General features: G+C 44.9%; 207 protein-coding genes, 1 tRNA gene, 2 riboswitches and 1 other annotated feature (2 of these 211 running past the window's edge). Of the genes, 123 read left to right on the top strand and 85 right to left on the bottom strand.

Annotated elements, in window-relative coordinates:
• From cmk to pyrF, 6 genes are all read left to right on the top strand, one after another.
• Positions 1 to 633: the 3' portion of a (d)CMP kinase gene (cmk, locus tag INR79_RS12335; protein ID WP_022595253.1), read on the top strand. Its footprint begins 48 nt before the window's first position; the window shows 633 of its 681 coding nt (coding positions 49-681); its start codon lies off the left edge, out of view; the stop codon is at positions 631 to 633.
• Between the two features lie 107 nt (positions 634 to 740).
• Entirely contained in the window at positions 741 to 2,411 is a 1,671-nt protein-coding gene (rpsA, locus tag INR79_RS12330) for a 30S ribosomal protein S1 (RefSeq protein WP_004406055.1), read from the top strand.
• 66 nt (positions 2,412 to 2,477) lie between these two features.
• Positions 2,478 to 2,774 (top strand): integration host factor subunit beta, encoded by a 297-nt coding sequence (gene ihfB, locus INR79_RS12325; RefSeq protein WP_158091126.1) that lies wholly within the window; start codon positions 2,478 to 2,480, stop codon positions 2,772 to 2,774.
• A gap of 148 nt (positions 2,775 to 2,922) precedes the next feature.
• Positions 2,923 to 3,195 (top strand): LapA family protein, encoded by a 273-nt coding sequence (locus INR79_RS12320; protein ID WP_004406053.1) that lies wholly within the window; start codon positions 2,923 to 2,925, stop codon positions 3,193 to 3,195.
• A gap of 10 nt (positions 3,196 to 3,205) precedes the next feature.
• Positions 3,206 to 4,375 carry a lipopolysaccharide assembly protein LapB gene (lapB, locus tag INR79_RS12315; protein ID WP_223094476.1) on the top strand — a complete coding sequence of 390 codons (1,170 nt, stop codon included), beginning with the start codon at positions 3,206 to 3,208 and terminating at the stop codon, positions 4,373 to 4,375.
• Between the two features lie 69 nt (positions 4,376 to 4,444).
• Positions 4,445 to 5,140: an orotidine-5'-phosphate decarboxylase gene (gene pyrF, locus INR79_RS12310; RefSeq protein WP_223094474.1), complete on the top strand. Its 696-nt coding sequence runs from the start codon at positions 4,445 to 4,447 to the stop codon at positions 5,138 to 5,140.
• Between the two features lie 49 nt (positions 5,141 to 5,189).
• On the opposite strand, the gene miaE is transcribed toward pyrF, so the two are convergent.
• Together miaE and INR79_RS12300 are read right to left on the bottom strand one after the other, a co-directional pair.
• The gene (miaE, locus tag INR79_RS12305) at positions 5,190 to 5,960 is read right to left on the bottom strand and encodes a tRNA isopentenyl-2-thiomethyl-A-37 hydroxylase MiaE (protein WP_223094472.1); all 771 of its coding nucleotides are present in this window, start codon (positions 5,958 to 5,960) and stop codon (positions 5,190 to 5,192) included.
• A gap of 66 nt (positions 5,961 to 6,026) precedes the next feature.
• Positions 6,027 to 6,791: a hypothetical protein gene (locus INR79_RS12300; protein WP_022551169.1), complete on the bottom strand. Its 765-nt coding sequence runs from the start codon at positions 6,789 to 6,791 to the stop codon at positions 6,027 to 6,029.
• A 343-nt stretch (positions 6,792 to 7,134) separates the two neighbouring features.
• On the opposite strand from INR79_RS12300, the gene cysB reads away from it, so the two are divergent.
• Both cysB and INR79_RS12290 read left to right on the top strand, forming a co-directional pair.
• A complete protein-coding gene (gene cysB, locus INR79_RS12295) occupies positions 7,135 to 8,109 on the top strand; it encodes an HTH-type transcriptional regulator CysB (RefSeq protein WP_004406048.1) in 975 nt (324 codons plus the stop codon).
• 53 nt (positions 8,110 to 8,162) lie between these two features.
• On the top strand, positions 8,163 to 9,359 hold the full coding sequence (locus INR79_RS12290) for a methyltransferase (RefSeq protein ID WP_223094470.1): 1,197 nt from the start codon (positions 8,163 to 8,165) through the stop codon (positions 9,357 to 9,359).
• 28 nt (positions 9,360 to 9,387) lie between these two features.
• Here the strand turns inward: INR79_RS12290 and ald are convergent, their stop codons facing one another.
• A complete protein-coding gene (gene ald / locus INR79_RS12285; RefSeq protein ID WP_022551167.1) occupies positions 9,388 to 10,512 on the bottom strand; it encodes an alanine dehydrogenase in 1,125 nt (374 codons plus the stop codon).
• A gap of 155 nt (positions 10,513 to 10,667) precedes the next feature.
• On the opposite strand from ald, the gene lrp reads away from it, so the two are divergent.
• The 5 genes from lrp (at position 10,668) to serS (ending at position 17,713) form a co-directional block, all read left to right on the top strand.
• Positions 10,668 to 11,162 (top strand): leucine-responsive transcriptional regulator Lrp, encoded by a 495-nt coding sequence (gene lrp / locus INR79_RS12280; protein WP_004406045.1) that lies wholly within the window; start codon positions 10,668 to 10,670, stop codon positions 11,160 to 11,162.
• Between the two features lie 239 nt (positions 11,163 to 11,401).
• Positions 11,402 to 14,263 (top strand): DNA translocase FtsK, encoded by a 2,862-nt coding sequence (locus INR79_RS12275; protein ID WP_223094468.1) that lies wholly within the window; start codon positions 11,402 to 11,404, stop codon positions 14,261 to 14,263.
• A 78-nt stretch (positions 14,264 to 14,341) separates the two neighbouring features.
• Positions 14,342 to 14,959, top strand: coding sequence for an outer membrane lipoprotein chaperone LolA (lolA, locus tag INR79_RS12270; RefSeq protein ID WP_223094466.1), 618 nt, complete (start codon positions 14,342 to 14,344; stop codon positions 14,957 to 14,959).
• An 8-nt stretch (positions 14,960 to 14,967) separates the two neighbouring features.
• A complete protein-coding gene (locus tag INR79_RS12265) occupies positions 14,968 to 16,314 on the top strand; it encodes a replication-associated recombination protein A (RefSeq protein ID WP_223094464.1) in 1,347 nt (448 codons plus the stop codon).
• A gap of 91 nt (positions 16,315 to 16,405) precedes the next feature.
• The gene (serS, locus tag INR79_RS12260) at positions 16,406 to 17,713 is read left to right on the top strand and encodes a serine--tRNA ligase (RefSeq protein ID WP_223094462.1); all 1,308 of its coding nucleotides are present in this window, start codon (positions 16,406 to 16,408) and stop codon (positions 17,711 to 17,713) included.
• 65 nt (positions 17,714 to 17,778) lie between these two features.
• On the opposite strand, the gene bioA is transcribed toward serS, so the two are convergent.
• Positions 17,779 to 19,056 carry an adenosylmethionine--8-amino-7-oxononanoate transaminase gene (gene bioA / locus INR79_RS12255; RefSeq protein ID WP_223094460.1) on the bottom strand — a complete coding sequence of 426 codons (1,278 nt, stop codon included), beginning with the start codon at positions 19,054 to 19,056 and terminating at the stop codon, positions 17,779 to 17,781.
• 137 nt (positions 19,057 to 19,193) lie between these two features.
• On the opposite strand from bioA, the gene bioB reads away from it, so the two are divergent.
• From bioB to bioD, 4 genes are read left to right on the top strand one after another with little or no spacing between them, the layout of a single operon-like run.
• Positions 19,194 to 20,246, top strand: coding sequence for a biotin synthase BioB (gene bioB, locus INR79_RS12250; RefSeq protein ID WP_004406037.1), 1,053 nt, complete (start codon positions 19,194 to 19,196; stop codon positions 20,244 to 20,246).
• Positions 20,233 to 21,390, top strand: coding sequence for an 8-amino-7-oxononanoate synthase (locus tag INR79_RS12245; RefSeq protein ID WP_223094458.1), 1,158 nt, complete (start codon positions 20,233 to 20,235; stop codon positions 21,388 to 21,390). The genes bioB and INR79_RS12245 overlap by 14 nt, the downstream gene beginning before the upstream one ends.
• Positions 21,384 to 22,190, top strand: coding sequence for a malonyl-ACP O-methyltransferase BioC (gene bioC, locus INR79_RS12240; RefSeq protein ID WP_223094456.1), 807 nt, complete (start codon positions 21,384 to 21,386; stop codon positions 22,188 to 22,190). Before INR79_RS12245 ends, bioC begins: the two co-directional genes overlap by 7 nt.
• Positions 22,184 to 22,879 (top strand): dethiobiotin synthase, encoded by a 696-nt coding sequence (gene bioD / locus INR79_RS12235; protein WP_223094454.1) that lies wholly within the window; start codon positions 22,184 to 22,186, stop codon positions 22,877 to 22,879. Before bioC ends, bioD begins: the two co-directional genes overlap by 7 nt.
• Positions 22,880 to 22,945: 66 nt before the next feature.
• Here bioD and INR79_RS12230 read toward each other — a convergent pair whose 3' ends face one another.
• Positions 22,946 to 23,113, bottom strand: a complete 168-nt coding sequence (locus tag INR79_RS12230; protein ID WP_004406033.1) for a hypothetical protein — start codon at positions 23,111 to 23,113, stop codon at positions 22,946 to 22,948.
• 373 nt (positions 23,114 to 23,486) lie between these two features.
• Between INR79_RS12230 and htpX the strand changes: the two genes are divergently transcribed.
• The 9 genes from htpX to INR79_RS12185 all read left to right on the top strand — a co-directional run bounded on the left by htpX (position 23,487) and on the right by INR79_RS12185 (position 30,553).
• Positions 23,487 to 24,347, top strand: a complete 861-nt coding sequence (gene htpX / locus INR79_RS12225) for a protease HtpX (protein WP_004406032.1) — start codon at positions 23,487 to 23,489, stop codon at positions 24,345 to 24,347.
• A gap of 200 nt (positions 24,348 to 24,547) precedes the next feature.
• The gene (locus INR79_RS12220) at positions 24,548 to 24,967 is read left to right on the top strand and encodes a nuclear transport factor 2 family protein (RefSeq protein ID WP_223094452.1); all 420 of its coding nucleotides are present in this window, start codon (positions 24,548 to 24,550) and stop codon (positions 24,965 to 24,967) included.
• Entirely contained in the window at positions 24,964 to 25,698 is a 735-nt protein-coding gene (locus INR79_RS12215; RefSeq protein WP_223094450.1) for an SDR family NAD(P)-dependent oxidoreductase, read from the top strand. Before INR79_RS12220 ends, INR79_RS12215 begins: the two co-directional genes overlap by 4 nt.
• Positions 25,699 to 25,711: 13 nt before the next feature.
• Positions 25,712 to 26,989, top strand: a complete 1,278-nt coding sequence (locus INR79_RS12210; protein ID WP_223094448.1) for an NAD(P)/FAD-dependent oxidoreductase — start codon at positions 25,712 to 25,714, stop codon at positions 26,987 to 26,989.
• Positions 26,986 to 27,747 carry a DUF1365 domain-containing protein gene (locus tag INR79_RS12205; protein ID WP_223094446.1) on the top strand — a complete coding sequence of 254 codons (762 nt, stop codon included), beginning with the start codon at positions 26,986 to 26,988 and terminating at the stop codon, positions 27,745 to 27,747. Before INR79_RS12210 ends, INR79_RS12205 begins: the two co-directional genes overlap by 4 nt.
• Positions 27,737 to 28,966 (top strand): SAM-dependent methyltransferase, encoded by a 1,230-nt coding sequence (locus INR79_RS12200; protein WP_223094444.1) that lies wholly within the window; start codon positions 27,737 to 27,739, stop codon positions 28,964 to 28,966. The genes INR79_RS12205 and INR79_RS12200 overlap by 11 nt, the downstream gene beginning before the upstream one ends.
• A gap of 2 nt (positions 28,967 to 28,968) precedes the next feature.
• Entirely contained in the window at positions 28,969 to 29,478 is a 510-nt protein-coding gene (locus INR79_RS12195) for a DUF2878 domain-containing protein (RefSeq protein WP_223094442.1), read from the top strand.
• Positions 29,475 to 30,041 (top strand): hypothetical protein, encoded by a 567-nt coding sequence (locus INR79_RS12190; RefSeq protein WP_223094440.1) that lies wholly within the window; start codon positions 29,475 to 29,477, stop codon positions 30,039 to 30,041. The genes INR79_RS12195 and INR79_RS12190 overlap by 4 nt, the downstream gene beginning before the upstream one ends.
• Positions 30,038 to 30,553 (top strand): DUF3833 domain-containing protein, encoded by a 516-nt coding sequence (locus INR79_RS12185; protein ID WP_223094438.1) that lies wholly within the window; start codon positions 30,038 to 30,040, stop codon positions 30,551 to 30,553. The genes INR79_RS12190 and INR79_RS12185 overlap by 4 nt, the downstream gene beginning before the upstream one ends.
• A 31-nt stretch (positions 30,554 to 30,584) precedes the next feature.
• Here the strand turns inward: INR79_RS12185 and rsmS are convergent, their stop codons facing one another.
• The 4 genes from rsmS to dinG are packed head-to-tail and all read right to left on the bottom strand — an operon-like array spanning position 30,585 to position 34,187.
• The gene (rsmS, locus tag INR79_RS12180; RefSeq protein WP_223094437.1) at positions 30,585 to 30,749 is read right to left on the bottom strand and encodes a pleiotropic regulatory protein RsmS; all 165 of its coding nucleotides are present in this window, start codon (positions 30,747 to 30,749) and stop codon (positions 30,585 to 30,587) included.
• Positions 30,746 to 31,297: a primosomal replication protein gene (locus INR79_RS12175; RefSeq protein ID WP_004406019.1), complete on the bottom strand. Its 552-nt coding sequence runs from the start codon at positions 31,295 to 31,297 to the stop codon at positions 30,746 to 30,748. Before INR79_RS12175 ends, rsmS begins: the two co-directional genes overlap by 4 nt.
• Positions 31,294 to 32,073 carry a sulfite exporter TauE/SafE family protein gene (locus INR79_RS12170; RefSeq protein ID WP_004406013.1) on the bottom strand — a complete coding sequence of 260 codons (780 nt, stop codon included), beginning with the start codon at positions 32,071 to 32,073 and terminating at the stop codon, positions 31,294 to 31,296. Before INR79_RS12170 ends, INR79_RS12175 begins: the two co-directional genes overlap by 4 nt.
• A gap of 38 nt (positions 32,074 to 32,111) precedes the next feature.
• Complete coding sequence (dinG, locus tag INR79_RS12165; protein WP_223094435.1) at positions 32,112 to 34,187, bottom strand: ATP-dependent DNA helicase DinG; 2,076 nt, start codon at positions 34,185 to 34,187, stop codon at positions 32,112 to 32,114.
• A gap of 515 nt (positions 34,188 to 34,702) precedes the next feature.
• On the opposite strand from dinG, the gene INR79_RS12160 reads away from it, so the two are divergent.
• Together INR79_RS12160 and INR79_RS12155 are read left to right on the top strand one after the other, a co-directional pair.
• A complete protein-coding gene (locus INR79_RS12160; RefSeq protein WP_022551148.1) occupies positions 34,703 to 35,629 on the top strand; it encodes a porin in 927 nt (308 codons plus the stop codon).
• 60 nt (positions 35,630 to 35,689) lie between these two features.
• A complete protein-coding gene (locus INR79_RS12155) occupies positions 35,690 to 36,334 on the top strand; it encodes a DUF2057 domain-containing protein (RefSeq protein ID WP_045961328.1) in 645 nt (214 codons plus the stop codon).
• A gap of 47 nt (positions 36,335 to 36,381) precedes the next feature.
• On the opposite strand, the gene INR79_RS12150 is transcribed toward INR79_RS12155, so the two are convergent.
• From INR79_RS12150 to INR79_RS12135, 4 genes are all read right to left on the bottom strand, one after another.
• Positions 36,382 to 39,453: an error-prone DNA polymerase gene (locus INR79_RS12150; protein WP_223094433.1), complete on the bottom strand. Its 3,072-nt coding sequence runs from the start codon at positions 39,451 to 39,453 to the stop codon at positions 36,382 to 36,384.
• Between the two features lie 8 nt (positions 39,454 to 39,461).
• Entirely contained in the window at positions 39,462 to 40,862 is a 1,401-nt protein-coding gene (locus INR79_RS12145) for a Y-family DNA polymerase (RefSeq protein ID WP_223094431.1), read from the bottom strand.
• A gap of 1 nt (position 40,863) precedes the next feature.
• Positions 40,864 to 41,538, bottom strand: a complete 675-nt coding sequence (imuA, locus tag INR79_RS12140) for a translesion DNA synthesis-associated protein ImuA (protein ID WP_223094429.1) — start codon at positions 41,536 to 41,538, stop codon at positions 40,864 to 40,866.
• 374 nt (positions 41,539 to 41,912) lie between these two features.
• Positions 41,913 to 42,317: an H-NS family nucleoid-associated regulatory protein gene (locus tag INR79_RS12135; RefSeq protein WP_004406271.1), complete on the bottom strand. Its 405-nt coding sequence runs from the start codon at positions 42,315 to 42,317 to the stop codon at positions 41,913 to 41,915.
• 322 nt (positions 42,318 to 42,639) lie between these two features.
• A riboswitch (Lysine riboswitch) is annotated at positions 42,640 to 42,823 on the top strand.
• 98 nt (positions 42,824 to 42,921) lie between these two features.
• Here INR79_RS12135 and INR79_RS12130 point away from each other — a divergent pair.
• The 9 genes from INR79_RS12130 to hisIE all read left to right on the top strand — a co-directional run bounded on the left by INR79_RS12130 (position 42,922) and on the right by hisIE (position 52,031).
• A complete protein-coding gene (locus INR79_RS12130; RefSeq protein ID WP_022551143.1) occupies positions 42,922 to 44,553 on the top strand; it encodes a Na+/H+ antiporter NhaC family protein in 1,632 nt (543 codons plus the stop codon).
• A gap of 183 nt (positions 44,554 to 44,736) precedes the next feature.
• Positions 44,737 to 44,870: a sequence feature (His leader region), on the top strand.
• A 56-nt stretch (positions 44,871 to 44,926) separates the two neighbouring features.
• On the top strand, positions 44,927 to 45,823 hold the full coding sequence (gene hisG, locus INR79_RS12125; protein ID WP_223094427.1) for an ATP phosphoribosyltransferase: 897 nt from the start codon (positions 44,927 to 44,929) through the stop codon (positions 45,821 to 45,823).
• A 4-nt stretch (positions 45,824 to 45,827) separates the two neighbouring features.
• Positions 45,828 to 47,126, top strand: coding sequence for a histidinol dehydrogenase (hisD, locus tag INR79_RS12120; protein WP_223094425.1), 1,299 nt, complete (start codon positions 45,828 to 45,830; stop codon positions 47,124 to 47,126).
• Positions 47,126 to 48,178, top strand: a complete 1,053-nt coding sequence (hisC, locus tag INR79_RS12115) for a histidinol-phosphate transaminase (protein WP_223094423.1) — start codon at positions 47,126 to 47,128, stop codon at positions 48,176 to 48,178. The genes hisD and hisC overlap by 1 nt, the downstream gene beginning before the upstream one ends.
• A 14-nt stretch (positions 48,179 to 48,192) precedes the next feature.
• Complete coding sequence (hisB, locus tag INR79_RS12110; RefSeq protein ID WP_022612850.1) at positions 48,193 to 49,266, top strand: bifunctional histidinol-phosphatase/imidazoleglycerol-phosphate dehydratase HisB; 1,074 nt, start codon at positions 48,193 to 48,195, stop codon at positions 49,264 to 49,266.
• Positions 49,267 to 49,280: 14 nt separating this feature from the next.
• Positions 49,281 to 49,895, top strand: a complete 615-nt coding sequence (hisH, locus tag INR79_RS12105; RefSeq protein WP_022551139.1) for an imidazole glycerol phosphate synthase subunit HisH — start codon at positions 49,281 to 49,283, stop codon at positions 49,893 to 49,895.
• Positions 49,896 to 49,906: 11 nt separating this feature from the next.
• Positions 49,907 to 50,644: a 1-(5-phosphoribosyl)-5-[(5-phosphoribosylamino)methylideneamino]imidazole-4-carboxamide isomerase gene (gene hisA / locus INR79_RS12100; RefSeq protein ID WP_022551138.1), complete on the top strand. Its 738-nt coding sequence runs from the start codon at positions 49,907 to 49,909 to the stop codon at positions 50,642 to 50,644.
• Positions 50,626 to 51,399 (top strand): imidazole glycerol phosphate synthase subunit HisF, encoded by a 774-nt coding sequence (hisF, locus tag INR79_RS12095; RefSeq protein ID WP_004406287.1) that lies wholly within the window; start codon positions 50,626 to 50,628, stop codon positions 51,397 to 51,399. The genes hisA and hisF overlap by 19 nt, the downstream gene beginning before the upstream one ends.
• Positions 51,396 to 52,031 carry a bifunctional phosphoribosyl-AMP cyclohydrolase/phosphoribosyl-ATP diphosphatase HisIE gene (gene hisIE / locus INR79_RS12090; RefSeq protein WP_223094421.1) on the top strand — a complete coding sequence of 212 codons (636 nt, stop codon included), beginning with the start codon at positions 51,396 to 51,398 and terminating at the stop codon, positions 52,029 to 52,031. The genes hisF and hisIE overlap by 4 nt, the downstream gene beginning before the upstream one ends.
• Positions 52,032 to 52,109: 78 nt before the next feature.
• On the opposite strand, the gene INR79_RS12085 is transcribed toward hisIE, so the two are convergent.
• The 4 genes from INR79_RS12085 to INR79_RS12070 form a co-directional block, all read right to left on the bottom strand.
• Entirely contained in the window at positions 52,110 to 52,616 is a 507-nt protein-coding gene (locus tag INR79_RS12085; protein WP_223094419.1) for a YchJ family protein, read from the bottom strand.
• A 100-nt stretch (positions 52,617 to 52,716) separates the two neighbouring features.
• Positions 52,717 to 53,928: an EAL and HDOD domain-containing protein gene (locus tag INR79_RS12080; RefSeq protein ID WP_022604385.1), complete on the bottom strand. Its 1,212-nt coding sequence runs from the start codon at positions 53,926 to 53,928 to the stop codon at positions 52,717 to 52,719.
• Positions 53,929 to 54,040: 112 nt separating this feature from the next.
• The gene (lpxH, locus tag INR79_RS12075) at positions 54,041 to 54,772 is read right to left on the bottom strand and encodes a UDP-2,3-diacylglucosamine diphosphatase (protein ID WP_223094417.1); all 732 of its coding nucleotides are present in this window, start codon (positions 54,770 to 54,772) and stop codon (positions 54,041 to 54,043) included.
• Positions 54,773 to 54,812: 40 nt separating this feature from the next.
• Positions 54,813 to 55,307: a peptidylprolyl isomerase gene (locus INR79_RS12070; protein ID WP_022551134.1), complete on the bottom strand. Its 495-nt coding sequence runs from the start codon at positions 55,305 to 55,307 to the stop codon at positions 54,813 to 54,815.
• Positions 55,308 to 55,544: 237 nt separating this feature from the next.
• On the opposite strand from INR79_RS12070, the gene cysS reads away from it, so the two are divergent.
• Positions 55,545 to 56,930 carry a cysteine--tRNA ligase gene (gene cysS / locus INR79_RS12065; protein WP_022595313.1) on the top strand — a complete coding sequence of 462 codons (1,386 nt, stop codon included), beginning with the start codon at positions 55,545 to 55,547 and terminating at the stop codon, positions 56,928 to 56,930.
• Positions 56,931 to 57,001: 71 nt separating this feature from the next.
• Complete coding sequence (locus INR79_RS12060; RefSeq protein WP_004406306.1) at positions 57,002 to 57,580, top strand: thymidine kinase; 579 nt, start codon at positions 57,002 to 57,004, stop codon at positions 57,578 to 57,580.
• Between the two features lie 88 nt (positions 57,581 to 57,668).
• Here the strand turns inward: INR79_RS12060 and INR79_RS12055 are convergent, their stop codons facing one another.
• The 7 genes from INR79_RS12055 to INR79_RS12025 form a co-directional block, all read right to left on the bottom strand.
• Complete coding sequence (locus INR79_RS12055; protein WP_223094415.1) at positions 57,669 to 58,631, bottom strand: alpha-L-glutamate ligase-like protein; 963 nt, start codon at positions 58,629 to 58,631, stop codon at positions 57,669 to 57,671.
• A 2-nt stretch (positions 58,632 to 58,633) separates the two neighbouring features.
• A complete protein-coding gene (locus tag INR79_RS12050) occupies positions 58,634 to 60,142 on the bottom strand; it encodes an inactive transglutaminase family protein (protein ID WP_223094413.1) in 1,509 nt (502 codons plus the stop codon).
• Between the two features lie 20 nt (positions 60,143 to 60,162).
• Positions 60,163 to 60,909 carry an ATP-dependent zinc protease gene (locus tag INR79_RS12045; protein WP_022590120.1) on the bottom strand — a complete coding sequence of 249 codons (747 nt, stop codon included), beginning with the start codon at positions 60,907 to 60,909 and terminating at the stop codon, positions 60,163 to 60,165.
• Positions 60,910 to 61,034: 125 nt separating this feature from the next.
• The gene (gene cmoB, locus INR79_RS12040) at positions 61,035 to 62,006 is read right to left on the bottom strand and encodes a tRNA 5-methoxyuridine(34)/uridine 5-oxyacetic acid(34) synthase CmoB (RefSeq protein ID WP_223094411.1); all 972 of its coding nucleotides are present in this window, start codon (positions 62,004 to 62,006) and stop codon (positions 61,035 to 61,037) included.
• Positions 62,007 to 62,056: 50 nt separating this feature from the next.
• Positions 62,057 to 62,785 carry a carboxy-S-adenosyl-L-methionine synthase CmoA gene (cmoA, locus tag INR79_RS12035; protein ID WP_223094409.1) on the bottom strand — a complete coding sequence of 243 codons (729 nt, stop codon included), beginning with the start codon at positions 62,783 to 62,785 and terminating at the stop codon, positions 62,057 to 62,059.
• A gap of 180 nt (positions 62,786 to 62,965) precedes the next feature.
• Positions 62,966 to 63,832, bottom strand: coding sequence for a DUF72 domain-containing protein (locus tag INR79_RS12030; RefSeq protein ID WP_223094407.1), 867 nt, complete (start codon positions 63,830 to 63,832; stop codon positions 62,966 to 62,968).
• A gap of 180 nt (positions 63,833 to 64,012) precedes the next feature.
• Entirely contained in the window at positions 64,013 to 64,432 is a 420-nt protein-coding gene (locus INR79_RS12025; RefSeq protein WP_223094405.1) for a DUF5991 domain-containing protein, read from the bottom strand.
• 482 nt (positions 64,433 to 64,914) lie between these two features.
• On the opposite strand from INR79_RS12025, the gene aspS reads away from it, so the two are divergent.
• The 17 genes from aspS (at position 64,915) to nadA (ending at position 80,421) form a co-directional block, all read left to right on the top strand.
• Positions 64,915 to 66,693: an aspartate--tRNA ligase gene (aspS, locus tag INR79_RS12020; RefSeq protein WP_223094403.1), complete on the top strand. Its 1,779-nt coding sequence runs from the start codon at positions 64,915 to 64,917 to the stop codon at positions 66,691 to 66,693.
• A gap of 136 nt (positions 66,694 to 66,829) precedes the next feature.
• Positions 66,830 to 67,573, top strand: coding sequence for a YebC/PmpR family DNA-binding transcriptional regulator (locus tag INR79_RS12015; RefSeq protein WP_223094401.1), 744 nt, complete (start codon positions 66,830 to 66,832; stop codon positions 67,571 to 67,573).
• Positions 67,574 to 67,639: 66 nt separating this feature from the next.
• Positions 67,640 to 68,161: a crossover junction endodeoxyribonuclease RuvC gene (ruvC, locus tag INR79_RS12010; protein WP_004398535.1), complete on the top strand. Its 522-nt coding sequence runs from the start codon at positions 67,640 to 67,642 to the stop codon at positions 68,159 to 68,161.
• A 137-nt stretch (positions 68,162 to 68,298) separates the two neighbouring features.
• Complete coding sequence (gene ruvA, locus INR79_RS12005; RefSeq protein ID WP_004398536.1) at positions 68,299 to 68,916, top strand: Holliday junction branch migration protein RuvA; 618 nt, start codon at positions 68,299 to 68,301, stop codon at positions 68,914 to 68,916.
• 35 nt (positions 68,917 to 68,951) lie between these two features.
• Complete coding sequence (gene ruvB, locus INR79_RS12000) at positions 68,952 to 69,965, top strand: Holliday junction branch migration DNA helicase RuvB (RefSeq protein ID WP_022551125.1); 1,014 nt, start codon at positions 68,952 to 68,954, stop codon at positions 69,963 to 69,965.
• Between the two features lie 501 nt (positions 69,966 to 70,466).
• The gene (gene cydA, locus INR79_RS11995; protein ID WP_022551124.1) at positions 70,467 to 72,053 is read left to right on the top strand and encodes a cytochrome ubiquinol oxidase subunit I; all 1,587 of its coding nucleotides are present in this window, start codon (positions 70,467 to 70,469) and stop codon (positions 72,051 to 72,053) included.
• A gap of 15 nt (positions 72,054 to 72,068) precedes the next feature.
• Positions 72,069 to 73,205, top strand: coding sequence for a cytochrome d ubiquinol oxidase subunit II (gene cydB / locus INR79_RS11990; RefSeq protein WP_022551123.1), 1,137 nt, complete (start codon positions 72,069 to 72,071; stop codon positions 73,203 to 73,205).
• 11 nt (positions 73,206 to 73,216) lie between these two features.
• Entirely contained in the window at positions 73,217 to 73,327 is a 111-nt protein-coding gene (gene cydX, locus INR79_RS11985) for a cytochrome bd-I oxidase subunit CydX (RefSeq protein WP_004398540.1), read from the top strand.
• Positions 73,317 to 73,625 carry a cyd operon protein YbgE gene (ybgE, locus tag INR79_RS11980; protein ID WP_022551122.1) on the top strand — a complete coding sequence of 103 codons (309 nt, stop codon included), beginning with the start codon at positions 73,317 to 73,319 and terminating at the stop codon, positions 73,623 to 73,625. The genes cydX and ybgE overlap by 11 nt, the downstream gene beginning before the upstream one ends.
• A gap of 135 nt (positions 73,626 to 73,760) precedes the next feature.
• Positions 73,761 to 74,198, top strand: coding sequence for a tol-pal system-associated acyl-CoA thioesterase (gene ybgC / locus INR79_RS11975; RefSeq protein WP_004398543.1), 438 nt, complete (start codon positions 73,761 to 73,763; stop codon positions 74,196 to 74,198).
• Positions 74,188 to 74,874 (top strand): protein TolQ, encoded by a 687-nt coding sequence (gene tolQ, locus INR79_RS11970; RefSeq protein WP_004398546.1) that lies wholly within the window; start codon positions 74,188 to 74,190, stop codon positions 74,872 to 74,874. Before ybgC ends, tolQ begins: the two co-directional genes overlap by 11 nt.
• On the top strand, positions 74,874 to 75,314 hold the full coding sequence (locus INR79_RS11965) for an ExbD/TolR family protein (RefSeq protein WP_004398551.1): 441 nt from the start codon (positions 74,874 to 74,876) through the stop codon (positions 75,312 to 75,314). Before tolQ ends, INR79_RS11965 begins: the two co-directional genes overlap by 1 nt.
• 18 nt (positions 75,315 to 75,332) lie before the next feature.
• On the top strand, positions 75,333 to 76,388 hold the full coding sequence (tolA, locus tag INR79_RS11960) for a cell envelope integrity protein TolA (RefSeq protein ID WP_022604406.1): 1,056 nt from the start codon (positions 75,333 to 75,335) through the stop codon (positions 76,386 to 76,388).
• A gap of 12 nt (positions 76,389 to 76,400) precedes the next feature.
• Entirely contained in the window at positions 76,401 to 77,753 is a 1,353-nt protein-coding gene (tolB, locus tag INR79_RS11955) for a Tol-Pal system beta propeller repeat protein TolB (RefSeq protein ID WP_004398556.1), read from the top strand.
• 69 nt (positions 77,754 to 77,822) lie between these two features.
• Positions 77,823 to 78,362 carry a peptidoglycan-associated lipoprotein Pal gene (gene pal, locus INR79_RS11950; RefSeq protein ID WP_022551119.1) on the top strand — a complete coding sequence of 180 codons (540 nt, stop codon included), beginning with the start codon at positions 77,823 to 77,825 and terminating at the stop codon, positions 78,360 to 78,362.
• A 13-nt stretch (positions 78,363 to 78,375) separates the two neighbouring features.
• On the top strand, positions 78,376 to 79,164 hold the full coding sequence (gene ybgF, locus INR79_RS11945) for a tol-pal system protein YbgF (RefSeq protein ID WP_004398559.1): 789 nt from the start codon (positions 78,376 to 78,378) through the stop codon (positions 79,162 to 79,164).
• A 195-nt stretch (positions 79,165 to 79,359) separates the two neighbouring features.
• The gene (gene nadA, locus INR79_RS11940) at positions 79,360 to 80,421 is read left to right on the top strand and encodes a quinolinate synthase NadA (RefSeq protein ID WP_022551117.1); all 1,062 of its coding nucleotides are present in this window, start codon (positions 79,360 to 79,362) and stop codon (positions 80,419 to 80,421) included.
• A 65-nt stretch (positions 80,422 to 80,486) separates the two neighbouring features.
• On the opposite strand, the gene INR79_RS11935 is transcribed toward nadA, so the two are convergent.
• Positions 80,487 to 81,056, bottom strand: coding sequence for a UPF0149 family protein (locus tag INR79_RS11935; protein WP_022590130.1), 570 nt, complete (start codon positions 81,054 to 81,056; stop codon positions 80,487 to 80,489).
• 119 nt (positions 81,057 to 81,175) lie between these two features.
• Between INR79_RS11935 and INR79_RS11930 the strand changes: the two genes are divergently transcribed.
• From INR79_RS11930 to INR79_RS11920, 3 genes are all read left to right on the top strand, one after another.
• The gene (locus INR79_RS11930) at positions 81,176 to 83,602 is read left to right on the top strand and encodes a hybrid sensor histidine kinase/response regulator (protein ID WP_223094399.1); all 2,427 of its coding nucleotides are present in this window, start codon (positions 81,176 to 81,178) and stop codon (positions 83,600 to 83,602) included.
• A 292-nt stretch (positions 83,603 to 83,894) separates the two neighbouring features.
• Entirely contained in the window at positions 83,895 to 84,344 is a 450-nt protein-coding gene (locus INR79_RS11925) for an L-alanine exporter AlaE (protein WP_022599113.1), read from the top strand.
• A gap of 152 nt (positions 84,345 to 84,496) precedes the next feature.
• Positions 84,497 to 84,584: transfer RNA gene (locus INR79_RS11920), tRNA-Ser, on the top strand.
• 126 nt (positions 84,585 to 84,710) lie between these two features.
• Here the strand turns inward: INR79_RS11920 and INR79_RS11915 are convergent.
• A complete protein-coding gene (locus INR79_RS11915) occupies positions 84,711 to 85,259 on the bottom strand; it encodes a lecithin retinol acyltransferase family protein (RefSeq protein ID WP_223094397.1) in 549 nt (182 codons plus the stop codon).
• Between the two features lie 44 nt (positions 85,260 to 85,303).
• On the opposite strand from INR79_RS11915, the gene INR79_RS11910 reads away from it, so the two are divergent.
• The 5 genes from INR79_RS11910 (at position 85,304) to INR79_RS11890 (ending at position 94,539) form a co-directional block, all read left to right on the top strand.
• On the top strand, positions 85,304 to 85,693 hold the full coding sequence (locus INR79_RS11910) for a helix-turn-helix domain-containing protein (protein WP_223094395.1): 390 nt from the start codon (positions 85,304 to 85,306) through the stop codon (positions 85,691 to 85,693).
• Positions 85,694 to 85,772: 79 nt separating this feature from the next.
• Positions 85,773 to 86,678, top strand: a complete 906-nt coding sequence (locus INR79_RS11905; protein WP_223097009.1) for a restriction endonuclease — start codon at positions 85,773 to 85,775, stop codon at positions 86,676 to 86,678.
• A gap of 51 nt (positions 86,679 to 86,729) precedes the next feature.
• On the top strand, positions 86,730 to 89,489 hold the full coding sequence (locus INR79_RS11900; protein ID WP_223094393.1) for a type I restriction-modification system subunit M: 2,760 nt from the start codon (positions 86,730 to 86,732) through the stop codon (positions 89,487 to 89,489).
• A gap of 1 nt (position 89,490) precedes the next feature.
• Positions 89,491 to 90,747, top strand: a complete 1,257-nt coding sequence (locus tag INR79_RS11895) for a restriction endonuclease subunit S (RefSeq protein ID WP_223094391.1) — start codon at positions 89,491 to 89,493, stop codon at positions 90,745 to 90,747.
• Between the two features lie 12 nt (positions 90,748 to 90,759).
• Positions 90,760 to 94,539, top strand: coding sequence for a type I restriction endonuclease subunit R, EcoR124 family (locus INR79_RS11890; protein ID WP_223094389.1), 3,780 nt, complete (start codon positions 90,760 to 90,762; stop codon positions 94,537 to 94,539).
• A 282-nt stretch (positions 94,540 to 94,821) separates the two neighbouring features.
• Here the strand turns inward: INR79_RS11890 and INR79_RS11885 are convergent, their stop codons facing one another.
• Positions 94,822 to 95,724: a pyridoxal-phosphate dependent enzyme gene (locus INR79_RS11885; RefSeq protein ID WP_223094387.1), complete on the bottom strand. Its 903-nt coding sequence runs from the start codon at positions 95,722 to 95,724 to the stop codon at positions 94,822 to 94,824.
• 348 nt (positions 95,725 to 96,072) lie between these two features.
• Here INR79_RS11885 and INR79_RS11880 point away from each other — a divergent pair, with 348 nt between their 5' ends.
• Positions 96,073 to 97,635 carry an ArnT family glycosyltransferase gene (locus tag INR79_RS11880; protein ID WP_410482881.1) on the top strand — a complete coding sequence of 521 codons (1,563 nt, stop codon included), beginning with the start codon at positions 96,073 to 96,075 and terminating at the stop codon, positions 97,633 to 97,635.
• Positions 97,626 to 98,033 carry a GtrA family protein gene (locus tag INR79_RS11875; RefSeq protein ID WP_022611040.1) on the top strand — a complete coding sequence of 136 codons (408 nt, stop codon included), beginning with the start codon at positions 97,626 to 97,628 and terminating at the stop codon, positions 98,031 to 98,033. The genes INR79_RS11880 and INR79_RS11875 overlap by 10 nt, the downstream gene beginning before the upstream one ends.
• Positions 98,034 to 98,093: 60 nt before the next feature.
• Here INR79_RS11875 and INR79_RS11870 read toward each other — a convergent pair whose 3' ends face one another.
• The 3 genes from INR79_RS11870 to INR79_RS11860 all read right to left on the bottom strand — a co-directional run bounded on the left by INR79_RS11870 (position 98,094) and on the right by INR79_RS11860 (position 105,027).
• On the bottom strand, positions 98,094 to 100,331 hold the full coding sequence (locus INR79_RS11870) for a YgiQ family radical SAM protein (protein ID WP_223094385.1): 2,238 nt from the start codon (positions 100,329 to 100,331) through the stop codon (positions 98,094 to 98,096).
• Positions 100,332 to 100,483: 152 nt separating this feature from the next.
• Entirely contained in the window at positions 100,484 to 104,002 is a 3,519-nt protein-coding gene (locus INR79_RS11865) for an ATP-binding protein (RefSeq protein ID WP_223094383.1), read from the bottom strand.
• Positions 103,999 to 105,027 carry an ABC transporter substrate-binding protein gene (locus INR79_RS11860; RefSeq protein WP_223094381.1) on the bottom strand — a complete coding sequence of 343 codons (1,029 nt, stop codon included), beginning with the start codon at positions 105,025 to 105,027 and terminating at the stop codon, positions 103,999 to 104,001. Before INR79_RS11860 ends, INR79_RS11865 begins: the two co-directional genes overlap by 4 nt.
• A 309-nt stretch (positions 105,028 to 105,336) precedes the next feature.
• Here INR79_RS11860 and INR79_RS11855 point away from each other — a divergent pair, with 309 nt between their 5' ends.
• From INR79_RS11855 to INR79_RS11845, 3 genes are all read left to right on the top strand, one after another.
• A complete protein-coding gene (locus INR79_RS11855) occupies positions 105,337 to 107,814 on the top strand; it encodes an EAL domain-containing protein (RefSeq protein ID WP_223094379.1) in 2,478 nt (825 codons plus the stop codon).
• Between the two features lie 107 nt (positions 107,815 to 107,921).
• Positions 107,922 to 108,596, top strand: coding sequence for a hypothetical protein (locus tag INR79_RS11850; protein WP_004402347.1), 675 nt, complete (start codon positions 107,922 to 107,924; stop codon positions 108,594 to 108,596).
• A 93-nt stretch (positions 108,597 to 108,689) separates the two neighbouring features.
• Positions 108,690 to 108,890 carry a DUF4250 domain-containing protein gene (locus tag INR79_RS11845; RefSeq protein WP_004402346.1) on the top strand — a complete coding sequence of 67 codons (201 nt, stop codon included), beginning with the start codon at positions 108,690 to 108,692 and terminating at the stop codon, positions 108,888 to 108,890.
• Between the two features lie 21 nt (positions 108,891 to 108,911).
• Here the strand turns inward: INR79_RS11845 and INR79_RS11840 are convergent, their stop codons facing one another.
• Positions 108,912 to 109,823 (bottom strand): LysR substrate-binding domain-containing protein, encoded by a 912-nt coding sequence (locus INR79_RS11840; protein ID WP_004402345.1) that lies wholly within the window; start codon positions 109,821 to 109,823, stop codon positions 108,912 to 108,914.
• 213 nt (positions 109,824 to 110,036) lie between these two features.
• Between INR79_RS11840 and metE the strand changes: the two genes are divergently transcribed.
• Positions 110,037 to 112,319, top strand: a complete 2,283-nt coding sequence (gene metE / locus INR79_RS11835) for a 5-methyltetrahydropteroyltriglutamate--homocysteine S-methyltransferase (protein WP_223094377.1) — start codon at positions 110,037 to 110,039, stop codon at positions 112,317 to 112,319.
• Between the two features lie 86 nt (positions 112,320 to 112,405).
• Here the strand turns inward: metE and INR79_RS11830 are convergent, their stop codons facing one another.
• Positions 112,406 to 112,849 (bottom strand): META domain-containing protein, encoded by a 444-nt coding sequence (locus tag INR79_RS11830; protein ID WP_022551096.1) that lies wholly within the window; start codon positions 112,847 to 112,849, stop codon positions 112,406 to 112,408.
• 238 nt (positions 112,850 to 113,087) lie between these two features.
• Here INR79_RS11830 and INR79_RS11825 point away from each other — a divergent pair, with 238 nt between their 5' ends.
• Positions 113,088 to 113,339 carry a DUF1289 domain-containing protein gene (locus tag INR79_RS11825; protein WP_038123771.1) on the top strand — a complete coding sequence of 84 codons (252 nt, stop codon included), beginning with the start codon at positions 113,088 to 113,090 and terminating at the stop codon, positions 113,337 to 113,339.
• A 381-nt stretch (positions 113,340 to 113,720) separates the two neighbouring features.
• The gene (locus INR79_RS11820) at positions 113,721 to 115,202 is read left to right on the top strand and encodes a chitinase (RefSeq protein ID WP_223094375.1); all 1,482 of its coding nucleotides are present in this window, start codon (positions 113,721 to 113,723) and stop codon (positions 115,200 to 115,202) included.
• A 138-nt stretch (positions 115,203 to 115,340) separates the two neighbouring features.
• On the opposite strand, the gene rplY is transcribed toward INR79_RS11820, so the two are convergent.
• Positions 115,341 to 115,619, bottom strand: coding sequence for a 50S ribosomal protein L25 (rplY, locus tag INR79_RS11815; protein ID WP_223094373.1), 279 nt, complete (start codon positions 115,617 to 115,619; stop codon positions 115,341 to 115,343).
• Positions 115,620 to 115,904: 285 nt separating this feature from the next.
• Here rplY and INR79_RS11810 point away from each other — a divergent pair, with 285 nt between their 5' ends.
• Both INR79_RS11810 and INR79_RS11805 read left to right on the top strand, forming a co-directional pair.
• Positions 115,905 to 116,630 carry a glycosyltransferase family 2 protein gene (locus tag INR79_RS11810; protein ID WP_223094371.1) on the top strand — a complete coding sequence of 242 codons (726 nt, stop codon included), beginning with the start codon at positions 115,905 to 115,907 and terminating at the stop codon, positions 116,628 to 116,630.
• On the top strand, positions 116,630 to 117,919 hold the full coding sequence (locus INR79_RS11805) for an LssY C-terminal domain-containing protein (RefSeq protein WP_223094369.1): 1,290 nt from the start codon (positions 116,630 to 116,632) through the stop codon (positions 117,917 to 117,919). The genes INR79_RS11810 and INR79_RS11805 overlap by 1 nt, the downstream gene beginning before the upstream one ends.
• Before the next feature lie 109 nt (positions 117,920 to 118,028).
• Here the strand turns inward: INR79_RS11805 and INR79_RS11800 are convergent, their stop codons facing one another.
• From INR79_RS11800 to INR79_RS11780, 5 genes are all read right to left on the bottom strand, one after another.
• Entirely contained in the window at positions 118,029 to 119,378 is a 1,350-nt protein-coding gene (locus INR79_RS11800) for an ATP-binding protein (RefSeq protein ID WP_022611051.1), read from the bottom strand.
• A complete protein-coding gene (locus INR79_RS11795; RefSeq protein WP_022551092.1) occupies positions 119,368 to 120,027 on the bottom strand; it encodes a response regulator transcription factor in 660 nt (219 codons plus the stop codon). The genes INR79_RS11800 and INR79_RS11795 overlap by 11 nt, the downstream gene beginning before the upstream one ends.
• A 9-nt stretch (positions 120,028 to 120,036) precedes the next feature.
• Complete coding sequence (locus tag INR79_RS11790) at positions 120,037 to 120,435, bottom strand: PepSY domain-containing protein (RefSeq protein ID WP_022551091.1); 399 nt, start codon at positions 120,433 to 120,435, stop codon at positions 120,037 to 120,039.
• A gap of 154 nt (positions 120,436 to 120,589) precedes the next feature.
• Positions 120,590 to 120,790 (bottom strand): hypothetical protein, encoded by a 201-nt coding sequence (locus tag INR79_RS11785; RefSeq protein ID WP_223094367.1) that lies wholly within the window; start codon positions 120,788 to 120,790, stop codon positions 120,590 to 120,592.
• Between the two features lie 283 nt (positions 120,791 to 121,073).
• The gene (locus tag INR79_RS11780) at positions 121,074 to 121,934 is read right to left on the bottom strand and encodes a LysR family transcriptional regulator (protein ID WP_223094365.1); all 861 of its coding nucleotides are present in this window, start codon (positions 121,932 to 121,934) and stop codon (positions 121,074 to 121,076) included.
• 107 nt (positions 121,935 to 122,041) lie between these two features.
• On the opposite strand from INR79_RS11780, the gene INR79_RS11775 reads away from it, so the two are divergent.
• The gene (locus INR79_RS11775) at positions 122,042 to 122,413 is read left to right on the top strand and encodes a YybH family protein (RefSeq protein ID WP_022602114.1); all 372 of its coding nucleotides are present in this window, start codon (positions 122,042 to 122,044) and stop codon (positions 122,411 to 122,413) included.
• A gap of 25 nt (positions 122,414 to 122,438) precedes the next feature.
• On the opposite strand, the gene INR79_RS11770 is transcribed toward INR79_RS11775, so the two are convergent.
• Positions 122,439 to 124,175: a DEAD/DEAH box helicase gene (locus INR79_RS11770; RefSeq protein ID WP_223094363.1), complete on the bottom strand. Its 1,737-nt coding sequence runs from the start codon at positions 124,173 to 124,175 to the stop codon at positions 122,439 to 122,441.
• Positions 124,176 to 124,246: 71 nt separating this feature from the next.
• Here INR79_RS11770 and rsuA point away from each other — a divergent pair, with 71 nt between their 5' ends.
• The 3 genes from rsuA to INR79_RS11755 all read left to right on the top strand — a co-directional run bounded on the left by rsuA (position 124,247) and on the right by INR79_RS11755 (position 127,152).
• Entirely contained in the window at positions 124,247 to 124,939 is a 693-nt protein-coding gene (gene rsuA, locus INR79_RS11765; RefSeq protein ID WP_223094361.1) for a 16S rRNA pseudouridine(516) synthase RsuA, read from the top strand.
• Between the two features lie 363 nt (positions 124,940 to 125,302).
• A complete protein-coding gene (locus tag INR79_RS11760; protein WP_223094359.1) occupies positions 125,303 to 126,493 on the top strand; it encodes a Bcr/CflA family multidrug efflux MFS transporter in 1,191 nt (396 codons plus the stop codon).
• The gene (locus tag INR79_RS11755; protein WP_022599087.1) at positions 126,493 to 127,152 is read left to right on the top strand and encodes a DUF2913 family protein; all 660 of its coding nucleotides are present in this window, start codon (positions 126,493 to 126,495) and stop codon (positions 127,150 to 127,152) included. The genes INR79_RS11760 and INR79_RS11755 overlap by 1 nt, the downstream gene beginning before the upstream one ends.
• Before the next feature lie 39 nt (positions 127,153 to 127,191).
• Here INR79_RS11755 and INR79_RS11750 read toward each other — a convergent pair whose 3' ends face one another.
• Positions 127,192 to 128,643 (bottom strand): DUF2867 domain-containing protein, encoded by a 1,452-nt coding sequence (locus INR79_RS11750; protein ID WP_223094357.1) that lies wholly within the window; start codon positions 128,641 to 128,643, stop codon positions 127,192 to 127,194.
• A gap of 100 nt (positions 128,644 to 128,743) precedes the next feature.
• On the opposite strand from INR79_RS11750, the gene INR79_RS11745 reads away from it, so the two are divergent.
• From INR79_RS11745 to nhaA, 5 genes are all read left to right on the top strand, one after another.
• Entirely contained in the window at positions 128,744 to 130,123 is a 1,380-nt protein-coding gene (locus tag INR79_RS11745) for an MATE family efflux transporter (RefSeq protein ID WP_004402321.1), read from the top strand.
• A 128-nt stretch (positions 130,124 to 130,251) separates the two neighbouring features.
• On the top strand, positions 130,252 to 130,923 hold the full coding sequence (locus tag INR79_RS11740) for an ABC transporter ATP-binding protein (protein ID WP_022602125.1): 672 nt from the start codon (positions 130,252 to 130,254) through the stop codon (positions 130,921 to 130,923).
• Positions 130,904 to 133,357: an ABC transporter permease gene (locus tag INR79_RS11735; protein WP_223094355.1), complete on the top strand. Its 2,454-nt coding sequence runs from the start codon at positions 130,904 to 130,906 to the stop codon at positions 133,355 to 133,357. Before INR79_RS11740 ends, INR79_RS11735 begins: the two co-directional genes overlap by 20 nt.
• A gap of 1 nt (position 133,358) precedes the next feature.
• Positions 133,359 to 134,477: a lipocalin-like domain-containing protein gene (locus INR79_RS11730; RefSeq protein ID WP_223094353.1), complete on the top strand. Its 1,119-nt coding sequence runs from the start codon at positions 133,359 to 133,361 to the stop codon at positions 134,475 to 134,477.
• Between the two features lie 348 nt (positions 134,478 to 134,825).
• Positions 134,826 to 135,995 (top strand): Na+/H+ antiporter NhaA, encoded by a 1,170-nt coding sequence (gene nhaA, locus INR79_RS11725; protein ID WP_004402317.1) that lies wholly within the window; start codon positions 134,826 to 134,828, stop codon positions 135,993 to 135,995.
• 59 nt (positions 135,996 to 136,054) lie between these two features.
• On the opposite strand, the gene xthA is transcribed toward nhaA, so the two are convergent.
• Positions 136,055 to 136,861, bottom strand: a complete 807-nt coding sequence (xthA, locus tag INR79_RS11720; RefSeq protein WP_223094351.1) for an exodeoxyribonuclease III — start codon at positions 136,859 to 136,861, stop codon at positions 136,055 to 136,057.
• A gap of 542 nt (positions 136,862 to 137,403) precedes the next feature.
• Here xthA and INR79_RS11715 point away from each other — a divergent pair.
• The 10 genes from INR79_RS11715 to INR79_RS11670 all read left to right on the top strand — a co-directional run bounded on the left by INR79_RS11715 (position 137,404) and on the right by INR79_RS11670 (position 149,122).
• A complete protein-coding gene (locus tag INR79_RS11715) occupies positions 137,404 to 138,729 on the top strand; it encodes an alpha-L-fucosidase (RefSeq protein ID WP_223094349.1) in 1,326 nt (441 codons plus the stop codon).
• Between the two features lie 188 nt (positions 138,730 to 138,917).
• Positions 138,918 to 140,138 (top strand): ABC transporter substrate-binding protein, encoded by a 1,221-nt coding sequence (locus INR79_RS11710; RefSeq protein WP_223094347.1) that lies wholly within the window; start codon positions 138,918 to 138,920, stop codon positions 140,136 to 140,138.
• A gap of 338 nt (positions 140,139 to 140,476) precedes the next feature.
• On the top strand, positions 140,477 to 141,355 hold the full coding sequence (locus INR79_RS11705; RefSeq protein WP_223094345.1) for a carbohydrate ABC transporter permease: 879 nt from the start codon (positions 140,477 to 140,479) through the stop codon (positions 141,353 to 141,355).
• Positions 141,345 to 142,199: a carbohydrate ABC transporter permease gene (locus tag INR79_RS11700; RefSeq protein ID WP_223094343.1), complete on the top strand. Its 855-nt coding sequence runs from the start codon at positions 141,345 to 141,347 to the stop codon at positions 142,197 to 142,199. Before INR79_RS11705 ends, INR79_RS11700 begins: the two co-directional genes overlap by 11 nt.
• A gap of 32 nt (positions 142,200 to 142,231) precedes the next feature.
• Positions 142,232 to 143,293: an ABC transporter ATP-binding protein gene (locus INR79_RS11695; protein ID WP_223094341.1), complete on the top strand. Its 1,062-nt coding sequence runs from the start codon at positions 142,232 to 142,234 to the stop codon at positions 143,291 to 143,293.
• A 296-nt stretch (positions 143,294 to 143,589) separates the two neighbouring features.
• Entirely contained in the window at positions 143,590 to 144,594 is a 1,005-nt protein-coding gene (locus INR79_RS11690; protein WP_223094339.1) for a LacI family DNA-binding transcriptional regulator, read from the top strand.
• A gap of 219 nt (positions 144,595 to 144,813) precedes the next feature.
• Positions 144,814 to 146,136, top strand: coding sequence for an L-fuconate dehydratase (locus INR79_RS11685; RefSeq protein ID WP_223094337.1), 1,323 nt, complete (start codon positions 144,814 to 144,816; stop codon positions 146,134 to 146,136).
• 188 nt (positions 146,137 to 146,324) lie between these two features.
• Positions 146,325 to 147,140 carry an ABC transporter ATP-binding protein gene (locus INR79_RS11680; RefSeq protein ID WP_223094335.1) on the top strand — a complete coding sequence of 272 codons (816 nt, stop codon included), beginning with the start codon at positions 146,325 to 146,327 and terminating at the stop codon, positions 147,138 to 147,140.
• Positions 147,140 to 148,096 (top strand): ABC transporter substrate-binding protein, encoded by a 957-nt coding sequence (locus tag INR79_RS11675; protein ID WP_223094333.1) that lies wholly within the window; start codon positions 147,140 to 147,142, stop codon positions 148,094 to 148,096. Before INR79_RS11680 ends, INR79_RS11675 begins: the two co-directional genes overlap by 1 nt.
• A 69-nt stretch (positions 148,097 to 148,165) precedes the next feature.
• Positions 148,166 to 149,122, top strand: a complete 957-nt coding sequence (locus INR79_RS11670; RefSeq protein WP_223097005.1) for a FecCD family ABC transporter permease — start codon at positions 148,166 to 148,168, stop codon at positions 149,120 to 149,122.
• 33 nt (positions 149,123 to 149,155) lie between these two features.
• On the opposite strand, the gene INR79_RS11665 is transcribed toward INR79_RS11670, so the two are convergent.
• Together INR79_RS11665 and INR79_RS11660 are read right to left on the bottom strand one after the other, a co-directional pair.
• Positions 149,156 to 150,031 carry a substrate-binding periplasmic protein gene (locus INR79_RS11665; RefSeq protein ID WP_223094331.1) on the bottom strand — a complete coding sequence of 292 codons (876 nt, stop codon included), beginning with the start codon at positions 150,029 to 150,031 and terminating at the stop codon, positions 149,156 to 149,158.
• A 141-nt stretch (positions 150,032 to 150,172) separates the two neighbouring features.
• Positions 150,173 to 150,469, bottom strand: a complete 297-nt coding sequence (locus INR79_RS11660; RefSeq protein ID WP_223094329.1) for an ArsR/SmtB family transcription factor — start codon at positions 150,467 to 150,469, stop codon at positions 150,173 to 150,175.
• A 105-nt stretch (positions 150,470 to 150,574) separates the two neighbouring features.
• Between INR79_RS11660 and INR79_RS11655 the strand changes: the two genes are divergently transcribed.
• The 3 genes from INR79_RS11655 (at position 150,575) to INR79_RS11645 (ending at position 152,407) form a co-directional block, all read left to right on the top strand.
• Positions 150,575 to 151,498 carry a permease gene (locus tag INR79_RS11655; RefSeq protein WP_410482880.1) on the top strand — a complete coding sequence of 308 codons (924 nt, stop codon included), beginning with the start codon at positions 150,575 to 150,577 and terminating at the stop codon, positions 151,496 to 151,498.
• Between the two features lie 139 nt (positions 151,499 to 151,637).
• On the top strand, positions 151,638 to 151,964 hold the full coding sequence (locus tag INR79_RS11650) for a hypothetical protein (protein WP_022551072.1): 327 nt from the start codon (positions 151,638 to 151,640) through the stop codon (positions 151,962 to 151,964).
• Positions 151,961 to 152,407: a GNAT family N-acetyltransferase gene (locus INR79_RS11645; protein ID WP_223094327.1), complete on the top strand. Its 447-nt coding sequence runs from the start codon at positions 151,961 to 151,963 to the stop codon at positions 152,405 to 152,407. Before INR79_RS11650 ends, INR79_RS11645 begins: the two co-directional genes overlap by 4 nt.
• Before the next feature lies 1 nt (position 152,408).
• Here INR79_RS11645 and INR79_RS11640 read toward each other — a convergent pair whose 3' ends face one another.
• Positions 152,409 to 153,164, bottom strand: a complete 756-nt coding sequence (locus tag INR79_RS11640) for a 3-hydroxybutyrate dehydrogenase (protein ID WP_223094325.1) — start codon at positions 153,162 to 153,164, stop codon at positions 152,409 to 152,411.
• Positions 153,165 to 153,397: 233 nt separating this feature from the next.
• Here INR79_RS11640 and INR79_RS11635 point away from each other — a divergent pair, with 233 nt between their 5' ends.
• From INR79_RS11635 to INR79_RS11615, 5 genes are all read left to right on the top strand, one after another.
• The gene (locus tag INR79_RS11635) at positions 153,398 to 153,700 is read left to right on the top strand and encodes a Dabb family protein (RefSeq protein WP_004402305.1); all 303 of its coding nucleotides are present in this window, start codon (positions 153,398 to 153,400) and stop codon (positions 153,698 to 153,700) included.
• A 198-nt stretch (positions 153,701 to 153,898) separates the two neighbouring features.
• The gene (locus INR79_RS11630; RefSeq protein WP_022611074.1) at positions 153,899 to 154,246 is read left to right on the top strand and encodes a hypothetical protein; all 348 of its coding nucleotides are present in this window, start codon (positions 153,899 to 153,901) and stop codon (positions 154,244 to 154,246) included.
• A 36-nt stretch (positions 154,247 to 154,282) separates the two neighbouring features.
• Positions 154,283 to 154,750, top strand: a complete 468-nt coding sequence (locus tag INR79_RS11625) for an OsmC family protein (RefSeq protein ID WP_223094323.1) — start codon at positions 154,283 to 154,285, stop codon at positions 154,748 to 154,750.
• Positions 154,751 to 154,923: 173 nt separating this feature from the next.
• The gene (locus INR79_RS11620; protein WP_223094321.1) at positions 154,924 to 155,448 is read left to right on the top strand and encodes a lipocalin family protein; all 525 of its coding nucleotides are present in this window, start codon (positions 154,924 to 154,926) and stop codon (positions 155,446 to 155,448) included.
• Between the two features lie 150 nt (positions 155,449 to 155,598).
• On the top strand, positions 155,599 to 156,543 hold the full coding sequence (locus INR79_RS11615) for a polysaccharide deacetylase family protein (protein WP_223094319.1): 945 nt from the start codon (positions 155,599 to 155,601) through the stop codon (positions 156,541 to 156,543).
• A gap of 83 nt (positions 156,544 to 156,626) precedes the next feature.
• Here the strand turns inward: INR79_RS11615 and INR79_RS11610 are convergent, their stop codons facing one another.
• The 6 genes from INR79_RS11610 to INR79_RS11585 form a co-directional block, all read right to left on the bottom strand.
• Entirely contained in the window at positions 156,627 to 158,318 is a 1,692-nt protein-coding gene (locus INR79_RS11610; RefSeq protein WP_223094317.1) for an LruC domain-containing protein, read from the bottom strand.
• Positions 158,319 to 158,328: 10 nt separating this feature from the next.
• A complete protein-coding gene (locus INR79_RS11605; protein WP_004402299.1) occupies positions 158,329 to 158,808 on the bottom strand; it encodes a hypothetical protein in 480 nt (159 codons plus the stop codon).
• 275 nt (positions 158,809 to 159,083) lie between these two features.
• A complete protein-coding gene (locus INR79_RS11600) occupies positions 159,084 to 159,536 on the bottom strand; it encodes a DUF302 domain-containing protein (protein WP_223094315.1) in 453 nt (150 codons plus the stop codon).
• Between the two features lie 109 nt (positions 159,537 to 159,645).
• Positions 159,646 to 160,320: a spondin domain-containing protein gene (locus INR79_RS11595; RefSeq protein ID WP_223094313.1), complete on the bottom strand. Its 675-nt coding sequence runs from the start codon at positions 160,318 to 160,320 to the stop codon at positions 159,646 to 159,648.
• Positions 160,321 to 160,489: 169 nt separating this feature from the next.
• Positions 160,490 to 161,371 (bottom strand): DMT family transporter, encoded by an 882-nt coding sequence (locus INR79_RS11590; protein WP_223094311.1) that lies wholly within the window; start codon positions 161,369 to 161,371, stop codon positions 160,490 to 160,492.
• An 86-nt stretch (positions 161,372 to 161,457) separates the two neighbouring features.
• Positions 161,458 to 162,624, bottom strand: a complete 1,167-nt coding sequence (locus INR79_RS11585) for a phytanoyl-CoA dioxygenase family protein (RefSeq protein ID WP_223094309.1) — start codon at positions 162,622 to 162,624, stop codon at positions 161,458 to 161,460.
• 100 nt (positions 162,625 to 162,724) lie between these two features.
• Here INR79_RS11585 and INR79_RS11580 point away from each other — a divergent pair, with 100 nt between their 5' ends.
• The 4 genes from INR79_RS11580 (at position 162,725) to INR79_RS11565 (ending at position 166,164) form a co-directional block, all read left to right on the top strand.
• The gene (locus tag INR79_RS11580) at positions 162,725 to 163,732 is read left to right on the top strand and encodes a LacI family DNA-binding transcriptional regulator (protein WP_022599066.1); all 1,008 of its coding nucleotides are present in this window, start codon (positions 162,725 to 162,727) and stop codon (positions 163,730 to 163,732) included.
• 153 nt (positions 163,733 to 163,885) lie between these two features.
• On the top strand, positions 163,886 to 164,701 hold the full coding sequence (gene iolB, locus INR79_RS11575) for a 5-deoxy-glucuronate isomerase (RefSeq protein WP_223094307.1): 816 nt from the start codon (positions 163,886 to 163,888) through the stop codon (positions 164,699 to 164,701).
• Between the two features lie 22 nt (positions 164,702 to 164,723).
• Positions 164,724 to 165,713 (top strand): inositol 2-dehydrogenase, encoded by a 990-nt coding sequence (iolG, locus tag INR79_RS11570; protein WP_223094305.1) that lies wholly within the window; start codon positions 164,724 to 164,726, stop codon positions 165,711 to 165,713.
• Between the two features lie 169 nt (positions 165,714 to 165,882).
• On the top strand, positions 165,883 to 166,164 hold the full coding sequence (locus INR79_RS11565; protein WP_223094303.1) for a hypothetical protein: 282 nt from the start codon (positions 165,883 to 165,885) through the stop codon (positions 166,162 to 166,164).
• A gap of 53 nt (positions 166,165 to 166,217) precedes the next feature.
• On the opposite strand, the gene INR79_RS11560 is transcribed toward INR79_RS11565, so the two are convergent.
• The 5 genes from INR79_RS11560 to INR79_RS11540 form a co-directional block, all read right to left on the bottom strand.
• On the bottom strand, positions 166,218 to 167,036 hold the full coding sequence (locus INR79_RS11560) for a MurR/RpiR family transcriptional regulator (protein ID WP_223094301.1): 819 nt from the start codon (positions 167,034 to 167,036) through the stop codon (positions 166,218 to 166,220).
• 182 nt (positions 167,037 to 167,218) lie between these two features.
• Entirely contained in the window at positions 167,219 to 167,953 is a 735-nt protein-coding gene (locus INR79_RS11555; RefSeq protein WP_262415335.1) for a BPL-N domain-containing protein, read from the bottom strand.
• A 50-nt stretch (positions 167,954 to 168,003) separates the two neighbouring features.
• On the bottom strand, positions 168,004 to 168,552 hold the full coding sequence (locus INR79_RS11550) for a biotin transporter BioY (protein ID WP_223094299.1): 549 nt from the start codon (positions 168,550 to 168,552) through the stop codon (positions 168,004 to 168,006).
• Positions 168,553 to 169,167 carry an energy-coupling factor transporter transmembrane component T family protein gene (locus tag INR79_RS11545; protein WP_223094297.1) on the bottom strand — a complete coding sequence of 205 codons (615 nt, stop codon included), beginning with the start codon at positions 169,165 to 169,167 and terminating at the stop codon, positions 168,553 to 168,555.
• On the bottom strand, positions 169,142 to 169,903 hold the full coding sequence (locus INR79_RS11540; protein ID WP_223094295.1) for an energy-coupling factor ABC transporter ATP-binding protein: 762 nt from the start codon (positions 169,901 to 169,903) through the stop codon (positions 169,142 to 169,144). The genes INR79_RS11545 and INR79_RS11540 overlap by 26 nt, the downstream gene beginning before the upstream one ends.
• 602 nt (positions 169,904 to 170,505) lie before the next feature.
• Between INR79_RS11540 and INR79_RS11535 the strand changes: the two genes are divergently transcribed.
• Positions 170,506 to 172,995 carry a reprolysin-like metallopeptidase gene (locus tag INR79_RS11535; protein WP_223094293.1) on the top strand — a complete coding sequence of 830 codons (2,490 nt, stop codon included), beginning with the start codon at positions 170,506 to 170,508 and terminating at the stop codon, positions 172,993 to 172,995.
• Positions 172,996 to 173,074: 79 nt separating this feature from the next.
• Here INR79_RS11535 and INR79_RS11530 read toward each other — a convergent pair whose 3' ends face one another.
• From INR79_RS11530 to iolD, 8 genes are all read right to left on the bottom strand, one after another.
• Positions 173,075 to 174,070, bottom strand: coding sequence for an NAD(P)-dependent oxidoreductase (locus INR79_RS11530; protein WP_223094292.1), 996 nt, complete (start codon positions 174,068 to 174,070; stop codon positions 173,075 to 173,077).
• A 69-nt stretch (positions 174,071 to 174,139) separates the two neighbouring features.
• Positions 174,140 to 175,510 (bottom strand): MATE family efflux transporter, encoded by a 1,371-nt coding sequence (locus INR79_RS11525; protein WP_223094291.1) that lies wholly within the window; start codon positions 175,508 to 175,510, stop codon positions 174,140 to 174,142.
• 484 nt (positions 175,511 to 175,994) lie between these two features.
• The gene (locus INR79_RS11520; protein ID WP_223094290.1) at positions 175,995 to 177,167 is read right to left on the bottom strand and encodes a Gfo/Idh/MocA family protein; all 1,173 of its coding nucleotides are present in this window, start codon (positions 177,165 to 177,167) and stop codon (positions 175,995 to 175,997) included.
• Between the two features lie 10 nt (positions 177,168 to 177,177).
• Positions 177,178 to 178,008: a class II fructose-bisphosphate aldolase gene (locus INR79_RS11515; protein ID WP_022592860.1), complete on the bottom strand. Its 831-nt coding sequence runs from the start codon at positions 178,006 to 178,008 to the stop codon at positions 177,178 to 177,180.
• 12 nt (positions 178,009 to 178,020) lie between these two features.
• On the bottom strand, positions 178,021 to 178,878 hold the full coding sequence (locus tag INR79_RS11510; protein WP_223094288.1) for a 5-deoxy-glucuronate isomerase: 858 nt from the start codon (positions 178,876 to 178,878) through the stop codon (positions 178,021 to 178,023).
• Positions 178,871 to 179,944: a 5-dehydro-2-deoxygluconokinase gene (gene iolC / locus INR79_RS11505; protein WP_223094287.1), complete on the bottom strand. Its 1,074-nt coding sequence runs from the start codon at positions 179,942 to 179,944 to the stop codon at positions 178,871 to 178,873. Before iolC ends, INR79_RS11510 begins: the two co-directional genes overlap by 8 nt.
• Positions 179,937 to 181,115, bottom strand: coding sequence for a Gfo/Idh/MocA family protein (locus tag INR79_RS11500; RefSeq protein WP_223094285.1), 1,179 nt, complete (start codon positions 181,113 to 181,115; stop codon positions 179,937 to 179,939). Before INR79_RS11500 ends, iolC begins: the two co-directional genes overlap by 8 nt.
• A 10-nt stretch (positions 181,116 to 181,125) precedes the next feature.
• Positions 181,126 to 182,982 (bottom strand): 3D-(3,5/4)-trihydroxycyclohexane-1,2-dione acylhydrolase (decyclizing), encoded by a 1,857-nt coding sequence (gene iolD, locus INR79_RS11495; protein WP_223094283.1) that lies wholly within the window; start codon positions 182,980 to 182,982, stop codon positions 181,126 to 181,128.
• A gap of 251 nt (positions 182,983 to 183,233) precedes the next feature.
• On the opposite strand from iolD, the gene INR79_RS11490 reads away from it, so the two are divergent.
• The 5 genes from INR79_RS11490 to INR79_RS11470 all read left to right on the top strand — a co-directional run bounded on the left by INR79_RS11490 (position 183,234) and on the right by INR79_RS11470 (position 188,497).
• Entirely contained in the window at positions 183,234 to 184,124 is an 891-nt protein-coding gene (locus INR79_RS11490) for a TIM barrel protein (RefSeq protein ID WP_022602622.1), read from the top strand.
• A gap of 55 nt (positions 184,125 to 184,179) precedes the next feature.
• On the top strand, positions 184,180 to 185,307 hold the full coding sequence (locus INR79_RS11485; RefSeq protein ID WP_004409190.1) for an ABC transporter permease: 1,128 nt from the start codon (positions 184,180 to 184,182) through the stop codon (positions 185,305 to 185,307).
• 20 nt (positions 185,308 to 185,327) lie between these two features.
• On the top strand, positions 185,328 to 186,131 hold the full coding sequence (locus tag INR79_RS11480) for an ATP-binding cassette domain-containing protein (protein ID WP_004409189.1): 804 nt from the start codon (positions 185,328 to 185,330) through the stop codon (positions 186,129 to 186,131).
• A 110-nt stretch (positions 186,132 to 186,241) separates the two neighbouring features.
• Positions 186,242 to 187,207 carry a sugar ABC transporter substrate-binding protein gene (locus INR79_RS11475; RefSeq protein WP_004409187.1) on the top strand — a complete coding sequence of 322 codons (966 nt, stop codon included), beginning with the start codon at positions 186,242 to 186,244 and terminating at the stop codon, positions 187,205 to 187,207.
• A gap of 243 nt (positions 187,208 to 187,450) precedes the next feature.
• Positions 187,451 to 188,497 (top strand): LacI family DNA-binding transcriptional regulator, encoded by a 1,047-nt coding sequence (locus INR79_RS11470; protein ID WP_223094281.1) that lies wholly within the window; start codon positions 187,451 to 187,453, stop codon positions 188,495 to 188,497.
• A 15-nt stretch (positions 188,498 to 188,512) separates the two neighbouring features.
• On the opposite strand, the gene INR79_RS11465 is transcribed toward INR79_RS11470, so the two are convergent.
• The 5 genes from INR79_RS11465 to INR79_RS11445 all read right to left on the bottom strand — a co-directional run bounded on the left by INR79_RS11465 (position 188,513) and on the right by INR79_RS11445 (position 193,821).
• Positions 188,513 to 188,965 carry a DUF2846 domain-containing protein gene (locus tag INR79_RS11465; protein ID WP_223094279.1) on the bottom strand — a complete coding sequence of 151 codons (453 nt, stop codon included), beginning with the start codon at positions 188,963 to 188,965 and terminating at the stop codon, positions 188,513 to 188,515.
• A 113-nt stretch (positions 188,966 to 189,078) separates the two neighbouring features.
• On the bottom strand, positions 189,079 to 189,687 hold the full coding sequence (locus INR79_RS11460; RefSeq protein WP_223094277.1) for a hypothetical protein: 609 nt from the start codon (positions 189,685 to 189,687) through the stop codon (positions 189,079 to 189,081).
• 175 nt (positions 189,688 to 189,862) lie between these two features.
• The gene (locus INR79_RS11455) at positions 189,863 to 190,234 is read right to left on the bottom strand and encodes a VOC family protein (protein WP_004399998.1); all 372 of its coding nucleotides are present in this window, start codon (positions 190,232 to 190,234) and stop codon (positions 189,863 to 189,865) included.
• A 101-nt stretch (positions 190,235 to 190,335) separates the two neighbouring features.
• Positions 190,336 to 191,847 carry a CoA-acylating methylmalonate-semialdehyde dehydrogenase gene (locus INR79_RS11450; RefSeq protein ID WP_223094275.1) on the bottom strand — a complete coding sequence of 504 codons (1,512 nt, stop codon included), beginning with the start codon at positions 191,845 to 191,847 and terminating at the stop codon, positions 190,336 to 190,338.
• A 30-nt stretch (positions 191,848 to 191,877) separates the two neighbouring features.
• Positions 191,878 to 193,821, bottom strand: coding sequence for a bifunctional 5-dehydro-2-deoxygluconokinase/5-dehydro-2-deoxyphosphogluconate aldolase (locus INR79_RS11445; protein ID WP_223094273.1), 1,944 nt, complete (start codon positions 193,819 to 193,821; stop codon positions 191,878 to 191,880).
• A 477-nt stretch (positions 193,822 to 194,298) separates the two neighbouring features.
• On the opposite strand from INR79_RS11445, the gene INR79_RS11440 reads away from it, so the two are divergent.
• The gene (locus tag INR79_RS11440) at positions 194,299 to 196,419 is read left to right on the top strand and encodes a methyl-accepting chemotaxis protein (RefSeq protein WP_022551030.1); all 2,121 of its coding nucleotides are present in this window, start codon (positions 194,299 to 194,301) and stop codon (positions 196,417 to 196,419) included.
• A 65-nt stretch (positions 196,420 to 196,484) separates the two neighbouring features.
• Here INR79_RS11440 and INR79_RS11435 read toward each other — a convergent pair whose 3' ends face one another.
• From INR79_RS11435 to INR79_RS11400, 8 genes are all read right to left on the bottom strand, one after another.
• Positions 196,485 to 197,630 (bottom strand): cupin domain-containing protein, encoded by a 1,146-nt coding sequence (locus INR79_RS11435; protein ID WP_223094271.1) that lies wholly within the window; start codon positions 197,628 to 197,630, stop codon positions 196,485 to 196,487.
• 113 nt (positions 197,631 to 197,743) lie between these two features.
• Positions 197,744 to 198,760 (bottom strand): glycosyltransferase family 2 protein, encoded by a 1,017-nt coding sequence (locus INR79_RS11430; RefSeq protein ID WP_223094269.1) that lies wholly within the window; start codon positions 198,758 to 198,760, stop codon positions 197,744 to 197,746.
• A 380-nt stretch (positions 198,761 to 199,140) separates the two neighbouring features.
• Entirely contained in the window at positions 199,141 to 200,367 is a 1,227-nt protein-coding gene (alr, locus tag INR79_RS11425; protein ID WP_223094267.1) for an alanine racemase, read from the bottom strand.
• Positions 200,368 to 200,466: 99 nt separating this feature from the next.
• A complete protein-coding gene (locus INR79_RS11420; protein ID WP_223094265.1) occupies positions 200,467 to 202,101 on the bottom strand; it encodes a methyl-accepting chemotaxis protein in 1,635 nt (544 codons plus the stop codon).
• Between the two features lie 397 nt (positions 202,102 to 202,498).
• Positions 202,499 to 203,869, bottom strand: a complete 1,371-nt coding sequence (gene purB / locus INR79_RS11415; RefSeq protein ID WP_022595668.1) for an adenylosuccinate lyase — start codon at positions 203,867 to 203,869, stop codon at positions 202,499 to 202,501.
• 34 nt (positions 203,870 to 203,903) lie between these two features.
• Positions 203,904 to 204,521 carry a high frequency lysogenization protein HflD gene (hflD, locus tag INR79_RS11410; RefSeq protein ID WP_004406683.1) on the bottom strand — a complete coding sequence of 206 codons (618 nt, stop codon included), beginning with the start codon at positions 204,519 to 204,521 and terminating at the stop codon, positions 203,904 to 203,906.
• Between the two features lie 18 nt (positions 204,522 to 204,539).
• Positions 204,540 to 205,652, bottom strand: coding sequence for a tRNA 2-thiouridine(34) synthase MnmA (mnmA, locus tag INR79_RS11405; RefSeq protein WP_223094263.1), 1,113 nt, complete (start codon positions 205,650 to 205,652; stop codon positions 204,540 to 204,542).
• A 142-nt stretch (positions 205,653 to 205,794) separates the two neighbouring features.
• Positions 205,795 to 206,469 (bottom strand): pseudouridine synthase, encoded by a 675-nt coding sequence (locus INR79_RS11400; protein ID WP_223094261.1) that lies wholly within the window; start codon positions 206,467 to 206,469, stop codon positions 205,795 to 205,797.
• Between the two features lie 433 nt (positions 206,470 to 206,902).
• On the opposite strand from INR79_RS11400, the gene INR79_RS11395 reads away from it, so the two are divergent.
• The gene (locus tag INR79_RS11395; protein WP_022595658.1) at positions 206,903 to 209,131 is read left to right on the top strand and encodes an NADP-dependent isocitrate dehydrogenase; all 2,229 of its coding nucleotides are present in this window, start codon (positions 206,903 to 206,905) and stop codon (positions 209,129 to 209,131) included.
• A 124-nt stretch (positions 209,132 to 209,255) separates the two neighbouring features.
• Here the strand turns inward: INR79_RS11395 and cspD are convergent, their stop codons facing one another.
• The gene (gene cspD / locus INR79_RS11390) at positions 209,256 to 209,477 is read right to left on the bottom strand and encodes a cold shock domain-containing protein CspD (RefSeq protein ID WP_004406675.1); all 222 of its coding nucleotides are present in this window, start codon (positions 209,475 to 209,477) and stop codon (positions 209,256 to 209,258) included.
• A gap of 425 nt (positions 209,478 to 209,902) precedes the next feature.
• On the opposite strand from cspD, the gene clpS reads away from it, so the two are divergent.
• The 3 genes from clpS (at position 209,903) to INR79_RS11375 (ending at position 213,770) form a co-directional block, all read left to right on the top strand.
• Positions 209,903 to 210,223 carry an ATP-dependent Clp protease adapter ClpS gene (clpS, locus tag INR79_RS11385; RefSeq protein WP_004406672.1) on the top strand — a complete coding sequence of 107 codons (321 nt, stop codon included), beginning with the start codon at positions 209,903 to 209,905 and terminating at the stop codon, positions 210,221 to 210,223.
• A gap of 42 nt (positions 210,224 to 210,265) precedes the next feature.
• Positions 210,266 to 212,539: an ATP-dependent Clp protease ATP-binding subunit ClpA gene (clpA, locus tag INR79_RS11380; RefSeq protein WP_004406671.1), complete on the top strand. Its 2,274-nt coding sequence runs from the start codon at positions 210,266 to 210,268 to the stop codon at positions 212,537 to 212,539.
• Between the two features lie 184 nt (positions 212,540 to 212,723).
• Positions 212,724 to 213,770 (top strand): serine hydrolase domain-containing protein, encoded by a 1,047-nt coding sequence (locus tag INR79_RS11375; protein WP_223094259.1) that lies wholly within the window; start codon positions 212,724 to 212,726, stop codon positions 213,768 to 213,770.
• Positions 213,771 to 213,839: 69 nt separating this feature from the next.
• Here INR79_RS11375 and infA read toward each other — a convergent pair whose 3' ends face one another.
• The 3 genes from infA to aat form a co-directional block, all read right to left on the bottom strand.
• The gene (gene infA, locus INR79_RS11370; protein ID WP_001040192.1) at positions 213,840 to 214,058 is read right to left on the bottom strand and encodes a translation initiation factor IF-1; all 219 of its coding nucleotides are present in this window, start codon (positions 214,056 to 214,058) and stop codon (positions 213,840 to 213,842) included.
• Positions 214,059 to 214,142: 84 nt separating this feature from the next.
• Positions 214,143 to 214,844, bottom strand: coding sequence for an arginyltransferase (locus INR79_RS11365; protein ID WP_022603763.1), 702 nt, complete (start codon positions 214,842 to 214,844; stop codon positions 214,143 to 214,145).
• Positions 214,841 to 215,566, bottom strand: coding sequence for a leucyl/phenylalanyl-tRNA--protein transferase (gene aat / locus INR79_RS11360; RefSeq protein WP_022551019.1), 726 nt, complete (start codon positions 215,564 to 215,566; stop codon positions 214,841 to 214,843). Before aat ends, INR79_RS11365 begins: the two co-directional genes overlap by 4 nt.
• A gap of 34 nt (positions 215,567 to 215,600) precedes the next feature.
• Between aat and INR79_RS11355 the strand changes: the two genes are divergently transcribed.
• Together INR79_RS11355 and aroA are read left to right on the top strand one after the other, a co-directional pair.
• Complete coding sequence (locus tag INR79_RS11355) at positions 215,601 to 216,056, top strand: glycine zipper 2TM domain-containing protein (protein ID WP_223094257.1); 456 nt, start codon at positions 215,601 to 215,603, stop codon at positions 216,054 to 216,056.
• Between the two features lie 139 nt (positions 216,057 to 216,195).
• Positions 216,196 to 217,476 carry a 3-phosphoshikimate 1-carboxyvinyltransferase gene (gene aroA / locus INR79_RS11350; RefSeq protein WP_223094255.1) on the top strand — a complete coding sequence of 427 codons (1,281 nt, stop codon included), beginning with the start codon at positions 216,196 to 216,198 and terminating at the stop codon, positions 217,474 to 217,476.
• A gap of 60 nt (positions 217,477 to 217,536) precedes the next feature.
• Here aroA and INR79_RS11345 read toward each other — a convergent pair whose 3' ends face one another.
• Positions 217,537 to 217,785, bottom strand: coding sequence for a YciN family protein (locus INR79_RS11345; RefSeq protein ID WP_022592885.1), 249 nt, complete (start codon positions 217,783 to 217,785; stop codon positions 217,537 to 217,539).
• Between the two features lie 430 nt (positions 217,786 to 218,215).
• Here INR79_RS11345 and topA point away from each other — a divergent pair, with 430 nt between their 5' ends.
• The 5 genes from topA to INR79_RS11320 all read left to right on the top strand — a co-directional run bounded on the left by topA (position 218,216) and on the right by INR79_RS11320 (position 227,858).
• Complete coding sequence (topA, locus tag INR79_RS11340; protein WP_223094253.1) at positions 218,216 to 220,846, top strand: type I DNA topoisomerase; 2,631 nt, start codon at positions 218,216 to 218,218, stop codon at positions 220,844 to 220,846.
• Positions 220,847 to 221,040: 194 nt separating this feature from the next.
• Positions 221,041 to 223,740 carry an EAL domain-containing protein gene (locus INR79_RS11335; protein ID WP_004406546.1) on the top strand — a complete coding sequence of 900 codons (2,700 nt, stop codon included), beginning with the start codon at positions 221,041 to 221,043 and terminating at the stop codon, positions 223,738 to 223,740.
• Positions 223,741 to 224,179: 439 nt separating this feature from the next.
• Complete coding sequence (gene glgC / locus INR79_RS11330; protein WP_022551014.1) at positions 224,180 to 225,400, top strand: glucose-1-phosphate adenylyltransferase; 1,221 nt, start codon at positions 224,180 to 224,182, stop codon at positions 225,398 to 225,400.
• Between the two features lies 1 nt (position 225,401).
• The gene (gene glgA, locus INR79_RS11325; protein WP_223097000.1) at positions 225,402 to 226,859 is read left to right on the top strand and encodes a glycogen synthase GlgA; all 1,458 of its coding nucleotides are present in this window, start codon (positions 225,402 to 225,404) and stop codon (positions 226,857 to 226,859) included.
• Positions 226,860 to 227,060: 201 nt separating this feature from the next.
• Positions 227,061 to 227,858, top strand: coding sequence for an alpha/beta fold hydrolase (locus INR79_RS11320; protein WP_022592888.1), 798 nt, complete (start codon positions 227,061 to 227,063; stop codon positions 227,856 to 227,858).
• On the opposite strand, the gene INR79_RS11315 is transcribed toward INR79_RS11320, so the two are convergent.
• From INR79_RS11315 to torD, 4 genes are all read right to left on the bottom strand, one after another.
• A complete protein-coding gene (locus tag INR79_RS11315) occupies positions 227,836 to 228,165 on the bottom strand; it encodes a putative signal transducing protein (protein ID WP_223094251.1) in 330 nt (109 codons plus the stop codon). The genes INR79_RS11320 and INR79_RS11315 overlap by 23 nt on opposite strands.
• A 146-nt stretch (positions 228,166 to 228,311) precedes the next feature.
• Positions 228,312 to 228,902 (bottom strand): TfoX/Sxy family DNA transformation protein, encoded by a 591-nt coding sequence (locus tag INR79_RS11310; RefSeq protein WP_022551011.1) that lies wholly within the window; start codon positions 228,900 to 228,902, stop codon positions 228,312 to 228,314.
• 124 nt (positions 228,903 to 229,026) lie between these two features.
• Positions 229,027 to 229,120: riboswitch (cyclic di-GMP riboswitch) on the bottom strand.
• A gap of 161 nt (positions 229,121 to 229,281) precedes the next feature.
• Positions 229,282 to 230,286, bottom strand: coding sequence for an HTH-type transcriptional repressor PurR (gene purR, locus INR79_RS11305; RefSeq protein ID WP_004400957.1), 1,005 nt, complete (start codon positions 230,284 to 230,286; stop codon positions 229,282 to 229,284).
• A gap of 316 nt (positions 230,287 to 230,602) precedes the next feature.
• Positions 230,603 to 230,686, bottom strand: the 3' portion of a protein-coding gene (gene torD / locus INR79_RS11300; RefSeq protein ID WP_223094249.1) for a molecular chaperone TorD. Its footprint extends 558 nt past the window's final position; only the last 84 of its 642 coding nucleotides appear in the window; the start codon falls outside the window, past its right edge — the gene reads right to left on this strand; the stop codon is at positions 230,603 to 230,605.

Raw genomic sequence — 230,686 nt, 5'->3', positions numbered from 1 at the left:
GGGAAAGGTACCCTTTGTATGTTGTTGGCGGAAAAACTTGGCTTTCATTTGCTCGATTCGGGCGCGATTTATCGTGTTCTTGCACTTGCTGCGATCCATCATGGAATAGACACGGAATCTGAAGATGCTTTGGTTCCGATTGCCACGCACCTGGATGTTCAGTTTATCGCTGAAGGTGACCTGGTGAAGGTTATTCTGGAAGGCGAAGATGTATCTAAAGAACTTCGTAAAGAAACCACTGGCGAGGCAGCTTCAAAAATTGCAGCGTTGCCGCGTGTTCGTGAAGCACTTTTACGTCGTCAGCGCTCATTTGCGTCCGAACCTGGCTTAGTAGGTGATGGTCGTGATTTGGGCACGGTAGTTTTTCCATCCGCTGTAGCGAAAATCTTCTTGGACGCCAGCGCGGAAGAAAGAGCGAATAGACGCTACAAGCAGTTGCAAGAAAAGGGGCATGATGTTAAATTTGATGACCTTTTGCGCGAGATCCAGGACAGAGACGACCGTGACCGAAACAGAACGGTAGCGCCTTTACGTCCAGCGGAAGACGCGTTAGTGCTTGATTCTACATCACTTTCTATTGATGAAGTGGTACAGCAAGCGCTTGAATTTATTGAATCTAAACTGTCTCAATAGTGTCTATTGGGGCAGTCGGACTGTTGGTCGCAAGGAAGATGACTGGCAATTTTATCAACCCCACGAGGTAGGACACCCGTGGACGTTTAAATATTGAAGATCAAATAATGACTGAATCTTTTGCTCAACTCTTTGAAGAGTTTCTAAACGAGACTGAATTCCAACAAGGTACTATCGTTAAAGGTACTGTAGTAGCTATCGAGAACGGTTTCGTTCTTGTTGACGCTGGTCTTAAGTCTGAGTCTGCTATCCCAGCTGAACAATTCAAGAACGCTGCTGGCGAACTTGAAGTTGAAGTAGGTACTGAAGTAGACGTAGCGCTAGACGCTGTTGAAGACGGTTTCGGTGAAACTCAACTTTCTCGTGAGAAAGCGAAGCGTCACGAAGCTTGGATCGTACTTGAGAAAGCTTACGAAGAAGCTGAAACTGTTGTTGGCGTTATCAACGGTAAAGTTAAAGGCGGTTTCACTGTTGAACTAAACGGTATCCGTGCTTTCCTTCCAGGTTCTCTAGTAGACGTGCGTCCAATCCGCGACACTGCTCACCTAGAAAACAAAGAGCTAGAGTTCAAAGTAATCAAGCTAGACCAGAAGCGTAACAACGTTGTTGTTTCTCGTCGTGCTGTTATCGAATCTGAAAACAGCGTTGAGCGTGACGAGCTTCTTGAAACTCTACAAGAAGGTACTGAAGTTAAAGGTATCGTTAAGAACCTTACTGACTACGGTGCGTTCGTTGACCTTGGCGGTGTAGACGGTCTTCTACACATCACTGACATGGCTTGGAAGCGTGTTAAGCACCCATCTGAGATCGTTAACGTTGGTGACGAGATCCTAGTTAAAGTTCTTAAGTTCGACCGTGACCGCACTCGCGTATCTCTAGGTCTTAAGCAGCTAGGCGAAGATCCATGGGTAGCAATCGCTAAGCGTTACCCAGAAGGTCACAAGCTTTCTGGTCGTGTTACTAACCTAACTGACTACGGTTGCTTCGTTGAAATCGAAGAAGGCGTTGAAGGTCTGGTACACGTATCTGAAATGGACTGGACTAACAAGAACATCCACCCATCTAAAGTTGTGAACGTAGGCGACGAAGTTGAGGTTATGGTTCTTGAGATCGACGAAGAGCGTCGTCGTATTTCTCTAGGTCTTAAGCAGTGTAAAGCTAACCCATGGCAGTCATTCGCTGAAGCTCAAGCTAAAGGCGATAAAGTAACTGGTAAGATCAAGTCTATCACTGACTTTGGTATCTTCATCGGTCTTGAAGGCGGCATCGACGGTCTTGTACACCTATCTGACATCTCTTGGAACGTTCCAGGTGAAGAAGCGGTACGTGAATACAAGAAAGGCGACGAAATCTCTGCAGTTGTACTTGCAGTAGACGCAGAGCGCGAGCGTATCTCTCTAGGCGTTAAGCAAATGGAGAACGACCCGTTCAACGCATACGTTGCTGACAACAAGAAAGGTGCTCTAGTAAACGGTACTGTAACTGCAGTTGACGCAAAAGGTGCTACAATTGAACTTGTAGAGGGCGTTGAAGGTTACATCCGTGCTTCTGAAGTATCTCGTGACCGTGTTGAAGATGCGTCTCTAATCCTAAGCGTTGGTGACAGCGTTGAAGCGAAGTTCACAGGTGTTGACCGTAAGAACCGCGTAATCAACCTATCTATCAAAGCTAAAGATGAAGCTGAAGAGCAAGAAGCAATGGCTTCACTGAACAAGTCTGAAGAAGGCGCGTTCGGTAACGCTATGGCTGATGCATTCAAGGCTGCTAAAGGCGAATAATAAATCGCTAAAGGGGAGCCACTAGGCTCCCTTTTTTTCGATAAGTGCCTTTTTGATTCCATTGAAATGAGGGGAACTATGACTAAGTCTGAACTAATAGAAAGACTCTGCGCGCAGCAAACACACCTTTCTGCAAAAGAAGTAGAAGATGCCGTCAAGGATATTCTTGAACATATGGCGTCAACCCTGGAAAGCGGTGATCGTATTGAGATCCGTGGTTTCGGTAGTTTCTCATTGCACTATCGTGAGCCAAGAATGGGTCGTAACCCAAAAACTGGTGAAAAAGTTGAGCTAGACGGCAAGTACGTACCTCACTTCAAGCCGGGCAAGGAGTTACGCGAACGCGTTAACATCCACGGCTAATCACCAATTGGTGTTATAGAAAAGCGGCATGCATCTCGTATGCCGCTTTTTTATAACTAAAATACTTAGATTCATCAGATTCTTGATGGTTTGATCGTATAAATTCCTGCATAATCTAATCCCTAAGCTTATTCCGGAGTAGTGATTTATGAAAATTATAAAAATAATCTTGGTAATTGCTCTTGTGCTGATCGCCTTGGCTTTAGGCGCGCAAAATCAACAGGTGGTTTCATTCAACTATCTGTTAGCAAAAGGTGATTTCCACTTGTCATTACTGTTGGGTTTGGTGTTTGTTGTTGGCTTTGGGATAGCGGCTCTTGTATTTGGTAGTGTTCAGTTCAAGCAAAAGCTCACCATCCGTAAGCTCAGAAAACAACTCAATAACCAGCCAGCAATAGAGAAGCAACAGAGTAACGCCTAAGGCAAATTGAATGCTTGAACTTCTCTTCTTGTTGTTACCAATTGCGGCAGCCTATGGATGGTACATGGGTAATCGCAGTGCAAACTTCGACAAGCAGAAACAATCAAATCAGATATCCCGCCAGTACGTTACTGGTCTAAACCTACTTCTTTCCGATCAGTCAGATAAAGCGGTCGACCATTTTATCGAGTTGCTTCAAGTCGATGATGAAACCATCGATACTCATTTAGCCTTAGGTAACTTATTTCGATCTCGCGGTGAAGTAGACCGCGCGATCCGAATTCACCAAAACCTCATTTCCCGTTCAGGGCTTACCATTGAGCAAAAGAACATTGCGCTTCAGCAGCTTGCTAAAGATTTTATGGTATCTGGTCTGTTAGACCGCGCTGAGAAAATATTCCTTCAGCTACTGGATGAACCAGATCACCGGGAAGCCGCGCTGACACAGTTAGTCATCATTTTTCAGCAAACTCGGGAATGGAGTAAAGCCATCGAGTACGCTTCCGCGCTGGTGAAGTTAGGTAAAATCCGAATTAAGAAAGATATCGCACACTACTACTGCGAACTTGCAATGCAGGAGCAAGGTGAAGGGAACATTAAGAAATCAGTAGCGCTACTGAAAAAGGCGCTCACCGAAGACCCAAATTGTGTTCGTGCCAGCATTGCATTGGGGAAGGTTTATCAAGCTCAAGACGATTACAGCAACACCGTCCGCTACCTTGAGCAAGTGCTGGATCAAGACGTAGACTTTTTGGGGCAGGTTTTGCCGACTATTGCTGAGTGCTATCAAAAACTGAGCAAAGAAGGGGAATTACTTGAATTTCTTCATCGTTGTATCGAGAAAAAAGCAGGTGTATCTGCAGAGCTTATGTTAGCTCAGTTGGTTGCAGAGCATGAGGGCGTTGCAGCAGCGCAGACGTTACTCACTAGACAACTAGTCAAAAATCCGACCATGAAAGGCTTCTATCGCCTGATGGATTACCATCTTGAAGAAGCAGAAGAAGGTCGCGCTAAAGAGAGTCTGACAACACTTCAAGGCATGGTAGGTGAACAACTCAAGGTGAAACCCCATCATCGTTGCCGAAAATGCGGATTTTCAACTCGCTCTCTGTATTGGCATTGCCCGTCTTGTAAAGGGTGGGGTACCATTAAACCGATTCGCGGGCTTGATGGTGAATAGAATTTGCAGATCATGGTTTAACCGTGATCTTTTGCTTAGAAATAGGCTCATTTAAAGTAGGAGATAAAAGTGATCGATCAGAAAGTCATCGTGGCACTTGATTACGACAAGCAAGAAGATGCACTAGCGTTTGTCGATAGAATTGACCCAAGTACTTGCCGCCTGAAGGTAGGCAAAGAGATGTTTACTCTGTTTGGTCCTGAATTTGTACGCGAGCTGCATAAGCGAGGCTTCTCAGTATTCCTTGACCTGAAGTTCCACGATATTCCTAATACCTGTTCAAAAGCGGTAAGAGCGGCAGCAGAGCTAGGAGTATGGATGGTAAACGTACATGCTGGTGGCGGTGAACGAATGATGAGTGCTTCTCGCGAAATCCTGGAGCCTTACGGTAAAGACCGCCCACTGCTTATAGGTGTGACAGTATTAACCAGCATGGAGCAGAATGACCTTGCGGGTATCGGTTTGGACGTTGCTCCTCAAGAGCAAGTGATGCGTCTAGCCAATCTGACTAAGCGTTCAGGTCTTGATGGAGTTGTGTGCTCTGCTCAGGAAGCTTCTCTGCTTAAGTCTGAGCTAGGTCGCGAGTTTAAGCTGGTCACGCCAGGAATACGACCAGCAGGTGCTGCTGTGGGCGACCAGAAGCGTATCATGACTCCTGTTGATGCCATTGAAGCGGGTTCTGACTACTTGGTGATTGGTCGTCCAATCACGCAAGCTGCCGATCCTGCTAAAGTTCTCGCTGAGATCAATGCGACACTCGCATAAAAAATTTGGAATAAATACAAAAACGCCCACTTCAAAAGTGGGCGTTTTTTTAGGCGGGCTTACCGCTGTGGAATTTGAAATCTCTATCTGGGGATGAAATTAAATCCGCTTCTAGCTGGCCGAAAAATGCCACTCTTTCAGAAATATCTTTCCCGGCAATTTGTTCAGCTAAGGTCAGGTAGTCTTGATAATGCCTAGCTTCCGAGCGCAGGAGAGAGACATAGAATTTGCAGATGTCTTCGTCCATATGAGGGGCAAGCTTTGCAAATCGTTCGCAAGAGCGAGCTTCGATATAAGCACCGATGATAAGTTTGTCGATCAGTGTTTGTGGCTCGTGAGTTTTCATTTCTGAGAGTAAGCCTTTCGCATATCGGCTGGCTGAAATGTTTTCATATGGAATGCCTCGCGACTCCATTATCTCGAGTACTTGATAGAAATGATGCAGTTCTTCTTTGATCAAAAGAACCATTTTATCGATAAGGTCCTGGCTATAGGGTGAGTCGCCTTTCGCCATGATGGACTTGGAAATATTACTCTTCCCTTTTAATGTCTCGATGGTTCCGATTTTTCTATAGGCAAAATCTTCGTAGGGTTTAAACCAATCGAGTAAGGTATGTGCACTGTCTTTATCGACCGCGTATTTGCGGATGAGGTACATGGCTGACTGACCCGCTTTAAGCTCACACAGCAAGTGATCCAGCAAAACGACTGGCAGGTTTTCGGGTTTTTTGGCTTCTTCAATCCATTCTTCGGGAGTATCGCATTGAAGGAAAGATTTGATTGGCTGGAGCAGTTCTTGAATAGTTTCGTTATCAATCATGGTTAATAGCTAACATAAAAAAGGTCGCTGAAAGCGACCTTTGGTTGATTTGAGTCTGGTGGTAGTTTACCACTTTTTCTTTTCGCCGAAGAGTGCATCCATATCGTCGTTACGTTCTTTTTCGTCACGATCTTTTGCATGCTCCGCTTCTTTATCCTGTCTCTTCTGATTCAGGTCATCAAGCATCGCCTGAAGCTTCTCTTTTGCTTTATTTGAGTAGGAATCATTTTTTGAAGCCAGAGCGTCTAAGCCCTTCTTCAGAAGCTGTTTTGCTGTACCTGCTTGCCCACGTAGCACAGAATCATTGGCACGCTTGATTACGTTTTCTATGTTGATTCGGACCTGAATCTGCTCTAGGCGCGCATTTTCAGCAACGTAGCTTTGTGTATCGAAGCGCCCTTTGTTGTGTTCACTTCGAATAGTTTCTCTAAGTCTCTTTACCAGCTTAAGCATAATGATGGCTTGCTTGTCGCTACTTGGGACTTTAAAAGACGCTGTTTCACCGCCTTGATAATTATCCTTTAGTTGCTGAATCTGCGATTGCATGTTTGCAATGCGAGCTTTGAGTTGTTTATTTTTAGGATCAAGCTCGAACATAGATTCTAATGCATCAAGAATACGTGTATTCAGGCACACCAATAACTCTTTACTGTAGGGCAAGTGGTGTGCGTTACCGATGAGGTCTTCTGTTGCGTCGATAACGGCTAAATGACGAGTGGATTCTTGTTTTTTTGCAGTCTCTACTTTCACGCGGTACTGAAGCATTATGTTGTAACCGATAACGAGAACCAACAAAATGGCAACAAGCGCAATTATTAAACCAATATTCATAAACTTAAGTCTGCATTCCGTACAAAAAAGCTAACCCCCGAGGATACACGATAATGTATTGTTTCTGTACCCAAGATAAGAACAAAGTTCATTATTATCCTTACTTAGAGGAAAAATTAATGAAAAAATTAAATTTGCCCCGATTTATGCGGGGTCTATAGCAAAACCTACCTAATACTATAGTTGATAGTCAAACTCCTCACATAAGTATCTGCGTTTTTACTGTCTTTTTTTAGCTGAAGGCGTTATAACTAATACTTATATACCCAAGTAACTTCAATATGAAAAAGTCGTCGAGGCTACTTCGGTATATAAATTGAGAGTAACGGAATACGGGGTCGCGATGAAATTACAGCAATTGAAGTACATTGTTGAAGTTGTGAATCATAACTTGAACGTGTCGGCAACAGCGGAAAGTCTGTTTACCTCTCAGCCAGGCATCAGTAAACAGGTGCGATTACTGGAAGATGAGCTCGGTATACAAATCTTCGAGCGCAGCGGAAAGCACCTTACTCAGGTCACCAGTGCAGGTGAAGATATTGTTCGTATCTCGAGTGAAATTCTGGCGAGAGTGGAAAGCATTAAAGCCGTTGCAGGGGAGCATACCCATCCTGAAATGGGAACGTTGAATATCTCGACAACGCATACACAGGCTCGCTATGCATTACCAGATGTCATTAAAGGGTTTACTGCACGTTACCCGAAGGTGTCACTTCACATGCATCAGGGCACGCCTTCGCAAATGTCTGAAGCTGTAGCAAAAGGTACGGCAAACTTTGCTATCGCGACAGAGGCTTTGCATCTATACCAGGATGCAATCATGCTGCCTTGTTACCACTGGAACCGCTCTATTGTAGTGACCAAAGACCACCCATTGGCTAAGAAAGATCACGTGACAATCGAAGATTTGTCGACCTATTCACTGGTGACATACGTCTTTGGTTTTACTGGTCGTTCTGAGCTGGATACCGCATTTAACAATGCAGGGCTGACACCACGTATCGTATTTACCGCAACCGATGCCGATGTGATTAAAACATACGTCCGTATGGGAATTGGCGTTGGAGTGATTGCTTCTATGGCGGTCGACAAAGAGCTGGATTCTGATTTGGTGGCGATAGATGCCAGTCATATATTCGGTGCAAGTACGACAAGTATCGGTTTCCGAAGGGGTACCTTCTTGCGTTCTTATATGTACGACTTTATGGAGCGTTTCGCGCCTCACCTGACTCGACCAGTGGTTGAACAGGCGATCTCTTTAAAAAGTAACGCAGAAATTGAAGAGATGTTTAAAGACATCGAATTACCAGTCCGATAAAGCCCTTCCCCTTACCTTTGATTCCCCCTACAATCGCCGCATTCGGGGGAATCATGAACCATACCTTTTTAGACATAACATCCATTCTTAAACGATACGACTCTTTATGGCGTATTCAGCCATTTCATTTGAGTCTTCAGTCTGAGTACCCTTGGGATTCAAGTCATCCCGAACTTAACACCTGGTTATTGGATCTGACTGAGGGCGAAATAATCGAGCTAAAATCAGATCCTGATGAATTAATTCGTAGAATCTCAGAGATTCTTCCTGACGCTTTAAAGCTAAAAGAATTAACCTCTTTGCCAAGCAGAGGCTTAAGTCATATTGCTCTGTCAAAAGGCGCTGAAACAGGTATACCCGGCAAGAAGCTGAGCCAGATTCTTTCCATGGGAGAAGCGTGTATTGAATCTCATCATGGTTCTGAGTGGTTAGAGTGGTGCTCCGGAAAGGGTTTTTTAGGTCAGGTATTGTCATCAGAATCTCAAGAGCACGTAACCAGCTTTGAATGGCAACACAGCTTGTGTGAGAGCGGGCAAACGCTTGCTGATAAAAAGAAACTGCCGATGACCTTTATTCAGGGAGACGCTCTTTCAGATAGCTCCAAAGCCATATTCAAGCCCGAAATGCACGCTGTCGCGTTACATGCATGTGGCGATTTACACATCAGCCTGATTCGACACGGCAGCGACGCAAATTTGTCGGCTTTTTCAATAGCCCCTTGCTGTTATCACCTAATCCAAGCTGAACATTACACTCCGCTTTCCAGTGAAGGTAAGTGCTTGGATCTCTCACTTTCCAGAGCAGAGCTTCGTATTCCACTACAGGCAACGGTAACTGGTGGAGAAAGAGTTCATAGGCACCGAAGGGAAGAGATGATATTTCGCCTCGGTCTCGATAGCTATTTGAGGCAAAAACAGCAAAGTGACTATACGCCAATACCCAGTATTAAAAAGTCCATGCTTTCGGAAGGTTTTGAGCATTTTTGTCATTGGGCAGCAGAGAAAAAAGAGCTGAATCTCGGCGATATGGATTTCGAATACTGGCAAGACATTGGCGAACAGCGTTTTTGGATCATGGAGCGCTTGAGCCTGGTTCAGCAGATCTTTCAAAGACCATTAGAGCTCTGGTTGATATTGGATAGAGCCCTTTATCTTCAAGAAAAAGGTTACGAAGTGACGCTTTGCGAATTTTGCGAACGGAATGATACTCCAAGGAATATTTTAATTCAGGCGAAAAAAAGACCTGCATAGAGCAGGTCTTTCAAAACCAAAACCGAACTTAGTTGAACATCGCGATAGCTTGTTTCGCGTCAACGTATTCAAGGTCGAAGCTTTCTGCAACTTCTTTACAGGTCACTTTACCGTGGATTACGTTTAGACCTTCTAGCAAACCTTCATCAGCAAGAAGTGCTTTCTCGTAACCGTTGTTTGCCAGCTTGATAATGTAAGGCAATGTTGCATTGTTAAGTGCGAACGTTGAAGTACGAGCAACCGCACCCGGCATGTTAGCAACACAGTAGTGAACCACATCATCTACGATGTATGTTGGCTCTGCGTGTGTTGTTGCTTTTGATGTTTCAAAGCAACCGCCCTGGTCGATAGCTACGTCTACAACAGCAGCGCCTGGCTTCATGCGCTTGATGTGTTCTTTTGTAATGAGCTTAGGCGCTGCCGCACCTGGGATTAGTACCGCACCAATCACTAGGTCAGCTTCAAGTACATGTTTTTCAAGCGCGTCTTCAGTGGAGTAAACCACTTTTGCACGACCCTGGAACTCTTCATCAAGTGCTCTTAGTGTGTCGATATTACGGTCTAAGATAGTCACGTCTGCACGTAAACCAACCGCCATACGAGCTGCATTTGAACCAACAACGCCGCCGCCGACAACGACAACTTTTGCAGGTTCAACACCCGGAACGCCACCTAGTAGGAGACCGCGACCACCATGAGATTTCTCCAAAGTTTGTGCGCCAGCTTGGATAGACATGCGACCCGCAACCTCAGACATTGGTGCTAATAGTGGCAGACGACCCATATTATCTGTTACAGTCTCATATGCTATGCAGACAGCTTTACTCTTGATAAGCTCTTCAGTTTGTGGAAAATCTGGTGCTAGGTGTAAATATGTGAACAATATTTGCCCTTCGCGCAGCATAGCGCGCTCGACAGCTTGAGGTTCTTTAACCTTAACAATCATGTCTGCTTTCGCGAAAACGTCAGCAGCAGTAGGAAGAATGGATGCACCTACGGCAATATAGTCTTGATCGGAAAAGCCGATGCCACTACCGGCGTTCGTTTCGACAATGACTTGGTGACCGTGAGAGACAAGTTCTCTCACACTGGATGGAATCATCCCCACTCGGTATTCGTGGTTTTTGATTTCCTTCGGTACGCCAATAATCATCCTGACTCCTCAATATTTCTGGTTGTATTATCTATGTGTAGGGTAATTCTGTCGAATTAATATCTAGTATAGAGTTGTGTTTGAAAAATTTGATACTGAATATTAAAAAGTTGTAGTATATTTTTTTGCAAGGAAGTAATAAGGTGGGATAAAAAATGGTGGATAACTATAAGAAGCCGTCCAAGGAACTTGATCGTATTGATAGAAACATTCTTAACGAGCTTCAGAAAGATGGTCGTATTTCGAATGTAGAGTTATCTAAGAGAGTGGGGTTGTCTCCTACGCCATGTCTAGAACGTGTGCGTCGTTTAGAGAGACAAGGGTACATTACGGGATACACAGCGTTGCTGAATCCTCAGTACCTGGATGCGTCGCTATTGGTGTTTGTTGAGATTACATTGAATCGAGGCGCGCCAGACGTATTCGAACAGTTTAACCATGCCGTGCAGAAACTGGATGACATTCAAGAATGTCACTTGGTATCTGGCGACTTCGACTATCTTCTTAAAACACGTGTATCAGATATGAGTGCATACCGTAAGCTGCTGGGTGACACACTTCTGCGTCTGCCAGGTGTGAACGATACCCGCACATACGTTGTGATGGAAGAAGTCAAACAAACCAACCAGCTGGTTATTAAAACCCGATAAAGCAATCGCAAACGAATACAGATGAGTATGTATTCTGAACTCCTTTGAGATCTGGATTCAGCTTCAGAAGATTCGTTTGTTTCATTGCCCTTATTTTGTTCAGTCGCTAGCCTTTTTCTCAGGTTTGTATACAGAACAACGATTGGGTTTTACTGCTTGATGTGGTTAAATCATCAGACAAACCGAGCGGCTATTGCCGCTCGGTGCGTTTTGGAAAATGATAAATATAAAGTTGGTATATGTTCAGAGAGAACAAAGAAAAGGTTGAAACCATCATCAAATCCCAGGAAGAGGCATCTTCGCCTCGCTTAAATGGGATCCAAAGGCTACGTGATTGCTGCTTCATTCTCGGTTGCTTAACAGCAATTCTTATCTCTATTGCTCTGCTTTCTTTTGACCCAGCAGACCCTTCCTGGTCGCAGACGGCATGGGATGGGGATGTTAAAAATCTTGGCGGTCAATTTGGTGCCTGGGTTGCAGACAGTCTTTTCTTTGTTTTTGGCTCTATTGCCTATCCTCTCCCTATCGCTATTTCCGTTATGACCTGGGTCTTTTTCCGTAAACGCACGGAAGAAGAGCCGATCGATTTCGTGCTGTGGGGAACTCGCCTGCTTGGTCTAGTGATTGTTACGATCACTAGCTGTGGTCTTGCAGACATTAATTTTGATGATATTTGGTATTTCTCGTCAGGAGGAGTGATTGGTGATGTGATCACAAATCTTGCTCTGCCGATGTTTAACCTGCTTGGTACCACATTGGTATTGCTTTTCCTATGGGGAGCAGGATTTACCTTACTGACAGGAATTTCCTGGCTTTCTATTGTTGAGTGGTTAGGTCAGTCCGCTATAGCTGCCGTTGCATGGTTTATTAATCTTTTACGTGGCTCAAAAGAAGAGCACATCAAACCAGAACTTCACGAACCAGTTTCAGATCTAAAAGGTGAAGCGGAAGAGTCAGAACCTCATTTCTCGGCTCTTGATGAATCAAAAGAAGAACCCGAGTCCAGATTCAATATTCATATTCCTCATTCGGCTCAACAACCTGAGCCAGAACCTTTGGTGCATGATACAGATATCCCTGACTCTCAACCGTCAGTTCAACCTGACTGGGATACTGAAGAAAGACAACTTTCACCTGATGCGACAATAGAAGAATTGACGCAGCAAGCTGAACAGGCGAACGACTACGCGGAAAATGCCGGAAAAGTAGCAGCTAGTGAACAGCATTTCGAGCACAGTTCTGCTGACTTGCCATGGGAGAGTTCGCCTTCTGATAATCGCCCAGAAGAAGAGGTAGAAGAGTTACCACCAGAAACCGTTCATGAAGCTATTAACTTTGATGACGTGGATGTGGAAGAGACTCACCCAACTATTTCTGAGTTTGAGCCAGAACCTGTAGAGAGCGAGATTGAACTTGAGCCTATTGAAGTTTCTCAATCAGAAGAAATGGTGTCAGAGTCTGTTGAAGAACAGCAGTCAGAACAGCCTACTGAAGAGAAAGATGAAGACGTGGCTGCATTTCAGTCTTTGGTGGCTGATGCTCAGAAAAATATGACAGCCAGCCAGAATCCTTTCTTGATTCAAAAGGATCAAACGCTGCCTGTTCCTACTTCACCTATGCCAACACTAGAGTTGCTTTATCACCCTGAGAAACGTGAAAACCATATTGATCGAGCTGCGTTAGAAGATATTGCACGTCTGGTAGAAGCGAAGCTGGCAGACTATAAGATAACAGCGAAAGTTGTCGATATTTTCCCTGGTCCCGTCATTACCCGTTTTGAGCTGGACTTGGCTCCAGGTGTTAAAGTTAGCCGAATCTCAGGTTTATCTATGGACCTGGCGCGTTCACTTTCTGCCATGGCAGTTCGAGTGGTTGAAGTGATTCCAGGTAAGCCGTACGTCGGGCTTGAGTTACCGAACATGAGCCGTCAAACCGTTTTCTTATCTGATGTGATAAATAGCCCTCAGTTTGAGAGTGCAACGTCACCAACAACCGTTGTGTTGGGTCAGGATATTGCGGGTGAGGCAGTCGTCGCCGATCTGGCAAAAATGCCTCACGTACTGGTGGCAGGTACCACAGGTTCCGGTAAGTCGGTTGGTGTGAACGTCATGATCCTCAGTATGCTTTACAAAGCGAAACCTGAAGATGTTCGCTTTATCATGATTGACCCGAAAATGCTGGAGCTTTCGGTTTACGAAGGTATCCCACACCTGCTTTCTGAAGTCGTAACCGATATGAAAGACGCATCGAATGCACTTCGCTGGTGTGTGGGTGAGATGGAACGTCGATACAAGCTTATGTCGGCACTTGGTGTACGTAACATCAAAGGTTTCAACGAAAAGCTGAAAATGGCAGCCGATGCGGGGCATCCAATCCACGACCCGTTGTGGCAACCTGGCGACAGCATGGATGAGATGCCACCTTTACTTGAAAAACTGCCTTACATTGTTGTTATCGTTGACGAATTTGCCGATCTGATGATGGTAGTGGGTAAGAAAGTGGAAGAGCTGATCGCCCGCTTGGCCCAAAAAGCTCGTGCAGCAGGTATTCACTTAATTCTCGCCACGCAGCGTCCGTCGGTAGATGTAATTACCGGTCTGATTAAAGCGAATATACCAACCCGTGTCGCCTTTACTGTATCAACCAAAACGGACTCCCGAACTATTCTGGATCAGGGCGGTGCGGAATCCTTGCTGGGTATGGGTGATATGCTTTACCTACCTCCAGGTTCAAGCCACACAGTACGTGTTCATGGGGCATTTGCTTCAGACGATGATGTTCACTCCGTCGTAAACGACTGGAAAGCGCGTGGTAAGCCAACCTACATTGACGAAATTACCAACGGTGAGCAGACCGCAGATACTCTGCTTCCGGGAGAATCAATGGAAGCGGATGAAGACGTAGATCCACTGTTTGATCAAGTGGTAGAGCACGTAGTGGAAAGCCGCCGTGGTTCTGTATCTGGTGTGCAGCGTCGATTTAAGATTGGTTATAACCGCGCCGCTCGTATTGTCGAACAATTAGAAGCTCAGGGAATTGTGAGTGCTCCTGGTCACAATGGTAACCGAGAGGTACTGGCTCCGCCGCCAATCAAAGATTAGTTAAGGCAATGAAACAGAGGAAAGTATTCGTTGTCCAATCGGTATCAAGAGAAAACCGAGTAGTAATAGAGAATTAAAATGAGTAGATGGTTAATAATCTGTGCCTTAGGCATCTCGAGTGCCGTATTTGCGTCCCCCAAGTCAGAATTGAGCGAAAGGCTGAGTAAGAACGAAGGCTTTAGCGCTGACTTCTCTCAAACTGTTACAGCGCCTGATGGTGAGGTTATCCAAGAAGCCAAAGGAACAGCAGAAATCGCTCGTCCGAACATGTTTCGCTGGTCCACTGATTTTCCAGATGAAAGCGAGTTAGTCTCCGATGGCAGTAGCGTATGGTTTTACGAGCCCTTCATGGATCAAGTTAGCATTTACAGCCAGGAGCAAGCGACCGGGCAGACTCCATTCGTACTTTTAACTCGTGACCGAAAAAGCGACTGGGATAATTACGAAGTGGAGCAGAAAGACAACAGCTTTGTGCTTAAGCCAGTAGATAAAAATACTACGCAAGGTCAGTTTGTCATCGAAGTGACGGGTAAGGGAAAGATAGAAAGCTTTTCCGTTATTGAGCAGGACGGTCAGACAAGTGAGTTTACATTTACTTCAATGAACTTATCAGCGCCATCTGAGGATACCTTCACCTTTACTCCACCAGAAGGAGTTGAAGTGTACGATGAACGCGATGGGTTAAGTAATGAGTAACCTTAGCCATGAGTAATTACACGCTGGATTTTGCTGGTGGCGATGATTTTCGACCTCTAGCCGCGCGAATGCGTCCAGAGACCGTTGAACAATACATTGGTCAGCAACATGTCCTCGGTGAAGGTAAACCTCTGAGACGTGCCCTAGAAGCAGGGCATCTGCATTCCATGATTCTATGGGGACCGCCGGGTACGGGCAAGACAACGTTGGCAGAGGTTGCTGCGAACTATGCCAATGCCGAGGTTGAGCGAGTATCGGCAGTAACGTCTGGCGTGAAAGACATTCGAGTAGCCATTGAAAAAGCCAGAGACAATAAGTCGACAGGTCGTAAAACTATTTTGTTTGTTGACGAGGTGCATCGTTTCAACAAAAGCCAGCAAGATGCCTTTCTTCCACATATCGAAGATGGCACGGTCACTTTCATTGGTGCTACCACAGAAAACCCTTCTTTCGAGCTAAATAACGCTCTACTTTCCCGAGCTAGAGTATACAAACTCTCTTCTTTGAATAATGAAGACATTCTTCAGGTACTCAATCAGGCTTTGAATGACAAAGAGCGCGGATTAGGTAACGAAAAAGCTAAATTTGAAGAAGGAGTGTTGGATCGTTTAGCTGAACTTGTTAATGGCGATGCCAGAATGTCACTCAATTACCTTGAGTTGCTGTTCGATATGGCGATCGAAGAAGAGGGCGCGAAATACATTCCTTTAACGCTATTAGCCGAAGTTGCCGGTGAGAAAGTCGCACGCTTCGATAATAAAGGGGATGTTTGGTACGACCTTATTTCCGCGGTACACAAGTCAATTCGAGGTTCAGATCCGGACGCAGCACTGTACTGGTCTGCCAGAATGATTTCTGCCGGATGTGATCCGCTTTATATTGCTCGCCGATTACTTGCCATTGCCTCCGAAGATATTGGTAATGCAGACCCTCGTGCAATGCAAGTTGCCCTGTCAGCTTGGGATTGTTTTGCTCGTGTTGGACCAGCGGAAGGGGAACGTGCCATTGCGCAGGCGATAGTTTACTTAGCATGCGCTCCAAAAAGTAACGCGGTATATAACGCTTGGAAACAAGCACTGAGAGATGCCCAGAATCATCCTGAATACGAAGTGCCACCTCATCTTAGGAACGCTCCGACCAGTTTGATGAAAGATCTGGGCTACGGTGAAGAGTACCGATACGCACATAACGAACCCGGAGCCTACGCTGCTGGGGAAGTTTATTTTCCTCCTGAAATGGCAGAAACCCGCTACTATTTCCCCACAAATCGGGGCTTAGAAACCAAAATCGGCGAAAAGTTAGATTATCTCGCCTCTTTGGACACAAAAAGCCCACAAAAGCGCTATGAAAAGTAGCGCTTTTTGGATATCTTTACCGAGATAAATTTCTTAGTAGCAGGGGAGCCTGCTACGTCTTCAAAACAAACCAAAAGGCATAGGATTAGCAATGCTGGATTCTAAATTACTTCGAACTGAGCTGGATGAAACAGCTGCAAAATTAGCACGTCGCGGCTTTAAGCTAGACGTAGAGACAATTCGTCAACTTGAAGAACAACGTAAGTCCATTCAAGTAGAAGTTGAAAATTTACAATCCTCACGCAACTCCATCTCCAAGCAAATTGGTCAAAAAATGGCTGCTGGCGACAAAGAAGGCGCGGAAGAGATTAAAAAACAAATCGGCAACCTTGGCAGTGAGCTGGATGCGAAGAAAGTGCAGCTGGCTGAAATTCAGTCTCAGCTAGAAGACGTAACCCTGTCTGTACCAAACTTGCCTGATGATTCAGTGCCAGATGGTAAAGACGAAAGCGAAAATGTTGAGATCTCTCGCTGGGGTGAACCGAAATCTTACGACTTTGAAGTAAAAGATCATGTCGACCTTGGTGAGCTTAGCGGTGGCTTGGACTTTGCAAGCGCGACCAAAATCACGGGTGCACGTTTCATCGTAATGAAAGGTCAATTTGCTCGTCTGCATCGTGCAATTGCGCAGTTCATGCTGGATCTTCACACCGATGAGCATGGTTACACTGAAATGTACGTACCGTACCTTGTGAATGCAGATAGTCTCTATGGTACAGGTCAGCTTCCTAAATTTGGTGAAGATCTGTTCCACACTGAGCCACTGACTGAAAAAGTCAGCGATGAAGAACCTCGTAAACTATCGCTGATTCCAACCGCGGAAGTGCCAGTAACGAATCTGGTTCGTGACACTATCTCTGAAGAAGCTGATTTACCGCTTAAGATGACAGCACACACACCTTGTTTCCGTTCTGAAGCGGGGTCTTATGGTCGTGATACACGTGGTCTTATCCGCATGCACCAGTTCGACAAAGTAGAGCTGGTTCAAATCACTAAACCAGAAGATTCAATGGATGCACTTGAAGAGTTGACTGGTCACGCTGAAAAAGTACTTCAGCTTCTGGAGCTTCCTTACCGTAAAGTCGTACTTTGTACAGGTGATATGGGCTTCGGTGCTCGTAAAACTTACGATTTGGAAGTCTGGGTTCCGGCTCAGGAAACATACCGCGAGATTTCATCTTGTTCAAACATGTGGGACTTCCAGGCACGCCGTATGCAAGCTCGTTTCCGCCGTAAAGGTGAAAAGAAACCAGAGCTTGTACATACATTGAATGGCTCTGGTCTGGCAGTAGGTCGTACCATGGTTGCTATCTTGGAAAACAACCAGGAAGCGGATGGTCGTATCGCCATTCCAACCGCACTTCAGAAGTACATGAATGGTGCAACGCACATCGGTTAATTAACTGATCAAAAACAAAAAAAGCTGGCTTTATGCCAGCTTTTTTACGTTTTGATTGGTCTTTCTTACTGAAAGCAACTGTCTTTTTCTAAAGCACTTGATATAGCAGAAATCAGTTTATCGACATGCTGCTCTTCACTAATGTACGGAGGCATCATATAAATTCGATTCATAAACGGGCGAATCCAGACACCCTGCTGAACAAAATGCTCCTGAATCACTTCCATATTGACGTTCTGATGGGTTTCTACAACGCCAATTGCTCCCAGCCAGCGCACGTTATTAACGCGTTTATGAGATGCTAGTTTTGGAAGCTTTTCCGCGAACCAGTTTTCTATATTCTGTGTTTGTTGTTTCCAGTCATTGGTTTCAAGCAGCGCTAAACTCGCGCTGGCAACGGCACAGGCTAAAGGGTTACCCATAAACGTGGGACCATGCATAAAGCAGCCTGCTTCGCCTCCGCAAACGGTATTCGCGACTTCTTTTGATGCCATAGTGGCAGAGAGGGTCATGTATCCCCCGGTAATGGCTTTTCCTACGCATAGAATGTCTGGTTCAATCTCAGCGTGTTCAGATGCAAACATTTTACCCGTACGACCAAACCCAGTGGCAATTTCGTCGAGAATCAGCAGAACCTTATACTCATCGCACAAGCGACGAACCTCTTTCAAAAACTGAGGATGGTATATATGCATGCCTCCAGCACCCTGAACAATGGGTTCTAAAATGACAGCAGCAATATCGCTTTGATGAGTTTTGAGTTTCTGTTCAAAATCAGTGATGTCATCTGGATTCCATTCATCGAAATACCCAGAATTTGGGTTTTCAGCAAAAATGTGTTCTGGCAGAAAGCCTTTATACAGGCTGTGCATGGAGTTATCAGGGTCGGTGACTGACATCGCCGCAAACGTGTCGCCATGGTATCCATTTCTCAAAGTTAAAAACTTCGGACGCTTTTCTCCTTTGGCATGCCAGTATTGCAATGCCATCTTCAAACTGACTTCGACAGCGACTGACCCAGAATCGGCGAGGAATACGTGTTCCATTCTACTTGGTGCGATGTTTAATAGCTTCTTACAGAGCTCAATGGCGGGTTCATGAGTCAGCCCACCAAACATCACGTGCGACATTTTATCGATTTGAGTTTTTGCTGCTTGATTCAGAACTGGGTGGTTATACCCATGAATAGCCGACCACCAAGACGACATCCCATCAATAAGCTCTTTACCATCTTCCAAGTGGATCTTAACTCCATTGGCTGATACGGCTGGATAGCAGGTCAGAGGTGTGAGGGTAGAAGTGTAGGGATGCCAGATGTGCTCTCGGTCGAAGGCTAAATCCATGGTGCTCTCTTTAATTTTAATTGTTTAAAAAATGAACAATTGTAAACCTTGATTGGGTTTGCAATGTTGACAGTCTATCGGTTGTCAGTACACTAGCCAAGTAGCAATTAACAATAATCAAAATTAAGGATACGCACGTGGAAGTACGTCATAACTGGACTCATGCTGAAGTCAGAGCCCTTATGGATAAGCCGTTTATGGATCTGTTGTTTGAAGCACAATTGATTCACAGACAACATCAGCAGCACAACCATGTTCAGGTAAGTACACTGCTTTCAATCAAAACCGGTGCGTGCCCCGAGGACTGTAAGTACTGCCCTCAGAGTGCCCGTTACACAACTGACGTCGAAAAAGAGCGTTTGATGGAAGTGGAACGAGTTCTCGATGCGGCTCAGAAAGCCAAGAATGCTGGTTCAACTCGTTTTTGTATGGGAGCTGCCTGGAAAAACCCAAAAGAAAGAGACATGCCACACCTAACCCAGATGATCAAAGGGGTAAAGGGTATGGGTTTAGAAACCTGTATGACTTTGGGTATGTTAACGCCGGATCAGGCTAGTGAACTGGCAGATGCTGGTCTGGACTACTACAACCACAACCTGGATACTTCACCTGAATTCTACGGCAGCATTATCACCACCCGTACTTATCAAGATCGTCTGGATACGCTTTCGCACGTTCGTGATGCAGGTATGAAGATCTGTTCTGGCGGTATTATCGGCATGGGTGAAAGTGTAAATGACCGTGCTGGTCTTTTGGTTGAATTGGCGAACTTACCGGTTCACCCTGAGAGTGTTCCTATCAACATGTTGGTTAAAGTTAAAGGTACGCCACTTGAGAGTGTGGATGATGTTGAACCGTTTGATTTTATCCGTCTGATCGCCATCGCACGCATCATGATGCCGATGTCGGCAGTTCGCTTGTCTGCAGGACGTGAAAACATGAACGAGCAGATGCAGACGTTATGCTTTATGGCTGGTGCTAACTCTATCTTCTATGGCTGTAAGCTACTGACCACACCAAACCCTTCTGAAGACAAAGATATGCTTCTGTTCAAAAAACTTGGAATCAACAGCCAGGCTGTTAGCCAGAAGCCAGACGAAATTGAAGAGAATGAATTGCTTGATAGGGTAGTGGAACGTGTAGCAGCACGCCCAGCAAAAGACGATTTGTTCTACGATGCAAGCGTTTAAAGACCGAATCCAGTCCCGGCTAAAAGAGCGTGAGGAGAAAGGGCTGTCTCGCCGCCTCACGGCTTTGAGCGGAGCAAATAGTTCGGATTTTCAACGAGATGGTAAGCAATACCTAAATTTTTCCAGCAACGATTATCTTGGTTTGGCAACAGAGCCAAGCTTAGTGTCTGCATGGCAGGAAGGGCTGAGTATATACGGTGCGGGAAGTGCGGCTTCTCCGCTTATTACTGGCTTTTCCGATGCTCACTGCAAGCTAGAAGAGACCTTGTGCGAATGGCTGGGCTTTGACCGAGCCATCTTGTTCAGTTCAGGTTTTAGTGCGAATCAGGCTGTGCTTTTTTCCCTTTTGGAAAAAGATGATCTTCTTATCCAAGATAAGCTAAACCATGCGTCGTTAATGGAATCGGGTTTGCTTTGTCCGGCATCCATGAAGCGCTTCAGACATAATGACATCGACCACCTGAATTCGCTTGTTGACCCTTCGAAATCTACGTTGGTAGTGACTGAAGGCGTTTTTAGCATGGATGGAGACCTGTCTCCATTGTCCTGTCTGGCAGAAAAAGCCGAATTGAATAATGCCGCTTTGATGGTGGACGATGCCCATGGAATTGGCGTACTGGATGAAGAAGGTCGGGGTAGTTGTGAACATGCTGGTGTAAAACCAGACATTCTGGTGGTGACTTTTGGTAAAGCCCCAGGCTTATCTGGTGCAGCAGTGATGTGTAACGCCAATTTGGGTGATTACTTTACGCAATTCGCTCGTCATCATGTTTATTCGACCGCAATGCCGCCTTCTCAGGCGCATGCTCTGACTCATTCTGTTTCCTTGATGCGTACACAGCAATGGAGAAGGGAAAAACTAGCGGAGTTGTCAGGTGCTTATGATGAAGCGCTTGCCGATTTACCTGGATTCATCCACACAGATACTCCGATTAAACCTTTTCTTTTTGGGGAAGCAGAAGTAACGGTAGATGTCGCTTATAACCTGAGAGAGCAGGGGATTTGGGTGACGCCCATTCGTCCTCCCACGGTGCCTAAAGGTCAGGCGAGGCTGCGCATTACATTGACAGCGAATCACTCGATAGCAGACGTAGCAAAGATGGCAAACAAGATTAAACAAGTAGTAGCGAGTCGCGTATGTTAGAACAAGCGGTTTTAATCTCTCATCACACATCCGATAAACGAGCCATTTCCGAATCTTTTGGGCGTGCTGCAGCAACGTATGATCAGCATGCCGCGTTCCAGCGCCAGGTTGGTCATCTTCTTCTTGATAAAATGCCTGAGGATCTGACAGGAAAAATCATACTGGATTTAGGCTGCGGTACTGGTTACTTCTCTGAAATTCTGGCTACCAGAGGTGCTAAGGTGGTGGCGGCAGATTTATCGGAAGCAATGTTGTCCGCGACAGAACACCGATGTGTGGGACTGAACGTGCACTGCGAAAATGTCGATGCAGACTCTCTACCATTTTCTGACGACAGCTTTGATTTTGTTTTCTCCAGCTTGGCGTTGCAGTGGTGTGATGATTTATCCGTGCCGCTAAGGGAGATTCAACGAGTAGTAAAACCGGGTGGGAAAGCATGGTTCTCTACTCTTCTGGATGGCTCATTGATAGAGCTAAAGAACGCATGGAGCAAAGTTGATGCATATCAACATGTGAATGCATTTTTATCCAGTAAACAGGTAAAACTTGCGTTAGCGCAAGCAGGATGTAGTACTCATCACATAGACTCGTTTCCCATCACTTTGAGATACAACTCTGCTCTGGAGTTGATGCGAGACTTAAAGGGCATCGGTGCTAACTATGTCGAAGGTCGCTCAGTTGGTCTGGTTACAAAATCCAAGCTGAAAGACGTAGATAAAGCCTACCGACGCTTGTATGCCCATCAAGGTCTATTACCTGCAACTTACCAAGTTTGTTTAGGAGAGATATCAGCATGCTAAATGCATTTTTTATTGCCGGTACGGACACCGAAGTGGGAAAAACGGTTGCTTCAAAAGCAATTCTCCAAGCCCTTAATGACAAAGGATTTTCAACCATTGGCTACAAACCGATTGCCTCGGGGTGTGAGCTGACAGAACAAGGGAAGAGAAATTCAGACGCTCTTCACCTGCAAGAAGCTTGCAGTCTTGATGTAAGCTACGATGATGTAAATCCATTCCCAATGATGATCCCTGCTTCTCCACACATTGCGGCTAAGCGCGACGGTATGGAAATTGACTATCACGTGCTAAGCGAGAAGCTTTCTCAGCACAAACAGAAAGCGGACGTGGTTCTTGTTGAAGGAGCGGGAGGCTGGAGAGTTCCAGTTTCAGATTCTGACTGTCTGTCGACTTGGGTTAAGAAAGAAAAACTGCCTGTAGTGCTGGTGGTTGGGATTAAGCTTGGTTGCCTGAGCCACGCTATGTTGACGGCTGAAGTTATCAAAAATGATGGTTTGGAGCTTGTAGGCTGGGTGGGTAACCGAATTAATCCGGGCACTGAGCATTATGCTGAAATCATCAAGATGCTTGAAGACAAAATTCCTGCACCTAAGCTGGGAGAGATCCCATACGTACCAAGTGCCAAGAGCAAAAACATTGGTAAGTATATTGATGTGTCGGCTTTGGTTGAAGAAGCCATATTGGCTTAATTGACCGCTGCTTTGGAACAACAAAAAACGGCTGCTCAGAAGCAGCCGTTTTTGTTTTGGAATTTCTTATTTTTCTGCAGTTAAACCCATCAATGCTTGCTGAGTGTCAGTGATCTGCTGCTGGCGTTGAACGTCTGACTTCAACCCTAGCTGCTCACGCGCCTCATCTTCGGTTAAACCCAAGTGGCAGCAAAGCATATCAATAGCCATCTGAAAATTTCCGTTGTCATTCATGTTTCCATTCTCCGTGGATATTCTATTTGGGAATCGCTTTCCGACGTCCCAACTCTAGATCTAGTGTCATTCGACGGCAATAAGACTATGGTCTAATACCCGAGTATAAGACCGCTTGTTTGTGCGATAACTTCCTGAAGTTCTTAAGATTGAATGAATATTCACAATTTGAGCATCTCAGACATCAAATGTTGCAATTTTGCTCTTAACCTTGTTTTTAAAATTTAAGACTATATGTATATGTTACATTCTTAGGTGTTTTGTCGAGCGCTTATAAGGTATAAGAAAGCTCTTCATCCTAGGGTCAACAGATCCTAAAGTATGACTAGCCGAAGAGTTAGATAAAGTAAGCTTCCTATTTGGAGAAAAATTAATGAAGCGTGTGATGTTATTCTTGGCAACCAATTTAGCCGTTATATTGGTGCTAAGTATCGTATTAAACATTGTTTATGCTGTAACTGGAATGTCACCAGGTAGCCTGTCTGGTTTGCTTGTCATGGCAGCGGTATTTGGTTTTGGTGGCGCGTTTATCTCACTGCTGATGTCTAAGAAGATGGCATTGCGCTCTGTGGGCGGTCAGGTCATCGAAAGCCCACGTAATGAGACAGAACACTGGTTGCTTGAAACCGTTCAGCGTCAGTCTCAGCAGGCAGGTATCGGTGTGCCACAAGTTGCTATCTATGATTCACCTGATATCAATGCCTTTGCAACAGGTGCAAAGCGCAATGATTCTCTGGTCGCGGTTTCGACAGGTCTTTTGCACAATATGACCCGAGATGAAGCTGAAGCGGTAGTCGCTCACGAAATTAGCCACATTGCTAACGGCGATATGGTTACCATGACTTTGATGCAAGGTGTTGTGAATACCTTCGTTATCTTCTTGTCTCGCTTTATCGCTAACATTGTCTCCTCTAATGACGATGAAGAGGGCGGCACTAACATGATGACGTATTTCGCGGTATCTATTGTGCTGGAGCTTGTATTTGGTTTCCTAGCTAGCTTCATTACTATGTGGTACAGCCGTCGTCGTGAGTTTTATGCTGATGCCGGAGCTGCGGATCTGGTTGGTAAGCATAAAATGATTGCTGCGCTGGAGCGATTGAAAGTCAGCCACGAGCCGAAATTGGAAGGTTCGATGATGGCATTTGGTATCAATGGTAAGAGTGCACTTTCGGCACTTATGTCTAGTCACCCACCTCTAGATAATCGTATCGCTGCTCTTAGAAACAGCTAAAACATACTGAATAATAAAAGAAAAGGTCCGATTTTTATCGGGCCTTTTTTGTTTGTGATCCGTTTTGATTTTCCCCTCGTAAACAAAACTGACAGCAAAAGTTATACAAAAATATATTTGTACAACTTTTACAGCTATATTAAATATGTGTACAAAAAAAATAATTGTATAACTACTAGGAAGTCAGTAGCGGGGTAAAGATGGATATTGAGCATGTAGCAGATTTTTACCGTTCACTTGGGAAGCATAATTTAGGCACGGTGAAAGAACTTTATCATCCAAACGTGGTGTTTGAAGACCCTGCTCATCGTCTAGAAGGAAATGGCGTTCTTTATGCCTACTTCGAAAGCCTGTACCAGAATGTTCAACAGTGTAATTTTCACATTCACGAGAGCCACCAGTTCGGCGACACAGGGTTTATCGTTTGGACCATGTCACTGAAGCACCCCAAGCTAAACCGAGCTAGAGAAGTAAAAGTGGATGGCGTTAGCCAGATCTCCTTTGAAGACAATAAAGTCAAGCACCATAGAGATTACTTTGATTTGGGATCAATGCTTTACGAGCAAATTCCGTTGCTCGGCTTACTTATTAAGAAGATTAAGTCGGGGTTAGGGCAATGAGCAAGCAGGTGGTATTGATTACCGGAGCGACTTCAGGCATCGGGCTTCAGCTTGCTAAGGATTATGCACAGTCCGGGCATCAGGTATGGGCATGTGGTCGAAACCACAACCGATTGCAGGAACTGGAACAACACTCAAGTAATATTAAAACGTTGCAGTTTGACGTCACCGACAGTGAACAGACCGCGAAAGCCATCAATGAACTATCACCGCGCCCAGAGCTCTGGATATTTAATGCTGGTGACTGCGAATACATCGATAACGGCGAGGTTAGCACTCAAGTCTTTCAGCGTATTGTAAACGTCAACTTCCTTGGTGTTGTTAACTGCTTAGAAGCCAGCCAGACACAGGTTATGAAAGGTGATCATCTGGTCATTATAGGTTCTATTGCCAGTGAAATTGCGCTTCCGAGAGCAGAAGCTTACGGCGCATCCAAAGCCGCGCTCAGTTACCTAGCCAGAAGTCTGGCTTTACCGAAGAAGAAAGAAGGTGTCGATATTTCCATGGTTTATCCAGGGTTTGTTGAGACACCGCTTACCGATAAAAACGATTTCCCAATGCCATTGATGGTCAGTGTGGAAGAAGCATCTGAAAAGATTCGTCTTGGTGTTCATGAGAGACGAGAAAGTATTTATTTTCCCAAAGCGTTCACTTGGATTCTAAGAACGATTGGGCTTTTACCTTACTCGTGGCAACGAAGAATTGTCTCGAAGTGGGTGACAACGGGATAGGGTTGGAGGACAAATGAAGATTGCTATTATTGGGTCGGGCATATCAGGGCTAACGTGTGGATACTATTTGCACCAAGAGCACGATGTTACGATTTTTGAAGCCAACGATTACATTGGCGGGCATACAGCCACAATTGATGTAGAGCGAAAAGGCAGAACTTATGCTGTAGATACTGGCTTTATCGTTTACAACGATCGCACATACCCTAACTTTATATCAATGATGAATGAGATAGGGGTGACAGGTACTCCAACTCAGATGAGCTTTAGCGTGAGCAATCAAAGCAACGGGTTGGAATATAACGGTCACACGCTTTCTACGCTATTTGCTCAAAAACGTAATTTTCTCAATCCCAAGTTCTATCATTTCATTTACGAAATTCTTCGCTTCAACAAACTCGCAAAAAAGGCAGTAGATGAAAATGATTGGGTAGAGCAGACCCTTGGAGACTTTCTTCAGCAGAACCGTTTCAGTCACTACTTCACCGATAACTATATTCTGCCAATGGGAGCGGCGATATGGTCTTCTACACTGGCTGATATGCGAGCGTTTCCTCTGCAGTTTTTCCTCAATTTCTTTTTGAATCATGGTCTGCTTGATATTACTGACCGGCCTCAATGGTACGTGATCAATGGAGGTTCTAAAGCCTATATTGATCCACTTACCAAAGGCTTTAAAGACAATATTCGTCTTAACAGCCCGGTGGAAAGCGTAGAAAGAAGGCATGGTGGAGTACTGATAAAGTCGCGACACGGAATGGAGCATTTTGATGCTGTCGTATTTGCCTGTCATAGCGATCAGGCTCTCAGGCTGCTGAGCGACCCTTCTGAGAAAGAGCAGTCTCTACTGTCAGATATGCAATACCAAGCCAATGAAGTTGTTCTTCACACCGATACCCGACTGCTTCCTGAAAAACGCGTGGCTTGGGCGTCTTGGAATTATCTTCTCTCTGGGGAAGATGGTGAGGAGCAATCCTTACCTTCTTTGACCTACAACATGAACATTCTCCAGCATATAGAAAGCGATGAAACCTTCTGTGTTTCCTTGAATTCGAGTGACAAGATTGATGCGTCAAAGGTTATCCGACAATTCACTTACCACCATCCTGTATTCACTAAAGAATCACACGAAGCACAAAAGCAGAAGACCTCAATTGATGGTTTGAATTCGACCTGGTACTGCGGGGCATACTGGTACAACGGGTTTCATGAAGACGGTGTTCGAAGTGCGATAGAAGTGGTTGAAGGCATCAGAATGCAAGCAGCGGCACTCAAGAAGGGGGTCGCATGACTTTCTCAAGCTGCATGCTAGAAGGCGAAGTGACACACAGGCGGTTTTCCCCTGTGAAGCACAGCCTGAGATATCCGCTGTTTATGCCTTGTTTGGATCTGGATGAAGTAGAACATCTGAAAGAAAAACTGATTGGATTTGGTGACAAACGTTGGCACTGGGCTCGTTTTCGCCGAGAAGATTACGTGGGTTCTGGTGATTTGAAAGAAGCAGTTCAGCAAAAAGTTCGAGACCTGACGGGTGTAAAGCTAAAAGGAAAGGTGAAAGCTGTCTGCCATTTGAGGTATTTCGGCATCTACTTTAGCCCGGTCAATTTTTACTACCTATACGATGAACAAGATGAATGGCGCTATCTTCTGGCAGAAGTCAGCAATACCCCCTGGAATGAGCGACATTACTATGCTGTGAAAGCCGATCCCGGAGAGCAACGCGAAAACTGGAAACACGACAAAGAATTTCACGTATCTCCTTTTAACCCAATCGAACAACAATACGTTTGGTCGTTAAAACCCTTGAATAACAAATTGATGGTACATCTTGAGTGCCATCAGGAAGAAAAAGTGTTTGATGCTTCCATGGTGATGGATGCTAAACCTTTGAACCGATGGACACTGATTCGATACCTGGTAAAAACTCCAATCATGGCTGTGAAAGTGGTTGTAGGCATTTACTGGCATGCACTCAAGCTCTGGGTCAAAGGCGCGAATTATTACTCTCACCCTGATAATAAAAATAAGGAAACACCTCATGCTAAATAGCCGTTCCTTTGCCTCTGAAGGTGTCCTGTCTGTTCGTCAGCAGGCTTACCGATCTCTGGTTTTAAAGTTGTTAGGTAATTTGTCCAAAGGGCAGGTCACGATTACCGAAAGATTTGGTGAGCAAATGGAGTTTGGAGACCCATCTGCTGAACAAAGAGCAATCATAGACATTCTGGATGCCGATTTTTACGAGCGGGTAGTAAAAGGAGGAAGCATTGGTGGAGCAGAAGCTTACATGGACGGTTTATGGGATAGCCCGAATTTAACTCAGGTAACCCGTGTAATGGCGGAGAATCTGGATACTCTGGATGCGGTGGATAAAAACGTTGGTTGGATCCAGAAAGCTGGATTACGGGTTGCACATTGGCTGAATCGAAATTCACTTACTCAGTCAAAACAGAACATAGAAGCGCACTACGACTTAGGCAACGATCTATATACATTGTTTCTTGATGAGAACATGTTGTACTCGTCGGGTATCTATAATTCAGAAAATGATTCGTTAGCTTCGGCGCAAATCAACAAGATGGAACGTCTTTGCCAGCAGCTCCGACTAACTAAAGACGATCACGTTCTCGAAATCGGTACTGGGTGGGGAGGGATGGCGATTTACATGGCATCCCGATACGGATGTCAGGTTACCACCACTACGATCTCAGAAGAGCAGCATGCGTACGCCAGAGATCAGATAATACAGGCTGGGCTAGAAGATAAGATTACACTTCTCAAAGAAGACTATCGTATGCTTGATGGTCAATTCGACAAGGTCGTGTCGATTGAAATGATTGAAGCGGTAGGCAAACAGTATCTGCCTTCTTATGTTGAGAAATGTTACACCCTGCTTAAACCGGGAGGGCTGTTAGCCATTCAGGCGATCACCATTGCGGATCAAAGGTTCGAACAATACAGCAAACAAGTCGACTTTATTCAGAAGTACATCTTCCCAGGCGGTTTTTTGCCGTCCGTTACTCATCTTTTGGAACAAACTACTCGTCATAGTGGTTTTGTTGTCAGGGACTTATATGACATAGGGCAAGATTATGCCCGTACGCTCTCCGACTGGCATCATGCCTTTAATCAAGCTTACCCTCAGGTGATTCAGCTTGGATACGACGAAAGATTCGTGCGTATGTGGCGCTATTATCTGAGCTACTGTGAAGGTGGTTTTCTAGCGAATACTATAAGCACCGTTCATCTGACATTCCACAAGGTGAGCTGATTATGATCAGCAAGAGCAATGTACCTGTTATCGCCAGCAGCTTATGGTTTCAGGGGCTTTGGTTCCTTGCTGTCATCGGTAGAGAAAACACTCAGGTATGGTTAGTTGTAGCTAGTGTATTGACTCTGTTGTTCTGCTTTGTTGATGAAGTGAAAAAGCTGAGGCTAATTTTTGCCGTTAGTGCGCTCGGTATTTTAGTCGACTACATTAACTGGCAAACAGGGCTTTTCACTTTTCCTTCTGTGTCCTTCCCTGTCTGGCTTACGTTGCTCTGGGGGCTGTTTGGTTGGTATGCGGTTCAAATGAGAAGTCTGGTGAACCGATACCCAAGAACTTTCGTATCGCTATTAGTAGGGGGATCCGGAGCATTAAGCTACTTCGCTGGCTATCGCTTAGGAGCGGTAGATTGGGAGCTTGGCGTTTTATTCACCCTCTCCATTTTGTTCTTGGAATGGTTTTTGCTCGGTTATTTTGTGACCAAATTACTAAGCTCTCGCTGGGGGATGTTATGAAAAAGTACGCAGGTATTTTGATGTTCGGGATTTTGATGGCTGCTAATGCTCAAAGCTCGACACCAAGCTCACAAGATAACCAAGACTGGGACGGATGGAAAACTGTTGGTAAATCCAGCTTAAGCTGGTTGTTTTTCGATATCTATAAGTCTGAGCTAAAAACCCCTGATGGCGTATACAAAGAGAGCGGTGATGTGTCGCCTCATCCTATGGCGTTACTTATCAACTACCTTCGAGATATTCCTAAGCAGCAATTGCTGGATGTAACTCAGGAGCAATGGGAGCATTTGGGTTACAGCAAGGAACAAAGAGACGATTGGATCGCGACTTTGTCAGGTATATATCCAGACATCAACAAAGGTGAAAGGTTGGTGTACGTGTCTGATGGCGAGAACGGTCAATTCATTTTCTACGATTCTCAGAACAAAGCGAACCACCTTGGTGATATAACCAGCGAGCAGTTAAACGACGCATTTCTTTCTATTTGGTTTTCACCCGATACCGAATACCCGAAACACAGACAACAATTGATAGGTCAACAGACCTTAGGAAAACGTAGATGAAAAAAATCCTGATTCTCTGTCTTGTTACTCTTTTAGCCGCTTGTTCAGCCGACATCGATGATTATCAAGCGGCGACGCCGAATTTCGATTTATTTGGCTATTTTGAAGGAGAGTCTCAGGCCTGGGGAATGATTCAGGATTACACAGACAAGCAGACACGCCGCTTCACGGTTGATCTGGTTGGTACTGTAGAAGAAAACACGCTCACTTTGGTCGAGGACTTTGTATTCGATGACGGAGAAAAAGACCAAAGGATATGGGTTATCACCCGAGAAGACGATGGCAGTTATATTGGAAGAGCCGATGATATTGTTGGAGAGGCGACGGGTGTCGAATCAGGTAATGCTCTTCATTGGCGTTACGACTTTTTGCTCGAACTTGATGATTCGACAATTGAAGTTCATTTCGATGACTGGCTATACCGTCAGGATGAGAAACACGTGTTCAATCGAACTTCAATTCGAAAGTTCGGAATCGAAGTCGCTGAAGTGACGATATTTTTTCAGAAGTGATCTTTAAGACTCTGCCAGAGCTGGGACAGACTCAGCTCTGATCAGGTCCCAGCTTCCTTTCTAAATCTGCTTTTACGATCTCCAGTGCAGCCAAAGCTGTCTTGGCTTCAATTTCATTCGATTCAAGAAGATAAATAAGGTCGACAGCCAACTTGATTTCGTCAGGTGCTGAATCTAGTGGAGTAGGGTTGCTCATGGCTGATTACGTTCTCTATAAGTAATTTGATTTTCGAGTTTTAGTTTGGATTCCTGACAGCGCTTTAGCCTCTGTTCTGTGGCTACTAATGCTTGTTGCGCCTGACCTTGCATATAGGCTGGCGAGGCATCCAGTTCCCGTTGTTTTTCTAAAACCAGCTCCTTGAGGCGACGTTCCCATTCTTGGTGCTGAGCCATTTCCTGATATAGCTGGTTAATCGGTTTTTGAAAGTGGCTGGAATGCTTGATTTCACTTTTACGTATGGTTTGAGTTGACAGCTCTCTTTGAATGGCTTCCATCTGAGCAACCATCTGAGAGGTTAAATGCTCTGCTCTAAGAGCTGTTAATCGCCCGCTTTCTTGCTCTCGGACGATAGAATCATAAGTCGCTTGGAGTTCTTTTACGCATGGTACAAGAAGACGAGATCGACTGTGAAAAAGCCTTTCATCAAACAACGGCTGATGGTGTTCGCCTCTCTGCCTGTCGAGTTGTGCAGCTTGTTCACTAAGCTGCTCGATTTTCTGTTTTAACGATCTGAAATTGCTCATAGGCTTACAAACCATGCATCAAACGCTAATTTTCCAGCCAGAACTACGACAACGGTAATGAATACTGGTCGTATGAACTTTGCTCCGAACCTGATAGCTGAGTGAGCGCCTACATAGGCACCTGCCATTAAGCATACACCCATGGTGAGCCCAAGTACCCAGTTAATGTGACCTAAGATTGCGAAAGTAATCAGAGAGGTGAAGTTACTGGTAAAGTTCATGGCTTTTGCCAGTCCAGACGCCAGCAGAATGTTCATTTTGTACAAAGCCATACTACTGACGGTCCAAAATGCCCCGGTTCCCGGACCAGCAACCCCATCATAAAAACCTAAAGTGAGGCTTTGTAGCCACTGCTTTCGAGTCAGGCTTGGGCACGGTTCAGGAACGGCATTATTGGATGCATTTACGGGTTTGTGCCAAATGGTGTAAAGCGCTGAGAGCAAAATGACTAATGGAAGAACTTTTTCCAGCCACTCTGTGCTGATCGCATCAACAACAAGTGTTCCCAGTGTCGCGCCTATTAACGTCCCTATAAATGCTTTCTTCCAGCACTCAGGTCTGAATAGACGTTTTTTATAGTAAGTGATGGCTGCAGTCGAAGAAGCAAAAGTTGCAGCAAGTTTATTGGTACCTAGTGCAATATGTGGTGGCAGACCTAGCGAAAGTAGGGCAGGGACAGTAAGCATACCGCCTCCACCAGCTACAGCATCGATAAATCCGGCTAAGAATGCCACTAAAGCGAGCACCACCAACATTGTTGGCTCAATGAATTCCATGTATTAGTTTTTCTTTATTTATAGTCGACACGTCGTTATTAGTATTCGATACATCGTTTGAATGGGGGCAATGAGTCAATCAAAGACTTGCCATATCGCTTGGTGACAAGTCTTCTGTCTAAGATGATGACTCTACCAGAATCTCTTTCTTTACGCAGCAACCGCCCGACAGATTGAATCAGCTTTTTACTGGCTTCAGGCACAGAAATTTGCAGGAAAGGATTACCTCCTTTTCTTTCTATATATTCTGCATGCGCTTCTTCGACAGGGGATGTCGGAACGGCAAACGGAATTTTTGTGATGATGAGGTTTTCAAGTAGTTCTCCCGGCAAATCTAAGCCTTCAGAAAAGCTGCCTGTTCCAAATAGAATGCTGGTCTTTTGTTTTTCGCAATAAAACTTATGCTTCTTCAGAATTTCATTTCTCGAAGATTCCCCCTGAACTTGTAGCATCCATTTTTCAGATTTGGCTTTCTTCGATATTCCTTGAGCAACTTTATTCATTTGCCAGTAGGAAGCAAACAGAACAAGGTTAGCTTTTCCTTCTTCTATATAAGAGGGGAGAACTTCGATTAAATAATCGGTAAATTCGTTAGCTTGAGGTTCGTAAGTCAGTTTAGGAATATATAGCTCCCCTTGATTTTGGTAATCAAAAGGTGATGCCAAGGCAAGAAATTGAGTGCCTTCTTCTGGTTTATCACTGATTCCTGCTTGTCGACAGAAGAACGAAAAAGAGTTTAATGCCCGAATGGTTGCAGAAACCAGCACTGCACCTGCACATCGGCTCCATAACAATTGGTCGAGTTGCCAGCCGACTTCCAGTGGCGACACAGACACAATAAAGTCACCTTCTCTCTCCTCTGAAAGTTCAACCCATCGAGCCAACGGTGCACCTTTTTCCCTAGTAGGTTCTGCCATTAAGCTCCAGACTTTGGCGAGGTTCTCAAAGCGCTGGAGATAGAAGCCTATTTCCGCCAACGCAGGCTCTGCCAGTTTATTGGATAGCTCTCCTTCTTTTACTCGCTCTGATATGAGATCCGCGATTTTTCCCAGAGACTGCGCCCCTTTTTTACTGGATTGTTTTAGACCTTGCGCTTCAGTTTCCAACCAGTCAGGTAATTCTCCATGTTCAAATCGATAGGCTTTTTCGACAAAGGCTGTCGGGGAGAACTGCTTAGCGAGCTGACTTAAACTTGGCACCAACAATTGAATGGCATCCTGGAGTTCATTTCTGAAGCGATTCACTCGCTTCTCATCTGCCATACTGCATAGCTTCGCTGATTGAGTGTTCAATTTTTCCAGCCAGGAAGCCGCGCCCTTCAACGAGGCTGAAGCTGAAGAATGATCGCGAGCGACTGTGGGTAAATGATGCGCTTCATCAAATACGAATATGGTTTGCTCAGGCTCTGGCAAAATAACACCACCACCTAGCTCGGCGTCGGCCATGACCAGGCTATGGTTTGCGATGATGACATCTACTTTATCCAGCTTTGAGCGTGCTTTTTGAAATGGGCAGTCTCTATGGGCTGGTAGCGTAGCGTTGCAACTGTGTTTGTCGCTGACAATCTTTGACCAAATCTCGTTTGAAATCGGTGAAGGCCAGGAATCACGTTCACCATCCCATTTGTTTTCACAAAGCGACTGGTACATCTCTTTAAGGGATTCAATATCTTTGCTGGATGGCTTACTTTCAAACATCGCAATCTGTTGATCAGAGCCGCCACTGGCAATAGCTAGTTTCTCTGCACAGCAGTATCGTTGACGACCCTTAGCTAAAGCAAATGAAAAGGGCGTGTCGCTTATGCGTCTAAATAAAGGAAGGTCCTTATTCATCAACTGTTCCTGCAGTGCAACGGTTGCAGTTGATATGACGACTTTCTTTTTGTTAAAGGTGGCGTATGGGATAACGCTCATTAGATAGGCGAGAGATTTACCAATTCCTGTTCCAGCTTCAGCAACTATCATTCTGTTGGCTTTGTGGTATTGCCCTGACAAGGTACGCGCAATTTCCGAGACAAGGTAGTTTTGCGCCCGTCTCGGTATAAAGTTTTCTAAATGATTTTGCAGGTTGCTATAGCTGCTACGAATGGACTTTTGAATAGTTGTATTAAGCATTTTCTGCCTCTAATTTGAACGCGCGAGATTGTAGCACAATCCTGCTGTTGCATGTGTTTTCGTCAGAATGGCGTGCTTTTTAGGCAAATCTAGATCTCAATCACAAAAAAAAATTGAACGATCATGGGGTTAGGTAAAGTGGGGAAATGATATAGACATTTATATCAAGAAAGACACTCAATTGGTTTATTATTCTGTTTTTTGTGTTTTATTTTTTGATTATTAATTTTTTGTACTAAAAAAATAAAAACTACAGGTTAAGATTTTTGATGGTTAATTGGTGTGATTTTGTTCTAAAAGTTTATGTTGTCAATGTAAGTTGTTGATATTTTTTGTTTTATGAATTTTTATTTTTATTTTTTTAGTCATTTGACATGTAGCGGATTCTTCTGCAATCTTAACATCGAAATTTAGAGGAGTTGTGCCTTGAACTTCGGTTTAAGATTCAACTTTGATAAAAACTAAATAAGGGAACCGAAAAGGAATTCCCAGCTAAGAAAAGGCAGTGGATTATTATGAAAAAGACTCTAGTAGCTCTAGCAGTTATGGCGGTTGCAGGTTCTGCAAACGCAGCTATCGAACTTTACAACAAAGATGGCGTTACAGCTAACCTGAAAGGCGACATCGAAGTTCGTTACAAGAAAGGTACGGCTGACGGCGCTGAGCTGACTCAAGAAGTTGATGACGCGGATTTCGCTTTCGACCTACGTTACGCTCTAAACGATGACCTTAAAGTAGGCGGCTTCTTCGAAGTTCAAGACACTGGTACTAAAACTGGTGATGCTTACATCGGTTTCTACTCTGCTTCCGCTGGTGATCTAGTATTTGGTCGTACAGCAACTATCCTTGACGATCTAGGTATCGGTAACGACTACCTATTCGGTATCAAGTCTAAAGTTGACGAGTTCGATTTCTCTGGCGACGAAGTTGTTAAGTACACTATCGACAAAGGTCAATTCTACGGTGGTATCGCATTCCTTCAAGACAAAGCTAAGAACAACGATAAGCTGAAAGACACTGACAGCAACCACATCGATGCTAAGCTTGGTGCACGTTTTGGTGACCTAGACGTTCAAGGTTTCTACGGTAAAACTAAAGGCACTGCAGCTGGTAACGATCAAACTGTTCTAGCTCTAGAAGTAGCATACACAATCGATGCTCTTAAACTAGAAGCTTTGGCTTCTCAAGGTAAGCTTGACAAGTCTGGTTCTTCATCTAAGACAAACGTATTCGGTCTAGCGGCTACTTACACTATGGATGCTTGGACATTCGGTGCTGGCTTCTCTAACTCTAAGACAGAAGACGCTGATGCTATCAACGATGGCTTCGTAAACGCTGGTTACGCTCTTACTTCTAACGTAACAGCATACGCGGAAGTTGGTCACACTTCTGCAGACAACACTGAAACTGGCTACGGCTTCGGTGTTAAAGCGTCATTCTAATTCGCTTTAAAGTATTGTATAAAAGCCACCTTAGGGTGGCTTTTTTATTATGGAGAATTCATGAAGTTTAGAAATACGTTTATCATTCCGTTGGCAATGTGCTTTTCTACTTTTTTAAGTGCAGCACAGTTAGAGCTAAAATCTGGTGTCGATCTTTTGGTATTGAATGGTATGGAGAGTTCAGAGTTTGAAGAAGGCTTCAAACTATCTGAAGGAACTAATCAGGCTGTAGTTAAAATGTCTAAATCTTTCGGGTCTGGTGGCAGTAAGGATATATTTACCTCCAGCCCTTATATTGTGTCTTTCCAAGCTAGTGGTAAAGACATTACGATTGCTCATCCTAAAGTTTATAGTGTTCAGCATGCTCGAAATTTGTTCAACAAGAACCCTCAGTGGTTAGTCTATGAAGACGGCGATCTGATTGATAGCGAGACTGTATTTTTAGAAGGCAAAGGGGGCTTTGTTCCTTATTGGGATGTTAAGGCTCTGGTTAGAGATTATAACGAGAAAAACGGTATTACCTTTGCTGCAGTGAGTGCAGGTACAGTAGCCGTTGCTGAAGTTAAAAGTGCTACTAAATCTAAAGCTGTAACGCCTGAGAAAGTAGATGCATCTCAAGCACTATCACAGCTTCAAGCATGGTACTTAAAAGCATCCAAAGAAGAGCGTAAAGCATTTCGCAAATGGATGATCGATCAAGAATAAGAATTTAATGGAATAGAGAGGTGTTAGCCACTCTATTCTGTTTCCTCTTAATGGAAATCCCGGGAGTGTGTTCTTAGATCTGCCAAGCTGTCAGTCATGTCAGTTAGCTTTCCTGCAATAACATGGATCACTTCCCCCTCACGTTCCAAAACTCCCTTTACCTTAAGTACCTTGGCGGTAAGATAGACTTGCTTTTGAGCTCGGGCAGTCGCCCCCCAAACAACGACATTGATATTGCCTGTGTCATCTTCCAGAGTAAAAAAGGTAACACCACCTGCTGTTCCTGGTGATTGCCTCCCTGTAACCACTCCTATAACGGTAATAAGAGACTTGTGTTGTTTTTCTGGGAGCTGGCTCATTCTGGAGAAGCGAGGTAATAAGCCAGCCTCATTGAGTAAGGTGATAGGGTGTTTGTTTAAAGACAGCCCTGTTGCTGCATAATCTTCTGTAAGATTGCTGAAGTCATCTGGTTGATAGTGATAGGGTTGCGAGGAAGTATCCAGACTTTGTAACAGGGGAAGATCATTGGCATCATCCATGATATTCCAGCGAGCTGAGAATCGATTACCGATAAATGCCTTCAATGCATCAGCAGAAGCAAGAGTTTCTAAATCTTTCCGTTCAATACCGACGCTTTTTAAATCCGAAACGTGACGATATCCAGATTGAGAACGACTTGCTGCTATCTTTTCAGCGGTTCCTTTCTTTAACCCTTTAATTATGCGCATGCCTAGTCTTATATGGAATCTTTTGTCACGCTTAACGACTAAATGGTCATAATCAGATTGATTCACACAGATAGGCTGAACAGATATTCCGTGACGTTGAGCATCCTGAACGAGCTGAGAAATACTGTAAAAACCCATTGGGTGGCTGTTCATCAAGGCGGTGAAGAAAGCTTCTGGATAGTAATGTTTTAGCCAGGCGGAAACGTACGCAAGTACAGCAAAGGAAGCTGAATGACTTTCAGGAAACCCATATTCGCCAAACCCACATATCTGATCAAATATCCTGATTGCGAATCCCTCCTCGTATCCCCGCTCTAACATGCCATTAATGAGCTTCGATTTGAATTTCATGAGTTGACCGTTTTTCTTCCAGGAAGCCATTGCACGTCGTAATTGATCCGCTTCGCCGCCGCTGAACCCTGCTGCAACCATAGCCAGCTTTATCACCTGTTCTTGAAAGATCGGTACTCCCATGGTTCTTGACAGGACATCTTTAACTTCTTCTGAAGGGTAAGTGATCTCTTCAATACCATTTCGTCTTTTTAGAAATGGATGCACCATGTCCCCCTGAATGGGACCTGGTCTTACAATCGCAATTTGAATAACCAAATCGTAGTAATTCTTGGGCTTTAATCTCGGCAGCATGCTCATTTGAGCCCGGGATTCGATCTGAAAAACACCAATAGTGTCGGCTTTTTGTATCATACCGTACACGTTTGGATCATCCTGTTTACGCGTAATATCGGCAATGCTCAATTCGATATTGTGGAAGGTTTTGATAGTATCAAAACATTTACGAATGGCGGTCAGCATACCCAAAGCCAATACATCGACTTTCATCAAGCCTAGGCTTTCCAGATCGTCTTTATCCCACTGAATGACGGTACGATCGTCCATGGCTGCATTTTCGACAGGTACCAGTTCATGAAGAGGACCAGAAGAAATAACAAAGCCACCTACATGTTGAGACAAATGGCGTGGGAACCCCATAATTTCACTGACGAGTTTGATAAATAGCTGTCCTTGGTGGGATTCAGGCTCCAGACCCAGTTCAACAATCTGCGCTTGCCAGCCTAAACTTCGATCTCGTCGATTGACGTTTTTGATGAAGAAATCCAACTGGGTTTCAGAGATTCCCAAAGCTTTTCCTACTTCACGTACAGCACTTTTAAAGCGGTAAGTAATCACTGTGGCAGAAAGAGCGGCTCTCTGTCTGCCATATTTTTGATAAATGTATTGGATTACTTCCTCACGCCTCTCGTGCTCAAAATCCACATCAATATCAGGTGGTTCATTACGCTCTTTGCTGATGAAGCGCTCGAAAAGTACGGAGATTTGCCTTGGGTCTACTGCTGTTATCTCTAAGCAGTAGCAGACAACAGAATTTGCTGCAGAGCCGCGTCCTTGATAAAGGATATGATTGCGCTTAGCAAACATGACAATGTCGTAGATGGTCAGAAAGTAATAGGGGTACTCCAACTCTTCGATTAGGCTCAGCTCTTTGTCTATCAAATTTTGTACATGCTCTGGGACTCCCGACGGGAATCGGCGAAGACTTCCTGCTCGCACTTGCTCGCGTAGGTATGACATTGGCGTGTAGCCATTAGGCACAAGCTCACTCGGGTATTCATAGCGTAAGCTCCCCATGTCAAAGCAACAGCGAAGCTGGATGCGATGAGATTCTTCTAGCCATTCTGATTTGAATACTCGGAGTAGTTTCTCTTTGGAACGAAGTGAATGCTCACAATTGCTTTGTAAAAGCTTTCCCGCTTTGGCAACTGTTGTCCCGTGTTTTATTGCGGTCAGAGTATGTTGTAGAGGTAAGCGCTCCGCTGTATGCATAAGTACCCCTCCACAAGCCGTGATGGGGAGTTGATAAAGTCGACTTAAGCATTCGCAGTGCTCAATAAAGCGATGGTCGTTATGTTGTAGATGACGCTGAAGCCCGATCCATAACCGGTTTTTGTGATGTTTAATTAACCATTTTGCCCACTCAAAATCGCTCCTTTGGTGTTTTGGAAGCCAAATAACCAAACAATTTCTGGCAGACATGATGTCCCACTCTGACAGGCTGTATTCACCTTTTGCACTTCGCCTGCGAGCATTCGTGATGATTCGGCAAAGTTCGCCGTAGGCTTGGCGATCAGGCGCAAGTAGGATGAGTTCAACTTCTTCATTCATCCGAAATAGTGAGCCCACAATCAGTTTTACATTGAGTTCCTGATCTCTGGCTGCCGTATGTGCTCTAACCACTCCTGCAACTGAACATTCATCGGTGATAGCAATGGCTGAATATTGTAAAAAGTCGGCTTGAGTGACTAACTCTTCGGGGCTGGAGGCACCTTCAAGAAAAGAGAAATTGGTCTGGCAAAATAATTCGGCGTACTTCATGATTCGATCTAACTGAACACGCCGTGAAGAAACCACTGTTGTTTAGGTGTTCGAAAAACCCAAAGCCAGCGACCCTCATGGGTATGGGCAATAAAGTAGTCGCGAACCATAGGCTGATTATCCCACCAGCCTGTTGCTACTCTCTCTGGTCCCAAAGACAGCGTCACTTTCTCTTCAAGAGGTTTTGGGTGTGGTAATAGGATGGCAGGTCTGAGCTTTGGTGGAATACTGGGGGGAGGGGACAGTGCAGTATTTGGAGACGTGTACTGATAAGCGATCTCTGGTCGTGGGTCTTCTGAAAGACCAGGGTTGTGCAGTGCTCTTTCACCAAGTTTGGCATGGAGTAAAGACATCAATTCTAATGCGTTGGTTGTACCTTGTTTCCCCTCAAATAAATCTGTGTAACTTCCTTCTTGCTGAGTGATCCGCGCAACACTCAGTGTGATGGCAACAACAGGGGAGTCAATAGAGAGTGACTCGAAAGTTAATTGAGATAGTGATAACCATTTTGATGCAAGATATTCTCCCTGTGCGGAGCAGACTTTAAATTCGGTATTCTGTTTATTTCTCAGTTGTAAGATGATTTGTATTTCATTAGCCAACTGGTCTCGTAATTTTAGAAAATGTTCCAGTTTTTTCAGAAGGTTACCAAGAGGTCTCTCAAGAAACTGAATATTCTCAATTTCATATAATAAATCGAGAGAATATTTAAAAGTTTGAGGAGGATGGTAAAAGTCGACAGGGTGCTTAAATCGCCCAGTAAGTTTGCCAATATAGTTAATGAGATCTATATCAAAGCGCTTGGCAATATCAGCCATGGGAATAGTAAACAAAGCGTCAAAAGTTTCTATGCCAACTCTCGATAACTTATCTACCACTTTTTCAGACAGATCACTCACACCAAGAGGAAGCGTGTAGAGGTGCTTTTTCATTAAGTCAGAGTCATCCGTAATAAACTGTTTTTTTTGCTGAGCCAGTATTTGGGCTGAATAAGGGGAAAATCCAGTAGAAAATTGATAGCGTACGTTAAATTTCTTAAGGTGTTGTTGAACGGTAATCCAATAATGTTCAAGGTTGGAATAAAGGCACAGCATATTACTGATCTTTAATAGAATTCCATTTGGTTCACAAAGTGTGATATCCGATGTAATTAAATATAACCACTGTGCAATTTCTTTTAATTTCTTATGCTCGATATCAATATCATATGGATGGACTTGCAAATCCTGACAAAGTGATGCGGCAGTCCCTAAACTCATATTGAGCTTGAGCCCTGCGTCAAATCCGCTTTTGGAAAGCTGAATTATCTGGTGATGTTCATCGACGATAGCAATGTTGTTTTCCAAGTCGGAATCGAAAAAACAAGAATCCAGTTGAAGCGATGGAAAGTGAAGATAAAGCCACAGCATACTAACCCCTTTTGAGTAAAGGAAAAGCGACAACTGTGTCTGGCACTTTTGTATGAGTAAGATCTGCCCATTGAGATGACATGTCCAACTGTAACTTAGATATACCCAGCCCACCTTTCCGTTTGTTAATAGTGATATCTAACCCTTTAGAATGAGCTTCTAATGTCATGCTAAGGGAGACGGGTAGTGGAAAAGCTTGTTTTTGTGGCTTAAAGATAATCTGAGAACATTTCCCAGTCTCACTGGCAACCTGTAAGCGTTTAACTTGGTGTATTTCTAATTTCTCTTGCCATAAGACAACATGTGAACATGCACCACTCTTCAGGCATTGCTCTGCAGCCCACAATGACTCTTTTGTGCTCTTGGTAGAGACAATCAGGATTTTATCCAGAGGTAGTGCTTGGGCTAAAAAAAACTCGCTGCATAGTTTTCCTGGTGGCTGAATAAAGACTCTTAGCCTGTCTTCTCTGGCATTGCTTATGAAGTTTTGCAAAAGTCGCAGCTCTCCAATCCCAATACAGGTGTTAATTTCTATGATCCCTTTTCTGGGGAAACCACCACCCAGCTTACTATCTAGCTCAGGATAACCTGAGGATGTAGTGTCGACACTGGTAGAGGTTTCAGTTCCTTTCCAGAGGAGGTTCTTGTGATGTAGTGTTTGTATTATTTCATGCATTGCTCAATAGACCTGTATGGATATACAGTACTTTGAAGTATATGACTTCAGAAAAGATCTGCAAGCATTTTTCTGGACTAGTGAGCTACATGAGTAAGAAATGACAAAAAAATCAAAAACGTAGTAAGTAGATTAGAAAAAAGGATGTAAGAGAGTAATAATGAGCCTGAATGAATATAGACAGGTTAATTTAATCTTAATAGATATCGATTCTATAAATATTTATTATGGGAATTGAGAATAGTCGTAATGCAAATAGTGGCATTAAAAAAGCCGAAACTTATATAAGTTTCGGCTCAATTTATACTGAACGCTGAAGTATAGAATCGAGGGACATGCTCAGCGTTGCATTAATTTTTGTAACAAACTGAAAATTAGATTAGGAAATCATCCAAAGATTTGCCGGAATCCAATTCAGCTTGAATAGCAGAAGGAGTACGACCTTGACCTGTCCAAGTCTTTTCTACACCATCAACAACATATTTATATTTTGCTGGGCGAGGATCGCGTTTTTTCTTCGCTTTAGATTTAGTTTCACCAGATAGTGCAGCAATTAGGTCATCGACATCGATGCCATCTTTAGCAATCATACTTGCGTATTCAGCTAATTTAGCTTCACGTTCGGCTTTTTCTGCTAATTCTGCAGCTTCAGCTTCACGGCGCTCTTCTACAACGGTAGTTATTTTATCTAGCGCTTCTTCCAATTGCTCTAGCGGTAGATCACGAGCAAAAGCTCGCAGACTGCGAATATTTAGCAGAGTTTTTGCAATATCTGACATGTTCAGTCCCATTCTTATTTTAGTAAACGTACACAATAATAACAGTGTAAGACGAGAATACAATATAATTTTATTTCAAATATATCGAATTTCAAATATACATTTCTAGAAATATATTTAATTTCTTATTAGCCGAATAGAATACGTCAATATTTATTACGCTAAGTGTCAAAAAAGTGTAAGTACGGAGCTTGTAGACCATTCATCTAGATGAAAGTTTCATCATTCTGGTTAAAACTTGAAATTATATGTTGCAAAAAGGTTTGGCATCCGTAGAATGGCTCGCACCTGATTTGGGTGGCGACTTTTTAACCAAGTTTTCGCCCAAGGTAGAGGCGCAATAACTATCAGTAAGCTCTAAGAGAGTGATGTCTAAGATGAGAGCTGAAAGGAGTTATTGCCGAAGTATTGGAAGTTATCGCCTTTCAATGCTGGGGTTATATTCGAATAGATATAACACTGCCATAGTCTATGTTGTTGTTAAACTATGGAGCGCTACTGTAGGGTTGGGTGAAGTGTTCACTTCCCTTTCGCTTGTTCAACTTAAGGTATAACTAATACCGTCTGCAGTAGATCTCTAACCAAATATTGGTTTCTGAAGATCATGAATTTATTAGATTTTGCGTCATCTCCGCTTTCGCTGCTTCCCCCACTGGTTGCTCTGGGTCTAGCCATTATTACACGTCGAGTTCTTATTTCCCTAGGGATGGGAATTTTGCTTGGCGGCTTACTTATCACAGATTATTCACTGTCTGAATCGTTTAAATATATCTGGGATAAAGTATATGGCGTCGTTATTGAGACCAATGAAACTGTTATCGATGGCGTTAAAGTAGAAGAAGCCAGCTTAAATAGCTGGAATATGAGTATTATTGCATTTTTATTACTGCTGGGAATGATGACAGCTTTACTGACATTATCTGGTGGTACTCGAGCATTCGCTGAATGGGCTCAAAGCCGAGTAAAAAGTAAGCGTGGTTCGAAATTACTGGCAGCGTTTTTAGGCGTTTTCATTTTTGTTGATGACTACTTTAATAGCCTGGCTGTCGGTGCTATCTCCAGACCAGTTACTGATCGCTTTTATGTTTCACGTTCAAAACTTGCTTATATTCTAGATTCAACAGCTGCACCAATGTGCGTATTGATGCCTGCCTCAAGCTGGGGTGCGTATATTATGACCATTGTAGGCGGCATTCTGGTTACACATGGATTAACGGAATATTCATCAGCCTTAAGTGCTTATGTAAATATGATACCGATGAATTTTTATGCGGTATTCGCACTATTGATGGTATTTGCCGTTGCTTGGTTCCAACTTGATGTTGGCTTAATGCGTAAAAAAGAAATTGAAGCCTCTCAGGGGGTCGGTTTCGATGACACAGAAAAAGATTCTGCGAATAATGAATTAAGTGAAGATCTTGATATCAACGAAAGTGAAACAGGTCGAGTTTCAGACTTAGTTATGCCTATTGTTGCGCTAATATTCGCGACAGTATTCTTCATGTTATATACAGGTGCACAATCATTAGCGGATTCAGGAAAAGATTTTGATCTGTTAGGTGCTTTTGAAAATACCGATGTTGGTACTTCTCTTTGTTACGGTGGACTGATTGGTTTAATTGTCGCTTTAATTACCGTACTACGTCAAAAAATAGAATTTGTGCAAATTATTCGCACTTTATGGATTGGCGCAGGTTCTATGTTTGGCGCAATATTAATTCTATTCTTTGCCTGGACTATCGGTTCTGTAATTGGTGATTTAAAAACAGGTACTTATCTATCTTCACTTGTTCAGGGAAATATTAACCCACACTGGTTACCTGTTATTTTATTCTTGCTTTCTGGTTTGATGGCATTCTCCACAGGTACATCATGGGGAACGTTTGGTATTATGCTGCCAATCGCAGGTGATATGGCTGGCGCAACAGATTTGGCACTGATGCTTCCTATGCTAAGTGCTGTATTGGCAGGTTCTGTATTTGGCGATCACTGTTCACCAATCTCAGACACAACGATTCTGTCTTCTACTGGTGCTCGTTGTAATCATATTGACCACGTCGCTACACAGCTTCCATATGCCGTTTCTGTTGCTGTTGTTTCGTGCGTAGGATTCATTGTTTTAGGTATGACATCGTCGGTGTTGTTCTCATTCGCGTCAGCAAGCGTGGCATTTGTCATCGTTTGTGGTGTTTTGAGTGTGATTTCTAAACGTCGACAGACTCCTGTTTCAGCATAATCCCGTTTAGCTATATAAGGCAGGTCATACGACCTGCCTTTTTCATTTCTGAATTTCTAACTCAAAGCAATTTCTCACTCAGAAAATTTTTTGGACTTAGGTCTTGCAAATCACCAGCGGCTTGGGTTAGTGTGAAGTTAACTCAAGGAGAAAACTAAATATGCGTAAAAGTGTAATGAACATTCATCACCATCATCATCCTGACTAGTCTTTCGGGAGGTTTACGCATACCCGAGAGGCTCAGAACTCTCGGTGGTTGAATCAAAAATATCAGATTTAGACCCTCGGGAGAGCAAAACTCCCGAGGGTTTTTTCATTTTTAACGACTTATAAAACATTAAATATTCACTAAATTTCGCATAGGGACATTGCAATGCAAACACAACGCCTAAGAATTGCCATCCAGAAAAAAGGACGCTTGAGTAAAGAGTGTTTGAATCTACTGAAAAAGTGTGGTGCTAAATTCAACATCATGGGAGAGCGCTTAGTTGTGCACTCTGAAAATATGCCTATTGACCTACTACTTGTTCGTGATGACGACATCCCAGGTTTGATCATGGATGGTGTTGTTGACCTTGGCTTTATCGGTGAAAACGAGCTTGAAGAAGTGCGCCTAGACCGTAAAGCATTAGGTGAACCATGTGAATTTGTCTCTCTTCGTCGACTAGATTTTGGTGGTTGCCGTTTGTCCATCGCTATCGATAAAGATGAAGAATACAACGGACCACAAGACCTGGCGGGTAAACGCATTGCGACTACATATCCTCAGCTACTAAAAAGCTATATGGATGAGCAAGGTGTTGACTTCAGCACTTGTGTATTGACGGGGTCTGTTGAAGTAGCCCCTCGTGCGGGTCTGGCAGACGCAATTGCAGATTTGGTTTCTACAGGCGCAACCCTTGAAGCCAATGGTCTTAAAGAAGCAGAAGTGATTTTCAAGTCAAAAGCGACATTGATTCAACGTGCTGGTGAATTTGACGCAGAAAGACAAGCTCTTATAGAGAAACTTCTGACTCGTATGCAAGGCGTCCTACAGGCAAAAGAATCCAAATACATCATGCTACACGCTCCAACAGATAAGCTTGAGCAAGTGAAAGCACTTCTTCCAGGGGCTGAAGACCCAACAGTATTGCCTCTGTCTGCAGAGCAGAATCGCGTAGCCGTCCATCTTGTGAGTACTGAAAATCTGTTTTGGGAAACCATGGAACAACTAAAAGAGTTGGGTGCGAGTTCAATCCTAGTGCTACCAATTGAAAAAATGATGGAGTAACACCATGAGAACCGTTGTTTGGCAATCATTGAGTGAAGAACAGCAAGATGCCGTACTAGAACGCCCTGCGATTACTGAAGGAGCAAATATAACGGCGGCTGTTGCGGAAGTGATTCAAAAAGTACGTGGTGAAGGCGACAAAGCGCTAACTGAACTTACCGCAAAGTTTGACGGAGTGACACCAGAGTCTATTCGGGTTTCAAAAGAAGAAATTCAAGCAGCCTCAGATCGTTTGACCGATGATATGAAAAAAGCTCTTGAGCAGGCTTACTCCAATATCGCTAAGTTTCACAAAGCTCAAAAACCTCAGCCGATAAAAGTTGAAACCCAGCCGGGTGTGGTGTGTGAACAGGTTACTCGTCCGATTAATACGGTTGGTCTTTATATCCCGGGGGGCAGTGCACCACTTCCTTCTACCGTATTAATGCTGGGTGTTCCTGCACAAATTGCAGGTTGCCGCAAAGTTGTGTTGTGTTCACCACCGCCTATCGCCGATGAAATTCTTTATGTCGCGCAGCTGTGTAATATCGATGAAGTTTACAATGTTGGTGGCGGTCAGGCTGTTGCAGCAATGGCTTACGGAACGCAAAGTGTCAGCAAAGTTGATAAAATTTTTGGTCCGGGCAATGCCTACGTGACGGAAGCAAAACGTCAGGTGAGCAATGATTTCCGTGGCGCTGCGATTGATATGCCAGCAGGACCTTCAGAAGTGTTGGTTATCGCTGATGATACTGCCGACCCAGATTTCATTGCAGCGGATCTACTTAGTCAGGCGGAACACGGTCCGGATTCTCAGGTGGTTTTGGTGACGCCATCTCCAGTGATTGCAGACAAAGTAACAGACGCTGTTCAGGCTCAGTTGAAAGAGCTGTCACGAGCTGAGATTGCTGAAAAGGCGCTGGGTTCAAGCCTCATTATTATTGCCGAGTCACTGACGCAGTGTGTGTCTATCTCAAACTTCTATGGTCCTGAGCACCTGATTGTTCAAACCAAAAATCCTCGTGAGTTGCTTCCTCTACTCGATAATGCGGGTTCTATCTTCCTGGGTGATTGGTCGCCAGAGTCAGCCGGCGACTATGCATCGGGAACCAATCACGTGCTGCCAACTTACGGTTATACACGCACATACTCTAGCCTGGGCTTGGCTGATTTCTCTAAACGAATGACGGTACAAGAGCTGACTGCTGAAGGTTTAAAAGCACTTGCCCCAACGGTAGTAACCATGGCTGATGCAGAAGGGCTGGATGCGCACCGCCGCGCTGTCACCATTCGTGTTGAAAAGCTGCAAGCAGGAGAGAAATAATGGAAAAGTTGGCTCGTAAGAAAGTACAAGAACTGACGCCGTATCTTTCTGCCCGGAGAATTGGTGGCGATGGTGACGTTTGGTTGAATGCTAATGAATCACCATTCAACAACGATTATAAGACGGATTTCGCTCGTCTGAATCGTTACAGCGAATGTCAGCCAAAAGACCTGATTGAAGCATACGCTGCTTATGCCGGCGTTAAACCAGAACAGACACTGACTTCTCGTGGGGCAGATGAAGGCATAGAACTCCTAATCCGTGCATTTTGTGAGCCGGGTGAAGATGCCATTCTGTTCTGCCCTCCAACTTATGGCATGTACGCCATCAGTGCAGAAACCATTGGTGTTGAGCAAAAGAAAGTCCCATTAACGCAAGATTGGCAATTGGATCTCGAAAATATTCAAACCAATCTTGAGAATGTAAAACTGGTGTTTGTGTGCAGCCCAAACAACCCGACAGGCAATTTGGTTAACCGTGAAGATATTGTCTCTTTACTCGAGATGACCAAAGACCGAGCCATTGTGGTGATGGACGAAGCCTATATCGACTTCTGCCCAGAAGCGACGACTGCTGACCTTCTTGGACAGTATCCAAACCTCGCCATTTTAAGAACCATGTCGAAGGCGTTTGCTTTGGCAGGGCTTCGTTGCGGCTTTACTTTGGCAAATGAAGAGATCATCAACGTACTGCTAAAAGTGATCGCACCTTACCCAGTGCCTATTCCGGTATCTGAAATTGCCGTGCAGGCATTGTCTGAAGCAGGTCTGGCAAGAATGAAGTTTCAGACGCTGGATCTCAACGCCAACCGCGCTTACATGCAAGTTGGATTGAGTATGCTGCAAGGGGTCGAAGTGTTCGAAGGGTGGGGTAACTACCTGTTGGTTAAATTCCCAGATGGTGATGCTATTTTTAAATCGGCATGGGAAAGCGGCATCATTCTCAGAAACTCCCCAATTGAAAACTGTGTTCGAATTAGCGTTGGTAACCGTGAAGAGTGTGAAAAAATCGTCGCGTTTATCCGCAATCAATTAGCTAAAAGTGTCGCTTAAGAAAGGAAATCGTAGTGAGCAAGCAACAAAAAATTCTATTTATTGACCGTGATGGCACCTTAATTGTTGAGCCGCCAGAAGACTTTCAGGTAGATCGCTTAGACAAGCTCAAGCTGGAGCCATTTGTCATTCCAAGTTTATTGGCTCTTCAAGATGCAGGTTACCGTTTGGTGATGGTGACTAACCAGGATGGCTTGGGTACAGACAGCTTCCCGCAAGAAGACTTTGACGGTCCGCATAATATGATGATGGACATTTTCTCTTCACAGGGTGTCATTTTTGACGAAGTGCTTATTAGCCCTTACTTCGAAGAAGACAACAGCGATTGCCGCAAACCTAGATTAGGTCTGGTAAGAGAATACCTTCAAGGTGGAAAGATCGATTTTCAACACTCAGCCGTGATTGGCGATCGCATTACGGATGTGCAAATGGCCCAGAATATGGCGATTCGTGGCATTCAGTACAACCCAGAAACCATGGGTTGGAAGCAAATTGTCAAAGATCTGACCGTAAAAGCACGTGTTGCGGAAGTAGTACGCACAACCAAAGAAACCGATATTAAAGTGTCTGTGAACCTTGATGAGCAAGGTGGTAACGACATTAAAACCGGTCTGGGATTCTTTGATCACATGCTGGATCAGATTGCAACGCATGGTGGATTCCAAATTAAATGCAGTGTGGACGGTGATTTACACATTGACGACCACCACACTATTGAAGATACCGCTCTGGCTTTAGGGCAGGCACTGAAAGAAGCTTTGGGTGATAAGCGTGGCATTGGTCGCTTTGGCTTCAGCTTGCCAATGGATGAGTGTCTAGCACAATGCGCACTCGATTTGTCAGGCAGAGCTTACCTAGTTTTTGATGCTAAGTTCAGCCGTGAAATGGTGGGAGATTTCTCAACGGAAATGACGGTGCACTTCTTCCGCTCATTAGCTGACTCTATGGCGTGTACATTGCACCTGTCTTCTACAGGCGACAATGACCACCACATTGTAGAGAGCCTGTTTAAGTCATTTGGTCGCACGCTTCGCCAAGCTATTAAGGTAGAAGGCAACGAATTACCAAGTAGCAAGGGCATGCTTTAAAAAGGAAGAATCACGTGGCAAAACAAAAAGTCGTCATTATTGACACCGGATGCGCCAACGTATCCTCAGTTAAATTTGCTATCGAACGCTTGGGGCAATCAGTCACCATTTCAAAAGACCCAGATGTTGTTCTGGCTGCCGATAAACTCTTCTTACCCGGAGTCGGTACAGCTAGCGAAGCCATGAAAAACCTGCAAGAGCGTGACCTGATTGATCTTGTGAAAAAGGTCGAAAAGCCTCTGCTAGGGATTTGCCTAGGTATGCAACTGCTGGGCAAGTTTTCTGAAGAAAAAGGTCAGAAAGCCGACGAACGAGTGGATTGCTTGGGTTTGTGTGAAGGTGAAGTCAAATTGATGGAAACAGGAGACTTACCTCTTCCACACATGGGCTGGAATACCGTTACTTCTGCCCCTGACCATCCACTTTTTAAAGGGATTGAAGAGGGAGAGTATTTCTACTTCGTTCATAGCTTTGCCATGCCTGTTGGTGAGTACACCATTGCCCAGTGTGATTATGGCAAGCCATTTACGGCTGCAGTACAAAGTGGCAACTACTATGGCGTGCAGTTCCACCCTGAACGCTCATCAAAAGCCGGCTCAAAGCTGATTGAAAACTTTCTGAATTTATAAAGGGAATTAAAGTGATTATTCCAGCTCTCGATTTAATAGAAGGTCAGGTTGTTCGCCTTTATCAAGGAGACTACGGTCAGGTAACTGAATATAAAGTTGACCCTGCTGAGCAATTTAACCTGTACCACCAAGCCGGTGCGAATTGGCTGCACCTTGTAGACTTAACTGGCGCGAAAGACACCTCTGCACGCCAGTTGGACCTTATTGCCAAACTGTTAGCCAGCACGCCAGCCAACATTCAAATTGGTGGTGGCGTACGTAATGAACAAGACGTTGTGGATTTGTTAGAAGCAGGTGCTCAGCGTGTCGTGGTGGGTTCTACCGCGGTTAAACAACCGGAGCTTGTAAAAGGTTGGATGGAGAAATATGGCGCTGAGAAAATTGTGCTGGCTCTGGACATCAATATTGATGAAAGCGGCACGCGTAAAGTGGCGATTTCAGGTTGGCAGGAAGATTCTGGTGTCACGATTGAAGCACTGATCAACGATTACTTAACCGTTGGTCTAAAGCATGTTCTTTGTACCGACATTTCACGTGATGGCACGTTAGAAGGTTCCAACGTCGAGCTGTATATCGATTTGTGTAAGCAGTACCCACAAGTTCAATTCCAGTCTTCAGGGGGAATTGGCTCACTGGCGGATATTGAAGCACTGAAAGGCAGTGGTGTTTCCGGTGTAATTGTCGGTCGTGCACTGCTTGATGGTAAGTTCACCGCAGAGGAGGCATTTGCATGCTGGCAAAGCGAATAATTCCATGTCTCGATGTTCGTGATGGGCAAGTGGTAAAGGGCGTTCAGTTTCGTAACCATGAGATCATTGGTGACATTGTGCCTCTGGCTCAGCGCTATGCAGAAGAAGGGGCTGATGAACTGGTTTTTTACGATATCACAGCGTCAAGCGATGGACGTGTCGTTGATAAAAGCTGGGTTGCACGAGTTGCTGAGGTGATTGATATTCCTTTCTGTGTGGCTGGTGGAATCAAGTCCGCTGAAGACGCGGCACGTATTCTGGAGTTTGGTGCGGATAAAGTATCCATCAACTCGCCTGCACTCGCTAACCCGGAGCTCATCACTAACCTGGCGGATAAATTTGGTGTTCAGTGCATCGTGGTCGGTATCGATTCCTACTACGACAAAGACACGGGTAAATATCAGGTTTACCAGTTCACTGGTGATGAAGCGCGTACCAAAGCCACCCAATGGGAGACGCGCGACTGGGTTCAGGAAGTGCAAAAGCGCGGCGCGGGTGAAATTGTACTGAATATGATGAACCAAGATGGCGTTCGCAATGGCTACGATATTGAGCAGCTCAACATGGTACGTGAAGTGTGTAATGTGCCTTTGATTGCTTCTGGTGGAGCGGGCGCGATGGAGCACTTTGCAGAAGCTTATCAAGCTGCGAATGTGGATGGGGCACTGGCTGCTTCAGTCTTTCATAAGCAAGTCATCAATATCGGTGAATTAAAACAATATCTGAAAAACGAAGGCATTGAGGTACGACTATGAGTTATGGAACTGCCGAAGTAAGCGCGTTGTCCGAGAAAATTAACTGGGACAAGGTGGATGGTCTGGTACCTGCTATTGTGCAAGATTTCCAATCTAGCCAGGTGCTGATGATGGGGTACATGAACCAAGACGCCTTGGCGAAAACAGGAGAAACGGGGCGGGTTACGTTTTTCTCCCGTACCAAAGCACGTCTTTGGACCAAAGGGGAAACCTCTGGCAACGTACTTCAGCTAAAAAACATGGCGCTGGACTGCGATAACGACACTCTACTAGTGAAAGTTGAGCCAATCGGTCCTACTTGTCACCTAGGAAATACCACATGCTGGGATGTCGATCCTCAAGAGGAGTCGCAAATGGTGTGGCTTCATCAACTTGAACAGCTACTGGCTGCCCGCAAGAGTGCCGACCCAGATTCTTCTTACACCGCCAGCCTATATGCCCGTGGCACCAAGCGTATTTCGCAAAAAGTGGGCGAAGAAGGGGTTGAAGTTGCGCTTGCGGCGACGTCGGGCGACAAGGCGGAGTTAGTATGTGAATCTGCGGATTTGATTTACCACTTGCTTGTGCTGCTACAAGATCAGGGGTTATCAATGAGCGATGTCATTAATAAGCTCAAAGAACGCCATAACTAATCGCAGTTCTTTTAGAGTCTAGAAATCGTAATAAAGCCTCTGAAATCAGAGGCTTTTTTATGTCAGATATCTAAATTGCTACCCGCAGCATTTCTTAAACTTTTTACCGCTTCCACAAACACAGGGATCGTTACGTCCTACTTTTAAATTCTTGATAGGTTGCGTTAAGCGTGGGTCTTCTGGTTCTGGCTGCTCTTCTTCAGGAAACGTTCCATCAACGTAATACCAAAGCCCATCTTCTCTCAAAAACCTTGAACGTTCACCCAAGCAATATTGATGTCCATCTTCATTGAAGTAGGCTTTAAACTCAACGTAACCTTCATCATCATGACTGCCATTTCCGGTGTTAATAACGTCCAGTTTGCACCAGTCACTGTTTATAGATTCGGCGATACCTTGACGTTGCTCTTCCGCGTTTTTTGAAGGGTGGTAGGTATCAACAACAAAGTCCACAAGCTTCTTTACGTGAGCACTGTAACGAGCACGCATCAGTTGCTCAGGCTTTTCAGCCGCAGAATGATTGAGATGAACTTTTTGGCAGCAGTCTTGGTAAGACAGTGTATTTCCACAAGGACAATGAGACATGATGATTTTACCGAATAAGCGTGACAGGATCAGAGCTAACGTCACTTAAAGTTGGAGCAAAGGCTACCACGCTTTTATCGGTAAAGGTAGAGGGAGGAAATCAGTCGACTTCCATCAGCTCCTGAGACCAGTTGATCGCCCCGCGATAGCACTCTGCAATGCAATTCTCTTCAAGTTTGAGTTCTGTTCTTTTCGCGATAGTTGTATCCCAGTCAGCCTGCTCAAACGCTTTCACCAATGTAATGATGTTACCCAATACACCCGCTTGGTTAAGAAGCGCTTCTTTCACCGATGGATCGACAGGAATGGAGTGCAATATGTCTTCCATTGGCTGATCAAGTAAGGAATCTAACAAAGAAAGCATGCCAGTTAAAAAGGCAAGGCTTTTGTCTACTTGCCCCTTATACAGATCAGCGACAAGCTCGCAGAATCGTGCACGAGTAATGGATAGGGTATATAGGGAATTTGGCTTTCCTTCATTGGCGTTTGATACGGCAACCAGAGAGACAAACTTACGCAGCTTATCTTCACCAAGGTAAACCAGTGCTTGTTTGAATGATTTAATTTCATTGGCAACACTGGAGGTCGAATTTACATACCTCAGCAGCTTATAAGAAAGCGAAACATCAGACGAAACCAAACGCTCAATCACATCGTAATTCAGTTCGTCATTCGATATCTCTTTACACAATTGAATGACATTAAGCAATGAAGGCTCAATGGCACGATGCTGGATCATTTCAGGTTTGGCAAAAAAGTAGCCTTGAAACAGAGTGAAGCCCACTTCTTTGGCTTGTTGGAACTCTTCGTAAGTTTCTACTTTTTCAGCAAGGAACTGAATTTTTGTACTTTTCAGTTTGGCGATAAAAAAAGACGCCTTGCCGATAGGAACAGTACGAATGTCAAACTTGATGATAGAAATCAGCGGCAGAAAACGCTTCCAATCTGGATTTGGAATGAAATCGTCTAGTGCGATTTTATAGCCCAGACGGTAGAGATCTTTTAGCGCGTCATACAATTCATCTGTAGGTTCACAGTCTTCCAGAACTTCTATGATGATAGAACTGCGCGGAAACAGAGCCGGGATCTGATTGATCAGGCTTTGATACGGGAAATTAACAAAGCCCTTTTTTGTACCCAGATTATTTTGATTTGGGCTCAGGAACTGGTCGGAAAGTAGTCTTTTGGTTGCCAGCTCAGGTTCGACGTCAGGAAATGTGTTTTTAGGACCATCACGAAACAGCAGTTCGTAACCCATGGTTTGGCGGTCAGAGTCAAAAATAGGTTGTCGTGCTACGTAAGAGTATTTCAATGGTATTGTCCACGTCTAAACATCAATAATGGAATGCATAATAAACATACGGAACAATTAATCTATATTTAGCTCAATAGCGCGTTACGCTGTGTTACATTCGAGCTTGTTTTTAGCCACCTGACAGTGGAAAAGTAATGATTTCCTGACCTGATTCGCTGTAAGACAAAATGTAACCATGGGTATACCAGTCTCCTAGCACAACCCTTTTCCCAACGGCGTTGCTTAGCTGAACATCATGCTGAGCGGGGCGATGTGTGTGTCCATGAATCATCAGTGGTGCATCGTAGCTCTCCATCACACGAGTCACCTCGCTTTGTGTTACATCCATGATGTTGAGCGACTTTTTCTGCTTATCACTACGGGTCTTGTTCTGAACGTTTTTTACTATTTTTTTTCTGAGGAAAAGAGGCACACATAGAAACAGTTTCTGCAGCCACGGCTGATGCACTTTTCGCCTAAATTCCTGATACTTCACATCTTCGAGACACAAGGTGTCCCCATGTAAAAGAATAGCAGGGGTGCCATAGAGGTCAATTTTTGTCACTTCAGGAAGAAGCTCAATACCTGTTTCTTTACTGAACCGCTTATTGACCAGAAAGTCACGATTGCCATGGGTGAAATAGCACTTCACGCCAGAATCAGTCAGGTCTTTTAAAGCATCGATAATGGAACGACTGAAAGGAGAGTTATCATCATCACCTATCCAGAAATCGAATAAATCCCCGAGCACATAGACTTTCTCGGCTTGATAGGCGTATTTTTCAAGGAAATGGAAGAAGCCTTCAGTGATTTCAGGGTGGGTAGGGGATAAGTGCAGGTCGGAAATAAAAAGTGTGGTCATAAGCCCTAAACAAAGGGGAGCGTGATGCTCCCCAACGCAATTATTCTTCGATTGTCGTGCCAGTGATAACGACTTCCTCTAGCGGAACGTCTTGGTGCATTCCCATAGAACCAGTAGCAACGCCTTTGATCTTGTTAACGATCTCCATGCCTTCTACCACTTCACCAAATACACAGTAACCCCAACCGTCCAGGCTTTCAGATTTGAAGTCCAGGAATGTGTTGTCGTTTACGTTGATGAAGAACTGAGAGCTAGCAGAGTGCGGCTCCATAGTACGAGCCATAGCAAGAGTACCCACTTTGTTGCTCAAACCGTTGTTTGCTTCGTTTTTGATTGGTGCACGAGAGTCTTTCTCTTGCAGACCAGAAGTCATGCCACCACCCTGAATCATGAAGCCATCAATGACACGGTGGAAAAGAGTGTTGTCATAAAAACCATCACGGCAGTACTGTAAAAAGTTAGCACTGGTTTCTGGTGCTTTTTCATCATTCAATTGGATCTTGATGTCACCAAAGTTCGTGTGAAGGGTGATCATGATTACTTCCTTTAAATATTTAATGGGAATGGAAACAGAATTCTAGCGTAACCTCAAATTTACACAAGTCATACGCCCTCTGCGTGCCTAGGTTAACGACCCCTAAGAACAAAACCTGTTCAATTAGAACGAAATAACATTTTCCGAAGCGATTTCTGAAATTGAGCTATTACTTAACGTCAGTTGAATTGATATACTCGGGCGTTCTTAAAACCACTAACCGAATTTAAAGAGATCATGCTTAAGATATTTAACTCACTCACCCGACAGAAAGAGGAATTCAAACCCATCCATGCTGGCAAAGTTGGCATGTACGTCTGTGGAGTAACTATCTATGATCTCTGTCATATCGGACACGGTCGTACTTTCGTTTCGTTTGATGTGGTTTCTCGTTACCTGCGTTACCTAGGCTACGATCTGACATTTGTTCGTAACATCACAGACATTGACGACAAGATCATCAAGCGTGCGGCGGAAAACGGCGAAAGCTGTGACTCTCTGACGGAACGTTTGATCGGCGAAATGCATGCCGACTTTGATGCGCTAAATATGAAGCGCCCAGACGTTGAACCTCGTGCAACACAATTCATTCAGGAAATCATCGATCTTGTTGAAACACTAATCGACCGCGGTTTTGCCTACGTTGCAGACAATGGCGACGTCATGTTTGAAGTGAAGAAATACGACGAGTACGGAAAACTGTCTCGTCAGGATTTGGATCAGCTTCAGGCAGGTGCCCGTGTTGATGTTGAGCTTGCAAAACGCAGCCCGCTGGATTTCGTTCTTTGGAAAATGTCTAAGCCAGGTGAACCGACGTGGGAATCACCATGGGGTCCAGGTCGTCCTGGCTGGCACATTGAATGTTCAGCGATGAACTCATCGATTCTTGGCGATCACTTCGATATACACGGCGGTGGATCTGATCTTCAATTCCCTCACCATGAAAATGAGATTGCTCAGTCTTGCTGTGCACACGACACGCAATACGTGAATACGTGGATGCACAGTGGCATGGTGATGGTAGACCGCGAGAAGATGTCAAAATCTCTGGGTAACTTCTTTACTATCCGTGACGTTTTAGGTCACTACGATGCGGAAACCGTGCGCTACTTCCTGATGTCTGGTCACTACCGCAGTCAGCTAAACTACAGCGAAGAGAACCTGAATCAGGCACGTGCTTCTCTTGAACGTTTGTACACTTCATTGCGTGGTCTTGACCTTTCTGCTTCTCCTGCTGGTGGCGAAGAGTATGTTACACGCTTTACCGAAGCGATGAATGACGACTTTAATACGCCAGAAGCGTATTCGGTACTGTTCGACATGGCTCGTGAAGTGAACCGAATCAAAGGAGAAAACCTAGAACAAGCCTCTGCACTTGGCGCTCTTCTGCGTGAATTGGCAGACGTTATCGGTATTCTTCATCAGGATCCAGAAGCCTTCCTGAAAGGTGGTGCGGCAGATAACGACGACGAAGTGGCAGAAATTGAAGCGCTGATTAAGCTTCGTAATGATTCTCGTGCAGCAAAAGACTGGGCAAATGCTGATATGGCACGCGATAAGCTGAACGAGATGGGCATTGAACTCGAAGATGGTCCGGAAGGAACCACTTGGCGTCGTAAGTAACGCAATCCATATTTTATAAAGGGCTGAGGTTTCAGCCCTTTTTTCTGATTTTATTTTCTTGGAAACAATCTGTGGCACAAATGTATTTTTATTACTCAGCGATGAACGCGGGTAAATCTACAACACTTTTACAGTCCTCTTTTAACTATCAAGAGCGTGGGATGAATCCGATGATTTATACCGCAGCACTGGACAACCGCTACGGAATAGGAAAGGTAAGCTCTCGAATCGGTTTGCAATCTGAAGCCCAGTTATTTCATCATGAAACGGATTTGTTTGAAGAAATAAAGAAACACAATGAAGAACAAAAACGCCATTGTATTCTTGTGGATGAGTGTCAGTTCCTGTCAAAAGATCAAGTTTATCAGCTAACAGAAGTCGTTGATAAATTAGGTATTCCTGTACTGTGTTATGGCTTGAGAACAGACTTTCTAGGGGAGCTGTTTGAAGGCAGTAAATACCTGCTTTCATGGGCAGACAAACTAGTAGAGCTGAAAACCATCTGCCACTGCGGGCGTAAAGCGAACATGGTGATTCGAACGGATGAGCATGGTAATGCCATTGCAGAAGGCGACCAAGTAGCAATAGGCGGAAACGACCGTTACGTATCTGTCTGCCGCAAGCATTACAAAGAAGCGTTAGGTAAGTAACCTGAGTCCGGGATAAGAGCAGGCTTAAAGCATGAATAGCAAAAGAGCACCTGAGTGGTGCTCTTTTTTCGTTTGGAGGGAAGAGTAATCAGCTTTGTGAACCAAAGGTTTTGGCTGCATAGGCAACACGCTCAGCTGGTTTTGGATATTCTGCGGGTTCTCCCAGGCTTTCGATATGACGAAGCCGAGGCAACAGACCACTGCCATTAGCAATTTGAATCGCCAGCCCCGGGCGAGCATTCAGCTCCAACACCATAGGACCTTCTTCTTTGTCGAGTACCATATCGGTTCCCATATAGCCCAGCCCTGTCATCTCCCATGCGCTTGAAGCCAAAGTCAGCAATCGTTCCCAATGTGGGACTTGCAAAGTCGCCAGTTCTTTCCCCGTGTCTGGGTGGTGTTTAATTGGCTGATCAAACTGAACGGCACGAACGGCTTTGCCTGTCGCGATGTCGATACCAACACCTACTGCACCTTGGTGCAAGTTAGCTTTTCCATCCGAATCTGAAGTAGACAAACGCATCATTGCCATCACAGGGTAGCCCTTAAACACGATGATTCTTACATCAGGCACGCCTTCATAACTGAAGCCTTCAAAGCAATCGTCGAATTTAATCAGGTTTTCAACCACTGCAACATCGTTCTTTCCACCTAAAGAGAACAGACCTGCGAGAGCGTTACTGATATGTCTTTCAACGTCTTCTTTATTGATCACGGAGCCAGAGGGCTTCATGTATTCGCCATCTTTGTGGGAGGTCACCACAAGAATGCCTTTTCCACCGCTGCCCTGAGCAGGTTTTATCACAAATCCCGGCCAATCTTCGACCATCTTATGAATCGATTTCACCTCTGCCTGATGGCTGATAACACCAATCAGTTTCGGCACCGTTGCTCCAGCCTGCTCTGCAATGAGTTTGGTTTTCAGCTTGTCATCGACCAACGGATATTTTGAACGATCATTGTATCGCCCGATATAGCTGTGGTTACGCTGATTCATTCCCATGATCCCTTTGCTTTTCAGCTTGAAAGGGGAGGTGAACTGACTCCACATACTTAATCCTCCGCCAGCGGCTTAAAACGACGCAGTTCTGTCAGACGATAGCCCGTGTAGGTACCCAGAAGCAGAATCAGAGCAAGAACGATCAGTTGCAAGCCAATGAAATTAAAGGTCAGATGCTGAACAAACGGATTGGTCATCGCCAAATACACCAAGACCGCAGTAAGAAGGGACCCGCCACCTTGAATAAAGACTTCTTTTCCGCCTTCTTCTTCCCACAAGATAGACATACGTTCAATGGTCCAAGAGAGAATGATCATTGGGAAGAAAGTGATAGTCAGACCTTCATTCAATCCAATATTGAAAGAGACAATCGTGAAGATTGAGATGATCAGAATAACCGTGATGATGACGGCTGAGATTCGGGCAACTAGCAGCAAATTCAACTTAGACAAATAGCCGCGAATAACCAGCCCCGTTCCTACAATCAGCAAGAAACCAACAATACCAGTCAGTAGCTGGGTTTGAACGAATGCCACTGCAATCAGGACTGGCATAAAGGTGCCAGAAGTTTTCAACCCGACAATCACACGCAGGAAGACCACAATAAGCGCGCCAATAGGGATCAGCATAATGGTTTTAAACATCGACTGTTCGGCAATTGGCAGGCTGTGAATTGAGAAGTTGAGCAGGCTGTCTGCTTCTACTTTTTTGGAGGTTGCCTGTTGTGGAGTGACTTCCTGAGCAATCATTGAGAACAGCACCTGACTGTTCTTACCGCCAATCACGTCAAGTAGGGAGATATTCGAATCGTCCCATACAAGCCAGTTTTTCTGTTTACCTTGTACACCAGAATGGGTGTCGAACAGTTCCCAGTTTTCGCCATCCCACACTTCGACCATTGGAACAATGTTCTGGCGACGACGTCCGTCTTCCAACTGAATCACGCCCACGACTTTGTTTGGAATGGCAGCGTAACTCAGCAATTTAGACGTGGTGTTTACCTTATCCTCTGTGTTTAAAAGCAATGCAGCATTTTGGTTGTCGCCATCATTCAACTGCTTAATCAGCTCTCTTGCCAGAGTTACATTGTCAGCGCTTCTGTCGGTAGCTTGTTGCAATAGCGACTGTGCTGCAGCATCTTGAGGACCATCAAAAATCGGCTTCTCAATGGGATCATCAAATGGTGGAATAACCGCTACGTTCGCTTGCTCATCCACCAAAAACTGCGCTTTGTAATAAATAATCTGAGGACCAGTTGCGCTTCGGATACTCCACTCTGCGCGTCGTCCGCTTTCTGTGCTGACATAGGCAACACCATAACCCGGAGATGAAGTACTCTCGTTAATCAATGTAAAACCAGACTGTGTTGCAGGAGCGGCTAACGACGCTTTCACAGCATCGCCATTGGCAGTGAACTCAACCCGTGCTTCTACATCCCAGACTTGTCTGGTTTCACCTGGCGTCCATGGCACGCCATAATCGGTATGGCGAAGAATACTGAGTGCAATCCCTGCAACGATAAGAAGTGCGACCGCAAGATAAAAGGGCACTTTGGATGTCATGGCTTTGAATTCCTTAACGTTTACTGAGTGTTAGATTGCAGGTAAGTTTTACTGACATCGACAAGAGCGATGTCTTTAATAAATTCACGACCAAGCAGAATCGGGTGGCTCATTTGAGAACGGTCTGCCAGCGTGAACTGTGCTTTTTCGTGGATCATGCCAACTTGAACCCACAGTTCGACAACCGGTCTGCGTTGCGCTTCTTCACTGGTGGACTGGCGAATTTTGGCGTACCTGAGTACAGGCGATTCAATCCAGAGCTGATCTTCTTTCTTGGTCTTTTCGTCACTGATGTGAAACTTCACCCAGGTTTTACCATTTCGCTCGAATTCCTGAATATCAACAGCATTGATTGAAGACGTTGCGGCACCTGTATCAACTCGGGCATCAAATTGCTGCTTAATCGTATCGATTTTCACTTTTTCTATCGCGCCAAGCACAACGGTCTGAGTTGGTTCTGGTGCTGGCTGGGTTTGCTTAGGCTGTATGGGCGCAGCTTTTGGGGTTTTCAGCTTCTTGAACTGTTTTGCCTGTTCTTGTCGAAGCTTGGCAACTTCATTATTTAGATTGGTCAGCTCAATACTTAAGTAGTTAATGTGATCGTTTTGCTTATCAATTTGGTCAGCGTAAGTTTGAAGCTGGTTGGTCAGGTTTGACTCTGATTGTTGAATGGCAGCTTGGGTAGATTGAGTGTATTTCTCTCCGTCGATCAGCGTGCATCCAGACAACACTGTCACGGCAGCTAAGGCGGCAACCTTTTTAAGCATAATGACCTTATTTTTAGCGGGTTAAAGCAGGAAGTGACACAAAGTGTATATTATAAAAAAGGATGCGTGAAGCACCCTTATGTTAATCTGATGTCAGAGCTGCCTGAGCCGGACAAGAATGAGACCTATGGATTCCTTGCCACTAAAACTGCGCGCCTTGGTGCAGGGTAACCTTCAACGGTTTTGCTAGGATCGTTTGGGTCTAAATAGTCTGGTAACGAGTTATGCGTCATCCACTCCGTGGTGCGTTGTTCTCCGACAGATGTGACGTTCTCATCGACAATACGAACATCTTCAAATCCGCATTTTTCCAGCCACACTTTTAACGCCTTCGCAGATGGGAAGAAATACACATTGCGCATCTGAGCATATCTATCAACCGGAACCAGCACAGCATTCTCATCACCCTCGATAACCAGAGTTTCGAGAATCAATTCTCCTCCAGATATCAGTTGATTTTTAAGCTGAATCAAATGATCCAGTGGAGAACGACGGTGATACAAAACGCCCATGCTGAACACGGTATCAAAAGCCTGTAATTCAGGAAGTTGCTCGATACCAAGTGGCAATAAATGCGCACGTTGATCGCCGCCCATTAACTTTCTGACTGCTTCAAACTGAACCAAAAACAGATGAGACGGGTCGATGCCTACGCACAAGCGCGCGCCTTCACCCAGCATTCGCCACATGTGGTAACCATTGCCACAACCTACATCCAGTACACTGCGATTTTTCAGCGGTGAAATATGTGGAAGAACGCGATCCCATTTCCAGTCGCTTCGCCATTCCGTATCAATATGAATGCCATGCAGGTTGTATGGACCTTTACGCCAAGGGTGGAAAGTCTTAAGCAGGTTTTCTAGCTTTTTCAGCTCACCAGTATGCAAAGGTTCGTTGTTCGATAACGAGACCGAATCTTTCAAATCAATATTGTCTGGCGTGCCTTCCTGAATTTTATTCAGCGCACGCAGCCAGCGTTCAAAGTCGCCATGTTCTGCATTTTGCCAATCCGTCAGTTGCTGAGGAAGGATATTCAGCCAAGGCTGAAGGCGAGTATCTTGAGCGATAAGTTGGTAAAAATTAGCAAAGTTGAACATGGTTTAAGTCGTAATTGTCGTTAAATTAAAGTCAGAGCGGGTAAGCGATGTTATTTGATAGCGAACATAGAGCCAAAGTTAAAGCATTGAAACCACACTTCGTTGCTTGAGAAGCCAATGCTTTCAAAGCGATCTTTATGCATTTGAATGGAATCAGGGCGCATCACATTTTCGATGGCACTGCGTTTCTGGCTGATTTCCAGTTCGCTGTAGCCGTTTGCACGCTTGAAGTCATGGTGAAGGTCGATAAGAAGTTCGTTCGCAGTTTCGTTTTCAAATACATACTTCTCAGACAGAATCAAAATGCCGCCTTTTCTCAATCCGCGATAGATTTTCTCAAGTAAGTTTTGGCGGTCTTCTGGTGAGAGAAACTGCAATGTAAAGTTCAGAACCACTACAGAAGCGTTCTCAATATCAATATCCCGGATATCTGCTTCTATGACCTCGACAGGGGTATCAGAGCGGTAAGCGTTGACGTGTAACTTACAACGCTCGACCATTGCTTCAGAATTGTCGACCGCAATGATCTTACAACCTTCTTTGCTGATATGGCGGCGCATGGAAAGCGTTGCAGCACCGAGAGAGCAGCCCAGATCGTAGATATTGGATTGCGGTTCGACAAAGCGTTCTGCCAGCATTCCAATGGCAGAAATGATGTTGCTGTACCCTGGGACTGAACGTTGGATCATATCCGGGAATACTTCGGCAACATTGGCATCGAAAGTAAAATCTCCAATCTTTTCAATAGGTGTAGAAAAGATGGTGTCTTTGTGGCTCATAGCAAACTCGCAATTGCAAACTCAAGAATATTAACCTTAACTCGTGGTAAACGTTTCACAGTTAGGGTAAGCCAGTCTCTTATCCTTAGTTCAGGTTAGATACACAGCTCGAAAAGGGGCGTATTCTAAGAAAATTTTGCCCCTGTGTCATCAGGGTTAAATAGCTGCGCTTTTAAGCCATTAAAACATACTGATTTGTTTATTGTCTGAAAGGGCTGGTGGGTGCGCTAGCTCTGGCAGCTCCACAGCTTTTTGAAGTTCACCATACAGGCGGCGAGCAAACTCAGGTGACTCATTATTATCCGGCGTATGGATCATCAAATACGGCTGTTTCCCTTCCGCAATCCAGTCAGGCAGCTTTTTTATCCATGGCTGAAAAAATGGCAGGTTGGCTTCGAATTCAGGGTGCCCAATAAAGCGAATCATAGGGCGATTACTGGTAGACACTGCGTGCGCGGGAACTTTAGGTTTTTTCTTGTGGGCATCAATAACGGCATCAGAGACTGGTGCTGCGGAGTGAACAGGTCGGCTGTCCATAATGATTCGGTCGATGCCTTCTTCATGCAGCCATCGGTTAAGCTCCTGTTCTTCTTTTCCTTTGTTGAAGAAATCCAGATGGCGCACTTCCACCCCTAAAGGAAATTCTTTGGGAAACAGGCGACAAAAAGAGCGCAGAGCAGGGAGATCTCTGGGACCAAACTGTGCAGGCAGTTGAATTGTCCACATACCAACTCGATCATGAATGGGCTGCATCACAGCCATAAAATCCTTTAGCAAGCCTTCACAACCACGAAGCTTTTGGTCATGGGTGATACTTTTAGGGAGTTTGAAAGTAAATCGAAAGTCATCGTGTGTCGCTGCCCGCCAGTTTTGTACCGTTGAAGCCGAGGGCGTGGCGTAAAACGTGGTGTTCCCCTCTACGGTATGAAATACGCGTGCGTACTTTTCCAGTCGCTCTGAATTTTGCGTTCCACTGCCATAAAATCCAGCTTGCCATGCGCTGTGTGACCACATGGTTAATCCTAATCTTAATGGCAAGGTGTCCATATCCAGTGATGTCCTATGCTTAAGTTAACTGTACTTGGAGCATAGATGTTCCTTAAAACGAATGCCCGCACCCAATCAGTAAGATGAAAAGTTTTCCTCTCAGTTTGTGTGATAACTATATCATTTGAGCAGAATAAACATAGGTACAATAACAGCTACCGATAATTGGTAGCTGCCCTTTTAAGATTTATCGAAGCACTTATGACGACGACTTACAGGCTCCCCTGGCCACAGAGACTTCCATTCAGTAAGGATTTCATTATTTTCTTTGGTCAACTGTACTAGATTTTCATTAACCTTATATACTTGAACACCATAGAGATTTTTGAAACTCCCATCAGCATATGAAGTAAACAGAATATTCAGTGTATTGTCGACTAGTTGGCTCTGACATGTGATGTTTTCATTCGTTTGAAAGCCTAAAATAGTAAGCGAACAACTGTTGTTTTCGATTTTAAGTTCATATTCTGACCAAGTGTTCAGCCCGGAATTACTTTTCCCCATATCAAGCTCACAACCATAAGTCCCATCCCACTCATTAGAAACTGAAGCAGATGAAGCGAAACTCGCTGAGAGTAATATACCTAGAATCCAATTCATTGTTTACTCGCATGATTCATTTTGAATCTGCATATTACTTGTGTGGATGATGGAAGAGAGTTTTGTTCTTCCCACTCTTCGAGCGAAATCCCTTTTGTTATAAACAAAGATGGAAATTGATAGTGATGCGCTGAAGGGGTCCTTCATTGATCAATTTCCATTCTATGTTTTAGTTTTTGTTTAGCTCTATTTCTCAATCTGAAGATTAAAACCATAGAGTGACGCTGACTTTTACTGCATATGATAGGTTGGGTTTAGCGAAATTTTCACGCTATAATCTGCCCCAAATTTTTTACTGTTTTGTCATTTTTAGGCGGGATCTGCCTAAAAAAGTAGCAAGGCAAGATAAAACACAATGAATTGTGCGTGTAATGGTCGATTTATGTGAACATTACGCGTATAAATGGCACTTTGCTCTGTCGATAATCTCAAGCATCGACAGCTTAGAAATTGATAACTAATTAGAGATTGGGAAATTCATTATGCGTACCCATTATTGTGGTCACCTGAACAAGTCCCTTGCAGGACAAACTGTAGAACTGTGCGGCTGGGTTAACCGTCGCCGTGATTTAGGCGGTCTTATCTTCATTGATATGCGAGATCGCGAAGGCGTTGTTCAGGTAGTGGTAGACCCGGATATGGCGGACGCATACGAAGTGGCAAACCAACTTCGTAATGAATTTTGCATCAAATTGACAGGTGAAGTTCGCGCTCGTCCAGACAGCCAGGTAAACAAAGACATGGCGACGGGTGAAGTTGAAATCCTGGCGAAAAGCCTGGAAATCATCAACCGCAGTGACGTTCTTCCTCTGGATTTCAACCAGAATAACTCTGAAGAGCAGCGTTTGAAGTTCCGTTATCTGGATCTTCGTCGCCCTGAAATGAGTGACCGTATTAAGCTTCGTGCAAAAGCATCCAGCTTTGTTCGTCGTTTCTTGGATGACAATGGCTTCCTAGACATTGAAACGCCTGTACTGACGAAAGCAACGCCAGAAGGTGCACGTGACTACCTAGTACCTAGCCGTGTTCACAAAGGCAGCTTCTACGCGCTTCCTCAGTCTCCACAGCTGTTCAAACAGCTTCTTATGATGTCTGGTTTTGACCGCTACTACCAAATCGTTAAGTGTTTCCGAGACGAAGACTTGCGTGCAGACCGTCAGCCAGAATTCACTCAAATCGATATCGAAACGTCGTTCATGACGGCAGACGAAGTTCGCGCAACCACAGAAAAAATGGTTCGCGATATGTGGCAAGTGCTACTAGACGTTGACCTGGGTGATTTCCCGGTAATGCCATTTAGCGAAGCCATTCGCCGTTTCGGTTCGGACAAACCCGATCTGCGTAACCCACTAGAATTAGTCGATGTTGCAGACCTAGTGAAAGATGTCGAATTCAAAGTCTTCTCTGGTCCTGCAAACGATGAAAAAGGTCGTGTTGCCGTGATTCGCGTACCAGGTGGTGCAAAACTGACGCGTAAGCAAATCGATGGTTACGGTGAGTTTGTAGGTATCTACGGGGCTAAAGGCTTGGCGTGGATGAAAGTGAACGATCGCGAAGCTGGCTTAGAAGGCATTCAGTCTCCGGTTGCTAAGTTTTTGAATGAAGAAGTAATCAACGGCATTCTTGAGCGTACTGGTGCTCAAACTGGCGACATCATCCTATTTGGCGCAGACAAAGCAAATACAGTGGCAGAAGCCATGGGTGCACTTCGTCTGAAACTGGGTACCGATCTTGAACTGACTGATACCAGTGCATGGGCGCCACTTTGGGTTGTTGATTTCCCAATGTTTGAAGAAGATGACGAAGGTAACCTGCATGCGATGCACCACCCGTTCACTTCTCCATTAGGTGTTACAGCGGAAGAGCTAAAAGCAAACCCTGCTGCGGCGAACTCCAACGCTTACGATATGGTTCTGAATGGTTACGAAGTGGGCGGTGGTTCTGTTCGTATCCACAATGCAGAAATGCAAGCGGCAGTATTCGATATTCTAGGTATTGAGGCAGAAGAGCAGCAGCTTAAGTTTGGCTTCCTGCTGGATGCGCTAAAGTATGGTACGCCTCCGCACGCTGGTCTTGCATTTGGTCTAGATCGTCTGGTTATGCTGCTTTGCGGTACCGAGAACATTCGTGATGTTATCGCATTCCCTAAAACGACTGCGGCAGCGTGCTTGCTTACGGATGCACCAAGTTTGGCGAACCCTGCAGCGTTGGACGAGCTTGCAATTGCAGTAACGGCAGCAAAAGAAAAAGACGCTGAGTAAGCGCAAATAAATGAATGAAAACTCCCGCACTTGCGGGAGTTTTTGTTTTAATGAAGATATATCGCTCTCAGGTGATTCAAAGGCAGCATTCAATATCGCTCCACCTGAGCGCTTCAATCATAGAAAAAGGTGAATTATGGCTGGTCACAGTAAATGGGCGAACATTCGTCACCGTAAAGCCGCTCAAGATGCGAAACGCGGCAAGATTTTCACAAAGTTAATCCGCGAAATTGTGGTGGCGGCAAAAGAGGGAGGCGCAGAGCCTGAAAACAACCCTCGCTTGCGGGCTGCTATCGACAAAGCACTGTCGAACAACATGACCCGAGACACTGTCAACCGAGCCGTTAGTCGTGGTGCTGGTGGGGAAGGTGATGACAACATGGAAACCGTCATCTACGAAGGTTATGGTCCGGGTGGTACGGCTGTTATGGTTGAATGCTTAACCGACAACCGCAACCGTACCGTTTCTGGTGTTCGTCATGCCTTTTCCAAAGCCGGCGGCAATCTGGGTACCGATGGCAGCGTAAACTACCTGTTCGACAAAAAAGGGGTGATTTCGTATGCGCCGGGTTTGGATGAAGACGAAGTGATGGAAGTCGCGCTAGAAAGTGGCGCTGACGACATCGAAACGGGCGAAGACGGCGCGATAGACGTATATACCGCACCGACGGACTTCGGTTCGGTGAAAGATGCGTTAGATGCCGCTGGTTTTGAAGCCGCAAATGCAGAAGTTTCGTTAATACCTTCGACGAAAGCGGATTTGGATTCGGATACCGCTCCTAAACTACTACGTTTGATTGACACGCTAGAAGATTTGGATGACGTACAAGAGGTCTACCACAACGGTGATATTTCGGATGAAGTGGCAGCTGCCCTTTGATCCTATAAAAGGCACAAAGTGTAGCGATGCATTTTGTGGCGGTCCTTTAAAAATAGGAAACCTTGTATGTCGATAATTCTGGGCATTGATCCCGGTTCACGAATCACTGGCTACGGCGTGATTCGTCAGCAAGGCAGACACTTACATTATTTGGGGAGTGGTTGTATTCGTACCTCCCATGATGACTTACCAAGTCGCCTTAAGCAGATTTATGCTGGCGTCACGGAAATCATCACCCAGTTTCAACCGGATGTGTTTGCCATTGAACAGGTCTTTATGGCGAAAAATGCCGACTCAGCGCTTAAGCTAGGGCAGGCGCGAGGTAGCGCGATTGTTGCTGCTGTGAATGCGGATTTGCCTGTATTTGAGTACGCAGCCAGGTTAATCAAACAAGCCGTCGTAGGCACCGGTGGTGCAGACAAAGCGCAAGTTCAGCACATGGTGACTAGCATGTTGAAGTTACCCGCTAAACCACAAGCCGATGCGGCTGATGCGCTAGGTGTCGCGATTTGTCATGCAAACACCAATAAAACCTTGGTAGCACTTGCTGGGCAGGCAACCAGCGCGAAGAAAGGGCGCTATCGCTAATTCATCATAAATCATTTAAGCGGGAGCCAAGGGGCAACAGACCCTAAGCGTTCCCACTTTTCTTTATTGAACTGGCTATCCATCCAGTAATCTATTATCATCATTTTCATTGAATTTTTATTCCTAAGGACAAGATTGTGATCGGACGCCTTCGCGGTATTTTGATAGAAAAACAGCCACCAGAACTGCTTATTGAAGTCTCAGGTGTGGGGTATGAAGTGCAAATGCCAATGAGCTGTTTTTATGAACTGCCCAATGTGGGCGAAGAAGCCATCATCTACACTCATTTTGTGGTGCGCGAAGATGCTCAGCTTCTTTATGGCTTTAATACCGTTAAAGAACGCGCGTTGTTCCGTGAAGTTATTAAAGCCAATGGTGTTGGTCCTAAGCTTGGTTTAGGTATCCTTTCCGGCATGACGGCAGGGCAGTTTGTGTCCTGTGTTGAACGTGAAGACATTTCGACTCTGGTCAAGCTGCCGGGTGTAGGTAAGAAAACTGCCGAGCGCCTTGTGGTTGAAATGAAAGATCGTCTGAAAGGGTGGGGAGCTGGCGACCTGTTTACACCTGCTACAGATGCGGCTCCAATTGACTCAGCGCCAGAGGCAGACAATCAAAATGCCGATGATGAAGCCGTGAGTGCACTGTTGGCATTGGGTTATAAGCCACAAATCGCATCGAAAGTGGTGTCTCAAATTGCTAAGTCCGGCATGACGAGTGAAGAAATTATCCGCGAAGCATTAAAATCCATGGTTTAAACCGCGGATTAAACGAACCTTAGAATAGTAAATATATGATCGAAGCAGACCGACTTATTGCCCCTGAAAATCCAAGCTTCAAAGATGAAGATGTGATAGACAGGGCGATTCGCCCCAAAAAGCTCGAAGATTATCAAGGTCAGGACCATGTTCGTGATCAAATGGAAATCTTCATTAAAGCTGCACAGCTAAGAAACGAAGCACTCGATCACCTGCTGATATTCGGCCCTCCTGGCTTGGGTAAAACCACATTGGCTAACATCGTAGCCAATGAGATGGAAGTGAACATTCGGACCACTTCTGGTCCAGTGTTGGAGAAGGCTGGAGATTTGGCGGCGCTTCTTACCAATCTTGAAGAAAACGATGTGCTTTTTATCGATGAGATTCATCGGCTTAGCCCCGTGGTCGAAGAGGTTCTCTACCCTGCAATGGAAGATTACCAGCTTGATATCATGATTGGTGAAGGACCGGCTGCTCGCTCCATCAAGATTGATTTACCACCGTTTACCTTAATTGGTGCAACCACTCGTGCAGGCTCTCTAACATCGCCGCTGCGAGACCGTTTTGGCATCGTTCAGCGGCTAGAGTACTACAACGTTAAAGACCTTCAGCACATCGTGCAGCGCAGTGCGAACTGCTTAAATCTTTCTATGGATGCGGAAGGCGCGTTAGAAGTAGCAAGACGAGCACGTGGCACACCACGTATCGCAAACCGCTTGCTCAGGCGTGTACGCGACTACGCAGAAGTGAAAGGTAACGGACATATCTGCAGTGACATAGCAGACAAGGCTCTAAACATGCTGGATGTCGACAATCAGGGCTTTGATTACATGGATCGTAAGCTGTTGCTGGCGATTATGGAAAAGTTCTCTGGCGGTCCTGTCGGCTTAGATAACTTAGCAGCAGCGATTGGTGAAGAGAAAGACACCATAGAAGATGTCATTGAGCCCTATTTGATACAACAAGGCTACCTGCAACGCACCCCACGCGGAAGAATAGCGACCGATCGCGCTTATTTACACTTCGGGTTGGATAATCCAACAAAATAACAACAATTTCCCCATCTGTTTCACATGCTTATCCAGTTGGCGTTATTGCCAACTGGCTTCAAAAAACCTCATTTTTCGACGTGCTACAAATTTTTTGCAAATTTTCTCAGAACATTTTGGAATAAGAATCTAGCACGTAATTTCCCTCCAAATTTTATTAATGTGATCTATATCAATATAAACAGTTCAAGAAATTCTACCTTGATTGATATGGATCAATTTGGTTGATTTTTAGCCGCCGATTACCGTCGATTTTTGACCTAAATCAAAGCAGATCTCTGGTATAAATTTTTTGAAACATACTGATTTTATCGTTAATATTAGACCAAGCTATATTAGCTGATACTTAACATTAAACTAACCATTTGGGCACATAATTGCAACAATACGCAGCTAATTCACAACATTTAGAGTTGTTTGTTAGCCACTGTTTCAATGGTGTAACCCAACATACGCTGCAATGTGAATCGGTGTCATTCAGCCGACACGAAAGGAGTTACCATGATTGACGTAGTTGATCTGTCGCGGTTGCAATTTGCGCTTACTGCGATGTATCACTTCCTATTCGTTCCATTGACTTTAGGCATGGCTTTCCTACTTGCCATTATGGAGTCTCTCTATGTAATGACCGACAAGCAAATCTACAAGGACATGACTAAGTTCTGGGGTAAGCTATTCGGTATTAACTTCGCGCTCGGTGTTGCCACCGGTTTAACCATGGAGTTCCAGTTTGGTACTAACTGGTCATATTATTCCCACTACGTAGGTGACATATTTGGTGCACCTCTCGCCATTGAAGCCCTCGTCGCTTTCTTCTTAGAGTCCACTTTTGTCGGTCTATTCTTCTTTGGCTGGGATAGGTTAAGTAAACGCCAGCACCTTGTAGTGACGTGGCTGGTTGCATTAGGTTCGAACTTCTCAGCGCTTTGGATTCTTATTGCAAACGGATGGATGCAGAACCCTGTTGGTGCAGAGTTCAACTTTGAAACCATGCGTATGGAGATGGTTAGCTTCTCCGAGGTTGTTCTAAACCCGGTTGCACAGGTTAAATTCGTACACACGGTTGCGTCTGGCTATACCTGTGGTGCCATGTTTGTTCTTGGAATCAGTGCATACTACCTATTGAAAGGGCGTGACATTGCGTTTGCTCGTCGCTCGTTTGCAATCGCAGCTTCTTTCGGCATGGCAGCCATTCTTTCTACTATTGTTCTTGGTGACGAATCTGGTTATGAGCTTGGTGAAGTTCAAAAAGTGAAGCTTGCAGCGGTTGAAGCTGAGTGGCACACAGAACCAGCTCCTGCGGCATTTACGGTATTTGGTCTTCCTAATCAGGAAACCATGGAAACTGACTACGCCATTAAGATTCCTTATGTAATGGGCATCATTGCGACTCGTTCTTTCGATGAGCAAGTGACTGGTCTTCGTGATTTGCGTGATGACCACGTTGAACGCATTCGTACTGGTATGTACGCGTACGAGCTTCTTGAAAAGCTTAGAGCGGGCGACAAATCTGAAGCTAACATGGCGGCATTTGACGAAGTCAAAGGTGACCTGGGTTACGGTCTTCTATTGAAGCGCTATACAGAAACGGTTACAGACGCGACGGAAGAACAGATTCAGGCAGCAGCCGACGATTCTATCCCGACAGTATGGCCGCTATTCTGGTCGTTCCGTATCATGGTGGCGTGTGGCTTTATCATGCTATTCGTATTTGGTGCTGCGTTTGTTCAGACGTGTCGTCAGAAGATCGAACAGAAACCTTGGATCCTTAAAGCTGCACTTTGGAGCATCCCACTGCCTTGGATTGCTATCGAAGCAGGCTGGTTTGTGGCTGAGTACGGTCGCCAACCGTGGGCTGTAGGTGAAATCCTGCCAGTACACGTTGCTGCCTCTGCTCTTACCGCAGCAGAAATCTGGACATCCTTATTTGCGATTCTTGCGCTATACACAGTGTTCTTGATTGCTGAAGTTTACCTGATGGTGAAGTTTGCACGTAAAGGACCAAGTAGCCTGAAAACAGGTCGCTACCACTTCGAACAAAATGCTGACTCTGTCGAAGACAAAGTTGGTCGCCAAGTAGAAGCATAAGCAAGGAGAATAAAGATGTTTGATTACGAAATCTTAAAATTCATCTGGTGGGTGCTGATTGGTGTCCTATTTATTGGCTTCGCAATTACAGATGGTTTCGACATGGGCGTGGGTGCTTTAGTACCTGTTATCGGTAAAAACGACACCGAGCGCCGTGTGATGATTAACTCTATCGCCCCACACTGGGACGGTAACCAGGTATGGCTAATCACAGCTGGTGGTGCACTGTTTGCAGCCTGGCCATTGGTTTACGCCACATCATTCTCTGGCTTCTACCTAGCGATGATCGTAACTCTGGCAGCCTTGTGGCTTCGTCCGGTTGGTCTGGATTACCGTTCTAAGATAGAAGATCCAAAGTGGCGTCAGTCATGGGATATTGCTATCTCTATCAGTGGTTTTGTTCCACCACTTATCTTTGGTGTTGCATTTGGTAACTTGCTTCAGGGTGTTCCGTTTGAATTGAGCGACTTCCTGATGCCAACGTATAACGGTTCGTTCTTTGGCCTGCTAAACCCGTTTGCATTGCTGTGTGGTCTGGTGAGCTTGTTCATGATCATCATGCAGGGTGCAACCTGGCTTCAAATGAAAACAACAGATGAGATCCACAACCGAGCTCGTCTGGTTGCTCAAATAACGGGTGCGCTAGTTGTCGTGACTTTTGTTGGTGCTGGTTTCTGGGTTCAACACATTGATGGTTACGTGGTTGTCAGCGGGCTGGATATCGCAGGCGAGTCAAACCCACTGAAAAAAGTGGTAGAGGTGCAAGAAGGTGCCTGGATGCTGAACTTTGAAAAGTATCCTCTAATGTGGGCTGCACCAGTTCTGGGTGTGGTAATGCCGCTGCTTGCTATCATCGCTTCTCGCTTTGAGAAAGGTGGTCTGGCGTTCCTGGCTTCAAGCCTGACTAACGCAGGTGTTATTTTGACGGCAGGTTTTGCAATGTTCCCATTCATCATGCCTTCAAGCGAATCACCGAACCACAGCTTAACAATGTGGGATTCCACATCGAGTGAGCTGACGTTGAACCTAATGACAGGTGTGGCATTTGTGATGGTTCCAATCATCCTGAGCTACACAGCGTGGACTTACTACAAGATGTTTGGTCGTCTTGACTCTAAGTTCATCGAAGAAAACAAAAACTCGCTTTACTAAGGAGCATTACTATGTGGTATTTTGCATGGATTTTGGGTGTATTGCTGGCATGTGCGTTCGGCATCATCAATGCTCTTTGGCTAGAGCACACAGAAATGATGGATAAGGATAGTGAAGAATAATTTAGCGATCTCTATTGCTAAACTCCACGAACCTATGGACAGAGCCCTTTTACGGGCTCTTTCCTTATTGTTGGGGTTTGGTCATGTGGCTCTGTTTATGTGGGAGCCAACACAATACGCAGAAGACATTGGTGGTTTTGATGTATTCCTTGGACCACTTTTCGTATTTTCTGTCTGTTCGAGTATGGTTTACGGCATCGGATTTAAGCCAAGATTCTGGTTGTGGCAGGTAGTCTTCAGCCCATACATTTCAATGCCAGCGCTTATCTTCTTTACTGTAATGCGCTTTGTTGCTTAGTAAGTGTATAAACCTTCACCTCTAAGAGCAGTTCTCAGCCAACTGCTCTCATTTTTTTGTAGTTAGCCACAAAAAACTTCTTTATTTTTCCTGACGCAGCGGCAACATAAGGTATAGTTACGTTTTATTTATTTTGTGATTGGTGTCTTGGTGAAAGGGGAACAAACGAGCATCTTTGAGTGGCCGATTCGAGTTTACTATGAAGATACAGATGCTGGTGGGGTCGTATACCACTCCAATTATCTTAACTACTTTGAACGTGCTAGAACGGAACTTCTGAGATCTCTCGGAGTCTGTCAACAAAAGCTTCTTACTGAAAACCTCGGCTTTGTTGTTCGTCATGTTGATATGGATTTTCTACAGGGCGCAAGATTAGACGACTCCCTGACAGTAAGAACATCAATTTCTGAATTAAAGCGTGCTTCTTTGGTATTTTGTCAGGAGTTAGTTAATCCTGACGGCAAAGCATTGTGCCAAGCAAAAGTTAAGGTAGCATGCATTAACACAGCAACCATGAAACCTCAGGCAATCCCAAGCTCAATGACTGCGGAGTTAATAGACAGTGACAGCTGATATTTCAATTTTAGATCTTTTCCTACAAGCCAGTTTACTCGTAAAGCTCGTAATGCTGACCCTTCTTGGTATGTCAGTTATCTCTTGGGCGATGATTATCAAACGCAGCAAAATATTAAAAGAAGCGATGAAAGATGCTGATCGCTTTGAAGACAAATTCTGGTCTGGTGTTGACCTTTCTCAGCTGTACCAAGAAGTCAAAGCTCGAAAAGACAACATTTATGGCAGCCAGCAAATTTTCTATCTAGGCTTTACCGAGTTCGCGAAGCTTCGCCGTTCTCCAGGTACTTCACCTGAATTCGTTATGGAAGGAACAGGGCGAACTATGCGTGTTGCTGTTGCCCGTGAAGTGGACGATCTGGAACACAGCCTGCCATTTCTGGCGACAGTCGGTTCTATCAGCCCATACATTGGCTTGTTCGGTACCGTTTGGGGCATCATGCATGCCTTTATTGCACTCGGCGAAGTTAAACAAGCGACACTTGCCATGGTTGCTCCCGGTATCGCTGAAGCCTTGATTGCGACAGCAATGGGGCTATTTGCTGCGATACCTGCGGTAATGGCTTACAACCGATTTAGCAATCAGGTATCTAAGCTGGAACATACCTATGCGACGTTTTCTGAAGAGTTTCACAGTATTCTTCATCGTCAAGCCATTGCAGGTAAGGACCAGTAATGGCAGGTTACCAGCGTAAAAAGAGAAAACTGACGGCGGAGATTAACGTTGTACCTTATATCGACGTTATGCTGGTGCTTCTGATCATCTTTATGGTGACCTCTCCCTTTGTTACGCAGGGGGTAGAAGTAGAACTGCCAAAAACGTCAACAGCGAAGCCAGCGTCTGATTTAGCAGGAGACAGTGAAGCCAGCTTTATCATTGTCGAGATAGATAAAGAAGGCAATTTAGGCCTAAGTGTGAACGATGAAGATGTGATTCGCGGTCTCAGTATTGAAGACATCATTGTTCGTGTAAAAGCGGAGATTTCTCTGGCTCCAGATTCTCCAGTTGCGGTGGGTGGCGATGCTGCTACACCATATGCTGAAGTAGTACTGGTGTTGGATGAACTAAACCGAGCAGGCATTCCAAAAGTTGGGCTGCTAACGGATTTGAAATAGGGAACCATCGGTTAATCGATGAAAAACAAGAATAACTACACTAGCGCGATTACGATATCAGCTGTTTTACACGGTGTGCTGATAGTCGGTTTGTTGTTTGGAACGGATTTTTCCATGCCTGAACAAGACCAGACAGGCAACATGGTGCAAGCTGTAGTGATCGACCCTCAAATGGTTCAACAACAGGCGAGAGAGATTCGCCAACAGCGTGAAGCCGCTCAGAGAGCAGAGCAAGAAAGGCTCGACAAACTCAGAAAACAGAGTGATCAGCTCGAAAAAGACCGCAAAGCGGAAGAAGAGCGTATTCGCAAGCTGAAAGAACAGAAAGTTAAAGCTGAAAAAGAGGCTCGTGAAGCCGAAAAAGCGCGCCAGAAAAAAGAACAGGAACGCAAGGCAGCAGAAGAACGAGCGAAGAAAGAACGTGAACGCGTTGCTAAAGCCGAAGCCGAGCGAAAAGCGAAAGAGGAAGCGGTTAAGAAAGCAGAGCAAGAACGCCTGAAGAAAGAGGCGGCAATTGCTAAGGCAGAAGAAGAACGTGTTGCTCGCGAAAAAGCCGCTAAAGAAGCGGAAGAAAAAGCTCGTCGCGAACGCGAAGCCGCTGAAAAAGCTGAAGCTGAACGAATAGCCAAAGAAAAAGCAGCAAAAGAGGCAGCTGAAAAGGCAAGAAAAGAAAAAGAGCGCTTAGAACGTCTTGAAAGGGAACGAAAAGAACAAGAAGCTGCTCTAAATGACATCTTTGCAGGTTTGGAGAGTGAATCTTCTCAAAACTCTGCTGCGAAACAGCAGCATGTAACCAGCGAAGTTCAGAGATATGGAGCTATTTATAAGCAACTGATCCAGAGCCGCCTGCTGAAGGATGACTCATTTTTGGGAAAGTCGTGTAGAGTGAATATGCGCCTGATACATACAGGTAACAGTGCCATTGTAAATGGCGTTAAAGTATTAGGCGGCGATTCGCGCGTCTGCGCTGCAACGAAAAGTGCGATTGCTCAGGTAGCATCTTTTCCAGTTCCAAAAGAAAAAGATGTGGCTGATCAGCTTAAAAATATCAATCTAACCGTTGAATTGGATTAAAAGGACTAAGAAGTGATTAAACGCCTTTTATTAGGAATACTGGTCATATGCGCCAGTTTGGCAAATACTGCAAATGCGGCCTTGGAGCTGGTGATTACCGATGGTATCGACTCCGCTCGCCCCATCGCCATTATTCCATTTAAGTGGGAAGGTGAAGGGAAATTACCGCACGATATTAGTGCTGTTATCGCGTCAGACTTACAACGAAGCGGAAAATTTAGCCCTGTAGCACCGAACAAAATGCCTCAGACCCCTTATTCCGATGAAGATGTTGAATTCTCTTCATGGACGGCATTGGGTGTAGATGCACTTTTGACAGGTACGGTCACCAAAAATGCTGAGGGCAGTTACCTGATTGAATATCAGCTTGTGGACGTAGTTCGCGGTCAGCTAACCAGCGGACAAAGCAAAGCACTAAGCGACACTGGCGAGCTGGTGCTTTCGAAAGATCACGTTTTATTTAACAAGCGTGCTACTGTCCCGGGTCCAAGGCTACGTGAATACGCTCACCGTATTTCAGATCTTGTTTATGAAAAGCTAACGGGTGAAAAAGGTGCATTCCTGACTCGTATTGCGTATGTTGTTATTAACGACAAAGAGAAGTTCCCTTACCAGCTCAGAATCGCTGATTATGATGGCTATAACGAGCGTTTGGTTTTGCGATCTAAGCAACCTCTTATGTCACCTGCATGGTCTCCAGATGCGAGAAAACTTGCTTATGTAAGCTTTCAAAATGGGCGTGCAGAAATTTATCTGATGGACATCTATACCGGGAAGCGTGAAAAGCTCACGTCATTCCCTCGTCATAATGGTGCGCCAAGATTCTCCCCTGATGGGAAGAAATTGGCATTAGTGCTGTCGAAAACCGGCAGTCTTCAGGTCTACATTCTCGATCTACAAACCAGAAAACTGGAACAAATAACGAGAGGTAGAGCAAATAATACAGAACCATTTTGGCATCCTGATGGACAATCGCTAATATTTACCTCGGATCGGGGTGGTAAACCTCAGATATATCGAGTAAATTTGTTAGATGGTGCGACCAACCGTCTAACTTGGCAAGGCAGCCAGAACTTGGGTGGACAAATCACACCAGATGGAAAGTTCATGATTATGGTTAATCGGAACGATTCCGGGTTTAATTTGGCCAAGCAAGATTTGGAAACAGGAGCCGTACAAGTGTTGACTAAAACACAACTGGACGAGTCTCCAAGTATTGCGCCAAACGGTGGTATGGTCATTTACAGCTCCATGTATAGGAAGAAGAATGTACTTTCTATGGTCTCTATAGATGGTCGCTTTAAAGCTAGATTACCGGCAACAAATGGGCGTGTTAGAGCTCCCGCCTGGTCACCATTTTTGTAGAAATAACCGTTTGTGTGTAGTTCGGCAAATCGGTTAAAACAAAGTTTCGGACAAATAAGGAAGAATAAGATGCAACTTAATAAAGTTCTTAAAGGGCTTATGATTGCGCTACCAGTACTAGCTGTTACGGCATGTAGCTCAAGCGACAACGCGGCAGATTCCACTAAAACTTCTCAAACTAACAATACTGAGCAAGTTGTAGCGGCAGATACCACAACTGAAGTGACGCCACTTGATCAAGGCACTCAGCTTAGCGACCAAGATATCAAAGACGCGCAACTTCGTGAAACTCAGACAATTTACTTTGCATTTGATAACGCGACCATTTCGTCTGACTACGAAGACATGCTAGCTGCACACGCTGCTTTCATTAGCAAAGATCCAGCTCTTAAAGTACGCATCGAAGGTCACGCAGATGAGCGTGGTACTCCAGAGTACAACATCGCGCTAGGCGAGCGTCGTGCTGAAGCTGTTGCTAAGTACCTGCAAGCTCTGGGTGTTCAGGCAGACCAAATCGAAGTAATCAGCTTCGGTGAAGAACGTCCTCTACTACTAGGTCAAAGCGAAGAGGTTTACGCTAAAAACCGTCGCGCTGTTCTAGTTTACTAATAGGAATTTTCCTATGTTCAGTAACTCTAAGCGAATCATCTCGCTTACGTTGCTGGCAAGTGCGGCGAATGTAGCGTTCGCCGCACCAGCTCCAGTAACCGATCTCAATAGCACCACTGTATCAACGACTACCGCTTCCACTTCTGCCCGACCTTCATCCGCGAATGAAACCGAAGTTCAGCGTCTCGAGCGATTGCTTCAAAACCGCGCTAAGATTCAGATTCAAATGCAGGGTCAAATCGATGAACTCAGTGCAGAGGTTGGTGAATTACGCGGGATTGTAGAACGTAACTCCTACGAAATGAATCAAATGCTTCAGCGCCAGCGTGAATTATTCGTTGAGCTGGATAGCATGAGACAGCAACTTCAACAGGCTCCTGTTGTCGCTGCGAGCACAGATTCCGGAAACGACTCAACAGGCACGTTTTCAACCAATAAAGATGAGCAAACGGCTTATCAAGATGCGGTCGACCTCATTCTTAAGCAACGCGATTACGCGGGTGCCATAACCGCTTTCAAGCAGTTCCAGGTGGATTTCCCAGACTCGAAATTTGCTCCTAATACGCATTACTGGCTGGGTCAGCTTTACTTTGCGAAGAAGCAAGATGTCGATGCAGCTAAAAGTTTTGCCTCTGTAGTGGCATACAATGAGTCCAATAAGAGAGCAGACGCATTGCTGAAACTTGGCGACATTGCCAAGCGAAACAAAAAGCCAGATGCCGCTGTAAAATATTACCAGCAGGTCATCAGTGAATATCCGCAAAGTGCCTCCGCGGATATGGCGAAAAAACAGATGCAATAAGCATGAAAAATTCAGGGTCATTTCGACCCTGAATTGCTTTTCAAGCCTAGATTTTGTGTATTCTTAAAGCCCTTCCGACAATATCTTTCAATTTGAAATAACAAATTCATCTCTGAGCTATACATCCTCTAGAAGCGCGAAGTCGTTTGGGTATACAATACCCGGATTACTTGGAAGTTGCGTAGAGCAAGAGCAATGAGCCACATTTTAGACACTATCGAGACCGTTTACCCTTTTCCTCCAAAGCCTGTTCCACTTACTGGTGACCAAAAACAACAACACATAAACAATATTAAAAAGTTGTTGAAGGAAAAAGACGCGGTATTGATTGCACATTATTACACCGATCCTGAAATTCAGGCCCTCGCGGAAGATACGGGCGGTTTCGTAGGTGATTCACTGGAGATGGCAAAGTTTGGTAACCGCCACCCAGCAAGTACCCTCATTATTGGTGGTGTTCGCTTTATGGGTGAATCCGCTAAGATTCTGACACCAGAAAAACGCATTCTCATGCCGAATATGGAAGCAGAATGTTCACTCGACTTGGGCTGTCCGTCAGACAAATTCACCGAATTCTGCGACGCTCACCCTGACCATACTGTTGTGGTGTACGCGAATACGTCGGCAGCAGTAAAGGCACGTGCTGACTGGGTAGTGACATCCAGTATCGCTCTTGAAATCGTTGAGCACCTAGACGCAGAAGACAAGCCTATAATTTGGGGACCAGATCGTCACCTGGGTTCTTACATTGCCAATAAGACCGGAGCAGACATGCTGTTATGGCAAGGCGAGTGTATTGTTCATGATGAATTCTCTGCCGATGCGCTCAGAAAAATGAAGAACCTTTATCCTGACGCTGCCATTCTGGTTCACCCGGAGTCGCCAGCAAGCGTAGTAGAGCTTGCGGATGCCGTTGGGTCTACCAGTCAGTTAATTAAGTCTGCCAAAGAGCTACCTCATCAGCAAATGATTGTGGCAACAGACAAAGGCATCTTCTTTAAAATGCAGCAATTGGTTCCTGAAAAAGAACTGATTGAAGCTCCAACCGCAGGTGCGGGGGCTACATGCCGTAGCTGTGCTCACTGTCCTTGGATGGCAATGAACGGATTAGCGGCTATTGAGAAAGCCCTGATTGAAGGTGGGGAAGAGCATGAAATATTTGTGGACGAAGAGGTGCGTGTGAAGTCCTTGATTCCTTTGAACAGAATGCTGGATTTTGCCGAGCAGCTCAATATGCAGGTGAAAGGTAACGCTTAATAACTGAAACCAATTCAAATAGAAATGCCGCGAAAATATCGCGGCATTTTTGTTTTGAGGTTATCTTATTGGCTTTCTGCCAGCGTTACGCCGCGCTGAGTTAAACCACAAAGCATGACTGGAAGGGCGTTGAAGATTTCTTCAAATTGTTCAAGACCTTCAATACCTTGTTGAGCAAGAGTCGTAATCGCGGTTTCCGGATCGTAAAGCATGCTCATAGACAAAATAACGCCACCTAAAAGCGCGTTATCTTCGCTGTCTTCCGGCATCAATGTTTCCCAGTCATCACGTGATACTCCCCAGCCTTGAAGCAGACCTTCTGTGAAGTCGCGTGCTTGTTGGTTTACGATCTCCTCTTCATCCAGAGCGCAGCCTTCTGGCCACTGCCAGCTACCTTCCAGAAGTTGAGGGCGAGCATCATTCCAGATGTTGATGACTTGGTTTGCAAACGCTTCAAGTTGCTCATGCGCTGAAAAAGGCGCTGTTTCTTCACCACCCCATAAAAATGCCAGCCATTCAGCAGGATCGATAACGTTCGGTGCTGCAGCCATGGAAGTAACAAATCCACGGATCTGGTATTCATTTAAAATTTTGCCTTCCATTTCAGGTAAAGCGAGCAATTCTGTTAAAGTCAAAACAAGTTCCTGTAAAGTGTTATCCCGCTATTGTAACAAGCTCAAGTAAGTGGAAAAAGACTTGATGAATACCATACTAAGATCTAGGTTTTTTAATATGTGCATTGTTGGCTAAGATTATGGCGATCAAATCTTCACTAAAAAAGAAAAGTATCATCGCTTTGGGTTTGTACCTCTGTTTTTTCATCGCGACAGTAGGCAGTATTACCTATGTTGTGGTGGAATACCCGATTAAAAGCAAGCTTCAGAAAAACCTCGATTTGAGAACCGAGCTTCTGGCTACAAGTTTAGATGAATCGCTTAACGGTTCTTTGGGGTTACTGCATAGCATTGCAGCTATAGGCGAAGCAACGGGCGAGTATGGTGAGCTCAAAACTCTTCTACCAATCATGATAGCTCAAAGCACCAATATGATCGTCAGCGGTGGAATCTGGCCAGAGCCTTATCTGATAGATCCAAACATACGGTTAAACAGTCTTTTCTATAACAAGAACATAGAAGGCGGCGTTGACCTTATCCATTCATGGAACAACCCTGAATCCGGTGGATACAATATCGAGCCTTGGTATACGTCTGCCATTAATATACAGCCTCAACAAGTGTCTTGGTCTGATGTTTACATTGATCCCTACACCCATGTCCAAATGATCACTGCATCAACCCCTTACTTTAAAAATGGCAAGGTTCAGGGGGTAGCGACCATTGATATTTCACTCTCCGAGCTGATCAAATACGTTCAGAACCACGCCAATCAGTACGACATCGGTGTCTTGATAAGAGATCAGAACGGAACGTCTATCACCGAACACAACTTTCTCCTCTCTAAAAATATTTATATTTCTCAGTTGAAATTTGGTACCTACAACTGGGAAATAGATGTTGTGAATTCGAAACGTTTGGTAGCGGAAGAGACATTCGAGCTGGTGATGAGTTTAGAATTCATCATTGCTCCGTTCTTATTAGCCTGCGTGATGATCGGCTATTACATGATCAATCGGTACCTGATTCGTCCTATCGTGGTGATTGCAGATAAGGTTTCTGATTCAACCACCAGCGGTATCATCGATATGGATTACAGAAGTAACGATGAAATCCGTCACCTGATAGACAGCTTCAACCACAACACCATTTACTTACAGGAAGAAAAAGTCAAAGCGCAGGCTTCTACCAAAGCAAAATCCGCATTCCTGGCAACCTTATCTCATGAAATCCGTACCCCAATGAATGGTGTGTTAGGCACGGCACAAATTCTGGCGAAAACCGATCTGAACGATCATCAGAAAAAGCTTCTGCACAGTTTGTATGACTCAGGCGAACACATGATGACCTTGCTTAACGAGATTCTGGATTTCTCCAAAATAGAGCAGGGCAAACTGGAACTGGATCCTTCACCATTCCCACTCTCCAGTATCATCGGCAGTATCAACAGTGTTTACTACACCTTGGCAACAGAAAAAGGGTTAAGCTTCAAAGTGTACAGTGAAGTACCAACCGAGCGTTGGTATAACGCCGACAAAGCAAGAATGAGGCAAATACTCTTCAATTTACTGAACAATGCCATCAAATTTACCTCCCGGGGCTTTGTGGAGGTATATCTCAACGAGTATGAGCGGGATGGTAAAGTGTACTTGTCCATTCAGGTCAGAGACACCGGAATAGGCATCTCCAAGTCGGCTCAAGAGAAAATCTTCAAACCTTTTGAACAGGCGGAATCCAGCACTACTCGCCGATTTGGTGGTACTGGGTTAGGGCTGGCGATTACACAGAAGATTGTTCAGGGAATGGGCGGCAATATTACGGTAAAAAGTGAAGAGGGCATAGGTTCAAGCTTTTTTGTGAGTCTGCAAGCAGACGTATGCGAGCCTGAAAACACTCAGGATACAGTGCATCAGAAGTTCGATTGTAATGGCTTAACCGCCCTTATCGTTGAAGATAACAGAACCAATACCATGATCATGGATGCGTTCCTGCGCAGTAAAGGCTTTGAGACAACCAGTGTGGTAGATGGAGCCAAAGCCGTCGATATTCTTTCGCAATGCACATTTGATTTGGTTCTGATGGATAACCACATGCCAGTGATGGATGGAATCGAGGCGACAGAACGGATCCGAAACTTAAGTCACCCTTCTTCAAAAGGTCTGATTCTTGGCTGTACGGCAGATGTATTTAAAGAAACCAGAGAAAAGATGCTAAAAGCCGGGGCAGACCACATCCTTGCCAAGCCAATAGATGAAAGAGAATTGGATGACGTATTAATAAAGTTCTCTGATCGATTAATGCGTTCATTGCCACACGCTAGCCACTCATCCACTCGAGAGCCTCAATCCTCGAACAATGAGAAGCTTCTAGTAGACCTTTATGTATCGCTGGATAACCAGGACTTTGAAAAAGCAAAAGGCATACTCAAGGTCATTGTTAGCCAAGACAGGAATAAATTTAACAACGAAGAGCGCGAAGCCATAGATAAGATCTCGGTAGCACTTGAAGGGAACAATGTCCCTTCAGAAGACGACATAAACGTGCTGACACTCAGTTTGGCTGATTAATTCTGTAAATTAACAACAAATCAACATCCTAAGCCAAGCAAAAGCTTGGCTTTTTTACATCTTAACCCTTCATGTTGGTATGGTTTAAGCCTAAAAGCTTTCATGCCAGTGAAAATCTCTAACTTTCGAACATAACCTAGTTGTAAATTTACAACAAAAATAAAAATTTGAAATATAAAACTAAATAATTCGTGATTTAATAGCCTTATTATCTAGTTAAAATGCATTTATCTAGATTTCTCGTTTGTATTTTTAATAATATTCTAGTTATTAGTTCTTTAAAGGTAAGGTAATGAGTTCGAAAGCGCCTTTTTGCATTCGCCACGCTGCGGCGGATACATTTGCAATGGTGGTGTTCAGTTTTGTCGTCGGCATGCTGATTGAGATTTTTATATCTGGAATGACATTTGAACAGTCTTTGCAATCCAGAACGCTTTCGATACCGGTAAACATTGCCATAGCCTGGCCATATGGCGTATTCCGTGATTGGGTATTGAACCAAGGTGGTCGTATCCATACCGGAGAGCTAATGAAGCGTATTTCAGATGTCGTTGCGTACGTTTTATTCCAATCACCAGTTTATGCCGCCATTCTTTGGTTTGTTGGCGCCTCGACCGACCAAATTCTGACAGCAGTTGCAAGTAACGCCGTAGTATCTTGTGGCTTGGGCGTTCTGTATGGCTACTTCTTAGATAATTGCCGTAAATGGTTCCGTGTACCGGGTTATGCTCAACGGGTTTAAAATCATACAAACTGTATGGAAAATGAGTGTTTTAGCTAATTTCTGAGCGAACAGACATAAAAATACATTTTTTTTTCTGATAAGCACTTGACCCTCAACCGCATAATCATTAAATTAGCGCCCCGTTGAGACGCAAAGTTCAACAACAATTCGGTGAGTTGTCCGAGTGGCTGAAGGAGCACGCCTGGAAAGTGTGTATACGGCAACGTATCGAGAGTTCGAATCTCTCACTCACCGCCACATTCGAAGCCCCAGCAAAAATGCTGGGGCTTTTTCGTTTCTTAGTTCTTATTCGGTTTGAGTTTGTACCTGATATAGACAGATTCCATAGCCTAAAGGTTTTTTTGTTCAGTAGCTCCTCACCATCTATATTACATAATCGTATTTGCGAGTGGCGTTGACAGCCACACACCCAATAAAACCAAAGGCAAGTACATACCATGGTGAATTCTTCGATTGGTTTAAGTGAGCAAACAGCAAACCTGCTACAGCACCAAGACCTGCCGCTTGCAACTGCTCGCTTGAGGGCTTGCCATACAGCACGCTAGAAACTAGGTGCTCACAATTATTGTCTAGCACTCCATATTTTTTTGCTTTCTTGAGCAACTGCTCTGCTTGGTTAAACAGTTGATTTTTCTTTTCTTCACTTAGATGACTTAAAACTACTTTTATAGGTTTTCCATCGGCGTAAGCTTCAATGGTACAAACCTGTACGTTTCCATCTGGAGAGTTGTGAAGCACTCGTCCTTTACCTAGATAGATTCCAGCATGCTCCACGAAAAGTTTTGAACGATAAAGTAGATCACCGATGCTGAGTTTATTCTTCATAATTTCCTCTTTCTGACTTAAAGTAAGTGCATTCAATAATGGGATTAAGATACGTAAAACGTATATTAATGCACTTAATTTATACATATGCACTTAAGTGATCAAGTGTTTTTTTGTTATTGGTGGTGAAAATGCAAGATAAAATGGTTTCATACTCATCAATTCTGGGTGTGGTTGTCGCAAATAAGCGTAAAGAGCTAGGGGTTGAGCAGAGCGTGTTGGCTGAAAAAATGGGTCTTTCGCAAGCCAGTTACAGCCGTTTGGAGTCTGGAAAGTCAACATTCTCTGTTGACCAGATGTTTGAATGTGCCAAAGCTCTTGGTATTCCTCCAGACGAACTTTTCAATTCTGTTGTGAACACGGTGAACAACCTTAAACAAAGTGAACAGGTAGAAGTTCAAGCTCAACCGAGAGGCAATGCTACAAAAGCTAAAGCAGAGGGTGGAAATAAAGTAGGCACTTTTATCGCGGGGGCGGCTTTGGGCGCATTGATAATTGGGTTAGCAGGTAAATCTAAATAAATGTTGTAAATATCAAGATAACTGATTGTATTTTAATGTATATTACGGTTGTAAAACGTCAGAATGGTTAGGGTGTATTGTGCTTCCAAGTTATCAAGATTTAATGAAGCCAGTGTTAGTGGCTGCGAAGAATGAAGAAGTTAAGCTTAGCAACGTTGTAGACTTGCTAGCGGAGCAATTCAATCTGTCAGAAGGCGAGAGAGCGGAACTTCTCCCTAGTGGACGACAAGCAGCTTTCACTAACCGAGTTGGATGGGCCAAAACCTATCTAGCGAAAGCAGGGCTCCTGGATTCAACAAGGCGTGGTCATTTCGTGATAACGGACTTGGGGAAAGAAGCTCTAAACAGCGGTGAAGAGATTAATAACCAATACCTAAAACGGTTTGATGACTTCAATGCGTTCACTAAGCAAAAGAACGGTGATTCAGACAAAGTCGAAGAGACAACAGTGTCTGATAATGACGCGACACCTGATGAAGTGCTAAGAGCTGCTTACAAACAGATTAACGACGCGTTAGCCTCAGACATCTTGTCTCGAACACGTAAAGTATCTCCAGCCTTCTTTGAGCAACTATTGATCGACCTGCTACTAGCTATGGGCTATGGCGGAAGTGATGAAGGGATGGCTCATACACTTGGAAGAAGTGGAGATAACGGTATTGATGGAGTCATTAACCAGGATCCTCTAGGTGTAGATCAGGTTTACATACAGGCAAAGCGTTATGCAGAGGGTAACAATGTAGGGTCTAGTGAAATACGGGATTTCTTTGGGGCACTGAACTTAAAGAAAGCGCAAAAGGGTATCTTCATTACCACTTCCGATTTTACATCCTCTGCCTCACAAACGGCTAAAGATTTAGGTATGCACATTGTGCTTATTAACGGTCAAGAGTTGGCTAAGTTGATGTTGCGATACAACATTGGTAGCCGAGATGAGCAAGTGTTACACCTGAAGAAAATAGACGAAGAGTTTTTTGAAGCGTAAACCATTAAACAGAATGTTTACGCTTTACTTAAGAATTAGGAAAATTTGCGAATGAACAAACAACAACTCGCAGCAAAAATCTGGGAATCAGCCAACCAGATGCGTTCAAAAATCGAAGCTAACGAATACAAAGACTACATCTTAGGCTTCATTTTCTATAAATATCTGAGCGATACCCAAGTGAGCTTCCTTGTCGAACAAGGGATGACACAAGATGACATCAAGGCATTGGTCGAAGATGACACAGAAACAGTGGACTATATCCGAAGAGAAAAAGGGTATTTCATTGCCTATGATAACTTATTCTCAACTTGGGTGGATTCAAGCACAGAGTTTGACGAGTCGAATGTTCGTGATGCGTTGTCAGCCTTTAACCGTTTGATCAATAAAAAACATAAAAAACTGTTTGAAGGGATCTTCACCACGTTAGAAACGGGGTTAAGCAAACTGGGTGAAACTTCTGGCAAGCGAACCAAAGCAATCAGCGACTTGCTTCACCTCATTAAAGCCATCCCGATGACGGGTAACCTTGGCTATGATGTGCTGGGTTACATTTATGAATACCTGATCGAAAAGTTTGCCGCCAATGCGGGCAAAAAAGCGGGTGAGTTCTACACGCCGCATGAAGTCTCGCTATTGATGTCTGAAATCACAGCGCACGAGCTCAAACATAAAGATGAGATTGAGATTTACGATCCAACCAGTGGTTCGGGCTCATTGTTGATTAACATCGGTAGCTCAGTGGCCAAATACGCTAAGAGCAAAGATGACATCAAATATTACGCTCAAGAGCTCAAGCAAAGCACTTACAACTTAACCCGTATGAACCTGATCATGCGTGGTATTTTGCCAGATAACATCACCACCCGTAACGGCGATACGCTAGAAGATGACTGGCCATACTTTGATGAAAGCAACCCACAAGAGTCTTATCAACCTCTGTATGTGGATGCAGTGGTCTCTAACCCGCCGTATTCACAAAAGTGGGACCCAGAAAACAAAGAGAATGATCCACGTTACGCACGCTTTGGCCTAGCACCAAAAACTAAAGCTGACTTTGCGTTTCTATTGCATGACTTATACCACCTCAAGCCAGATGGCATTATGACCATTGTACTGCCACACGGTGTACTTTTCCGTGGTGGTGAAGAGGGCGAGATCCGCAAGCAACTGATCGAGAACAACCATATTGATGCCATCATCGGCTTACCAGCCAACATCTTCTTTGGTACGGGCATCCCAACTGTGATTTTGGTGCTCAAGCAGAAGCGTGAAAACAACGACGTATTGATTGTGGATGCCTCAAAACACTTTGTGAAAGAAGGCAAAAACAACAAACTGCAAGACTCAGACATCAAGCGCATCACCGATGCTGTGATTCATCGCCAAGATAATGACAAGTTCTCGAAAGTGGTGAGCAAGAAAACCATTCAAGATAACGAGTACAACCTTAATATTCCGCGCTATGTGGATTCATCACCCGCGGCTGAAACGTGGGATCTTCATGCGACCATGCTAGGCGGTATTCCAAACCGAGAAATAGCCGCCCTGAAGGAGTACTGGGATGTATTGCCAGAGCTTCATGATGCGTTGTTTAGCGCAAAATCATCCGACTACAGCGAGTTGGCGGTTGAGAAGAGCCAAGTGCAAACTACCATTGCACAGCATCCGCAACTGCTTGCGTTTATACAGACATACAACCAAGCGTTCGATGGCTTTGATGAGTACCTAAACACCACCTTAATTGAGGGTTGGGAAAGCGTTAACCGTAACCAACAACAAGCGCAATTGAGTGTCGATCTGTTTGAACGCATGCAGCCAATTGCGTTGATAGATAAATACCAAGCCTACCAGTTGCTTAGTGACCAGTGGCAAATCATTAGTGCCGACCTTGAAATGATGCAAACAGAAGGGTTTGATGCTACCAAGCAGGTTGACCCGAATATGACCATCAAGAAAGTCAAAGGCAAAGAGACCGAAGTACAAGACGGTTGGAAAGGCCACATTATGCCGTTTGAATTAGTGCAAAAAACCTATCTGATTGATGATTTAAACGAGCTAAAACTGCAAGAAGACAACCTCAGTGAGGTTGTTTCGACTATCGATGAACTTATTGAGTATTTCAAGGAAGAAGACGATTCTGTACTGAATGACAATAATGATGCTTTTGCTAAAGCCGAACTAGGTCAAGCGGTAATAGATGCCTATCTAAGCATTCATTCTGAAGAGATAGACGCTCTCAATAAGTATATTGCGTTACTTGATAACAAAGCCAAGGTGGACGAAAAGTTAGCATTTATTGCAGAGTATCCGCAGGTTCAATGGCATGAAATGGAAGCCAGCAAAAACGGCACTTATGCCAAAGGTAAAGTAAATGCCCACCTCAAAATGCTACGTGCAAAGTTTAGCTTTGATCCTGAAACGATTGAAGGCAAAGTGGTTAAGGCAAGTCAGTTACTTGATGAGCAAGCGGAGCTAAAAGCGGATAACAAAGAGAAAGCTCTACAGCTACATATCAATACCAAGCGGACAATAGAAAATCTGTCCAATGACCAGGTGAACAATTTGCTAGCACTCAAGTGGATCACACCTCTGTCTGAGGCGCTAACCGCTATGCCAACCGCAGTCGTTAACCGCTTAACCATTAAGGTACAAGCACTTGCAGACAAATACGCTGTGACCTATTCCCAAGTAGCGAGTGAGATTCAAACTTCAGAAAATGAGCTAGCAGAGATGATGAGCCAATTAACAGGCGATGAGTTTGATATGCAGGGCTTAGCGGAACTGACTAAGTTGCTGAAGGGCGAGTAATATGAGTATGACTAAAAACGTACCTGAAATTCGCTTTGAAAAATACAAGGCGGACTGGGTTAAAAGCGATTTGGGCGAGTTAATTAGTGTAGGCTCCGCAGCCCGTGTGCATAAAGAGCAATGGACGAACCATGGTGTTCCGTTTTATAGAACTAGCGATGTGGTTTCCATCTACAAAGATCAAGCTAATACACAGGCTTTCATTTCTTATGAGCTGTATGAGCAGCTTACTAATAAAATAGGTAAGATTCAGCGTGGAGATCTTCTCATTACAGGTGGGGGCTCTATAGGTATCCCGTTTTTGGTAAAAAATGATGCCCCATTGTATTTTAAAGATGCTGACTTGTTGTGGTTGAAAAACAATCACAAGATGGATGGGCATTTTCTTTACACGTTTTTTGCTAGTCGTCCATTCAGAAACTATCTAAAAAGCATTTCGCATATCGGAACTATTGGGCATTACACTATTTCTCAAGCAAAGACTACGCCTATTAGTTACTGTGATAGAGAAGAACAGGGTGATCTTGGCAACTACTTCCAAAAGCTCGACACTCTGATTAACCAACACCAACAAAAACACGACAAACTCACCAACCTGAAAAAAGCCATGCTAGAAAAAATGTTTCCAAAGGCGGGTGAAAGTGTGCCTGAAATTCGTTTTGATGGGTTTACTGGGAATTGGACCACCACGTCGCTATCAAAAATTGCACATGTTATAGATCCGCATCCAAGCCATCGAGCACCTGATGCTGTAGCGAATGGAGTTCCTTTTATTGGTATTGGTGATGTTGCTGAGAATGGACATGTTGACTTTAAGAACGTGAGAATTGTTCCTTATCATATTTATGGTGAGCATCGACAAAGGTATCAGGTTGAAGTAGGGGATTTTGCTTATGGGCGTGTTGCCTCTATCGGGAAGATTATTGATCTATCAAGTAATGTAGATCGCGAGTATACCTATTCACCAACGATGGCGATTGTTAAGCCGGTTACATTGTATTCTCCTTACCTAAAGGGTTACATGAATACGAGTGTTTTTAAAGGTCGAGTAGATAACAAAACGACAGGTTCAACTCGTAAATCTTTAGGTGTTCAAGATTTTAGAGAGTTGCCGGTGTGCTTTCCTGAACAGCAAGAAGAACAAATCAAAATTGGTGATTATTTCCAAAATCTCGGTTTGTTAATTAATCAACACAAGCACCAAATCACTAAACTCAAAAACATCAAGCAAGCATGCTTAGATAAAATGTTCGTGTAACAAGGATAGCCGATGACCATTTTTAAAAGAGAAGCGGATTTTGAACAAGCCTTTATCGAGGTATTGATTGATAAAGGTTGGGAGCGCGAGGTTCTTAAAAACAAAACCGAAGCCGACTTGTTACAAAACTGGGCAAACATTTTATTTGAGAATAACCGCCAACGTGACCGCCTCAACGATGTGCCGCTGACGAACGGCGAGATGCAGCAGATCATCGAACAAATCAAAGAGCTTAAAACTCCGTTTAAGCTCAATGGGTTTATTAACGGTAAAACCGTGGCGATTAAGCGCGACAACGAAAATGACCCAGAACATTTGGGCAAAGAAGTCAGCTTAAAGATCTACGACAGACAAGAGATAGCAGCAGGGCAAAGCCGTTATCAAATCGTGCAGCAACCTAAGTTTGAGCGTGGCAGCCCACTGCGTAATGATCGCCGTGGTGACATTATGCTGCTGATCAACGGTATGCCTGTGTTCCACATTGAGTTAAAACGCAGTGGCATTCCTGTCAGCCAAGCGGTGAACCAAATAGAGAAGTACTCCAAAGAGGGGATCTTTAGTGGTTTGTTCTCACTGGTGCAAGTGTTTGTTGCCATGCAGCCAGAAGAGTCGAAGTATTTCACCAACCCAGGTGCCGATGGCAAGTTCAACCCTGATTACCAATTTAATTGGGGCAATATGAACAATGATCCAATCAATCACTGGAAAGAGGTAGCGTCGAAACTGCTTTCGATTCCTATGGCGCATCAGTTGATAGGTTTTTACACCGTAGCGGATAATACCGATGGGGTGCTCAAGGTGATGCGTAGCTATCAATACTACGCCGCTAATGCTATCTCTGATAAGGTCGCGAAAACTAAATGGCGACAGATTAACTCGAATGCTGATCGGCTTGGTGGTTATGTTTGGCATACCACGGGTTCAGGTAAAACCATGACCAGCTTCAAGTCTGCTCAGTTAATTGCCCAATCTCGTGATGCCGACAAAGTGGTGTTCTTGATGGATCGCATCGAGCTTGGTACGCAGTCACTCAAAGAGTACCGCAACTTTGCCGATGACAGGGAAGAGGTGCAAGCCACCGAAAACACTGATGTGTTGGTCACTAAGCTAAAAAGCTCAGACCCGAAAGAGACATTGATTGTTAGCTCAATTCAAAAAATGAGCAATATCTTTGAAGCGGTCGACGACCAAGGTACCGCCAGCAACTCTGAGGATATTGATATCATTCGTGAAAAGCGCATGGTGTTTATTATTGATGAGGCGCACCGTTCAACGTTTGGTGACATGCTAACCATCATCAAAAAAACCTTCCCTAAGGCGGTGTTTTTTGGCTTCACTGGTACACCGATTCAGGGTGAAAATGAGATAAAGGGCACTACCACCCCCGATATTTTTGGCGATGAGCTGCACCGCTATAGCCTTGCCGATGGTATCCGCGATAAAAATGTGTTGGGTTTTGACCCATACAAAATACGCACTTTCAAAGAGCGGGAATTAAGGCAAGCGGTTGCTTTGCAGCAAGCCAAAGCGCAAACTGTCTCTGAGGCAATGGCAGACCCAAAAAAGAAGAAAAAATTTAACCACTTTATGAACGATGTACCGCTGGCAGGGATAGCGTTGCCTGATGATCGTTATGAAAAAGGCATTGAAGACTATGTACCGAAAGCTCAATATGAAACGGATACGCATCAAGAACAAGTCGTCGCAGATATCATTGAGCAGTGGGAAGTATTAAGCCAAGCTAGTAAATTTCATGCCATTTTGGCAACCAGCAGTATTGCGGAAGCGATCGATTACTATCGTCGATTCAAAGCAGCCAAACCTGAGCTCAAAGTGTCGGCGCTGTTTGACCCTAACATCAACAATGAAGGGGAAAATAGTGTGGATGGCTGCGCAGAACGCGGCCCAACCTTTAAGGCGGATGGTCTCGAAGAGATCATGGCGGATTACAACGCGAAGTTTGGTCTAGACTTCGACTTCGGCCGTCACGCCAAGTTCAAGCAAGATATGGCGGCGCGGATGTCGCACAAGAAGCCGTATGAAGGCATCCATAAAGAGCCAGAGAAACAGCTTGATTTGATGATAGTGGTTGACCAGATGTTGACGGGTTTTGACTCTAAATGGGTGAACACGCTCTATTTAGACAAGGTGATCAAATACCAGAACATTATCCAAGCTTTCTCACGCACCAACCGTCTGTTTGGACCAGACAAGCCGCATGGCACTATTCGTTATTATCGCTACCCAGACACGATGGAACGCCATATTGATGAGGCAGTGAAGCTCTATTCTGGAGATAAACCTTTGGGTTTGTTCGTGGATAAGTTAGAAAGCAACATTGAGGCGATGAATGAAATCTTTGCTGAAATCCAATCCGTATTTAACAATGCAGGTGTTCAAGATTTTGAGTGTCTGCCAAGGGATGATGAAGCCTGTGCGAAGTTTGCAGCACTATATCGTGATTTCAACAAACACCTTGAAGCAGCGAAAATTCAAGGTCTAGATTGGACAGACGACTCACTAGAGTGTGGTGAGCAAGTGTATCTTGGTTTGGCTCTGCGATACCGAGAACTGGCAAGCCAAAGCGAGCGCGACCCTAGCGGCTCACAATCAGATATTCCATTCGATATCGTGGGCTATTTGACTGAAATTGATACGGGTCGAATCGATTCGGATTACATGAATAGCCGATTCGAGCGTTATTTACGAGTTTTGAGTAGTGGTGTTAGCGCAGAGGAGACAGAGCGGACGCTTAACGAGCTACATCAGTCATTCTCATCCCTCACACAAGAAGAGCAGCGATATGCTAGGTTGTTTTTAAATGACTTGCAGCGTGGTGACGCTCGCCTTAGTGAAGGCAATAGCTTTAGAGATTACATTAATCGCTATCAAAACCAAGCAGAGCGTGCCCGCGTCGATGGTATTGTGAATGCGCTAGGGTTAGACAAAGACCTGTTGCTACAACTCATCAATAGCGTGATCGATGAAGAAAACCTTAACCGTTTTGGGCGTTTTGATACCCTTAAATCCACGGTAAACAGAGATAAAGCGAAAGCGTTCTTTGAGCAGTTGGAAGGAAGAGCGATTCCCCCGTTTAAAATGAATATGCTCATTGATAAGCACCTAAGAGCGTTTATCTTTGAACAGTCGGAAGTGTTCAACCGTGTTGATACTGCAGATTCACTACAAAACAATCAAAACTTAGTGCCGTTGCCATTGAAGTTTGGTGATAAAAAGCTTTATCGAGCCTCACAGATATGCGAACTAGAAAATGCCCAAGAGTTAGGCTCTATTACGTTCAGGACTGATTTACCGTACGAAGATAACCCGGCGTCATTACTTACTACCGGATGTTTTAATGAGTTAAAAGAGCTTGGGATCGTATCTTCGCAGATCTTGGACACCTCACTCATTGCTTTAACTGAGCTTGAGCTTGTTACCAAAGGGCTTGGGCTGCCTTTATACGATGAGGGTAAAAGTGGCATTGTTTGGGCTCTTAAAGAAGCACGGCAAGGCAGTGTACTTGATGAGTTTACAGCCTATGCTGTCCAAATAGCTGGAGACGAAAGTTTTAGAACATATATTGAAAGTGGAATCTATGATTTAGGGAAAATGGCGTTTGGGGCTGCATTCATTTCTCTGCCAAAACTTTTAACTGAAAGACTAGAAGAGAAACGTAAAATTGCCCAAGAAAAAAAAGGCGAAGATGAAATGATTGAAGCCTCTCAGGAGGTGGTTGATTATAGAACGCATCCGAAGCTAAAAGATAAGTGGAAAGATACAGAGCATTAACTGTGTATCGTTTTGACAGAGTCGGACTCTGTTTTAGTTTTTAAATCTCCCTTCATGACTGGGTGATTTTAAACATAAGGAACGACTTTTTTCTTTGGATGTTGGAAGGGAAATATGCTATTCGGCAGGATAACGGAAAGTCTAAGCGCTGAACCTTTGCTAAAAGTAATGCTTTTTTATTGGATAATTGTTAATTAGTATTATTTATCAATATCTTGCAAGAATGCGTTAAAGCTCTCACTTAAGACGCCTTTGGGCGTCTTTTTTACTTTTCGGCATTCACTACCTAAACTTCCTCAAGTACCTAGGCAACATAGTTTCGTTACCGAGTAACCCACCTTGGTGAATGTAGAGTAGTGTCCCGTGCTTTTCCTGTGTGTACTCTTGCATTAAGCATCGCCACATCAGTGGGTCGTAGAGTAGGTCAAATTCCACATCGGTTTGTGTTTTTAGCTTTTTCCAAATTTCAAAATCTGTTTGGTAGAGTTTGCCGAAATGGTGCTTTTTTCCTGGATCGAGAATGGCGGGAAGGCTGGGTTCTTGAAGTGATTGCCATTGCTGTTTTAAATAGTCGTTTCCACCTACGCAGGCGCAGGTCAACACTTGGATGTCGTGTGGCTTTAAGTGCTTTTGAAGGTAGAGCGATGTTGTGCCTGTTCCGGATGGCAGTGCGACGGTGAGCTTTTTAATATTTTGTTCTTGCTTCCATGTGACTATTTCTTCTGCTAGTTTCTTTACACCATACTCTGCCAATTCGCATCTGCCACCTTCGGGTATGAATAAACACTTTTCATCGGGCTTTCTTATCTCGTGAATGTAACTTTCACAGTTAAGCCCGTTCGGGTTGGGTTGCTTGCTCAGGTCAATGATAGAGGCACCAAGCTCAAGAGCTGCGCGATAGTTTCCCTTCGGGTTTTCCGCCACATAACTTGGAATATGGTCAACATAGTATTCCAGCTTCCAGCCTTTTAGATTGGCTAGTGCTGCAAGTGAATACAGTGAGTTTGCCTGTACAGAGCCGTATCCGATGAGCGTGCTAATGCCTTGCTGTTCTTCTTCTAGCAACTTCATGAATTTTCGTGCTTTGTTGCCACTAAATTGGGGGTGCAGAAGCTCGTCTCTTTTTAGGTAAAAGGGAATGTGTTCGAACTGATGGTATGTGACCGGGCTGGCAGAGAGTTTCATTGAGGTAAGCAGCTAAGTAAAAAAGCAATCTTACCAATTTTTAGGGAAGATTCGGCAAATTCAGGTCATCGTTTCCTAGGCGTAACATTTTCTTTCTGAATACTGCATCTTAAAGTGACTTGGGTATATAATGCTGCCTTCGTGCGATATCGACCGCACGGTTTAGACCTACATCTGCAGTAAAACTGAGTTTCTACAAGCCTTACTCTTTTTGTTTGAGTCAGGCGATAGTGTTTTTGTGTGTCATTGAGCAGGTTTAGGGATTCGAATTCAATCATATAAAAGAATGAACTTACCCAAGTTTTGTATATCTCAGGGTAGGGCATTTGAATTAATAGAGGTAGAGAAGTGAAGCTAACTTCCAAACATTTATGGTTTTTGCTGGGAGCAGCCTTGCTAATCAGGCTTGTGTCTCTTGGCATCATGCCATTAATGGATACAACTGAAGCGAGATACGGCGAACAGGCTCGAATTATGGTGGAAACAGGCAACTGGTTGACACCTATGTTCGATTACGACGAGCCATTTTTAGGCAAACCGCCTATGTTTACATGGCTAAGTGCCGTGGGTATTGAAGTTTTCGGTGTGTCAGAGTTTGCAGTGCGATTCCCTCACTGGGTTGTTGGCGTCATGACTATCGCATTAGGTTGCTTCTTCGCTAAACGAGTAGGCATCGACCCACTTAAAACTGCGGTAGTAATGGCTACCATTCCGGTTTTCTCTATCTCTTCTGGCGCTGTTATGACCGATATGGCGCTCACGTTCTCTTTAACGCTTGCCATGATCGGCTTCTTCTTTAGTTGGCGGGGCGAACGAATCTGGGGCTACATTGGCTTCATTGGTTTAGGGCTGGCGCTGCTTTCTAAAGGCCCGATGGCGATTGTTCTGATGGGCCTTTCTATACTGCCATTCCTAGTGATTCAACATGGTTTCGTTGGTGCTTTCGTTCAGCTTTGGAAACGCATCCCAATTGTGGGTGGTCTGGTTCTGATGTGCGTGATTTCGTTCCCTTGGTACATCATGGCGGAACAGGCGAACCCAGGGTTCCTTGAGTATTTCATTGTTGGTGAGCACTTTAACCGGTTCTTAGTCAGTGGTTGGGAAGGTGACCGTTACGGTAACGCACACGACGAACCACGCGGTATGATCTGGCTGTTTCTGATGCTGGCAGCATTACCTTGGTCTGTGGTTTTGCCTTTGCTTGCGGTGTTCCGCTTTACCCGATTGAAAGAGAAGCTGTCTGAACTTCCGGGTGTGTTTGTCTTCCTGCTGTTCTGGGTGCTGTCGCCACTCATTCTGTTTACTTTCTCAGGAAACATTCTGGCGACTTACGTTCTGCCGGGGATGCCAGCGTTCGCTCTATTGGTCGCGTATCTGACGGAAAGCAAAGTCAGCTACAAAGTCACGTTCTTTAAGTTCTTAGCGATCACCGGTCTCGTGATTACCGCGGTTTCTGTTTACGTCGCAACAGAGCTTAAGAACGATGCAATCATCTACTATGTTGCGGGTGCTGCCATTCTGGTTGCTGGGATCGCGTTCCTGTTCAGGGATAAAGCGTTCAACTTCAACTGGTTTACCTTTACGTCTTACATTTCACCTATCATCCTGATCATTGCGATCTGCGTGGTGATGTTTAAAACAGGTAATGAGCGAAGCGACAAGATGTTGTTTGTCGATGTGGATCATTCTAAGCCGACTTTCTATGTGGAAGGTGGTCGTCCATTCTCTGGTCAGTACTACAGCTTTGGTCAAGCCAAGCGTCTTCACAATATGGACCAGCTAAAGGGGCATGAAAACGGCTACTACATTATTGGCCCTAACGAACGTATTGAAGGGTTTGTCGAAAGGCACAATCTAAGCTGTACGTTTGAAGTGGCGTCACCTAAGCGTTCTCGTTACCTATGCCAGTAATTTTTCAGCATCGTCTGTTTAAATTTGCGTTTGTCGGTGGTATCGGCTTTGTTGTCGATACCGCTGTGTTTGCGCTCTTTCTGTATGTCATTGAAACTCCGATTTTTGCAGCTAGGGTGATTGCCTTTATTGTGGCTGCGACGGCAACCTGGCTGGGCAACCGTACGCTCACATTTGGTGATCGCGAGAAAACCGACAAGGCAAAACAGTGGCAAAAACACATGGTCGCGGCCGCTTTTTCTGCCATTCCTAACCTAGGTGTGTTCAAACTGGTGATTGCCATATTTGGCGAACAAGGATATATGCCATTTGTTGCCCTTGTGGCAGGTATTCTGGTGGGAATGTTTAGCAACTACTTCCTGAGTTCCAAGTGGGTGTTTGCCGACAAACAAGCTTAGAACTTAACAGAATTGGACTTGGTCGCATTTTTATTGGAATAAATTTAAGGTCAACAGACCCTAAGCTCGGCTTCTCTGCTTGTGTTTAGGTTTGTTGTTCCCTTTTGGTTTATGTTTCCCTTGCCCTCTGGAGTCTTCTTTCTGCGCTTTTCCTTTACGTGACTGTTCTTTGCGAGCCTGGTCTTTACGAATATCCGGCTGGTTTTTCGTGTGTTTTGTTGCAAAGCGATTCGCTCCGTGGCGACCAGAACGTCTGCGCTGTGCTGGCGTTTTCGAATCCACGTCTTCAGTAGGGATCAGGCAACCCGGTTTGTCACCGATAAGATGTTTCTTACCCATGGATATCAGAGCTTCCCGAATCATTGGCCAGTTTGCCGGATCGTGATAACGCAACAGGGCTTTGTGAAGGCGGCGTTGCTTTTCACCCTTGGCAACGGGAACATCCTCACGCTGTTTGTACTTCACTCGCTTGAGCGGGTTGGTTTCCGAATAGTACATAGACGTGGCGTTACACATCGGAGAAGGGTAGAAGTTCTGAACCTGATCGCACTCGAAGTTGTTGGCTTTTAACCACAACGCCAGGTTGACCATGTCTTCCTCTTCTGTACCCGGGTGGGCAGCAATGAAATAGGGGATCAGGTACTGCTTTTTACCTGCTTCTTTGCTGTATTTTTCGAACATTTCTTTGAAGCGGTCATAGGTGCCCATGCCCGGCTTCATCATTTTGTCCAGAGGTCCTTTTTCGGTATGTTCAGGAGCAATCTTCAGATAACCCCCTACATGGTGAGTGACCAGCTCTTTCACATACTCAGGAGACTCAATAGCCAGATCGTAACGCACACCAGAGGCGATCATCACTTTCTTGATGCCTTTTACCTGTCTTGCTTCGCGATACAGGTCAATGGTGTGCTTGTGGTCGGTATCCAGCTTGTGGCAAATTCCCGGGAACACACATGATGGGCGACGACAGTTAATTTCTGCCTTAGGATCAGAGCAGCCTAGTCGGTACATGTTGGCCGTCGGACCACCAAGGTCAGAGATGGTGCCAGTAAAGCCCGGTACTTTATCGCGAATCTCTTCCAGCTCATTGATGATCGATTCTTTAGAACGGTTCTGAATGATTCGACCTTCGTGCTCAGTGATGGAACAGAAAGAGCAGCCACCAAAACAACCACGCATGATATTGACCGATGTCTTGATCATGTCATAAGCCGGAATTTTTGCTTTGCCATACATCGGGTGCGGGACACGTGCATATGGCAACCCGAACACAAAGTCCATCTCCTCGGTGGTAAGAGGAATTGGCGCCTGGTTAACCCAAAGCTCACGGTCACCATGCTTTTGGATGAGTGCACGACCCGAGTACGGGTTGGTTTCCAGGTGCATGATTCGGCTGGCATGGGCGTACAGAATGCGATCGTTTTTCAGCTTCTCAAACGGCGGTATGCGAACTGCGGTCGTTTTGGCATCGTGTCGTGATGGCTGAACGGCGACAACCTTGGCTTTCTCTTCCTCTTTCGGTTTCGTCTCGCACTGAGTTTCAACCTGATACGGATTGGTAGGTACAAATGCCTTACCGGGTTTTTCGATTCGGGAAGAGTCGATGACTTTGAAATGTTCAGGCGCAGCTGGCAGGTTCACCGCCGTGCCTCGAATGTTGGTTAATGTGGTGATGTCCTCACCATTTGCGATGCGGTGCGCGACTTCTACCAAGGCACGCTCTGCATTACCGAACAGCAGTATATCGGCTTTGGCATCAAACAAAACCGAGCGACGAACTTTGTCAGACCAGTAATCGTAGTGTGCAATGCGTCTAAGGCTGGCTTCAATACCACCCAGAACGATCGGTGCATCTTTATAAGCTTCGCGGCAGCGTTGTGAATACACCAGTGTTGCGCGGTCGGGGCGTTTTCCGCCTTCGTTATTAGGAGTATATGCGTCGTCGTGGCGAAGTTTTTTGTCGGCGGTGTAACGGTTGATCATGGAGTCCATGTTGCCCGCAGTAACACCGAAAAACAGGTTAGGTTTTCCTAACTCCATAAAAGCGGATTTATCCTTCCACTCTGGCTGTGCCAAAATGCCAACACGGAAACCTTGTGATTCAAGCAGGCGACCGATGATTGCCATACCAAAACTTGGGTGATCGACATACGCGTCGCCCGTCACAATGATGATGTCGCAACTGTCCCATCCAAGTGCATCCATTTCTTTCCTGCTGGTGGGAAGAAATGGGGCGACGCCGTAGCACTCTGCCCAGTATTTTGGATATTGGTTGATAGGAGTTGGTGTGTTGTGCATTTTTTAACCTCAGCGTTAGGAGGCGGGAATTATAACGGCACAAAACCCTTCTGACTAGGTTATCATTTTACATGAGAATTATTCGCATTAACTTCGTCGTAAAGCCTTGTACAGAAAGGCTTCATGGAAATTAGCTACAGGTAGGAAATAGGTCAGTTTAGGTACTGGTTTAGCTTGGTAAACAGCAACTCCTGCTGGCTTGAAATACGAGATATGATTGCCGCATCAGGGGCACTGTTTTCAGTTTTTACGTGTTGTTCGATTTCATCCATCACCGAACTGAACCTCTGAGCCCCAATCAAGCTGCTGGTTCCTTTCAGAGTGTGCGAGTGAATTTTTATGTCTTCAACGTTATCCGCGCTGATCGCTTCAATCAATTGCTCAATTTGATCGGGCGCTTCTTCCACAAACGCGCTGATGACCACGTTCAATGCCATGTCGTCATGGTAGACCCGCTCCATCGCATCGCTTTTATCCCATACACGCCCCAGCTCTGCGTCTTTCTCGTCCATATCCGGTTCACTGGATTCTTCAGTGTATGTAAGTGAAGACGCATGGCTAAGCCATTTAGACAATACTTCTTCCAGACTATCAGGGTTGACTGGTTTACTGATGTAATCACTCATTCCGGCGGCGAGGCATTTTTCCATGTCGCCTTTCATGGCATTGGCAGTCATTGCAATAATAGGGATACCTCTGTACTGCTTTCCGCCTTCTCCATCACGAATTGCCATTGTTGCTTCATAGCCATCCATCTCAGGCATCTGGCAATCCATTAAGATGAGCTGGTAAGCGCTGGCTGGCTGGTTCAACGCCTCTAAAGCCTCAATTCCATTGCCCGCAATATCAGATTGAATTCCGATGTTTTCCAACATGCCCTGTGCAACGATCTGGTTGATGTCATTGTCTTCAACCAACAAAATTCGATTTTCTGATAAATTCTGCATTCTGGATTCCTTTGACGTTGCATGCAGGTTCTCATCTGGAACCTCGTTATTATTGTGTGTGTCCGTTGTCTCTTCTGTGATTTCACCGTGTCGAAGCACGACAGAGAAATGGAAAGTCGAGCCTTTGCCCCAGTGACTTTCTACTCGGATTTCTCCATCCATCAATCTGCACAATTGCCGTGTGATGGAAAGCCCCAGCCCAGTGCCACCAAACTTTCTGGTGGTTGATGTGTCTGCTTGAGTGAAAGCATCGAACAATCCTGCAAGCTGCTCCTGTTTTATGCCAATACCTGTGTCCTTGATTGAACAGTGAAGCTGTAACGTTTCCTCGTTTTGGGTGTCAACCCAGGCTTTGACTTGCACACTGCCTTCAGAGGTAAATTTAAATGCGTTGCTGGTCAGATTGTTCAGTATCTGGCTGAGGCGTGTTGGATCACCTTTTACGTTTTGAGTGCTTATGCCTTGGGTGTCGATGTCGAAAAGCAGTGCTTTCTGAGTGGCTTTGAGCTGGTGGATTTCTTTTATGTGTTCAAACAGTTCTAACAGGTCAAAATTCACCTCTTCCAGATCAAGCTTGCCTGCATCTATCTTGGAGAAATCCAGTATGTCGTTAATGATGGTGAGCAATGATTTTGCACTGGACATCGCGAGACCCAATTGCCGTACTTGCTCTTCTTCTAATGCGGTTTGGCTCAGGAGTTCCAGCATGCCCAGAACGCCATTCATTGGCGTACGGATTTCATGGCTCATATTGGCAAGGAACTCGCTCTTAGCAACGGCGGCTTCTTCGGCTTTGTTTTTGGCATCTACAATGGTTTTTTCATGCTCAATTTGGTCGGTTATGTCCCTGAAGCTCCAAACCCGACCAACCAGCGCACCTTCTTGCAACATTGGGTGAGAAATACGCTCTATCACCCGCCCGCTTCTTAAGTCGAGAGTGTCAAACGAACGTTCCAGGCTGCCAGATGACAATTGCTCCGGCGACAGTGTAAAAGAGGCGGGATCAACAAGCTGATCACGAACATGAGAAATGAAACTCAGCGAGCCACCTTCATCTAAGTATTGATTAGGTAACTGCCACATTGCGCAGAACTGCTGATTCATTTTCAGGTAATTGCCATGCCTGTCGGTGACCAGCAAGCCGTTGTCTGCTGAGTGCAGAATGGTCTCCATCAGGGAGAGTGTCGCTTTAAGTTTGATTTCCGACTCTTTGATGTTGGTAATGTCTTCAACCGAAACAAAGATCCCTGCGACTTCATCATCGACAATATCGGGAATGTACGTTGCCCGAATGTGTTTTTCCTGCCCGATGCCAACCGACATGTGGCTTTCAAACTGATTTTTGTTTCCTTCCAGTGCTTGTTGTACGAAAGGATAAACCTCGTTGAAAATCGTTTCCCCGAGTACGATCTTAACGTGTTGATTGAGGATTTCTGATTCTGGTATGCCAAACCAGTCCTGATAAGCTTTGTTCACAAATCGATAGTGCAGATCTTTATCGACATAAGAAAAAAGCTGAGGAGCGTTGTCACTGATACCACGAATGTATTTGTTGGCTTCTGCCAGTTGAATGTCTTTGATTTCTTTTTCTTTTAATGCCGCTTTTCGGGCGAATATTTCTTCATTCAGACGTTCTATAGAGGTTGTCTTCGCCTGCAATCCATTGACCATGCCATTGATGGCATTCCCTAGCTGTGCGAGTTCATCGGTGCCCAGATTAGGAATATTGACGTTCAAATCACCCTGACCAATCTGATTAGCAGCTTGATGCAATACGGCAAGCCGGTGCAGAACCAGATTTCGCAACAGGATGACGATAACAATGGCAATCACCACGCTGCCTACAAAAAAAGAGAACAGTACAAAATGGTTAGATTCGTAAATGGGCTGAAACGCTGAATCTTTGTTGTAAACAACGATGGCTTTGATCACCGCATTGGTTCTTGCGAGGGGCTGGCTGGTTATTAAATGCTGTTCTTCTGGCTGATAAATCTGCCCGGTCTGATACCTGGGTGGAAGCGCACCCATTTGCGAATATGAAGCGTAAATTTTGTCTTGGATGTCTGTAAGCAAAAGCAGCTCCAATGGCCGTCCTGCACTGGTTATAGAGCGGGTTACTTCACTTAACAGGTTATAAGCAATTTCGGTCCAGTTAGCTGAAATGACAACCTTGCCAAAGGTTTTTCCTCTGACTTGTATGTGCGCAATAAACCATTGGGATAAATGCTGATCCAGTCCAAGCTCGGGAAGATAGGGATCCAACATTACCTCGCCAATCACAGTTTTTGTGCCGTCAGACTCTTTGTACATCGGATGAGAATGAACACTCTCAAGCAGCAGTTTTTCTCCGTTAATCTTCTTGCCCTGATGATCCCGAGTTGTCGTGGCAAACACCGTGTTTTCTTCATCCAGCACCAGAATGTAGTTAATGAAGGGATAGACTTCGAGCTGATCGTTAAGAATCTGATTGATTCCCCGGTTTTCCAGCAAATCCAGCGCTTTGGCGATATCTCGGTTTCGGGCAATAACCTGCGCAATGGCAACGTTATTCTCAATGCTGTTGTTGAGCGCGTTTAGTGCATATTTCGAGTCAATGGTCATCTCATTGAACAACCGCTCCGACATGTCTTGCTTGGTGCTGGATACGAGCAGGTAGCCCATAGCAGCCATAAGCATACTCAGGGTAGAGATGACGGTGAGAACAACTTTGGTGGTCAGCTTCATTCTGAAACCCAGGTGACCATGTCACCAATATCATCAGGAATGCGGATGTTCAGAAGTTGCATGGCTTTTCGGTTCACCAGAAACTGCGGGGGTTCCTGTAACTCAGAGGACAACTGAGTTGGGGGAGTGTTATTGATTAATATTTGCCCGGCTTTGCGCCCCGCGATTTTGCCAAGGGTATAGAAGTCGGCGACAGGTCCAAAAGTCGAACCTTTCAGAATCCCGGATTTGTTGGAGCTTAATATCGGCACCTTGAATTCGTGTGACACCTTAATGAGTGCTTCTTCACCACCAGACTGCATCAGAGTGTCTGTGGTTGTCATAAACGCATCGACTCGCCCGGCGTATTGCTGCGCAAGCCCGGTAAGTTGGGGGATACTTTCTACAGAAATGATATTGGCTTCTATGTTTTCTCGCTTTAGAAGGCGGAGCATGTTCGCTGCCTGAATCTTAGAGTTAGGCTCGCCATCTCGGTGAAATATGGCGATTCTCTGGGTATTGGGCAGCAGCTTTTTCAGCAGCGTCACATAGTGTTTGTTGGAGACATAATTGCTGGTTCCAACCAGATTGTTTCCTGAATATTCAAAGGACTCAATCAAACCGGAATCGGCAGGGTAGGTGACCACTGAAAAAACGATAGGTGTGCTGGCAGGCAACAGTTTTTTTACCAGTGTAGTCCCTGTTGTGGTGACAGAAAAAACCAGATCGGGGCGAGCCTCTTTTAGCTTCAGAGTACTGTTTTGTTTTTGTTCTTCTCGCGTTCCCGGATCGCCAGTGATCAACGTAAGGTTTTTTCCTTCTACCAGACCAAATTCTGCGATGCCGTCTTTAAATCCTGCGACGCTGCTTTCATAACCTCCCCAAGTGGCTAACCCAATTGTGAATTGCTGGTTCTTATCTGAAGCCTGACAGTAAAAAGAAAAGAGGAGTGAAAATAAAACAGTCATAGGCAGATGCATTCGGAATCTTGGTTTCCAAATCGAATCATGAAGAAAAGCAAACTGAGCTAAAGCGAAACGTTCCATTTCCAGTGTCTCTTTGTATCTATTTTGATTGAATTACGGTTCAGAGGCGTTAACTACTTATTTTTAGTTCTAAAGATAAGGCTAGGAGAGATTGAAGTTGTTTCAAGTTTGAGAGAGAAAAGATTCCTTTCAAAATTTCGTCGAATTGGTGCGCTCTAGGGAAAAGCGACCAGCTTCACACCTCGGGACTTTTTTTGGGTTAAAACCTGCTTTTTCAAACAAATGCTGATCCAGTCACGCGACATATTCATACGGTTTGCTTGAATGTATTTATGATTCGTGTAGTTGCAATGTAAGGAGTTGCGTCAAATGGATACATCGCTGATTTCAATGTTGAAAGCCATGAGCATCTCTTACGGTGAAGAGGAAGGTAAACCGGGGTATAAACCCGCTCAGTGGCGGTGGAATGCAAAGAGCGATGAATTTCAGTTTATCGACACTTATTTGGTCGAAATGATCAACTCCAGGCTAAACGTGAGAACCATTTCTGGTCTGTTGGATATCATGTCGGCTAAGGACAGGAAAAAATTAGTAAACGCACTTCAGTCCACTCACGAATGCAACTCCAAACGTTCTCTTTTCAGCGTGCTCACTCCTTCTAAAGGTTTCATCATTTATTGCGAGATCGAAGTCAGTCACGCGAAAGGAGACGAACTTTACGGTCATATTCGACCCCTGTTTTATCTTTCTTCGATGTATGAAATGGGGCAGATTTTTCAGGCTGTTTTTGAAAATCGACATCATGGCATTGTTATCACCGACAGCGATACCCGAATTCTGGCTTGCAACCCTTATTTTATCGATCGCTCCGGATACGAACTGAGTGAACTGCTAGGCAGAAAGACGAATCTGTTTAATGCAGGTAAACACAGTGATACATTTTTTGAGGAAATCTGGCGACAGGTTCATCGGGAAGGGCACTGGAGTGGCACCATACTTTCTAAGCGAGCGAACGGAGACACCGAGCCGCAAGACCTGACCATTCAAAAAATTGAAATGGCTAACGGGAAGACTTATTTTGTCGGCTTCACCGTGGACCTGTCTAATCATTTGTACCGGATTGCAGATACGGAATACGGCGGGATAGAGTTACTTACTCAGTTGCCCAACGAGAACGAGTTTGGGATAAAACTTGCAAGTCTGGTTCGTCATTACTCTTCTTCTCACACCATTATTGTATTAGCTGTCGCTCCGGACTTTGATGAAGCATCCACCCTCGATCAACGTGTTGCCTTTTCTAATGCTGTTGCACAGGTCGATGACCACTACCTTTGCGGATACAAGGGCGACAATCTTTTTGTCTGCGCACTTAAGTGCCCGAATTCAGGTAATCGAGTTCGAGCCATTCACACAGAAATTCGCCGCTTTATGGCGGCTATTCGCCAGTTCGGTAATGAACATCTGTTCCAGCTTGTCGCCAGAGGCAAAGTAGGGGTATCAGTATTGGGCTACGATACGTCAAATCCCAAAATGCTGGTCACCCACGCAACACAAGCCATGTTGGAGCAGCACTCCAGCAAGAAAGGCAACAATATCAGTTTCTTTGATCGCACCATGCATGAAGAAACGGTCAGGCGTAAGAAGCTGGAAGAAATTCTGACCAACTTCATTAAAGACGAAAACATCGACGTTCACTTTCAGCCAATTGTTTCCACCGAGACTTGGCAGGTCGTGAAGTTTGAAGCTTTGTGCCGTTTTCCCAGCTCCGAAGGGCTTCGCTACACACCACAGGAAATGATCAATATTGCCGAAGATCTGAATCTGGTGGCTGCGTTAGACAAGATCATAGGATCTAAGTCATTAAAATATTTAAGTAAAATCCATCAGCATTTTGGTAAGCATGTTGGTATCACCATCAATCGTTCTCTGAACACCAGAATGAGTGCTCAGCAGGTTTTAACGAATGCGCTGAATATGGTTGAAGAATCAGGTGTGAATCCCAAACTGGTGACGATAGAGCTGACTGAGAGCGCCTATTTCGATAGCGAAGACAGCCAGATTGAAGCATTAAAAGCGTTACGCCAGAAAGGGGTACAGGTTGCGATTGATGACTTTGGTACGGGATATTCTTCGTTTACTTACTTGAGTAATGGACACTTTGATTACCTGAAAATTGACCGAGAGTTTATTTTTAATATTGAAATCGGTAGCCACAAATATTTTATTGTGAAGATGCTGGTGGATTTGTCTCATACACTTGGGGTAACTGTGATTGCAGAGGGCGTTGAGACAATTCAGGAAATCGAAGTGCTAACCGGTTTAGGGGTCGATTACATTCAGGGATATTACTTCTCTAAACCTGTCCCGATTGCTGAGATTGAACGTGCACGTCACTATTTGAATAAGAGAAATGAGCTAAGGGCTTACACATTACCCAAGCAAGGGGCGGGGATACTCAGTCTGCATGAACAGATGTCACCGTTTCTGGAACCCAGTACAGCGATGAAGGAAGTCCACGAGATTTTCATGAGAACCGATTTGGATGTTCTGGTTGTGACAGACAGCCAGCACTGTGTCGGAGTTGTTGACCGAGAGGTGTACAACCTGCATATGACCCCAACATTCGGTACTAAGCTGGAAACTCAACGAGATTCCCAAATTCTGAAACGCAAGCTAAGTCAGGTTATGAAGACGCAATTTACCGTTCTGAGCCATGCCACGTTGCTAAAAGATGTTCCCGGTCTGGTCAATAAAGGTGTGCCGCTTCCATGGGTAATCGCCGGAGATAAAGGGGAATGCCTGGGTGTGGTTTCTAAAGCCAAAGTTCTTAAGTTCTTGGCTAAATAACTTAGTTCTGAATACTTGAAAAGTATTCCCTGTTAGAAAACGGCGATCTAGCGATTTGAATCTGCTATTATCCGTGCCACAAAAATAGAACAGAATCACTGAAAGAAATGTTGGATTACCTTCTTGCTCAACTGCTCCCAATGACTCTTGGAGCACAACTTGTTATCACCCTTGTTTTGCAGAAAGGGGATATATGCCCCGGCCAAAGAGGGCGTTTACATAAGCTTCTTCCTGCTTTTATCGCCTTATGGATCGCCACCTCGACGTTAAGCCTGTTAGGTCTGGTTACCGCTGGATTACTGGTTGCCTTCTATTCAAAAGTTCAGACGGGTAAAACGCGTAATACAGGGTCATTTCTGGTGCTGAATGTTGCTGGAATCGCAGGTTTGGGAGCTCTTGTACATCTCATCATGAAAAGCTTCACCGTGTGGGGAGGCGTTAGCGTTGCAATCTCCGGTATTTTACTTGGAGCAGCTTTTGCACAACTTCTGCTAGTGGTTTCTCGTTCAAGGTTGCAGGCTTTCCATCGCATTTTACCTGTAGTTGGCGTAACAAGTGGAATGCTGTTTGCCTTAGTGTCTCTGCTGCAGGCTTATCAGTTATCACCTGAAGCTATAGAGCATTTTACGACTCATATTTTAGCGGGCTTTGCCATGCTGATAACTGCGATACTGGTGTGGTGCTGGCATATCATCTTTGCCCAGTCTCCGACTAAGGTTCAGTTGGGCGTCACTATCTGCTGTTTGATTGCGTCACAATATGGATTCCAGTCTTTGATTTAAGACAGTTTCCTGTCAATTACAATCCGCTCCTAATGGCACATTTCTCACTAAGCGCTAATCTTAATTACGGGAAAGCGAAATGGAGAAAGTGCCATGGACTTAAGTAACATTACCAATTTAGACAGCATCATTTTGCTGGGTATTGTGAACGAAAAGCTCCGCTTGGAGTGCGACTCATTTGAAGAGTTAGTCACAACTTACGAAATGGACGTAGAAAGTTTGATTGGCAAGCTGGATGTAGAGGGTTACCAATACGATCCTCTTACCAATCAGTTTAAGTCTTACGAAAGGTAAATAGGGTTTAAATCCCTTTGTTTACGCCAGCTTAATTCCCTCAAGATGGCTTCTGCATTGTTGACGTGCGGTGTTGAAGAAAGCTTGTAGGTATCTTTTTTTGCTTTCATTGCTGCGGGTTGCCGCAAACAGCCGACGCCAAAGCCCATTCGAAAGAGGTTTACTGGTAATCAACCCCTGACGAGAGAATTCAATCACCGCCCAGTTGGGCAATGCCGCAACGCCCAGCCCGGCAGAGACCATTTGCACCAGCATTAACGTGTTGTCGCACTGCTTCCATTTGGCGGGTTCCACACCAGCGGGTTGCAGGAAGTGCTTAACAATATCCAGCCTTTGCTTTTGTACCGGATAAGTGATGATGGTTTGATCCTCTAAATGGTGAGGTTCAATACTTTCTAGCTCGGCTAAGGGGTGGGTTGTCGATGTGACTAATCTCATCTCAAAATCAAACAGAGGTTCGTAATGGACTTCAGACTTAGGTTGAATGTCTGAGGTGATGACCAAATCAAGTTCGCCACTCAGCAGAGCAGGTAAAGGTTCAAAACCGAAGCCGGACGAAAAATCTAAAGTCACGCTTGGCCATGCCAGTTGGTATTCTTTTAGTGCTGGCATCAGCCATTGGAAGCACGAATGGCACTCGATTGCCATGTGCAATCTTCCATTCACATCTTCTTTTAAGCTTGCCAGTTCACTTTCCGCCATTGCCAGCCTTGGCAATATTTCGTCTGCCACTTTCAACAGAATCTCGCCTTCTGAAGTGAATTTCACCGGACGGGTTTTGCGTAAGAAAAGCTGACCACCAATGCGAGATTCCAGATCTTTAATCTGATGTGATAAAGCCGATTGAGTCAGGTGAAGCGCGGTCGCAGTTGCGGTCAAAGAGCCTGTATCTCGCAACGACGTTAATGTTCTTAAATGTTTGAGTTCTATCATGAGCTTTTCTCACCAATCCATGTTCGCTATGACATTTACTCATAAAAATACGAGTTTTTCTGAGTTATGTAAACGTCTAGACGTCTAAATCTGATTCAAACATGAAAAAAAATAATAAACAAGTTGAATAAATGGAATTTGCTCAACTAAGTGTTTCGAGAGATATTTTAGCCATCCAGACTTCTTAAAGTTTATGTATAAGGAATAACAACTATGGCTATTACAAAGACTCATATCCTCGGCTACCCACGTGTTGGTAAAAAACGAGAACTAAAATTTGCACAGGAAAAGTACTGGCGAGGTGAGATTTCTCAGGAAGAACTGAAAGAAGTCGGTAGCGAACTAAGACAACGTCATTGGAACGATCAGTCAAACAGTGGGCTAAGCTATGTAACGGCTGGCGATTTCGCTTGGTATGATCATGTGCTAACCACCAGCTTGCTATTGGGTCATGTGCCTGAACGTCACAACAAAGGCTTTCCTGATCTGGATACGTTATTCCGTGTAGGTCGTGGTCAGTCTCAGTCGAGTTGTGGATGTGGTGCAGCGGCATCAGACATGACAAAGTGGTTCAACACAAACTACCACTATATTGTGCCTGAATTCAGCAGTAGCGATTCGTTTGAATTGAGTTGGCCTCAGCTCTTCGAAGAAGTGAACGAAGCGCTTCAAGCGGGTCACGATGTGAAACCAGTGCTTCTTGGTCCTGTAAGTTACCTATACCTGGGTAAAGAAGTGGAAGAAGGGTTCGACCGTCTTACTCTTCTCCCACGTCTACTTACCGCTTATCAGGCAATTTTGGCGAAGCTGTCTAAACTAGGTGTCGAATGGGTGCAGATAGACGAACCTATTCTCGGGCTGGAGCTGGACAAAGCTTGGTTGGACTCCTTCAAACTGGCTTATCAGGTTATTCAAAGCGATGTAAAACTGCTTCTGACAACCTACTTCGACTCGGTAGACGAACACTTAGACTATGTCACTGAACTGCCTGTTAATGGTCTTCACGTGGATCTTTCTGCGGCTCCAGAACAGTTGGAAACGGTTGTGAACAAACTGCCTGAAGGTTGGGTTTTGTCGGCGGGTGTCGTCAATGGTCGCAATGTCTGGCGTGCTGATGTAAATGCATGGCTAGAGAAACTGAAACCAGTGAAAGAGAAGCTGGGTGAAAACCTCTGGATTGGTTCGTCCTGTTCACTGCTTCATAGTCCTATTGATTTGGAACTAGAAACTGAGCTTTCAGAAGAAGTGAAGAGCTGGTTTGCTTTTGCAAAACAAAAGCTGGATGAAGTCAGCCTTCTGGGTGCAGCGCTAAATGGCGACAAAGAAGCGATTTCAGAGTGCGAAGAGTACAGTAAACCTATTGTGGCGCGTAAAACAGCGACACATGTGAACAAGCCTGCGGTCAAAGCGCGAGTGAACTCAATTACAGCTTCGCTTGCAGAGCGTAGTGCGCCGTACGAAGAGCGGGCTCACCACCAAGATGAAGTATTGGGCTTACCTTTGTTACCAACAACAACCATTGGCTCTTTCCCGCAAACCAGCGAAATTCGTACAATTCGTAGTGCCTTCCGCACTGGTAAGCTATCGGAATCGGATTATAACGTAGCACTGAAAGGTCATATCCAAGATGCGGTAGAGCGTCAGGAAGCGCTGGATTTGGACGTGTTGGTTCACGGTGAAGCAGAGCGTAATGACATGGTTGAATACTTTGCAGAGCACTTGTCTGGTTTCCAAACGACCAAATTTGGCTGGGTTCAGAGCTACGGTTCTCGATGTGTGAAACCTGCCGTTGTGGTTGCCGATATTGAGCGCGAAGAACCTATGACAGTAGGTTGGTCAACGTATGCGCAGTCTCTGACTTCAAGGCAGATGAAAGGCATGCTTACGGGTCCAGTGACCATTCTTTGCTGGACCTTCCCACGTGAAGACATCACTCGTAAAGAAATTGCACAACAGTTGGCATTTGCGCTTCGTGATGAAGTGAGTGATCTTCAAGACGCAGGTATCAACATCATTCAAATCGATGAGCCAGCGATTCGTGAAGGTCTGCCTCTTAAGAAACGCGATCATGAAGAGTACTTAAACTGGGCGGTTGATGCGTTTAAAATCTCAGCGGCGAGTGCGAAACCAGAAACTCAGATTCACACTCACATGTGTTATAGCGAGTTTAATGAAATCATCGAATCTGTCGCAGCGTTGGATGCCGACGTGATCACCATCGAAACATCTCGTTCGAATATGGAGTTACTGAAAGCGTTTGAAGAATTCAACTACCCGAATGAAATTGGCCCGGGTGTTTACGACATTCACTCGCCAAACATTCCATCGGAAGAGTGGATTGTCAGCTTGCTAGAGAAAGCTGCCGCTAAGATCCCAGCTAAACGTTTGTGGGTGAACCCAGACTGCGGGCTGAAAACCCGAAACTGGGCAGAAACCGAAGCCTCCCTAAAGAACATGGTATCTGCAGCCAAAACACTGCGCGCACAATGGCAATAATATTTGAATACTACGTGTAATTTAAAAGCCCCGACTTTTTGAGTCGGGGCTTTAATTGTACTGGGGTCTTCGATATTAATAAGGAATCAGTTTACCCAGTCACGAAGTTTGAAGGTCACCTGGTGATCATTACCTTCTAAAACAAGTGTGTCTTTGGTTAGCGTAATGTCACTCCAGTCATTCAGTGTGCTAGAGATCACCTGCTCTGTATTCATCATATCGTCTGGGCACATCATCATGGTCATTCCCATATCTACAACACGGAACTTCCCGTCTTTTAATTCGCCCTGACCAAAGTAACCGTTACAGCCAGCAAAGCCATTTACCGTCATGTTTTCACCCACTTCAATGCTTGGGTGTTTGCCGTGTTCAGGTTTCACGTATTCCTTTCCATCGACCTGAGCCAGAATCCAGTGATGATGTTGTAAATCTTCATTGGTAACCACTGTTGCATCTCCATTGCTGGTACAAGCTGCCAAAAGAACAGGTAAAGCGATAAGAGCGAGTTGCTTTTTCATTCTAAGCTCCAAGAAATGTTTGTTTAACCGATGCAGTATAAACAACAAGTGAGCTAACTTGTCAGTACGAAGTCATAAAATCTGAATAAAACGAATGAGATAATCAGCATTAATAGAACAGGCGAATAGGTTCATATTCTCAATCTGGTTAAGCAGTCAGAAATAGTCATTTTTGGCTAAGTATGCTGTATTGTTAGTAAAGTGTTATGCTTAATCTATAACCGATTTAACACATCTAATAGGAGGGAGAATGGAACAGCTCGAATTTTTTTCCGTGCCCAGTCCTTGTGTGCGGGTGTGTACCACAGATGAACGTGGATATTGCAACGGGTGCATGCGCAACCGTCAAGAGCGCTTTGAATGGTTAACCATGACCCCAGCTCAGCAACTTCATGTTATTAAACTATGCCGACAACGTTATCGCCGGAAAATGTTAAAGCAGAGGAAGGAAGAACTTCAGTCAGAAGCAGAAGAAAGTAGCCCACAACAAGATCTATTTTAAACAGCCTTTCCCTTTATATAGCTGACCTCACACCACTTTTTACAGTACGATAAGCCCTCAAATAAGCACTTCTCTACCGATTTTAATCCAGAAAAAAAGCAATCCTAGTTGCTAGGAACATACGTTTTCTAGCAGTCACTCGCAAATACTTCATAAATAACATTTACCTGTAGAAAATTGTTCTTCTTAGCACAGTAATACTAGTTGCATTAACTATAGTTTCTGCGATTGGATTTCTCAGAACAGTTTTATCTGCTGGGTTGCAGGTTGTTCTGGTGATCTTGTCACTTGATTCTGTTTCTTGCTGGTTGGAGCGAGAACAGATGTTTTTACAGATGCGAGATTTAAGCATCTGATTTACAAGAACAAGGAATTGATGAAATGTTGAAGAGAACACTTATATCAACGTTAATTGGCTGCACAATGGCAACCAGTGCGTTTGCTATGAATGTACAACCAGATCCTCAGAATCCAAACGGGTACATTGTGTCCAGAGCGGATTTGCAGGCTGCGGAGCAAGCTAAAACAGCGGATCCTATGTACGCAATCTGGGCAAAGGCATTGGAAACTCGACCAAATACTGTGGTTGAAGCCATTGACGAAGGGTTAGCAAGCAACCCTGCCAACGTTAAACGTGTGGAAAAAGTTTTCCCAAGAGCTGAGTGGGATTTCCTCACTCAAATGGCGGCACCAGAATACAGCTACACCAAATTCTTGCGTGCAATCGGTAAGTTCCCAGCGTTCTGTGGCGATTACACTGATGGTCGTGATGCAGATGCGATCTGTAAAAAATCCATTATCACAGCCTTTGCGCACTTCGCTCAGGAAACGGGCGGACATATCGCAAAAGACAATATTTGGGATAACCCGCTAGCTCTTGAAGAGTGGCAACAAGCTCTGGTTCACGTACGTGAAATGGGTTGGTCTGAAGGTCAACCTGGTTACACGACAGGTTGTGGTCAGAACGACTGGCAAAACCGTCGCTGGCCTTGTGCGCCTAACCAGGGGTACTTCGGTCGTGGTGCTAAACAATTGTCTTACCACTTCAACTATGGTCCATTCTCTGAAGTGATGTACGACGGCGACGCTACCGTACTTTTGAACAACCCAGCATTAGTTGCAGATACCTGGCTAAACCTGGCATCTGCAATTTGGTTCTACCTAACACCACAAGCACCTAAGCCAGCAATGCTGCATGTTATTGACCGCACTTGGAAGCCTTCTCAACGCGAAATTGACGCAGGGATTGGCTATGGATTCGGTACCACAATCAACATCATCAATGGCGGTATTGAGTGTGGCGAACAGAACAAAAACAAAGGTCAGCCAGTTAACCGAATCAAATACTGGGAAGGGCTTGCGGCTCACTACAACATCCCTGTTGAAGCGGACGAGAAAAATACTTGTTGGCAGCAAACACCTTACGGCAGTTTGAACCTGAATGGTGCAACTGATGTACTTTACACTAACTGGGAAGCGGATTTCTCTTACCACGCTGATCGCCCAGAAGGCGTATCTTACGAGTGTAAGCTAGTAGGCTACCAAACGGCTTACTCTGCATTGGTTCCAGGTGATTACGAGAAGTGTGTGACTAACTTCTACCTGTCTCATCAAACTTGGCCTGAGGTGAGAGTTGTAGATAAATTAGATCCGGTTCCTACACCTGATCCAGGTCCTGGCCCGGGTCCAAACCCAGATCCAAACGGCTTCATCGTTTGGGAAGCAGGTAAAACAGATGTCGGTGCTGGCGCGAAAGTGACTCACAACGGCAAATGTTTTGTTGCGAAAAATGACCCAGGCGTTTGGGAAACACCCACTCAAACTAACTGGTTCTGGGAAGAAGTTGCTTGCCCGACAAAATAAGATAAACCTATAAAAAGGTGAAACCCCAGTTGTTGGTAGCAACTGGGGTTTCTAATTTTTAGAGCTTTCGGTTGGTAAGTCCGAGAGTCTTATATATGCAAAAGGTAGGATCTATCCGATTAATTCCCTGGTAAGGAATTAGATGCGGATGAAGTCCATGTGCTCAACTTTTGGCTTGAACGCGTGACGTTGTACGTCCTGCGGCTTAACCTTAACTTCTGTACCGTCAATCACTAGAGTGATTGTCTCGTAGAACTCAGGCTTGTCCATTTGGTTGATAATATCGTCGTGGTTTAGAGCGATAGAAACAGGTGCTGCTTCACCACCGTAAACGATTGCTGGGAATTGACCAGCGTGACGTAGGCGGCGGCTCGCACCCTTACCTTGTTCAGTACGTACTACTGCTTCGAATTTCATATTATTTACTCTCAAATAGTAAAATTAAAACTTCACCATCAACATAGCGACCTAGTTGATGATGCTTTGCTCAGTTGTCAAAGCAATGACAACGAACAGCGAGCGCGGATACTAACATTCTCCCCATTCTTGAGCAAGATAATTCATTCATAAACAAAGCACTTCAGAGAATCATTGAATTCACGTTTACAGAACAATGAACCGAATGTGAACTTTACTATCACAAATAGTTAATGACAGCCTTGTTAATTTCACTCTGCAATCTAAAAGACAGAGGGAAATCTTATGAAACCAATCAGCGTTATTGTCATTACATTGAATGAAGAAAAACGAATTTCAAACTTACTTAAAGATTTAAGTGCACAAACTTATCGCAATTTTGAAGTGGTGGTCGTTGACTCAAACAGTGACGATGCGACTTTGGAAATCGCCGAGGCATTCAAAGACTCTTTGCCGGCTCTGAAGACCCACAATATGGGGGAGCGTGGCGTCAGTTTGGGACGAAATACCGGAGCATCGCTGGCAACTCACAATCGCTTGTTGTTTTTAGATGCCGATGTTCGCCTGAGACCTTCATTCCTGCAAAATGCGATGGAGAAACTGGAAGAGACCAAGCTTGAAGTCGCAGGTGTCTACATGGGCTCCAAAGGTTTACCTGTGGCACACAAAGCAGGATACGCATTATTTAATGCTGGATTATTTACCACACAGTTTTTCTTTCCAACCGCAGTCGGCGCTTGCATTTTCTCCACCAAGCGCGCTCACGACGATCTGAAAGGCTTCGACGAGGAGATCACCTTATGCGAAGACTGTGACTACGTAAAACGCGCTAGCCAGACCTGGCGTTTTCGATTCTTACCAATGACATTCGAATTCGATCCCCGCCGACTGGATCAAGATGGTTTTGTTTCGACAGGGGCGCTGTATCTGAAAGCGAATCTTCGCCGTTTCTTCTTCGGAGAGATGCGAAATCAGGAAATGGAATACAATTTCGGACATTACACTAGCTAATGGATATTTTAATACTGTTCGGTGGCGCATTCTTGGATGCGCTGATCGGACCAAATTTAATTGTCATGGGTGAGCCCTTTCTTCTCGCCGCTGGCTATTTGTTACAGCAGGGCACTACATTAGGGGTTATAGCTGTAATTGCAGGCGCTATCGTCGGCGATCATCTTAGCTTTGGGTTGGGAAGGTATTGGGGTAATCCCATTCAGAAAAAGCTTATCAGAAAATTCCCTAAATTACGGAGGGTGTTCGCCCGTGCCCGGATTCTGATGAGAAAGAGGGGAGTGTGGGTTATCACTTTTGCCCGTTTACTAGGACCAATATCTTGGGTCGTCCCTTTTATCGCAGGCAGCCACGGTTACAAGTGGAGAAAGTTCGCTGTCTACGATTCAATTGGCATCTTACTTGGCGTTGGTCAATTTGTTGCCTGGGGCTATCTGATTGCAGCAGGGCTAGAGACATTCAACTGGCTGAACGATGCTAAAGTATTTGTGGCTGAACATAAGGTATTACTTGGGTTCTTATTCATTTTCGGTGTGCTTGGGATATATTGGCTTAAAAACGCAGGATTGAAGAAAACCGCAATTCGTATGGCTTTCGTTGGCATGATAGGCATGTTGTCGATTAACTATCATCATTTCTTCATTCAAAACTTGCCAGCGAAGTCTGCTCAGGTATCGACATACGATCAAAAAAACTGGTTGGGTAAGAATTTTCAGGCATTTCCTGGGCTTTCTAAAGTCTACAGTTCTCAGGCAGTGAACTTAATTTATGTTGGCGAATCCCCAAATGATCTCATGAAAGAGCTTGGTTGGATTGAGAATCAAACATTCAGCCGAGACAAATTCCGCCTAACAGAATATGTTGATTTGTTGAAGAATCAAACACCTCCCATATCCGATTTGTATTGGAATAATGAACCTCAATGGTTTGCGTACCAACAAAAAGGAGACTTGCTCAATCGAAGTCATGTACGTTGGTGGTATGCAGGGCATTCATCACAGGCAGGACAACCGGTTTGGGTAGGAGCGATCAGCTATGACGCAGGTCTAAAAGTATCTCACTACAAAGGCATCGTAACCGTACTTCATAAAGTTGATCCCAATGTTGATGAAGAGCGAGATCGGCTTGGTGATGCTATCGCAACCAGCCAGCAGTGGGAATCTACGCCATTAAAAGTCGCTGATCCAAGTATTCTCAATGACCAGCAGGATTATTACTCAGACGGTTATGCTCTGGTCATTCAGCCTACAACCATGCAATTTAATACCGCCAGCCTCATAACCCGTTAAAGTAAAAAGCCCTTGGATATATCCTATATCCAAGGGCTTTCAGATCATACTTATTGTTACGTACCAAATCTGCTCGTTGTAAACTGTTTGGGTGACGCGTGCCTATGAACTAACGTTTACCCTGGCTATTACATAGATTAATAATCAGCTTGGCTTTGGTACCACCTGAAGAGCTATCTTCAAGAACAAGTTCCCCTCGGTAGCTGTGCGCCATTTCTTTCACAATATTAAGACCAAGACCTGAACCCGGTGTTTCTTCATCCAGCCTTACTCCACGCTTTAAAACGTGCTCTTTCATTTCGTTAGGAATACCGGGACCATCATCTTCAACTACCAAAGCGACTTGTTTGTCAGAGACGGTTTCGCTATAGACTCGGATTTGGGAGTTTGCCCACTTGTAGCCATTTTCTAGCAGATTGCCGAGCATTTCGTCCATGTCTGTCGATTCAACCGCGACTTTTAGGTCAGCCTCAAGTTCATTGATAAGTAAGATATCTCTGTCTGCAAACACTTTATCAAACGCGATAGATATGGCATCAACTTGTTCGCTTGGTTGACAGCTAACCGCGAGAATGTGCATTGAACCTGCCATGCGAGCCCGACCTAAGTGGTAATCGATTTGTTGCTGCAGATTTTGTACCGACGGTTCCAGCTTGGCTCGTGTTTCCGGATCAAGCAATGCCGCTTCATTTTTAAGAACGGAAATTGGGGTTTTCAGCGCATGGGAAAGGTTTCCTGCGTGGTTTCTCGCTCGCTGTAATAGCTCTTGATAATGGAAGAGCAGGGCGTTCAGATCTGAGGTGAGAGGTTGAATTTCCTTAGGGTAATGGTTTTCAAGAGCGCTTTGCTCACCAGAGCGGAGCTTATGGAGCTCTTTCTGCATTTTCCCAAGAGGTCTGAGCGACCACGAAACCTGAAGTCCAATTAACACCAGAATACCAACAAACAGCATTGTAAGTACCAACCAAACCTGACCCATCAAAGCATGTAACGTGTCTTCAAGTGGCTGTTCGTCTAACCCAACGGTAATAGTGATTGGAGAAGAAAAATCGGGAAGATATATATTTCTCTGAATATAAATAAGCTTTTCGCCGTTGGCGCCTCTCGCTCCTTTAAAGCGCTTAAATGTAATAAGCTGATCCCAAAGAGAGCGTGAGCGCATGACTTGATTCTCAGTCGCCGCCATCCAATACAACCCACTGTAGGGGCGATTGAACCTTGGGTCAGACAATCGAAATGGCATCACCATTCTGCCGTGAACATCCACATCAATGTTTGCGGTGAGCTCATCCAAAGACAAACTCAATTGTTGGCGAATGTCTTCTTTAAGGTAATCTTTGATTAAGTTTGGGATCAAAAGACCGGCGGCGAATATCATCAGCCCTAGCCAGATTACCGCAGCGGATAACAGGCGGTTTCTCAGGCTTAGGCTGCGAATAAAGGAAGGTTTAATTAGCATTCAATTGATATCCAAGACCTCGAACAGTCTTGATGACGTCAGGAGCGATTTTTTTGCGAATACGTCCGATAAAGACTTCGATGGTGTTTGAATCTCGATCAAAATCTTGTTTGTAGATATGCTCAACGAGCTCAGTGCGAGAGATGACCTTGTCGGCATTGTGCATGAAATACGCGACGACTTTGTATTCAAGGGCGGTCAGGCTGACGACTTGCCCTTGCCACAGAACCTTCGATGTTCTCGTATCTAAGCTAAGGTCGCCGACCTGCATAACAGGGGAGGCGTTACCGGAGGCTCGACGCAATTGAGCGCGAATTCGGGCAATGAGTTCAACCATCTCGAAAGGTTTAGTGAGGTAGTCGTCTGCACCAGCGTTTAACCCTTCCACACGTTGGGAAAGCGTATCTCGGGCACTCAGAATAATCACGGGAGTATTAATGTTCTCATCGCGAATGCCTTTTAAAACGGTCAAACCGTCAAGTTTGGGTAAGCCAAGATCCAGAACGATCATGTCCCATTCTTCAGAAGTGGCGCGATAAAGAGCATCAATGCCTTCTACCGAAAGTTCAGGAACCCATCCAGCCTGTTCTAAAGTTTCAATGATTTGCTCGCCCAAGCGAGGCTCGTCTTCCACAACTAATACTTTCATGAGCTCTTCTTATTGTGCGTGTTTCTTAATAACTTGATTTAGGTTTCTGCCTTTAATTTGCATCAATTCAAGCGTGCTCGCATCGTATTCTACTTTGATGACATTTTCGTCATGAACCAACCTTAGCTCATAAATCCATTGGTCGTCATCTTCATCAAGTTCTACGCGAATTACGCGACCATTAAGCTGCTCTGCTACTGCTTTGTAGAGTGCAGAAAAAGGCTGAATTCGTCCTTCCTGAACGGCCTCATAGACATCGTCTTGATCTTCATCGATTTCAATACGAGTTCCCTCGTGGGGCACATCAATTACGACAGATTGAGGAGAGACATCTTGAAAAGCATACACATAACCTATCCCAGCAGCGAGAAAGGTTGCGGTAAAGACAGCGATAGGATGTCGAAACATAGACTTACCTTAAAAGCATTAACTTCCATCGAGTATAAACATGTCAAAATGAATGGAAAGTGAACTTGTTCTTAAGGTCTCTGAAATGCGAATTTCAGCAGGGGAATTGAGGAAAATGGGAAGCAGTAGCAAAAAAGTCACTACTGCTAGGTGATTATGAAGAAACAACGCGTTTGCGTTTGTAAGCAATCACAGCCAGTACGATAAAAGCATTCAAAGCGAGCATTTCCTGCTCCTCGGGTATTTTTCCGTAAACATAGGCAAATGCTATTGCAATGGCAGCGATACTCGAGAGTTTTCTGAATAGCTGTAAGAATGTGCTCAAGGTATCCTCTAGGTTAGAAACGATCATCATAAAAAAAGCCCGCAAGTTATGCGGGCAAAAAAAGATACTTCAATCATAATCGCAGGACGCCTATGAAAAAGCGAACCTGCGGTAAGTTTGCATAGTATTTCGTTGCCGTTCAATCAAACCAGTTAAACAAGAAAGGCAATCAATTCAGAATGCTGAAACTGGTTAGAAGAAAGGCGCACATTCTACATACGCAATATGAATCCGTCCTTACGGATTAGCTCAATTGTTTATAAAATTAACCATTTATTACAAAATTATACTTGAGTGTAGCAATGGGTTTGCATCAATGGGTGTGGTTCAACTGTGCGGTAACAGCATCAATTGCCATGGATACAGATAAGGGTACAGAGGTTTGAAAAGGATGCAGTGCGAACACCGGGCTGGATCTCAATGTATAGCCTTCCATGACCGGAATTAAATCTGTGCGGCTTTTCACTATTACGTCTGGAACCAGACCAACTCCCATTCCACTCGCAATTAAAGAAGCAGTCTGATGTAGGTTATTTGTATGATGTGATGCTATGAATGCCAATTTGATTTTCTCACCATCAGAGTCACTGGTTAGTACGTGTGATATGTTCTTACCCTGCCAGTGATTTGCCACGTAAGGGACATTTTTTAGGGAAACGTTTTTGACTAGTCCTTTGCAAAGCACGTCACGAATTTCCCCAATCTTCTTTTGTCGATAACTACTGTCCCGAGACTGCCCAACACGTATTGCCAAATCGATGTTATGGGTCATCAAATCGAGTTGTTCATCGCTACCTATCAAGTTGAGCGATACAGCTGGATAGCGACTGAACGCGTTTGATAGAGCAGGGATCACAATGCTATCCATTAAGGCATGAGGTGCCGTAATCGTTATTTTCCCACTCGGTTCGGTTTGCTGTTTCTGTACCTCTTCCCAAGCTAGGTTGGCGATGGCATCCATTTCGCAACAGTGTTGATAGAAACTTTCTCCTGCCTGAGTGAGTGATTGTTTTCTAGTGGTTCGCTTCAATAGAATTGTTTTGAGTTCGGACTCAAGTTGTTTGAGGTGCTGACTTAGAACAGATTTAGATAAATCAAGCCTTTCCGCCGCTTTGGTTATTGATCCGGATTCGACGATAGTCTTGAAAAGGGTCATTTGACGAAATCTATCCATAATTGTTCCATTTAATTAAACAGTGATTTCTTGTTAGTTTGTTTTTCTTTACTAATCATATCGGTAAATTTCTTGTTATTCACTCATTCGAATAATGGAACAAAGATATGTCTCAAAATGTACTTGAAGCGTGCAAAGCAGGTATCGCAGCTTGGCAGCAGGCGTTTAATAATGGTAATGCGAAAGGCTGTGCCGCTCAGTATGCAGACGGAACAGAAATGGTTGCAAAACCATTTGGTACTTTCAAAGGAATCCAAGAGATAGAAGCGTTTTGGACGAACCTGATTCAACAAGGGTTTTCTCAGGTAGAGTATTCAGACGTAAAGTGGCACCCGGAGGGGGAGGATGGTTACGTTCTGACTTCCAAATGGCAGATGAATAAGGCATATGGGCTGGTTCATCGCGAGCATTGGAAAATCCAAAGCGATGGCAATGCTCGCTTAGTTTACGATGAGTTTGAAGTACTCGGTGAGCGGTAAGTGCTCGTTTGAAAAGAGTTAACGATTATTGAGTCAGCTCGTCGGCAAAGATCTTATCTCGCATTTTCCAGAATCGCCCAGATTTACGAGCAATTACAAACTGAGGGAGGCGAAATCGATGCTGGTGGTTGACCACCTTTGTGGGAGAGCTTTCTTCAAACGGGCGATGCTTGTCGGCAAGATGGGGTCTGACAAAGGCTTTGTGGAAAGTTTCTTTCTGCTTTTTCGTCGTTAATGACCAAAACTGATGGACTTGCGCATTGTTGTCGCCGAAATAGGTTACCTTTAGCTTAGACTTGCCTTTGTCGTCCTTGTGCACAGATAACTGCATATCTGTGCATTCAAAGACTAAAGCATCTTTAAGGTTTAGCGCCTCTTTTAGCTTTTTATCTGGATCAACGAGTGTGGCGTCGCATTCGTGGCAAATGCGTGCTGCAATGTCATTGTCTGCACCGCATTCCGGGCAGTATTTTGCGCGAAAACGGTAATCGCAATGTTCGCGAGTTCCGTCTTCTTCCTCAAAGTAGCCCTGACACTTTCTGCCGTAATGCTCAATAAGGAAACCCGCAGAGTCGAGCTTGCCCCAAAAGCTATTATTGAAGCCGCATGAAGGGCAGGGAATAGTGATGATCTCACTTTCCGAATCTGGTTTAGGGTTACCAATTTCTGGCTGATAGAGATCGTAGCTGTTCCCTGCGTAGTCCAATACCAGACATTCAGTCTTGCCCTCGGAAAGGCGAAGCCCTCGACCGACAATTTGCTGATAAAGACTGACGGATTCTGTCGGGCGCAAAATTGCAATTAAATCGACGTGAGGTGCATCAAAACCCGTCGTCAGAACTGATACATTAACCAGAAACTTGATGTCACGGTTTTTAAATGCCTGAATGATGCTGTCGCGCTCTTTGGTTTCCGTATCGCCAATCACAATAGAAGACTGGTCCTCTGGGAGTATGCTTAAAATCTCCTGAGCGTGTCGAACGGTAGCGGCAAATATCATTACTCCATGTCGCTGCTCGGCGTGATGAATGATTTGCTGAACAATTTGAGGAGTGGCTCGTTTGGATTGTTCAATCACCATGTCCATTTCGGACTCTTTGTAACGCCCGGTGGATGCAGGTTTTAACTTCGAGAAGTCGTAGCTTAAAACTGGGGCATCAACCATTTTGGCAGGGGTGAGAAAGCCTTCATCTAACAAGTAACGAATAGGGAGTTCGAATATACAGTCACGGAAAAATCGGGGCTCCTCACTTCGGACTAAGCCGCGAGTGTGGTATTGGTAAATCCAGCCCATACCTAAGCGATAAGGCGTTGCAGTAAGCCCAAGTACCTTGATCCCCGGGTTGATGGACTGAACATGACTGATAACCTTGCGGTAACTGCTGTTGGTGTTATCTGGTACGCGGTGACACTCGTCAATCACCAGAAGAGAAAACTGATTGGCAAAAGCATCCAGATTACGAACGACGGATTGAACAGAAGCAAATACTACCTGTTGATCGGTTTCTTTTCGCCCTAAACCCGCTGAGTAAACCGAGCCTTGCAAACCGTAACCTTCATATTTGGCGTGGTTTTGCTCTACCAGCTCTTTTACATGCGCAAGTACCAGTACTCGCCCCTTCGCAAGCCTGGCGAGTTCGGCGATAACCAAACTTTTACCAGCACCTGTGGGCAGCACGATAACGGCTGGGGAGCTGTTTTTGCGAAAGTAATGAACGACCGCTTTTACGGAGTCTGCTTGATAGGGGCGAAGGGTGTACATGTAATAATGAAAATCGTCACTTATTTTTGTTTGCTGGGTATAATACCCGACTTAGTAAAATTGAGGTATCCATGCGTTTAGACAAATTTCTCTGTGATGCTCTGGGAGCAACACGTAAAGAAGCCACCAAAATCATCAAAAGCGGTGACGTGACCGTTAACGGTGTAATGCAAAAGAGTGGCGCATTTAAAGTGACCAAAGAGTGCGATGTAGAATGGCAGGATCGACCTATTGCGATGCAAGGTCCACGCTACATCATGCTTTTTAAACCTGATGGTTTTGTTTGCTCACATGAAGACGGTTTTAACCACACTGCCTTTGTTCTGCTAGACGAAGTTAAAATGGAAAACCTTCATTTCGCAGGTCGCCTGGATGTAGACACTACAGGATTGGTTTTGATAACCGACGATGGAAAGTGGTCTCATCGCATTACATCTCCTAAACACAAGTGTGAGAAAACCTACCGTGTCTGGCTTGCTGATCCAGTTAAACAGGAGTATGTTGAGCAATTCAAACAGGGTATTGAACTGAGAAATGAAAAAGAACCAACACTTCCTGCTTACCTTGAGATTATTGACGATAATGAAGTGTTGTTAACCATTCATGAAGGAAAATACCATCAGGTGAAACGCATGTTTGCCGCACTGGGGAACAAAGTAGAAGCCTTACATCGTGAGCGCATCGGTGACATTTATCTGGATGAAGGTCTGGAGCCCGGTGAATACCGCTATCTTACTCAAGAAGAAATAGATTCCGTTTGGTAGTAAAGCAGTCTTTATGCATCGCTGCCTCTGAGTACTGACGCGTCCAGCTTTGGGCTGATAATTTGTATACCCAAGCGACCCCAATATGCCGGATTCAGAGCGAGATATTCTGTTTCGCTTCAAGGAAAAGAACGCAGTGGAATGATGAGTCCTTTCCAAGTTCTTTGACGATGAAGTGGAGCAGAATATACGCTCCCAAGGGCGAGTTTAACTGGCTTTCATACTGCGTTACCGATTTTTGATTTAGAGCCACTAGATCTTCAAATCGGTGTCTTGTCTGAAAGCCAGTTAATTCTCGCTGAACCAAGCATTTTGAGGTTGCTTGGGTATTAGCCTACTCTACTTTCTCTAATTAGGAGAGTTATGCCGTCTCAAACGACACCGCAACTCGGATTGTTGCTGTTTATTATTTTAGGCGCTATTGGTGCACTGACACCTTTAGCCATTGATATGTATTTGCCAGCAATGCCTACTATCGCAAAAGATCTAGGGGTGACTGCTGGTGAAGTCCAAATGACTTTGACCGCCTATACCCTTGGCTTTGCCTCTGGTCAGTTGTTACATGGTCCATTAGCCGACAGTTATGGTCGCAGACCGGTTTTATTAATTGGTGTGACTCTGTTTGGTCTCGCTGCCATTGTATCGGCTTCGACCAATGGAATTGATGCGCTAATGACAGTGCGGGTAGCTCAAGGGTTTGCAGGGGCGGGAGCCGCAGTCGTCATTCAGGCAGTGGTTCGCGACATGTTTGACCGCGAAGATTTTGCGCGCACCATGTCGTTTATCACCTTGGTTGTGACCTTGGCTCCTTTGGTTGCTCCAATGATTGGTGGGCACTTAGCCGTATGGTTTGGCTGGCGCTCTATTTTCTGGACGCTGGCTATATTTTCGGCGATTGTCATTGCGGCTGTACTTTGGAAAATTCCAGAGACTCTGGCACCTGAAAACAGGCAACCTTTGAACTTCAGAACGAGCCTGCGAAATTACGCCAAGCTATTTAAGAACCCGGTCGCACTTGGGCTTAATTTTTCTAGCGCTTTTTCTTTTTCCGGCATGTTCGTTTTTTTAACAGCGGGCTCTTTCGTATACATCGACCTTTATCATGTATCGCCTGATCAATTCGGTTACTTATTTGGTCTGAACATCATTTGTATGATCGCCATGACCGCACTAAATGGTCGGATTGTTAAGAAAATGGGTTCTCACTGGATGCTTAAGTTTGGGCTAGCCATTCAGCTCATAGCGGGTGTTGGCTTGTTTGTCGGCTGGCTATTTGATTTGGGGCTATGGGGTATCGTGCCTTTTGTCATGCTGTTTGTTGGTACCATCTCCACTATTGGTAGCAATAGCATGGCGTTACTACTCAGTGGTTACCCTACTATGGCCGGGACTGCTTCTTCATTGGCAGGTACACTAAGGTTCGGCATTGCCTCTATCATGGGAGCAGCCGTTGCATTGATGCCGTCCGACAGTGAAATCCCAATGATTATGATGATGTTCTTGTGTGCGGTATTATCCGCGCTGTTCTATTGGACGTTAGGAAGAAAAGCGTAATGTCTGCGTATCATATTGAAATTCAAAAACTGGTAAATGCTGCACTTGATGAAATGGGTCAGGAGCACGTGAAAGGGCGACTAACCAATGCGCCTGTCAGCAACACTAACTTTTTATTGCGCTGGATAACCAAATCCATAAAAGGGCAAAGGTTTCACCGCTTGGCGAGTGGCGACCTTATAAAGTGGCAAAAATCGGGAAGAAGTAAAGGGACTCAATTAGACCTGCCTACTTTGTTTCGTCAGATATCTACTCTTTACAGTGAACTTGCACCTGTTGACCAAGAACCAAAAGCCATTCTAGATAGTGAAATCGAAGCATTTATCGATTTTATGGAAGAGAAAGGCTGGGCAGTGTGTACAGAATACGATGCACGCGAAAAGATTCAGGTGTTTACCGAAGGTGACAGTTCATTCCTGCTTTGTTCGCATCAATGTGATGACTGCTTTGAAGGAGAAAACCTCGTCAAACCTATGAGTTGGTATGTTCGTGGAAATCATGCCGAGTTTGTTAAGCTGGCGACAGAGCAAGGTTTTTTGGTCCACAAAGTGACGGATTACAAATCCAAAGTGAAATACCACGGTGAGTACTTGATTTTCCCGAATAACCACGGACCGCAGCTGGCGGAAATACCAATTGGTTATGCGATGGATAGTTAAAGCCTACCAAAACTGTAAAGAGAGCCAAACGGCTCTCTTTTAGTTTGAGTTCTTTTCAGCCAGTTTTGTAATGGCTTTCACCATCCCTTTGAATACAAACAGATGGGCGGGCATCATGGCAAACCAGTAGAGCAACCCCAAGAAGCCTTTTGGATGCCACCAGGCTTTTACTTCAAGTTCTCTGTGCTCACCATGATCTCTCAAAGTGAATTCTAATCGTCCAAGCCCAGGACCTTTCATCCCAAACAGCAGAGAAACAAATTCGTTTTCCCGATGCTTAATAACTTTCCAGGAATCAATGGAATCGCCTTCCTTTAATGTGCCGTCACCTGGATGCTGTCTGATAGGCAGACCGCCGCCGAAAAGTACATCCAGCCACTCTCTTAATCGCCACAAACCTGTTGCGAAAAAATAGCCATGTTCAGCACTTCCAATTTGTTTTACATATGTCCATATTTCATTTGCCTGAGCATTTGATCGGATTTTAGCGCCTGTCTGCTTAGGGTAGTAACCAAAGCCGGGCTGCCATCGCTTAAGTGCCGCGGGGTCAAAACCCCAGACATTACTTCGCAAGTATTTTCCTTCACTGGCGATGGCGTTTGCTACTGCATCTTCAAAAGAAATTAACGACTGAGGGATCTGGCTTCGTATCTCGCGATTGTCAGCAATAAAATCGTGGGTGAGCCCAGCCAATAACGCCCGACCAACGCTGGAAGGCACTGAAGTGACTAACCCTAGCCAATAACCGGCAATGGCAGGTGTGAGCAGAGCAGTAGAGTAGATCTGGCGTTTTTCCCCGGTAATGTCACTGATGATTTCGAATTGCTGGCGATAGCTGACGATATCAGGACCGCCTGCTTCGTACATTTGATGCCTCGTAGGAGAGGTCTTTGCGAGTTCCAGTAAGTAGTGATTTAAGTTCTCCAGAGCGATAGGGTTTGCTTTGGAGTCTATCCACTTAGGGGCAATAATGACGGGTAAATTGTAGATAAAATCACGCATGATTTCGAAAGCTGCGCTTCCGGCACCTATGATAACGCCAGCTCGCAATTCTGTTACGGGAACCTTCGAAAGCCTCAGCGTTTCTCCTGTTTCTCTTCTGGCTTTTAAATGTCTGGAATCTCCTGTTTGCGGTTGCAGCGAGCTCAGGTAAATCACATGCTTTATATTGCTGTTATCCAAAGCTTCACGAAAATTAATCGCCAGAGACAATTCATAGTCCAGGAAGTCGTAGCCTTGAGCCATTCCGTGTACTAAGAAAAACGCTATATCGACATTTTTTACGGCATTCAGCGTCGCTTGCTTATCCGATAGATCGAGAAATTCTATGGTCAGGTCGGGATGAGGTGCGACTCTCTGCCTCAGATAGTCGATCTGGCGCGCGGTCGCAATGACTTCATATCCTTGCTCTAAAAGCTGTGGAATCAATTGTGATCCGACATACCCAGAAGCACCTAGCACTAACACACGAGTTTTTTCCATATAATCCATATACTTATTAATGTTATTCATATAGATTGATAGTTCGGATGAAATTATCGCCATTTATCCGCGCTCACCCCATATTTCTTACGGATGCTCAGAGGGACGTATGACATCAACCGCACATCTTGCATTTCAGCATACTCGAGGAGACTTTGTTCGCAAACTGTTCGCGATTGCCTTACCGATCACATTGCAAAGCATGATGTTTTCTAGCCGAGGCATGGTGGATGTTTTGATGTTGGGACAACTCGGTGAAGCTGAAATTGCCGCAGTTGGAATCGCCTCTCGTGCCATGTTCGTCACTACCATCATGCTAGTGGGCATCACTACCGGTGGTGCCATGCTTATCGCCCAATATTGGGGAGCAGCTAATCATCAGGGTGTGAAAGAAAGTACGGCATTAACCTGGATGATTTCGATGCTGGTGGCAGCGTTAACGGTGTTTGGGTTTGTCTTCTTTCCATCCGAGATAATGGCAATTGCGACCGATTCCCCTGAGGTCGTTGATCTTGGAAAAGACTACATTATTCTTACCGCATTCAGCATGTTTGGTGTTGCCTGCGTTGCCAGTATGGCGGTGGGATTAAGGTCGATTCAAAAACCCGGGTTAAGTACATTTTTTAGCGGTATCGGAATTCTTTCGAATGTCTTTTTTAACTGGGTTTTGATCTTCGGTAACCTCGGCGCTCCTGCGCTCGGAATCAAAGGGGCAGCAATTGCAACGCTTATCAGCAGCTGTATTGAAGTCACCTGCCTGTTTGGTTACCTGTATTGGAAAAAACACCTTTTGTCGTTTGGTTTTAAAGAGATGGCAAAGGTCTGGAATATGGACACCGTTACCCGGTTTTTAAAACTGTCATTGCCAACGACCTTTAACTTTCTTGCATGGGCGGGTGGTTTATTTGCTTACCATGCCATATTAGGGCAAGCCGGAGTACAGGGATTGGCAGCGTTGTCCGTTATGACACCAGTAGAATCTATGTCACTCTGCTTGTTGATTGGAGTATCAAATGCATCCGCAGTGCTCATTGGCAACCAATTGGGTGCCAAAGATTACGAGTCGGTTTACTACCGGGCGATTGGTTTGGTAGCCATCAATATTGTTCTCGGCATAATCACTGCGACGGTGCTTTTTGTCGCTCAAATGTATATTTTGGATGCATTTACCGCGTTAACCGAAGAAACTCGGGCGTTAAGCGAGAAATTCATCTTGATTTTATGCGTGGGCATTGTCCTGCGATCTTTCCCAATGATGGCCATTGTCGGTATCTTGCGGGCGGGTGGGGATGTGAACTTTTGCCTTTATCAGGATCTGATAGCTCAATGGGTCATAGGTATTCCGGTAACGGCATTTTGTGCGATCGTATTGGGCTGGAAACCCGAGTTCATATTTGCTTTATTTTTGCTTGAAGAGCTCATTAAATGGTTCGGATCTTCATACCGTATAAAAAGCAAGAAGTGGATACGTAATTTGGTCGGAAATTGAACGAATATCGCTCTGATAATGTAACGAAGTGCATATAGTGTGATCCCTGCGTCAAAATGCTTCCTAGTCACAGGGTTTTAGTGTAGATTCTCTTACCTAATTTCTAACTAAGCCTGTTGAGTAAGTGAATGTTAAATCTTTCAGACCTATGTAAAGGGTACGTAGATGGTGGTGAATTTCATCCCGTACTGCAAGGGGCTGAATTAACGTTGGAGCAAGGTGAACAGCTAGCCCTAATGGGGGAAAGCGGCTCCGGAAAAAGCACTTTACTCAATCTCATTGCAGGTATCGATCAAGTCGACTCTGGCGAGATTTGGTTCGCCAAATTTGGTATGCACACCCAGCCAGAATATAAGCGCACAGCGTATCGTAGAAATAACATCGGGCACATCTTTCAGCAGTTCAATCTGCTTCCTACTCTGAATATTGCAGACAATATCCGCTTTTGTCGTCAGCTCAAAGGTCTTCCTGAAGACAGAGGATTGTGGCGCCAGATTTTGTCGGCCCTCGACCTCATGCCTTTATTGGGTCGCTATCCTGAGGAGGTATCCGGTGGACAGCAGCAACGTGCCGCCATTGCACGCGCTCTGTATATGGAACCGAAACTTCTCCTGGCGGATGAACCAACGGGCAGTCTGGACGAACGTAATGCCGAAGCCGTGATGCGATTGCTTACCACCCTGACCAAACAGCTGGATTGCACCTTGCTGCTGGTAACCCACAGTGAAAAAGTGGCGCAGCATATGGAAGGCTGCATTCGTCTTCAGGGAGGACAACTGCATGTTATGGCCCGTAGTTAAAGCACTACTCGGTCATTACAAGCGTCACCCGCTTCAGATTGTTTTAGTCTGGCTTGGTCTGACTCTCGGGGTTTCTCTTCTGGTTGGCGTTCTAGCCATTAACCACCATGCTAAACAAAGCTACAGCGCCGGCGAAAAGCTGTTTTCAAACCCTTTACCTTATCGCATTCGACCTGTCCAAACCGCCAGCAAGATCCCTCAGGGTTTTTATGTTCAACTGCGGCGTGAAGGGTTTCACCAATGCATGCCGTTCGATGCTTACCGAATTTCTACCCAAACCGGTTTAGAACTGACCATTACCGGATTGGACCCTGTCGCCATGCTGGAATTGCAGCAAGGTGCCTCTCTTCGTGATATCAATACCCTTAAGCTGAAAGAGCCACCATATCCGATCATGGTCAGCTCCGATCTGGCGTCCCATTTAAATTGGAGAGATGGCGATTACATTCCTTTGGAAGATGGAAGCTTACTCGGACCACTTTTGGTTGATGAGCAGAACCTCCTTTCTGGTACCCGGGTTGTCGCAGATATCGCTTTGATTCGAATGCTCAGTCGCCGTACAGGGTTTGATCTTATCGCGTGCGGAAAAATGCCTCCAGAAAAAGTGGAGAAGCTCAAAGAGCTGCTTCCTAATGGCATGAAGTTCTCGCAGAATACCAGAGCCGAACTGGACTCACTGACTCTTGCGTTCCATACCAATTTAACCGCGTTGGGAATGCTTTCCTTCTTTGTAGGGTTGTTCATTTTCTATCAGGCAATGACGCTTTCTTTTGTCCAACGTCAGCCCCTTGTCGGTGTATTGCGCCAAACCGGGGTTTCGATGTGGCAACTTACCTTGGCTCTGGTATACGAGCTGATTTTCTGGATCCTGATTGCATGGCTTTGTGGGAACGTGTTTGGCTTGTTCCTGGCTAACCAGCTAATGCCAACGGTTTCCGCAAGTTTAGAAGACCTTTACAACGCCAATGTGGGGCTTGATATCCAGTGGAGCTGGGAATGGAGCAAGAAGAGCCTTCTTGTTGCAATTATGGGGACGCTTCTGGCCTGTAGCTTCCCATTATTCCGTTTACTTCGTACTCAACCCGCGCGTCTGAGTACCAAATTGTCGATTGTTCGCTTTGCAGGTAAAGAGTTTACGTTTCAGGCGATGCTTGCTTGCGTATTTTTGATTGCGGCGGTTGCCGTTCATCAGGCTAACCAAACTCAGGAATCGGGCTTTGCCTTGATAGCGCTGCTTCTGATTAGTGTCGGTTTGTTCATGCCATGGGTGGTGTGGAAAATTTTTAATATTCTTTCTTTCTCGCTGACTTGGGTGAAAGCTCGTTGGTTCTTTGCTGATTGTGCTGCCAGTATGAGTTACCGAGGCGTTGCGGCAATGGCGTTTATGCTGGCGCTTGCCACCAACATTGGCGTTGAGACCATGGTTGGTAGTTTTCGTGAGACAACCGACAAATGGCTGACCCAACGTTTGGCTGCCGACGTTTATGTGATGCCAACTAACAGTATTGCCAAGCGAATGAGTTCTTGGCTAGATGACCAAGATGAGGTCAAAGAGGTCTGGTGGCGCTGGGAGAAAGACATCAATAACATTGATGGGACACTTCAAGCCGTCAGTACCGGAAATTCTACAGGTGAGAAAGGCGCTTTGACTATCAAAGTGGCTATTCCAGATTACTGGTTCTACCTTCACCATTCCCAAGGTGTGATGGTTAGTGAATCGATGGCGATTAAACTGGGCATTCGCGCAGGTGATTATATTCAGCTTCCTGCACCTCTGGAAAGCAACTGGCAGGTGGTGGGCGTCTATTATGATTACGGAAACCCATACAATCAGGTGATGTTGTCGCATCGAAACTGGCTGACACATTTTGCTAATCAGGGTGAAGTGGGCTTAGGCATCATTATGGAAGATGGAGCTGAAACCAGCATTTTACTCAGAAAGTTGAATCAAGAATTCAAGCTTTCTCCTGAACGAGTTTACGACAACAATAAGGTGCATGATCAGGCTCTGAAAGTGTTTGACCGTACCTTTGGTATCGCAGGAACTCTGGGGAATATCACTTTAGTTATCGCTGTGTTTGGGCTGTTCTTCGCAACTCTTGCAGGTGAGATATCACGACAACGTCACTTTGCGCTTCTCCGGTGCTTTGGGTTGTCTGCGAAAGAGCTGGTGCTTTTAGGTGGCTTACAGCTGCTTGTGTTGGGGGCTTTTTCTGCGCTAATCGCTATTCCTCTCGGGTTGGTTTTGGCAGATCTGATGATTGACGTTGTTCTGAAGCAATCTTTTGGCTGGACGATGCAGCTGGAAGTTATTCCTTGGGAATACGGGGCAACATTTGCCTGGTCGTTCAGTGCGCTTATGATTGCCGGAGCTTGGCCTGTGTTTAATATGGTTCGCAAAACACCGATGAAATCTCTAAGGGACGCTCTGTAGAATGGCACGCCCCACCAAACTTAAAATATTTCCTATTCTGTTTTCTATCATTGCCCTGAGCGGTATTGGCTGGATCTTTTATGACTCATTTTACGGTGGCGTAACTGGGGAACATCACAACGAAGTGAATGCGGTGCTGATAGGCAGCAAAGACGCAGTATTTGAACCTGTCTTACCTGATGATCCTGTTGCTATTCCCGAGGATTTTAAAGAACACCCAGAGTTTCAACACGAATGGTGGCACTTTTTCGCCAACGTACAGGACGAGCAAGGTGAGCACTACGGGATACAGTGGAGCTTTTTCCGAATCGCCAATGACGAACGTGAAATGAGTGGTTGGCAAAGCCCTCAGATGTACCTGTCTCACGCTGTTATTACCTCGAATCAAACCAGTATTAAAGAACAACGCGTTGCTCGAGGGGGTATTGGGCAGGCGGGTATTCAGGAACTGCCTTTTGGTATGTGGATAGACAACTGGCGTTGGAAAACCACGGGTAGCTCACCATTTCCGGGTAGCTTACATATCTCGACGGATGAGTTTGAATTGAATCTGGATAGCACTGCCATCGGTCCCTATGTGGTTAACGGCGAGCTGGGTTACCAGATCAAACACGATTTATTGCCTGTTGCATCCTATAGCATTAGCGCACCTTTTATCAGGACGAAAGGTGAACTAACTCTTGGAGGCAAGACCTATCGGGTACAAGGCGAAGCCTGGTTCAACAAAGAATGGGGCAGTGGTCTGCTGGCGGAAGGTCAGCAAGGCTGGGATCAATTTGCGTTGCGTCTGGAAGACGGAAGAACGTTGATGGTTAACCAATATCGCCATATCCGTCAGCCGTCCTATACTTTTGGTACATTAGCAAACCGCAAAGGTGATGTTGTAGTGTTGCAAGGTGACGAATTAGAAATTATCCCAATAAGTAATTCTACCCTTCGCAACGGTCGTACTTTACCCCTTCAGTGGATTATTAATGTACCGGAGCACAATATCAATCTGACGACACGAGTGATGAAAGCAGAGCAGTGGCTACCCTTTGCGATTCCATACTGGGAAGGACCAATAGTGGCAACGGGAAGCCATGATGCCATTGGTCTGATGCAGTTAACCGGCTATTGAATGAATAGGATTTACAGTTCCTAACGATTCAAAATAAGCATTCACTCTCATAATTCGATTCAGAAAAAACCGTGTTCTTGTAGCGCGGTTTTTTTGTAGCTATAAATAGCGAATAAGTTGCAACGAATAGCCTTATAAACTGTGAAGAGGTTTACACTTAGGTAAGACGTAACAGGCAGCTTGAGAATAACAGTAAGGAATACTCTGGTTAAAACATGGTTATCTTCGGAAATACCGATGTTTTGACTCTGAACAAGCGATTTTTCTAAGACCAAGTCACATTATAAACTTTGGCGTATTGTTTGTTAGCAATCTATTAACAAAAGTAGATAAAAAAAGGGCGATATCATGAATGATGTCATAAAACACTTTTTTAAGATGGAATCAGCGGGTGGCATAATCTTGGTAATTGCAGCAGCAATTGCAATGTTTGTAGCAAACTCTCCACTTAATGAAATGTACCAAGCCGGTCTTCATACCTACATCTTGGGCATGTCCGTCTCTCACTGGATCAATGACGGCTTAATGGCTGTATTCTTCCTTCTCATTGGTCTAGAAGTAAAACGCGAACTTCTCGAAGGTGCTTTAAAATCGAAAGAAACAGCCATCTTTCCAGCCATTGCCGCTGTCGGCGGTATGCTAGCACCAGCACTTGTTTATATTGCCTTCAATAGCGGTGACCCAACAGCAATGCAAGGTTGGGCAATTCCTGCGGCAACCGATATTGCATTTGCACTGGGTATCATGGCGCTGCTGGGTAAACGTGTACCAGTTAGCCTGAAGGTTTTCCTGCTTGCGCTGGCTATCATCGACGACTTGGGTGTTGTTGTTATCATTGCTCTGTTCTACACAGGTGAGCTATCAACAACCGCGCTGCTGATAGGCTTTGTCGCCACCGCTGTACTGTTCTTTATGAACAGCAGGCACATCACCAAACTTCGTTGGTATCTGATTGTCGGATTCATCTTGTGGGTAGCGGTACTTAAATCTGGTGTTCACGCAACACTTGCCGGTGTGGTGATTGGCTTCGCTATCCCACTCAAAGGCAACGAGGGTGAAAGATCTCCACTGAAACATCTGGAGCATTCATTACACTCTTACGTAGCGTTCCTGATTCTGCCTATCTTTGCGTTTGCGAATGCGGGTATTTCGCTGGAAGGTGTTTCGCTTTCAGGTCTGACGGACATGCTTCCGCTAGGTATTGCGCTAGGTCTGCTTGTTGGTAAACCTCTGGGTATCTTCAGCTTTAGCTGGGCCGCTGTAAAACTTGGTGTAGCAAGGCTACCAGAGGGAATCAACATGGTGCACATCTTTGCGGTGTCGGTTCTGTGTGGTATCGGCTTTACGATGTCGATATTCATCTCCGGGTTAGCGTTTGTCGATGTAAGTGCCGAGTTCGATACTTATTCAAGGCTGGGTATTTTGATGGGGTCAACAACCTCCGCAATTCTTGGATACCTGTTGCTTCATTTCTCACTGCCTAAAGAGCCAGTGGTTGTAGAAGAAGTACAACACTAAGCGTTAGAAAAAACAAAACCCCGCTAGAGATAGCGGGGTTTTTTCGTTGTATAGATTGATTATTTAAATACAGACCAGATAGGTGCGTGGTCAGACGGCTTTTCAATACCACGTAGTTCGTAGTCGATATCCGCTTCAACACATTTATTTGCGAGAGTTGGGGTTGCCAAAACTACGTCAATACGGAGTCCACGGTTGTCATCGAACCCTCTGGAGCGGTAATCGAACCACGAGAACTTGTCATCCACCTCTGGATGGAGATTGCGGAATGTGTCTTCGAATCCCCAATCTAAAAGTGTTTGCAACCATTCACGTTCAATAGGCTGGAATGAACATTTGCCCGTTTTCAACCAACGCTTGCGGTTTGGTTCACCAATGCCAATATCAAGATCGACTGGGCTAATGTTGATATCACCCATCACAATGATTTGCTCGTCGTTGGTGTGATGATCGTTGAGGTAGGTCATCAGGTCTTTGTAGAACTGCTCTTTGTATGGAAACTTTGTTTCATGGGCGATGTTATCGCCCTGAGGGAAATAACCATTTAATACCGTGACTTTCTCACCATTGGCGTCTTCGAAAGTCGCCATAATCATGCGCTTTTGATGATCTTCGTTATCGGTTGGGAAGCCTTTTTTAACTTCAATTGGCTCTTGTTTACATAACATGGCCACGCCGTAATGGGCTTTCTGTCCATGGAAGTAAACTTTGTAGCCCATCGCTTCCACATCTTCTAACGGGAAAGCATCGTCGTGAACTTTGATTTCCTGCAAACCAATCACATCTGGCTGGTGCTTATCAATAAGTGCTTGTAGTTGATGAAGGCGAGCACGCAAACCATTGATATTGAAACTGATTACTTTCATTTTATTAATATCCTCTGATGAGACCTTGCAATCCTTTGCAGTTCTAGGTTTCTGTTTGTAAAGGTATTCATTGGAGTGACTACCTATCTCTACGCTAATTTAAACACTTTTGAATGGGAACGGCTATACCGCCAGGTTACAGGAATAGAAATATTGTTGTCTGTAGTCTTGAAAAATAAGTTGGGATGTTACTTGGTGGTTTATCTCAGATTTTGTCAATCTAAATTGGTAATTGTCGAAACGGTTCGATAGTCATTTTAATTGAAAATGATCTGTAAAATAACGTTAAGTTCAGAGTTTCTATTCCTAAAATGGAAATATTTTTACTACTTTGGATAGTATCTATTCTGTCTTTTAAATATTTATATTACATGTATTTAGATTGTAATGTAAGTGTTTGGTAACCATGATTGGACTCGACGAGGTTGAGTTTTTGATATCTTTATCACTTGACATCTTTGGTTATGTGATACATTTTGTGTTAACAGTATGTAAACGAACCGTTTCGAAATATTTAGTTAAATGATTGGAGAAAAACGTATATGAGTCTTAATGCAGCAAAAGGATCGTCCGGCAATTTCGAGGGAGCCAAGGGTTGGTTTGAAATTAGTCGTTTCGGTATGTTTATTCATTTTGGGTTGTATTCATTGGGAGCGCGCCACGAGTGGCTTAAAGAGCGCGAAGAAATGACGACCGAAGAATACACGAAGTACTTTGAACAATTTGATCCTGACTTGTTTGATGCAAGAGACTGGGCACGACAAGCTCGAGCTGCTGGTATGAAGTACGTGGTATTAACAGCAAAACACCATGATGGCTTTTGTCTTTGGGACAGTAGCACAACGGATTTTAAGTCGACCAATACCCCATTTGGGCGAGACATTATTAAAGAGTATGTAGACGCTCTAAAGGAAGAAGGGCTGAAAGTCGGATTCTATTATTCCTTGATTGACTGGCACCATTCTCACTTTCCAATTGATGTATTTCATCCTCAAAAGAATCATCCTGATGCATTGGAGATAAATGCAGATCGAGACATAACGTTGTACAGCCGATACATGCATGACCAAGTTCATGAATTGATGACACAGTTTGGTGAAATTGACATCATTTGGTTCGATTTCAGCTATCCAACGCGAACTTACCGGGACATGCCAGGAAAGGGAAGAGTGGACTGGGATAGTGAAAATCTCGAGAGGATGGTTCGAGATCTCCAGCCCAATATTATCATTGGAGATCGCTTGGATCTTCCTAGGGACATGAACAGTATCCCCGATTTGGTAACACCTGAACAGTATACACCACGCACGGCACCAAGTATTGAAGGGGTTCCCGTTCGTTGGGAAGCTTGCCATACATTAAGCGGTTCTTGGGGTTACCACCGAGATGAATCGACTTGGAAAGATGCCTCACAGCTTATCAACCTATTAGTCGATACAGTATCGTTGGGCGGTAATTTATTGATGAATGTAGGTCCAACCGGGCGAGGGAATTTTGATCAGCGAGCCCAAAATGCTCTCAAGATATATGGGAAGTGGCTGAGTCTCAATGACCGAGCAATATATGGGGCAGGTGTTTCAGAATATGAGGCTCCAGATGGCTGTCGATATACCCAACAAGGAAACAAGCTTTACCTACACATTCAAAATTGGCCGTTTCGCCATCTTCATCTTAAGGGGCTTGGTGGAAAAGTTAAATACGCACAATTTTTAAATGATGCAAGTGAAGTTCAATGGCTCGACCCCGAAGAGTTTGTTGACCCATATACTGGTGTCTCAGTTAAAGATGGAGATTTATCTCTTGAGCTACCAGTGAACAAACCTAATGTCATTGTTCCGGTAGTTGAGCTAATACTCAAAGAAGATTAAGTGCAAGGAATAGTAAGGTTACACGGTAGGATATATCCGTATTTATTCTATATTTACAAAGGGATCTGGACTTAATTTACTCCAGGCTTGTGTAGTTGAATAAATACCATCTACTGGGTGAGCAGCGTGCACTCAGTTAGTTAGCCAGTACTGCTGTGCAATATAAAACTAAAATAGAGGGAACTAAAATGAACTACAAATTGAAATTGCTAGCTGCTGGTGCAGCGGTCGCTATGTTTAGCCACACCACATTTGCTCAGGAAACCATTGAGTTGGACTGGATGATGTGGGGAGGATCAGCAGAGGATATTGAAATCTGGGGGACAGTTGCTTCAATGGTTACTGATGAATACCCTCACATCCAAGTTGAAGTGAAATTCAGCCCTTGGCATGACTTCTGGACAAAACTTCCAATTTTGGCTGCTTCGGGTGAAATCTCAGATATCGTTTCAATTCAAAATCTTAGAATGCCAAATTTTGAACATTTGCTTGAACCATTAGATCCTTACATAGAGAAAGAGGGATTTAGCCTCGAGGAATTCACCCCTAGTGTCATTGATGCGTTAACAGTGGACGGTACTATTCGGGCTTTACCCTATGATGTCGGACCGTGGGTTATGTTTTATAACAGAGAAATATTTGAGCGTAAGGGAGTTGAGGAACCAAAAGATAACTGGAGCTGGGAGGAATTTGCTGAAATGGCCAGCCGTCTTACTGGGGATGGAGTATACGGCTCTGGCGTGATTGAGCGCCTCCCGCTTGCCGCAAGAGCGACGGGGGTTAAATATGTGAATGAAGAAGGAAACTTAGATATCGCACATAAAGGTATGGTGGACTTTTTTCAGGGGGTCGTTGATCTTGTTAAAGATAAAAAAGCCATCCCAATTGCACCAGCAGGAGTCAATATGGCGCACTTCAACGGTGGCCTTTTTGAAAATGGTCAAACTGCAATGTATGTAGATGGTCCGTGGACTATTTTCAAAAAGAGAGGAATATTAAAGTTTGATTATGGTATTGCCCCTCTTCCCGGTGGGAAGAATGGACTCCATGCTCCTATTGGTACTTCTGGTTTCGGTATTTCTCGTCAATCCGAGCACAAAGATGAGGTATGGAAAGCCATCAGTGTGATTACCGGAGACAGGGCGCAAGCATACCTTGGGGCAAAAGGCAGAGCGCTGCCCTCAAGAACCGCACTAAGGGGATTATGGTACGACAAAGCGGCAGCAGGTGTGTACAGAGCAAAAGAAAGCATCAATTACTCCCTTGATCGTGCAGTTAATTTCGATGTAACTAAAAACTGGAATGAAGTTGAGAACCTAATCAATCAATATTCCGTTCTGTCTTTTTCTGGAGCTAAGGAGCCTTCAGATACGCTTAAAACCATTCAAGCTCTGGCAGCAGACCGGTAAATGTAATAGCAATTGGTTGAGTACGATTAACCTGAGTAAGGCTGTTTTATCCTCAGATTCATGTAACTAGAATTAAAATTCAGCCTTGGCTTGGTCTAATCTTACTACGCTGAACATGACCGAATAACAAGTGGTTAGCAGCCATTGCACTGTTCTAATGATTGTAAATGTGCTGCTATTTTTCTAAGCAACCCGTTTGCTTGATATAACTAGGAACATGCTAACGTTCTCCGTTGATTCTTTTTGATGTTTGGGCATATTTCCCTTTTATAAAGGGGCTGTCATTATCAAAAAATAGATTGAAATCTTGGCTTTTCCTAAACCATTGGAATTAAAAAATGGTCTCCAAATCAGACGATACGCGTACAGCATTAGTATTTTTACTACCAAGTTTGGTAGGAATGATATTATTTATTTTTATACCTCTCGTGTGGTCATTCTTCATGGGGTTTACTGACTGGAATTTATTCCAGCCTCCCAAATGGGTAGGGCTAAATAATTTCGTTAATTTATTTAGTTCAGACCCTGTTTTCGGAACTACAGTCCGTAACACACTAGTCTTCACTGTAGAGCTTGTAATATTAAACTTAGTATTCTCATTAGCTATTGCAGTCTGGATATCCGCTCAAACATGGGGAAAGGCAGCTTTACGTGTTATATTTTTCATTCCCGTATTCACACCTGCTATCGCCGTTTCTATTGTATGGATGCTAATGCTCACTCCTGGTGGTCTTTTCGATTCATTCATAAGCACACTGGGCTTGAATGTGCCTAATTTACTCCTTGATACTGATCTCGCAATGCACGCAGTGATCATTGTAAGCCTCTGGGCAGGAATAGGTTATAACGTTGTGTTATTCAATGCTGCTCTTGAGTTAGTTCCAGAAAGCTATCTAGAAGCTGCTCGCATTGACGGTGCTGGTGCATGGCGACGATTCTGGGATATTCGATTGCCAATGATTTCCCCGACAATCTTCTTTGCGGTAACAATGACCAGTATTAATGCGCTTCAGGTTTTTGATCAAATATACATTCTAACTAGAGGTGGACCTGGTGCTTCAACCATGACTCTCGGTTATTCCATATTTCTCAACGGTTTCCAGAATTACAATATGGGTTATGCCTCTGCTATTGCTTGGGTGATGTTTTTCTTTATTTTAGCGCTTACTGTTCTTCAATTTAAAATGCAAAAGAAATGGGTACACTATGATGGGTAATTTTGTTAACAATACCTCAATAAAATACCTTGGTAAGGTACTAAATGTTGGTGGAATTTGGATTTTTTCTCTTGTCTTTTTATTCCCTTTTTTTTGGATGATTACAAATGCAATAAGACCTTCAGGAGAAGTGTTTTCTCTTCCTCCGAGGTTTTTTCCTCAAACATGGCAGTGGGAAAATTTCTACATAGCTTGGACCCAATTGCCTTTCGCACGATTTTTCTTTAACAGTTTTGTTGTTTCTGTCGCAGTTGTCTTTATATTTGTGTCGACTTCAATATTGGCTGCGTTTGCCTTCTCTAGATTAAGGTGGAAATATCGTGAAGTGGTCTTTATGTCTTATTTATCTACATTGATGGTACCAAGTCTGCTACTGGTCATTCCTCTTTTCTTAGTGGTAAATAAGCTTGGGTGGGTTAATACATATGCTGGATTGATAATCCCAGTAGCATTTGGATCTTACGCCGTCTTCCTGCTACGTCAATTCTTTTTGGGAATCCCTATTGAGTTGGAAGAAGCCGCTCGTATAGATGGTGCATCAAACTGGAGAATTTTGATCGATGTGATTGTACCTCTCTCTATTCCCTCGATTGGGTTGGTTACTCTTTTCGCCTTTATCAGTAGTTGGAGTAGCTTTATTTGGCCTCTTATTGTGGTGAATGATTCTGATTATGCAACGCTACCTGTTGGGCTGACATTATTTCAAACCCAAATGGGAACGGACTGGAATTACATTATGGCAGGATCCGCAATCTCAATGATTCCAGGCATCATTTTAGCTGTGCTTTTACAGAAATTTATATACAACGGTTTGGCTTTGAACACTGGATTTGGTGGGCGATAGTATCACGTAGCTTTCAGGGAGAAAGTAAAGTTATGACAAGTGTAAATATCAAAAATTTGGTTAAAGAGTATGGTACGTCATGCGCCATTCATGGAATAGATGTAAATATATCAGAAGGCGAGTTTGCTGTGCTTGTAGGACCGTCCGGTTGCGGAAAGTCTACTTTGCTGAGGATGATTGCAGGTCTAGAAGACATAACGTCAGGCACAATCTCTATTGGTAATAGTGTTGTGAATGACAAAGATCCGAAAGACAGAAACATTGCGATGGTGTTTCAAAATTATGCTCTTTACCCCCATAAACGTGTTCGGGACAATATGGCCTACGCACTAAAACTTAAAAAAGTAGATAAGGCAATTATACAAGAGAAAGTGAGCAAAGCTGCTGAGATCCTTGATTTGACCCATCTTCTCGATCGCTATCCCAGACAACTTTCTGGTGGACAGAGGCAACGGGTTGCAATGGGGCGTGCAATTGTAAGGGATCCGGATGTGTTCTTATTTGACGAACCTTTATCCAATCTGGATGCGAAACTTCGTGTCCAAATGCGAACAGAAATCAAAGCCCTTCATATGAGATTGAAAAATACAATGATTTATGTAACTCATGATCAGATTGAAGCTATGACAATGGCAGACAAAATTGTGGTAATGAAAAGTGGGCGTATCGAACAAGTCGGTACTCCTGTAGAGTTATATGAACAGCCAGCAAATGAGTTTGTTGCTTGTTTTATTGGTTCGCCATCAATGAATATTCTTCCAGCCAGAGTTGAAGGAAGCTGTCTAATGTTAGAAGACGACCAGTCTCTGCCTATTCCTGAAGGTTACTTGGTCGAGGATGGTCAAAAGGTTAAGGTTGGTATTCGTCCTGAACATCTTATTTTCTCCGACAGCTCGTTAAAAGGAGACCTTAGCTTAATAGAGCCGACAGGGGCGGAAACGCTTTTCCATTTAAGGATCGCGAACCAAGAAATTATCGCTTCTATCCGCGGGAAAATAGATGATAGCTATCCAGGTAAGGTTGGTATTTCACCGTTGCCAAATTCAGTACATCTATTTGATGCAGATAGTGGTCAAGCGATCACTTCTAAGTAAGCGATAAAATGTAAAAGTTATAGTCTTTCAACTTTTCTTTGAAAGAGTATATTTCATCAAGTTAATATTGAAATCTATGAGTAATATAGATAATGAAAAAATAAAAGGATAAAGTTTGAATAATTATTCCTAAAAAGGTTTATTTTATTTTTAAATGATTGAACAGAGTTTTTTATTGCTTGAGAAGAAACAAATTAATAAAACAGAGATTGACTTAATTATCCTATGACTATAAAGTTTATATTTTTACTAATTATTATTCACGTTAATTACACAAAGCAGGTTAGAAAGGTTTTATGGCAACTATTCGGGACGTAGCAAAACTTGCTGGTGTGTCAATTTCCACAGTCTCATTGTCTCTGAGCAACCCCAATAAAGTCAGTGAGAAAACGTTAAAAAGAATTCGTGAAGCCATTTCTGCTGTCGGTTATGTTGTGGATCCCGTTGCCCAGAGCCTTGCTCGGGGTAGTAGTCGAATGATTGGATTTGTTGTAGGAAATATTGGTAATCCATTTTTTGGTGAAATTCGACGAGAGATAGAAGACTATGCGCTTAAACATAACTATTTTTTGTTGGCTGTTGAGTCATCTGGAATCATGGAAAGAGAGCAGGAGCTAGTTAGGCATCTAGCAGGCTTGAAAGTCGCAGGGCTTGTAATTGCACCTTCGGGCAATGGCTCAGAATACATTAACTTTTTGCATCAACTTAAAATGCCGGTTGTCAGTTTTGACCAAAAAGTGACTGGGATGGAATACGATTTCGTTGGCTCAGATAACTTTAATGCTAGCTCAATGCTGACTGAACACTTGCTTCAACTAGGTCATAAACGTATTGGATTTATTAAAGGACCAGATCAAATGCACACTGCGATTGAACGTTATCGCGGATATACATCGACTCTCGCCTCAGCAGACATAGATATTGACTCATCTTTGGTTGTTAATGGTCAGTATACACGTGATATTGGATATGAAGCAGCAACCAAGTTGATGTTGCAAAGAAATCCTCCGACAGCAATATTAGGAGCTAACAATGTCGTATCACTTTCAGCATTGCAGGTAATACAAGAACTAGGTTTGAAGTGCCCTGATGATATTTCTTTGGCGATGATCGACGATGAACAATGGAGTGAATTGATAACACCGCGCCTTACAATGGTTGTACAAGATACTAAGAGACTAGGTAATATTATTGCAGAGCGTTTGATTAGTAGAATCAACGACTCGAATAACGAAATTCCTGTACAAGATTTCGTGTTAGATTCCAAATTTATTATTGGGAATTCGTGCCGGAAATTTTAGTTTTCATTATGTTCTTACTTTTTAATATTATTCTTATTTTTTAATATAGTACACATCTATTCATTTAGCTCGTTGTAAATCTGCTTCTAAGGGTTATACAGTCTTTTAATATCCTTGGTTTCGATTTAATTTTTTTAAATGTATCTCAATTGACATGGATAAAAGATTGATAAGTGTCGTACCTAGTAATTATATTTATATTCTATATAAGGACATCCTATGGTTAACTCAAATAGAATTTGGGATATTAAAACATTTGATATTCGTTTTCCAACCTCAGAAAACTTGGACGGTTCAGACGCAGTTAATAAAGCCCCCGACTATTCAGCGGCTTATGTTGAAATCTCAAGCGAAAATGGAAATAAAGGCTATGGTCTGATTTTTACAATTGGTCGAGGAAATGACATTTGCTGTAAAGCAATTGAAAGCATGAAACACTTAATTATTGGCTACGATCTTAACGATATTAAAGCCGATATGAGCAGCTTCTATGATCAACTGCGCTCTGATAGCCAGCTTCGGTGGTTGGGACCTGAAAAAGGCGTCATTCATATGGCGGCTGGTGCCATTGTTAATGCTGTTTGGGATATGTGGGCAAGAGAAGAAAAAAAGCCTTTATGGCGCTTGCTTTCTGATATGCCTCCGGAGCAGTTTGTAAATTGCTTGGACTTTAAACATGTGTCGGATGTTTTAACAAAAGAAGAAGCTCTTGAGATGATTGAAGCGAACCAAGATTCGAAGCAATCAAGGATTCAATATATAGAAGAGCATGGTTACCCTTGCTACACGACTTCTGCGGGCTGGCTTGGCTACAGTGATGAAAAGCTGGTGAGACTGGCCAAAGAGGCAGTAGAACAGGGTTTTAAGCATATTAAATTGAAAGTAGGGCAGTCGTTGGAAGAAGATTTGAGAAGATGCTCAATCGCTCGTAGTGCCATTGGCGAAGAAGTAAAGCTTATGATTGATGCTAATCAAATTTGGGAGGTGGATGAAGCAATCGATTGGGTCAATAAACTGGCCGATACACGTCCATGGTTTATTGAAGAACCAACGAGTCCTGATGATATTTTTGGTCATAGAAAAATTAAGCAGAACATCGGTAATATTAAAGTAGCGACAGGTGAACATTGTCAAAATAGAATTATTTTCAAACAGTTCATAGCCAATGAAGCAATTGACATTGTGCAAATTGATTCATGTCGTTTGTGCAGCGTTAATGAGATATTAACGGTGTACATGATGGCTGCGAAATACAATAAGCCTGTTTGCCCCCATGCAGGTGGAGTAGGTTTGTGTGAATACGTGCAGCATTTGTCAATGATTGACTATGTGCAAATATCTGCAGATCTAACCGACCGAGTGATTGAGTTTGTTGATCACCTACACGAACATTTCGAAGACCCATGTGTAGTAAGTAACGGTTTTTACATGGCCCCTAGACGACCAGGGTATAGTATCAAAATGTATGACGCTTCAATTGAAGCTTATCAGTACCCTAACGGAAGCGAGTGGAAAAATAGAATTAACAGGCAAAAAATCTAGCTTTGTGAATTGCTTTATTCTTTGAATCGCTACACTCAACCCCATTGGCTATGAAGTGATACAGAAAATGATGTAAAAAGACCCGTATCAAAAATGGTATTTCCCAGGCTGAGCTAAAAATACTATTGACAATTATATTTCTACAAATGTTATGTTATAACGTATCTTTTTAGTTCGATGGATTTCTTATGAAGGGATTGCCTACGTCAATAGTTTCCGCTCAGCAGCTCTGTTCGAACAGTACACAAGGTTGGAGAGCTGTCACTGATGCGACGTTTTCTGTAGCTCAGGGCGAATGTGTGGCTGTGATCGGTCCAAATGGAAGCGGTAAATCCAGTTTGCTCAAAGCCATCACTGGAGAATTTAAAACAGTGAATGGCAGGCTGTTAATTAATGGGACAGATGCCAATCAGCTGGATCCAAACCAAAAGGCGAAAATGGTTGCGGTTGTGGCGCAACATGAACACGCGGATCCTCGTTTAACCGTTTGTGAATATGTGTGGCTCGGGCGTGTTCCCCATACTTTCTGTTGTAGCCATAAAGAACACGAGCGAGCGGTTGAACAAGCTTTGGAAGACGTAGGTTTATCAATGAAAGGCAACCGACTGATCGGTTCGCTTTCAGGAGGCGAACAACAACGTGCAAATATTGCGCGAGCATTCGCTCAAGAACCCAGACTATTGCTGCTCGATGAGCCCACTAATCATTTAGACCCACTTGCTCGCCTTGAACTGCTAGAGCTCATCAAACTGAAAGGCGTTGCGTCCATCGCTGTGTTACATGACTTGCCTTTAGTCGCCCCTTTTGCCGATAAAGTCCTTTTAATGTCAGAACAAAAAATGGTGGCTTACGCCTCGCCAGAGCAAGTGATGCAAAACGAATACATAACCCCCGTTTTTGGGCTGCGCGTTGTCACGCTCAGTCATCCTCAAATCGCAGGTGCGGTGCATCATTTTGAAGCCGCATCGTCAAATTACAATATTCCATCAATAGGAGCCGCCTAATGAAGTGGTCTGCAATACTGACTCTTTTATTCCCCTTTGCCGTTGCCAATGCCGCAGATACCCAATACCCCGTAACCGTCGATAACTGTGGTAGCCCGCTTACCATTGATAAACGTCCTACACGCGCAGTGTTTCATGACATCAACATGACTGAAATGGCGTTTGCACTCGATCTTCAGGCAAGCATGGTTGGCGTAACAGGTATTACGGGGTGGTACAAGATGTCACCATCGTTCAAAAAGACCTTAGGCGAAACGCCCGAGCTTGCGCCTAAATATCCGTCGCTAGAAACACTGATTTCAGCAAAACCCGACTTCTTCTTTGCGGGTTGGAACTACGGAATGAAAGTGGGCGGTGAAGTGACGCCTCAAAGCTTAAAGCCTTATGGGGTAGATACGCTAGTACTGTCTGAAAGCTGTATTCATACGCATAAACTTAAAGACGGTGCCAGTATGGAACTGCTTTACGGAGACGTTAAAAAACTGGGTGTGATATTCGACCGACAAGACAAAGCCAATGCTCTGGTTAAAGAGTGGAAGGCAAGAGTCAAAGCGGTTGCAGAAAAGAAAAACAGCTCGGGTCAGCCCGCGCCAAAAGTTTTCCTGTTTGACTCCGGCGAGGACAAACCTTTCACCGCTGGCAAATTTGCTATGCCGAATGCAATGATCCATGAGGCCGGTGGGCACAACATTACCGAAAATATGGAAACAAGCTGGGCAAGGACATCGTGGGAAAATGTGGCGAGAGAAAACCCAGATGTGATCATTCTACTTGATTACCAGACCGCCAACGGAGCCGATGCTCTAAAGGACTTTCTGGAGCAACACCCTCTAATGAAACATACCAACGCTGTTAAATCTGAGCGCTATGTGAAGCTACGATATGAGCAACTCACTCCTGGTCCTGCCAACATTGAAGCGATAGAAAAACTCTCCAATGCGTTCTTTCCTCAATAAGTGAAGGCAAAGTAACGCTTAATGAAATTGTCTAAATACCAGATGGCATGGTGGCTTGGAGGAAGCGCCATGCTTGTTTCGTTTGTGTTCAGCTTAAAATTCGGTTCGGTGTCACTGTCACTTGATGAAGTACTGGCAGGGCTACGTGCTTTCAATGATGAAGATATGAGTATGACCAGCCGGATCCTCATTGATTTACGGCTTCCAAGAGCTCTTCTCGCCATCATCGCTGGGGCAGGGCTCGCAATGGTAGGTGCTCTGCTTCAGACAACGACGCGAAATGATCTGGCCGATCCGTTCTTGTTTGGTTTGTCTTCCGGAGCTTCTGCTGGCGCTGTACTGGTCATAACTCAACTGGGTGATGCGTTAGGGGTGTGGTCGCTTCCTTTGGCTGCTTTTGCTGGGGGGATTGTGTCTGCCTCCGCAGTGCTGATCTTATTTTCGATGCAGAAAAAGCGGGGCAACAACAACCTGGTGCTGTGTGGTCTGGCGATCTCGTTTCTGTTCGGAGCGGTGACCAGCTTTCTCATCTATTCAGGTGATCAGCGCGCCGCCAGTTCTATTTTGTTCTGGACCATGGGAGGACTGGGATTGGCGCGTTGGGAGAATCTGATTTTTGCCGCGATTGGCGTATTGTGCGTGGTGGTGCTGATCTTATTCCGCTATCGCAAGCTTGATACTTTACTGGTTAGTGAGCAAACCACGCATTCCCTTGGTGTTAATGTGCATCGGCTTCGAAGTGAAGTCTTCTTATGTTGTGCGTTTTGCACTGCGTCCATTGTTGCCCTGACTGGAGTGGTCGGTTTTATCGGGCTGATGGTTCCTCATCTTGTACGCCCATTTTCAGGTATGACTCACAAGCTTGCGCTGCCACTGGTAGCCTTGTGGGGAGCCGTGATGCTGACGCTGGGTGACATTGTTAGCCGGACTATTCTTTCGCCACAGGAACTCCCGGTGGGCATCGTAACTGCGGCGTTAGGTGGTGTGTTTGTTTTGTACTTAGTCTGGAAAAAGCCTGCAAGCTGACAGCTTGCAGGCTATCTAACGAAAGAGGTTAGATCACAGGCAGTCGAGTAGAGAATTTGGATCATCGCCGATCACGGATTTCATATAAGTATCAAAAATCGTCTGATGTTCGCCATTAGTCTTTAACTTCACTAAAGACGCATTGATTTTCGTAACCAGTTCTTCAGCACGAGGAGACTGGCGGGAGATCATCAGATAGAAGTCGACAGGCTTTTCAATCAGGCGCTGGCATCTGATGTCTTTGGGAAGAGACAGTTTTCCTGTTGAGATACTGCCTGCCACTATGGATACCTGAGTTTCCAAAATCTGGCATCGCTCTTGTTGCAGCATCTTCATCACGCTCGTCAGCCCGCCATGAACGGTGGTGATAATGTTGTCCTGAGGAATACCGTACTTACTGGTGTAAATCTCATAATTCCAGCCTGCCATTCCACAAATCTCAAAGTGTTTTAGTTCTCTCACTTTGGTCACTGCTTTCTTGGTTTCAGGGTTGATCACGCCGTTTGGGAATGCTCTTCGCGAGTAGAAGATAGCAATAGGTGCCGAATAAATCGGACCGACGAAGTGATATTTCTCACCCCGACTGGCGTTATAGGTGGCGTCAGTGGCAACTTCATGTTTTTTGAGTGAACTGAACTTTTCTGTATTGTGCAGGCAACGTTTCCAGGGGATCACTTCAGGTAAGAAATCCAGATCAGTGTCTTGGCTGATGGCTTTAAAAAGCTCGATATTTATCCCTTGAACTTTGGGGCGTTCACCAACCGAGGGATTAGGGTCCAGATAAAAGTAGGGCGCCCAGGGTTTGCCGCAAACCCGAATAGGCGGTTCAGTACTACTGGCGTGAACAGAAAGAACCACGAACAAGTTTACTAGTAATGTAAACAAGGAAAACAAAACGAAATGATGCATGTTATCACCATGATTTTTGTGTGGTCTTAAGTTTAAAAGGATAGATTAGATTAAAGTCTCATGGTTGAGGAATGCGCAATATTCTCGCAGAAGAGAATATGTATCTCCTATTGGCGGGGAGAGTTGCATATGTGGAGGGCTTTATGATTCTTCGTCGTCGGCGCAACATTCATCTAAAAGGAAACTGATCACATACTGCAGTTTTTCGTATTCAGCAACGCAAAACAGTGTACGTCCTTCTCTTCGCTGCGTTAGCAGACCGGCTGAAACCAATCCAGAGATATGGTGTGAGAGCGTTGATCCGGGAATGTTCAGTTTTTCTTGTAAGCCACCCACAGCAATACCTTTAAACCCTGCTTTGACCACAGATTTGTAAATCGTCAGCCGCGTTGGGTGCCCAAGCTCTTTTAGTGATTTTGCAACAATATCAATGTCCATTTCAGACCCCGTAAAAAATTTATTTCGATAATACTAGAAATATCTTGATCGATACAATGGATGATCTTATATTTCGAATATTCTAGAAATATAGATGTGAGTAAAATGATGACTATTGATTCTCTCGCCTTACAAGAAACACTGAGTATGTTTGCCTTCTTAGCAGTCGAACTGACGTTGCTGTTTTTGCTGATTAGCTATCTGGTTGGGGTAGTGCAAATGTACATCCCACCTTCAAAAATTCAGCGAATTTTGAGCAGCAAAAATGGCAGTGGTAACATCATCGCTGCATTTTTAGGGGCAATTACACCATTTTGCTCTTGTTCAACCATTCCATTCTTAAAAGGACTGCTAAGAGCAAAGGCAGGGTTTGGGACCATGATGGTCTTTTTATTCGCAAGCCCGCTGCTTAACCCGATTATCATCGGGCTGTTTGCAGTTACTTTTGGGCTAAAAGTGACGATGCTCTATTTCACTGTGGCAATGAGCGTATCGATTGTTGCAGGGTATCTTCTTGAGAAGCTTGGGTTTGAGAAATACATTAAACCAGAAGTGTATGAGGCTCCTGCATCCTCTGGCTGTTCGGCATCGTCTTGTTGTGCGGAATCAAAACCCGAGAACAAGTGGCTAAAAGTCTGGAACAGTACCTGGAGTGACTTTAAAAAGGTGTTGCCTTACCTCATTGGGGGAATTGCATTGGGGTCAGTGATATACGGGTTTATGCCGACTGAGTTCATCGCTTCTGTTGCGAGTGAAAATAATCCGTTGGCGATACCTGTCGCGGCTGTAATTGGCATCCCGCTCTACATTCGCGCTGAGGCGGTTATTCCCCTCAGCGCAGCGCTGGCAGCAAAAGGCATGGGGTTAGGTGCAGTCATGGCACTCATTATCGGGAGTGCTGGTGCCAGCCTGACAGAGGTTATCCTGCTTAAATCCATGTTCAAAAACACCATGATAGTGTCATTTGTCGCGGTCATTCTGACCATGGCAGTAAGTGCGGGTATTCTCTACAACTTGGTGTTTTTATAAAATAGTGTGAACAGTGTTAGGAGGCGGCGTGCGAAATTGGATGTAGTGCGCCGCTTTTGTTATGGTTTCTATACCCAAGCATCTTGAGGTTACTTGGGTATATTGGATTAAACCATGTGAGTCAAAGGATTGAAAAGTCATGGATGCAGCGTACGCCAACGTCATTGTTGGTTTCTATTATATTGCCGTCATTGTTTTAGTTGAGAAGCTGGGATTGCTCCGATGCAATGGCAGTAAGTGGTTGGCAATTTCCACCTTTTTGTTGGCTCCTGCCATAATCTTCGTGAGTGCAACGGCTCTCATTCTGTACTTTCAGTCTACTGGTGCGGATTATTTTGCAAGGGTAATGACCAACACTATTATGATTGCTGGTCCCCTCGCCACACTTTATTGGGCGCGTCTGGCATATCACTATCGCGTTGCTCTTGCTGAGGCTCGCGCTTCTGCTCAAAAAGAAAGCCTATGAGTTCACTCCAATTCAGAGCATCTTCACCTGACTCTTCAGATTTTCAGGCGCTTATCAGACAGCTCAATCAGTCTCTTACTCAGATAACTCAGGATAGCGGGGAGAGCTCGTTTCGGGCTGAGGAATTTTCTCCGCAGCGGGATGGGGCATTGATCGGGTATGACCAAGATGAGCCTGTCGCCTGTGGAAGTTTTCGTTTCCATCAGCAAGGCATTTGCGAAGTAAAGCGGATGTTCTCTGCTAAGCCGGGCAGCGGAAGCGCGCTGCTGATTGCACTGGAAGATTTTGCCCGAAGTAAAGGGTATCAACGCGCCATACTTTCTACTCGGCGCGTCAATACTCAGGCGGTCAATTTTTATCTGAAAAACGGATACGTGGAAATCCCACCCTATGGGAAATACGTTGGCAGAGAAATCTCTATCTGTTTAGGAAAATCGCTCTGATTTACTGCGCTGTCCAGCCTAAATCTATCGATAAGCTTGTGCCAGTAATAGAACGTCCGGCATCGCTGATCAGATAGTTCACCATGGCACCAATTTCCTCAGGTTCGATCATCTTCTTGATTGCCGCTTTTTTTAGCATGATTTCCTTAATCACTTGATCACGATCGATGTTGTGATTGCTCGCCTGATCAGCAATCTGTTTTTCAACCAGAGGTGTTTTAACGTAAGCAGGGCAGATCGTATTGGCGGTAATGCCGAACTCGCCCCCCTCTAAAGCAGAAGACTTCGTCAAACCCATTAGCCCATGCTTTGCCGTGACATAAGCGGATTTATAAGGAGAGGCAATTTTCCCGTGAATGGATGCAATGTTGATGATTCTGCCCCAATTGTTTTTCTTCATATACGGCCAGCAGTATTTGGTGAGAAGAAAAGGGGAAGTGAGCATAACCGAAAGCATGGTATTGAACGTGTTTTCTGGAAAGGACTCGATGGGTGATATGTATTGAAAGCCAGCGTTGTTTACCAGAATATCGATATGTCCAAAGTGATTGGCGACCGCTTTGACAAGTGAAAGATTGTTTTCCTGAACCGATAAGTCGCACTGAAAAAATTCAGCGTTTAGCTGCTGTGCAGCGGCTTCACCATCCTCTTGATTGAGATCGGCTATTGCGACCTGTATTCCGTTATCTCGCAGTGATTTCGCAATGGCGAACCCAATACCACTGGCACCACCTGTGACCAACGCAACTTTTTCCATGTTTACTCTCCTTTATGGTTATATTTTACTCTAGTGCAAAAGGCATAAGCAGACGTTGTTCTGTGTCTCAGGCTAAGAAATAGACACCTAAAAGTAATGATAGTCAAAGGGATACCTTGCCAGATAGCAAAATGGCTGGCTGGAATACACATCGCAGAAAGCTTAGCGAAAACACCATGTTTCTAATTCGTCCCGTATGATGATATTTATTTTATAAAATAAAGGAGAGGGAAATGATAAGGCATTTATTACTGGTTCAGTTTAAAGCGTCAGCACAGGAATCCGACATTCAGACTTTGCTGGGGCTGTTTGTGGAAATACCTCAAAAAGTGGACGGAGTGTCTGCAGTTGAATGGGGAGAAAATGACAGCCCGGAAGGAAAGAACAAACAATATACGCATTGTATTTTTATGACCTTCGCTGATGAAGCGGGTCGTCAAAACTATCTGGAACATCCTGAGCATGAGGATCTAAAAGCCAAGTTCCATCCGATTCTAGAAGACATTGTGGTACTAGATTACCAGCCTCAAAGTTAACTTTATTGCCATATTGATAGCGCGAAACACCATCGCGCTTTTAAAATCACCTCGCTCAATAGTTCCTTAAATCCCAGCATTTCTTTTGTCTTAAGGTTAAGTTTGGAACCAAGCTGACAAGAAGCTCAAAAAACATTGATAAAATAATGGTTATTTATAAAATGAATGACCTGAGTTGTACCAATAAACAAAACATTAATGAACCGAATTCTTTTAGGCACATCTTTGCTTGCTGCCACCATCTCTATTATTTCAACCGCCCAAGCCAATTCTATTCTTTACGATTCCTGTGAGCGTAATTCTCATGCATCGACCAGTGTGAACTGTGAAGACGAATCCAAAGTAAATAACGACTTTGAATATGAAGGCTCCATATGGGAAAGCGATGATTCCGATGAGCCTCTTATTACTTTCGTTGACCGGGGTCGATCTCCTGATGATAACGAGTGGGAAATTATGAACATCGAAGACAAGGTTCAAAACGAAAAGCGAAATGAATGCGCAAACCGCAGCTACGGTGAATGCATTATTTACGAAAACGATTAGAATACTCGTCACCAATTTCCAATGTGATGTAAACGGATGACGACCCATCGCGCAACAGTTCGCTGGCAAAAGCTGCCTGAACAACCTTTTACCGACAGCCAGTTCAGTCGGGTACACACTTGGGAATTTGATGGGGGAGTCTGTATTCCTGCTTCTCCATCACCCGAGGTCCTGCCTCCTCCTCTTTCTGATGAATCCGCGGTAGATCCTGAAGAAGCCTACATAGCAACGCTTTCGAGCTGTCATATGATGGCGTTTCTGGCAATAGCTGCGAAGCGAAAGTACGTCGTCGAGCAATATCGGGACACAGCACAAGGTGTTCTCAGCAAAAACGAATATGGAAAATTCTGGGTAAGCAAAGTTTGCCTTTGTCCAGACGTTCAGTTTTCGGGTGACAAGATCCCTTCACCAGAACAAGTTCAAAAACTGCACAAGCTAGCCCATAAAAATTGCTTTATCGCAAACTCTGTTAAAACCGAAATAGAAATCTCAGGCGCTTCATAGCAATATGCACTCAGGTTGTTATTCTTCCTGCAAAGGCTAACCTGGAATTTGATATAGAGTTCTCTGTCCGAAGAGGGAAGTGATCTTCCTGAAATAATTTAGAACCGACAGAACCAACGGGTACTTGCATACGTAAAAGCGTGCAAAATCAAAAGAATTATTGAGGATCCGATATGCGAATGTTAACTGCGCTGCTTGCTTCAATTGTGTTGTCAGGTTGTCTGGGTATGCCAGATCAGGTTAAGCCAGTACAAGGGTTTGATGGTGAAAGGTATCTTGGGAAATGGTACGAAATAGCCCGGCTGGACCACTCGTTTGAGCGAGGTTTAGAGCAGGTAACGGCTGAATATTCCTGGCGAGATGATGGTGGCATACGAGTCATCAACCGTGGTTACTCCATTGAGGAACAGGAGTGGGATCAAGCCGAAGGTAAAGCGTATTTTGTTGAAGGCGATAATCAAGGTTATCTGAAAGTGTCTTTCTTTGGTCCTTTCTATGGTTCTTACGTAGTGTTTGAACTGGAACAAAATAACTACGACTATGCGTTTGTTTCCGGACCGGACAATTCCTATCTATGGCTACTTTCCCGTACTCCAGAGGTAGACCAGTCCATCAAGGACAAGTTCGTTGCTATGTCTAAAGAACGTGGTTTCAACACCGACGAGCTGATCTTCGTGAATCAAACTTCCTCGCAATAATTCTCTAAGTACTCCAACTGGTAATGTTTTGCGGCTCGGACTTTCTGTTCGAGCCAACTGAAAAACCAGCAAAATCAAAACATAAGTCAAGTTCTGCTTATTCCATATATGTCATATTACACCCTGTTGTTAAAACGAACAGGTGCATAAATGGCTAGGGTATGGATGTGTGTATTGGCTCTGATCTTTGTTGTTGGCTGTACAGACTCAAGTAAAGTCAGCCAATGTATTGGTTTTGGTAAAGATGACACCGTCTTTGTTATTAATGCCGATGATATAGGTATGCATCCCGATATGGATAATGCGGTGTTCGAGATGTATGAAAAAGAGATCATCCAGACCTTCTCACTTATGGTGCCCACGCCAAATTTTAACTTTTCTGCGCGCTATGCGATCAACAACAAAGTGCCCGTCGGGCTGCATCTCACCCTCACTAACGAATGGCAGGAAGCCAATAGCTGGACACCTCTGCTAAGCAGGGAAGAAGTCCCTTCCCTGTATAACGAAAAAGGTTATATGTGGCCAACTGGAGAGGAGCTTGCCGAGCATGCAGACATTAAAGAGGTGCGTAAAGAGCTTGAAGCGCAGATAGACAAAGCGTTAGAGATAGGACTTGAAGTTACGCATCTGGATTTTCATATGCTGTACTGGGCGTATCGAGAAGATTTCTGGGACGTCACCTTAAACATTGCTAAACATTACAAAATGCCAATTGTGGTTCAGCATCACTGGATGACTCAAAGAGAGCAACGTAGCCGAACGTCTACGCTCCAATGGAAAAACTTTTTCACTGCCGACGTTTTCTGGATGTATTACAACCCAACAGACAGATTGATGGATGAAAACTTAAGTCGTTCGCAATATCAGAACATGTTCAAAGGCGCTAAACCTGCATTGCACCATGTCGCCATTCACCCGGCTTACCGAACGGAGAGTGCAAAACAACAGTTCAGAGATGCGGAGTTCCGCTTTGATGAATTTCGAGTCTGGACCGATGGTTCGCTTAATGATGCCATCAAAGAAAACGGCATAAAGTTCACCAATTATCGAGAGCTAAAGCGCCTGATGACTTCTGGCAGCGATTGCCTGAAATAAGCGAGAACACAAGTCAAAAGCCCCCTACGGCTCAGGGAGTTTCAGTAGGGGGACGTGTAGCAGGCTAAAGCAAGGTTAGTTTGCTACTGACACTTCCAGCACTTGCCTGAAGACTTATTGTCATACCAATCCATTTTGTCTACGCCGCCGGATTCCGCCCAAGAGCGGATGTCTGGATATGCTTCGGTAACGTCAACCGTTTCATGTGGGTGAGACCACTGCGACTGAACATCTAACGCCCATGGAAGCCCTGTCGAAGTCTGGTAATACCGAGATGCGCCAATATCCGAATCATCAGAATCGGTACCAAACAAACTGGTGTCCGCCAAGTCGGTATTTGGGTAATTGACCAGATGGACTTCTTTGTTCCGGTTGTAGGTGTTGTAAATGAATGGGTTAAGAGTCTGACTGGTAAAGCTTACCAATGGCGTGTTTAGTACTACCGAAACGCGGTAATCTTTAGCGTCTCTGTCGTCACCTGCATTGGTGTTATAGAAGGAATACGTGCCATTCGCTGGTAGCGTATCGCTTAGATTACTGAAGACCACAAAAACCAATTCACCTGAATGCCCGCTTTCCGCGCTGACAAGAGAATCCGACCCTTCGTAAGTTTTGGTGATAGACGTTGCGTGACCGGGTTCCACACCATTGAGTGAAATGCCAAATCCGTTTGCTCTGGTTGCGCCTCTTGCCACCGCCTGACCGATGAAATCAAAGCGTGTCATTTCGTTATCCGCATTCGTGTAGATTTCATAAGCATAGCGCGTCACAAAGTCATTTAAGTCATAATCACCTTCGGCTGGCCAACGATCTTCAAACGCCAGAGTGTACCAACCGCTGGTGGGCGTTCGGCTATAAAAGGCGATGTTAGGATCATTTGGGGCGTAATCTGAAGCGTCACCCACTCCGTCTCCATCTGCATCTCCTATTTCTGGCCAGCTGATCTCTGCGATCTCACTTATCAAACCATTGGAATCGGTGGCGAAAACCTGAACTTTCCATCGTTCTCCAATAGCTGTTTGACTGGATGGTACGGTTGCGCCCGTTGTATTAGATTTGCTGGCGAACTCATCATCCACATAGAAGCCTTGCCCGACATCCACAAACCATCGGTAGCTGTAGGTAACCGAATCGCCATCTGGATCTGTGGGAGACGGTCCGGTAATCGTAACGACCAAATCGTCTCCTTCGGCAATACCTGAACTCCGGCTAAGTGTCGGTGTGTATGGAGGGTCGTTGGGAATGATGATGTAGGTAACGGTCATCTGGCTGTAGCTTACTGTGGTAAGCCAGGACAGGTTTGCCATGTCAATATCTAAGTCTACGTCCACGACCCCGTCATCTAGGGATGAAAGAGGTAAATCAAACTCTGTATTTGACCATGTGCCATTAGTGCCCTGAAGAAAGCCGGGGTTGAGCTGAGCGCCGTCGACAGATACTCCGTCATATTCGCCATTTGCCCCATGAAATGGCTCTGAGTCGACGTCGTATGCGCGGATCATCAGAGTCGCTGAAGTGACCTGAGCGCCTGCTGGAAGCGTAATACTGTGTTGCCAGGAAAAGTCGCTATTTTTACCACTGTAAAGATTAAAACCGTAACCGTTTGGCGCGACATAGTGTGGCGATGTACTAGAGGCATCAATTTTCTGAGTAAATGTAGTAGAACCATCTCCATTGTCGACAGACTGCTCTTCTGTTGGAGCTGCTAATGCGTGAAAGCTAAGTATGAAATACAGAGCAAGTGGCAGCTTTATCATCTTTGATAGTAAGTTCATCTTGCTCTCCTTAGTCGGAACCAATTGTAACGTCGCACCCAATTAGCATTTCGGACGTCATTGTGCTGATAGAAGCTTGTTGGGTGCAGGTAGTGCCATCGACAGAAGCCACGATTTTTATCTGTTCCCAGTTAGACGAAAGCTGGAGTTCTCTGGTCAGTTTTCCAGTCTGGTCTGTACGACCCGTGTAGAAGGGCTGGCTGTCTACACCTGATGACGAAACGCTGTACATTTTGAGAATATGGCGTCCGTTTACATTCACGCCCACACCGTTTTGCGTAGAAAAGTTACTGACAACGCGAAAGGTAATTTCTTTGCTTTCGCTGCTTTTCCAGGTGAATCCACTAGGGATCGTAATGTCTTTAAACGTGTATGAAGACCCTGAATCAGAAGAAGGGGAGGATGAAGGACTATCACTACTGCCACCACCACATGCGAGTAGGGAAAATGGAACAAATGAGTACAGAAAGTATCGGAATATTGGTTTCATTATAATGACTCTATCCAGTGAGATCTGAAGTCACTAAGCAAACAATATGCCGTTTTTAACCCATTGAAAAATAAGAAATATAAAATATTAGCATTGGCTAATTTTCTTTTTGAAAGTCATATTAGAGAGTTTTTGAAGGATTTAGCTCTCAAATTAAGAAGTTTGAAGAGAATAGGGAAGGGAAATGGCTCCATATTCGTTGCGTAATTCCGGAAACGCCTGCCAATAAAATTCTACGTTTCCGGACTTATGTTGCTATCTGTCGATTAGTGGCTTCACTGTGTGGCTGCCTTGGCAAAGTTACCCAGTGCTTGTTTCACTTTTCCGATGACTTTGGCGCAGTCCTCTAAACCGTGTCGTTCATTGAGATAATCCGGGTTGTTATAAGAAAGCCAGTTTTCACCAGAGGCATCCTGCCAAATCAGCATTTTTTGTGGTAGATCGATAGCAGTGGTCTGACTGCACTTCATTAGTGGCGTGCCTACCTTGGGGTTTCCAAAAATAACAAGTCGGGTAGGGCGCAATTCCATTCCGACTTTTTTCGCTCCTTCGTCGTGTTTGATCTGAGTGAAAACAGTCATGCCTTTGCTTTCAAGCACATTGATTAATTTCTCAGCAGTTTGCTCGACACTGTGATGACTTTTTACTGTGATAAGACCATTGTCAGCGGCAAAAGCTGAATAAGAGAGCAGGCATGAAATCACGCCCATTGCGATGGTTTTTTTCATTGGGTTGTTCCTCTGTTATGGGTTGATTGACGGTTCCTCCAATTCCCCACTCAGAGCGAACAATCATGAATCAGAATACGGCAGGGTAAATACCCCGCCAAGCTTCAACTTATTGAATACGTTTAATTCTTACTTTGGCGACAGCTCCCTGCCAGTCGTAAGCCGACTGAGCAAGATCGCCTTCACCATGTATTCCCGGGCTAGGGTAAACGTAACCTTCATCCGTTGCAGCATCAGCCGAGAAAGGCTGACCGCCACAAAGTGGACCTGGGATATTGGCGCACAATTCATCATTGGCTTCTGTGCCAGCGTCATAGGCGTGCATTTGGTAGGTTACTGACTTGCCAATGTATCTTGGCAGGCGTTTTCCACGTAGTGAAACCATGGTGTCGTTGGTCGGTAACAGCATAGAAATCAAACTGATACGGCTATGCGGGCGCTGAGACGTGATTTCAAAGGTGACACTTTGCCCGTTAGTCAGTAAGCCCTCGGATGTGGCCGTTGCGGAGTATTGGCTTGATGCATCAAGCTCCGCTCTCAGAGGTCCAATATCACCCCCTTCGGCGACACGTTCTACGTTGTCTGTGACAGGTTCCCCCAAGCGAAACAGCTGGTTTCTGGGTAAATGGGTAGCACCAAGAACAGGCGTAAAGGCGATACCTTTGGTCAGGTTGGTCACCGTTACTTCATACACGCGTTCATGATAGTAATAAGAGCTTGCCAGCAGCGAAGGAGACAGGCTTAACAAAGCGAAAGAAATGAGTGTTTTAGTTGTGTTTTTCATACGAAAACCTCGCAGGTCGTTATTGATTGCAATTCGCGAGTGGAACAGGTCAGTACGACTATACGCAGGTGTATGAAGAGAATGGCTCACAGAATACTCACAAAAGCATCACAATTGATGCTTTTGCTAGCATTTCTTTTGTCCTGAGGGGAATTAACCCAAAGTCAGGTTATTTGGATTTTTTGCTTTCCCAATGGGTGATGAAAGCGACGGAAGCAATGATGATTGCGGCACCCAGCCACAATCTACCCGGAGGTACCCAACCAAATACCATCCAACCAGCCAGAACGTTTAACGGCAGTTTGGCGTGATCGAAAGGCTGTACAAATGAGGCATCAGCCACCGCATAGGCCTTTACGATGGCCCATTGTGCAAGTGCTGTAAACAGACCCGCAGCAAACAACACGCCCCAGATATTGAAGCTTTCAGGCATGGTGAAATCAGGCAGTGCTAACAGAATGTTGAAAGGGGTAATCAGAACCAGCAGATAAACCACCATGGTAGACGGTGGATCGTTTACTGATAATTTTTTGACCATAAGTGAATAACATGCCCAAAAGAAGGCCGCACCCACAGGCAGTAAGGTCGCCCAACTGAAATCATCTGCCCACGGTTCTAGAATGATCATCGCACCTGCAAAGCCAGCCAAAGTGGCAAACCAGCGGGCAACGCCAACTTTTTCTTTCAGGAACAGACCTGAACCGACAGTGGCAAACAATGGTGATGTCATCAGCAGCGCAATGCCCTGCCAAATTGGAACAGGGTAGGCTAACGCCCAAAGCCAGAGTTGAATACCGATAACAGACAGAAAAACACGGGTGGCATGCCAGCCAAAATGCTCAGTTCTGAGTGACTGGCGAATACCTAGTGTTCGCAGGTAAGGCAGTATCACAATCAATGCGATGCCGTACTGAATTAGAGCGACAGTAGTCGAAGGTACGCCAAAATTGATACTGGCGACCTGAGCCAGGCTATTTACAATAGCGAAAGCCAAGCCCGCAGTGAGCATCCAGGACGCTCCCTGCAGTGGGTTGTGGTGTTGAGCGTTCATAAAAGTGGTGAATAAAAATTGTGTTTGCAAATCATACGTTTTATTCACTATGAAGCCAACGCCAATATTTCTGGGGTTTTGATATGTTACGGAGTCGCTTCTGCCTGACGCCTTTTTATCTGATTATTCAGCGCTTCTTGATACCTTGCCTTTGTCCAACCTTGATCTAACGCTTCTTGAAGAAGTTGTTTCATGGTTTGCGGGGCAAGTTCTCCAATTGGCGAGTCGGTATCAAGGTTTGTCGGAAATGAATATCCATCTGCAGATGCCGTGAGTATTGCGTCCTTTTCCTCTTTGGTCAGAGAGTTATCTGACCAATGCTGTGCTAAGTATTCGAAGAGTGTGGTTGAGATTTTTGCCAGATCGACGGTTTCCATCGGCTTTCCAAAGGCTGAAGAGATCTGAAGTAGATTCGCGCTTCTGTGCACATCATCAGTGTCGTTTTGCCCAGCGGCATGAATGATGGCCGGGTTAAAAAATATCGCATCCCCTTTTTGCAAGGGCAACTGAACGTAGTTTTCTTCAAAGTATTGCTGGAACTTTTCTTCGCGGCAGGAAACGTATCCGAGCGGATAATGCTGGGAGTAGGGCAACAGCTTTGTTGGTCCTGATTCCAGTGGCATGTTTGAATGTGCGACTGCACCTTGCAAAGTCAGCATGGCAGACATCTTCTGCGCGTGAACGGGATAGTCCTTGAGTGTGTCGGCATGCTGAAAACCCAGATGATAGTCTCGGTGCGATTGCTGCGCGCGACCACCCGGTCGCACTATGTTGACCTGAGCCGTTACCTGATAATTCGATCCCAGCCAGGCTTCGGAGACCAATTTGAGTAGCGGGTTTTTGTAGTAGTCGATGAAGTTTTGAGGATCGAGAACTGCACTTTTCTGAAACGCATTCCAAATTCGACCATTTGACATAGCGCCCGCTTGGGCGAAATGATCCCCTTCACCAAACCCAAGCTCTGAGTCGAGAATGTCGTCGAAAATGCGGTTCATTCGGTCAATGATGTCTGTCTTGGTGAAAAAATTCTTAATCACAACAATGCCGCTGCCGTTCAAAAAAATATCGGCAAATTCGCTTCTAAGTAAGTGCCATTTCTCAGGTGTTATTGTTTTCGCATCATAAATCATAATGCCTTTGTAGCACTGTATGGCGTTGGGGTAATTTTGATTGTCTCTAGGCTTGCAACTGTCAATAAACGAGTCGATGTCCAAATGCGATTTGCCAGCAAACGTTGGGATTGGTCTGTCCATAGAAATCTCCTTAATTGGTGACAAAAATGTTAATCATTTGTAGTCTTTTGAGTGAGGCAAATGTCCATCAAAAGTCCATCAAGAAGCGGAGAACTCCCTGATGAGCAAATTCACAGTGAAGCAGATAGCGGCTCAGGCTGGGTTCAGTACCGCGACGGTGGACAGAGTATTACATGGAAGAAATGGTGTGCATGATCAGACGCGGCAACGCGTGGAGCAAGCCATCTCTGAGCTTCGCGAGCAATATAAGCTAGACGCCCTGCAAGGTCGGACTTTTTATATCGACGTCATCATGTACACGCCTGCCCGGTTCAGTCATCTTGTCCGTGAAAGCCTGAACCGCATCTCTGTGCAAATGGCTCCCTTTCGAATTCGGCTGCGGTATTTTCTTTATCAGGATATCGATATTGAATCCCTGTCAGAGGTGATCCACGAAGCGGAAGATCGTGGTAGCCATGGGGTATTGCTAAAAGCCCCTGATCACCCCGAGATCAATCAGGCAGTGAATAGGCTTCACCACAATGGTATTCCTACTGTCACATTGGTGACGGATTTACCTGGTTCCAAAAGATTGAATTACATAGGGATTGATAATATTTCGGCTGGAGAAACCGCCGCGTTTCTGATGACTCAATGGTTGGGTTCCGATCCAAACGGCATTCTTCTCGTTCAGAGCAGTCACTTATTTCATGGCGAAGAAGCACGCGCGGAAGGCTTTTCGCAATTTCTTAGCCATCATCCTCACATAGAAGTCACCACAGTTAGTGAAGGGCATGGATTAAATCTCAGTACTAAAAAGCAGGTGAAAGATGTACTCGGCAAGAAAGAGAACATTAGCGCGGTATACAGCATTGGTGGAGGAAACCGAGCCATTCTCGATGCTTTTCAGGAAATGAACCGACCTATCCAAGCTTTTATCGGTCACGATCTGGACGATGACAATCGGCATTTACTGCGATCCAGACAGCTGCACGCGGTTATCGATCACAATCTCGATGATGACGCCAGAGTGGCATTTTCAAACCTGCTGTCACCTTATGGTCTTATGCCGACTTTTTCGTACACCACCAGTCGAATTAATATCGTGACGCCTTTTAACTTACCTTAGATTTTGTCAGGAGCACCTGACTGTGAGTTGATGCTTTTCTAGCCAGTCATCACACTTTTTAATTTTGCTTTTTGAATTAACTGTTTCATTATAATTTTATGTGAAATATTCATTTCCAATGGTTAATCATCTAAAAATCGTGTGGGGCAGAAAATGTCGGATTTGCTGTCAAAAATGCAACCTAGAGACCAAGCGAAACGGACTCAGCACATTACGCCTGAATCCGCAGGCTGGACTTATATTGGGTTTGATGTGGTCCAGCTAAAAGAAGGCGAAGTTCTAGAATGGATTGCAGACAACGGGCAAGAGCTATGTATTGTTCTGGTTTCAGGAAAAGCATCGCTAGACCTGAATGGAGGCTTGCAGGGTGAGATTGGGCAAAGGATGTCGCCTTTTGAGAAGACAAAACCTTACGCTGTCTACCTAACGCTGAATGATAAGTGCTCTTTAACCGCGACAACGGAAGTTGAGCTGGCGGTATGCCGGGCGCCGGGAAAAGGGAGTTATCCATCTCGATTGATCACACCACAAGAGATAGGGGCAGAGCATCGCGGAAAAGGCAGAAACCAGAGACAGGTACATAATATTCTGCCGGACGATGAGCCCGCCGACAGTTTGCTGGTGGTAGAAGTGTATACCGATGAGGGGTGTACCAGCTCTTATCCAAGCCACAAGCACGATCAGAATGATCCACCCAATGAAACCCAACTGGAAGAGACCTACTACCATCGGCTGGATCCGCCCCAAGGTTTCTGTTTTCAAAGGGTATATACCGATGACAGAACATTAGATGAATCCATGGCCGTGTATGACGGTGATGTAGTTCAGGTACCCAGAGGATATCACCCAGTGGCAACGGTTGCTGGTTATAACAGCTATTACTTAAATGTGATGGCTGGACCAGTACGGAAGTGGTTGTTTAGCTGGGAAGAAGATCACCAGTGGGTAAATACCGAATCTTATCGTTAGCGATTCTAAAGGGAATAAGAATATGTTTAATATCGCTTTATTTGGCGCTGGTCGTATCGGTCAGGTTCACGCCGCAAATATAGCTGCTAATCCAAAAACGCAACTCGCTGCTGTGGTCGACCCCTATCTGGAAGGGGCGAAAATGTTAGCAGAAAAATACGGCGGCGAAGTCATGTCGATTGAAGAAGCCATGAACAACCCGGGGATTCATGGTGTGTGCATCGGCTCTGCTACCGATACCCACGCCAACTTGATTGAGCTGGCTGCAAAAGCTAACAAAGCTATATTCTGTGAAAAGCCGATTGACCTGAGTTTGGAGCGTGTAAGAGAGTGTCTGGCAACCGTCGCTGAACATCAGGTTCCGTTTCTTGTTGGATTCAACCGACGTTACGATCCCAATTTTTCCGCGATACAGCAGCGATATGCCATGGGGTCGATAGGCAAAGCAGAAACCCTGGTGATCACCTCGCGTGACCCAGCGCCACCGCCTGTGGAATACGTGAAAGTATCCGGAGGAATGTTCCGCGATATGACCATTCATGATTTCGACATGGCGCGCTTTATTCTGGGGGAAGATCCGGTTTCCGTTATGGCACACGGTCATTGTCTGGTCGACGAAAATATAGGTAAAGCGGGCGACATCGACACCGCCGTTACCGTATTAACTTTTCCGTCTGGCACTACGGCAACCATCATTAATAGCCGACGTTCAGGCTACAGCTACGACCAACGTGTTGAACTCCATGGCAGCGAAGGTGTTTTGACGGCAGAAAATGTTCGGGAAAATCAGGTTCAGCAGTGGGATGAATCGGGTTTTCAGGCAGCCAAACCACAGCTCTTTTTCCTTGAAAGGTACGAAAAAGCCTATCAGGTTGAATGGCAACACTTTGTTGACGTACTCGAAAGAAAATCCGCTCCATTATGCGGTGGGTACGATGGTGAAATGGCGCTGGTTATCGCTGAAGCCGCAACGGAATCTCTAAGAGCGGGTCTGCCAGTTAAAATTAGTTAATGCACATTCTAAAGACTTGAAATGCTGACATATTTGTCAGCATTTTTTGTTTTATTAGCATGAGAAATAAATAGTTCTGCGTCGCATTGTTCTGCTGATTCAATGAGATTTTCTTCTATGAAGATTATCCTCTTACGCAATCTATTGACCGCAGTAAGTAGGAGTTTAAGTGTCTCTTTTATGGGTGATTTTAGGATCCATATTTCAGTTTGGGTTGGCTCCATTCTCTATTATGTTTTTTATTTTTGGTACTGGTGCAGGACACCCCAAAGTGCTCACATTGGCAATGTACATAACGCCTTTAACATGCCTTGTAAGCGCATTGATCGTGATCTTTGGATACTTAAAAGGATGGTCTGGGTTTACCTATTGGTGGTACGGCTTCCCACTGATCGTGAGTGTTATTTTCTTTTTTGTCGCAGGATATATGAATGAATCAGATTACGGATGACACAATGACCCTATTTTAGCTTTGAAGTGAAGCTTAGTATCAACTCTAAATTGTCACTCACTGGCCAGTGAAACGGCGAGGGTCTGAGCCAGACAAAGCGAAGCAGACTGCCCTCTAAACCCGCCAACGTTGGCTTCGTTGACCACAAAATTCACGTCAGACAGCTCCGCAATGGGGCTAACCTGGCTGTCGGTCAGGGTTACCTGCTTTGCTCCTTTCTCTCTTGCTGCTTTCACCCAGTTATGAGTTTCTTCCGCATAAGGGGAGAAGCTAATGGAAACAACGGCATCTTTACCCGTTACCATAGAAAGCTGTTCATCATACATTCCGCCCAAACCGTCGATCAGTACCACTCGCTTACCCAAATGGCGCAACGCATACACCATGTAAGATGCAATACTAAAAGATCGGCGAAGACCAATCACATACAGACATTCAGCGTTTTTAAGCAGAGTGATAGCATCATTCAGGTCGCTCTCTTCAATCTTATTTGCCAGTTGCTCAAGCGCGTGTGCGTTGGCGTTGGCGAAATTGTGGAGCTGAGAAATCGGCGTGCTGGCTTGTGAGTCATCAGGAGACATGGCTTTAAACAGCTTAACTCGTTCAGAATAGTTGCTCGTTTCTTCAACCATGTTCTGACGATACAGCTGTTTCATGTCGTTGAAGCCACTAAAACCCAACGCATTAGCGAAACGAATTAGGGTAGAAGGGGGAACATCAGCATTACTGGCAATAACCGCAACCGTATCAAATGCCACATTTTCAGGGTTATCTAACAGGTACTGACCCACCTGCTGAAGCCGCTTACTCAGGTTGCCGTATTCTTTTCGAATGTCTTCTTGAAGCTCAGAAAGTGTCGTTGCTGGTTTCATGCTTGTCCCATAAATAAAGAGGATCATCCCTCAATTGTTTCGAGGTTACTTTATTTGGAATAAACATTTCAAATGTTGCGTAGTTTTTCGTGAGCCAAATATTCACTAATGAACTCGATAACTATTCCATATCTCGATCATGTCTTTCGAAAATCAATGTGAACATATTGCATTGCTAATGATTATCCACCAGAAAGTAAGATATCGAGGAGTTCCAGCGTTAAGGTATCAGTGTTTTTTAGGGTATTAAAATCTTGGTAGTCGTTACCAATAACATCAAACTGCATCAGTTGTGTGGCTTCAGCATCGTATTCTGGATGCGTAGAACACAAAACGTATTCCCCGTCGCCAAACTCGCCCCTAACTATCGCTGCAGGTTTATCTGGCAGGTCTGAAAAACGAGCGACGACTTCATAATTGCCTTTAGCTTCATGGTTCGCTTCAAAAAAGCAGCCCCCAAGATACATAGACTGAAATGCCTCATTCTCGGTTTCGAGCTGAACAATTCGAGCTTCGGTAACATTGTAATTGTCCGCCTGCGCAAATTGTTCGATAGGACCTCTGGCAGTTCCGCCGAAAAAAGCCAGTTGATTGGGGGTAATGATTTCAAATGGTGTGCCTTTTGCCCATTCTGTGCGTTCACAAGCCAGATAGGCACCGCCGCAAATCCCTAAATATTTGCCTCCATTTGCGACATATTCAGAAATGCGTTGGCAGCCTTCACCATTGAGTTTGTCAGATTTGTAGCGGCTGGCTCCACCTGGCATCACGAATAGATCAACGTTTTGGTCGAGAGCTCCAGCCAGTATTTCATTGGCATTAACAAAAAAGACGTCACTTTTGCCGCGCAATCTTCTCAACGCATAATAAAGGATATGGTTGTTAGAAACGTTGTCGCTATAAATTAGAGTTGTCACTGTCGTTTTGACTCCGCGGCAAAAAGTAAATTATCTCGAATTCAGATTAACTAGGCAGCACGGGACAGCAAGCTTGCTGGTCGGGCTTTCGCAATCGCTGAGGTAATTAAACCTGTCACGACTGCTTTCGCGATATCACCAGGAATGAAAGCAGTAACCAGAGCACTCGCATCAAGTAATGTCTTGTTTAGTACGATAGACATTCCAACGATTCCAAAAATATACATCACGATAATACCACCGACGATGGCTGCTACTGTCGCAACCAAAGTCAGGTTTGCGCTGCGCCATTTTTCAACAATAAGACCGGTAACAAAGGCGGCGACTGGCCAACCAATCAGGAACCCGCCTGTTGCACCAACAAATAGCGCAATTCCGCCGCGTCCGCCAGACAACACAGGGAGCCCGATAGCAACCAGCAGAAGCAACAACAGTACCGCCAGAGTGCCTCGCTTAGCGCCTAAAATCGCACCACAAAGCATAATGCCAAGGCTCTGCGCCGTGATTGGCACGCCGAAACCTAAAGTAAAAGGAGGGATGATGCCAAGTCCGACAATCAGTGCTGCAAACAAGGCAATGTATGCAATGTTCTTTTCCATTTATTTTTTCTCCAAAATGTGTGTACCGCCGCGCGCTTTCAGCGCCTCGGCTACGTGGTCAGCATCGTCCAGTGCAATAACAGTAAAAGGGATAATAATTCGCCAGCCAGCACGCTTTGTTGTTCGTGCTCGCCATGCGAGAGAAAGTGTTTGTCCTTTAGACATTAAAACGGGTGTCATTCTAATGACCAAAGCGATTGAAAGTTCCAGCGCTCTGCTACTCAGTCCAAATCGCCTTAGAGGGCGTGCCACAAAATGGGCGACATCCATCATATCGGCGAGGCGAGTGGTCATAGTAACAAGGTTGGCAAGGGCAACGGCGGATATCATTCGAATTATAACCATTGCCCCTAATTGATACTCTTGCGTGAAGCCATGCCAAATAGCCATGATCAACACCACTGGCCACAAGATTTTTAGGTGTTTCATTCCCTGAATGAAGAATGCTTTCCCAGGGAGTACATACAAAATAAAAACACTGATAAGGAAAGCGAGGTGTAAAAGAAGATGCTCAACAAAAAACAGAGCAATAGTCGTTACAGCCAGAGCTGAGAGTTTGTATCCTGCCGACCAGTTATGCGCTCTGGTCTCAATGGGAGAGGTTAGAGATATCATCACTTTCCCCCAATCTTTCCATTTCAGCCAGGTATTTTGGCAGCACAACTTCTGGTGCATCCAGTTCTGATAACTTACCGGATTCAATCCAGAGCACTTGGTCGTAGTGCTCAATATCTGCCGGGTCGTGGCTAATATGTATCAAGCTACCGGAAAACGAATCTAAGTATCTTTGTAGCTGCTTTTTAGTCGGAATATCTAAACCGGCAAAAGGCTCATCCAAGATAATTAGGTTTGGCTGCATCGCGACCACAGCCATAAGGCACACCAGGTGTTTCTGACCCTGAGAAAGGGCAGAGGTGTTAACATCCGCCCAATGAGTTTTACCAAATTTAGCCAGCACAGAGCGTGCATTGTCATCCGCTTCATTTTTGGACTGACCTAACTGGCGGAGACCAAAAGAAATCTCTTCAATGACTGTCGGGAAAATGATTTGATGATCTGGGTTCTGGAACAAAATCCCAATTTCAGTCAGTGCTCCCTCGCGATCTTTAAAAGGATCGATTTGAGCGACCCTTACCTCGCCGGAATTCGCTTCAATCAATCCAGATAAAACTCGGGACAAAGTAGACTTGCCTGAACCGTTGCGTCCAATTACCCCGAGACGCCTTACCCGAACGTCAAACGACAGGTTATCCAACACCGTTTTTCCCTGTATTTGTAAGCTCACGTTTTCCAGCCTTATCTCACTGATTTTAGGCAGTTTCTCTTGTTCAGGTGTGTGCAACGTGTTCATGTAGTTCCAAATACAGTTGTAAAAACAGTCAAATTTAAGTTGGTGACGGTAACCAAAAAGCGGTGGGATTCATATGAAGCCCTTGGCAAAAGAACAGCTTCACCGCGAGCGAATACTAACAAGTTGGTTTAGTAGGGTAAACCACCAAAAAGCTGTGGTATTGGAATGTTTTGTATTTGTGTAGGGATTTGGCTGGAAAGTAATAAAACGACTAGGGGACTCCCCAGAAAAACAAAAATATCCGCTTAAATCGAGGTGAAAGAATTTACATATGCGTATAATTTCACTTTATATTTATAAAATAAAGTGGAAATTATTAATCATATGAATGATCTCTCATTTTGAGCTCAACGTCATTTCAATTCATTGAAATGACACGAAAAAGAGAATCCATGCTGTTGGTGTTGTTAATCTTGTATGTCATTGATAATAGGCAACTTATGGTTTTCTCAATAGAGTGATTCTTCATGTCTTGGGAGTAACAGACATGCTGCTTTTTACTGTACGCAAACTTTCTATTGTGAAATTCAGCGAGCTGCATTTATCCAAATAACACTGTGTTTATATATGTCCGAAAGGGCATATCACTCTTGGAGCCCTACATGAAAAAAAATATGAATCGATGGATTAATGTCTGTTTTGCTTTATCTGCTACAGCCCTCGGTGTGAGTCAGGCGATTGCTGCTAATGACGTCCACTCAGCTGCGTTAGAAAAAGAATACATAAACCAGCCATCAAGTGCCCAGTTTTGGCAAGAAACGGTGGAACACTCTTCCACTTCCGAAGCTGACCGCCAACGTTATATCAAGCCAGCTAAATTCCGCTTAATTCAGTTAGAACTTGACCAACTTAAACATCACCTAAATCAGACCGTAACTGCTTCTACAGATTTGGTAAATGAAAGGGCAGTAAGCGTCGATCTTTCTATCCCATTGCCGAATGGGGGTTACGAAACCTTTGTTGTTGCACCAAACCAAGTGCTGCCGGCTGAACTGACTGCGCGCTATCCCGAGATTAAAACGTTTAGCGGAACCAGTGCGGAGACTAAGAATACTCGAATAGTACTGGACTACACGTCGCAAGGGTTTCATGCGATGGTGACATCAGAGAAATACGGTACGTTCTATATCGACCCTTATGAATCAGGAAATACCAGAACATACATCAGCTATTTCAAAAAGGATTATCACAAAACCAAGGATCTGCGCCTTATCGAAGAAACACTGACTCACAGTGATTCTCAGCTTAACAATACTCCTTCATTCCGATCTGGGCGCTCAGGTTTTGGAACTTCAGATATGTATCCGCTAAGAACATATCGTTTAGCAATAGCAACGACTTATGAATACTCTCGCTTTCATGGTGGGACAAAGCAGAGCGTGATGTCAGCCGTTGCAACCACAATCAACCGAGTGAATGAGATCTATGAGCGTGATTTGGCAATACGCTTGCAATTGATCCCTACCACTGATCAGCTATTTTCCCTCGATGTAAACGATTACTACACAAATAATCGCTCAGATTTAATGCAAGGAGAAAGTCAGATCGTCATTGATAAGGTGATTGGTCAGCAAGGTTACGATGTTGGTCATCTGTTCAGTGCAACGGGCGGCGGAAGCGCGCTTATCGGTTCTGTTTGTACCCGAGGCAAGGGAAGCGGTGTTTCAGGGCTAGGTATGCCAATGGGTGATGCATTTGATATCGACATTGTCGCGCATGAGATTGGTCACCAATTTGGTGCCGAACATACCCACAATACAGGGTGTAATCGCGTCTCTTACAATGCGGTGGAGCCGGGAAGCGGGTCAACAATCATGGGTTATGCGGGCGTTTGCGGACCGAATGTTCAAGTGAACTCCGATGCCATGTTCCATAGCTACAGCATCGGGAATGTTCGTCATTTTATGGATCGCGGGTATGGCAGTGGATGCGGTACGTCTGAGATGTCATTAAACACACCTCCAGTCGTCCGTGCAGGACCAGACGTGACAATTCCAAAAGAAACGCCATTTGTTTTGACAGGGTCGGCAGCTGATACAGAAGACCAAGCCAGCTTAACCTACAGTTGGGAACAAATTGACCGGGGTGATTTGGTCGCACGTCCAACCGCGAATCAAGTGACAGGTCCCACATTCAGAGCAAAACTACCAACCGTATCTCCAACTCGTTACCTGCCGAACCTAGACGCAATTATCAACAACCAGACGCCTACCTGGGAGGTTCTTTCTTCCGTGGCACGCAGCTACAAATTTCGGTTAGTGGCTCGGGATAACAATGCAGAATCACCTCAGGTTTCATGGGATGAGCGTGTAATTACAGTCGATGGAACTGCGGGTCCGTTTGTGGTCAGTGAACCAAATACAAAAGTAAACTGGCTTCCCGGCTCAACGCAGACGGTACGCTGGCAAGTTGCAGGAACCCATTTACCACCAGTGAGTGTAAGTTTGGTAAACATCCTGCTTTCTCTGGATGGAGGTAAAACTTACCCACACACCCTAGCCACAAACGCCCCTAACGCAGGTAAAGCGGAGGTTGTTCTACCGAATTCGATAAGTAACACTGCCCGAATCAAAGTTGAAGCGGTTGATAACATCTTCTTTGATATTTCAAACGTAGACTTTTCAATCTCCGAAGGGATAGGTTTGAATCAGGCTCCGGAGTTCACCTCAATCGCTCCGGTGAATGCGACCAGTGGTACGGCATATCAGTATCAAGTTAGCGCCAACGATGTGGACAGCCCTGAAATACGATTCAGAGCCAAAACCAAACCGGCATGGCTATCTTTTGATGCGAGCACATTGGTACTTAGCGGTACACCAACAGATGCAGATATTGGTAGCCATCAAGTGGTACTGCAAGTATCAGACAGCCAGATCGTCACCAGCCAGACCTTCCAGATTACGGTTACAGGTAGCGCAACACAGACTTGTGGCACCGCTGAACCTTGGAGCGCCAGTCAGGTATATGTTACAGGTGATCAAGTTTCCTATGGAAACAACACCTTTGAAGCGAGATGGTGGACAAAAGGGCAACAGCCTGACGCATCAAAAGTAGATGGCGACTGGAAACTGATTGACCCATGCCAGCCATAGTGAAATAACGTCTTATTGATATTTATAAGGTGTAATAAAATCAGGCGAGTCTAAGCTCGCCTGGTTGTTTTTATTGTTTCTAAGCAATGAGTTTTAATTGTTCTAACTTTATTTCATTGTCGAGCTTTCCTGTATATTTCCATAAAAGATACTCGTCTATAATATAGTCAGCCATCCTTACTACTTCATCTCCCATCGAACCCGCAATATGACTAGTTAAAAAAACATTATTTGTTGAGTAAAAGAAAGAATTAGCAGGAGGAACAAAAGGGACAGTAACATCCAACAGTGCACAAACATCTTTGCGTTTCAATAAGAAATTCTCCAAGTCGAATTGATTAACTTGCTCCCCTCTACCAGTATTAATGAATGTGGAGCGATTTCTCATCATCTTTAATAAGTCGTAATTGATAATTTCAACTGTTTCGGGTTTATTTGGCATATGATTACTTACCACATGAGAGAGTGAAAATGCTTCAGGTAAGCTAACTTTTCGGACTCCGAAAGCATCAGCACTCTCGTGACTTAGGTAAGGGTCATATACATGAATGGGAATGTTGCACGTTTTTAGTAACTTAGTTAATTCCTTGGCGATATTGCCAAATCCTAGCAATGATACAGATTCTTTAAAGACTCCAGGTCCAGTAGGTATGAAATTCTTGCCAAAGTTTTCTTTATCTTTATATTCTATAAGGTTTTGATAATATCCTTTAAAAGAAAGCAATATTTGTGCAAACGTAAATTGTGCAACTGGAATGGCATTCGCTGATGCGGCACTTACTACCTTTTTGCCATTTTCTATGAAGTATGGTGCAAAGTCATTAACACTTCCTGCCGCATAAAAAAGAACTTTCAGGTTAGGCAGCTTGGCGACTTTCTTTGCTAGTTCAGTTGTTAAACCCCAAGTCCCAAAACCTACTTCAACCTCATTGAGTTCATTTAAATGTTCATCAAAATTATCCGAATTGATAACCTGTTTAATTAAGTTACATTCACTACTGAGATTTTCCATTCTCCCTAGGGAATAAATATAACTTATATTGTTAGTATCATTAGTAAAAAAAGCACCTTTCATTTTCCTAGCTCTCAATTAACTATTTATAAAGAAATTATATAGATCATTAAGTATTAACGGTTTGTAATTTTAATTTATAATTGATTTTAACCAAGACTTAGATCTTAGTCGTTTTATCGAAAACAGTAGCTTCGCTACTTCTTCTAATAACATACATGCATATATATATACAGCAGACCACTCTAACCAGTATGCAGCAATTATTGTAAGAGGTATGCCGAAGACCCACTGACAAATAATGTCTTGGTTCATACAGAATTTGGTATCTCCGGATGCTCGTAATACTCCTATTACCATAGCAATACCAGCTGATTTTATGAGTATTCCAATGAGTAATATATTATAAAAATCATCAAGATAAGATAGCATTTCTTCATTCAGGTTGGGTGAAATACTCAATATCCAAGGTTTTATAAAAAATAATATTAAAGAAACAACTATCGCTAGTAATATATTAATTATTACGAAGATCCATGCCTGATAATAGGCTTGTTGAAATTTCTTCTTACCAAGTATATTTCCCTGCATGATGGATGCGGCTGTGGCAACGCCCATCATTATCGCCATACTATACGTCTCTACAGGCGTAATCATAGCCATTGCGGCTAGTGCATCAGTGCTTATATTTCCAATAATTGAATGATAGATAAATAATGAAGATGGCCACATGAGAGAATTAATGCTAAGAGGGATGCAAATTTTATAAAAAGTTTTTATTTTTTCTTTTTTTGCTTCTAATATATCTCTAATGTTAAATGATAATATATGTCCTCTTCCATAGATAAAGATTATTACAGCAATGCACTCAATTATGGCGCTTAGCACTGTGCCCCATGCAGCACCTTCCACTCCCAGTGCAGGAAAACCGAGATTACCAAATATAAGTATGTAGTTTAGTATAATATTAAGAATAATACCTAGTGCATTGAATCCCGTTGCAATACTAGCTTGTCCAATTGAGCGTAGTCCTGCAGAAAAAATGCCACTAATAGAAATTGCTAACATACTAATACATGTTATTTTTAGATAATCGCTTCCTATTTTTATAACCTCATGGTTACTCGATGCAAACCCCATTATTTCTTTTGAAAAAAAGTAGTAATTTAACGCGACAATAAAAGAAAGAGGCAGACAAAATATTGCTGTCAGTGCTGTTGCTTGGCGAACTCCTGATTTATTGCTTGCTCCGCTGTACTGTGCGGTAAAAATGGCGCCACAACTACATATACTGAATAGAAAGAGATTACCTATCATTATTCCACGTAACGCAACCCCCATAGAGGCAACTTCTGTAGAGCCGATTTGGCTAAGCATAACAACATCAATAATGTTTCTAGAAGAAAGAAGCATTGAATATAGAGATATAGGTATGGCTAACGATATCAGCCTACTAAAAAATTTTTTTGTTGCAAATAATCCAAAATTACAAGATATTTTCATTTCTCAACCAGTTTAATAAAACTGAGTTGCATAATAAATAAAACAGCGTTTCAAGTCAATAAGTTATAAATTGATAAAATGACGGTTTTATAGGGTGTTGAATGGTAAAATAAGGGTAGATAAATGATGCTTATATAGATAACTTAAAGGGTGATAAATTTTAGAAATTGTAAATCCTAATTAATGTAGTGATTAGAAATTTGCAATATACTCAAGATACTCGGTTCAGCGAGAATTAACTGGCTTTCAGACAAGAAACCGATTTGAAGATCTAGTTGGTCTAAATCAAGAATCGGTAACGCAGTATCAAAGCCAGTTAAACTCGCCCTTGGGAGCCCATATTCTGTCCCATTTCATCGTCAAAGAACTTGGAAAGGATCAGTCATTCCGCTGCGTTCTTTTCCTTGAACTGAAACAGAATATGAGGCTTTGAATCCTGTATCTTGAGATCACTTGGGTATAAGCCTTAGACGTAGGACTATTTTTAGTTTTGAAGGTGATCTCTGACAGAAGTCCACTCGCTGTCAGAGTCCCGTGACTCCAGTGAAGAATAGACAAATGCCATGCCTTCTGCGCCTTCTTCGATACTAGGGTAGGAAAGACAAAGAGGATCAGGTGATTCACCTTGCTCTAGAGCCACGATGTGATGCGCCAAATCGAAATAGAGGTTTGCGAACGCTTCGCGATACCCTTCGGGGTGACCAATGGCGACGTGAGAAACTCGCTCCGCTTCAGGAAGTAACCCTTTACCGCCTTTTGTTAATACATAGGCAGGGGCATCGATGGGGCGAACCAGTAGTTCGTTGGGTTGCTCTTGATTCCACTCCAGTCCACCTTTGGTGCCATAAATGGTAAAGCTTAACCCGTGCACGCCACCAGCGGCTGCCTGAGTGACAAACAGTTGCCCGCGAGCCTGATTAGCGTAGCGAAGCTGAATGCCACAGTAATCATCGGCGTCCCGACCATCGACCAAAGCCGTCACATCTGCACTTAGAGTTTGTGGCACCATGCCGGATACGTAACTCAGAAGGTGGTAACTGTGAGTGGCAATATCCCCCAGAATCAGTGACGGACCAGCAAGTTCAGGCTTCATGTGCCAGTTTGTGCCGTCTTTTTCACTGGGTGTCAGTTCTGCCAAATGTCCCTGAATATATTGGCTCTGAAGCATTTTGATTTCGCCAAGTATGCCGTTTTCTATCATTGCTCTGGCTTGCCGAACCATAGGGTAGCCAGTGTATCCGTATGCCACGCAATAACATTTTTCGGCTTCTTTGGCTTTGCTCACCAACGTATCGGCTTCCTCCACGTTCATGGTTAATGGTTTTTCACACATCACGTGAAAGCCATGTTCCAGAGCCTGAACGGATAAGTCATAGTGCGAATTGTTTGGCGTCATAATGGCAATCACATCGGCACCGTCTTCACGCTCGGCTTCAGCAGAAAAGAGCGCTTCGGGCGAACCATACCCTCTTAGCCCCATAGACTCCGCCGCCTGTATAGAGCGTTCCGGATTGGAGGATACTACCCCCGCGACCACTTCAAACTCTTCATGCATGGTGGCGGCACTTCGGTGAATCGAACCGATAAAAGAATCGGGGCCGCCTCCGATCACTGCCAGCCTTAGTCTTCGTCCTAATTTTTGAATAGATACGCTCATCAGGTTTTCCTTAATCCGGGGCGAGAAGGGTTAATACGCGTTCCACTTCCTGTTGCAAAGCAGGCATGGCGGCCAGAGCAAACCGGCTGCGGTCAAAGTGCCTATCCTGTTCCATCAAATCACGAATGCGTTTACCCATAGCCATTCGTAGCGTGGTGCCAACATTGAACTTAGCAACACTGGTACGTTTCAGCTTCATTAAGTCGTCAGGGTGAATTCCGGTTGTGCCGTGAATCACCAAGGGAATCGGCATGTCTTGCTCAATTTCCTGCAACAATTCAAAGTGAATGGGGCAATCGGCTTCGGTTTTTCGGTGAACGTTGCCGACCGAAACTGCCAGCACGTCTGCGCCGCTCTCTTTAGCATAGCGCCAGGCTTCTTGCGGTGATGTGAGTTCTGAACGAATATGATCTCGTCCTTCCTCATAAGGAACCGATCCAAGTTCGCCTTCCAGCGATACGCCCATAGAGCGGGCAACCCGACTCACCTGATACGTTCGTGACAGATTTTCTTCGAAAGGAAGCTGAGAACCGTCAAACATGACCGATGTAAATCCCGCTTTCATCGCTTTAAAGACGACGGTTTCCTCGTAGCAATGGTCCAAGTGAACCACCACAGGTACCGAGCTCTGCTTAGCTAAGGGGACAAGAATCCCTGCCATAACGTCCACCCCTGCAAGGTCGACCATGTCTTTATTCACGGCAAGAATCACAGGGCGCTCTACGGCTTCTGCCCCCTTTATAATGGCGATGGCTTCTTCAATACCGAACACATTGCAACAGGCAACCGCGCCGGAACTTGCCGAGGCTTGTGGCAGTATCTCGTTGAGTGATACAAGCATGTGTTTTCTACCTTATTTGAATTTCGCGACCATATCTTTGATGCCGGGAATGGTGTGCACCTGATATTCATGGTGAGGGTCGAAGTACTGGATCAGGGACTTGCTGCTTTCACCCACAATGATGGTGAAGTAATACATTTCGTATCCCGGAGCAGCAACGCTGGGGTGGTAGCCTTTGTCGATGGCAATCACGCTGCCTGTTTTCACGTGATAGACCGGACCCTGATCGTCTTCGTGCTCATACAGAAACTGTGCACCAAACCCCTGTCCGGGATTAAAACGAAACTGATAGACCTCTTCATAACGCGTTTCTGTTGGCGGTCGTTCTTCGTCGTGTTTGTGAGACGGGAATCCAGACCAGCCACCAGCTCCGACGGTGAACAGCTCGCTAACCAGTAAGCGACCGCGTTGATCCGCGTTTTTCTGCCCCAAAATGTGTTTGATCTTGCGGTGAGTTTTGGTGTCGTCGCTGCCGTACTGCACTTTGTCGACCTCATTGGGGGTGATGGCAAAAGGTTGAAGTTCGGGTCTGTCTTTATCATCGTATCGACCACCGGCGATAAGCACATCGGCGGTATTAGAAACACAGGTGATGACTGCTTCGGATCCAACAGGCACATAGACGCCAGAAGGATCGCCATCCCAGACCGATTCACGCTGCCCAATTTCAGGGAAGTTTTCGCCATTTACCGTGATATCGCAGGTTCCGCCAGCCAGAACCACAACACTCTCGTAGTTTTCTAAACGATAAATGTGGCTCTCTCCCTGTTTAAGAGAAACGGGGTTGAAATAGCACAGTGGAGTAGTGTCGTCATTGACGTCGATGACTGGCTGATTCTGATTATCGAATGGTGGAATATGCTTACCCATGACACGACTCCTTTTGAGATAAGAGGGAAAACTGAGGTGAAAAGTCATAACGATGCGTTTTCATAAATGACAGCAGTTCAGGTAGTTCAGCCATAGCTTCAGAACATGTATTACCCATCACGTTTATGGCGGCGTTCGCGGCACCCATCGCTATGCTGTCTTGAAGTGGCTGCCCGCGCAGCAAACCAAATAGCAGTGCTCCGGCAAACGCGTCCCCGGCACCATAAGGCTTTCTGGCTTCTACCTGAAAAATGCCCTGAGAGAACGAAGTGAGTGACTGATTCGCGTCCAGCCCAAATACTTTGCAGCCATGTTCGCCCGCTTTAGCCACAATCATCTCTGGCTTTTTTGCAAGCAACTGGTTTGCGATGTCTGCCATAGCGTCGCTGTCTTTTGAATGAAGATCGGATGCCATCATCACCTGAAATTCTTCTTCATTTCCGATGATGACGTCGCTCAGCTCCGCGGCTTTCTGGTAGCAAGACGCTGCTTCTTCCGCGCTTTGCCAGCTATACGCTCGATAATCCAGATCCAGTACCACTTTGCAGTGTTCAGCCGCGGCTTTTTTCATTGCCAGATAACAGGATTCTCTTGATGGCGACTGAGACAATGCTGTACCAGACACCACAAGCGCACGAATCTGACTAAAATCGATCGCAGAGATGTGTGATTCACTCAGTGCCAGATCGGCGGCAAGGTTCCGATAGATCACCACTTCAGGCTTAGGATCGTATTCTGCCAATGCAAGACTGGTTCGATGTTCGCCGCCTACCTTGAACAGGAAATCGGTGTTGATTCCTTGCTTCTCCATTGCCTTGCAAACATATTCACCGACGCCGTCTTTCGAGACGCAACTTAAAATTGCAGCGTTGGCACCCAGTTTCGAAAGGGCAAATGCGATGTTGGCGGGCGAGCCGCCAACTGCCTTGTGATAAGTGGAAGTGGTCGCCAGCGTTGCACCAAAATCACTGGCGTACAGATCCATGCCAGCCCGCCCCAGGCAGATTGCCTCTATAGGACGGTTGTGGCTGGCAGACCAGTCATGCAATGCCAGTTCGCTACTCATTGCAGTTCACCCATATTGCACCGTTATCAGCGGATTTAACGCACGACTCGACAAACTTAACACCGCTGATTCCTGCGTTTATGTCTGGATACCAGTGGTTATCAAGAAATGCCTTATCGTTACGTTCAAAGGCGTCGATGGCTAACGCAAATCTGTGGTACAGGTTTGCCCAGGATTCAAAGAACCCTTCACCATGACCGCCACCGATTCGGGAACTGTTGACGCCCGCCACATCGTTGTAGAGGTAAGGCATACCTCGTTCCAGCACCTGAGCAGGTTCGCCCTGAACCTCATAACGCAGTTGGTTAGGGTATTCATCCCACCACTCAATGCTGGCCATTTCTCCTACTACTCGAATTTTTTGCTGATGCATGGAGCCGGAGTTAATTGCGCTCGCCCACATGGTGCCCACTGCGCCGTTATTGAAGTTCATGATCACGTGTGCGTTGTCTTCAAGTGGCGCGCGAGACTCAATGAAAGACTGTTTGCTGCACAGTAAAGACGTGACTTCCAGCCCGGTGATCAATTCTGCAAGGTAAAAGGCATGTGTACCGCAGTCTCCAATGATAAAGCTGGGACCAGAGACTTCAGGGTTCATGCGCCATTTTGCTCCGGGGGAATGCTTCTCTACTTCAACATTGTGATAACCGTGAGCAAACTGCATCTGGATTACTCGCACACTGCCTATGTCGCCGCGCTGAACCATTTCACGTGCCTGTTGCACCATCACATGCCCGGTGTAGCCGTACATCACAGCAAGCATGAGATTGTTTTCACTGGCGATATGCTTGAGTTCAAGTGCCTCATTTGACTGGAAAGTCACAGGCTTTTCGCAAATTACATGCAGACCTGCCTCTAGCGCAGCTTTGGCGATTTCGTAATGCGTGGCATTTGGGGTGGCAATCGACACCGCCTGAATACCATCTTCACGTCTGGCTTCCTGCTCGAACATCACTTTGTAATTCGCGTAGCAGCGACTCTCTTCCAGACCAAGATTGGTGCCGAAATCAATGCAACGCTGGTGGTCGATGTCCAACGAACCGGCAACAAAATGAAATAGCCTGTCACGAGCAGCCGCGGCTCGGTGTGAATAGCCGATTTCGCTGCCACGACCACCGCCTATCAGCCCCCAGCGAATTGGGGACGTTAATCGTGTTTCTTCATTAAACATTCACTGGCTCCTATACCCCACGGCGTTGATGACGGCGACCTTCATCCCAGGTCGCTTTGGCTTTAACCACTTCTTGACGGTCGGTTATTTCTGGTAAGCCAACTTCCCACCACGCATCCACCGATGACCAGACTGTCGGGTCAATATCAACGACCAACACATAAGTGCGATCCGCTTCTTTTGCTCGGTTAAAGGCATCTTCAAATTCCGACAGGGAACCGACTTTCTCAGACAGTGCACCAAGCCCTTGTGCGTGTTTCACAAAGTCCACTCTTGGCAGCTCTGCGTCTTCGCGTACCGTGGTGCAGTCTTTAAGCAGGTTATTGAAACTCTCGTTACCGGTGTTGTTTTGCAGTTTGTTGATAACGGCAAAGCCAGCGTTGTCGCAAACCACCACAATCATCTTGTGACCAGTGAGCACGGAGCTGTATATGTCGGAGTTAAGCATTAGATAAGAACCGTCACCGACCAGCACAATGGCATCGTGATTAGGGCGAGCCATTTTGGCTCCCCAGCCGGCAGCCACTTCGTAGCCCATACAAGAGAAACCAAATTCAATGTCGAGTTGCCCCGGCTTACTGGCGAGCCAATTCATATTGAGCTCTGCTGGAAGCCCGCCTGCGGCAGTAATGATTCTGTCATCGGGGGAAGCGAGCTGATTTACCTGACCTACGACTTGTGCGTAAGACGGCGCGACTGTGTCAGTGGGTTCGGTGCGACTTGCCACAATATCCAGCCATTTCTGACGTTCCTGTCTTGTATAGATCGACCAGGTTTTGTCGATCTTCCAATTGGTCAGCATGGGAGATAGCTGGTCAATCGCTGCTTTGGCATCTGCCTGAACCGGGCACGACCAATGCTTGATGGCATCGAAGCGACATGTATTAATGCTCACGAGTTTCATGTCTTCACGGCGGAAAACCGTCCAAGAACCCGTAGTGAAATCCTGCAAGCGTGTACCGATAGCAATCACTAAATCGGCGCGCTCAGCGATATTGTTGGCGCTGTCTGAGCCTGTAGCACCGATGGGACCACAGTTAAGTGGGTGGTTTGCAGGTAACAAAGTTCTGCCAGCAATGGTTTCTAGCACTGGAATGTCGTATTTTTCAGCGAAGCTTTGCAATTCAGCCTGAGCATCGCTGTAAAACACGCCACCACCCGCCACGATCACTGGTTGCTTACTTTGCTTGATCAGGTTGGCTGCGGCTTCCAGATCTTCAAATTCAGGCTGCGGTCTTCGAATTCGATGGACTTTCTTTTCGAAAAAAATTTCTGGGAAATCCCAGGCATCACCTTGAACATCTTGCGGTAACGCCAAAAAAACAGGACCACAATCACCAGGGTCTAACAAAGTAGCAAGAGCTTGGGGTAAAGATGCCACTAGTTGCGCAGGGCTGGTAATGCGATCCCAGTAACGCGTTACGGTTTTGAAAGCATCGTTCACCGTTAGCGTCGGGTTACTGAAATGTTCCGTCTGCTGCAAAACCGGATCAGGAAGGCGAGAGTTAAATGTGTCTCCTGAAAGAAGAAGCAAAGGCAGTCGGTTGGTATGCGCGACGCCCGCGGCAGTCACCATGTTGGTTGCCCCCGGACCGACAGAAGAGGTCGCAATTCCTATGCGTTTGCGTTGATTCGCTCGGGCGTATGCAATAGCAGCCATAGCCATCGACTGTTCGTTCTGCCCGCGCCAGGTTGGAAATACATCCTGATTTTCCAGCAATTGCTGACCAAGGCAGGTTACGTTGCCGTGCCCGAAAATGGCAAAGGCGCAGCCAAATAAAGACTCCTCCTTTCCATCAATTTCTATGTATTGCGCTGCTAAGTACTTTACCAGTGCTTGTGCTGTTGTGAGCCTAACCGTTGTCATCTTTACGCTCCTTGTCTACTCACGATTTGTATTGATCAAATAATAGCCATACTCTGAAAATGTTTTCAATATGTTTATTGCTTGTTAATTGAAAAATGAGCTTTATTTATATCAATATGAGATCTATGAGCACAAAATTGGTCAATAAATAGACTTTTTAAGTTGACACATTGAAAACATTTCCATTATTGTTTGCTTATTGTTAATTAAATGTGAATTTTGTTTGTGCTTTTTCACACGGAGAAACGACAGTGGAACTAAAGCTTGCAAATGCCCCATGCTCTTGGGGAATAGAATTTCCGGATAACCCAGACAACCCAACGTGGGAGAGAGTGCTGAATGAAATCAGCCTGTCTGGTTACAAAGCGACGGAATTGGGACCTTTGGGATACCTTCCTCAGGATCAACAGGTACTGGAGAAAGAGCTGTCACAAAGGGAACTGGACTTGATTGCTGGTACGTTATTTGTGCATCTGCATCGTCAGGACAATCGCGAAGCCATTTACACTCAAACCCGAAAAGTTTGCCAGATACTGCAACAGCAAAACGCAAAATATCTGGTGGTTATAGACCATGTATCTTCACCCAGAACCGATCAGGCAGGGCAGGTAGACACAGCCACGCGCCTCTCTCCTGAAAGCTGGTCCTTCATGATGGACACGCTGAAAGAAGTCGGACGTATTTGCGCTGACTACGGCATTACGCCAACTCTTCATCCTCATGCCGGGACTTACATTGAGTATCGCGATGAGCTTGATCGCGCCATGAACGATTTGCCACCAGAGTTAATGTCTCTGTGTGTGGATACCGGGCACTGCATCTACGCTGGTATGGACCCTTGTGAGGTACTTTCCACCTATCGAGACCGCGTGAAGTATCTACACTTTAAAGACATTAATGCCGCCGTTCATAAAGAGTCGGTAGCAAATGGTGTCGACTTTTATTCAGCCATTGGTAACAACATATTCTGTCCGCTTGGCGAAGGGTGTGTGGATTTTGATGCCGTTAAACACACATTGATTGAAATTGATTTCAAAGGGTGGGTGACGGTAGAGCAGGACACCGACCCTAAAGCCAAGAGCGACGCCAAAACGGATGCGGAAAGAAGCCGAACGTTTATAGAACAAACCATCTTAGCCTGAGTTGCGATGACAAAGCAGTTCGAGGATAGCGCGAATAAAGATTTGGAGAAATTGTATGACAGGGAAAGTAGAAGCGGAGGCAGTACCCATGACTTCGAAAGGTGATGAAAGGGTTCGCAAGGTTTCAACCTTGAACCGATTGCTGTCACGACCTGAGCTGGGGGCAGTATCAGGCACGATATTGGTCTTCCTATTTTTTGCAATCGTCGCCTGGGATTCAGGCATGTTTAACGCCGACGGCATAATGAACTGGACAACGGTTTCAGCGCAGCTCGGCATTATTGCTGTCGGAGCCTGCCTGTTGATGATCGCTGGTGAGTTTGATTTGTCCATCGGTTCCATGATTGGTTTTGCGGGCATGATGATTGCGATCCCCTCCGTATATTGGGGGTGGCCAGTCTGGCTAGCCATCATCTTTGCGTTTGTGGGCGCAATGGCGATTGGCTTTGTTAACGGGTATATCGTGGTGAAAACCGGATTGCCGTCCTTTATTGTTTCACTGGCTTTCTTGTTCATTCTGCGCGGTCTGACCATTGCACTCTCAATTATGTTGACCAATAAGACCATTCTTTCTGGTGTGTCTGAAGTAGCGGAAGGCGACATTCTGGCCGCGGCATTTGGCGGGCAGATAGGGACGGGTTTCTTCCAATGGCTCGCCAATATAGGGATGATTGAAACCTACTCCGACGGTTCTCCTATCGTGTCGGGTATTCCTATGGTGGTTGTCTGGTGGTTCCTTATTACTGCAGTTTGTTCATTTGTCCTTTTGAGAACCCGATTTGGTAACTGGATTTTTGCCGCAGGCGGCGATGCCAATGCAGCAAAAAACGTGGGTGTACCTACCGAGAAAGTCAAAATTTCCCTTTTCATGTTTACCGCATTTTGCGCCACGGTATTTGCGGCGTGTCAGGTGCTTGAATTTGGTTCGGCTGCTGCAGACCGAGGGCTGTTGAAAGAGTTTGAAGCCATCATTGCTGCCGTTATCGGAGGAGCACTGCTTACCGGAGGATACGGTTCGGTTATCGGCGCATTCTTCGGTGCTCTGATATTTGGTGTGGTGCAGATGGGCATTTTCTTTACCGGAGTGGATTCAGACTGGTTCCGGGTATTCCTAGGGGTGATGCTGCTTATTGCCGTTCTGTTCAATAACTTCATTCGCAAGAAAGTGACCAACGCACGCTAAGACGTTTCAAGGAGTGAAATATGGATAAGTACATTCTCGAACTAAAAAACGTCAGCCGCTATTTCGGTTCAGTGATTGCGTTAAAAGACATCGACATGAAAGTCAAAATGGGTGAAGTGCACTGTTTGCTAGGTGATAACGGAGCAGGTAAGTCCACACTTATCAAGACTCTGGCAGGCGTGCACAAACCTTCCGAAGGTCAGTTTTTAATGAACGGCAGCCCGGTGAAATTTGAATCACCAAGAGATGCGCTGGATGCCGGGATTGCAACGGTTTATCAGGATCTGGCTTTAGTCCCTTTGATGAGCGTAACGCGCAACTTTTTTATGGGGCGAGAGCTGACCAAGAAAATAGGACCTTTTGAAGTCTTCGACACAAAACGCGCGAATGAAATCGCTCGCGATGGACTGGCTGATATGGGGATCGACGTACGAGACCCAGAGCACCCAATCGGCACTATGTCGGGCGGTGAAAGACAATGTCTGGCAATAGCCAGAGCCATCCACTTTGGCGCAAAAGTGCTGATTCTGGATGAGCCCACTGCTGCGCTCGGGGTGAAACAGTCGGCCAATGTTCTAAAAGTGGTTGCGAGAGCCAGAGGGAAAGGGCTGGCGGTGATTTTGATTACCCATAACGTCCACCATGCTTACCCCGTTGCAGACCGATTTACTTTATTGAACCGTGGGCGCAGCTTGGGCTCATGGAAAAAAGATGACATCTCCCGTGAGGAGATATTGGAAATGATGTCAGGTGGAGAGGAATTAGAAACCCTTGAAGCAGAACTGGCAGAGTTTGCCAGAGCAGATGCCGCAGCATCGGCTTGATAACCGAGATCAGCAAATCTCGAACTACTAAAGCTCTGTCATTCAAACGAAAACAGAGGTGAAGGAATTGGATGACTTTCACCTCATTCACAACACATGGAGATATCCGGATGAACAACCTACTGAGCAATATCGCGAAAAAGGCATCTGTGTTGGCATTAGCACTTTGCAGTACAGCAATTGCATTTTTGCCTTCAACGGCTTCAGCGGAAGAACGTTTCGTGCTGGTGAGCCACGCACCTGATGCTGATTCGTGGTGGAATACAATCAAAACCGCGATCAAAGAAGCGGGTCAGAACATGGACGTATCGGTTGAATATCGTAACCCGCCTACTGGTGATTTAGCCGACATGGCCCGTATCATCGAGCAGGCTGTTGCGTCTAATCCGCAGGGCATCATTACCACCTTAGCCGATTATGATGTGCTAAAAGGTCCGCTTGAAAAAGCGAAGAAAAAAGGCATCCCAGTTGTCACCATCAACTCTGGTACTAAAGAGCAGAGCGAAAAGGTTGGGGCATTGTTGCACGTTGGTCAGCCAGAATACGATGCAGGTTTTGGAGCGGGTAAACGCGCCAAAGCAGACGGCATCAAAAACTTCCTTTGTGTGAACCACTACATCACGAACCCAGCGTCTGTAGAGCGTTGTCAGGGTTTCGCTGATGCGCTAGGCGTTGACCTGGGCGGTCAGATGATCGATTCAGGGCAGGATCCAACAGGCATCGAGAAAAAAGTGCTGGCTTTCCTACGTAAAAATCCAAACACAGAAGCGATTCTTACTCTAGGACCTACATCTGCACACCCAACACTTCGTGCATTGGAGAAAAACCGTCAGCTAGGCAAAATCTACTTCGGCTCATTCGACCTAAGTAATGAAATTGCCCAAGGTATTAAAGATGGCAACATCAAATGGGCGATTGACCAGCAGCCATACCTGCAAGGTTACCTGCCAGTTATGGTGTTGACGCTATTCAACCGTTACGGCGTTATGCCATCAAACCACATTAACTCTGGCCCTGGTTTTGTCACACTGGACAACCTGGCACTGGTAGAAAAACTGGCTGGTGAATATCGTTAATCAAAGTCGATGCCTATAGCGGGCAAAGTCTTAAGTTTAGGCTCACAGGTTGCGTTAGCCGGTAGGGGCGAACGACGTAACGAATGTTGGCTGTGGTAGGGAGCAACCAACATTCACCATGACACCAGCTTTGTGAGCCGTTTTAAATAAACCAGCAAAGAAATAGCGTGATTAGGATTTTGAAAACATTTTCAGTTAGACTGCACTATCAGGGACAGAAGATGTAATTTAGCGGGAAAGCGAATGGATACAAACGACAATACGAAGAAATCAGAACTCAAAGTGCGCAAGGTGACCGTCGTTGACGTTGCAGAGCGGGCAGGGGTTTCGTTGTCTGCTGTGTCGCGTGCTTTTAACCCGGAGGCAAGTATCTCTTCCAAGCTCCGAGGCAAGGTCTTAGCAGCAGCAAGCGAACTGAACTACAAACCAAACCGTCTGGCTCGTGGCATTAAATCCCGTTCAAGCCTTATCGGCATCTTGGTAACCGATTTCGACAACCCTTTCTACCTCCCTGTTCTTTCCAAATTTACCGAAGAAATTCAAAAGCGTAATTGCCATAGCTTACTCATCAAAGTCACCGACGAACTGGACATTGAAGAAGCGGTCGAACTGGTGATGGAATACAACGTAGACGGTTTGATCATTACCTCTGCATCTCTTCCTGAAGCTTTGTCTGACGCCTGCAAAGCGCAGAATACACCTGTGGTGATCTTTGGTCGAAACTCCGATGAAAACAGTGTTACCGTCGTCAGTTGTGACAACTTAGCAGCGGGTGAATTAGCCGCAGACATCATTCTGGATGCCGGTTATGAAAGACCTGCATTTGTCACTGGTCCCGTTGGCACGTCTGCCACCGTCGAACGTCAACGCGGCTTTTTAAGTAATCTGATAAAGCGCGGTTGTGACAAATGGCAAATCGTTGAAGGCGGGGAGTTCAGTTACGACGCTGGTTACGACGCCACTCTTCGCATTTTCAACTCAACTGAAAAGCCAGACTCTCTGTTTTTCGCAGACGATATCATGGCCTGTGGCGGTATGGATGCCGTTCGCTACGAATTTGGCTTAAGAGTGCCTGAAGACATAGGCATTGTCGGCGTTGATGATATTCGGCTGGCAAAAAGCAGAGCCTATGATCTTTCAACCATTCGCCAGCCCTACGAAGAGATGATCAGCGCAACGATAGATACATTATTCGATCATATCGCAGATTCAAATCTCGCTCCTCAATCCATCACCCTACGCTGTGAGCCGATTATCCGTGGTTCGACTAAGAAAGGTGAATCTAACTAGCTGACTGCGTTCAGGTTACTTCGCATTAATATTGCTGAACTCGCCATTTTTCGCCCATTTGCATGCAGGTAAGATCTTCTGTGCGAAGGATTCATCTACTTTATTGATTGGGATGATCATTTCACCGTCGGAAAGCAAAGGCAGTTTTACTCGATAATACGTATTGGTCGTTGGCTTAACTTCCACGTTGAAGTCAATTGACTGAAATTCTTTTTTGAACGAAAGGGTATAGCTACCCGCTGGTAGACTCGCTGCGTAATACGTTCCCTGATTCAGGTGTGCTTTAAATTCCCCGTCTACGTAGACGTTAACTCCCGCACCAACGACTCCTCGTTCAGAGCATTGATAATACGCCACCAATGCCCCGTGGCTGTCGTTTTCATAAACGGGTGGCTCATAGTCTTTCCAGTCACTTGAAGCACATGCGGCTAGCGACAGTGCTAGTGCAATTAAAAACGGCTTACGCATTATTTGAAGTATCCTTTCTTTTCATGAACATAAGAAATGTTGAGTGTAGCGCCACTTTATTGAAAAGAACCACAGTAACGCTATCAGACGTTGCGAACTTTACGGCCTAGCGCTTACTCCTTGGACTGACTTGGGGGTTCAGGCGCATCAGTGAAAAAGTTCTTAGGAACAAAGGCTTCATTAATTTTGATCAGCGCGTCGACCACGCCGGGCATGATTACTCTGGCACCCATGATGTCGATTTCTCCACCACACAGAATCACCGCAAGAATAAGAGGGCGAGCCAGACCAGCGAAAGTGACTTGCAGAGGGCTGTTGTAGTTAATTGACAGGACTCGCAGCGTCGGGTCACTATCAATTAATAGAAAGCCATTAATTTCAGCCTTTGTGGGGAAGTAGCGGTACATTTCAACATCAATTTCCTGACCGCTAAGGGTGATTTTCTTATCCGCAATCTGGCTTAATACCTGTGATCTTGCTTGCAGGCTTCTTTCTCTCACGTATTCTTTGAATGCAAGAGTGCTTTCTACCTGATCGTATGGGGAAGAAAAAGACTCTTCGATATTTCTCGCTTCTTTGTCACAAGTGTATTCAACGGCTATGGCGTACATTCTGGAAAGGTCATTGAGCAGGTCAGCCAGTTCAGATACCTGATAAGGCTCGTTTCGGTTGGGGAAGGTTAACTGGCAAGAGAAGCAATCCGTTTTTTCTTCGATTTCCATATCAGCTCCTGAAACAGGGATTAATTGTCTATGCGAAAGACAGGAGCTTCCACTGTTACAGCGAGTAGAAGCGGAAAGTAGTTGGTTGAAACTTATCCACCTTACTGCCTGATTTCAAGCGCTTAATACAGAAAAACAGCCTCTGGTGTACTTTTAAGATTTTACCTTTGAACTGCTAACTTGTTGTGCGGATTTCCATCATCTCCACCCGATTCCCGAAAGGATCCCGAAAATTGAAACGCTCGACACCTGGAATAGGCGTGTCTTCAAACACCTTGATACCAAGTGATGTCAGTTTGTCTCGCCAAAACAGAATATCCGTGACCTCATAGGCGATGTGGGAAGAGGTTTGAGAGCGGTAGTCTGCGTCTTCCACAGCAAAATGAATGGACACTTCCCCGAGCAGAAGCCAGAAGCTGCCATTTCCTTTTAATGAATCGGGCTTTGCGAGTTCAGTAAGTCCGAGAACATCACAATAGAATGCTTTTGCTTCAGATTGAGCACCCGAAGGAATGGTGATTTGAACATGATTTACCGCTTTCAACATGACGAATATTCCTATTTAAGAGCAGAAAACTCTCTGCTCTTACAAAAGGGGGAAGTTGAGCAGAGAGTCGTTTAACCAAGATGGGTAGAGCTTAAATACGGCTAGTCCATAGTGGGCATAACAAAGTCACTTTTGTGTGTTTCCAGTCGGACACTGGTTGGCCAGCGAGTGGTCACTGTTTTCATTCGGGTATAAAACCGCACACCATCATTTCCATGAACGTTTAGCGGACCGAAAATAGATCGTTTCCAGCCACCAAAACTGTGAAATGCCATAGGTACAGGAATAGGAACATTTACCCCGACCATTCCAGCCAGAACATCTTCGCTGAATTGTCTGGCCGTTTCACCGTCTCGGGTAAATATCGCTGTGCCGTTCCCATATTCGTGGTTGTTAATGAGTTCCAGTGCCGTTTGATAGTCAGGCACACGAACAACAGACAGAACCGGGCCAAATATTTCATCCTGATAGATAGTCATATCTGGGCTTACCTGATCGAACAGTGTCGGACCGACGAAGAAACCATCTTCATGCCCTTGAACTTTGCAGTTTCGACCATCGACGACCAAGCTGGCTCCTTGCTGCTCACCGGAATCGATATAGCCAAGAATTTTTTGCCTGTGTTCGGCTGAAATAACGGGACCCATGTCATTTTCTTCACCTTCGACCAGACCGGGTCCCACCTTCATCATTTCGATTTTTTGTTTCAAACTCTCTACTAGCTGATCTGCCGTCTCATCGCCTACGGCGACAACCACCGAGAGCGCCATGCAGCGTTCTCCAGCAGCTCCAAAACCCGCACCAAGAATGGCTCCAGTCGCCATTTCCATGTCAGCGTCGGGCATGAGTATGCAGTGGTTCTTCGCACCACCTAAAGCCTGACAACGTTTGCCGTGAGCAGATGCAGTCGAGTAGATGTATTCCGCAATTGGGGTGGAACCCACAAAACTGACTGCCTGCACTTTAGGGTGAGTAAGAAGGACATCCACAGCTTCTTTATCGCCATTGACGACGTTGAAGACTCCATCGGGTAAACCTGCCTGCTTTAAAAGATCTGCCATCATTAAAGAGAGTGACGGATCTTTCTCAGAAGGTTTCAGAACAAAGGTATTTCCAGTTGCAATGGCTATAGGGAACATCCACATAGGCACCATAGCTGGGAAATTAAACGGAGTAATGCCGACACAGACACCAAGTGGCTGCATGATGGAATGGCTGTCTACGCCGCTGCCGACATTGGCTGAACTTTCACCTTTTTGAAGGTGTGGTATGCCACAGGCAAACTCAACCACTTCCAGCCCTCGGGTCAGCTCGCCCATCGCATCTGAAAACACTTTCCCGTGTTCGCTGGAGATCATTTCTGCCAGCTCTTTGCTGTGAGCCTCAAGCAGGGATTTGAATTTGAACATGACTCTGGCGCGGCGCAGAGGTGGGGTTTTCGACCACTCAGGAAAAGCACGGGCTGCTGCTTCAATGGCGTCTTCCACTTCGCTGGCTTGGCTGAGTACGACCTGTTTGGTCTGTTGTCCGGTTGCTGGGTTGTATACTTTTCCGAAACGGGTTGTCTGGCTTTCTGCACGCTGCCCGTTAATGAAATTATTGATGGTTTCCATAGTGAATTCTCCAGTTCATTGTGCAGGCAATCAGTGATTTCTTTGTTGCCAAACCGATACCAGTGTTCGGTAGTTTTCTTTAACGTTTGAAATAAACGTTTCATCGTCAATTTTATGGGTGAGCCATTGTCTGGTCGGTTGCCCGAATAAGGATCGACCAACGGCAAATCCCTGAACATGCTTGCTATCCGATGCTTGTTTAAATCCCTTATCTAGCTGTTCGATGGGGGCGTCCAACCCTAGCAGAACAATACCTCTGCAATGTGGGTCGTGTTCGTCAATAAGGCTGTCCAGGTTGCGCCATCCATCAGATGTCATGGCTGGTAGCTTCCACCAGTCTGGCTTAATGCCCAGTTGATAGAGCTGAGAAAGGGCGGCGAAATAGTGGTGTGCCTCTTCATTCTCTGAATAGACCGCATCGCTTTTAGGAAGAATGATTTCAAGCAAGAGTTCATGCCCGCTTTGGCAGCACGCCTGATAGATTTCGCTAATGGTTTTCTGCTGATGAACTTTGATTTGCTCTTCATCATCTGGATGGTAGAACACCAGACATTTTACAATGTGCTCTTGTGGCCAATTTACTAACTGGCTTCCAATGTTTCCGTGTTCCAGTTCGAGTGGTCTTGAAGACGGCTGCTCAATAGGGCGAGCAATCCAGACTGTCGGGTCATTTCCCGCTTTGATTCCAGTTGCTGCATTTAACACGTGTTGCCCGAAAGTGCTGTCGCAGAGAATGCCTGAACGACCTGTCAGACCAAGTTCCTCGGATACTTCACGATAAGCCTGCCAGATCAGAGATTTAAGATATGGAATACAATCCCAATCACGTCCGGCTTCCTGCATCATATCCACAAACTGAGAACGGTGGTCAAAGGCTAGAATACATACGTCTTCCCACTTTCGGGCACGTTTGGTCACCCGATGTAAATGGTTAAGCTCTGGGCTGATGTCTGGTCTGGGTATGGCTTGAGCATGTTGGAGGTAATAGTCCAGCTCGTCTTTTGTTGGCATTGCCGGGGCGCAACCATGGCGAGACACCACTAATGCACCGCAGGCATTGGCATAGTGACAGCTTTGCTCCCAGGATTCGCCGCTAAGGTAGCCCCTTAATAATCCCGACATGAATGCATCGCCTGCACCTAATACGTTTAACACATCAACCCGAACGCCTTTTACGGTGATGCCTTCATCCAGCGTTTCAGGGATCTCTGCAGTAAATACGCTACATCCCATAGGACCACGCTTACACACCAGCTCTGCTTTAGAATGTAGGCGAACAGCTTTTAAAGCGTTGATGGTGTCTGTTGACCCTCCCGCGATGTGGAATTCTTCTTCGGTGCCCACGATCAAATCGAAATAATGAATGACTTCTTTAAGTGACTCTGTCACTTTTTCCGATTCGATGAAACGAGTCTCTCCATCACCCAAAGACGTTAACCCCCAAAGCACCGGGCGATAATCAATGTCGAGTGCGGTTTTAACACCATGCTGTCGCGCATATTTCAAAGCTGTCAGAACCGCTTCTCGCGATTTCGGATTCGACAAATGGGTGCCCGTTATCGCAAGGCAGCGCGAAGAAGCGATGTATTGCTCATCAACGTCCTCTGGTGTAATCGCCATGTCGGCACAGTTGTCTCGGTAGAAGATAAGTGGAAAGGTATCCTCGTCTTTGATCCCTAAAAGTACCAATGCAGTCAGCCGCTCTTTATCTGTGATGAGGTGACTGACATCGACACCAGCGCGAATCAGTTCCTCCCGTACAAAGCGGCCCATATGTTCGTCGCCAACTCTGGCTAACATTCCGGATTTCAATCCTTGAATCGCGGTTCCATACGCCACATTACCTGAAGAACCACCCAGATATTTTGCAAAAGTTGTCATGTCTTCCAGCCGCGAGCCAATCTGATCTCCATACAGATCGACGGCCACACGCCCCATGCAGATGACATCAAGTTCCTTCTCCACATTTGCCATTTTTCGCTCCTGAAACTTGTCGAGAATAGATTAAATGAAATAAACATTTCATTTAATCTATATGTGGAATTATTAATTCGCAAGAGATTTGTTCGCTTTTTGAGCGCTTAAACAGAAGGTTTCTGAGCTTGAATCGATTCATTTGGCACTTTAAAAGAACAAATTGAGCTACTTAAGAAACGGATTTTTGGCACTAGGATTTGTCTCAAAAATATGACTAAAGATTTGACTCAAGTGTTCGATAAGTAAGACATTAATATTTTTATCACCATCGTCAAAAAGTTGACTTCAGCATGTGAACCATTGCTGTTGGTCACTTGGATAAAATTCGTCATTAGATTGACGAGTCAGCAGAAAAAACTTGTTGTAATCGCGCTAGTATTTTGCATTTTGTGTTGATAGATTGAGCTGTAAAAAATTTGTTAATGCTCGCTTGTGGCGGTAACAAACTGGCGTTTGCACAAGGAGGTTGGGTATATGCGAACACTATCAGTCCACTGGAAGATCACATTATTGGCAGGGTTGTGCCTGCTGTTCACTTCAATAAGCTTGATCGGATTTTCAATCTACAATGCGACAGGCAACCAGAAGATCATCATTGACCACAGTTCCCAATCCGTTATCAATAAGTCTCAGCAAATCCTGGCTGGGTTGGCGAAACTCAATGCCGCGGAAGTTCAAACGTATCTCGACGAGGCGACGTATCGTGCAGAGATGCTGGGCGAAAGTGCTTTATTCTTGCGTCGTAACGCATTAGAGAACTTTACGCCGAGTGAAGAGTTACGAACCGCGCTCAATGAAATGATCAACAATACGGTAGAACGCTTTCCAACCGTTCGGGGTGCTTATCTGGTGTTTAATCCAGAAGCCTTGGATGGAGAAGACAGCAACTACCACGGTGCGGATTACGTTGGATCTAACGAAAAAGGACGTTTTGCCAGCTACTGGTCGGTGTCGAGTGAAGACGAGTCTCTGGTTTTTGGTCAGCCACTTGAAGAAAGCACTCTGGCCGATCCCTCTCAGGCGGAACGTTTTCTCTGTCCGACCAATTCAGGTCAAGCCTGTGTCACCTCACCACGTGTGGTGAAAAGTCAAAATGGCGATGTGCTTCAAACCTCTCTTTCTGTCCCTCTTGTTACTGATGAAGAGATCGTCGGCTTCTTAGGTATCGACTTATCGTTGAATGCGTTAATTGAAACTGTGATGGAGTCAGATCAGGCGCTCTTCGAAGGGAAAGGGCATATTGCGATTCTGAGTCTGGATGGCAGCTTGATTGCGTCTGACGACGTAAACGCCGGTGTCGGGCAAAAGTATCAGAGCAGCCGAATTAGCGCTGCTAAGCTGGAAGAATTCCTGTTTTCCAGTGAGGTTCAGTCTGAATGGAGTGACGACAAGCAATGGCTAACCGTGTTTTCCCCCGTTTCTGTCGCAAACCAGACTTGGGGTGTATTGCTTGAGGTTCCTCGTGACAGCGTACTTTCCGATGCTATTGTGCTGGATTCAGTAATTACTGATCTAGTGAATGGCTCGGTTTCAACAGAATTGCTTGTTGGCGTATTGCTGGTTCTGATTGGTTTGGGTTTGATAACCGGGCTTTCTATCCGTCTGGTGAAACCGATTCGAGAAGTGGTAACGAGGCTTGATGATATTGCATCTGGAGAAGGGGATCTGACTCAGCGTCTGGAAGTTCAGACTCAGGATGAGATCGGTCAGCTGGCTTCAGGGTTCAACAAGTTTCTCGACAAGCTGCAAGTGACTATTAAAGAAGTGGTCGCCACAACGCATGATATTGCGTCGACTTCCGACCAGTCTGGAAAAGCCGCTTCCGTCACAAGGCAGAGTAGTGATGCTCAGTTTAAAGAGGTGGATTTGGTTGCCACAGCGTCAGAAGAGATGACTCAGACCGCCGGCTTGGTGGTTCAGAACGCAGAAATTGCGGTTCAGGCGGCTAATGAAGCTAATCAATCTGTCGCGCAGGGCAAAGATGTTATCGCAGACTCGTCTGATGAAATGACAAAGCTGGTGGACAAAATGACCAGCGCTGTTCCAGTAGTAGAAGACCTAGCGAAGAACAATGCGGCTATCACAGAAATTCTGACCGTTATCGAAGGCATCTCTGAGCAAACCAACCTACTTGCACTTAACGCTGCTATCGAAGCCGCAAGGGCAGGGGAACAAGGTAGAGGCTTTGCAGTAGTAGCGGATGAAGTTCGTAACTTAGCAAGCCGGACACAGGACTCTGTGGGTGAAATTCGGGAAGTGATTGAGAAAGTTCAGGTAGGAACGAAAAACGTGGTTAGTGCCATTCAGGAAGGTAACGAGTTGGCCGCACACACCAATGAACAGGTCGATAAAGCCGTGAATGAACTGAATACTATTGACCAGTCCATTGCGGCGATTGTTGATATGAATTCACAGATTGTGAAAGCAGCGGAAGAGCAGCAGTCAGTATCCGGTGAGGTCAATCAGAACGTGTCCAACATAAGGGAATTGAGTGCTCAAATTCTGAATCAGGCTGAATCCTCTGAGCGTGTAAGTCAGGAAATATCTGCTATTTCTTCCAGACAGAAAGACTTAGTCAGTCAGTTTAAGGTGTGATGATTAGTCTGTGATTTGAAAAGGGAGCAGGTGCTCCCTTTTTTAATGATGGTAAACAGACTCTCTTAATCCTGTGGGAACCAGTAACCGCGGTTAACAAAGTCGGTCATGATGTCCAAAGCGGTTTCTGTGTCACCTGCCTCTACGATGTCTTCCCAAATCATGACTTGGTTGTCGCACATTGCGGTAATAAGAGCCTTTTGCGACGCTTCTACGGTAACGACATCACCATTGACGTAAGCGGTGAGTGGCTTCTCTTGGTGATAGTAAGCGCGAAGCCCTGATACACGTTCGATAGCACCACCATCCTCTAAATACGCTTTCAGTTCGTCGGAAGACCACTTTTCTTCCATCGCGACAACGTCTAACTGATGGCGAGACTGGCTGACCAAGCAGCCGATGAATTTGTCCAGTACATCCTCATCTTCGAGCGAGTTCTTAAGCATGCTCTTTAGCTGCTCCAGATCTTTTGACTGGATAACTCCCGTCGATTCCTGTGTTTCCTGTTGTGGGTTGTGGAGGTGGTGATCGCCCATATCCTGCACAAGAACATAATCGGCAAAATTACTCAGCAGCTCCTGCTGCTTGGGTGAACGGTATCCCACGGAGTAACTCATGGAAGGCTCCAGTGCATACCCATCGTGTGGAAAACCCGGTGGAATGTAAAGAATGTCCCCCGGTTCTAATACGTCATCGATGATTGGGTCAAAGCCCTCAATCTGACGCAACACTGAGTGGCGGCAGGTTTCAGTGTACTGACCTTCGTCTTTTGCACCTACTCGCCAGTGCCTTTTTCCTAAGCCCTGGATGATGAACACATCGTACTGGTCAATATGAGGACCAACGCCACCACCGTTTACCGAGTAGCTGATCATCAGATCATCGAATAGCCAGTTTGGCATGGCGTCAAACGCTTTAACCAGTTCTGCGGCTTCAGGGTGCCAGTGGTTTGCTGCCTGAACAATAAAAGACCAGTTAGTTTCTCCCAGTTCTGCGAATTTCTCTTCAGGAAAAGGTCCGTGTTCAGCCACCCAGTTGTCGTCGAGGTTTGAAACGAAGCGTGAGTCGATCTCCTCTTCCATGGTTAAGCCAGCCAGCTCGTCAGGAGAAAGAGGGTCAGAAAAGTCAGCAAATCCACCTTTTATAATGGTTGGTTTTTTTTGCCAGTATTGAGTTAGGAATTCTTCAAGTGAAAATGAGAGCTGGTACATGTGAACTTCGCAAATATGAATTTGGCGACATTCTAACTCTATTAAGATTTGAATTTAACAATCGCTCAAGAAAAAAGGCGAGCAATGCCCGCCTTTCGATTTTCGAGTGTGGGTTAGCTCGACGACGCCTTGTTCTTTTTATCAGAAGAAAAATCCACTTCTTTAACATTAACAGGGGCTTGTTGAGTAGGCGTTGCCTGTGTTTGCTGAGTTTTCAGAAGGTATCTTGGGCGTTGTTTAGATTCGATGTAAACGCGACCCACATATTCCCCAATGATGCCAATTCCTATCAACTGTATGCCGCCAAGGAACACTATGGCCACGATAAGGGTCGGAAAGCCCGGTACAGGGTTTTCATTGATAAACTTATCCAGAATGATCCAGCCGCCATAAAGCAGTGACATAAAGGAGATGACAAAGCCGATGTAGCTCCAGACCCGAAGTGGCAAGGTAGAAAAGCTGGTAATACCTTCAATCGCGAAGTTCCACAGTTTCCAGCCATTGAACTTGGAATCACCCGCCGAGCGTTCTTGCCGTGTGTATTCCACGATTTCTACGTTACCGCCCACCCAAGAGAGGATACCTTTCATAAACAAGTTGCGTTCAGGAAGGAGCTTGATGTGCTCAACGGTGTCGCGGGAAAGTAAACGGAAGTCACCAACGTTTTCCTGTATCTGCAGTTCGCTGATTCTGTTGTGCACCTTATAAAACCATTCCGCGGTATTGCGCTTCAGGACGCTGTCTGTGGTGCGATCGACTCGTTTGGCGAGGACAACATCTGCTCCATTTCGCCATTTTTCTACCATTTCAGGAATGACGTCGATGGGGTCCTGAAGATCGACATCGATCGGAATGACAGCGTCACCGGTTGCGTGTTCTAACCCTGCCATTAAGGCCGGTTCTTTGCCAAAATTTCGAGTAAAGCTCAGTGGGATGACACTATTATCAGAGACGGCAAGCGCCTCTATAATACTTTCGGTTAGATCGGTACTGCCATCATTAATAAACAAGATCTCAATGTCGTATTTATTTAGTTCTTTATTTTCTTTTACAGTTTTATAGAAAAGAGGAATTGCCTCTTCTTCATCAAAGACGGGAACAATTAATGATATTTTTATATTATCTTTCATCTGTCACCCATAGAATATAATTATAATTTAGCGATTATTGAAGTGAGTACATCATCTTGTGTAGTAAACCTTGTGTACACTGGTTTTCTGTAAGTAAGAGTGTTTAGTTGAACGATGTCTCATAAAAATGTTAACCCGCTGAATGTTTCTTAAGTAATTATAAATCTGGTCATTATTTAATAATAAACTAGGATTCGATTTTCATCGAATTGATATTATTCTCATATATCGTCTACCTTCATCAATCTGCTTTTCATTTATTTACAAATGGATGAATTGATTATTATTTACGTTCAATTCAAATAGAAAGATCAGAGTGCTTGAGCACAAAAAAAGCCGCCAGATTGGCGGCTTGGTTTTCATTAATGGCTCAGTGCAAATTACCGCACGTAGCGGCGAGGGTTTGAGTTACCCCAAATGGTGTAGATCTCCGGGAAAATCATGTCGGTGTGCGTTTCTATTTCGCTGATAGTCACCGCTTCTTTACCTTGCTCGCCAAACAGAACTACCTCAGCATTTTGGCGGATGCCTTCGATGTCTGTTACGTCTACCATGGTGGTGTTCATTGAGATTTTTCCTACCACTGGTACGCGCTTGCCTTGGATGATCACTTCCCCTTTGTTGCCCAGGCTACGGTTGTAACCGTCTGAGTATCCAAGAGGCAGGTTAGCCAGAACGCTGTCACGTTGCGTAACGAAAGAGCTATCGTAACCAACCGTGCTGCCTGCTGGCAGGCGGTGCAGAGATGCTACCTTGGTTTTGTAGCTTACGATTGATGGGTACTCTGCGTGTCCAGGCAGGTCACCGTAAAGTACGCCACCAGGGCGAACCATGTCGAACTGTGCTTCTGGAACGTTTAGAGACGTGAACGAGTTTGCAGCATGCAGAGTAACGTCTTCACGGTCCAGATCAGAGTTTTCGATAATCCAAAGTGCACTTTTCTCAAAATCCGCTGCTTTTTCGCGAATGTAGTCCACTTCGTAGTTAGGGAAGTGAGTCATGATGCCAACAATTTCAACATTGTCGAAATCTGTCATCTTAAGTGCGTCACGCTGACCACGCTCTGTCGACATGTCCAGACCATTACGACCCATACCACCGGAGTTCAGAGCAAGGTGAACGTTGATCTCTGCGTCGAAGCGCTCTGCGATACGCTCAATCTGGCGCGCTTTAGACAGAGAACCCACAAGCTCTTCTACTTCGTACTGAATTGCATCGGCAATTTCTTTGTTGCTTGCAGAGCGCACGCGAATTAGCTGACCGTTGAAGCCTGATTCACGAACAATACGCGCTTCTTCGTTGCTTGCGATAGCCACACATGGGATACCCTGAGCCATAACAGTGGGCATCAGGCCCTGAATACCATTGCCGTAAGCATCAGCCTTCATTACTGCGCAGATGCTTGTACCGGAACCAACGTGCGTGCGGAACTGGTCAATGTTGTCGTTGAACTGAGACAAGCTGACTTCCAGCCATGCGTTGCTGGTTCTGTGTTCGCGGTTGTATTCACCTTCGATACCAGAAAGCAGGGGAGCACTTACTGCTGGCGTCGAAATCGCCGTTGTAGCAGCAAGAGAAAGGGCAAGAAGCGTAAGTTTGGTTTTCATTTTTTAACTCCAATAAAGCCCCCTCCCGATTTAACGGGTGTGAAATGGGGGCTGAAAATAAATGGATTAGATGGTGCGTATGGAACGGATTTCGCTGGGTTAAACCAGTCGGAATTTCGCCATTGATTGTTGCAGAGACTGAGAAAGCTGCTCTAGCTCTTCACAGGATTGAGCGGTCTGAAGCGACCCTTGCGCTACCTGTTCTGACGAGCTTTGCATGTTCTCTACGCGAACGGTCAGGTCGCCAACTACAGCGGATTGCTGGCTACATGCACTTGCGATTTGTGCACCCATATCCGAGATTTGGGTTACCGCGTTTTGAATGTCAGCCATGATGTTTTGTACCTGATCGCCCATGCTCAGGCATCGTTCGGTACTTTCCTGGCTGTCATCTGAAACGGTCTTCACTTTTTGAGTACTGGCTTTGAACTGTTCGATGATGGTGCTGATCTCGCCTGTTGAATCTTGTGTTCTTCCCGCAAGCGAACGAACTTCAGCTGCGACTACCGCAAAACCACGACCACTTTCACCTGCACGAGCAGCTTCAATTGCAGCATTAAGAGCAAGTAGGTTCGTTTGCTCGGCAATGTCCTGAATAACATCAACAAACACGTGGATCTGTTGAGAACGTTTTTCCAGCTCAGCCACGGTTTCACTTGAAAGACGAATCGATTCCGCGACTTCCATCATCGCATCGATCATCAGCTTCACTTGATTGTTTCCGTCCTGAGTCAGGTTCATGGCATCTTGAGTTTCTTGTGCTGACGTTTCGGTGTTGTTAGAGATGTCGTGGATTACAGATTCCATTTCCGTCATCGCTGAAGAAACCTGACTTGTCTCTTCCTGCTGATGTTGCATACCAGTTGCAGACTGTCTGGAGATGGTATTCACTTCACCAGCAGAATGGTTGACCTGAGACACAGCAGAAGCCACTTGCTCAATCAGGGATTTCAGGTTGTTCTGCATCGACTGTACAGCTGTAGCTAGCTGACCAAGTTCGTCTTTACCGATGGCATTGGTATCCAGGTTCTTGGATAAGTCGCCACTTGCGATATCGTTCGCCAGATCGACAACCTTCTTAAGCGGACCACAAATAGCCTTGGTAAGAACGATAGTGATGATAAGCATTGCGAGCAGGGCAAGGCCATTGCTGATCAGGTTCTTGTTCTCAAGACCATTGATTTCATCAAGGATGGTAGAACGGTTGCTCAGCATCGCGTCATTCAAAATGCGTTTCAAAGTAGTGAAAGCGCGTGACATGGACTCAGCCGTTGCCTGATTATTCAAAACCAACTCCTGAGCTTTTAAGCCTTGCGAGCTTGCGAGCAGCTTGTGGTATTGATCACTTTGAGTCACGTAAAGTTTCCAGTCGGTCATCAACTGATCGAAAGTGGTCTGCTCTTCCCCCGGCCAGACAGTCTTCCCGTAAGCCTTCAGATTTTCAGTCAGCTCTTTTTTTAGTATTTCGTTGCTCTGAATATCGCTCAGCAATTCTGATTGGTTTGAGTGTGCCTTCAATAGTTTGTACTGAGAAAGGCGCAGTTCTAAAAAGTCTTGTTGCAGAGATTCCACTGTCATTACGGCTGGCAATGTGTCATCTGCGTAGTTAAGTAGTTCATTGCGAATGTGTTTTAAACCATTCAGGAAGAAGACAGCAAAAATAACGTTTATGATCGCAATCAATGAAAACGAAAGTGCTAGTTTTCTGCTGATTGCCAGATTCTTAAGAAACATATATTCCTCTTTATTGTATGGCTCAGATTGGTGTTGTGTATCTTTATGGATTTTTAGGTTCGTCCCTGAGTTGGCGTGATTTATATCACAATAAGTGATTAAAAGAACCTCATTTATATATTTGGTTACATTATTGAAAATGAGAATTCTTTAATATCAATAGGTTATATTGATATGTAATTGTTTTTGTATGAAATTAGAGCTGATTGGTGAAATGGTGAGCTAAAAACGGAAACATTTTTAATTTTGTTTACTATTTGGCTCATTGGTGAGACTTGAGGGGTAGAGTTAAATTCGCCAATTGGCAGAATATCTGGAAGATTAGTGGGATTACGGGCAATAAAAAACCAGTTGGATAACCAACTGGTTTTTGTGAAAACAAAGGATTACTGAAGAATTACAGCTTGTCAGTCAGCTCTATTGCCTGACCAATGTAGTTTGCTGGTGTCATTTCTTTAAGGCGTGCTTTTTCATCTTCAGGCAGTTCTAAGCCATCAATGAAGTTGCGCATTGCTTCGCCATCGACACGCTTACCACGAGTCAGCTCTTTAAGCTTCTCGTATGGCTTCTCGATACCGTAACGACGCATCACTGTTTGTACAGGCTCTGCCAGTACTTCCCAGTTTTGGTCAAGTTCTGCCAACAGTGCTTCGCGGTTCACTTCCAGCTTACTGATACCTTTTAGCGTTGAAGTGTACGCAATGATTGCGTAGCCAGCACCAACACCAAGGTTACGAAGAACCGTTGAGTCTGTCAGGTCACGCTGCCAGCGAGAGATAGGCAGTTTTTGGGCAAGGTGGCTGAATACTGCGTTTGCCAGACCAAGGTTACCTTCGGAGTTTTCAAAGTCGATTGGGTTAACTTTGTGAGGCATTGTTGAAGAGCCGATTTCGCCAGCGATGGTCTTCTGCTTGAAGTGACCCAGAGCGATATAACCCCATACGTCACGATCGAAGTCGATCAGAATGGTGTTGAAGCGAGCGATCGCGTCAAACAGCTCTGCAATGTAGTCGTGTGGCTCGATTTGAGTCGTGTATGGGTTCCAGGTTACGCCAAGAGATTCTGTGATGAACTCTTCGCTGAACTTGTGCCAGTCTAGCTCTGGGTAAGCTGATAGGTGTGCGTTGTAGTTACCTACAGCACCGTTGATTTTCGCCAGAATTTCAACGTCTGCGATTTGCTTGTACTGGCGCTCCATGCGGTAAGCAACGTTCGCCATTTCTTTACCCATAGTGGTTGGGGAAGCTGGCTGACCGTGCGTACGGGAAAGAAGAGGAATATCGCGGTATTCTTCTGCCAACGCTTTGATCGCATCAATGATGTTTTTGATTTCAGGAAGGATAACCGTTTCACGTGCTTCTTTTAGCATCAAAGCGTGTGACGTGTTGTTGATGTCTTCTGAAGTACAGGCGAAGTGAATGAACTCGTTCACTGCGTGCAGTTCAGGAACACCTGCTACTTTTTCTTTCAGGAAGTATTCAACCGCTTTAACGTCGTGGTTGGTAGTGCGCTCGATTTCCTTAATGCGTGCTGCATCTTCTTCACTGAAGTTTGCCGCTAGCTCGTCCAAGAACTTGTTCGCTTCTGCGCTGAATGCAGGGACTTCTGCGATTGCATCTGTCGCTGCAAGCTTCTGTAGCCAACGGATTTCAACGATTGAACGATACTTTAGGAGGCCATACTCACTAAAGATACTGCGTAACGCAATCGTTTTACTTCCGTAGCGGCCGTCTACCGGTGAAACAGCAGTCAATGCTGACAGTTCCATGTTTATCTCCTGAATATCTGAGTGATTTGTTAAGTTAAATTCGTGCCAGCAGAATTTGGGCCTGCTCGAGCATGCTCTTGCGACCAAATATTAAGTGGCGACGCTTACCGCCGGTCTGGCGCCAAAGTACGGCACATCGAATACCCGAAAGTAATAGTGCGCGGACTTTATGCTGGTTAGCGGTTTGCTGTAAAACTGAAGGGGTACCAGTGACCTGAATGCGTGGACCAATTGGGCTGATCACGTCAAGGTAAATGCTGGCGAGGTTGCTGATCATGTTGTCATCAAACAGATCAAAATGTTCGGTTTGGCGTTGAGCCATTTGAATGCGGTCACCAAGCTGTGACAACGAGTCGCGGCGGGCGCTGAGCTTGCGTTCCAGCGCCATAAGAGAGATAAGGTATCGAGTGACTTCACTGCCTGCTGGTGTGCTGTCGATGCCTTTTTCCAGGCACTCTAACCCTGTTTTTAAGTTGGACTCATCGCCAAATACTGCCAACGTATTGGAAGGATTGGTGTTCAGAATAGCTTTTATAGAAGTCTCAAACGCGTCTTTATCACAGTGACCCTCTTTTGCGATATCTTGCATCAGCGCTACCGCTTGGCACATGCCAGCAAAAGCAATGGTACGGTCATAAAGTGTATTAGCCACGTAAGTGCTCCTTAATTATCAAATTCGTTCTTCAATAATGCCGCCGCCCAGGCAGACGTCATCTTTATAGAAGACAGCAGATTGACCTGGAGTGACAGCGACTTGCGGTTCATCAAAGATGACTTTAATGGTTTCATCGTCGACGGGGATGATAGTACAAGGAATGTCTTGCTGACGATAGCGCGTTTTCACCGTACAGGACATCGGTTGCTTGATCGCTGAGCGATCTACCCAGTGAAGCTGAGATGCGATTAACCCATTTGATTTTAATAATGGATGATCGCTTCCCTGAACCGCAATAAGCACATTACGTTTTAAGTCTTTGTCGGCGACATACCAGGCAGCTTCATTGCCGCCACCGCCTTTTTGTCCACCAATATGCAGACCTTTGCGCTGACCAAGCGTGTGGTACATCAAGCCTTGATGTTCGCCAATCTCTTTGCCTTCAGGCGTTTCGATTTTGCCCGGTTGTGCTGGCAGGTAACGAGAAAGGAAATCAGTAAACTTACGCTCGCCAATAAAACAGATACCCGTAGAATCTTTCTTCTTCGCGGTGATCAGGTCTTGTTCTTCTGCAATACGACGAACTTCAGGTTTCTCCAGTTCACCAACAGGGAACAGGCTGCGGGCGATTTGGTCGGAGCTTAACGTATAAAGGAAGTAGCTCTGGTCTTTGTTGCCATCTAGGCCACGAAGCATCTGAGGCTGTTCGCCTTCTGCTGTTGGGAAGGTACGACGAACATAGTGACCCATGGCAATGTAGTCCGCGTCTAGGACTTCATCGGCAAATTCCAGAAACGCTTTGAATTTGATTTCTTTGTTACACAGAATATCTGGGTTTGGCGTACGACCCGCTTTGTATTCCGCCAGGAAGTACTCAAATACGTTGTCCCAGTATTCGGCAGCAAAGTTAATGGTGTGCAGGTGGATACCCAGTTTGTCACATACAGCCTGTGCATCGGCAAGGTCTTCTGCTGCCGTGCAGTATTCCTCGTTGTCGTCTTCTTCCCAGTTCTTCATAAACAAACCTTCGACTTGGTAGCCTTGTTGTTTTAGAAGATAGGCGGACACAGAGGAATCAACGCCGCCGGACATACCGACGATCACTTTCTTTTGGCTGTTATCTGACATTGGTTATACCACTTAAATTGCTTGGGGGCAGATTCTAACAGAAAGAATTTGCTGGATACAGATCCGAGAGTTAAATCACAAAAAGCCTGTCGACTTAACCATCAATAAAGGCATCAGTGACTTACAAAAAGGTTTCGTCGAACTACAAAGTGACGAATTTCCATTCACCTGGCTGAAGATTACCCACCGTCCAGTTACCCATGGAGTAACGAATGAGCCGAAGAGTGGGGAAGCCAATGTTGGCTGTCATACGGCGCACTTGTCGGTTTCGTCCTTCAATAATGGTGATGGCGAGCCACGTTGTAGGTATGGATGCTCTAAAGCGAACCGGAGGGTGGCGATCCCAAACCTTTGGTTCTTCCATGATCTCGACTTGAGCAGGAAGTGTCATGCCGTCTTTTAATTCAACGCCTTTTCGTAATTTATCCAAATCCGCTTCTGTTGGTGCTCCTTCAACCTGAACCCAGTAAGTTTTTGGCGATTTGGATTTAGGCTGGGTGAGTCTGGCCTGAAGAATCCCGTCATTGGTCAGCACCATCAAGCCTTCGCTGTCTCTGTCCAGGCGACCTGCGGCATATACCTCTTTAACCGAAATATAATCGGCAAGCGTTTTTCTGCCCTCGCCATCGGTAAACTGACTCAGAGTATCGAAAGGTTTATTGAAGATGAGGATCTTTCTGTCTTCAGCCGACACAGTAGCGATTTTTTGCGTGGGATTTCGCGATTTTTTTGAGCGATTTTTAGAATTTGTTTTAAAAGATTGGGTGCGAGAAGAGCCGGAACTCTTTGATTTTACGCTGCGAGAGCGAAAAGACATGTTAACTACCTTGCAAAAATGTAAACGAACTGTGGGTGAAAGTTTAACTTCATTTGTGATTGGGCTATGATTTGCGCGCCAAAAAACAGGAATCACGAACTGAATGATAGACTAAACACTTTTGTTTGTTTAGTTTTACGTGAGTACGGTATCCGGCACCGGATACAAGCACGACACCCTTGCCATTAATTATGATAAAGAGGATGTGTACGTGTTACCAAACTGAGGCAGTGCTTCCTGTTGGTCAAATTACCGGAACAGGTAAGCAGGTAGACTACAATAAGAAGCACTATTAGGGTCGAAGACCTTAGAAGGAGTTTGGATAACCAATCGCGGTCAGCCATAGGAGGATGTAGTACGGACTGACTGACGATTCATTAATGCAGACCTATTTCTCATCCAATAGAGACTGTCAGATATATAGGGAAATTTCATGCCAACAACTAAGCCTACTATTATTTATACCATCACTGATGAAGCACCCGCTTTGGCAACATATTCGCTACTGCCTATTATCCGCGCGTTTACTTCATCATCTGATATCAACGTCGAAACAAGGGACATTTCACTAGCAGGGCGTATTATTGCAAACTTCCCTGACTACTTAACTGAAGAGCAACGTATTGGTGATGCTCTGTCTGAGCTGGGCGAACTGGCAAAAACACCTGAAGCAAACATCATTAAACTTCCTAACATTTCTGCATCTGTACCTCAGCTGCAAGCGGCGATTAAAGAACTTCAAGCAAAAGGCTACGCGCTTCCTAATTACCCTGAAGAACCAAAAACAGACGAAGAAGCCAAAGTTAAAGCGGTATACGACAAAATCAAAGGTAGTGCAGTAAACCCAGTTCTTCGTGAAGGTAACTCAGATCGTCGTGCTCCAGCTTCTGTTAAGAATTACGCGAAGAAAAACCCTCATTCAATGGGTGCTTGGAGTGCTGAATCTAAGTCGCACGTTGCAAGCATGTCTGGGAACGATTTCTTCGGCAGCGAAAAATCAGTCACCATTAATGGCGCAACAAACGTTCGTATTGAATTTGTAGGCACAGACGGTGAAGTCAAAGTGCTTAAGAGCGAGTTTGCTCTGCAAGACCAGGAAATCATCGATGCGTCTGTAATGAACAAAGCGGCTCTGGTTTCATTCTTTGAGAAAGAAATTGAAGAAGCCAAAGAACAAGACGTACTGCTTTCCCTTCACATGAAAGCAACCATGATGAAGGTGTCTGATCCAGTTATCTTTGGTCATGCTGTACGCGTTTACTACAAAGAAGTATTCGACAAGTACCAGGATGTTTTCGAACAGCTTGGCGTTGACGTAAACAACGGTATCGGTGACGTTTACGCGAAGATCACTTCTCTACCAGAAGCACAGCAAGAAGAAATCAAAGCTGCGCTTCAGGCGGTATACGAAACTCGCCCGGCATTGGCGATGGTTGATTCAGATCGCGGTATCACGAACCTACACGTTCCAAGTGATGTGATTGTTGATGCTTCTATGCCAGCGATGCTTCGTTCTTCTGGTCAAATGTGGGGACCAGATGGCAAGCTGAAAGACACGAAAGCGATGATCCCAGATCGCAGCTACGCAAGTGTTTATCAGGCTGTTATCGAGTTCTGTAAAGAAAATGGCGCGTTCGACCCAACTACTATGGGTAGCGTTCCAAACGTGGGTCTGATGGCTCAGAAAGCGGAAGAATACGGTTCGCACGACAAGACGTTCATCCAGCAGGCGGCAGGTAAAGTTCGTGTAGTTGATTCTGCTGGTACCGTTCTGATCGAGCAGGATGTAGAGGAAGGCGACATCTTCCGTATGTGTCAGGTAAAAGATGCACCAATTCAGGACTGGGTGAAACTGGCTGTGAACCGTGCTCGTGCAACTGGCGCACCAGCGGTATTCTGGCTGGATGAAAGCCGTGCACACGATGCAGAGCTTATCAAGAAAGTGAATGCGTACCTGCCTGAACACGATACTTCTGGTTTGGAAATCAAGATCCTTTCTCCTCTTGAAGCAACGAAATTCTCTTTGGTTCGTATTAAAGACGGCCTGGATACCATTTCTGTAACAGGTAACGTACTGCGTGACTACCTGACAGACTTGTTCCCAATTCTGGAGCTGGGTACATCTGCCAAGATGCTTTCTATCGTTCCACTTATGAATGGTGGTGGTCTGTTTGAAACCGGTGCTGGTGGTTCAGCGCCTAAGCACGTTCAGCAAGTTGAAAAAGAAAACCACCTACGTTGGGATTCTCTGGGTGAATTCCTTGCACTAGCGGCTTCACTTGAGCACCTGAGCAACGTGACAGGTAACAAGAAAGCACAGGTTCTTGCTGATGCGCTAGACAAAGCGACGGGTGAATTCCTGGACAACAACAAGTCACCATCACGTAAAGTGGGTGAGTTGGATAACCGTGGTAGCCACTTCTACTTAGCTTCTTACTGGGCGAAAGCACTGGCAGAGCAATCTGATGACGCAGAGCTGTCTACTCAGTTTGGTCCAATTGCTAAGCAAATGGCTGAAAATGAAGACGCTATTGTGAAGCAATTGAATGACGCTCAAGGTGTTGTCGGTGAGCTAGGCGGTTACTACGCGCCAGAAGATGCGAAAGCAGCTCCTCTTATGCGTCCAAGCGACCTGCTAAACGGTATCGTTGACGCTGTTTAATAGAGTCCGGCTACTTAGCGTGCTGAAGTAGCCGTTCTATTTAGAGAATAAGTCTTTTGTAATTAGTAAGAGACAAAAACAAAGAAACCCGCTTAACGCGGGTTTCTTATACTCTGAATTCCAATTATTTGGCTTGATCGCCTTCAATTGGAACAACAGAGCTTGCATGGAAGCCTTTTGGACCTTGTTCAACTTCGTAGTTGACTGGTTGACCAGCTTTTAGGGTACGGTATCCGTCCATTTTTATTGTTGAGTAGTGTGCGAAAATATCGCCTTCTTCTCCTTCCGGACAGATAAACCCAAATCCTTTGGCGTTATTAAACCACTTCACTGTACCTGTAGCCATGCTATACATCCCTCATGCATTTTTAGTAACTGATGTTGTTTACGTCGACGCAGCTGTATCTATCAATATTGATGCATCATATTGCTATGACTATCAATTCAGCAATTGCTAAATTTTTAGCCACCAAGAACACAATTTAGTCAATGGATAAGCCCAGTCAATAGTTTGCAGTAATAAAATCTAACAATTTGACAAAGATTTCATTTTTGAGATTAACAAAATTATAACTAAGGTGCATATTGACAATAATGTTGTTGTGGACATTTCCGGTGATATTTTTCTCAGTTAAAAATCTACCTAAACTTTGAAGGTCACCAATGGCAATGTTTTATTTGCAGGGATACAATTGGTGCATTAGTCTTAAGTAGAGGGTGATATTCGGGCAACATCCTTGAATCTCAAACCTCCTGAAAACCGACGAAATAATGAGCAAACAATACCAATGGGTCACTCCAGACTCAGATTTACTGGAGAAGGAAAAAACACAGGTAAAACCGCCGGCTATGTACAATGTCATACTCAACAATGACGACTACACGCCAATGGATTTTGTGATTGAAATACTCGAACGTTTCTTTTCAATGGATTTGGAAAAGGCAACACAAGTGATGCTCAAAGTGCATTACGAAGGGAAAGCAATCTGCGGTACTTTTACTGCCGAAGTTGCGGAGACAAAGGTGGCGCAAGTCACTATGTACTCAAAAGAGAATGAGCATCCGCTGTTATGTACAATGGAGCAGGCATAAAGCTTGCTTGAGCAACATAGGTTGTTCTTTGGGGAGGTACTTATGCTAAATAAAGAACTAGAGTCGAGCCTTAATAGTGCTTTTGCTCGTGCGAGAGACAAACGCCATGAATTCATGACCGTTGAACATCTGCTCCTCGCGCTACTCGACAACGACGCTGCACAAGAAGCACTAAAAGCGTGCCAAGCTGACCTGGAAGTTCTTCGTCAGGAACTTGACACATTTATCGATCAAACCACACCTCTCATTCCAGAAAACGATGAGACAAGAGAAACTCAGCCTACATTAAGTTTTCAACGTGTACTCCAACGCGCGGTCTTCCACGTTCAGTCATCTGGACGCAGTGAAGTCACTGGTGCAAATGTTTTAGTTGCTATTTTCAGTGAACAAGAGTCTCACGCGGCGTATCTACTCAAGAAAAACGACATCAGCCGCTTGGATATCGTTAATTACATTTCGCATGGAATCAGTAAATCACCTCAAAACAATGAAGAAGATTCCTCTTCAAACGTGTTTGGTGAAGAGTCTTCATCCGATGAAGGCAATTCAGAAGAGCGTTTGGAAAACTTTGCTACGAATCTAAACCAAATTGCAAAACAAGGTCACATCGACCCGCTGATTGGTCGTGATAAAGAGCTTGAGCGCACCATTCAGGTACTTTGCCGCCGCCGTAAAAACAATCCATTGCTTGTCGGTGAAGCAGGGGTTGGTAAAACCGCTATCGCGGAAGGTCTGGCATGGCGAATCGTTGAAGGGCAAGTGCCTGAAGTGATTAAAGACAGCGTTATTTATTCACTGGATATCGGTTCGTTGCTGGCGGGTACTAAGTACCGCGGTGATTTCGAGAAACGCTTTAAAGCCATCTTGAAACAGCTAGAAAAAGAAGATGACGCAATTTTGTTTATTGATGAAATCCATACAATCATCGGTGCGGGTGCGGCATCTGGCGGGCAAGTTGATGCCGCCAACCTGATTAAACCGTTGCTAAGTAGCGGCAAGCTTCGTTGCATTGGTTCCACCACCTATCAGGAATACAGCAACATTTTTGAGAAAGAGCGCGCGCTATCACGCCGCTTCCAGAAGATTGATATTGTCGAACCATCGCTAGATGACACAACTAAGATCTTGATGGGTCTCAAACCAAAATACGAAGCGCACCATGAAGTTCGCTACACCAAGCAAGCGCTACGCGCAGCGGTTGAACTTTCGGCTAAATATATAAATGAGCGTCATTTGCCTGACAAAGCCATCGACGTGATTGATGAAGCTGGTGCACGCAGTCGTCTGGCTCCGGCAAGTCGTCGTAAGAAGACGGTGGGTGTTTCCGATATTGAGAATATGGTTGCCAAAATGGCTCGCATTCCGGAAAAATCGGTTTCTTCTTCTGACAAAGATATCCTTCTGAATCTGGATGAGAAGATGAAGATGCTGGTATTTGGTCAGGATCCTGCCATCGAGGTGTTGAGCGAAGCTATTAAACTGAGCCGTGCGGGCTTAGGGGCAGACAATAAACCTGTCGGTTCTTTCCTATTCGCTGGTCCTACTGGGGTAGGTAAGACGGAGGTTACCGTTCAACTGTCCAACCTACTTGGTGTCGAGCTACTGCGCTTTGACATGTCGGAATACGGTGAGCGTCACTCAGTGAGTCGCTTGATTGGTGCTCCTCCTGGTTATGTAGGTTACGATCAGGGTGGTCTGCTAACAGACGCAGTTATCAAGCATCCGCACTCGGTAGTGCTTCTGGATGAGATCGAGAAAGCACACCCAGATATCTTCAACTTGCTACTGCAAGTTATGGATAACGGTACGTTGACAGACAACAATGGTCGCAAAGCGGATTTCCGCAATGTGATTCTGGTTATGACAACGAACGCTGGTGTTGCAGAAACGGTTAAGAAGTCGATTGGTCTGATTCAGCAAGATCACAGCCATGATGCGATGGGTGAAATTAAGAAAGTCTTTACTCCTGAATTCCGAAATCGTCTGGACAACATCATCTGGTTCAACAGCTTGGATGAAAGTGTTATTCATCAGGTCGTCGACAAGTTTATTGTCGAACTTCAGGCTCAGCTGGACTCACGTGGCGTGTCAATGGAAGTGTCAGAAGATGCCCGCCATTGGTTGGCTCACAAAGGCTACGATAAGACAATGGGTGCGCGACCAATGGCTCGTGTCATTCAGGAAAACCTTAAGAAGCCTCTGGCGAACGAACTTCTGTTTGGCTCGTTGGTTGATGGTGGCACCGTTAGAGTCACACTCAAAGACGACGAACTTGTTTTCGACTACGAAAACAAAAAGGAAGCCGTTCCTCATTAATTGAATCGCTCTAACAAAAATGCGCCTTTAAGGCGCATTTTTTTATGCCCGCAAAATACACTTTCTGTTGTTTGTCTCGCAGTGATAAATCTTCATTCTGTCTTAATCTAACCTTTAAGTTTACTGTGTAAGGCTAAGGTCTGTTGACCCTAAGAACTCTTTGAAATTACGTGGAAATATAAGTATGCGCAGGTGGTTTTGTTTACTGTTGGTTTTCTTTTTGGCTGCTTGTGGTGAAGACAAAACGGAAGTGGTTCTGGCTCCAGAAAAGTTCTCTGGCATCATCGAAAGAATTGAAAACAACCAAGCTAACAATTTACACGCTTTGGTGGTCTGGCAAGACAATAAGAAGCTTCTCGAAGTATTCCGGGAGGGTAGTGGGCAACATGGTCATATTCAGATGTCAAAGGTGCCTATCGGGCGTGACGCCCTTCATAATGTCCACTCGGTAACAAAATCGTTTGTTGCGACACTGATTTTTATGGCAATTGATGAGGGGCGACTAGAAAGCCTTGATGTGCCTGTTTTCAGCTTGTTCCCTGAATATCAGGAGGAGGATGCTCAGGATAAGATGGCTATTACAGTCCGGCACATTTTGAATATGTCGACTGGATACGCGCTTAACGAGCATGCGATGCCCTATGGCCTTGCGAACCCATTCCACCGTCATTACTCAGCTAAAGATCTCAAAGCCATGTTCCTGGGTACTCCTCTCAAGTTTGAACCGGGCAGCCGCTTCTGTTACAGCGGCCTTTCTACTATTGGCTTGTCCAAGGTAATAGAACGCATTTACGAGAAACCGTTTGCGACAGTAATGCGAGAGAAGCTATTTGAGCCGTTGGGAATAGATAATTACAGGTGGATAAATCAGTTAGGTTCTGGAGAGCCTGGAGCTGACTGGGGGCTAATGACGGATAGCGAATCCATGGGCAAGTTTGGTCTGATGTTACTTAATGACGGAGCCTGGGAGGGGAAACAGATTATCCAGCCTCATTGGGTAGAAAAGATAAAGGTGAGTGAGTTTACAAGAGGTATGATGGGCTACGGGATGCATTTCTGGCAATTGCCGCAGTTTTCCTCTGCTTTCGCTGCACTTGGGCACGGAGAACAGTATGTGATTGTTATTCCGAATAAGAATGCGGTTATTGTTACAACCGCAGGTAACTACAGTCAGGTAACACAAGCCAATCCAGTGCTCGAATTAGCGCATCAGGTTTATCAGTTGCTGTGAATAAATGTGACTAACAGTAAACGCAAAAAACGGAGCTAAATAGCTCCGTTTTTTGTAAAGACTCGAGAATTAACGAGCGCGGAAGACGATACGACCTTTTGATAGATCGTATGGAGTCATCTCTACAGTTACTTTGTCACCAGTAAGAATACGGATGTAGTTCTTACGCATTTTACCGGAGATGTGTGCAGTTACTACGTGACCGTTTTCTAGCTCAACACGGAACATAGTGTTTGGCAGAGTATCAAGAACAGTGCCTTGCATCTCAATTACGTCTTCTTTGGCCATTTAATCCTCTTTAGAAATTTGGCTGAAATTTTTAACGACCGAATTTTGCCGCTAAAACAATAAAAAGTAAAGTTGCGGCGTATTCTAACCCTGCCACCGATGATTTACTAGCCTTTGATGAGGATGAAAGCGTACTTTGTAATTCATGGCCTGACATTCATCGATCTGATAGCCGAGATATAACCACTGCTTTCCGCTCTTTTTGCAGTATTCCAGTTGGAATAATACACAAAGAGTACCTAAAGAGAGCTCCGAATGTGGATTGTAGAAAGTATAAAATGCGGATGCACTATTGGACATTACGTCGGTGACGGCAACACCAATAAGTGTTTCATCTTGGTAAACATGCAAAAACTGAGTGTTGAGCCACTCGTTCTGAGCAAAGTCAAAAAAATCCTTTTTTCTAGGAGGGTACATGGTTCCGCTCTTGTGCCGGTGATTGATGTATTCGGCATAAACGTCAAACCAGTTTTCGTCGAGCGTGTTCTTCATTTCCCAATGTATGCCTGTGGCTTTGTTTTTAAGCCTTTTCTGGCTTTTGGAGGGCACAAAATCCGCCACAGCGACACGAAGCGACTGGCAGGCATTACATTGATCACATTGAGGCTTGTAGATGGCATTTCCGCTGCGACGGAATCCATTTGCCATCAGAAGTTCGTATCCTGAGCACGTGTGTAATACATCATCCAGAACGACAGCAACTCTTTCCTGTTGTTCGGAAAGGTAACTGCAGTCGTGCGATTCCGTCATTCCTATACGGATAAGCGTTTGATCTTTCTGATTCACAACAACTCCCCTGAAATCGGACTTTCAAGTATCTGGGGGCGATAACACTGCTGAGAAACGCGTCTGGAATTTAAATTTTTCAGCTTATCTAAAAAGTTTGCCCGGTTGCATTCCATCGCACCCAAAGATTGCAAATGCGCATTCATAAGCTGGCAGTCGATCAGCACTCCTCCATTTTGCTGAAAGTGGTGGCAAAAGTGCCACAGAGCTATTTTTGAAGCATTCGGCTGTATGCTAAACATAGACTCTCCACAAAAGACTTGTCCAATTTCTACACCATATAATCCACCCACAATCTGGTCTTTGAGCCAAACTTCCACAGAATGAACATGACCCAGTGACGCAAGCCGCTTGTATGCGTCTCTCATTTCTTCGACTAGCCAGGTTTCTTCAGGTGAACGGGTTTCAGCACAAAGAGTGATCACTCTTTCTGTTGCGCGATTGATAGTGACTGTGTAACCGGATTTGCGAAAATATTTTTTGAGACTTTTCGCCGGTTTGAATGTCTTAGGATCGAAGATGGCGCGAATACTTGGACTCCACCATAAAATAGGTTCATTGTGGCTATACCAAGGGAAAATGCCTTGTCGATAAGCTGACATCAATCTGTCTGGATGTAAGTCGCCCCCCATAGCGATCAACCCATCTGGGTTGTCCAGCGCCTGATGTGTAGGCGGGAAGCTTTGTCGATCGGTGCTCAGCTCAGGTAGAAAAATCTTCATATCAACTATTTTGGCAGAATTTGGGAGAATTATAATGAGAAAGATATTGCTATTGTTATTAATAATTCCTGTTTTTGTGCAGGCAGGGTACCAGAGAAATCAAGCCAGAACGGTAAATGAAGTTGTGTTCGGTCAAGTAGACAGCGTTCGCTATATTACTGAACAACAAATCATTAAATCTAAATCTTCGGGGTGGGAGACTTTAGCAGGTGCAACTATTGGCGGTCTAATCGGCAATCAATTTGGTGGAGGTACAGGCAAGCAGGTTGCCACCGTTGTTGGTGCGGTCGCGGGAGGCAGTATTGCTCACAACAAAGCGAACGAAGTCTATCGAATCGAGTACAAATTGGTGGAGATTTTGATCGATACGGAAAAAGGCGAGTTAGTTAACGTTATTCAGGACGTAGACCCCAATATGCTTTTTACCCGGGGCGACTCAGTCAGAATTCTTTACTTTGATAATGGCGTTCGGGTGGACAAAACCTACTGATTTTTTCAGTAGGTGAAAATCCCCGTTACTTCTGGGTACGAGCCTCTAGCCAAGCCCAGTGTTTTTGGTTAGTCTGCTAGCACGAAAAATAAAAACTCGCATTCGGACGTGCGAGACTATGCAGGAATAATCAACATCAATGGAAAGCCTTACGTTACAACCCATTTCTCTCGTTTCTGGTGAGGTCAACTTACCTGGCTCAAAAAGTGTTTCAAACCGCGCCCTTTTGCTTGCTGCTCTGGCATCTGGCAAAACCCGTCTGACTAACCTCCTCGATAGTGATGACATTCGACATATGTTGAATGCATTGACTAAGTTAGGCGTTACATATCAATTGTCCGAAGATAAGACGGTATGTGAAGTAGAAGGTCTGGGTGGCAGTTTTAACACTGAAGAAGCGCAGGAACTTTTCCTTGGAAACGCGGGAACGGCGATGCGCCCATTGGCGGCGGCGTTGTGCCTGGGAAGCGGCGAGTATGTACTTACTGGCGAACCAAGAATGAAGGAGAGACCGATTGGTCACTTGGTGGATGCACTTAAAACTGCGGGTGCAGACATTGAGTATCTGGAGAATGAAAATTATCCACCACTAAAAATCAAAGGTACTGGTCTGAAAGGCGGAAAAGTAGAAATTGACGGTTCAATTTCGAGCCAGTTTTTAACTGCATTTTTGATGTCTGCTCCACTGGCACAAGATCAGATTCAAATTGATATTATTGGCGATCTTGTTTCTAAACCTTACATCGATATCACTTTGCACATCATGGCGCAATTTGGCGTTAAAGTTGAAAACAACAACTATCAGTCTTTCGTGATTCCGGCTGGTCAAAGTTACCGCTCTCCTGGAGACTTCTTAGTGGAAGGCGATGCCTCATCGGCTTCTTACTTCCTTGCAGCTGCGGCGATAAAAGGTGGCGAAATCAAGGTTACTGGTATCGGTAAAAACAGTATTCAGGGCGACATTCAATTTGCTGATGCACTTGAGAAAATGGGTGCAGAAATCGAGTGGGGAGATGACTATGTGATTTCTCGCCGAGGCGAATTGAAAGCCGTGGATTTGGATTTCAACCACATTCCGGATGCGGCAATGACTATTGCCACTGCCGCTCTGTTTGCTGAAGGGACAACTGCGATTCGCAACGTTTACAACTGGCGTGTAAAAGAAACCGATCGCTTATCGGCAATGGCGACAGAGTTGCGCAAAGTGGGAGCGCAAGTAGAAGAGGGTGAGGATTACATTATCATCACCCCGACTTCAGAGCTAAAACATGCTGCCATCGATACTTATGATGATCACCGTATGGCAATGTGTTTCTCACTGGTGGCGTTGAGTGATACGCCCGTTACCATCAATGACCCGAAATGTACTTCGAAAACATTTCCTGATTACTTCGACAAGCTATCATCGCTTAGTCAGTAGTCTTAGGAATTTTAAAGAACCCCAGCATATTGCTGGGGTTTTTTATTTGGTCAACGAGCTCTATTTCTCTAACGTGAATTCTTTGGAAAGCTGATGAGCCAGATATTTGAACATATTGAAAGCGGCAGGGGTATTTTCTGTCGGCAATCCCTGATCGTTTAAGAAGTACTGTCCTTTGAAAATCAGAACGTCGTCTTTTTCTTCTACATTATCCGCACGCATGCCTTCAATATAGTTGTCATGTTCCTGAATAATGGAATTGGCGATAAGCAGCAAATCGAATTGAGAAATCGGCTTTTTAGAACTCATAAAACACCTCTTATATAGAAGAGGGAAGTGTAATTCCTAAGCAACAAATAGCAAGCCCTCAAGTTCCGCCAATATTGAGCTGCCTCAATACAGGGTTAATTAAGACAGGGAGCCAGATTCCCAACAATAATCCAATATGAAATCGTCTCTTTTTTGTGAGCCAATACAGAAATCCGTCATTTTCTCTAGTGTATGGCAACGTGCATGATTACTATGTGCGCAAATTTAGCCTGAGCTACGTATCTTAAGAGAGATGTGGCCGTATTCAACGCCATTTTACAGATCGACCACTTGTCGACCACTCAGAATTGAAATGTAAAAAACTGGTTGACCTTCTTATAAACTCGCACAATAGTAAAAAAAGAAGCAATGAATCAGAATGGTGTGCGCTAAATGCATGCAATCGAATTTGAGGACGTTTGAGTCAGATATGGGTAAATCTCTCGTAATAGTGGAGTCACCTGCCAAGGCAAAGACCATTAATAAATACCTTGGTAAAGACTATATAGTTAAGTCGAGTGTAGGACACGTACGTGATCTTCCTACCGCTGGCCAAAGTACTGGCACTAAAAAAGCAGCAGCAGTGTCGACAAAAGGTATGAGCGCCGAAGAGAAAGCTCGTATCAAGAAAGAAAAAGATCGTAAAGCACTGATCAAGAAAATGGGGATCAACCCATATCAAGATTGGGAAGCGAACTATCAAATTCTTCCTGGTAAAGAAAAAGTGGTCTCTGAACTGCAAAAATTAGCGAAAGACGCAGACCACGTTTATCTCGCAACCGATTTGGATCGCGAGGGAGAAGCCATTGCGTGGCACCTTCGTGAGATCATCGGTGGCGATGAAGAACGCTATAAACGTGTTGTTTTCAACGAAATTACCAAGAACGCCATTCAACAGGCATTCGAAACTCCAGGTGAATTGAATCTGGATGGAGTCAATGCTCAGCAAGCGCGCCGTTTTATGGATCGTGTTGTGGGCTTTATGGTTTCTCCGCTGTTGTGGAAGAAAGTCGCTCGTGGCTTATCTGCGGGTCGAGTTCAGTCTGTTGCCGTAAAACTGCTGGTAGAGCGCGAACGCGAAATTAACGCATTTATCCCAGAAGAGTTTTGGGACATCCACGCTGATACCAAAACGGCAGATAAAACCGATTTCCGTTTGCAGGTAGCGCAAAAAGATGGCGAAGCCTTTAAACCGGTAAACGAAACTCAGGCACTGTCTGCGGTTTCGGATCTGGAAAAAGCGAAATACGAAGTTTGTAAGCGTGAAGATCGCCCAACCAAGAGTAAGCCGTCTGCACCTTACATCACTTCTACCCTTCAACAGGCTGCAAGTACACGACTAGGGTATGGCGTTAAGAAGACCATGATGCTTGCTCAGCGCCTGTATGAGGCGGGTTACATTACTTATATGCGTACCGACTCAACCAACTTGAGTGCGGAAGCCGTTGATGCCGTTCGTGGCTTCATCACGTCTGAATTCGGCGACAAGTACCTACCAGCTAAGCCGATTGTATATGGCAGCAAGGAAGGGGCTCAGGAAGCGCACGAAGCGATTCGTCCTTCTAGTGTCGAAGTCACCGAAGCCGATCTTCAGGGTATGGAGAAGGACGCGCACAAGCTGTACCAGTTAATCTGGAATCAATTTGTTGCTTGTCAGATGACGCCTGCTCAGTACGACTCCACAACATTAAGCGTGAAAGCAGCTGAATACACACTGAAAGCCAAAGGTCGAATCCTTAAGTTTGACGGCTGGACTCGTGTTCAGCGCCCAATGGGTAAGAATGAAGATCAGATTCTTCCTGCGGTTCAGATTGGTGATGTACTTGATCTGGTTGCACTTGATCCAAAGCAGCACTTCACTAAGCCGCCAGCGCGCTTCACTGAAGCAGCATTGGTTAAAGAACTTGAAAAGCGTGGCATTGGTCGCCCTTCGACTTACGCCTCTATCATTTCGACCATTCAAGATCGTGGCTATGTGAAAGTCGATCAGCGTCGTTTCTATGCCGAAAAAATGGGTGAAATCGTTACAGACCGTTTAGACGACAGTTTCAACGATCTGATGAACTACGACTTTACCGCTCGCATGGAAGAGAAGCTTGACCAGATTGCAGAAGGCGATGCGAACTGGAAAGGTGTTCTGGACAACTTCTTTAGCGATTTTACTGGTGATCTGGAAAAAGCAGAATTGGAAGAAGATTTGGGTGGTATGAAGCCAAACCACATCGTTCTGACTGACATTGAATGCCCAACGTGTTCTCGCCCGATGGGAATCCGTACTGCTTCCACTGGTGTGTTCCTTGGCTGTTCTGGTTACGCTTTACCGCCGAAAGAGCGTTGTAAAACCACGATCAACCTAGGCGATGAAGAAGGCATCATCAACGTCCTGGAAGAAGACGTTGAAACAGCAGCCCTGCGTGCCAAGAAACGTTGTCCTAGCTGTGGAACAGCAATGGATGCGTATCTGATCGATGACAAGCGTAAAATGCATGTTTGTGGTAATAACCCGAACTGTGACGGATACATCGTTGAACACGGTGAATTCAAAGTGAAAGGTTACGACGGTCCTGTCGTTGAATGTGACAAGTGTGGTGCCGATATGGTGCTGAAGAATGGTCGCTTCGGTAAATACATGGACTGTACTCAGGAAGACTGTAAGAACACGCGTAAGATTCTGAAAAATGGTGAAGTTGCGCCGCCTAAAGAAGATCCGGTTCACTTCCCAGAACTGCCATGTGAGAACTCTGATGCATACTTCGTTCTGCGCGACGGTGCATCTGGTCTGTTTATGGCTGCCAGTAACTTCCCGAAATCTCGTGAAACCAGGGCACCTTTGGTTGAAGAGCTGGTTCGATTTAAAGATCGTATCTCTCCAAAGTTCCAGTACCTGACGGAAGCTCCGACTCACGATCCAGATGGTCGACCAATAGTAGTGCGCTTTAGCCGTAAGTCTAAAGAAAACTATGTTCGCTCAGAAATTGATGGCAAACCTTCCGGCTGGACAGGTCTTTACATTGATGGAAAGTGGGAAATTACGGATAAACGTAAGAAACCAAAATCGTAATTTACTGATACTAATAGTGATAAGGCAGCCAACAGGCTGCCTTTTTCTTATCATGTTTGACGAAAGTATTATCCTCGCTAACACTTATTAATAGCATGGCATATGCGAAAAACTCTCATTTTCAAAACTTAAAATAATCCCGAGATGTAATTCCATTTGCCGGTGTCAAACGTCAGTTGGATAGGAGGGAGCGGTTGAGGCTTAAAGCGAGATTATTGCTGATCACAGCAATAGGTCTGTTTCCTGCTGTCGTGCTGATCGCCGCGAATTCATGGTGGCAGTTCCTGCAGGAAAAATCTGCAGCTGCTCGCTGGGCATCGGGTGTGGCGGAGCAACTGGTACGCGAACAGGCTCTGACGCTCGCGGAATCCGAACGTTTCTTAAATACCATCAGCTACTCATACGAAACGTTAATGACAAACCAAGTGGACTGTCAGGATGCACTGCGCCACTGGTTACAGCTCAGCCCTTACTTTTCCAACCTGATCATTACTTCTCCAACCTCAGGACAAATCTGTCAGGCGACTGAGTTACATGAAAATGCGCAGGTGATAGTCAATCAGATTTATGTTCAGCAAGCCATAATGAATCAGAAGCTGTCTGTAGGCGAAGTGTTAACTGATCAAAAAACTCACAAACCTTTTCTGCAAGTTGCTTATCCGCTTGGGTTGTTTCACAAAGGCAGCCGTTCGGCGATAGCAGGAGAGTTGTCTTTTGACTGGTGGCAGACCAAGCTTTCGCAAATGAATATCCCTTACAAGGCGTCTATTAACTTACTGGATAGCCGTCAGGTGGTATTGGCAACTAATGGACTACTCCCTTCACAAGTGGTTAGCGACGACTCGCTAAGAATTGAGAAACAACGTTCGTTACTGCCAAATGTGACCACATCTCCTCAAATTGTTATCTCACTTTCGACCCGAAGCTATTTCACAATTGTGGTCGAAAACTTAGCAGGCAATATTCTATTTTTGCTCTTTGGCTATCTGCTGGCTATCGCCATTATCTGGTGGGGTTTCTCCAATACAGTGCTTAAGCCAACTTTTGAATTGCTACGTCGAAGCCGTCAGTACGTGAACGACTGCACGTCTGGCAGCTCTGCAACTCTCGATGAACTGTCGGGATTCTGTGAGCAGTTTGATAACGTTTTGAAGGAGCAGGATGCACTCAAAAATCGCTTGATGGAGCAGGAATCCAATCTCAGTCAGGCATACAACCGCATAAACAGCTTGCTGGACAACTCGCCATTTGGAGTGGTGGAGTGGGATACTCATTTACGAATCCAGCGATGGTCTACGTTGTGCGAACAAATTTTTCAGATGAATCAAAATGAGGTGGAGGGGCGACAGATCGCGCAGCTTCCGGTTCAGCTTAAGCGTCATTTATGGTCGATAGAGCCGTTTCTTAAGCTGTACCAAAATGGCAAAGACAGCAGTAAACGTATAGAGGTCGGGTATCGGGATGAAATGGGAAGCGAAAAAGTGCTTCGTTGGTGTTTTTCAGCCATATACGACGACTCAGGTGATCTATCGAGTATTTTAGGCTTGTTTGAGAATGTAACCCAGCAGGCAGAATACCAGCGAGAGATTGAATATCACGCTCGCTACGACAGTCTGACTGGTTTACCCAACCGATATTCCGCGCTTCAGCTGATTTCCGATAGGCAGTCTAAAAAGGTGGAATTTGCTGTAGCTCTGTTAGACATCAAAGGCTTTAAGCTTGTTAATGATCACTATGGGCACGAATATGGCGACATGCTGCTGGTCGAGCTCTCAGAACGCGTCAGTGGCAAAATACAGCGAGACGAAAGCTTCGCGAGGTGGGGAGGGAATGAGTTCATTTATGTGCTTCCTTATATCGATGAAGAGCGAGTAGCAAAAAGGCTAGAGGAAGTGATCACCGATATCGCGCAGCCCATATTACTTGGTACCAGCAGTTACTCCACTCAGTTAAATTGTGGTGTTGCGCTGTCAGACCGCCCGCTGGAATCCCCTTCGGAACTGATTCGTTTTGCTGATCTTGCCATCTTCTTTGGTAAGAAAGAGAAAAATCGCACCATTAATTTTTATCAACCTTCGATGTCTGAAATTGGCAGTGCTCAGTTTGAAACCGAGAGTGAACTAAGACGTGCGATTTCAAACAATGAATTCGCTTTGGTATTTCAGCCAATCCTGAATACTGAAACACAGACCATCGAATCTGCAGAAGCTTTAGTAAGGTGGAACCATCCGCAGAAAGGACTGATTCCACCTTCGCATTTTATTCCTGTGGCTGAAGATTCAGGGCTAATCCTTCAGATCGGAAACTGGGTACTGGATCAGGCAGTATCACAGCTCAAAGCCTGGGTTGACGAAGGGCTAGAGATTCGAGATATCGCCGTCAACCTGTCGGCTCTACAGATTAATGATGTAAATTTTGTCGCCAATATTAAGAACATTCTTCAGCGTTACGACCTACCTCCCCAATACCTCACATTGGAAGTCACCGAAACGTCATTATTAGCAAGTTATACTGACGTCATTGCAAAAATAGGAGAACTGAAAGCTCTAGGAATAAAAATTGCACTAGATGATTTTGGAACAGGATATTCAAGCCTTAGCTACCTGAATGAATTGCCATTAACTAAGTTGAAGATCGATCGATCTTTTGTAGCAAGAATTGATGAACCTAGAGAGCCTACTGTTTTACTGGATGCGATCATTTCTATCGCACATAACATGGGTTTAAGCGTGGTTGCAGAAGGTATCGAAACCTTAAGTCAATATGAATATCTTGAAGCGAAAAGGTGCGAATTTAGCCAGGGTTATTATTTCAGTCCACCCATAGATGCCATATCTTTTCGAGAATTGCTTGCACAAAAGTTGTGCAAGGATGCACCAGCTAAAAACAATTAGTTAACGATTAGGTTACAACGCGCAAACGTTTGCTGTTGATTGCGCATTTGTTGTCACGGATCGCAAAATAATGATTGTAATTGCATATGCAATCAGTTAAAAATGAGCTCATAAAGCGCATTCCATAAAGTATAAATATAGATGTGCGCAATTATAAAAAAATGAACAATATCAGTATTTTCGCTTGATTTGCTTGGTGGAATGAGAAATTTATCAACAAAATTCCATTCTCTTAGCTTTATCAGATCAGGCTCACCATGTGAGCGACAGTTATCTCTTCGGAGATCACCCAAAATGTTGTTTTATGCTTTCAAGCTAGCGATGCAATGTCGTCTTGGCATTTGGCAGCATGCTGTCTCAGCACATGGACGTATGCCGCGACGATTTGAGGTTCTCTCTGATTGTTCGGATTGAAAACTATAAGATATGGAGATATATAATGGCTGGTGTATTAGGAATGATTTTGGCGGGGGGAGAGGGCTCCAGATTAAGACCTCTGACAGAATCACGCAGTAAACCCTCGGTGCCATTTGGAGGAAGTTATCGTCTGATAGACTTCGCTCTGAATAATTTCGTAAATGCAGACTTAATGAGAATTTACGTTCTCACGCAGTTTAAGTCTCAATCCCTTTACCTTCACATGAAAAAAGGCTGGAACTTGTCGGGGATTACTGACAGGTTTATCGACCCGATTCCTGCGCAAATGCGCGACGGAAAACGCTGGTACGAAGGAACAGCAGATGCCATCTATCAGAACATTCGCTTTATAGAGCTTGCGCAGCCAGATCAGGTGTGCATCTTTGGCTCCGATCACATCTACAAAATGGACATCCGACAAATGTTGGATTTCCACAAGCGAATGGAAGCGAAGCTTACGGTTTCTGCTCTTCGTATGCCACTTAAAGAAGCATCGCAATTTGGCGTGATTGAAGTGGATAAAAACGGGAAGATGATTGGTTTCCAAGAAAAGCCGGAAAACCCTAAACCTATCCCGGGTAGCCCAGATGAAGCGCTGGTCTCTATGGGGAATTACATTTTTGAAGCCGATGCTCTAGGAAAAGAACTACGCGAAGATGCCGATAATGGTTCTTCAAGCCATGATTTTGGCAAAGACATCATTCCAAAAATGTTCCCGGCGGGTGAGGTATACGTATATGATTTCTCAACCAACAAAATTAACGGTGAGCGTGCCACCGCTTATTGGCGTGATGTCGGAACCATTGATTCTTACTGGGCGGCACATATGGATTTGCTGGACAAAGATCCGGAGTTCTCTCTCTACAACCGCAGTTGGCCGCTTCATACCTACTACCCGCCATTACCACCCGCAACTTTTGTCGATAGTAACGACGACTGCCGAGTTCGGGTGAATGACAGCTTAGTGTCGGGGGGCAGCTACATTCAGGGGTCATCTATCCATAAATCGGTATTAGGATATCGAAGCAACGTTGCCAGCGGCTCCGTTATCAGCGAATCGATTCTGTTAGGTGATGTAAAAATTGGTGCGGGCTGTAAAATACGCCGAACCATTATTGATAAAGATGTCGAGATTGCACCGGGAACCGTCATTGGTGAAGACTTAGAATTGGATTCTCAACGTTTTCATGTCTCACCGGAAGGCATTGTCGTCATCAAGAAAGGAACAAAAGTTGGGTTCTAAGATGGATCGCATGAATATCTGGTTTACGGTTTCTGAAGCGGAAGGTTTGGTAAAAAGCGGCGGTTTAGCTGATGTAGCAAAAGCGCTGCCTAAAGCTCTGCAAACATTGGGACACGATGTATCTATCGCCATTCCAGGGTATCGGACGTTGCCAGGGCGGGAAGAGGCAGAGGTGGTACTGACTACAGAGCTTGATTTCTGGCCTCATGTTAAATATCAGGTTAAGAAGCTGGATCTGGATGGGGTTCCCGTTTATGCAGTTGAATGTCATCAGTATTTTGATAGAAGTGAACTGTACGCTGAGTCGAATCAGGCATACCCTGATAACGGTGAGCGTTTTGGATTCTTTGCTTCTGCGTGCCTTGATATGCTGCCCAAGCTAGGCATAAAACCAGATATTGTCCATGCCAATGACTGGCATACAGGGCTTGTGCCTTTCCTTCTAAAAACCCGTTACGAACACGATGAACGCTTTCAATCTATTCGAAGCGTTTTAACGGTTCATAACGCGATTTTTAAAGGGATTTACTCCTACCACGACTTGGAAATTATTCCGGAACTTAACTTGTCTGGTTTGGAAAACATCCAGTACGGACAAGATCACATCAGCATGCTTAGAGCCGGTGTGGCATATGCCGATAAGGTGAATGCGGTTAGCCCTAATTATGCAGCGGAGCTCATGACGGCCCTGGGTTCTCATGGGATGGTGGATGACTTTGTTCATCGCAGTGCCGACCTATACGGAATACTGAATGGCTGTGATTACAGTGAATGGGATCCGAGAACTGATAGATATCTGGAGTATCACTACGAGGCTAGTGCTTCTAGCATTGCTGAAGGAAAACAGCTCAACAAACGCCAGCTTCAAAATGAAGTGGGGCTTCCTGTAAATCAGAATCTTCCTGTTTTTGGAATGGTTTGCCGTTTGACACATCAGAAAGGTTTTCACTATCTGCTGCCAATACTTGAACAATTTCTTCTGAATGATGCACAAGTAGTGATTGTTGGAACGGGAGAGCCACAGGTTGCAGCCAAGTTGCATGAGATAGCTCGTCGCTTCCCCAATAAACTTGCGTTTATTGAAGCATATAATAATCGCCTGGCGCACTTGGTTGAGGCTGGGGCAGATTTCTTCCTTATGCCTTCTGAATTTGAAGCCTGTGGTCTGAATCAGATCTACAGTATGGCTTATGGTACGTTACCAATCGTTCGAGAGGTCGGGGGACTGAAAGACACGGTAACGGACTATGATACCGATAGGGTTAACGCAACCGGGTTTGGTTTTTTGGAGCCTACACCGGAAGCCTTACTCATAGCAATGCAGCGGGCACTCATATTCTATCTTCAGCAACCTGAAGAGATGCTCAGAGTACAGCTCAATGCAATGAATACCGAGTTTAGTTGGGACGCATCCGCCAAAGAATACGTCAATATGTATCAGGCAGCCTTGCTCCATTAAAAACGCCAAAATAACGTTAAGCCTCCTTACGGGAGGCTTTTTCTTATCTTAAGTCTATAAAATTACTATTTTTTCATTTGTTCACATAACAAATCATGATTGATGAAGGTTGATGAATACTGCTTAAACCACATATTTGTTCAGAGTGTGGTAAGCTTTTAGATAATAAAATAAGAAAGTTTCAAAAAATATTGTTAAGCGATGTCTAACTCATTGTTATTTCATAAGGTATATACCCACCCAACCAGCTCTGAATGGGTGGTTTTTGTTCATGGTGCTGGTGGCAGTTCTTCGATTTGGTTCAAGCAAATCAAGGCATACAAGCAGCATTTCAACCTATTACTCATCGACTTGAGAGGTCATGGCAAGTCCAATAACCTGTTTCAGGGGTTGATGAAAAAGAGCTATACCTTCAAAGATATCTGTCAGGATATTCTTCAGGTATTGGATCATCTTAAGATTCAGTCCGCGCATTTTGTCGGAATGTCATTGGGCACCATCATTGTCCGAAATCTTGCTGAAATGGCATCAGAAAGAGTGTCGACCATGGTGATGGGAGGCGCTGTAACGCGTTTTGACATCCGTTCTCAGGTGTTGGTGAAGGTAGGGGACTGGAGCAAGCATATCATCCCATATATGTGGTTATACAGCTTGTTTGCCTATATCGTAATGCCTCAACGAAACCAGAAAGAATCTCGGCACCTGTTTGTCCGCGAAGCTAAGAAGTTGTGCCAGAAAGAATTTAAGCGTTGGTATACCTTGTCGGCAGACGTTAACCCACTGATGAAGTATTTCCGTGAGAAGGAGCTTCCTATTCCGACTCTTTATCTGATGGGTGACAAAGACTATATGTTCTTAAGACCGGTCAAAGAGATGGTCAAAGTACATAAGCAGAGTGAACTGATTGAAATCCCAGATTGTGGACATGTGTGTAACGTCGAAAAGCCGGACATTTTTAACGAAGAGTCGATAGAGTTTATTCGTCAGCACTCTCGCTGACCTGATAGCCGCACTTCCAGCAGGCACCAAACTGCGCTTCAATCCACTCATCACACTCAGGGCAGCACCAGTTGGGCTGCTCTCTGTTCTCCGATTGGTTTAGATACGCATCGACTATGGTTTTTGCCTTGTCGTACTGGTATTCGTTTAATAACCAGATATAGGGTTCTGTATCGGAACCAAAAGGCAACTCTCCCTGTAGGCCAAACAAACCTTCTCCTCGTACTTCCACATCTACCCCTTGCGCTTTTAGCAATTCGCAAACAATGTGGGCTTCCGTAGGCAGCGAGGCAGAGTACAACTTCATAATGATTCCTATTTGGTTTGGTCGAATGACCTAGAGTTATATTAAGTATGACAGGAGTTTAGAGAGTGTGGTTTGTTGCTCTGCACCAAACTGTGAATTGCAGCAATAAAAAAGCCTCCGAGAGGAGGCTTTCTTACAAAGGTTACTTAGCTCAGACGCTTCATCAATTCATCTCGCCTGTCTTGAGGAATAACAGACCAATGAGTTCCTTTGATAGCACCTTCAAGTGCCCATAGAAGCTCAAGCCCCACATCACTAGAATGTGTTTGCTTGATGGCTTTATAAGCTTCTACTGAACCATAATCCTGCAATTCTTGAACAGAGGATATACCTGCTTTTTTAAGCATTCGTTCAGTGCCCAAACGCAGGTTTGGCAGATCTTTAAGGCGAGTGGGTTTAGTCTCGGCTTGCTTCTGCTTTTCAGTTCTCGCAACTTTGAGTGCTTGCGATGCTTTTTCGATGATGTCGTCAGTATTTTCCCAGCTGATTTCTGGGAGGGCAAAATACTTGGTGACGACCGGGAATCCACGCTTTTTGTAAACGTAAGGCTTTAGACCTTGTTGCTCGAACTTTTGAGCACTTTTTGAGTCAGCTCTGATATGTAACGTGTTTTGAACTACTAAGGCGAACATAGTGTCGTCGGCAAAAATGCCAAAACCACCAAACATTGAACGTGATTTAATCGTCCCTAATGGTTCAAATAGCTTCAATGAGTTTTTAAGTATTGGTTTATCCATGCTGTACTGTCTCGGCTAAAGAAGTTATGCCACTACTAAGTTCAGGTCCGAGAAAAAATAGCAAAGTGATGCAGCCAGATGTCAGAGTTCGGTTAACTCTGGAAAAGAAGTATGCATATTTGCCATCGGCAACCCCGCTACCATTTGGATTTTTTATACATCCATTTAGGCCGGAAGCTTTGCGTCCCACTTTTTCAAATGGTTTGCCCTGTGCGTGACAGTAAAATCATAGAGAAAAAATTGAACAAGAATCACATCGAGATGCCTCTAGTGTGATCTTAATCCAAAAAATAAATGCATAGATATAAATATTGTTTCTTATTTGACCAAAAACGCAAAAAGCCTGGATTATAACCAGGCTTTATTAGAATTAACTAAATCAATTTAACTTTTTAACAGAACTTCGCTCTATGATCTCCGGATGCATTTCGAAGATTCTCTTATCATGCTCTTTGTCTTTGATTCGCTGAAGTAAGATTTCAAATGCGGTTTTCCCGACACGACGTTTTGGCTGGTGAACGGTAGTCAGGGGAGGTGAGAAATACCCAGACAGTTCAATGTTGTCGTAACCGATGATTGATATGTCATCAGGAACACGCAAACCATTCTCCTGTAAACGGCTAATCACACCAAGTGCCATAAGGTCGTTAAAACAGAACACAGCAGTTGGGCGCTTGTCCATTGCTAGAATCTTGTCCGCTGCGATAACGGCTGTGTCACACTCAAAGTTACCAACAAGAATTCGTTCTTGGTTGAACTCCACGCCAAATTCATTCAGTGCGCGTTTGTAACCTTCAACACGTTCGATACACGCCACCTTTTCTTCGTGACCTGTTAAACAAGCGATGTCAGTGTGACCATTTTCGAGCAGATACTTGGTTGCTAGATAGCCCCCTTCTTCGGAGTTATCAATGATCTTATCTGCCTGAGAACTTTCAGGACCCCAGTCCATGATGACCTTAGGAATAGAAGCATGTGCATCCAGCATTTCGCGAAGATCTTCAGTCAGATCAGAACACATGACTAAGATGCCATCGACGCGTTTTTCTGCCAGCATACGGATGTAGTCGCGTTGCTTCTCGTAGATACCGCCAGTGTTACATAAAATGAGTGTGTAGCCTTGTCGGTAACAGTAGCTTTCAACACCATCAACAACCTCGGCAAAAAACGGGTTGCTTGATTGTGTAACCAACATTCCTATCGTTCGTGTGGTATTGCATTTTAAGCTTCGTGCTACTGCACTTGGTGCGTAGTTCAGTTCATCGACTGCTTTTTTTACTTTTTCTTGTGTGGCTTCAGCGACAAAGCGAGTTTTGTTAATAACGTGGGATACCGTTGTAGTCGATACTCCGGCTAGTCGTGCGACATCTTTAATTGTGGCCATAAAACAAATATCCTGTAGAGCCTGGCTGAGAGGTAAAATCAAAATTCAGCGGGCGGATTTTAATTGTATTATTTAAATTCGGCTAAAAACACAAAAACCGCTATTAAAACAGCGGCTTAGGTTAAACATTTCAGCGATTTCATATTTTTATCGTTTGCGATCACGATCTTAGTCTTTAATTCGGCATTAGACAATGGACGGATTCGTAAAAATTTATACCAAGTGTCACATTTATGAAGATAATGAATTCGAATTAAGCAACTGGGTTTATATCTAATATCTTATCGCCAAATATCTCGCAGTTGCTTTGGTATACCTATTCTCCAGCTATGTAATCGCAGTCCAATTGGATGAAGTCTATTAAAAGCTGGGAAACAGAGGCATAGAAACCAAAGTCATC

The organism is Vibrio sp. SCSIO 43132, assembly GCF_019904195.1.
Taxonomy (GTDB): Bacteria; Pseudomonadota; Gammaproteobacteria; order Enterobacterales; family Vibrionaceae; genus Vibrio; species Vibrio nigripulchritudo.
The sequence above is the reverse complement of the archived record's forward strand: the minus strand, read 5'-3'. Positions and strand labels throughout refer to the sequence as shown.

Coding starts and splice junctions, on each gene's coding strand:
- rpsA (WP_004406055.1), top strand. CDS start 741: ATGACTGAATCTTTTGCTCAACTCTTTGAAGAGTTTCTAAACGAGACT.
- ihfB (WP_158091126.1), top strand. CDS start 2,478: ATGAGGGGAACTATGACTAAGTCTGAACTAATAGAAAGACTCTGCGCG.
- INR79_RS12320 (WP_004406053.1), top strand. CDS start 2,923: ATGAAAATTATAAAAATAATCTTGGTAATTGCTCTTGTGCTGATCGCC.
- lapB (WP_223094476.1), top strand. CDS start 3,206: ATGCTTGAACTTCTCTTCTTGTTGTTACCAATTGCGGCAGCCTATGGA.
- miaE (WP_223094472.1), bottom strand. CDS start 5,960: ATGATTGATAACGAAACTATTCAAGAACTGCTCCAGCCAATCAAATCT.
- INR79_RS12300 (WP_022551169.1), bottom strand. CDS start 6,791: ATGAATATTGGTTTAATAATTGCGCTTGTTGCCATTTTGTTGGTTCTC.
- cysB (WP_004406048.1), top strand. CDS start 7,135: ATGAAATTACAGCAATTGAAGTACATTGTTGAAGTTGTGAATCATAAC.
- INR79_RS12290 (WP_223094470.1), top strand. CDS start 8,163: ATGAACCATACCTTTTTAGACATAACATCCATTCTTAAACGATACGAC.
- ald (WP_022551167.1), bottom strand. CDS start 10,512: ATGATTATTGGCGTACCGAAGGAAATCAAAAACCACGAATACCGAGTG.
- lrp (WP_004406045.1), top strand. CDS start 10,668: ATGGTGGATAACTATAAGAAGCCGTCCAAGGAACTTGATCGTATTGAT.
- INR79_RS12275 (WP_223094468.1), top strand. CDS start 11,402: ATGTTCAGAGAGAACAAAGAAAAGGTTGAAACCATCATCAAATCCCAG.
- lolA (WP_223094466.1), top strand. CDS start 14,342: ATGAGTAGATGGTTAATAATCTGTGCCTTAGGCATCTCGAGTGCCGTA.
- INR79_RS12265 (WP_223094464.1), top strand. CDS start 14,968: ATGAGTAATTACACGCTGGATTTTGCTGGTGGCGATGATTTTCGACCT.
- serS (WP_223094462.1), top strand. CDS start 16,406: ATGCTGGATTCTAAATTACTTCGAACTGAGCTGGATGAAACAGCTGCA.
- bioA (WP_223094460.1), bottom strand. CDS start 19,056: ATGGATTTAGCCTTCGACCGAGAGCACATCTGGCATCCCTACACTTCT.
- INR79_RS12245 (WP_223094458.1), top strand. CDS start 20,233: ATGCAAGCGTTTAAAGACCGAATCCAGTCCCGGCTAAAAGAGCGTGAG.
- bioC (WP_223094456.1), top strand. CDS start 21,384: ATGTTAGAACAAGCGGTTTTAATCTCTCATCACACATCCGATAAACGA.
- bioD (WP_223094454.1), top strand. CDS start 22,184: ATGCTAAATGCATTTTTTATTGCCGGTACGGACACCGAAGTGGGAAAA.
- INR79_RS12230 (WP_004406033.1), bottom strand. CDS start 23,113: ATGAATGACAACGGAAATTTTCAGATGGCTATTGATATGCTTTGCTGC.
- htpX (WP_004406032.1), top strand. CDS start 23,487: ATGAAGCGTGTGATGTTATTCTTGGCAACCAATTTAGCCGTTATATTG.
- INR79_RS12220 (WP_223094452.1), top strand. CDS start 24,548: ATGGATATTGAGCATGTAGCAGATTTTTACCGTTCACTTGGGAAGCAT.
- INR79_RS12215 (WP_223094450.1), top strand. CDS start 24,964: ATGAGCAAGCAGGTGGTATTGATTACCGGAGCGACTTCAGGCATCGGG.
- INR79_RS12210 (WP_223094448.1), top strand. CDS start 25,712: ATGAAGATTGCTATTATTGGGTCGGGCATATCAGGGCTAACGTGTGGA.
- INR79_RS12205 (WP_223094446.1), top strand. CDS start 26,986: ATGACTTTCTCAAGCTGCATGCTAGAAGGCGAAGTGACACACAGGCGG.
- INR79_RS12200 (WP_223094444.1), top strand. CDS start 27,737: ATGCTAAATAGCCGTTCCTTTGCCTCTGAAGGTGTCCTGTCTGTTCGT.
- INR79_RS12195 (WP_223094442.1), top strand. CDS start 28,969: ATGATCAGCAAGAGCAATGTACCTGTTATCGCCAGCAGCTTATGGTTT.
- INR79_RS12190 (WP_223094440.1), top strand. CDS start 29,475: ATGAAAAAGTACGCAGGTATTTTGATGTTCGGGATTTTGATGGCTGCT.
- INR79_RS12185 (WP_223094438.1), top strand. CDS start 30,038: ATGAAAAAAATCCTGATTCTCTGTCTTGTTACTCTTTTAGCCGCTTGT.
- rsmS (WP_223094437.1), bottom strand. CDS start 30,749: ATGAGCAACCCTACTCCACTAGATTCAGCACCTGACGAAATCAAGTTG.
- INR79_RS12175 (WP_004406019.1), bottom strand. CDS start 31,297: ATGAGCAATTTCAGATCGTTAAAACAGAAAATCGAGCAGCTTAGTGAA.
- INR79_RS12170 (WP_004406013.1), bottom strand. CDS start 32,073: ATGGAATTCATTGAGCCAACAATGTTGGTGGTGCTCGCTTTAGTGGCA.
- dinG (WP_223094435.1), bottom strand. CDS start 34,187: ATGCTTAATACAACTATTCAAAAGTCCATTCGTAGCAGCTATAGCAAC.
- INR79_RS12160 (WP_022551148.1), top strand. CDS start 34,703: ATGAAAAAGACTCTAGTAGCTCTAGCAGTTATGGCGGTTGCAGGTTCT.
- INR79_RS12155 (WP_045961328.1), top strand. CDS start 35,690: ATGAAGTTTAGAAATACGTTTATCATTCCGTTGGCAATGTGCTTTTCT.
- INR79_RS12150 (WP_223094433.1), bottom strand. CDS start 39,453: ATGAAGTACGCCGAATTATTTTGCCAGACCAATTTCTCTTTTCTTGAA.
- INR79_RS12145 (WP_223094431.1), bottom strand. CDS start 40,862: ATGCTGTGGCTTTATCTTCACTTTCCATCGCTTCAACTGGATTCTTGT.
- imuA (WP_223094429.1), bottom strand. CDS start 41,538: ATGCATGAAATAATACAAACACTACATCACAAGAACCTCCTCTGGAAA.
- INR79_RS12135 (WP_004406271.1), bottom strand. CDS start 42,317: ATGTCAGATATTGCAAAAACTCTGCTAAATATTCGCAGTCTGCGAGCT.
- INR79_RS12130 (WP_022551143.1), top strand. CDS start 42,922: ATGAATTTATTAGATTTTGCGTCATCTCCGCTTTCGCTGCTTCCCCCA.
- hisG (WP_223094427.1), top strand. CDS start 44,927: ATGCAAACACAACGCCTAAGAATTGCCATCCAGAAAAAAGGACGCTTG.
- hisD (WP_223094425.1), top strand. CDS start 45,828: ATGAGAACCGTTGTTTGGCAATCATTGAGTGAAGAACAGCAAGATGCC.
- hisC (WP_223094423.1), top strand. CDS start 47,126: ATGGAAAAGTTGGCTCGTAAGAAAGTACAAGAACTGACGCCGTATCTT.
- hisF (WP_004406287.1), top strand. CDS start 50,626: ATGCTGGCAAAGCGAATAATTCCATGTCTCGATGTTCGTGATGGGCAA.
- hisIE (WP_223094421.1), top strand. CDS start 51,396: ATGAGTTATGGAACTGCCGAAGTAAGCGCGTTGTCCGAGAAAATTAAC.
- INR79_RS12085 (WP_223094419.1), bottom strand. CDS start 52,616: ATGTCTCATTGTCCTTGTGGAAATACACTGTCTTACCAAGACTGCTGC.
- lpxH (WP_223094417.1), bottom strand. CDS start 54,772: ATGACCACACTTTTTATTTCCGACCTGCACTTATCCCCTACCCACCCT.
- INR79_RS12070 (WP_022551134.1), bottom strand. CDS start 55,307: ATGATCACCCTTCACACGAACTTTGGTGACATCAAGATCCAATTGAAT.
- cysS (WP_022595313.1), top strand. CDS start 55,545: ATGCTTAAGATATTTAACTCACTCACCCGACAGAAAGAGGAATTCAAA.
- INR79_RS12055 (WP_223094415.1), bottom strand. CDS start 58,631: ATGTGGAGTCAGTTCACCTCCCCTTTCAAGCTGAAAAGCAAAGGGATC.
- INR79_RS12050 (WP_223094413.1), bottom strand. CDS start 60,142: ATGACATCCAAAGTGCCCTTTTATCTTGCGGTCGCACTTCTTATCGTT.
- INR79_RS12045 (WP_022590120.1), bottom strand. CDS start 60,909: ATGCTTAAAAAGGTTGCCGCCTTAGCTGCCGTGACAGTGTTGTCTGGA.
- cmoB (WP_223094411.1), bottom strand. CDS start 62,006: ATGTTCAACTTTGCTAATTTTTACCAACTTATCGCTCAAGATACTCGC.
- cmoA (WP_223094409.1), bottom strand. CDS start 62,785: ATGAGCCACAAAGACACCATCTTTTCTACACCTATTGAAAAGATTGGA.
- INR79_RS12030 (WP_223094407.1), bottom strand. CDS start 63,832: ATGGACACCTTGCCATTAAGATTAGGATTAACCATGTGGTCACACAGC.
- INR79_RS12025 (WP_223094405.1), bottom strand. CDS start 64,432: ATGAATTGGATTCTAGGTATATTACTCTCAGCGAGTTTCGCTTCATCT.
- aspS (WP_223094403.1), top strand. CDS start 64,915: ATGCGTACCCATTATTGTGGTCACCTGAACAAGTCCCTTGCAGGACAA.
- INR79_RS12015 (WP_223094401.1), top strand. CDS start 66,830: ATGGCTGGTCACAGTAAATGGGCGAACATTCGTCACCGTAAAGCCGCT.
- ruvC (WP_004398535.1), top strand. CDS start 67,640: ATGTCGATAATTCTGGGCATTGATCCCGGTTCACGAATCACTGGCTAC.
- ruvB (WP_022551125.1), top strand. CDS start 68,952: ATGATCGAAGCAGACCGACTTATTGCCCCTGAAAATCCAAGCTTCAAA.
- cydA (WP_022551124.1), top strand. CDS start 70,467: ATGATTGACGTAGTTGATCTGTCGCGGTTGCAATTTGCGCTTACTGCG.
- cydB (WP_022551123.1), top strand. CDS start 72,069: ATGTTTGATTACGAAATCTTAAAATTCATCTGGTGGGTGCTGATTGGT.
- cydX (WP_004398540.1), top strand. CDS start 73,217: ATGTGGTATTTTGCATGGATTTTGGGTGTATTGCTGGCATGTGCGTTC.
- INR79_RS11965 (WP_004398551.1), top strand. CDS start 74,874: ATGGCAGGTTACCAGCGTAAAAAGAGAAAACTGACGGCGGAGATTAAC.
- tolA (WP_022604406.1), top strand. CDS start 75,333: ATGAAAAACAAGAATAACTACACTAGCGCGATTACGATATCAGCTGTT.
- pal (WP_022551119.1), top strand. CDS start 77,823: ATGCAACTTAATAAAGTTCTTAAAGGGCTTATGATTGCGCTACCAGTA.
- ybgF (WP_004398559.1), top strand. CDS start 78,376: ATGTTCAGTAACTCTAAGCGAATCATCTCGCTTACGTTGCTGGCAAGT.
- nadA (WP_022551117.1), top strand. CDS start 79,360: ATGAGCCACATTTTAGACACTATCGAGACCGTTTACCCTTTTCCTCCA.
- INR79_RS11930 (WP_223094399.1), top strand. CDS start 81,176: ATGGCGATCAAATCTTCACTAAAAAAGAAAAGTATCATCGCTTTGGGT.
- INR79_RS11925 (WP_022599113.1), top strand. CDS start 83,895: ATGAGTTCGAAAGCGCCTTTTTGCATTCGCCACGCTGCGGCGGATACA.
- INR79_RS11915 (WP_223094397.1), bottom strand. CDS start 85,259: ATGTATAAATTAAGTGCATTAATATACGTTTTACGTATCTTAATCCCA.
- INR79_RS11910 (WP_223094395.1), top strand. CDS start 85,304: ATGCAAGATAAAATGGTTTCATACTCATCAATTCTGGGTGTGGTTGTC.
- INR79_RS11900 (WP_223094393.1), top strand. CDS start 86,730: ATGAACAAACAACAACTCGCAGCAAAAATCTGGGAATCAGCCAACCAG.
- INR79_RS11895 (WP_223094391.1), top strand. CDS start 89,491: ATGAGTATGACTAAAAACGTACCTGAAATTCGCTTTGAAAAATACAAG.
- INR79_RS11890 (WP_223094389.1), top strand. CDS start 90,760: ATGACCATTTTTAAAAGAGAAGCGGATTTTGAACAAGCCTTTATCGAG.
- INR79_RS11885 (WP_223094387.1), bottom strand. CDS start 95,724: ATGAAACTCTCTGCCAGCCCGGTCACATACCATCAGTTCGAACACATT.
- INR79_RS11875 (WP_022611040.1), top strand. CDS start 97,626: ATGCCAGTAATTTTTCAGCATCGTCTGTTTAAATTTGCGTTTGTCGGT.
- INR79_RS11870 (WP_223094385.1), bottom strand. CDS start 100,331: ATGCACAACACACCAACTCCTATCAACCAATATCCAAAATACTGGGCA.
- INR79_RS11865 (WP_223094383.1), bottom strand. CDS start 104,002: ATGAAGCTGACCACCAAAGTTGTTCTCACCGTCATCTCTACCCTGAGT.
- INR79_RS11860 (WP_223094381.1), bottom strand. CDS start 105,027: ATGGAACGTTTCGCTTTAGCTCAGTTTGCTTTTCTTCATGATTCGATT.
- INR79_RS11855 (WP_223094379.1), top strand. CDS start 105,337: ATGGATACATCGCTGATTTCAATGTTGAAAGCCATGAGCATCTCTTAC.
- INR79_RS11850 (WP_004402347.1), top strand. CDS start 107,922: ATGTTGGATTACCTTCTTGCTCAACTGCTCCCAATGACTCTTGGAGCA.
- INR79_RS11845 (WP_004402346.1), top strand. CDS start 108,690: ATGGACTTAAGTAACATTACCAATTTAGACAGCATCATTTTGCTGGGT.
- INR79_RS11840 (WP_004402345.1), bottom strand. CDS start 109,823: ATGATAGAACTCAAACATTTAAGAACATTAACGTCGTTGCGAGATACA.
- metE (WP_223094377.1), top strand. CDS start 110,037: ATGGCTATTACAAAGACTCATATCCTCGGCTACCCACGTGTTGGTAAA.
- INR79_RS11825 (WP_038123771.1), top strand. CDS start 113,088: ATGGAACAGCTCGAATTTTTTTCCGTGCCCAGTCCTTGTGTGCGGGTG.
- INR79_RS11820 (WP_223094375.1), top strand. CDS start 113,721: ATGTTGAAGAGAACACTTATATCAACGTTAATTGGCTGCACAATGGCA.
- rplY (WP_223094373.1), bottom strand. CDS start 115,619: ATGAAATTCGAAGCAGTAGTACGTACTGAACAAGGTAAGGGTGCGAGC.
- INR79_RS11810 (WP_223094371.1), top strand. CDS start 115,905: ATGAAACCAATCAGCGTTATTGTCATTACATTGAATGAAGAAAAACGA.
- INR79_RS11805 (WP_223094369.1), top strand. CDS start 116,630: ATGGATATTTTAATACTGTTCGGTGGCGCATTCTTGGATGCGCTGATC.
- INR79_RS11800 (WP_022611051.1), bottom strand. CDS start 119,378: ATGCTAATTAAACCTTCCTTTATTCGCAGCCTAAGCCTGAGAAACCGC.
- INR79_RS11795 (WP_022551092.1), bottom strand. CDS start 120,027: ATGAAAGTATTAGTTGTGGAAGACGAGCCTCGCTTGGGCGAGCAAATC.
- INR79_RS11790 (WP_022551091.1), bottom strand. CDS start 120,435: ATGTTTCGACATCCTATCGCTGTCTTTACCGCAACCTTTCTCGCTGCT.
- INR79_RS11785 (WP_223094367.1), bottom strand. CDS start 120,790: ATGATGATCGTTTCTAACCTAGAGGATACCTTGAGCACATTCTTACAG.
- INR79_RS11780 (WP_223094365.1), bottom strand. CDS start 121,934: ATGGATAGATTTCGTCAAATGACCCTTTTCAAGACTATCGTCGAATCC.
- INR79_RS11775 (WP_022602114.1), top strand. CDS start 122,042: ATGTCTCAAAATGTACTTGAAGCGTGCAAAGCAGGTATCGCAGCTTGG.
- INR79_RS11770 (WP_223094363.1), bottom strand. CDS start 124,175: ATGTACACCCTTCGCCCCTATCAAGCAGACTCCGTAAAAGCGGTCGTT.
- rsuA (WP_223094361.1), top strand. CDS start 124,247: ATGCGTTTAGACAAATTTCTCTGTGATGCTCTGGGAGCAACACGTAAA.
- INR79_RS11760 (WP_223094359.1), top strand. CDS start 125,303: ATGCCGTCTCAAACGACACCGCAACTCGGATTGTTGCTGTTTATTATT.
- INR79_RS11755 (WP_022599087.1), top strand. CDS start 126,493: ATGTCTGCGTATCATATTGAAATTCAAAAACTGGTAAATGCTGCACTT.
- INR79_RS11750 (WP_223094357.1), bottom strand. CDS start 128,643: ATGGATTATATGGAAAAAACTCGTGTGTTAGTGCTAGGTGCTTCTGGG.
- INR79_RS11745 (WP_004402321.1), top strand. CDS start 128,744: ATGACATCAACCGCACATCTTGCATTTCAGCATACTCGAGGAGACTTT.
- INR79_RS11740 (WP_022602125.1), top strand. CDS start 130,252: ATGTTAAATCTTTCAGACCTATGTAAAGGGTACGTAGATGGTGGTGAA.
- INR79_RS11735 (WP_223094355.1), top strand. CDS start 130,904: ATGTTATGGCCCGTAGTTAAAGCACTACTCGGTCATTACAAGCGTCAC.
- INR79_RS11730 (WP_223094353.1), top strand. CDS start 133,359: ATGGCACGCCCCACCAAACTTAAAATATTTCCTATTCTGTTTTCTATC.
- nhaA (WP_004402317.1), top strand. CDS start 134,826: ATGAATGATGTCATAAAACACTTTTTTAAGATGGAATCAGCGGGTGGC.
- xthA (WP_223094351.1), bottom strand. CDS start 136,861: ATGAAAGTAATCAGTTTCAATATCAATGGTTTGCGTGCTCGCCTTCAT.
- INR79_RS11715 (WP_223094349.1), top strand. CDS start 137,404: ATGAGTCTTAATGCAGCAAAAGGATCGTCCGGCAATTTCGAGGGAGCC.
- INR79_RS11710 (WP_223094347.1), top strand. CDS start 138,918: ATGAACTACAAATTGAAATTGCTAGCTGCTGGTGCAGCGGTCGCTATG.
- INR79_RS11705 (WP_223094345.1), top strand. CDS start 140,477: ATGGTCTCCAAATCAGACGATACGCGTACAGCATTAGTATTTTTACTA.
- INR79_RS11700 (WP_223094343.1), top strand. CDS start 141,345: ATGATGGGTAATTTTGTTAACAATACCTCAATAAAATACCTTGGTAAG.
- INR79_RS11695 (WP_223094341.1), top strand. CDS start 142,232: ATGACAAGTGTAAATATCAAAAATTTGGTTAAAGAGTATGGTACGTCA.
- INR79_RS11690 (WP_223094339.1), top strand. CDS start 143,590: ATGGCAACTATTCGGGACGTAGCAAAACTTGCTGGTGTGTCAATTTCC.
- INR79_RS11685 (WP_223094337.1), top strand. CDS start 144,814: ATGGTTAACTCAAATAGAATTTGGGATATTAAAACATTTGATATTCGT.
- INR79_RS11680 (WP_223094335.1), top strand. CDS start 146,325: ATGAAGGGATTGCCTACGTCAATAGTTTCCGCTCAGCAGCTCTGTTCG.
- INR79_RS11675 (WP_223094333.1), top strand. CDS start 147,140: ATGAAGTGGTCTGCAATACTGACTCTTTTATTCCCCTTTGCCGTTGCC.
- INR79_RS11670 (WP_223097005.1), top strand. CDS start 148,166: ATGCTTGTTTCGTTTGTGTTCAGCTTAAAATTCGGTTCGGTGTCACTG.
- INR79_RS11665 (WP_223094331.1), bottom strand. CDS start 150,031: ATGCATCATTTCGTTTTGTTTTCCTTGTTTACATTACTAGTAAACTTG.
- INR79_RS11660 (WP_223094329.1), bottom strand. CDS start 150,469: ATGGACATTGATATTGTTGCAAAATCACTAAAAGAGCTTGGGCACCCA.
- INR79_RS11655 (WP_410482880.1), top strand. CDS start 150,575: ATGATGACTATTGATTCTCTCGCCTTACAAGAAACACTGAGTATGTTT.
- INR79_RS11650 (WP_022551072.1), top strand. CDS start 151,638: ATGGATGCAGCGTACGCCAACGTCATTGTTGGTTTCTATTATATTGCC.
- INR79_RS11645 (WP_223094327.1), top strand. CDS start 151,961: ATGAGTTCACTCCAATTCAGAGCATCTTCACCTGACTCTTCAGATTTT.
- INR79_RS11640 (WP_223094325.1), bottom strand. CDS start 153,164: ATGGAAAAAGTTGCGTTGGTCACAGGTGGTGCCAGTGGTATTGGGTTC.
- INR79_RS11635 (WP_004402305.1), top strand. CDS start 153,398: ATGATAAGGCATTTATTACTGGTTCAGTTTAAAGCGTCAGCACAGGAA.
- INR79_RS11630 (WP_022611074.1), top strand. CDS start 153,899: ATGAACCGAATTCTTTTAGGCACATCTTTGCTTGCTGCCACCATCTCT.
- INR79_RS11625 (WP_223094323.1), top strand. CDS start 154,283: ATGACGACCCATCGCGCAACAGTTCGCTGGCAAAAGCTGCCTGAACAA.
- INR79_RS11620 (WP_223094321.1), top strand. CDS start 154,924: ATGCGAATGTTAACTGCGCTGCTTGCTTCAATTGTGTTGTCAGGTTGT.
- INR79_RS11615 (WP_223094319.1), top strand. CDS start 155,599: ATGGCTAGGGTATGGATGTGTGTATTGGCTCTGATCTTTGTTGTTGGC.
- INR79_RS11610 (WP_223094317.1), bottom strand. CDS start 158,318: ATGAACTTACTATCAAAGATGATAAAGCTGCCACTTGCTCTGTATTTC.
- INR79_RS11605 (WP_004402299.1), bottom strand. CDS start 158,808: ATGAAACCAATATTCCGATACTTTCTGTACTCATTTGTTCCATTTTCC.
- INR79_RS11600 (WP_223094315.1), bottom strand. CDS start 159,536: ATGAAAAAAACCATCGCAATGGGCGTGATTTCATGCCTGCTCTCTTAT.
- INR79_RS11595 (WP_223094313.1), bottom strand. CDS start 160,320: ATGAAAAACACAACTAAAACACTCATTTCTTTCGCTTTGTTAAGCCTG.
- INR79_RS11590 (WP_223094311.1), bottom strand. CDS start 161,371: ATGAACGCTCAACACCACAACCCACTGCAGGGAGCGTCCTGGATGCTC.
- INR79_RS11585 (WP_223094309.1), bottom strand. CDS start 162,624: ATGGACAGACCAATCCCAACGTTTGCTGGCAAATCGCATTTGGACATC.
- INR79_RS11580 (WP_022599066.1), top strand. CDS start 162,725: ATGAGCAAATTCACAGTGAAGCAGATAGCGGCTCAGGCTGGGTTCAGT.
- iolB (WP_223094307.1), top strand. CDS start 163,886: ATGTCGGATTTGCTGTCAAAAATGCAACCTAGAGACCAAGCGAAACGG.
- iolG (WP_223094305.1), top strand. CDS start 164,724: ATGTTTAATATCGCTTTATTTGGCGCTGGTCGTATCGGTCAGGTTCAC.
- INR79_RS11560 (WP_223094301.1), bottom strand. CDS start 167,036: ATGAAACCAGCAACGACACTTTCTGAGCTTCAAGAAGACATTCGAAAA.
- INR79_RS11550 (WP_223094299.1), bottom strand. CDS start 168,552: ATGGAAAAGAACATTGCATACATTGCCTTGTTTGCAGCACTGATTGTC.
- INR79_RS11545 (WP_223094297.1), bottom strand. CDS start 169,167: ATGATATCTCTAACCTCTCCCATTGAGACCAGAGCGCATAACTGGTCG.
- INR79_RS11540 (WP_223094295.1), bottom strand. CDS start 169,903: ATGAACACGTTGCACACACCTGAACAAGAGAAACTGCCTAAAATCAGT.
- INR79_RS11535 (WP_223094293.1), top strand. CDS start 170,506: ATGAAAAAAAATATGAATCGATGGATTAATGTCTGTTTTGCTTTATCT.
- INR79_RS11530 (WP_223094292.1), bottom strand. CDS start 174,070: ATGAAAGGTGCTTTTTTTACTAATGATACTAACAATATAAGTTATATT.
- INR79_RS11525 (WP_223094291.1), bottom strand. CDS start 175,510: ATGAAAATATCTTGTAATTTTGGATTATTTGCAACAAAAAAATTTTTT.
- INR79_RS11520 (WP_223094290.1), bottom strand. CDS start 177,167: ATGAGCGTATCTATTCAAAAATTAGGACGAAGACTAAGGCTGGCAGTG.
- INR79_RS11515 (WP_022592860.1), bottom strand. CDS start 178,008: ATGCTTGTATCACTCAACGAGATACTGCCACAAGCCTCGGCAAGTTCC.
- INR79_RS11510 (WP_223094288.1), bottom strand. CDS start 178,878: ATGGGTAAGCATATTCCACCATTCGATAATCAGAATCAGCCAGTCATC.
- iolC (WP_223094287.1), bottom strand. CDS start 179,944: ATGAGTAGCGAACTGGCATTGCATGACTGGTCTGCCAGCCACAACCGT.
- INR79_RS11500 (WP_223094285.1), bottom strand. CDS start 181,115: ATGTTTAATGAAGAAACACGATTAACGTCCCCAATTCGCTGGGGGCTG.
- iolD (WP_223094283.1), bottom strand. CDS start 182,982: ATGACAACGGTTAGGCTCACAACAGCACAAGCACTGGTAAAGTACTTA.
- INR79_RS11485 (WP_004409190.1), top strand. CDS start 184,180: ATGACAGGGAAAGTAGAAGCGGAGGCAGTACCCATGACTTCGAAAGGT.
- INR79_RS11480 (WP_004409189.1), top strand. CDS start 185,328: ATGGATAAGTACATTCTCGAACTAAAAAACGTCAGCCGCTATTTCGGT.
- INR79_RS11475 (WP_004409187.1), top strand. CDS start 186,242: ATGAACAACCTACTGAGCAATATCGCGAAAAAGGCATCTGTGTTGGCA.
- INR79_RS11470 (WP_223094281.1), top strand. CDS start 187,451: ATGGATACAAACGACAATACGAAGAAATCAGAACTCAAAGTGCGCAAG.
- INR79_RS11465 (WP_223094279.1), bottom strand. CDS start 188,965: ATGCGTAAGCCGTTTTTAATTGCACTAGCACTGTCGCTAGCCGCATGT.
- INR79_RS11460 (WP_223094277.1), bottom strand. CDS start 189,687: ATGGAAATCGAAGAAAAAACGGATTGCTTCTCTTGCCAGTTAACCTTC.
- INR79_RS11455 (WP_004399998.1), bottom strand. CDS start 190,234: ATGTTGAAAGCGGTAAATCATGTTCAAATCACCATTCCTTCGGGTGCT.
- INR79_RS11450 (WP_223094275.1), bottom strand. CDS start 191,847: ATGGAAACCATCAATAATTTCATTAACGGGCAGCGTGCAGAAAGCCAG.
- INR79_RS11445 (WP_223094273.1), bottom strand. CDS start 193,821: ATGGCAAATGTGGAGAAGGAACTTGATGTCATCTGCATGGGGCGTGTG.
- INR79_RS11440 (WP_022551030.1), top strand. CDS start 194,299: ATGCGAACACTATCAGTCCACTGGAAGATCACATTATTGGCAGGGTTG.
- INR79_RS11435 (WP_223094271.1), bottom strand. CDS start 197,630: ATGTACCAGCTCTCATTTTCACTTGAAGAATTCCTAACTCAATACTGG.
- INR79_RS11430 (WP_223094269.1), bottom strand. CDS start 198,760: ATGAAAGATAATATAAAAATATCATTAATTGTTCCCGTCTTTGATGAA.
- alr (WP_223094267.1), bottom strand. CDS start 200,367: ATGAAAACCAAACTTACGCTTCTTGCCCTTTCTCTTGCTGCTACAACG.
- INR79_RS11420 (WP_223094265.1), bottom strand. CDS start 202,101: ATGTTTCTTAAGAATCTGGCAATCAGCAGAAAACTAGCACTTTCGTTT.
- purB (WP_022595668.1), bottom strand. CDS start 203,869: ATGGAACTGTCAGCATTGACTGCTGTTTCACCGGTAGACGGCCGCTAC.
- mnmA (WP_223094263.1), bottom strand. CDS start 205,652: ATGTCAGATAACAGCCAAAAGAAAGTGATCGTCGGTATGTCCGGCGGC.
- INR79_RS11400 (WP_223094261.1), bottom strand. CDS start 206,469: ATGTCTTTTCGCTCTCGCAGCGTAAAATCAAAGAGTTCCGGCTCTTCT.
- INR79_RS11395 (WP_022595658.1), top strand. CDS start 206,903: ATGCCAACAACTAAGCCTACTATTATTTATACCATCACTGATGAAGCA.
- cspD (WP_004406675.1), bottom strand. CDS start 209,477: ATGGCTACAGGTACAGTGAAGTGGTTTAATAACGCCAAAGGATTTGGG.
- clpS (WP_004406672.1), top strand. CDS start 209,903: ATGAGCAAACAATACCAATGGGTCACTCCAGACTCAGATTTACTGGAG.
- clpA (WP_004406671.1), top strand. CDS start 210,266: ATGCTAAATAAAGAACTAGAGTCGAGCCTTAATAGTGCTTTTGCTCGT.
- INR79_RS11375 (WP_223094259.1), top strand. CDS start 212,724: ATGCGCAGGTGGTTTTGTTTACTGTTGGTTTTCTTTTTGGCTGCTTGT.
- infA (WP_001040192.1), bottom strand. CDS start 214,058: ATGGCCAAAGAAGACGTAATTGAGATGCAAGGCACTGTTCTTGATACT.
- aat (WP_022551019.1), bottom strand. CDS start 215,566: ATGAAGATTTTTCTACCTGAGCTGAGCACCGATCGACAAAGCTTCCCG.
- INR79_RS11355 (WP_223094257.1), top strand. CDS start 215,601: ATGAGAAAGATATTGCTATTGTTATTAATAATTCCTGTTTTTGTGCAG.
- aroA (WP_223094255.1), top strand. CDS start 216,196: ATGGAAAGCCTTACGTTACAACCCATTTCTCTCGTTTCTGGTGAGGTC.
- INR79_RS11345 (WP_022592885.1), bottom strand. CDS start 217,785: ATGAGTTCTAAAAAGCCGATTTCTCAATTCGATTTGCTGCTTATCGCC.
- topA (WP_223094253.1), top strand. CDS start 218,216: ATGGGTAAATCTCTCGTAATAGTGGAGTCACCTGCCAAGGCAAAGACC.
- glgC (WP_022551014.1), top strand. CDS start 224,180: ATGGCTGGTGTATTAGGAATGATTTTGGCGGGGGGAGAGGGCTCCAGA.
- glgA (WP_223097000.1), top strand. CDS start 225,402: ATGGATCGCATGAATATCTGGTTTACGGTTTCTGAAGCGGAAGGTTTG.
- INR79_RS11320 (WP_022592888.1), top strand. CDS start 227,061: ATGTCTAACTCATTGTTATTTCATAAGGTATATACCCACCCAACCAGC.
- INR79_RS11315 (WP_223094251.1), bottom strand. CDS start 228,165: ATGAAGTTGTACTCTGCCTCGCTGCCTACGGAAGCCCACATTGTTTGC.
- INR79_RS11310 (WP_022551011.1), bottom strand. CDS start 228,902: ATGGATAAACCAATACTTAAAAACTCATTGAAGCTATTTGAACCATTA.
- purR (WP_004400957.1), bottom strand. CDS start 230,286: ATGGCCACAATTAAAGATGTCGCACGACTAGCCGGAGTATCGACTACA.